This window comes from Microbacterium sp. CH-015 (assembly GCF_049707015.1).
GTDB lineage: Bacteria > Actinomycetota > Actinomycetes > Actinomycetales > Microbacteriaceae > Microbacterium > Microbacterium aurum.
In genome coordinates this window covers 109,665-275,703 of record NZ_JBNAFJ010000003.1, presented here as the reverse complement: position 1 = coordinate 275,703, position 166,039 = coordinate 109,665, and the positions used below count along the sequence as shown (strand labels likewise).

At 70.9% G+C, this 166,039-nt stretch carries 150 protein-coding genes, 2 pseudogenes, 1 riboswitch and 1 other annotated feature (1 of these 154 running past the window's edge); of the genes and pseudogenes, 90 read left to right on the top strand and 62 right to left on the bottom strand.

The features are described from left to right. The first annotated feature begins 87 nt into the window (after nt 1–87). The 17 genes from ACPYN4_RS07810 (at nt 88) to ACPYN4_RS07730 (ending at nt 18,956) form a co-directional block, all read left to right on the top strand. Nucleotides 88–780, top strand: a complete 693-nt coding sequence (locus ACPYN4_RS07810; protein WP_424446052.1) for a hypothetical protein — start codon at nt 88–90, stop codon at nt 778–780. Between the two features lie 80 nt (nt 781–860). Next, a complete protein-coding gene (locus ACPYN4_RS07805) occupies nt 861–1,118 on the top strand; it encodes a type II toxin-antitoxin system Phd/YefM family antitoxin (RefSeq protein WP_076688578.1) in 258 nt (85 codons plus the stop codon). Between the two features lies 1 nt (nt 1,119). Then, on the top strand, nt 1,120–1,503 hold the full coding sequence (locus ACPYN4_RS07800) for a type II toxin-antitoxin system VapC family toxin (RefSeq protein ID WP_281652235.1): 384 nt from the start codon (nt 1,120–1,122) through the stop codon (nt 1,501–1,503). Nucleotides 1,504–1,774: 271 nt separating this feature from the next. Beyond that, nucleotides 1,775–3,643, top strand: a complete 1,869-nt coding sequence (dnaK, locus tag ACPYN4_RS07795) for a molecular chaperone DnaK (protein ID WP_281652236.1) — start codon at nt 1,775–1,777, stop codon at nt 3,641–3,643. A gap of 12 nt (nt 3,644–3,655) precedes the next feature. Continuing rightward, entirely contained in the window at nt 3,656–4,300 is a 645-nt protein-coding gene (locus ACPYN4_RS07790; RefSeq protein WP_424446051.1) for a nucleotide exchange factor GrpE, read from the top strand. Between the two features lie 8 nt (nt 4,301–4,308). Next, nucleotides 4,309–5,310 carry a DnaJ C-terminal domain-containing protein gene (locus tag ACPYN4_RS07785; RefSeq protein ID WP_281652238.1) on the top strand — a complete coding sequence of 334 codons (1,002 nt, stop codon included), beginning with the start codon at nt 4,309–4,311 and terminating at the stop codon, nt 5,308–5,310. Nucleotides 5,311–5,418: 108 nt separating this feature from the next. Further along, complete coding sequence (locus tag ACPYN4_RS07780) at nt 5,419–5,853, top strand: heat shock protein transcriptional repressor HspR (RefSeq protein ID WP_281652239.1); 435 nt, start codon at nt 5,419–5,421, stop codon at nt 5,851–5,853. A gap of 46 nt (nt 5,854–5,899) precedes the next feature. Beyond that, nucleotides 5,900–7,003: an alcohol dehydrogenase catalytic domain-containing protein gene (locus ACPYN4_RS07775; RefSeq protein WP_281652240.1), complete on the top strand. Its 1,104-nt coding sequence runs from the start codon at nt 5,900–5,902 to the stop codon at nt 7,001–7,003. An 85-nt stretch (nt 7,004–7,088) separates the two neighbouring features. Then, the gene (locus ACPYN4_RS07770) at nt 7,089–8,246 is read left to right on the top strand and encodes a DUF4185 domain-containing protein (RefSeq protein WP_281652241.1); all 1,158 of its coding nucleotides are present in this window, start codon (nt 7,089–7,091) and stop codon (nt 8,244–8,246) included. Between the two features lie 263 nt (nt 8,247–8,509). Further along, nucleotides 8,510–9,856 (top strand): ABC transporter substrate-binding protein, encoded by a 1,347-nt coding sequence (locus ACPYN4_RS07765; protein ID WP_281652242.1) that lies wholly within the window; start codon nt 8,510–8,512, stop codon nt 9,854–9,856. 85 nt (nt 9,857–9,941) lie between these two features. Further along, nucleotides 9,942–10,886: a carbohydrate ABC transporter permease gene (locus tag ACPYN4_RS07760; protein ID WP_315551917.1), complete on the top strand. Its 945-nt coding sequence runs from the start codon at nt 9,942–9,944 to the stop codon at nt 10,884–10,886. Then, on the top strand, nt 10,886–11,773 hold the full coding sequence (locus tag ACPYN4_RS07755; RefSeq protein ID WP_281652244.1) for a carbohydrate ABC transporter permease: 888 nt from the start codon (nt 10,886–10,888) through the stop codon (nt 11,771–11,773). The genes ACPYN4_RS07760 and ACPYN4_RS07755 overlap by 1 nt, the downstream gene beginning before the upstream one ends. A gap of 13 nt (nt 11,774–11,786) precedes the next feature. Then, nucleotides 11,787–13,538 carry an ABC transporter transmembrane domain-containing protein gene (locus ACPYN4_RS07750; RefSeq protein ID WP_281652245.1) on the top strand — a complete coding sequence of 584 codons (1,752 nt, stop codon included), beginning with the start codon at nt 11,787–11,789 and terminating at the stop codon, nt 13,536–13,538. Next, entirely contained in the window at nt 13,535–15,322 is a 1,788-nt protein-coding gene (locus ACPYN4_RS07745) for an ABC transporter ATP-binding protein (RefSeq protein ID WP_424446050.1), read from the top strand. Before ACPYN4_RS07750 ends, ACPYN4_RS07745 begins: the two co-directional genes overlap by 4 nt. Continuing rightward, nucleotides 15,315–18,278, top strand: coding sequence for an alpha-mannosidase (locus tag ACPYN4_RS07740; protein WP_281652247.1), 2,964 nt, complete (start codon nt 15,315–15,317; stop codon nt 18,276–18,278). The genes ACPYN4_RS07745 and ACPYN4_RS07740 overlap by 8 nt, the downstream gene beginning before the upstream one ends. Nucleotides 18,279–18,309: 31 nt before the next feature. After that, complete coding sequence (locus ACPYN4_RS07735) at nt 18,310–18,561, top strand: type II toxin-antitoxin system Phd/YefM family antitoxin (protein ID WP_281652248.1); 252 nt, start codon at nt 18,310–18,312, stop codon at nt 18,559–18,561. Continuing rightward, a complete protein-coding gene (locus ACPYN4_RS07730) occupies nt 18,558–18,956 on the top strand; it encodes a type II toxin-antitoxin system VapC family toxin (RefSeq protein ID WP_281652249.1) in 399 nt (132 codons plus the stop codon). The genes ACPYN4_RS07735 and ACPYN4_RS07730 overlap by 4 nt, the downstream gene beginning before the upstream one ends. Nucleotides 18,957–18,974: 18 nt before the next feature. Here the strand turns inward: ACPYN4_RS07730 and ACPYN4_RS07725 are convergent, their stop codons facing one another. The 4 genes from ACPYN4_RS07725 to ACPYN4_RS07710 are packed head-to-tail and all read right to left on the bottom strand — an operon-like array spanning nt 18,975 to nt 23,221. Further along, nucleotides 18,975–19,796 (bottom strand): TrmH family RNA methyltransferase, encoded by an 822-nt coding sequence (locus tag ACPYN4_RS07725; protein WP_281652250.1) that lies wholly within the window; start codon nt 19,794–19,796, stop codon nt 18,975–18,977. Nucleotides 19,797–19,837: 41 nt separating this feature from the next. Further along, entirely contained in the window at nt 19,838–20,974 is a 1,137-nt protein-coding gene (locus tag ACPYN4_RS07720) for a Gfo/Idh/MocA family protein (protein WP_281652251.1), read from the bottom strand. Beyond that, nucleotides 20,971–22,077: a DUF4185 domain-containing protein gene (locus ACPYN4_RS07715; protein WP_281652252.1), complete on the bottom strand. Its 1,107-nt coding sequence runs from the start codon at nt 22,075–22,077 to the stop codon at nt 20,971–20,973. Before ACPYN4_RS07715 ends, ACPYN4_RS07720 begins: the two co-directional genes overlap by 4 nt. 1 nt (nt 22,078) lies before the next feature. Then, nucleotides 22,079–23,221: a glycoside hydrolase family 172 protein gene (locus ACPYN4_RS07710; protein WP_281652253.1), complete on the bottom strand. Its 1,143-nt coding sequence runs from the start codon at nt 23,219–23,221 to the stop codon at nt 22,079–22,081. A 149-nt stretch (nt 23,222–23,370) separates the two neighbouring features. Between ACPYN4_RS07710 and ACPYN4_RS07705 the strand changes: the two genes are divergently transcribed. The 5 genes from ACPYN4_RS07705 (at nt 23,371) to rbsD (ending at nt 30,540) form a co-directional block, all read left to right on the top strand. Further along, nucleotides 23,371–24,357 (top strand): LacI family DNA-binding transcriptional regulator, encoded by a 987-nt coding sequence (locus ACPYN4_RS07705; protein ID WP_281652254.1) that lies wholly within the window; start codon nt 23,371–23,373, stop codon nt 24,355–24,357. Between the two features lie 109 nt (nt 24,358–24,466). Next, nucleotides 24,467–25,954: an FGGY-family carbohydrate kinase gene (locus tag ACPYN4_RS07700; protein ID WP_281652255.1), complete on the top strand. Its 1,488-nt coding sequence runs from the start codon at nt 24,467–24,469 to the stop codon at nt 25,952–25,954. Continuing rightward, nucleotides 25,951–28,497: a GH116 family glycosyl-hydrolase gene (locus tag ACPYN4_RS07695; RefSeq protein WP_281652256.1), complete on the top strand. Its 2,547-nt coding sequence runs from the start codon at nt 25,951–25,953 to the stop codon at nt 28,495–28,497. The genes ACPYN4_RS07700 and ACPYN4_RS07695 overlap by 4 nt, the downstream gene beginning before the upstream one ends. Then, nucleotides 28,494–30,125, top strand: coding sequence for a fucose isomerase (locus tag ACPYN4_RS07690; RefSeq protein WP_281652257.1), 1,632 nt, complete (start codon nt 28,494–28,496; stop codon nt 30,123–30,125). Before ACPYN4_RS07695 ends, ACPYN4_RS07690 begins: the two co-directional genes overlap by 4 nt. Nucleotide 30,126: 1 nt before the next feature. Beyond that, entirely contained in the window at nt 30,127–30,540 is a 414-nt protein-coding gene (gene rbsD / locus ACPYN4_RS07685; protein WP_281652258.1) for a D-ribose pyranase, read from the top strand. Between the two features lie 71 nt (nt 30,541–30,611). Here rbsD and ACPYN4_RS07680 read toward each other — a convergent pair whose 3' ends face one another. Then, complete coding sequence (locus ACPYN4_RS07680; RefSeq protein WP_281652259.1) at nt 30,612–31,961, bottom strand: DUF2252 domain-containing protein; 1,350 nt, start codon at nt 31,959–31,961, stop codon at nt 30,612–30,614. An 85-nt stretch (nt 31,962–32,046) separates the two neighbouring features. Further along, nucleotides 32,047–32,619: a hypothetical protein gene (locus ACPYN4_RS07675; RefSeq protein ID WP_281652260.1), complete on the bottom strand. Its 573-nt coding sequence runs from the start codon at nt 32,617–32,619 to the stop codon at nt 32,047–32,049. A gap of 191 nt (nt 32,620–32,810) precedes the next feature. Between ACPYN4_RS07675 and ACPYN4_RS07670 the strand changes: the two genes are divergently transcribed. From ACPYN4_RS07670 to ACPYN4_RS07650, 5 genes are all read left to right on the top strand, one after another. After that, nucleotides 32,811–34,031 (top strand): glycosyltransferase, encoded by a 1,221-nt coding sequence (locus tag ACPYN4_RS07670; protein WP_424446049.1) that lies wholly within the window; start codon nt 32,811–32,813, stop codon nt 34,029–34,031. Between the two features lie 3 nt (nt 34,032–34,034). Further along, nucleotides 34,035–35,144 (top strand): glycosyltransferase family 4 protein, encoded by a 1,110-nt coding sequence (locus ACPYN4_RS07665; RefSeq protein ID WP_281652262.1) that lies wholly within the window; start codon nt 34,035–34,037, stop codon nt 35,142–35,144. A gap of 361 nt (nt 35,145–35,505) precedes the next feature. Then, nucleotides 35,506–36,474 (top strand): GlxA family transcriptional regulator, encoded by a 969-nt coding sequence (locus ACPYN4_RS07660; RefSeq protein WP_281652263.1) that lies wholly within the window; start codon nt 35,506–35,508, stop codon nt 36,472–36,474. 101 nt (nt 36,475–36,575) lie between these two features. Continuing rightward, a complete protein-coding gene (locus tag ACPYN4_RS07655; protein WP_424446048.1) occupies nt 36,576–38,813 on the top strand; it encodes an ATP-dependent Clp protease ATP-binding subunit in 2,238 nt (745 codons plus the stop codon). Nucleotides 38,814–39,349: 536 nt separating this feature from the next. After that, nucleotides 39,350–40,183, top strand: a complete 834-nt coding sequence (locus ACPYN4_RS07650; RefSeq protein WP_287271173.1) for a UbiA family prenyltransferase — start codon at nt 39,350–39,352, stop codon at nt 40,181–40,183. A gap of 268 nt (nt 40,184–40,451) precedes the next feature. Here the strand turns inward: ACPYN4_RS07650 and ACPYN4_RS07645 are convergent, their stop codons facing one another. The 4 genes from ACPYN4_RS07645 to ACPYN4_RS07630 are packed head-to-tail and all read right to left on the bottom strand — an operon-like array spanning nt 40,452 to nt 44,489. After that, a complete protein-coding gene (locus tag ACPYN4_RS07645) occupies nt 40,452–41,798 on the bottom strand; it encodes an FAD-dependent monooxygenase (RefSeq protein ID WP_424446047.1) in 1,347 nt (448 codons plus the stop codon). Then, a complete protein-coding gene (locus ACPYN4_RS07640) occupies nt 41,791–42,483 on the bottom strand; it encodes a methyltransferase domain-containing protein (protein WP_239279549.1) in 693 nt (230 codons plus the stop codon). The genes ACPYN4_RS07645 and ACPYN4_RS07640 overlap by 8 nt, the downstream gene beginning before the upstream one ends. After that, nucleotides 42,480–43,856 (bottom strand): type III polyketide synthase, encoded by a 1,377-nt coding sequence (locus ACPYN4_RS07635; protein WP_424446046.1) that lies wholly within the window; start codon nt 43,854–43,856, stop codon nt 42,480–42,482. The genes ACPYN4_RS07640 and ACPYN4_RS07635 overlap by 4 nt, the downstream gene beginning before the upstream one ends. 51 nt (nt 43,857–43,907) lie before the next feature. Then, nucleotides 43,908–44,489 carry a nitroreductase family protein gene (locus ACPYN4_RS07630; protein ID WP_239282604.1) on the bottom strand — a complete coding sequence of 194 codons (582 nt, stop codon included), beginning with the start codon at nt 44,487–44,489 and terminating at the stop codon, nt 43,908–43,910. A 120-nt stretch (nt 44,490–44,609) separates the two neighbouring features. Between ACPYN4_RS07630 and rraA the strand changes: the two genes are divergently transcribed. Further along, the gene (gene rraA / locus ACPYN4_RS07625) at nt 44,610–45,086 is read left to right on the top strand and encodes a ribonuclease E activity regulator RraA (RefSeq protein ID WP_239282602.1); all 477 of its coding nucleotides are present in this window, start codon (nt 44,610–44,612) and stop codon (nt 45,084–45,086) included. Nucleotides 45,087–45,131: 45 nt separating this feature from the next. On the opposite strand, the gene ACPYN4_RS07620 is transcribed toward rraA, so the two are convergent. Next, nucleotides 45,132–46,220 carry an ABC transporter permease gene (locus ACPYN4_RS07620; RefSeq protein ID WP_315552769.1) on the bottom strand — a complete coding sequence of 363 codons (1,089 nt, stop codon included), beginning with the start codon at nt 46,218–46,220 and terminating at the stop codon, nt 45,132–45,134. Continuing rightward, nucleotides 46,217–47,101, bottom strand: coding sequence for an ABC transporter ATP-binding protein (locus ACPYN4_RS07615; protein WP_239282598.1), 885 nt, complete (start codon nt 47,099–47,101; stop codon nt 46,217–46,219). Before ACPYN4_RS07615 ends, ACPYN4_RS07620 begins: the two co-directional genes overlap by 4 nt. A gap of 197 nt (nt 47,102–47,298) precedes the next feature. On the opposite strand from ACPYN4_RS07615, the gene ACPYN4_RS07610 reads away from it, so the two are divergent. Next, on the top strand, nt 47,299–48,666 hold the full coding sequence (locus ACPYN4_RS07610) for a hypothetical protein (protein ID WP_239282596.1): 1,368 nt from the start codon (nt 47,299–47,301) through the stop codon (nt 48,664–48,666). 70 nt (nt 48,667–48,736) lie between these two features. On the opposite strand, the gene ACPYN4_RS07605 is transcribed toward ACPYN4_RS07610, so the two are convergent. The 3 genes from ACPYN4_RS07605 to ACPYN4_RS07595 are packed head-to-tail and all read right to left on the bottom strand — an operon-like array spanning nt 48,737 to nt 51,245. Continuing rightward, on the bottom strand, nt 48,737–49,399 hold the full coding sequence (locus ACPYN4_RS07605; RefSeq protein ID WP_239282594.1) for a response regulator: 663 nt from the start codon (nt 49,397–49,399) through the stop codon (nt 48,737–48,739). Then, nucleotides 49,396–50,688, bottom strand: coding sequence for a sensor histidine kinase (locus ACPYN4_RS07600; protein WP_424446045.1), 1,293 nt, complete (start codon nt 50,686–50,688; stop codon nt 49,396–49,398). Before ACPYN4_RS07600 ends, ACPYN4_RS07605 begins: the two co-directional genes overlap by 4 nt. Nucleotides 50,689–50,747: 59 nt before the next feature. Further along, entirely contained in the window at nt 50,748–51,245 is a 498-nt protein-coding gene (locus ACPYN4_RS07595; RefSeq protein ID WP_239282590.1) for a septum formation family protein, read from the bottom strand. A 157-nt stretch (nt 51,246–51,402) separates the two neighbouring features. Between ACPYN4_RS07595 and ACPYN4_RS07590 the strand changes: the two genes are divergently transcribed. Continuing rightward, nucleotides 51,403–51,984: an NADPH-dependent FMN reductase gene (locus ACPYN4_RS07590; protein WP_239282588.1), complete on the top strand. Its 582-nt coding sequence runs from the start codon at nt 51,403–51,405 to the stop codon at nt 51,982–51,984. Nucleotides 51,985–52,005: 21 nt separating this feature from the next. Here ACPYN4_RS07590 and ACPYN4_RS07585 read toward each other — a convergent pair whose 3' ends face one another. Continuing rightward, complete coding sequence (locus ACPYN4_RS07585) at nt 52,006–52,431, bottom strand: ArsR/SmtB family transcription factor (RefSeq protein WP_239282586.1); 426 nt, start codon at nt 52,429–52,431, stop codon at nt 52,006–52,008. On the opposite strand from ACPYN4_RS07585, the gene ACPYN4_RS07580 reads away from it, so the two are divergent. Then, the gene (locus ACPYN4_RS07580) at nt 52,421–53,692 is read left to right on the top strand and encodes an MFS transporter (protein WP_424446044.1); all 1,272 of its coding nucleotides are present in this window, start codon (nt 52,421–52,423) and stop codon (nt 53,690–53,692) included. The two genes, ACPYN4_RS07585 and ACPYN4_RS07580, sit on opposite strands and share 11 nt — an antisense overlap. Before the next feature lie 16 nt (nt 53,693–53,708). On the opposite strand, the gene ACPYN4_RS07575 is transcribed toward ACPYN4_RS07580, so the two are convergent. Further along, nucleotides 53,709–54,548 (bottom strand): exodeoxyribonuclease III, encoded by an 840-nt coding sequence (locus tag ACPYN4_RS07575; protein ID WP_424446043.1) that lies wholly within the window; start codon nt 54,546–54,548, stop codon nt 53,709–53,711. Here ACPYN4_RS07575 and ACPYN4_RS07570 point away from each other — a divergent pair. Then, nucleotides 54,547–54,864, top strand: coding sequence for a hypothetical protein (locus ACPYN4_RS07570; RefSeq protein WP_424446042.1), 318 nt, complete (start codon nt 54,547–54,549; stop codon nt 54,862–54,864). The genes ACPYN4_RS07575 and ACPYN4_RS07570 overlap by 2 nt on opposite strands. Nucleotides 54,865–54,919: 55 nt before the next feature. Here ACPYN4_RS07570 and ACPYN4_RS07565 read toward each other — a convergent pair whose 3' ends face one another. The 3 genes from ACPYN4_RS07565 to ACPYN4_RS07555 form a co-directional block, all read right to left on the bottom strand. Continuing rightward, the gene (locus ACPYN4_RS07565) at nt 54,920–56,272 is read right to left on the bottom strand and encodes a D-alanyl-D-alanine carboxypeptidase family protein (RefSeq protein WP_424446041.1); all 1,353 of its coding nucleotides are present in this window, start codon (nt 56,270–56,272) and stop codon (nt 54,920–54,922) included. Between the two features lie 78 nt (nt 56,273–56,350). After that, on the bottom strand, nt 56,351–57,766 hold the full coding sequence (pntB, locus tag ACPYN4_RS07560) for a Re/Si-specific NAD(P)(+) transhydrogenase subunit beta (protein ID WP_424446040.1): 1,416 nt from the start codon (nt 57,764–57,766) through the stop codon (nt 56,351–56,353). Next, nucleotides 57,763–59,331 (bottom strand): Re/Si-specific NAD(P)(+) transhydrogenase subunit alpha, encoded by a 1,569-nt coding sequence (locus ACPYN4_RS07555; RefSeq protein ID WP_424446039.1) that lies wholly within the window; start codon nt 59,329–59,331, stop codon nt 57,763–57,765. The genes pntB and ACPYN4_RS07555 overlap by 4 nt, the downstream gene beginning before the upstream one ends. A 139-nt stretch (nt 59,332–59,470) precedes the next feature. Between ACPYN4_RS07555 and pyrE the strand changes: the two genes are divergently transcribed. Then, entirely contained in the window at nt 59,471–60,046 is a 576-nt protein-coding gene (pyrE, locus tag ACPYN4_RS07550; protein WP_424446038.1) for an orotate phosphoribosyltransferase, read from the top strand. Nucleotides 60,047–60,234: 188 nt separating this feature from the next. Here pyrE and ACPYN4_RS07545 read toward each other — a convergent pair whose 3' ends face one another. Beyond that, nucleotides 60,235–60,414, bottom strand: coding sequence for a hypothetical protein (locus tag ACPYN4_RS07545; protein ID WP_232321679.1), 180 nt, complete (start codon nt 60,412–60,414; stop codon nt 60,235–60,237). A 112-nt stretch (nt 60,415–60,526) separates the two neighbouring features. Further along, nucleotides 60,527–61,336 (bottom strand): HAD-IIA family hydrolase, encoded by an 810-nt coding sequence (locus ACPYN4_RS07540; RefSeq protein ID WP_076688670.1) that lies wholly within the window; start codon nt 61,334–61,336, stop codon nt 60,527–60,529. A 61-nt stretch (nt 61,337–61,397) separates the two neighbouring features. Between ACPYN4_RS07540 and ACPYN4_RS07535 the strand changes: the two genes are divergently transcribed. Then, nucleotides 61,398–62,360, top strand: a complete 963-nt coding sequence (locus tag ACPYN4_RS07535; RefSeq protein ID WP_281653130.1) for an SDR family NAD(P)-dependent oxidoreductase — start codon at nt 61,398–61,400, stop codon at nt 62,358–62,360. Nucleotides 62,361–62,533: 173 nt separating this feature from the next. Here ACPYN4_RS07535 and ACPYN4_RS07530 read toward each other — a convergent pair whose 3' ends face one another. Together ACPYN4_RS07530 and ACPYN4_RS07525 are read right to left on the bottom strand one after the other, a co-directional pair. Next, complete coding sequence (locus ACPYN4_RS07530) at nt 62,534–63,178, bottom strand: metal-dependent transcriptional regulator (RefSeq protein WP_076688676.1); 645 nt, start codon at nt 63,176–63,178, stop codon at nt 62,534–62,536. 23 nt (nt 63,179–63,201) lie between these two features. Beyond that, nucleotides 63,202–64,476 carry an Nramp family divalent metal transporter gene (locus ACPYN4_RS07525; protein ID WP_287272324.1) on the bottom strand — a complete coding sequence of 425 codons (1,275 nt, stop codon included), beginning with the start codon at nt 64,474–64,476 and terminating at the stop codon, nt 63,202–63,204. A 279-nt stretch (nt 64,477–64,755) separates the two neighbouring features. Between ACPYN4_RS07525 and ACPYN4_RS07520 the strand changes: the two genes are divergently transcribed. Then, entirely contained in the window at nt 64,756–65,406 is a 651-nt protein-coding gene (locus tag ACPYN4_RS07520; protein ID WP_239282261.1) for a TrmH family RNA methyltransferase, read from the top strand. 94 nt (nt 65,407–65,500) lie between these two features. Here the strand turns inward: ACPYN4_RS07520 and ACPYN4_RS07515 are convergent, their stop codons facing one another. Beyond that, nucleotides 65,501–66,820 (bottom strand): MATE family efflux transporter, encoded by a 1,320-nt coding sequence (locus ACPYN4_RS07515; protein WP_239282259.1) that lies wholly within the window; start codon nt 66,818–66,820, stop codon nt 65,501–65,503. 163 nt (nt 66,821–66,983) lie between these two features. Between ACPYN4_RS07515 and ACPYN4_RS07510 the strand changes: the two genes are divergently transcribed. The 3 genes from ACPYN4_RS07510 (at nt 66,984) to ACPYN4_RS07500 (ending at nt 71,911) form a co-directional block, all read left to right on the top strand. After that, nucleotides 66,984–68,786, top strand: coding sequence for a lipase family protein (locus ACPYN4_RS07510; RefSeq protein ID WP_239282258.1), 1,803 nt, complete (start codon nt 66,984–66,986; stop codon nt 68,784–68,786). Between the two features lie 63 nt (nt 68,787–68,849). Further along, nucleotides 68,850–70,829, top strand: coding sequence for a M13 family metallopeptidase (locus tag ACPYN4_RS07505; protein ID WP_424446037.1), 1,980 nt, complete (start codon nt 68,850–68,852; stop codon nt 70,827–70,829). Further along, nucleotides 70,826–71,911: a serine hydrolase gene (locus tag ACPYN4_RS07500; protein WP_424446036.1), complete on the top strand. Its 1,086-nt coding sequence runs from the start codon at nt 70,826–70,828 to the stop codon at nt 71,909–71,911. Before ACPYN4_RS07505 ends, ACPYN4_RS07500 begins: the two co-directional genes overlap by 4 nt. Before the next feature lie 125 nt (nt 71,912–72,036). Here ACPYN4_RS07500 and purU read toward each other — a convergent pair whose 3' ends face one another. The 4 genes from purU to ACPYN4_RS07480 form a co-directional block, all read right to left on the bottom strand. Next, the gene (purU, locus tag ACPYN4_RS07495) at nt 72,037–72,918 is read right to left on the bottom strand and encodes a formyltetrahydrofolate deformylase (protein WP_076688690.1); all 882 of its coding nucleotides are present in this window, start codon (nt 72,916–72,918) and stop codon (nt 72,037–72,039) included. Nucleotides 72,919–73,001: 83 nt separating this feature from the next. After that, nucleotides 73,002–73,172, bottom strand: a complete 171-nt coding sequence (locus ACPYN4_RS07490; RefSeq protein ID WP_315551988.1) for a CsbD family protein — start codon at nt 73,170–73,172, stop codon at nt 73,002–73,004. A gap of 123 nt (nt 73,173–73,295) precedes the next feature. After that, nucleotides 73,296–73,399: a sequence feature (AL1L pseudoknot), on the bottom strand. Beyond that, entirely contained in the window at nt 73,366–73,671 is a 306-nt protein-coding gene (locus ACPYN4_RS07485; protein ID WP_239282253.1) for a transposase, read from the bottom strand. It overlaps the preceding feature by 34 nt. A 109-nt stretch (nt 73,672–73,780) precedes the next feature. Beyond that, nucleotides 73,781–74,410, bottom strand: coding sequence for a cation transporter (locus ACPYN4_RS07480; protein WP_343224571.1), 630 nt, complete (start codon nt 74,408–74,410; stop codon nt 73,781–73,783). Nucleotides 74,411–74,932: 522 nt separating this feature from the next. Between ACPYN4_RS07480 and ACPYN4_RS07475 the strand changes: the two genes are divergently transcribed. Genes ACPYN4_RS07475 through ACPYN4_RS07465 form a run of 3 tightly spaced genes read left to right on the top strand, consistent with a single transcriptional unit; the run spans nt 74,933 to nt 78,460 of the window. Further along, nucleotides 74,933–75,316 carry an ArsR/SmtB family transcription factor gene (locus ACPYN4_RS07475; RefSeq protein WP_281652074.1) on the top strand — a complete coding sequence of 128 codons (384 nt, stop codon included), beginning with the start codon at nt 74,933–74,935 and terminating at the stop codon, nt 75,314–75,316. After that, on the top strand, nt 75,313–77,217 hold the full coding sequence (locus tag ACPYN4_RS07470; protein WP_281652073.1) for a heavy metal translocating P-type ATPase: 1,905 nt from the start codon (nt 75,313–75,315) through the stop codon (nt 77,215–77,217). The genes ACPYN4_RS07475 and ACPYN4_RS07470 overlap by 4 nt, the downstream gene beginning before the upstream one ends. A gap of 4 nt (nt 77,218–77,221) precedes the next feature. Further along, a complete protein-coding gene (locus ACPYN4_RS07465) occupies nt 77,222–78,460 on the top strand; it encodes an MFS transporter (protein ID WP_281652072.1) in 1,239 nt (412 codons plus the stop codon). Between the two features lie 266 nt (nt 78,461–78,726). On the opposite strand, the gene chrA is transcribed toward ACPYN4_RS07465, so the two are convergent. Continuing rightward, entirely contained in the window at nt 78,727–79,947 is a 1,221-nt protein-coding gene (gene chrA, locus ACPYN4_RS07460) for a chromate efflux transporter (protein ID WP_396656053.1), read from the bottom strand. After that, nucleotides 79,944–80,276 carry a PadR family transcriptional regulator gene (locus ACPYN4_RS07455; protein ID WP_058630400.1) on the bottom strand — a complete coding sequence of 111 codons (333 nt, stop codon included), beginning with the start codon at nt 80,274–80,276 and terminating at the stop codon, nt 79,944–79,946. The genes chrA and ACPYN4_RS07455 overlap by 4 nt, the downstream gene beginning before the upstream one ends. 235 nt (nt 80,277–80,511) lie before the next feature. Between ACPYN4_RS07455 and ACPYN4_RS07450 the strand changes: the two genes are divergently transcribed. The 4 genes from ACPYN4_RS07450 (at nt 80,512) to ACPYN4_RS07435 (ending at nt 82,290) form a co-directional block, all read left to right on the top strand. Beyond that, complete coding sequence (locus ACPYN4_RS07450; protein ID WP_348649236.1) at nt 80,512–81,255, top strand: phosphatase PAP2 family protein; 744 nt, start codon at nt 80,512–80,514, stop codon at nt 81,253–81,255. Between the two features lie 143 nt (nt 81,256–81,398). Continuing rightward, on the top strand, nt 81,399–81,593 hold the full coding sequence (locus ACPYN4_RS07445) for a recombinase family protein (RefSeq protein ID WP_424446035.1): 195 nt from the start codon (nt 81,399–81,401) through the stop codon (nt 81,591–81,593). Further along, nucleotides 81,590–81,883 carry a type II toxin-antitoxin system VapB family antitoxin gene (locus ACPYN4_RS07440; RefSeq protein WP_281652070.1) on the top strand — a complete coding sequence of 98 codons (294 nt, stop codon included), beginning with the start codon at nt 81,590–81,592 and terminating at the stop codon, nt 81,881–81,883. Before ACPYN4_RS07445 ends, ACPYN4_RS07440 begins: the two co-directional genes overlap by 4 nt. Beyond that, entirely contained in the window at nt 81,880–82,290 is a 411-nt protein-coding gene (locus ACPYN4_RS07435; RefSeq protein ID WP_281652069.1) for a type II toxin-antitoxin system VapC family toxin, read from the top strand. Before ACPYN4_RS07440 ends, ACPYN4_RS07435 begins: the two co-directional genes overlap by 4 nt. A gap of 9 nt (nt 82,291–82,299) precedes the next feature. Here the strand turns inward: ACPYN4_RS07435 and ACPYN4_RS07430 are convergent, their stop codons facing one another. The 3 genes from ACPYN4_RS07430 to ACPYN4_RS07420 form a co-directional block, all read right to left on the bottom strand. Then, nucleotides 82,300–83,787, bottom strand: coding sequence for a peptide MFS transporter (locus tag ACPYN4_RS07430; protein ID WP_281652068.1), 1,488 nt, complete (start codon nt 83,785–83,787; stop codon nt 82,300–82,302). Nucleotides 83,788–83,915: 128 nt separating this feature from the next. Next, on the bottom strand, nt 83,916–85,094 hold the full coding sequence (locus ACPYN4_RS07425; RefSeq protein WP_315551996.1) for a cobalamin-independent methionine synthase II family protein: 1,179 nt from the start codon (nt 85,092–85,094) through the stop codon (nt 83,916–83,918). Between the two features lie 204 nt (nt 85,095–85,298). Further along, on the bottom strand, nt 85,299–86,699 hold the full coding sequence (locus ACPYN4_RS07420; protein WP_239282263.1) for an MFS transporter: 1,401 nt from the start codon (nt 86,697–86,699) through the stop codon (nt 85,299–85,301). A gap of 98 nt (nt 86,700–86,797) precedes the next feature. On the opposite strand from ACPYN4_RS07420, the gene ACPYN4_RS07415 reads away from it, so the two are divergent. From ACPYN4_RS07415 to ACPYN4_RS07385, 7 genes are all read left to right on the top strand, one after another. Next, nucleotides 86,798–87,508, top strand: a complete 711-nt coding sequence (locus ACPYN4_RS07415; protein ID WP_287270882.1) for a GNAT family N-acetyltransferase — start codon at nt 86,798–86,800, stop codon at nt 87,506–87,508. 123 nt (nt 87,509–87,631) lie between these two features. Continuing rightward, nucleotides 87,632–88,462 (top strand): cyclase family protein, encoded by an 831-nt coding sequence (locus ACPYN4_RS07410; protein WP_239282246.1) that lies wholly within the window; start codon nt 87,632–87,634, stop codon nt 88,460–88,462. After that, on the top strand, nt 88,459–88,857 hold the full coding sequence (locus tag ACPYN4_RS07405) for a hypothetical protein (protein WP_239282245.1): 399 nt from the start codon (nt 88,459–88,461) through the stop codon (nt 88,855–88,857). Before ACPYN4_RS07410 ends, ACPYN4_RS07405 begins: the two co-directional genes overlap by 4 nt. Before the next feature lie 48 nt (nt 88,858–88,905). Next, nucleotides 88,906–89,352, top strand: a complete 447-nt coding sequence (locus ACPYN4_RS07400; protein ID WP_239282244.1) for a MarR family winged helix-turn-helix transcriptional regulator — start codon at nt 88,906–88,908, stop codon at nt 89,350–89,352. Between the two features lie 14 nt (nt 89,353–89,366). Then, nucleotides 89,367–89,789 (top strand): organic hydroperoxide resistance protein, encoded by a 423-nt coding sequence (locus ACPYN4_RS07395; RefSeq protein ID WP_076688708.1) that lies wholly within the window; start codon nt 89,367–89,369, stop codon nt 89,787–89,789. Nucleotides 89,790–89,821: 32 nt separating this feature from the next. Continuing rightward, a complete protein-coding gene (menC, locus tag ACPYN4_RS07390; protein WP_424446034.1) occupies nt 89,822–90,955 on the top strand; it encodes an o-succinylbenzoate synthase in 1,134 nt (377 codons plus the stop codon). A 121-nt stretch (nt 90,956–91,076) separates the two neighbouring features. Beyond that, nucleotides 91,077–91,907 carry a hypothetical protein gene (locus ACPYN4_RS07385; protein WP_424446033.1) on the top strand — a complete coding sequence of 277 codons (831 nt, stop codon included), beginning with the start codon at nt 91,077–91,079 and terminating at the stop codon, nt 91,905–91,907. A 19-nt stretch (nt 91,908–91,926) separates the two neighbouring features. Here ACPYN4_RS07385 and ACPYN4_RS07380 read toward each other — a convergent pair whose 3' ends face one another. Beyond that, nucleotides 91,927–93,363, bottom strand: a complete 1,437-nt coding sequence (locus ACPYN4_RS07380; protein ID WP_424446032.1) for an SPFH domain-containing protein — start codon at nt 93,361–93,363, stop codon at nt 91,927–91,929. A 250-nt stretch (nt 93,364–93,613) separates the two neighbouring features. Here ACPYN4_RS07380 and ACPYN4_RS07375 point away from each other — a divergent pair, with 250 nt between their 5' ends. Continuing rightward, nucleotides 93,614–94,030 carry a DUF4870 domain-containing protein gene (locus ACPYN4_RS07375; RefSeq protein WP_343224573.1) on the top strand — a complete coding sequence of 139 codons (417 nt, stop codon included), beginning with the start codon at nt 93,614–93,616 and terminating at the stop codon, nt 94,028–94,030. On the opposite strand, the gene ACPYN4_RS07370 is transcribed toward ACPYN4_RS07375, so the two are convergent. Together ACPYN4_RS07370 and ACPYN4_RS07365 are read right to left on the bottom strand one after the other, a co-directional pair. Next, nucleotides 94,023–94,907: a hypothetical protein gene (locus ACPYN4_RS07370; RefSeq protein WP_424446031.1), complete on the bottom strand. Its 885-nt coding sequence runs from the start codon at nt 94,905–94,907 to the stop codon at nt 94,023–94,025. The two genes, ACPYN4_RS07375 and ACPYN4_RS07370, sit on opposite strands and share 8 nt — an antisense overlap. Before the next feature lies 1 nt (nt 94,908). Further along, nucleotides 94,909–95,913: an SPFH domain-containing protein gene (locus ACPYN4_RS07365; RefSeq protein WP_424446030.1), complete on the bottom strand. Its 1,005-nt coding sequence runs from the start codon at nt 95,911–95,913 to the stop codon at nt 94,909–94,911. 89 nt (nt 95,914–96,002) lie between these two features. On the opposite strand from ACPYN4_RS07365, the gene ACPYN4_RS07360 reads away from it, so the two are divergent. Next, on the top strand, nt 96,003–96,686 hold the full coding sequence (locus tag ACPYN4_RS07360; RefSeq protein WP_424446029.1) for an NUDIX hydrolase: 684 nt from the start codon (nt 96,003–96,005) through the stop codon (nt 96,684–96,686). A 22-nt stretch (nt 96,687–96,708) separates the two neighbouring features. On the opposite strand, the gene ACPYN4_RS07355 is transcribed toward ACPYN4_RS07360, so the two are convergent. Both ACPYN4_RS07355 and ACPYN4_RS07350 read right to left on the bottom strand, forming a co-directional pair. Next, nucleotides 96,709–98,280 (bottom strand): class I SAM-dependent methyltransferase, encoded by a 1,572-nt coding sequence (locus ACPYN4_RS07355; RefSeq protein WP_424446028.1) that lies wholly within the window; start codon nt 98,278–98,280, stop codon nt 96,709–96,711. Beyond that, nucleotides 98,277–98,708, bottom strand: coding sequence for a DUF5996 family protein (locus ACPYN4_RS07350; RefSeq protein ID WP_239282414.1), 432 nt, complete (start codon nt 98,706–98,708; stop codon nt 98,277–98,279). The genes ACPYN4_RS07355 and ACPYN4_RS07350 overlap by 4 nt, the downstream gene beginning before the upstream one ends. Before the next feature lie 168 nt (nt 98,709–98,876). On the opposite strand from ACPYN4_RS07350, the gene ACPYN4_RS07345 reads away from it, so the two are divergent. Continuing rightward, a complete protein-coding gene (locus ACPYN4_RS07345; protein ID WP_239282416.1) occupies nt 98,877–100,265 on the top strand; it encodes a glycine--tRNA ligase in 1,389 nt (462 codons plus the stop codon). Between the two features lie 126 nt (nt 100,266–100,391). Here ACPYN4_RS07345 and ACPYN4_RS07340 read toward each other — a convergent pair whose 3' ends face one another. Continuing rightward, nucleotides 100,392–100,973, bottom strand: a complete 582-nt coding sequence (locus ACPYN4_RS07340) for an HhH-GPD-type base excision DNA repair protein (RefSeq protein ID WP_424446026.1) — start codon at nt 100,971–100,973, stop codon at nt 100,392–100,394. A 247-nt stretch (nt 100,974–101,220) separates the two neighbouring features. Here ACPYN4_RS07340 and ACPYN4_RS07335 point away from each other — a divergent pair, with 247 nt between their 5' ends. From ACPYN4_RS07335 to ACPYN4_RS07310, 6 genes are all read left to right on the top strand, one after another. Next, complete coding sequence (locus ACPYN4_RS07335) at nt 101,221–103,005, top strand: protoporphyrinogen/coproporphyrinogen oxidase (protein ID WP_424446025.1); 1,785 nt, start codon at nt 101,221–101,223, stop codon at nt 103,003–103,005. A gap of 130 nt (nt 103,006–103,135) precedes the next feature. Beyond that, nucleotides 103,136–103,519: a hypothetical protein gene (locus ACPYN4_RS07330; RefSeq protein WP_424446024.1), complete on the top strand. Its 384-nt coding sequence runs from the start codon at nt 103,136–103,138 to the stop codon at nt 103,517–103,519. Between the two features lies 1 nt (nt 103,520). After that, nucleotides 103,521–103,931, top strand: coding sequence for a phage holin family protein (locus tag ACPYN4_RS07325; RefSeq protein ID WP_076688732.1), 411 nt, complete (start codon nt 103,521–103,523; stop codon nt 103,929–103,931). Then, the gene (locus ACPYN4_RS07320) at nt 103,921–104,193 is read left to right on the top strand and encodes a hypothetical protein (protein WP_424446023.1); all 273 of its coding nucleotides are present in this window, start codon (nt 103,921–103,923) and stop codon (nt 104,191–104,193) included. Before ACPYN4_RS07325 ends, ACPYN4_RS07320 begins: the two co-directional genes overlap by 11 nt. A 213-nt stretch (nt 104,194–104,406) precedes the next feature. Beyond that, complete coding sequence (locus ACPYN4_RS07315; protein ID WP_424446022.1) at nt 104,407–105,207, top strand: uroporphyrinogen-III synthase; 801 nt, start codon at nt 104,407–104,409, stop codon at nt 105,205–105,207. Nucleotides 105,208–105,264: 57 nt separating this feature from the next. Continuing rightward, nucleotides 105,265–105,663 carry a hypothetical protein gene (locus ACPYN4_RS07310; protein ID WP_424446021.1) on the top strand — a complete coding sequence of 133 codons (399 nt, stop codon included), beginning with the start codon at nt 105,265–105,267 and terminating at the stop codon, nt 105,661–105,663. Between the two features lie 3 nt (nt 105,664–105,666). Here ACPYN4_RS07310 and ACPYN4_RS07305 read toward each other — a convergent pair whose 3' ends face one another. Together ACPYN4_RS07305 and ACPYN4_RS07300 are read right to left on the bottom strand one after the other, a co-directional pair. Beyond that, the gene (locus ACPYN4_RS07305; RefSeq protein WP_424446020.1) at nt 105,667–106,494 is read right to left on the bottom strand and encodes an ABC transporter permease; all 828 of its coding nucleotides are present in this window, start codon (nt 106,492–106,494) and stop codon (nt 105,667–105,669) included. Further along, nucleotides 106,491–107,450 carry an ATP-binding cassette domain-containing protein gene (locus ACPYN4_RS07300; RefSeq protein WP_424446019.1) on the bottom strand — a complete coding sequence of 320 codons (960 nt, stop codon included), beginning with the start codon at nt 107,448–107,450 and terminating at the stop codon, nt 106,491–106,493. The genes ACPYN4_RS07305 and ACPYN4_RS07300 overlap by 4 nt, the downstream gene beginning before the upstream one ends. Before the next feature lie 108 nt (nt 107,451–107,558). Between ACPYN4_RS07300 and ACPYN4_RS07295 the strand changes: the two genes are divergently transcribed. From ACPYN4_RS07295 to ACPYN4_RS07280, 4 genes are all read left to right on the top strand, one after another. Next, nucleotides 107,559–108,626 carry an enoyl-CoA hydratase/isomerase family protein gene (locus ACPYN4_RS07295; protein ID WP_424446018.1) on the top strand — a complete coding sequence of 356 codons (1,068 nt, stop codon included), beginning with the start codon at nt 107,559–107,561 and terminating at the stop codon, nt 108,624–108,626. Then, nucleotides 108,590–108,835, top strand: a complete 246-nt coding sequence (locus tag ACPYN4_RS07290) for a hypothetical protein (RefSeq protein ID WP_239282438.1) — start codon at nt 108,590–108,592, stop codon at nt 108,833–108,835. The genes ACPYN4_RS07295 and ACPYN4_RS07290 overlap by 37 nt, the downstream gene beginning before the upstream one ends. An 8-nt stretch (nt 108,836–108,843) precedes the next feature. Further along, a complete protein-coding gene (locus ACPYN4_RS07285; RefSeq protein ID WP_424446017.1) occupies nt 108,844–109,812 on the top strand; it encodes a DnaJ domain-containing protein in 969 nt (322 codons plus the stop codon). A 208-nt stretch (nt 109,813–110,020) separates the two neighbouring features. Then, nucleotides 110,021–111,616, top strand: coding sequence for an SLC13 family permease (locus ACPYN4_RS07280; protein ID WP_424446016.1), 1,596 nt, complete (start codon nt 110,021–110,023; stop codon nt 111,614–111,616). 30 nt (nt 111,617–111,646) lie between these two features. Here ACPYN4_RS07280 and ACPYN4_RS07275 read toward each other — a convergent pair whose 3' ends face one another. Then, complete coding sequence (locus tag ACPYN4_RS07275; RefSeq protein WP_424446015.1) at nt 111,647–113,143, bottom strand: D-alanyl-D-alanine carboxypeptidase family protein; 1,497 nt, start codon at nt 113,141–113,143, stop codon at nt 111,647–111,649. A 34-nt stretch (nt 113,144–113,177) separates the two neighbouring features. Beyond that, a riboswitch (TPP riboswitch) is annotated at nt 113,178–113,287 on the top strand. Here ACPYN4_RS07275 and ACPYN4_RS07270 point away from each other — a divergent pair. From ACPYN4_RS07270 to ACPYN4_RS07260, 3 genes are all read left to right on the top strand, one after another. Beyond that, nucleotides 113,280–113,933, top strand: coding sequence for an ECF transporter S component (locus ACPYN4_RS07270; RefSeq protein ID WP_076688749.1), 654 nt, complete (start codon nt 113,280–113,282; stop codon nt 113,931–113,933). It overlaps the preceding riboswitch by 8 nt. Before the next feature lies 1 nt (nt 113,934). After that, on the top strand, nt 113,935–115,569 hold the full coding sequence (locus ACPYN4_RS07265; RefSeq protein ID WP_424446013.1) for an ABC transporter ATP-binding protein: 1,635 nt from the start codon (nt 113,935–113,937) through the stop codon (nt 115,567–115,569). Continuing rightward, nucleotides 115,566–116,345 (top strand): energy-coupling factor transporter transmembrane component T family protein, encoded by a 780-nt coding sequence (locus ACPYN4_RS07260; RefSeq protein ID WP_424446012.1) that lies wholly within the window; start codon nt 115,566–115,568, stop codon nt 116,343–116,345. Before ACPYN4_RS07265 ends, ACPYN4_RS07260 begins: the two co-directional genes overlap by 4 nt. Nucleotides 116,346–116,479: 134 nt before the next feature. On the opposite strand, the gene ACPYN4_RS07255 is transcribed toward ACPYN4_RS07260, so the two are convergent. From ACPYN4_RS07255 to ACPYN4_RS07240, 4 genes are all read right to left on the bottom strand, one after another. Then, nucleotides 116,480–116,869, bottom strand: coding sequence for an MmcQ/YjbR family DNA-binding protein (locus ACPYN4_RS07255; RefSeq protein ID WP_424446011.1), 390 nt, complete (start codon nt 116,867–116,869; stop codon nt 116,480–116,482). A gap of 264 nt (nt 116,870–117,133) precedes the next feature. Then, on the bottom strand, nt 117,134–118,480 hold the full coding sequence (locus ACPYN4_RS07250; RefSeq protein ID WP_315552084.1) for an HNH endonuclease signature motif containing protein: 1,347 nt from the start codon (nt 118,478–118,480) through the stop codon (nt 117,134–117,136). 175 nt (nt 118,481–118,655) lie between these two features. Further along, entirely contained in the window at nt 118,656–119,381 is a 726-nt protein-coding gene (locus ACPYN4_RS07245; protein WP_424446010.1) for a phosphotransferase, read from the bottom strand. Continuing rightward, nucleotides 119,378–119,731 carry a DUF488 domain-containing protein gene (locus ACPYN4_RS07240; RefSeq protein WP_424446009.1) on the bottom strand — a complete coding sequence of 118 codons (354 nt, stop codon included), beginning with the start codon at nt 119,729–119,731 and terminating at the stop codon, nt 119,378–119,380. Before ACPYN4_RS07240 ends, ACPYN4_RS07245 begins: the two co-directional genes overlap by 4 nt. Before the next feature lie 55 nt (nt 119,732–119,786). Between ACPYN4_RS07240 and ACPYN4_RS07235 the strand changes: the two genes are divergently transcribed. The 4 genes from ACPYN4_RS07235 (at nt 119,787) to ACPYN4_RS07220 (ending at nt 122,805) form a co-directional block, all read left to right on the top strand. Continuing rightward, a complete protein-coding gene (locus tag ACPYN4_RS07235) occupies nt 119,787–120,299 on the top strand; it encodes a hypothetical protein (RefSeq protein WP_424446008.1) in 513 nt (170 codons plus the stop codon). Between the two features lie 91 nt (nt 120,300–120,390). Next, nucleotides 120,391–121,152, top strand: a complete 762-nt coding sequence (locus ACPYN4_RS07230) for an SDR family NAD(P)-dependent oxidoreductase (protein ID WP_424446007.1) — start codon at nt 120,391–120,393, stop codon at nt 121,150–121,152. A 49-nt stretch (nt 121,153–121,201) separates the two neighbouring features. Further along, the gene (locus tag ACPYN4_RS07225) at nt 121,202–121,975 is read left to right on the top strand and encodes an enoyl-CoA hydratase/isomerase family protein (RefSeq protein ID WP_424446006.1); all 774 of its coding nucleotides are present in this window, start codon (nt 121,202–121,204) and stop codon (nt 121,973–121,975) included. Between the two features lie 2 nt (nt 121,976–121,977). Beyond that, nucleotides 121,978–122,805 carry an SDR family oxidoreductase gene (locus tag ACPYN4_RS07220; protein WP_076688765.1) on the top strand — a complete coding sequence of 276 codons (828 nt, stop codon included), beginning with the start codon at nt 121,978–121,980 and terminating at the stop codon, nt 122,803–122,805. Here ACPYN4_RS07220 and ACPYN4_RS07215 read toward each other — a convergent pair. The 5 genes from ACPYN4_RS07215 to cmtR form a co-directional block, all read right to left on the bottom strand. Further along, nucleotides 122,802–123,698, bottom strand: a complete 897-nt coding sequence (locus tag ACPYN4_RS07215; protein ID WP_424446005.1) for a Cof-type HAD-IIB family hydrolase — start codon at nt 123,696–123,698, stop codon at nt 122,802–122,804. The genes ACPYN4_RS07220 and ACPYN4_RS07215 overlap by 4 nt on opposite strands. 149 nt (nt 123,699–123,847) lie before the next feature. Continuing rightward, complete coding sequence (locus ACPYN4_RS07210) at nt 123,848–124,318, bottom strand: signal peptidase II (protein WP_239282090.1); 471 nt, start codon at nt 124,316–124,318, stop codon at nt 123,848–123,850. After that, the gene (locus tag ACPYN4_RS07205) at nt 124,315–124,923 is read right to left on the bottom strand and encodes a cadmium resistance transporter (RefSeq protein WP_036297875.1); all 609 of its coding nucleotides are present in this window, start codon (nt 124,921–124,923) and stop codon (nt 124,315–124,317) included. Before ACPYN4_RS07205 ends, ACPYN4_RS07210 begins: the two co-directional genes overlap by 4 nt. After that, nucleotides 124,923–126,839, bottom strand: a complete 1,917-nt coding sequence (locus ACPYN4_RS07200; protein WP_036297919.1) for a heavy metal translocating P-type ATPase — start codon at nt 126,837–126,839, stop codon at nt 124,923–124,925. Before ACPYN4_RS07200 ends, ACPYN4_RS07205 begins: the two co-directional genes overlap by 1 nt. Then, nucleotides 126,836–127,195, bottom strand: a complete 360-nt coding sequence (gene cmtR / locus ACPYN4_RS07195) for a Cd(II)/Pb(II)-sensing metalloregulatory transcriptional regulator CmtR (RefSeq protein ID WP_036297877.1) — start codon at nt 127,193–127,195, stop codon at nt 126,836–126,838. Before cmtR ends, ACPYN4_RS07200 begins: the two co-directional genes overlap by 4 nt. A gap of 122 nt (nt 127,196–127,317) precedes the next feature. On the opposite strand from cmtR, the pseudogene ACPYN4_RS07190 reads away from it, so the two are divergent. The 5 genes and pseudogenes from ACPYN4_RS07190 to ACPYN4_RS07170 all read left to right on the top strand — a co-directional run. Then, nucleotides 127,318–128,082: pseudogene (locus ACPYN4_RS07190) on the top strand (PTS transporter subunit EIIC); the annotation flags it as partial. A 325-nt stretch (nt 128,083–128,407) separates the two neighbouring features. Continuing rightward, a complete protein-coding gene (gene rlmN, locus ACPYN4_RS07185; protein ID WP_239282093.1) occupies nt 128,408–129,643 on the top strand; it encodes a 23S rRNA (adenine(2503)-C(2))-methyltransferase RlmN in 1,236 nt (411 codons plus the stop codon). Between the two features lie 44 nt (nt 129,644–129,687). Then, nucleotides 129,688–130,701, top strand: coding sequence for an aldo/keto reductase family protein (locus ACPYN4_RS07180; RefSeq protein ID WP_239282094.1), 1,014 nt, complete (start codon nt 129,688–129,690; stop codon nt 130,699–130,701). A gap of 7 nt (nt 130,702–130,708) precedes the next feature. Then, on the top strand, nt 130,709–131,188 hold the full coding sequence (locus tag ACPYN4_RS07175) for an NUDIX domain-containing protein (RefSeq protein ID WP_239282095.1): 480 nt from the start codon (nt 130,709–130,711) through the stop codon (nt 131,186–131,188). An 85-nt stretch (nt 131,189–131,273) separates the two neighbouring features. Further along, nucleotides 131,274–131,633, top strand: coding sequence for a VOC family protein (locus ACPYN4_RS07170; protein WP_424446004.1), 360 nt, complete (start codon nt 131,274–131,276; stop codon nt 131,631–131,633). A gap of 62 nt (nt 131,634–131,695) precedes the next feature. Here the strand turns inward: ACPYN4_RS07170 and ACPYN4_RS07165 are convergent, their stop codons facing one another. The 4 genes from ACPYN4_RS07165 to ACPYN4_RS07150 are packed head-to-tail and all read right to left on the bottom strand — an operon-like array spanning nt 131,696 to nt 135,174. Then, nucleotides 131,696–132,226, bottom strand: coding sequence for a ribonuclease H family protein (locus ACPYN4_RS07165; protein ID WP_424446003.1), 531 nt, complete (start codon nt 132,224–132,226; stop codon nt 131,696–131,698). Beyond that, nucleotides 132,223–132,726, bottom strand: a complete 504-nt coding sequence (locus ACPYN4_RS07160; RefSeq protein ID WP_287270623.1) for a GbsR/MarR family transcriptional regulator — start codon at nt 132,724–132,726, stop codon at nt 132,223–132,225. The genes ACPYN4_RS07165 and ACPYN4_RS07160 overlap by 4 nt, the downstream gene beginning before the upstream one ends. A 7-nt stretch (nt 132,727–132,733) precedes the next feature. After that, a complete protein-coding gene (locus tag ACPYN4_RS07155; protein ID WP_424446002.1) occupies nt 132,734–134,356 on the bottom strand; it encodes an ABC transporter permease in 1,623 nt (540 codons plus the stop codon). After that, nucleotides 134,353–135,174, bottom strand: a complete 822-nt coding sequence (locus ACPYN4_RS07150) for an ABC transporter ATP-binding protein (RefSeq protein ID WP_424446000.1) — start codon at nt 135,172–135,174, stop codon at nt 134,353–134,355. Before ACPYN4_RS07150 ends, ACPYN4_RS07155 begins: the two co-directional genes overlap by 4 nt. A 143-nt stretch (nt 135,175–135,317) precedes the next feature. Between ACPYN4_RS07150 and ACPYN4_RS07145 the strand changes: the two genes are divergently transcribed. The 4 genes from ACPYN4_RS07145 to ACPYN4_RS07130 all read left to right on the top strand — a co-directional run bounded on the left by ACPYN4_RS07145 (nt 135,318) and on the right by ACPYN4_RS07130 (nt 139,769). After that, nucleotides 135,318–135,983 carry a GntR family transcriptional regulator gene (locus ACPYN4_RS07145; RefSeq protein WP_424445999.1) on the top strand — a complete coding sequence of 222 codons (666 nt, stop codon included), beginning with the start codon at nt 135,318–135,320 and terminating at the stop codon, nt 135,981–135,983. Between the two features lie 6 nt (nt 135,984–135,989). After that, on the top strand, nt 135,990–137,516 hold the full coding sequence (locus ACPYN4_RS07140; RefSeq protein WP_424445998.1) for an MmgE/PrpD family protein: 1,527 nt from the start codon (nt 135,990–135,992) through the stop codon (nt 137,514–137,516). Between the two features lie 157 nt (nt 137,517–137,673). After that, nucleotides 137,674–138,576, top strand: a complete 903-nt coding sequence (prpB, locus tag ACPYN4_RS07135) for a methylisocitrate lyase (protein WP_424445997.1) — start codon at nt 137,674–137,676, stop codon at nt 138,574–138,576. A 2-nt stretch (nt 138,577–138,578) separates the two neighbouring features. After that, nucleotides 138,579–139,769 carry a bifunctional 2-methylcitrate synthase/citrate synthase gene (locus ACPYN4_RS07130; protein WP_424445996.1) on the top strand — a complete coding sequence of 397 codons (1,191 nt, stop codon included), beginning with the start codon at nt 138,579–138,581 and terminating at the stop codon, nt 139,767–139,769. Nucleotides 139,770–139,841: 72 nt separating this feature from the next. Here ACPYN4_RS07130 and ACPYN4_RS07125 read toward each other — a convergent pair whose 3' ends face one another. After that, nucleotides 139,842–143,513: a choice-of-anchor I family protein gene (locus tag ACPYN4_RS07125; protein ID WP_424445995.1), complete on the bottom strand. Its 3,672-nt coding sequence runs from the start codon at nt 143,511–143,513 to the stop codon at nt 139,842–139,844. 203 nt (nt 143,514–143,716) lie between these two features. On the opposite strand from ACPYN4_RS07125, the gene pulA reads away from it, so the two are divergent. Next, entirely contained in the window at nt 143,717–149,932 is a 6,216-nt protein-coding gene (gene pulA / locus ACPYN4_RS07120; protein WP_424446054.1) for a pullulanase-type alpha-1,6-glucosidase, read from the top strand. A 233-nt stretch (nt 149,933–150,165) separates the two neighbouring features. Continuing rightward, nucleotides 150,166–151,320, top strand: coding sequence for an acyl-CoA dehydrogenase family protein (locus tag ACPYN4_RS07115; RefSeq protein WP_424445994.1), 1,155 nt, complete (start codon nt 150,166–150,168; stop codon nt 151,318–151,320). Nucleotides 151,321–151,330: 10 nt separating this feature from the next. Here ACPYN4_RS07115 and ACPYN4_RS07110 read toward each other — a convergent pair whose 3' ends face one another. Beyond that, the gene (locus ACPYN4_RS07110) at nt 151,331–154,720 is read right to left on the bottom strand and encodes a DEAD/DEAH box helicase family protein (protein ID WP_424445993.1); all 3,390 of its coding nucleotides are present in this window, start codon (nt 154,718–154,720) and stop codon (nt 151,331–151,333) included. Nucleotides 154,721–154,932: 212 nt separating this feature from the next. Here ACPYN4_RS07110 and ACPYN4_RS07105 point away from each other — a divergent pair, with 212 nt between their 5' ends. Further along, nucleotides 154,933–155,766, top strand: a complete 834-nt coding sequence (locus ACPYN4_RS07105) for an Ltp family lipoprotein (RefSeq protein ID WP_315549587.1) — start codon at nt 154,933–154,935, stop codon at nt 155,764–155,766. A 156-nt stretch (nt 155,767–155,922) separates the two neighbouring features. Here the strand turns inward: ACPYN4_RS07105 and ACPYN4_RS07100 are convergent, their stop codons facing one another. Then, nucleotides 155,923–157,230: an HNH endonuclease signature motif containing protein gene (locus ACPYN4_RS07100; RefSeq protein ID WP_315549590.1), complete on the bottom strand. Its 1,308-nt coding sequence runs from the start codon at nt 157,228–157,230 to the stop codon at nt 155,923–155,925. Nucleotides 157,231–157,293: 63 nt separating this feature from the next. On the opposite strand from ACPYN4_RS07100, the pseudogene ACPYN4_RS07095 reads away from it, so the two are divergent. Continuing rightward, a pseudogene (locus tag ACPYN4_RS07095) lies at nt 157,294–157,470 on the top strand (Ltp family lipoprotein); the annotation flags it as partial. A gap of 108 nt (nt 157,471–157,578) precedes the next feature. Here ACPYN4_RS07095 and ACPYN4_RS07090 read toward each other — a convergent pair. The 3 genes from ACPYN4_RS07090 to ACPYN4_RS07080 are packed head-to-tail and all read right to left on the bottom strand — an operon-like array spanning nt 157,579 to nt 160,888. Next, nucleotides 157,579–158,295: an NYN domain-containing protein gene (locus ACPYN4_RS07090; protein ID WP_315549592.1), complete on the bottom strand. Its 717-nt coding sequence runs from the start codon at nt 158,293–158,295 to the stop codon at nt 157,579–157,581. Continuing rightward, nucleotides 158,292–159,407, bottom strand: coding sequence for a restriction endonuclease subunit S (locus ACPYN4_RS07085; RefSeq protein ID WP_424445992.1), 1,116 nt, complete (start codon nt 159,405–159,407; stop codon nt 158,292–158,294). Before ACPYN4_RS07085 ends, ACPYN4_RS07090 begins: the two co-directional genes overlap by 4 nt. Then, nucleotides 159,404–160,888, bottom strand: a complete 1,485-nt coding sequence (locus ACPYN4_RS07080; RefSeq protein WP_076688837.1) for a type I restriction-modification system subunit M — start codon at nt 160,886–160,888, stop codon at nt 159,404–159,406. The genes ACPYN4_RS07085 and ACPYN4_RS07080 overlap by 4 nt, the downstream gene beginning before the upstream one ends. A 74-nt stretch (nt 160,889–160,962) precedes the next feature. Between ACPYN4_RS07080 and ACPYN4_RS07075 the strand changes: the two genes are divergently transcribed. The 5 genes from ACPYN4_RS07075 to ACPYN4_RS07055 all read left to right on the top strand — a co-directional run. Further along, nucleotides 160,963–162,156, top strand: a complete 1,194-nt coding sequence (locus tag ACPYN4_RS07075) for a thiolase family protein (protein WP_424445990.1) — start codon at nt 160,963–160,965, stop codon at nt 162,154–162,156. 62 nt (nt 162,157–162,218) lie between these two features. Then, complete coding sequence (locus ACPYN4_RS07070; RefSeq protein WP_281652482.1) at nt 162,219–162,995, top strand: enoyl-CoA hydratase; 777 nt, start codon at nt 162,219–162,221, stop codon at nt 162,993–162,995. A 222-nt stretch (nt 162,996–163,217) separates the two neighbouring features. Further along, complete coding sequence (locus tag ACPYN4_RS07065) at nt 163,218–163,994, top strand: electron transfer flavoprotein subunit beta/FixA family protein (RefSeq protein WP_281652483.1); 777 nt, start codon at nt 163,218–163,220, stop codon at nt 163,992–163,994. A 13-nt stretch (nt 163,995–164,007) separates the two neighbouring features. Beyond that, nucleotides 164,008–164,997 carry an electron transfer flavoprotein subunit alpha/FixB family protein gene (locus tag ACPYN4_RS07060; protein ID WP_424445989.1) on the top strand — a complete coding sequence of 330 codons (990 nt, stop codon included), beginning with the start codon at nt 164,008–164,010 and terminating at the stop codon, nt 164,995–164,997. Next, on the top strand, nt 164,997–166,039 hold the 5' portion of the coding sequence (locus ACPYN4_RS07055) for a cytochrome b/b6 domain-containing protein (RefSeq protein WP_424445988.1). Its footprint extends 799 nt past the window's final position; 1,043 of the gene's 1,842 nt are visible here — the first part of the coding sequence; its start codon is at nt 164,997–164,999; its stop codon lies off the right edge, out of view. The genes ACPYN4_RS07060 and ACPYN4_RS07055 overlap by 1 nt, the downstream gene beginning before the upstream one ends.

Sequence of the window (166,039 nt, the reverse complement as noted above, 5' to 3'; positions counted from 1 at the left end):
CGTCGGAACGCTACCGTATCCCCGCACGCACGCTACCGGATCGTTACACCGGCGCTACCCGAAGCGCCGGCTTAACACAACGACGCGATGATTCTGGAGCGGCTCGCGCTGGCGATCGCGGTCGTCCGGTCCCGCCGCGTCGAGCCTGTCGCGAGTGCCGTTGAGGTCCTGATCGACGGGTCGCGTCACGCCGACGAGCGCGAGCGCGCGCTGCAGCGGCTCCGCCTCGATCGTGCGCAGCCGTTGATGATCGTGGCATCCCACGGAGACGTTCCAACGCCCGTCGCGGGCGCGTCCACCACTCTCACGCTCCCGGACGGGTTGCTGCGCGCGACGATCGCGGAACCGTCCGCCGCGGTCTCGCCGGACCGCCCGGCCGGCGTCGCGGTCGCCGCGTCGCCGCACGCGCTCACCGAGGCGTGGCACGACGCGCGCTCGCTGCTGCGGTTGGCGAGTCCCCGGCATCCGGTCGTCCGTGACGACGAACTCGGCGCGCTGATCCTCCTGGTGCGCGCATACGACCCCGCCCAGCCCGCGCATCCCGACGTCGACGCGCTCTGCGAGCTCGATGATGCGACGCTCCGCGTCCTGGATGAGCTGGTCGCTGCGGAGAGCGTCCGTGCTGCGGCGACGGCGCTCTCACTGCACTCCACGCTGCAGGCGCGCCACGAGGCACTGGGCCGGATGCTGGGATACGACCCCCGGTCTGCGATCGGACGCACGCGGTACGAGACCGCGCGGCTGCTCAGCCGTCTGCGCGCGCCCTCCCGCGCAATCTGAGCGCGCGTCCGGGCTCGGCTCAGCGTCAGAAATCGGCGAGGGTCTACTATTTCTACTAGTTTGCGCGTACCTTGGCGGGTGTGGAGCGCGTGACCAGGACCGAGTTGAACCAGCAGACCGCTCGCGTGCTCGCGCGCGTTGCGGCCGGTGAGCGCATCGTCATCACCGACCGCGGCAGGGCGATCGCGCAGATCGCGCCCGTGCGCGAGTCGCGGTGGGAGCAGCTCGTGGATGCCGGCCGGGTCCAGCCCGCCACAGCCGCCGGCGCTCTGACGGTCCCACCGGTTCGCAGCGCCTCCACCGCGGCGGAGATCCTCGACGACATCCGAGGCGAGTGACGTGATCTACCTCGACACGTCAGCGGCCGTGAAGGCGCTGGTCGACGAGCCGGGCTCCGACCTCGTCCGTGCCGTCTTCGCGGCGGGAGATCCCTTCGTCTCGTCCCGCCTCCTCCGTGTCGAGCTGCACGCGGCCGTGAGTCGCCGATGGCTGGAGGCGTCGGGTGTCGACGAGCTGCTGGCGCGTGTGTCGCTGGTCGGCATCGACGACGAGCTCCTCGACCGCGCCGTGCAGCTCGGCTCCGGACTGCGCGCGCTCGACTCCCTTCACCTCGCGACCGCGGTGGACCTGGCCGCGGACATCGAGGGCATGCTCGGCTACGATCGCGAGCTGATCACCGCCGCGCGCCGTGAAGGGATCCCTCCGCACCCCGCCTGCGGCTGAGGCGGCGGAGGCGGTGCGCCACGCGGCGACGGATCCCGGACGACCCGCGTCGGCGCCGCCGTGCGCCGCCGGAGCGCGCCGGTCGCGTCTGCTCATGGCATGAGCCTCTTGCGCCGGACGCGGCGCCAGCATTCTGCAAACTTGATATGAGTCGTATCAAGTTCATTTGACATGGGGAATGGATGCCGGTAACGTGGCAGCCATCACAAGTTGAGCCATCGCGACTCAACCTCCAGACTTTCTCGATTCCGTTTCACGAAAGGAAACACACATGGCACGTGCAGTGGGTATCGACCTCGGGACGACGAACTCCGTCGTCGCCGTCCTCGAGGGCGGCGAGCCGAAGGTCATCACCAACGCCGAGGGCTTCCGCACGACCCCCTCGGTCGTTGCGTTCACCAAGGACGGCGAGGTGCTGGTCGGCGAGACCGCCAAGCGCCAGGCCGTCACCAACGTCGACCGCACCCTCACCTCCGTCAAGCGGCACATGGGCACCGACTGGAAGACGCAGCCGATCGACGGCAAGCAGTACACGCCGCAGGAGATCTCCGCGCGCATCCTCCAGAAGCTCAAGCGCGACGCCGAGCAGTACCTGGGCGACTCGGTGACGGATGCCGTCATCACCGTTCCCGCGTACTTCAACGACGCCGAGCGTCAGGCCACGAAGGAGGCCGGTGAGATCGCGGGCCTGAACGTCCTGCGCATCATCAACGAGCCCACCGCCGCCGCGCTCGCGTACGGCCTCGACAAGGGCAAGGAGGACGAGCTCATCCTCGTCTTCGACCTCGGTGGCGGCACGTTCGACGTGTCCCTGCTCGAGGTGGGCAAGGACGACGACTTCTCCACGATCCAGGTGCGCGCCACGGCCGGCGACAACCGCCTCGGCGGTGACGACTGGGACCAGCGCGTCGTCGACTACCTGATCAAGCAGTTCAAGGACACCACCGGTGTCGACGTCTCGAACGACAAGATCGCGCTGCAGCGCCTCAAGGAGGCCGCCGAGCAGGCGAAGAAGGAGCTGTCGAGCTCGACGAGCACCTCCATCAACCTGCCGTACCTGTCGCTGACCGACTCCGGTCCGGTGTCGCTCTCCGAGACGCTGACGCGCGCGAAGTTCGAGGACCTCACGAAGGACCTGCTCGACCGCACCAAGAAGCCGTTCGCGGACGTCATCCGCGAGGCCGGCATCACGGTCGACAAGATCGACCACGTCGTGCTCGTGGGTGGCTCCACCCGCATGCCCGCCGTGAGCGAGCTCGTCAAGAAGGAGACCGGCAAGGAACCCAACAAGGGCGTGAACCCGGACGAGGTCGTCGCCGTCGGCGCCGCCCTGCAGGCCGGTGTCCTCAAGGGTGAGCGCAAGGACGTGCTGCTGATCGACGTCACCCCGCTGAGCCTCGGCATCGAGACCAAGGGCGGCATCATGACGAAGCTCATCGAGCGCAACACCGCCATCCCGACCAAGCGCAGCGAGACCTTCACCACCGCCGACGACAACCAGCCGTCGGTCGCGATCCAGGTCTTCCAGGGCGAGCGTGAGTTCACGCGCGACAACAAGCCGCTCGGCACGTTCGAGCTGACCGGCATCGCGCCGGCTCCCCGCGGCATCCCGCAGGTCGAGGTGACCTTCGACATCGACGCCAACGGCATCGTGCACGTGTCCGCGAAGGACAAGGGCACCGGCAAGGAGCAGTCGATGACGATCACCGGCGGCTCGAGCCTGCCGAAGGATGACATCGAGCGCATGGTGCGCGAGGCCGAGGAGCACGCCGCCGAGGACAAGAAGCGCCGTGAGGCCGCCGAGGTCCGCAACCAGGCCGAGACGCTCGCGTACTCGATTGAGAAGCTCATCAAGGACAACGACGACAAGCTCCCCGAGGACGTCAAGACCGAGGTCCAGGCCGATGTCGACGCTCTGAAGACGGCGCTGGCCGGCGAGGACGACGACGCGGTGAAGAACGCGTTCGACAAGCTCAACGCGTCGCAGGGCAAGCTCGGCGAGGCGATCTACGCCTCGAGCCAGGCTGCCGGCGAGCAGGGCGACCCGAACGTGGGCCAGCCCGGCAACGGTGAGACGCCGAACCCCGAAGAGGACGTCATCGACGCCGAAGTGGTCGACGACGACGAGGACAAGAAGTAAGAGAATCGACACATGAGCGACAAGGACTTCGAAGACCCGATCGAGCCTTCGACAGGCTCAGGCCGGCGCGAAGTCCCCGGTGACGAGGGGTCGGAGGCGCAAGCCTCCGGCCCCGACTCGCATGGGGACCAGACGGATGCCGCGGCGGACGCCGACGGCGACGGCGACGAGCTGACGGTCGAGGACATCCTCGACGCGCCGCAGACCGATGAGGCCGCGGTCGCCGAGGCTTCCGAGGCGGCCCGCGACCTGCTGATGGACCTCAAGCGCGTGCAGGCCGAGTACGCCAACTATCGTCGGCGCACCGAGGAACAGCGTCAGGTCGAGATCGACCGCGCCAAGGGCTCGGTCGCCAAGGGGCTGCTGCCCGTGCTCGACGACCTCGACCGTGCCGAGAAGCACGGCGACCTCGCCGAGGGCTCGCCGCTGCAGGCCATCGCCGAGAAGCTGCGCGGCGTCGTCGCGCGCCTGGGCGTGGAGCGCTACGGCGAGGCGGGCGAGGCGTTCGACCCGCAGCAGCACGAGGCGATCTTCCACGCGCCGAACCCGGGTGATGTGGCCGACGGGACGATCCTCGACGTCGTCGAGGTCGGCTACCGGCTGGGCGACATCGAGCTGCGCCCCGCGAAGGTCGTCGTCGCCGGCGGAGCGGACTGAGGAGACAGATGGCCAGTCAGGATTGGTTCGACAAGGACTTCTACAAGGTCCTCGGCGTCTCCAAGGACGTCTCCGACGCCGACCTGAAGAAGACGTATCGCAAGCTCGCGCGCACGTACCACCCCGACCAGGCGCAGGGCGACGCCGCGAAAGAGGCGAAGTTCAAGGAGATCAGCGAGGCGTACTCGGTGCTCTCCGACAAGGATCAGCGCGAGGAGTACGACCAGATCCGCGCGATGGGCTCGGGCGGTGCGCGCTTCCAGGCGCCCGGATCCGGCGGCGCGGGCGGGTTCGAGGACGTCTTCAGCCGTTTCGGCGGAGGGCGCGGCGGCGGTTCGTACCAGCATGCCGACTTCGATGACCTGTTCGCGATGTTCGGCCAGCAGCGCGGTGGCGGGGGCTTCGGCTCGGGCCGGTTCGGGCAGTCGACCGGCGGATACCAGGGGTTCGGCGGTCCGCAGCGCGGGGCGGATGTCACTGCGCGCACGACCCTCGACTTCCAGACCGCCGTGCGCGGGGAGACGATCACCCTCGCGGGCGAAGATGGCAAGCCGTTCAAGGTCAAGATTCCCGCGGGCGTCTCCGACGGGCAGAAGATCCGCCTGCGTGGCCGGGGTCGCCCCTCGCCGGACGGCGGCGAGACAGGCGACATCGTCGTGCAGGTGAGCGTGCGGCCGCATCCGGTGTTCACGCGTGACGGACTGAACCTGCGGGTCACCGTGCCGGTCACCTTCACCGAGGCCGCGCTCGGCGCGACGATAGAAGTACCGACCCTCGGCGGCGACCCCGTGAAGCTCCGCGTCGCGCCCGGCACCCCGTCGGGGCGCGTGCTGCGCGTCAAAGGCCGCGGGGTCGAGACGAGCAAGGGCACGGGCGATCTCCTCGCAGAGGTCCAGGTCGCGGTGCCCGCGCACCTCGACGAGCGCGCGCGCGAAGCGCTCGAGCGCTTCCACGAGCTCGAGCCCAAGGAGAACCCGCGCGCCGACCTCATGAGCAAGGCGCGGGAGTGACCTCCGCCATGTCACGGATACAGGAGATCTCACGCACGCAGGGCAGGATGCCTGCCTGGCATCCTGTGCCCGTGACATCTCCTGTGCCCGCGACGCGGGAGGTGCGCGATGGCTGAGCAGCCCGACGAGGAGGCTCCGATCTTCGCGATCGCGGTCGCCGCGGAGCTCGCGGGGATGCATCCGCAGACGCTGAGGCAGTACGACCGGCTCGGCCTGGTCGTGCCCGGGCGCACGCAGGGCGGCTCGCGGCGGTACTCGCTGCGGCACGTCAAGCAGCTGCGCGAGGTCGCAGCACTCTCGGCCGAGGGCATGAGCCTGCCCGCCATCTCGCGCCTCATCGAGCTCGAGAACGAGACGCGGATGCTGCGGCGTCAGGTCGCCGAGCTCGAGCGCCGTCTGCAGGACGAGCTGGGCCGCCGCTCCCGCGTGTTCGCGGCGGGACCGAGCGGCTCGGTCGTCACGCTCCGCCACGGTACGCGCGTGCGCCGCGCGACCGAGGTCGTGCTGTGGCGGCCTCTGCCGCTACCCGACAGCGACGACTGACGCCCTGCCGGGTGGACTAACGTCGAGGGCGACGAGGAGGTCCCCCATGCAGATCACCGGCGCAGTGCTCGAGGTATCGGGCGCCGAGAAGCCGTTCGCCCAGACGCGCCCGCTTCGTGTCGCGACACTCGAGCTCGACCCGCCGCAGGCGGGCGAAGTGCTCGTCTGCATCGACGCCGCGGGTGTCTGCCACTCCGACCTGAGCGTCGTCGACGGCAACCGCGTGCGCCCGACGCCGATGCTGCTCGGCCACGAGGCATCCGGGATCGTCGAGCAGGTCGGTGACGGCGTCGACGACCTCGCCATCGGTGACCGGGTCGTGATGACGTTCCTCCCACGATGCGGCGAGTGCGCGGGATGCCGCACCGACGGCCGCCTGCCGTGCGAGGTCGGCTCGGCCGCGAACGGCGCGGGCACGCTCGTGGGTGGCGGCATCCGCCTGCACGGCGAGGCGGGAGGCGAGGTCTTCCACCACCTCGGCGTCTCGGGGTTTGCGAGCCACGCCGTCGTCAGCCGCACCTCGGTCGTGAAGGTGGATGCCGACGTGCCCGCCGAGATCGCCGCGCTCCTCGGCTGCGCCGTGCTGACCGGCGGCGGGGCGGTCATCAACGCAGGGCGGCCCGCCTCGGGCGAGCGGGTGATCGTCGTGGGGCTCGGTGGCGTCGGCATGGCGGCGCTTCTCGTCGCGGTGGCCGAGGGCCACGAGGTGATCGGCGTGGATGCCGTGCCCGCGAAGCTCGAGCTCGCGCGGGAGCTCGGGGCCACCTCGGCGCTCGCGCCGCAGGAGGCGTTGGATGCCGGCATCCGGGCATCCGTCGTGATCGAGGCGGCGGGCAGCGCCCGCGCGTTCGAGACGGCGTTCGCGCTGACGGCCCCGGGCAGCACGACCGTGACGGTCGGGCTTCCCGCGCCGGATGCCCGCGCGTCGCTGTCGCCGCTGACGATCACGGGCGAGGCTCGCACGGTGATCGGCAGCTATCTGGGCTCCGCCGTGCCCGCCCGCAACATCCCGCGCTATGTCGACCTCTGGCGGAGCGGCAGGCTGCCGCTCGAGCGGCTCGTGTCGAGTCGTATCCGTCTCGGCGAGCTCAACGAGGCGATGGACCGCCTCGCCGCCGGCGGCGAGTTGCGCCAGCTCATCACCTTCTGACGTTCGGCCGGCGCCCACGGGCCCCATCCCTTGCAATCGATTTCATGCTAGCCTGCCGGAACGCGACGATGCGAGGAGCAGCGGTATGGCCACGAAGCGCACCAGAATCGGAGCGGCCATCGCGGTCGCGGGAGTGGCGGCATCCGTCACCGGCTGTGCGGGGGGAGCCTCCGCAATACCCGAGGTGAACACCGACAGCGACAAGCCGTTCGTGCTCGACGGCGTCGAGAACCTCACCGAGATCGCGCAGCTGACCGGGCCGGGCGCGATCAACGACACGGCATCCGTCGGCGTCGCGGGTACCGACCTCGGTTCGATGACGAACATCGGCGACCGCACGTACTTCTTCTTCGGCGACACGTTCGGCGAGCGCGACCCCGACTCGTACGGCGGTCAGGGCGGGTTCTGGCGCTCGAATGTCTCGGCCTGGACGACCGACGACGACCCCTCCGACGGCATCACCTTCGACGGCTGGGCACCCGTCGACGACGTCGGGCTCGCGAGCGCGCTCATCGAAGGCGACCACGACCCGAACGACGGCGCGGGCGAGGTCACCAAGATCCCGACGTACGGGTTCGCGATCGGCGAGACGCTCTACGTCTCGTACATGTCGGTGAACTACTGGGGCGAGGCGGGGCAGTGGGACTCGACCTACGCCGCCCTCGTGAAATCGGATGATCAGGGCGTGAGCTGGCAGCCGGTCGACGGTCCGCGCTGGCCCGGCGACTCGAACTTCGTGCAGGTGGCGACGCAGCACGTCAGGGACGACGGCGTCGAGTACATCTACTTCTGGTGCATCCCCTCGGGCCGGTTTGGCGGGGTGCAGCTCATGCGCGTGGAGGCGACGACGGCAGCCGTCGAAGACGCCGCGGCGTACAGCTACTTCACCGGCACCGACTCTTCCGGCGCCGCCGTCTGGAGCGACGACCTCACGGCGGCCGAGACGATCGTGGACGGCACGATCGGTGAGCTCTCGGTCATGTGGTCCACGTACCTCGAGCGGTGGGTCATGACCTACTCGGATGCCGGCAACGCCTACATCCGTGAGGGACTGACGCCCTGGGGGCCGTGGGGCGATGCGATCGAACTCGTTTCGGCAACCGACTACCCGGGCCTCTACTCGCCCTACCTCAACCCCCGTTATGTCGCGAACGACGGCCGCACCCTCTACTTCACGCTGTCGCTCTGGGGGCCGTACAACGTGTTCTGGTTCTCGATCGATCTGGTTAAGCACCCGTTGTGAAATCGATACAAACTGATGGCACCCTCCGTATCCACCGGAAATCCGGGGCGCGGGAGCATCGGCTCAACCAGCTTGCCGCGAAGAAGTGGCGAAACGCCCCACACGAAGGATTGAGTTTGAAATCGATTTCTTCTAGTCTGCCTGTATTGAGATCAACGGCGATCCGCGGCGCAGACGCACCGTCCGCCTCTCGAAACCGCACGGGGCATCCCGAGCACCGAGTGTCGGCTCAGAGAAGAGCCGTGTTCCTGAAGGAGGGACCAATGCACAAGAGAATCGGCACGCTGACCGCCGCGATCGCAGCGGCATCCGCAGCAGCCCTGCTGCTCGCGGGTTGCAGCGGAGGAGGCGGCGGAGGTGGAGAGTCGGGCTCTGTCACGACGATCCAGTTCTGGCACCGCACGTTCACCCCGACGGAGAACGAGTGGTACGCCGACATCGTCAAGAAGTTCAACGCGGCCCAGAGCGAGATCAAGGTCGTCGACACCGAGGTTCCCGCTGACGCGTGGGACCAGAAGATGAAGGCCGCTCAGGCCGCCGGCAAGGCGCCTGACGTGTACACGCACGCGGGCTCCATCCAGGATGCCGTCAACGCCGGCCAGCTCCACGAGCTCAACGGCATCGTCTCCGACGACGCTCTCGGCCAGATCCTTCCGGCAGCGCAGTCCATCTCGGAGATCGGCGACAAGTTCTACGCGTACCCGCTGCTGCAGGAGCCGCAGGCGGTCCTCTTCTGGAACAAGGACATGCTGACGGCTGCCGGCGTCGACGCCGAGAACGGCCCGGCGACGTGGAGCGACCTGTTCGCGGCGTGCGCCAAGATCCAGCCGACGCTGCAGGAGGGTCAGTACTGCATCTCGCCCGCGGCAGACGCGGTGACCTTCGCCTGGTCGTCGGTCGGCCAGCAGTACAACTTCAACGGCCACCTGGCGCTGAAGGACGACTGGACGGCGCCCGACATCGACACCGACGGCTACCGCCAGCTCATGGCCAACTACAAGGAGCTGTGGGACAAGGGCTACATGCCCAAGCAGGCACTCGGCGCCTATGTCGAGGGCAAGGACTTCGGCGAGCAGAAGGTGGCCTTCAAGGTCTCCGGTTCGTGGATGATGTCCGAGATCGGCTCCGACTACAAGGATCTGCTCACCAAGACCGGCGTCGGCAAGTTCCCGGACGCGGATGACGCGGTCGGCAACACGGCCACCACGATGGGTAACTTCAAGTGGGTCATCGACGCGAAGACCAAGAACGCTGAGGCGGCCGGCAAGTTCCTCGAGTGGGCGATCGCGGGCGACCCCGAGAACGTCGTCCCGTTCTTCGTGAACACGCAGTTCACGAAGGTTCCCGTCCGCCAGTCGGTGCAGGATGCCGTCGCCGACGATGCGGCCGCTGCGGATGCCCCGTGGTCGGCGATCGTCACTAACGACATCGCACCCGACGCCATCCCCGAGCCGACGTACCCGTGGGACGTCTCGCTCGCCGTGGGCACCGCGATCGAGTCGGTCATGAAGGGCGCAGCCAGCCCGGATGACGCGATCAAGACCGCGGAGGACGCGATCAACAAGGTCATCCAGCAGCAGGATCTTCCGAGCAAGGCTCCGAAGAACTGATGACAATGGTCCGGGGGCTGGGAGTGCATCCCAGCCCCCGGACCCATGAACAGCCGCGAGGTGAACGATGACGACGATGCAGTCGATGGGTGAGCACGGACTCACCGAGACCCTGACCGTTCCGGAAGGCAAAGCCAGGCGGCGCGCGCGGGAGCGTGCACGGTACCGCGACACGCGGATGGCGTATCTGCTGCTCGTGCCCGCGGTGGTACTGCTCGCGATCTTCGTCATCTGGCCCGCGGTCTACGCCGGGTTCCTGTCCTTCCAGGACTGGAGCTTCTACAAGGACCCGCAGTTCGTCGGGTTCCGCAACTACACCAACGTCCTGACCGATCCCCTGTTCTGGGCATCCATCGGCCGAGGCTTCCTGTTCGTGCTCATGACCGTTCCCGTCATGCTCGTGCTCGCCTTCTTCTTCGCGAGCCTCGTGGTGAGCGTCTCGCGCCGCTTCGCGAGCGTGTTGAAGGTCAGCGTGTACATCCCGACGATCATCTCGGGCGTCATCACCTCGATCATCTTCGCGCTCATCTACAACTACTCCGGCGGCCTGCTGAACTGGCTGCTCGGCAAGATCGGCATCGATCCGGTCGCGTGGCTCGGCGATCCCGCGTGGGCGCTGCTGGCCATCGCGGTCCCGGCCATCTGGCTCGGCATGGGCCTGACCTCGCTCATCATGGTCGCGGCCATGGTCGACATCCCGACCGAGTTCTACGAGGCGGCGGCGATGGAGGGCGCGAACTGGGGGCAGAAGACCCTGTTCATCACCCTGCCCCAGATGAAGAACATCCTCCTGTACCTGCTCATCACCGGCTTCGTCGCGGCGATCCAGCAGTTCGAGCTGCCCCTCGTCATGACCGGCGGCGGCCCTCTCGACTCGACAACCCTGCCGAACCTGTTCATCTTCAACCACTTCCGCAACGACATCAACGTCGGCTACTCGATCGCGGCGGCACTGCTGCTGTTCGTCGTGCTGGGGACGGTGTCGGCGCTCGTGTTCCGCTTCGTCAACTCCGAAAGGCTGGTCGACTGATGTCCGTCATCACCCGGGACGTTCCCGTCGACACCGCGCGCGTGACGAAGCGCCGCGTCCAGCACGACGGCAAGTGGTGGGCGTTTGCCGTCGGCAAGGCGATCGTGGGCATCGTCTTCATCCTCGCGGCGCTGTTCCCCCTCGCCTGGATGCTGATCGCCGGCTTCAAGACCAAGACCGAGGTGCTCGCGACGCCCTTCCAGTTCTTCCCCGAGGTGTGGAAGTGGGAGAACTATGCGCAGATCCTCGGCGACCCGACCTTCATGCTCACCATGGGGTGGACCCTCCTCGGTGCCGTCCTGTTCACGCTGCTGGCGCTGACGGTCAACTCGCTCGCGGCCTACGCCTTCGCACGGCTGGACTTCCGTTTCAAGCGCACGATCTGGGTCGTCGTCATCACGACGATGTTCATCCCCGGCATGACGATCCTGCTCACGAGCTTCATCGTCGTCACGCGCCTCGAGATGCTCGACACCCTTGCCGTGCTCGTGATCCCCGGGGCGGCAAGCGCCGGCATGATCTTCTTCATCCGCCAGTTCTACCTGTCGATTCCGGCGAGTCTCGAAGAGGCGGCGATGCTCGACGGATGCGGGCGGTTCCAGATCTTCCTGCGCCTGTTCCTGCCGCTGTCGAAGCCGCCGTTCGTCGTGATGGGCATCACCGCGTTCCTCGCCTACTGGAACTCGTACGTGTGGCCGATCCTGACGATCACGAGCCCCGAGCGCTACGTCGTGCAGCAGTATCTCGCGACCTTCCGCTCGGAGCGCGCGACCGAACTGGGCCTGCTCATGGCGGGCTCGACGCTCGCCGCGGCGCCCGTCATCATCATCTTCCTGATCTTCCAGCGCCAGATCATCGGCAACATCAAGATGGCCGGCCTGAAATGAGCCCCGGCTGACGATGCGCGGCATCCCGGAGCCCTACGAGCCTCCCCCGGACGCCCTGACGCCGACAGGTCTTCTCTGGTGGATCTGTCGGCGTCAGTGGCGTTCCATCGCGGCAGGCACCGGCTACGACATCGTCTGGCTGCTGGGACTCGCCCTCACGCCGTGGGCGATCGGTCGGGTGATCGATCAGGGCATCGTGCCGCAGGATGCCGCCGCGTTCGGCGTCTGGATCGCCGTCGTCATCTGGCTGCAGCTGCAGCACTCGCTCATCCAGGGCCTGCGCGATCGCGCGGGCATCCTGAACTGGCGGCGCGGCTTCTCGCGGGTGAATCAGCTCGTCACCCGAACGGTCGCCCGCAACGGCACGGCCGCAGAGCGCGAGATCCCCGCGGGCGGCGTTGTGACGATGGCGATGTCGGATGCCGCGGCGATCGCGTTCCTGCCGATCATGATCGGCGCGCTCACGGCATCCCTCGTCGCGTACGCCGTGATCGGCTGGCTGCTGCTGCGGGATTCGCCGTTGCTCGGCGCGATCGTCCTGGTCGGCGTTCCGCTCTTCTCCGTCGCGCTCCTGCTTCTGGCGAAGCCGCTGCATCGGCGGCAGCGCGCCTACCGATCAGCGCTCGAGCGCATGAACACCGTCGCGACCGACTCGGTCAGCGGCATCCGGGTGCTCCGCGGCATCGGCGGGGAAAAGCGCTTCCTGCAGCTGTACCGCGAGCGTTCGGCGCAGACGCGAGTGCTCGGCACGCGCGTCGCGTGGCCGCTGTCGGCCGCCGAAGCACTCAAGCTCGTGGTCAGCGGCGTGCTCGTCGTGGGGCTCACCTGGATCGGCGCCCTCCTGGTCGTCCGCGGCCAGCTGCGCGTCGGAGAGCTCGTCGCCTTCTACGGCTACGCGGGATTCATGGTGACGCCCGTCTCGCTCGTCTCTCAGGCCATCACGACGGGCGTGCAGGCGCGCGTCGGCGCGGCGCGAATCGTGGAGCTTCTCGACATCGAGCCGCTCGTCCCGCCGGGACCGGTGACTGCTGCGGCGCCCACCGCCGCGACACCCTCCAACGTGCCAGGGGGCGCCGAGCCCGCCGTCAGCGACGCGCACAGCGGTCTCGACGTCCGGGCGGGCGAGATCCTCGGGATCGTCAGCGCCGATCCCGCTCGCGTCCGGGAGATCGCCGACCGGCTCGCCCGCCTCGTGCCCGACGAGGCCGATCGGCCCGTGCACCTCTATCGAGCCCGGTCCTCGACGCTGCCGCTCGCCGAGGTGCGACGCCGCGTGGTCGTCGCCGACGCCGTCCCCTACCTGTTCTCGGGGACTCTTCGCGCCCTTCTCGACCCCTACGAGCGCCGGAGCGAGCGAGCCCTCCGCGAGGCGCTGGAGGCCGCCGACGCGCGTGACGTTCTCGACGGCGCCGCCGACGGGTTCGCGACCGCCGTCGGCGAGCGCGGGGTGCAGTTCTCGGGCGGCCAGCGTCAGCGACTGGGGGTCGCGCGAGCGCTTCTGACGGATGCCGAGGTGCTCGTCCTGCTCGAACCGACGTCGTCGGTCGACGCCGCGACCGAGGCGCGGATGGCCGCCGGCATCCGTGCCGCTCGCGCGCGGCAGACGACGATCATCGCAACGGTGAGCCCGCTCGTGCTGACCGAGACCGACCGCGTCGCCGTTCTGTCGGACGGCGTCGTCGACAGGTACGGCACTCACCACGAGCTCGTGCACGCCGACCCGCACTATCGCGCGCTCGTCATGCGGGGGGAGGGGCTCACGTGAGCAGTGTGTTCCCGGTGGCATCCGGCGCCGCCGTGCGTCAGCGGATCGGCGGCATCGTTCGGGCGGAGTCGCGCGCCCTCACGCTCATCGTCGCCCTGTTCGCGCTCGCCGCGGTCGCGGGTCTCGTGCCGCCCTGGGTGGTCGGCAGGCTCATCGATCGCCTGATCTCGGGAGCGGATGCGGCCGAGGTGTCGCTCCTGGGGGCGCTCATGATCGCGAGCGTCGCCGCTCAGGCTCTTGCCGTGCTGGTCGCCACCCGGCTCACGATGGTGCTCGGTGAGCGCGTGTTCGCCGAGCTGCGCGAGGACTTCATCGCGGACGTGCTTTACCTGCCGGTGGGCGCGATCGAGGAGGGCGGCACAGGCGAGCTCGTCAACCGCACGACGCAGGACGTCGCGGCCGTGTCATCGACGGTGCGCTTCGCGCTGCCGCAGATCCTGATCGCGTCTGTCACGATCGCGCTGACGGTCGTGGCGGGGTTCGTCGTCTCGCCGCTGATCGCGCCAGTGTTCCTCCTCGCCGCGCCGATCCTGGTGGTGCTGGTGCGGTGGCTGCTGGCGCGCGCCACGCCCGTCTACCTTGCCGAGGGCGCCGCGTACGGCCCGATCTTCGGCGCCGCGAGCGAGACGGTCGCCGGTGCTCGCACGGTCGATGCGTTGAGTCTCGCGGATGCCCGGGATGCCCAGACCGACGAGGCGATCGCGGGCTTCTGGCGCGCTACCGTGCCGGTGATCCACCTGCAGCTGGTGTTCCTACCGTGGTCGAACGTCGCGTTCGCGATTCCCGTGGCGGCCGCCCTCGTGTGGGGTGGCTGGCTTGCGACGCAGGGGATCGTCACGGTCGGCGCGGTCGTGAGCGTCACGCTCTTCGCGACGCAGCTCGTCACGCCGCTCGAGACGCTGATGCGCTGGCTCGACGAGCTGCAGCACGGGTTTGCCGCGTTCGCCCGCGTGCTGGGCGTCTCCGAGCTGCGCGAGGAGCCCGCGGAAGCGGCGGCCGCGCCCACCTCGGCGACGCTCCGCCTCGACGACGTGCGCTTCGGCTACCGCGCCGATCGCGAGGTGCTGCACGGCGTCAGTCTCGAGACCGTTCCCGGGGAGCGGCTCGCGGTTGTCGGCTCATCGGGCGCGGGCAAGTCGACGATCGCGCGGCTGCTCGCGGGCATCGACGCGCCGACGTCGGGTCGGGTGACCGTCGGCGATGTCGACGTCACCGCGCTCGCTCTCGAGGCGCGCCGGCACGAGGTGCTGCTCGTGTCGCAGGAGAGTCATGTCTTCGCGGCATCCGTCGCGGATAACCTCCTGCTGGGGCGTGAGACGGCGACCGACGCCGAGCTGCTCGACGCGCTCGTGCAGGTGGGTGCGGACGCCTGGGTCCAGAGCCTCGAGAACGGCATCGAGACCACGATCGGAGCGGGTGGCGCGGTGCTGTCGGGCGCGCAGGAGCAGCAGCTGGCGCTCGCGCGGATCGTCGTCGCCGACCCGCACACGCTCATCCTCGACGAGGCGACCTCGCTGCTCGATCCGACTGCGGCGCGGGCCGTCGAGTCGGCGCTTGCGGCGGCGCTGCGCGGCCGCACGGTGATCGCGATCGCGCACCGCCTGCACACGGCCTACGACGCCGACCGCGTCGCGGTCGTCGAGGGCGGGCTCATCGTCGAGCTCGGCTCGCACGACGAGCTGCTGCAGGCCGGCGGGCGCTACGCCGCGCTGTGGCACTCGTGGCGCGACGACGGGGCTGCCGACGACGCCCGCGACCCTCACGGAAAGAACGCCGATGCATGACACCGACCGGCTGATCCTCGGCCGTATCACCCGCCTGTACCACGAGCACATCGTGCCGGCTGTCGTCGCCGAATCGATCGACCTCGAGACGACGGCGTGGGTCGCGCCGGGCGAGCCGGTGCCATTCGCCGAGGCGCTCGCGGGAGCGTACGCGCCGCTGCCGGTGGGTGCGCCGTGGGGCGCGCCGTGGGCGACGACGTGGATGCGGGTGGATGCCGCACCACCTGCGGGGTGGCCCGCCGCGGCATCCGTCGTGCTCGAGGTCGACCTCGGGTTCACGCGCAGTGCGCCCGGCTTCCAGGCCGAGGGTCTCGTGTGGGATGCCGGGGGCCGCATCGTCCGCGCCGTCGAGCCCCGCGGATCGCGGGTGCCGCTGACGATAGGCCCCGGCCAGAGCGCGACGCTCTACGTCGAGGCGGCCTCCAACCCCGACATCGGTGGCGAGTGGGGCTTCCGCCCGACGCCGCTCGGTGACCGCGCGACGGCCGGGGATGAGCCACTGTACGTGTTCCGCGGCATCCGTCTGCTGCGCATCGATGACACGGTGTCGGCCCTGGAGCGGGATTGGCACACGCTGCTGGACCTCGCGGGTGTGCTCGATGGGGCATCCACGCGGCGCGCGCGCATCCTGCGTGCGCTGGAGCGGGCGGCCGACGTCGTCGACACCGACGACGTCGCCGAGACGGCGGATGCCGCCCGCGCCGTGCTCGCGCCCGTTCTGGCTGCGCCGGCGGTCACGAGCGCGCACCGGGTCACGGCCGTCGGGCATGCCCACATCGATTCGGCCTGGCTGTGGCCGGTGCGCGAGACCGTCCGCAAGTGCGCGCGCACGTTCTCCAACGTGCTGGCACTGATGGAGCGCTACCCCGACTTCGTCTTCGCCGCCTCCAGTGCCCAGCAGTATGCCTGGATGGAGCAGCACTACCCGGAGCTGTTCGACCGCATCCGGGACCGCGTGCGGGAAGGCCGTTGGATCCCGGTCGGGGGCATGTGGGTCGAATCCGACACGAACATGCCCGGCGGTGAGGCGCTCGCGCGTCAGTTCATCGCCGGCATCGGGTTCTTCGCCGACCGGTTCGGCGTCTCGAGCACCGAAGTGTGGCTGCCCGACTCGTTCGGCTACACGGCGGCGCTGCCGCAGATCGCCGTGGCCGCCGGCATCCATCGTTTCGTCACGCAGAAGACGTCGTGGAACGAGACCAACGGGTTCCCGCACCACACGTTCGACTGGGAGGGCATCGACGGCACTCGCCTGCTCGCGCACCTGCCCCCGGTCGACACGTACGGGTCGGATCTCGGCGCGGTCGACCTCGCCCGCGCCGAACGGCAGAACGCCGAGAAGGGGCTCACCGACCGCTCGATCGTGCCGTTCGGGTACGGCGACGGGGGCGGCGGGCCGACCGCCGAGATGCTCGAGACCGCCCTGCGTACCCGGTCGCTGGAGGGTTCGCCGGTGGTCGAACTCGGCGCGCCCGCCGAGTTCTTCGCGGCCGTCGAGGCTGAGGATGTGCCGCGCGCCACATGGCGCGGCGAGCTGTACCTCGAGTTGCACCGCGGCACCTACACGTCGCAGGCGCGCACCAAGCGCGGCAACCGGCGCTGCGAACACCTGTTGCGCGAAGCGGAGCTGTGGGCGGCGACCGCGACCGTCCGCACCGGCGCACCCTACCCCGCCGCTGCACTGCGCGGAGCGTGGGAGACCGTGCTCCTGCAGCAGTTCCACGACATCCTGCCCGGCTCATCGATCGCGTGGGTGCACCGCGAGGCCGAGCGCGAGTACGCGCGCGTCGAGCAGGTGCTCGAGAGTGTCATCACCGATGCTCTGCAGAGGCTCGGCGAGGGGCCCGATGCCGTGTTCGTGAACGCGGCGCCGGTCGCCGTCGCGGGTGTGTCGCCGATGGCCTCGGGCGTGCCGATACGGGCGCCGCGCACGGCGCGTGCGACCGAGGCGGGGTTCGAGCTCACCACGAGCGACCTGTCCGTTGTGGTCGATCGTCGCGGCGAAGTGGTCTCGTTCGTCTCCGCGGGCCGCGAGTACATTCCGCGCGGGGACAGCGCGAACCGGCTACAGGTGTTCCGCGACACCCCGAACGCCTGGGACGCGTGGGATGTGGATGCCGCGTATCAGCGGATGCCGCTGGATCTCGTCGCCGTCGACGGCGCCGTGCTCGTGGGTGACGAGGTGCACGTCTCACTGCGCGTCGGGGGCTCGACGGTGCGGCAGGTGCTCGCGATCGACGACGCCGGCACCGCCCTCGACATCCGCTCCGACGTCGACTGGCACGAGCGGCAGAAGCTGCTCAAGCTGGCGTTCGCGTTCGACGTGCACGCCGAAGAGAGTCGGAGTGAGATCCAGTTCGGGCACATCGCGCGCCCGATGCACGCGAACACCTCGTGGGACATGGCGCGGTTCGAGATCTCGGGGCACCGCTGGGTGCACGTCGCCGACGCGGGGGCCGGGGTGGCGGTCGCCAACGACCGCATCTACGGGCGTGACGTCAGCCGCCGCACCCGCGCGGACGGCGGAACGACGACGACCGTGCGTGAGTCGTTGCTGAGGGCGCCGCTGTTCCCCGACCCGACCGCCGACCAGGGTGAACACACGTTCCGGCACTCGATCGTCGCAGGGGACGTGTCTGCCGCGATCGCGGCGGGGTACCGGCTGAACCTGCCGCTGCGCGAGGCGGGCGCGGTATCGGTCGACACGCTCATGCGCGTCGACGGGGAGGGCGTCGTCGTCGAGGCGGTCAAGCTCGCCGAAGACGGCTCGGGCGACGTCATCGTGCGTCTCTACGAATCCCTCGGTCGCCGCGCGTCCGCGATCGTCGTGCCGGGCTTCGCCACGACCGGTGCGCGCCGCGTGGATCTGCAGGAGCGACCGATCGATGGGGATGCCGCTCAGCTCGACCTTCGCGCGTTCGAGATCGTGACGTTGCGCTACGCGCGGGAAAAGTAGACAAACGTAGACAAAGAGGTAGGGTGAGGGCATGAAATCCATCACGGTGGGTCAATTGCGCCAGAACCCGACCGAAGCGCTGGCTGCGGTCGGGGCAGGCGAGACCTATCGCATCACCCGCCACAATCGAGAGGTCGGCCGCATCGTGCCGCCGGGAACGGTGACTGCCCTCGTGCCGCCACGGCGGCGCGGACCGGCGCGCACCAGCAGCCTGCCGCCGTTGCAGGTGGAGTCGGCCGACACGGTTGACGCGCTCATCGCCGACATGAAGGGCGACTGGTGACAGAGCACTTCTACCTCGACTCTTCGGTCGCGGTGAGGATCCTCTATGGCGATGTGTCAGCCGCACGGTGGTTCGACGAGGTCACCGGCGACGATGATGCGGTCGTCTTCTCGTCGCGACTGCTGCGAACCGAGCTCACGCGCGTGCTGCGGAGGGATCGAAAGCCACTCGCCTCGCGCGACGAGATCGTCGACTATCTCAGCCTGGTGCCGATCGACGATGTGATCCTGGCGGAAGCCGAGGCGATCGTCCCGCACATCAAGACGCTCGACGCGATCCACCTGGCATCCCTGATCCACACCGGGATCGACGCGACCGTCGTCACGCACGACGACACGATGCGCGCGGTCGCCGAGACGATCGGATTCCGCGTGTTCGATCCGGTCGCGGCGTGATCGCAAGCGGGTTGCGGCTCAGCGGCGTCCGCGCTGGCGGGCCGCTTCGTAGAGCGTCACGGTTGCGGCGCTCGCCGCGTTCAGCGAGCTTGCCGCACCCCCGATCGGAATCCGGGCCATGAGGTCGCACGACTCGCGCCACCCAGCGCTGAGCCCGGCGGTCTCGTTGCCGATCACGAGCAGCGTCGGCACGGTGAGGTCGACGTCGGCGATCTCTACGGAGCCGTGCTCGTCGGTACCGACGATGGCGAACTCCACCCCCGAGCGCCGGTGACCGTCGACCCACGCGAGCACCTCGCGGTGCGAAGCGACCCGAACCGTCGGCACTGCGAACAGCGATCCCGTCGTCGCGCGCACCGCTTTGGGGTCGTACGGGTCGGCCGCGTGACCGGTGACGATCAACCCCGCTCCGCCGAACGCGTCGATCGACCGGATCATCGTCCCGATGTTGCCCGGCACCGACGGGCGGTCGAAGACGACGCCGAGAAAGCCCGGACCGACCGGGATGCGCGTGAGGTCGTCCGGCGGAAGTTCGACGACGGCGACGAGTTCGGCGGCATCCTCATCCTTCTCGCTCAGCGCCCGTAGCAGATCGGGCGTCAGCGAGACCCGCTCGCCACCGACCCGGTCCAGGACCTCGCGTGCCCACGTTGACGGCGTGCGGCTCTGGTCGTACAGCAGTGCGCGCACCGTCCAGCCGTGCTCGATCGCCAGCGAGATGGGCCGCACCCCCTGCACGAGGAACTCGCCGAGCCGAAGCCGCTTGTTGCGGTTGTGCAGCAGCGCCTCCCACTGCTGGAACCGCGCGTTGGACCGCGAGATCCGCGTCACACCGCTCACCTCACCGCTCCCTTCGACCGTGTCGAATCTACCGGCCACGCTCAGAAGCGCGGGATCGTGAGCATCCGACCCCCGCGCAGGGCGGAGTGATGTGCAACGATGCCGGGGGCGGTGATGGATGCCGCCCGAGCAGCCCCGATCGCGCTCTCGCGTCCGCCGGTGACCGCGGAGACGAACTCACGCACGAGGTGCGGATGCGATCCGCCGTGCCACGCGTGCACCGGAAGCGTCGGACGATCCCCGGGCGGCTGATACACGCCCGGTCGCACGTACGCCCGCAACTCCGGCGGGAGCGCGTCGACGCGGTCGGGCACGTCGATCTCGTCTCGCGAGATGGGGCGCCCGCGACGGGCGCCGTCCTGCGGGCCCGCCGTGTAGATGACGGCCCGCTCGCCTTCGACCGACGGCCACTCCAGCGCCCCCATGTCGCCGTACACGTTGAACCCTTCGGTGTACGCCCGCGCGTTCTCGAAGAACGACAGCGTCACCTGTGCGGCCAGCGGCGTCTCGCCGTCCAGCTGGAACAGGGCTGTCTCGAGCGGGAACGGGTTCGACCCGTCACCGCGGTGCGAGGGAAGGAGCTCGCCCGATCCGAGACACGCGACGCTCTCGGCGTGGGCGTTCGCGAGGCCCAGGATCGGCGCGACGATGTGGGTCGCGTACTGCATCGGCGCGTAACCCATCCAATACGGCGGAAAGCCGTCCAGATCCTGCATGTGCGCACCGCTCAGGTACGTGATCCGCCCGAGCGCGCCCGAGTCGCGCAGGTGCAGGGCGTGCAGGTACTCGCGCTGATAGAGCGCGGTCTCCATCATCATGTAGCAGCCGGCGGCGGATGCCGTGGCGTCCCGCACCCGGGCGATCCCGTCCAGGCTCGTCGCCATCGGCACCGCGCTCGCGCACGATCGTCCGCTTTCGAGCACCGCCAGGGTCTGCTCGACGTGGAAGCGGACAGGCGACAAGAGGTGCACGGCATCCCACCGTCCGCTTGTGAGCGCGTCGTCGAGGCTCGCGTACTCGCCGTCGAGCCCGTAGGCATCGACGACCTCGCGGCGCACGAGCGCGTCGGGCTCGACAAGACCCACGGCGCCGACAGCGGGGTGGGACTGATACAGGTGCAGGAAATCCCGGCCGAACCCGGCACCCACCACGAGCACATCGATCATGGCGATGGTCATCCCTTCGGTTCCAGCTGCAGTTCGCGCAGCCCGAACCAGTACGAGGTCATGCCGGCCGGGGCGCAGGGACAGACGTTGGACTGCACCCATCCCGTCCGGTTGTCGGCGGAGAGGTACTTCGAGGGCAGCGTGGTCGCATACCCGCCGTGCCGAGCGTCGGTCCACGGGTAGACGCCGAAGTCTTCGGACAGCAACGGCGTCCACGGCCCCCACGGTGCCGGTGCCTGGTGGAACTCGAAGGTGTACTCGCTCCACGACGTGTAGACGTACCGGTCGAGCTTCGGCAGGTAGGTGACGCCGCCCTGCGAGACGAGGCTCAGCTCGTGTGCGCGGCGCTCGTCGATGAGCACGGGACGCTTTTGCGCGATGTCGTCCGTCCACGTGGGCTCGTCGTCGCCCGGTTCACCCGCGTAGTACTCCCACGTCGACGCGTCCTGCACGGATGCCACCGGCACGCGCGCGAGGAAGAGCTCGGTGGGGTCGGCGACGGAGTCGTCGAACGAGTCGCGCCAGTTGCCGTCGAGCCCGTACGCGTAGGCGTAGGCGGCGTCGGGCGCGTCGGCGGCATCCTTCCCGTAGTCGAGGAAGAACACGGTCGTGAAGACGCCGCCCGAGAACATCGGGGACCTGGCATCCCACATCCAGGTCGCGCCGTGGTCGTCGCTGCGGGCGATCGTCGCCGCGGGGGCCGCGTTGAAGTCGTGGCGTAGGTCTTGCACGGCGAGATAGAGGATGCCGCCGACGCACAGCATTCCGGTCGGCTTGCGCGTGAAGTCGCCTCCCGACCACACCTGACCGAGCTGATCTCCGTAGGCGAGCGCTTCGCCGGCGAGGTCGCCCGATGCCGGGGTGCCCGTGATGCGGTTCATCACGATGTCGCTCGTCTTCGAGCCGAATCCTGCGCCGTCGCCGTTGGCTGCGTAGAGCGCGTCGTCATCAGACCAGCAGCTGGGCCACAGGTCACCGTCCGAGACGCCGACCGCCGTGTTCTTCTCGGCGACGGATGCCGTGAGCGGTCCGTGCGGCGCACCGTCCGCTGAGCACCCGGAGATCAGCAGCGCCGCGCTCGCCGCGAGGACAGCCGCTGCGCGGCCGCGGCGCACGTCAGTCCTGCGGCGCGCGCGGAGGCGTCGAGCCGATGTCGGGAACCGGAGCGGTTCCTAGGTGGACCTCCAGGTCGTCGGCGCTCGGGGTCTTCGGGCGCCGCGCCGTCGGGCGGTCGAGGTAGAACAGCGCGGTCGAGGCGATGTCGTCGCGCAGCGGCAGGTAGCGCCAGCCGCTGCGCCATCCGAGCGCCTGGATATCGATCTTCGGCAGCCCCGTCGCGAAGTGGATGGGGTCGAGCAGGTGCCAGCGGTACATGCCGAAGCGCTGCTGCGAGACGTAGAGGCCGTCGGGGCGGATGACCTGCGGCATCCCGAGGTACGGCGTCGAGAACGCGGTGTAGCCCTGCCCGGGGATGTCGAAGTTCCACGCACCGCCGAAGTAGTCCTCCGTGCCGGTGCCGCAGATGGTGGGGTAGTCGGTGTCGCCGTCGAGGTAGAACTTGATCTCGCCCTCGCCCCACCATCCGTTGGAGTTCACTCCCCACGCGATGTAGGTGCCGACGTACTGGCCGGCGCCTTCGATCCCCTCGAGGATCGTGTGCGGCACGAGCTCATCGAGCGGGTTGGAGCGCCGCCACTGCGCGTGGAAGTATCCGTCGCCCGTGTAGTCGCCGCCGATCTCGTAGGTCACCTGGTAGTAGATGCGCACGTCGACGACGGAGGTGTTCTCGATGGTCAGGCGCGCGCCGTCACGGAACGGCATCGGCCAGTAGGAGTTGAACCCGCCGTGCGGGTTGGCGGCGATCGCCTGGGAGTTCACCTGTGCGAACACGCCCCATCCATTGCAGAAGAAGTCGCCGTAGGGGACCTCGACGGCGGGCTCGTCCGAGCCGTCCCAGTAGGCGCGCAGCAGGAGCGTGCGCCAGTTGTCGGTGTGCGTCGTGATCCAGATGTGCGTGATCTTGCCGGCGCCCGCGATGTTCGCGAGCTCGAACGTCTCACCCGCTTTCACGTCGACCGAGGGCGAGATCTTCCAGCCCGGCCCCAGGTCGCGCGCACACGAGGCTCCGGTGCCCTCGGTTGCCCGTCCGCCGCCGCCGACGGCGCCGTCGAAGTTCTCCGGCGAGATGGATCGTGTCTGGATGCCGGGGCGCAGCGAAGCGATCGACGAGAGGTCGGGCGAGGGGACGGGTGCGGGCATCGCGGATACTTCCTCGTGGTCGGATGCGATCTATTCGTCGGTGGAATCGATTTCACCACCGCTGTCCTCACTGTATGGTGGCATCACGAAAGATGTCAACGCGCGCCGGCGCACCGACGTCATCGCGCACACCGCGCGAAAGGAGACCAATGGCGACGATCTACGAGGTCGCGAAACTGGCGGGCGTCTCGCCCGCCACGGTCTCCCGCGTGTTCAACGGCATGGGTGTGTCGACCGAGCGCGCCGCGGCGGTGCGCGCGGCCGCAGCCGAGCTGAGCTTCACCCCCAACCGCACGGCGCGAACGCTGCGCAAGCAGGAATCCGAGGTCATCGCCCTCGTCATCCCCGACATCGAGAACCCCTACTTCACCGAGATGGCGCGCGGTGTCGAGGATGTCGCGAGCGAGGCGGGCTACTCCGTCGTGCTGTGCAACTCCGACTCCCAGCTCGACAAGGAGGCGACCTACCTGCAGATCGCGATCTCCGAGCACATGGCGGGGGTCATCCTGGCGGCCTCGAGCGACCACACGAACCTCGACCTGCTGCTCGCGACCGGGCGGCCCGTCGTCGCCGTCGACCGCGGAACCGGCTACGACATCGACGGCGTCATGATGTCGAATCGCCCGGCGGGGCAGGCGGCGACCGAGAACCTCGTCCAGGCCGGCTACCGCCGGATCGCCTGCATCACCGGCCCGCAGGAGATCGAGACCGCGCAGGAGCGCGCGCAGGGCTGGCGCTCGGTCATCCTGCGGAACTTCCCCGGCGCCGACGTGGAAGAGCTTCTGCGTTACACGACGTTCCGGGTCGACGGCGGGCGTGATGTCATGGAAGAGCTGCTCGCTCTGCCCGAGCCTCCGGATGCCGTCGTCGCCGCCAACAACCTGCTGGGCGTCGGGGCGATCCAGGTGCTCACCGAGCACGGGCTGACGCCGCCTACCTTCGGGGTCGCGGTCGTCGGCTCCCTGCCGTTCACGACGCTCTCGCCCTCCGCGGTCACCGTCGTGCGGCTGCCTGCGCGGCACATGGGTGTCACCGCGGCCAAGATGCTGCTCGAGCGCATTGCCGGCGACGACCAGCCGGCGCGCACGATCGTGCTGCGCAACGAAGTCCAGCCCGCGCGCGTGCCCACCCGCTGACGCGAGAGCCGTTTCACGACGGTTTCACCGGTCGCGCCGATGTCGTCTGTTGCTCGTGAAATCGATTTCGTCTAGAGTTGTCGCGTTCGGTCGCGATCAAGGAGGACGCATGACTGTGCGAGCCACGCTCGGCGTCGACGTAGGCACGTCGAGTACGAAAGGCGTGCTCGTCGCCGACGACGGGGCCATCCTGGCCACCGCGACCCGGGCTCACGAGGTCTCCCGTCCCCACAGTGGATGGGTCGAGATGGATGCCGACGTGTGGTGGTCCGAGTTCGTCGCTCTCTCGCGTGAGCTGCTCTCCGCAGTGCCGGATGCCGCGGTCACCGCGGTCGGGGTGAGCGGGATGGGACCGTGCGTCCTGCTCGCCGACGAAGGCGACCGGCCCGTCCGCCCCGCCATCCTCTACGGCGTCGACACGCGCGCCACTGAGCAGGGGGCGCGCATGACCGCCGAACTCGGCGAGGACGAGGTCGTCCGCATCGGCGGCTCGCGCCTCACGTCTCAGGCGGGCGGACCCAAGGTCGTATGGATCGCCGACGAGGAGCCCGACGCGTACGCCCGTGCGCGTCGTCTGTTCATGCCGGCCTCGTGGCTCGGGCGTCACCTGACCGGCGCGTACACGCTCGACCACCAGTCCGCCAGTCAGATGAGCCCCCTCTACGACGTCGAGCGCGAGGCTTGGGACGACGACCTCTGGGCACGGTACGCCCCCGGGATCGAACAGCCCCAACTGGCCTGGGCGGGCGATGTCGCCGGCGCGGTGACCGCCGACGCGGCTGCCGAGACCGGCATCCCCGCCGGGACGCCCGTCATCACCGGAACGATCGACGCGTGGTCGGAGGCGGTGAGCGTCGGCGCCCACGAGGTCGGCGACCTCATGCTGATGTACGGCACGACGATGTTCCTCGTCGCGACGGGCGACGAGACGCTACGCACGCCCTCGATGTGGACGACCGTCGGGGCCTTCCCCGGAACGCGGAACCTCGCTGGCGGCCTCGCGACCTCGGGCGCGCTGACGGCGTGGCTGAAAGACCTGACCGGTGCCGACTACCCGACGCTTCTCGCCGAAGCGCAGGATGCCGGTCCGGGCGCCGACGGACTCGTCATGCTTCCGTACTTCGCGGGCGAGCGCACGCCGATCCTCGACCCCGACGCGCGCGGCGTCGTTGCGGGGCTCACGCTCTCGCACACGCGCGGACACCTGTATCGGGCGGCGCTCGAGGCCACCGCCATGGGGGTGCGTCACAACGTCGAGACCATGCGGGCGGCGGGCGCCGACATCCGCCGTATCGTCGCGGTCGGTGGGGGCACGCAGGGTGACCTCTGGCTGCAGATCGTGTCGGATGTGACGGGTCTCGTCCAGGAAGTCCCCTCGACCACGATCGGCGCGAGCTACGGGGCTGCGTTCCTCGCGGCATCCACCGTGCTCGGCGCGGCACGCATCGACGTGTGGAATCCGGTCGTCCGCCGCATCGAGCCGCGCGCGGAGACGACCGCGTTCTACGACGAGCTGTTCGCGCAGTACCTCGGCCTCTACGCGAGCACGCGGCAGCTCGCGCACGAGCTCGCGGACAGGCAGCGGGAGGCCTCGTGAGCGCCGCGAACAGCCCCCGCCGTGCGCGCGGGATCCCGCACACCGCCGAACGCGCTGCCTTCCCGCTCGGCGGAATCGGCACGGGCAACGTGTCGCTGGGCGCCCGCGGCGAACTGCGCGACTGGGAGCTCGAGAACCTGCCCGACAAAGGCCGCATCAACCCGTACTCGTTCTTCGCGATCCACGCGAAGCCAGCAGGCGGGGCGGCTGTCGCCCGCGTGCTCGAAGCGCGGATGACCGGGCGCCACGACTGGGACGCGGGGTACGCTTTCGACCGGCTCGCGGGTCTTCCGCGCCTCGCGGGCGCGACGATGCACGGCGAGTACCCGGTCGTCGACATCGACTTCTTCGACGACGTGCTGCCCGTGCAGGTGTCGCTACGGGCGTTCACCCCGCTCGTGCCCCTCGATGCCGATGCCTCCGGCATCCCCGCCGCCGTCCTGCGCTATTCGGTGACAAACCCGGCCGACGTTCCCGTCGCCGTGACGATCGCGGGATCCCTCACGCACACTGCGGGCCGCGGCGAAGGTCCGTTCGGCATGCGCGCGGCGCAGACGGTCGCCTGGCGCGACGAGGGCGACGTGCGCGGGCTCGATTTCGGCGTCGCGCTTCCGAGCGACGACTTCGGCTACGGCACGATGTCACTCACGACGACCGACCCCTCGACGACGGTCAAGCCGCAGTGGGCGGTCGGTTTCTGGCCCGACGGCGCGCGACTGTTCTGGACCGACTTCAGCGACGACGGACTGCTCGCACCCGAGCCGCGCGCCACCCTCGAAGATCGTCCGCGTGGGCTCTTCGCCGACTCCGACACCGGCGGCGAGCTCACCGAGGAGCAGCTCTTCGAGAAGCTCCCGAGGCTGCGGACCGGATCCCTCGGCATCGTGCACGAGCTCGCGCCGGGTGAGACGCGCACGTTCGAGTTCGTGCTCTCGTGGAGCTTCCCGAACCGTCACCGCGGCTGGCTCGGCCACATCATCTTCGACGACCCGCACGGCGGCGAGGTGGTGCGCAACCGTTATGCGACGCTGTGGCCGGATGCCTGGGCCGCCGCCGCCGATCTGCACGCGCGCCTCCCGCAGCTCGAGGCGTCGACGACCGCGTTCGTCGACGCGCTCTACGGCGGCGGCCTCGACCCCGTCGTCGCGGATGCCGTCGGCGCGAACATCGCCGCCGCGCGCTCGACCACGTGCTTCGTCGTCGAGACGCCGAACCCCGCCCTCGGCGAGGGCCCGGTCTTCCTCGCGTGGGAAGGGTCCTTCGATCGCGGCGGGTCGTGCGAGGGCACGTGCACCCACGTCTGGTCGTACGCGCAGACGGTGGCGTGGCTCTTCCCCGAGCTCGAGCGATCGGCGCGGCGGGTCGAGTTCCTGCTCGAGACCGACGACGACGGGGCGCAGAAGTTCCGCTCGAACCGGGTGTTCGAAGCACCCGCGTGGTTCATGACCCCCGCCGTCGACGGGCAGCTCGGGACGTTCCTCCGCCTCCACCGTGAGTGGCGATTCTCCGGCGACGACGCCTTCCTGCGGGAGCTCTGGCCCGCAGCCGTGCGCACGCTCGCGCACGCGATCCGCGAGTGGGATCGCGACGGCGACGGACTCATCGACGGTGAGCTGCACAACACGTACGACATCGAGTTCCACGGCATCGATCCGCTCGCGAACTCGATGTTCCTCGCGGCGCTGCGCGCGGGCATCCGGATGGCGGAGCACCTCGGCGACGCCGCGCTCGCCGCCGACTGGCGCGCGCGCGCCGACACCGTAGCCGAGGCGATGGACCGCCTGCTCTACAACGGCGAGTACTACCGGCAGGTCATCGACGACGTCGATGCGCATCGGTACCAGTACGGCGAGGGCGTGCTGTCCGACCAGCTGCTCGGACAGTTCCACGCCTACCTCGGCGGGCTCGGCGATCTGCTGCCGCGCGAACATCTGCGCAGCGCGCTGGTCGCGATCGTGCGCCACAACCTGCGCGAGGACCTCACGACGCACGAGAGCACGCAGCGCGTGTACGCGCTGAACGACGAGGGCGGTCTGCTCCTGGCATCCTGGCCGCGCGGCGGGCGCCCCGTCATCCCGTTCGTCTACTCCGACGAGGTGTGGACCGGCGTTGAGCACCAGGTCGCGACGACCCTGGCCTTCGCGGGTCTTCGCGACGAGGCGCTGCACGTCGAACGGGTGCTTCGCGCGCGGTACGACGGTGGCGCGCGCAGCCCGTGGAACGAGATCGAGTGTGGCAACCACTACGCCCGCTCGCTGGCGTCGTGGGGGCTTCTCCTCGCCTTCAGCGGAGCGCAGTGGGACGGTGCGACGCGCGAGCTGTCGTTCGACCCGGCATCCGATGGCACCTTCCTCTTCACGACCGGCGACGGATGGGGCACCGCCGCGATCACCGGCGACGAGATCGCGCTCACGCTCCTCGGCGGGCGACTCGACCTCGACCGACTCGTCCTGCGGGGGCATCACGCCTCCGGCTCTGCGCACCTCCTCCCCGGCGACACCGTGCGGGGCACCACCGACCACACACCCCAGGAGACACCATGACCTACACCCTCCCGACGGTCGCGGAGCGGCCGGCATCCGCCCCTCACACCGCCTACCTCATCACCTCGGGGGACCTCCGCGAGTCGGCGAACGTCGCGGGCTGGCCCGTGCAGGTCGAGCTCGAGGCGGCCGTCACCGGTGCTCTCGAGGGCCTCGGATGGCAGGTCATCCGGCCCTTCGGCGTCGACCCCGCAACCGGGCACGGCTACATCTCGAGCCAGCGGATGGGCCTCGAGGTCTTCCAGAGCATCCCTGTCGACGCGCCGCTGGTCGTCGCGATCTCGAACTGGCAGTACTCGCACCACGTGCTCGCGGGGCTGCGCACGCACGAGGGCCCGATCCTCACGGTCGCGAACTTCGCGCCCGACTGGCCGGGCCTGGTGGGCCTGCTGAACCTCAACGCGAGCCTCACCAAGATGGGCAAGGACTACGCGACCATCTGGTCGGTCGACTTCGACGACGAGTGGTTCGCGAAGGGTCTCGCGGAGTGGTCCGAGACGGGCCGCATCACGCACGACGCGTCGCACGTGCGCGCCCTGCCGGCCCTGCCCGACAGCCCCGAGAAGCAGCTCGGCGAAGCCCTCGGCGACCAGCTGCTCACCGACAAGGCCATCATCGGAGTCTTCGACGAGGGCTGCATGGGCATGTACAACGCGATCTTCGACGACGAGCTGCTGAACCCGCTCGGCATCTACAAAGAACGGCTGTCGCAGTCTGCCCTCTTCGCGGAGATGCGCGTCGTGCCCGACGCCGACGCCGACGCCGCCTACGACTGGCTGACGGGTCACGGCATGACCTTCGTCTACGGCGAGGATGCCGCGACCGAGCTCACCCGCGAGCAGGTGCAGTGGCAGCTGAAGATGTACATCGCGGCCCTCCGCATCGCGGACGATTTCGGACTGGATGCCGTCGGCATCCAGTACCAGCAGGGTCTGAAGGATGTCGTGCCGGCATCCGATCTCGCCGAGGGCATCCTGAACTCGACCGAGCGGCCCCCGGTGTTCTCGCGCGACGGCAAGCGCGAACTGCACGCGGGCCGCGCGTTCCCGCACTTCAACGAGGTCGACGAGGGGGTGGCGGTCGACGCGCTCATCACCGATCGGGTCTGGACGGCGATGGGCCTCGTGCCCGACAACACGCTGCACGACGTGCGCTGGGGCGAGGAGTTCGACGGCGAGTTCGTGTGGGTGTACGAGATCTCGGGCTCCGTGCCCGCGTCGCATCTCGGCGGCTGGGACAAGGCCGAGGGCTGGCGGCAGGGGCACGTGTTCTTCCCCGCCGGCGGCGCGACGATCAACGGGGTCTCCAAGCCCGGCGAGGTCGTGCTCTCGCGGGTGTTCATCGAGGACGGCATCCTGCAGGCGGATGTGTTCCGTGGGACAGTCGTCGAGCTGCCCGAGGCGGAGACCCAGCGCCGCAAGAGCGCGACGAACCCCGAGTGGCCCATCGCACACGTCGTCCTGCACGGCATCACGCGCGACCAGTTCATGGCCCGCCACAAGGCGAACCACGCGCAGGTCGTCTACGCGCCGGATGCCGAGACCGCCGACAAGGCGCTCATCGCGAAGGCCGCGATGTTCGACCGCATCGGCATCAAGGTGAACCTCGCCGGCGTCGTGAACGTCTGACATGCGTCGCCTCGACGGTGCGCCGGGCATTCTGCACCCGGACCTCGCGCGCACGATCACGGCGACAGGCCACACGGACCTCATCGTCGTGACGGATGCCGGGTTGCCGATCCCACTCGATGTGGAACGCATCGACCTGGCGCTGCGCCCCGGCATCCCGTCGTTCGTCGACGTGCTGGATGCGGTGCTGGCCGAGCTCCAGGTCGAGGGCGCGACGGCGGCGGAGGAGATGGCGCGCGAGAACCCCGACGTGTTCGCCGTGCTGGCGGAGCGGCTTGCGGCCATCGGCGTCGAGGTTCGGCTCGTGCCGCACCTCGAGTTCAAGGCGCTGTCGCAGGGCGCGCGGGCGTTCGTGCGCTCGGGGGAGTTCACCCCGTTCGCGAACGTGATCCTGCACGCCGGCGTGCCTTACTGACCCCGGTTGCCAGCTCGTGCGCGAATGGATGCCCGATACCCGCACGAACTGGCAACCGAACCGAGCGCGGTCTACCCCGCTGCGGCGACGAACGCGTCGTAGTCGGCGCGCGAGAGCGCCGCGTACGCGTACGACCACTCGACGATCGCCTCGGTGACGGCCTTGGCGTCGCCGATGTAGCCGACGACCTGCCCCGCCGTCGGCGACTGGCCGTGGGCGCGCGCGAGCACGGCCGCGCACGCCTTGGCGTACAGGCGGAAGGTCGCGTCATCGAGCGTCTCGGCGTCGATGCCGCCCTTCATGTCGCGGAACTGACGCACGTAGTAGTCGTGCGACGTCCCGCGGAAGTGCCCGAGGAGCGGATCCGACACCCCCTGCAGAATGCGCTGCAACGCGACGACGCGGCCGCCCTCGCCGGTCTGCGCGACGAACTCGGTGATCTCGGGCGACTGCGGGCATCCGCCGTATTCGACGAGGACGCTGCGCCCCGCCTCCTTCGTCTGCATGAGCAGGGCGCTGCCGTCGCGGGCGACCAGGACCGTCACGTAGCAGCGCGTGCCGACGCTGCCCACGCCGACGACCCGGCGCACCGTGTCGGTCGCCGTGTAGTGCGAGACGAGCAGGCGGATGTCGGCGCGCGTCGTCGCGAGGTACTCGTGGAGTGAGCTGGTGACGCGCGCCTCGAGCTCGGGGCCGATGTGGGTCATCGTCGGGGGCTCTTCGACGAACCTCCGCCGGCCGTCCTCGCCCAGCACCGTGAGCTTGCGGGTCGCCTTCTCGCCCGTGCGCTTCTGCGCGCTCGCGATCGCGGCCCGGAGGGTGCGCCGGGCGTCCTTGCTGCCCGAGCGCAGCCCGCCGGCCGCGTCGAAGTGCTGGTAGTAGCGCTCGATGGGCGGCGCGAGCTGGCCCTGCCGCAGCGCCGTCGCGTACTGGCGCACGGCCGCCTCGGCGGCATCCCGCGTCACGGCGTCATCGCGCGCCGTGGCCTGACCGGCGACGACGATGCTCGCGACGAGGCGCTTGACGTCCCACTCCCACGGCGCCCACGCCGCTTCGTCGAAGTCGTTGAGGTCGAACACGAGCGTCCGCTGCGGCGACGCGTAGAACCCGAAGTTCGCGACATGCGCGTCGCCGCAAGACGCGACCTGGATGCCGGAGCTCGGGCCCGCGGCGAGGTCGGCGGCCATAAGCGCCGCCGTGCCGCGGTAGAACGCGAACGCGCTCGCCGCCATGCGCTCGGCGCGCAGCGGCACGAGATCGGGAAGGCGCGTCTCGTTCTGCGCGGCGAGGATGCCGAGGGGATCGCGGCCGCTCGTGGCGAGCTGAGACAGCGCGCGCCGCGGCGCGCGTCGGCGCTGCGTGCGCCCGGCGGCGCGCTCGTCAGCCGCGGTCGGTTGCGGGGAGGAATCGGACGTCGTCATGCCGCCCATCCTGGCACCGTCGGCGCACCGTCGGCATGCGCCGTGAGGGTGCCACGGTACCCCGAGTGGGCCCGCGAGGCGGTGGTCATTGGGGGACGTCCGCGAGGGGGTTGCGCCTCCGGGCTCGGCCCATCGGGGTGGGTTTGACGACGTTGCCGTTCTCGTCGAGGTAGACCCGCCAGGACCTCGGTACCAGGCGTAGCCAGCCGAGCAGGATGCGGGCGACGATGAGGCCCCCAATCGCGAGGATCACGACGAAGATGCTCTCGGTTCCCCAGTTAGGGATGTCTGGCGACGCAAGCCCACCGACCACACGGGGCACCGTCGCGACGAGGACACCGACGGCCGTAATCAGCTGATTGAACCTGCCCGCGACGCCCGGGCGGCGCAGCGGCACCGGAAGGGTGACGATGACCCACGCGGCGAGGAGTACGACGGGCACCCACGCGAGCCAGAGTTGCGTGTCCCACAGCGTGAAGTCGCCTTCCGTGTAGAGGCCCTGTGCCTCCAACCACGTGCCCGTCGTGAGTCCGTGCACGAAGGCCGCGACGAGCTGCGCGATCACGGGGATCAGCAAACACAGCACGATTGACGCGATCAGGGCGTAGTCGATCCGGATCGACAGGCGCTCGATCCGGTCGCGGGTGGCAGGACTCACCGATCCATCCTGGCATCCAGCACCTTGTCCGCGAGTGCCAGATCGGCGGGCTTGATCTCGATGGGGAGAGCTCCCCGCCCGACGCGCGGCGCGGACCCGGGCGCCGCGCGGGCCCTCGGGTAGACTCGCCCGCGTCGACTCGTTCGACACCGACGCTCCACAGACGTGCAGAGATAGGCAGCTACCCGCTCGTGACCTCCCCCGCGACATCGCCCGCGGGCGGCGATCCCGCCGCAGAGCGGCGGCCCCTCACGATCGTCATCGCCGCCGACACCTTCGCGCCCGACGTCAACGGTGCCGCGCGTTTCGCAGAGCGCCTCGCGGCGGGTCTCGTCGGCCGCGGTCACGACGTGCACGTCGTGACGCCGAGCGTCAGACACCGTGACCACGGCACGTTCCGCGAGACGATCGAGGGCCAGGAGCTCACCGTGCACCGCCCGCCGGGGTGGCGCTACTACCCGCACGACTGGCTGCGGTTCGTGCTGCCCTGGAGGGCGAAGCACTACTCGCGCCGGATCCTCGACGAAGTGCCCGCGGATGTCGTGCACAGCCAGTCGCACATCGTGCTCGGCCGAGCGCTCACGCGCATCGCCCGCCAGCGCGGCATCCCCGTGATCGCCACCAATCACGTGATGGCCGAGAACGTCATCGACTTCACGACCCTGCCGCCCCTTCTCGACAAGATCGTCGTGAAGCTCGCGTGGGATGACGCGAAGCGCACATTCGACATGTCGCGCGCCGTGACGACGCCCACCCGCAAGGCGGCGGAGTTCCTCGAGAACACGATCGACATCGAAGGTGTCATCCCGATCAGCTGTGGCATCGACAAGCGCACCTACACCCCCGACCTCACGCCGCGCGCGCACACGCGGGTGCTGTTCGTGGGACGTCTCACGACCGAGAAGCACGTCGAGGTCATCCTCGCCGCCGTCGCGAAGCTCGTGCCCGAGATCCCCGACATCACGTTCGACGTCGTCGGCGGGGGAGACCAGCGCCGCAACCTCGAGCAGACGGCCCAGCGCCTCGGCATCCAAGATCGTGTGCGCTTCCACGGCCGCGTCCCCGAGGACGAGCTGCGCGCCTCGTACGGCAAGGCGGACGTCTTCGCGATCGCGTCGATCGCCGAGCTGCAGTCGATCGCGACGATGGAGGCGATGGCATCCGGCCTTCCTGTCGTCGGGGCGAACGCCGTTGCGCTCCCGCACCTCGTGCACGACGGTGAGAACGGATACCTGTTCGAGCCGGGGAACGTCGACGACCTCGCCGACAAGCTGCGGCGCGTGCTGACGGCATCGCCCGAGGAGTACCTGCGGATGCAGCAGGCATCTCTCGACGGCGTCGAGATCCACGACATCGAGAAGACGCTCGACACGTTCGAGAAGCTCTACCGCGGCGAGCCGCTGGAGGCCTGACGGATGACCGCCCTCCGCCTGCTCTTCGACGCGCGATACACCCGCACCGACTTCCACGACGGCATCAGCCGGTACTCGGCCGAGCTCGCGGCCGCCGTGGTCGCCGCGGCGCCGGAGCGGGGCGTCGACGTCGTCTTCCTGATCCACGACGACGCGCAGGTCGCGCTGCTTCCCGCGGGCGCGCGGACGCTCAAGATCCACGCGCCGACCGCGCTGCGCGAGCCGCTGACGGCGGTGCTGCTCAACCGCTATCGGGCGGATGCCGTGTTCTCGCCCATGCAGACGATCGGCTCGGCAGGGCGCCGGCTCGGGCTCATCCTGACCCTCCATGACACGATCTACTACCGCCACCGCACGCCGCCGCGCGACCTGCCGTGGTACGTGCGGGTCGGCTGGCGCCTGTTCCACCTGTCGTACGTGCCGCAGCGGCTGACGCTCGATGCGGCCGACATCGTCGCGACCGTGAGCGAGACGAGCGCCGCTGAGTTCGCGCGCGTGCACCTGACGAAACGGCCCGTCGTCGTCGTACCGAACGCACCGCAGCGGCTCGCGGAGCTGCTGCCTGCGGGCACCGAGGTCGTCCCGGGCGCCGACAACCTCGTCTACATGGGTTCGTTCATGCCCTACAAGAACGTCGAGACGCTGATCTGGGCGGCGGGGCTTCTGCCCGGCCGCACGCTGCACCTGCTCTCGCGCATCTCGCTCACGCGCCGCGCGGAGCTGTCGACCATCGCGCGCGCGGCGGGTGCGCAGGTCGTCTTCCACGGCGGAGTGACGGATGCCGAGTACGCCGCACTCCTGGCCGATCGGGCGGTGCTGGTGTCGGCATCCCTCGACGAGGGGTACGGGCTGCCGGTCGCCGAGGCGCTCGCGCTGGGCGTGCCCGCGGTCGTGACCGATATGCCGATCTTCCGCGAGGTCGCGGGCGGCGGCGCGCTCTACGTGCCCGGGAAGGACGCCGAGGCTTTCGCCGCCGCCGTGCGGGGGCTCGACGACCCCGCCGTGCGGGAAGCTGTCGTCGCCGCGGGCACGGCGCACATCGCGCGCTTCTCGTGGGAGCGGTCGGCGCACGCCCTGCTCGACGCGCTCGCCACCCTGCCGCGGCGCTCGTAGATCTGCCGTTCGCCGCCCTACCGCAGCGCTCGTGCGACTGCCGTTCGCAACCCTCCGAGCGGCGGGTGTCGCAACTCCTCCAATCCGTGCCGAGAGCGCCCGGCGAGTCGGTTCGATCGCGGGTGGAACCCCGAGATGGAGGAGTTCGCCACGCCGGACTCCGTGCAGTCTCAGGGGAGGCGCGTCCAGTCGGTCGGGATGCGGCGGTAGCCGTCGGTGCGCAGCGCGCGAATCGTCGCCGCCGACGCGACGACGGTCAGGATGCCGGTGACGACGAGTACAGTGATCATGGCAGAAACGCTACGCAAGGCAACATTCCGCCAAAAGTGGCAGAACTGCGCATGATGGTACGATTTCTGCCATGAAGACCGTCGCCTGCGTTGTGTTGCCCGGGTTCGCCCCGTTCGAGTTCGGTCTCGCGTGCGAGGCGTTCGGGCTCGATCGGTCGGACGACGGCATCCCGAACTTCGACTTCCGCATCGTGACGCCCGAGCCGGGCATCGTGCCGAGCAACCTCGGGTTCTCGATCAACGTCGAGGACGACCTGTCGTTCGCCGACGAAGCCGACCTCGTTGTCATCACGCCCATCCCCCGCGACGCGTGGGCGATCGTCGATGAGCGGGTGACGGACGTCGTCCGGCGTGCCGTCGCGCGGGAGGCGTGGCTGCTGACCGTCTGCAGCGGCTCGTTCGTCGTGGCCGCGGCGGGTGTGCTGGATGGCCGTCGCGCGACGACTCACTGGCGTTACGCCGACACGATGGCGAGCATGTACCCCGAGATCGACGTCGACCCGAACGTCCTGTACGTGCAGGACGGGCGCATCATCACGAGTGCCGGCACGGCGGCGGGGCTGGATGCCTGCCTGCACCTGCTGCGGATCGAACTCGGCGCCGAGATGGCCAACACGATCGCTCGCCGCATGGTCGTGCCGCCGCAGCGCGACGGCGGTCAGGCACAGTTCATCCAGGCGCCCCTGCCGGTGAGGACCTCCCTGTCGCTCGCCCCCGTGACCGACTGGGCGCTCGAGAACCTGCGGCTCGAGCTCTCGGTCGACCAGCTCGCGGCGCGCGCACACATGTCTCCGCGCACGTTCGCGCGTCGGTTCAAGGCCGACTTCGGCACGACTCCCGCGGCGTGGCTCGCGCGGCAGCGCATCCTGCACGCGCAGCGGCTACTCGAGCGCACCGAGCTCGGATTGGATGCCGTGGCGTACGAGTGCGGGTTCGGCTCGGCGGCGGTCCTCCGCCAGAACTTCACGCGCACGCTCGGCACGACGCCGACGGCCTACCGCGCGCGGTTCGCGTGCGCGCCGGAGGCTCCCGCCGCCTGACACGGCGCGCGACGGCCAGGCCCCTGGCATCCATGCGCCTCGTCTGGTAAAGTTGAGCCATAACGACTCAACTTTGAGTCGACAGGTCTCAAGGAGAAGAAGTGAACGCCACCCCGCAGCCCGGGCAGGAGGAAGCGAAGAGCGCCCTCGAACAGTTCGGGATCAACCTCACCGACCGGGCGCGCCAGGGAAAGCTCGACCCGGTGATCGGTCGCGACAGCGAAATCCGCCGCGTCAGCCAGGTGCTGACCCGCCGCACGAAGAACAACCCCGTGCTCATCGGCGAGCCCGGCGTCGGCAAGACCGCCGTCGTCGAGGGCCTCGCCCAGCGCATCGTCGCCGGCGACGTCGCGGAGTCGCTCAAGGACAAGGAACTCGTCTCGCTCGACATCTCGGCACTCGTCGCGGGCGCCATGTACCGCGGTCAGTTCGAGGAGCGCCTGAAGAGCGTCCTCAAGGAGATCACCGAGTCCGACGGGCGCATCATCACCTTCATCGACGAGCTGCACGTCCTCATGGGCGCCGGCGGCGGCGAGGGGTCGGTCGCGGCATCCAACATGCTGAAGCCCATGCTGGCGCGCGGCGAACTGCGCCTCATCGGCGCAACGACACTCGACGAGTATCGCGAGTTCATCGAGAAGGATGCTGCGCTGGAGCGCCGCTTCCAGCAGGTGTACGTCGGCGAGCCCTCGGTCGAGGACACCGTCGCGATCCTCCGCGGGCTCAAGGGGCGCTACGAGGCGCACCACGGCGTCACGATCAGCGACAGCGCGCTCGTCGCGGCCGCCGCGCTCTCGAACCGCTACATCCCGTCGCGGCAGCTGCCCGACAAGGCCATCGACCTGATCGACGAGGCCATGAGCCGGTTGAAGATGGAAATCGACTCGAGTCCCGTCGAGATCGACCAGCTGCGCCGCAGCGTCGACCGGATGCGGCTGGAGGACCTCGCCCTCAAGAAGGAGAAGGACGACGCGTCGAAGGAGCGTCGCGCGAAGCTGCGCGAGCAGATGGAAGCCGCGGAGTCCGAACTCGCGGTGCTCGAGGCCCGCTGGGCGCGTGAGCGCGGTGGGCTCCGTCGCGTCGGCGAGCTCAAGGAGCAGTACGACCAGGCCGTCACCGACCGCGACCGGGCCCTGCGCGAAGGCGACTACGCGCGTGCGTCGAAGCTCGAGTACGAGACGATCAAGCGCCTGCAGCAGGAGATCGCCGACGCGGAGCGCGCGGCGGCGATGCCCGCCGACGAGCCCCGCATGGTCAACGAGCAGGTGACCGACGAGGACATCGCCGCCGTCATCGCGGCGTGGACGGGCATCCCGGTGGGGCGCCTGCTGCAGGGCGAGAGCGAGAAGCTCGTGCACCTCGAGACGGAGCTCGGCAAGCGCCTGATCGGCCAGAAGGATGCCGTGAAGGCCGTGGCGGATGCCGTGCGCCGCTCGCGCGCCGGCATCAGCGACCCGAACCGGCCGACCGGTTCGTTCCTCTTCCTCGGCCCGACCGGCGTCGGCAAGACCGAGCTCGCGAAGGCGCTCGCAGAGTTCCTCTTCGACGACGAGCGCGCGATGGTCCGCATCGACATGAGCGAGTACGGCGAGAAGCACTCCGTCGCCCGGCTCGTCGGGGCTCCTCCCGGGTACATCGGGTACGAGCAGGGTGGTCAGCTGACCGAGGCCGTGCGGCGGCGCCCCTACTCGGTCGTGCTCCTCGACGAGGTTGAGAAGGCGCACCCCGAGGTGTTCGACATCCTGCTGCAGGTGCTCGACGACGGGCGGCTGACCGACGGCCAGGGCCGCACGGTCGACTTCACGAACACGATCCTGATCCTCACCTCGAACCTCGGCTCGCCGATCCTCATCGACCCGACGCTGTCCCTCGAACAGAAGCGCGAGCAGGTCATGGCGCTCGTGCGCCAGGCGTTCCGGCCCGAGTTCCTCAACCGGCTCGACGACGTCGTGATGTTCCAGGCGCTGACCGAGGACGACCTCGCGCAGATCGTGGAGCTGTCGGTCGACGCGCTGCAGCGGCGGTTGCATGAGCGCCGGCTGACCCTCGCGGTCACCCCGGATGCCCGGGCCTGGCTGGCCGAGCGCGGCTACGACCCGCTGTTCGGCGCGCGGCCGCTACGGCGGCTCATCCAGTCCGAGATCCAGGACCGGCTCGCGATGGCGCTGCTCTCCGGCGGCGTGCACGACGGCGACGTCGTGCGGGTCGACGTCGCGGCGGACGGATCCGGGCTCGCGCTCACGAGCAGTGGGCCTGCCCCGGCGGATGCCGCGGCATCCGGTTCGGCCGGCACCGACCCGGACGACGACGTGATCGAGGCCGAGCTCCTCGACGACTGACACGTCCGCGTGCCGGGCTGGGCGGTGGCGTGCGGTCGGGGCCGGGGCGTCCCTGTCTCAAAAGCAGGCCAGATCGACTCCTTGCACCCCGGCGCGGCCGCGGGAGGCCGATCCAGCCTGCTTTCGGAACACCCGGCCGGCGCCGTCTCGCCGCGCCTCGGCGCAGCCCGCGTCCCGGCTCCGTCTCGGCCGCCCCTGCCGCGGCCGACCCGTTCCGGCCCGTCCCCGTCTCAAAAGCAGGCTGGATCGACCCGACGCACCCCGGCGCGGCCGCTGGAGGCTGATCCAGCCTGCTTTCGGAACACCTCGCCGGCGCCGTCTCGGCGCAGCCGGCGTCCCAGCTCTGTCTCGGCTCTACCCGTCCCGGCCGCCCCGTTCCGTTCCGTCCCCGTCTCAAAAGCAGGCTGGATCGACCCAATGCACCCCGGCGCGGCCGCGGGAGGCCGATCCAGCCTGCTTTCAGGACAATGACGGGCGCGCCTCGCGGCCCCGCGGTGGCTGGGCTAGCGTCGGAGAATGACAGGGTCCGGGCGGTGATGCGGCGGCTGCGGGCGCTGTGGGCGGCGTCGCACCCCGGGCCGTCCCTGGTGGTGACGGTGCTCGCCGTCGCCCTGGGCGTCGGCGCGGACCTGCCGCCGTGGCGCCTCGCCCTGCTGGCGGTCGCGGTGCTGGCGGGCCAGTTGTCGGTCGGAATCTCCAACGACGCGATCGACGCGGCCCGCGACCGCGCGGTCGGTCGGCGCGACAAACCGATCGCCCGCGGCGACGTCGACCTGCGCACGGCGTGGGTCGCGGCGGCCGCCGCCGTGGTGGTCGCGCTCGTCCTGTCGGCCGTGCTCGGGCTCGCGATGGCCGCTGTGCACGCCGTCGCGCTCGCCTCCGCGTGGGCCTACAACGCCGGCCTCAAGAAGTCGGCGTGGTCGATCGCACCGTTCATCGTGAGCTTCGGCCTGTTCCCGTCGCTGGCGACGCTCGCGGCCGATCCGCCGCGGCTCGCGACGCCGTGGGCGACGCTCGCCGGCGCCGCGCTCGGCGCGGCCGTGCACCTCACGAACGTCCTGCCCGATCTCGAGGACGATGATCGCACCGGCATCCGGGGCCTGCCGCACCGGCTGGGCGCGCGTGTGTCCGTCATCGTCGCGATCGCCGGCATCGCCGTCGGTGCGATCGCGGTGCTCGTGGGACCCGTCGGCGGCGATCTCGGTCGGATCGGCCCGGTCGCCTGGCTGTTCTTCGCCGCCGTGGGCGCCGTCGCTGTCGTGACGCTGGTGCGCGCGCTGCGGCATCCGCCCGGTCGCGCGCTGTTCCGTCTGACGATGCTCTGCGCGCTCCTCCTCGCCGCCCAACTCGTCGCGACCGGCGGGTCGTGAGGCGCTTCGGCGCGCGGATTGGGTGGGCGGTTGTGGCTGGATCGATGGTCGCGTAGCCGCATCTTCTGACCAGGGAACGGATGCCCGGTCACGCGCCGCGGGTTGGGTGGCGGTTGTGGCTGTTTCGGGGTCGCGTAGCCGCATCTTCTGACCAGGGAACGGATGCCGGGTCACGCGCCGCGGGTTGGGTGGGCGGTTGTGGCTGTGTCGGGGGTGGCGTAGCCGCATCTTCTGCCAGGTGAATCCGTCCCAGGAAACGGATGCCGGGTCACGCGCCGCGGTCGAAACCCATCGCGTACGCGTGGGCGAACACCCGCGCCGACGCCGCGGACAGCGCCACCCGCAGCGCCGCCGAACGCGCCGCATCGGCGCGGGGGCCGAGCGGCCGGCCGAGGGCGGTGTTGAGCGTCGCGATCCCGGCAGCGATCCGCGCCGACCGCACGCGGCGCTGCTCCCACCGCTCCAGGTCGAGATTCGGCGCCACGCCCGTGTGCAGCCATCCGGTGAGCAGCGGGGCAAGTCCCGCTGCGTCGAGCAGTCCGAGGTTCAACCCCTGCCCGCCGATCGGGCTGACCTCGTGCGCCGCATCGCCCACGACGAGCACCCGGCCGCGCCGCAGGCGCGGTGCCACCGCCCGCCGTACCCGGAATGACGTGGCCCCGATGGCGCTCGCCGCGGCATCCGCTTCACCGCGCTCCTCCAGCGCGCGGCGCAGTCGCCTGTCCCGTTCCGCCGGATCCTCCGCGGCGGTGCCCGCAAGCGACCCCGCGCCAGCCGAACCCGACCCCGCGCCCGCAAGCGACCCCGACTCCGCGCCCGCCGACCCCGCGCCCGCGCCCACAAGCGACCCCGCGCCCGCGCCCACAAGCCACCCCGCGCCCGCGCCCGTCGACCCCGCGCCAGCCGAACCCGACCCCGCACCCCCCGACCCCTCACCCGCGTCCCGCCGGTCCCACGCGACGAACCGCCGGCGGCCCCCGGGGAGCGGGAACGACTCCAGCACCCCGCCGGGCGCGAGCGTGACCACGGCGGTCTCGGCGTCCGCCCGCTCCGGGACGGGAGCGTCGACCATGAGATACCGATCCGGATAGTGGCGCACCGCGATCGCGCCCGGCCGGTAGACGAGATCGCGGGCGGCGGAGCCTCCCGCGACGACGACGACCGCGGCGTCCCATTCGCGCTGCCCGTCCGCCCCGGACGAGAGCACCCGCACGCGATCCCCGTCCCGCCGGATCGCCGTCACCGTCTCGCCGCGCACGACGGGCGCGCCCCCGTGCCCGAGCGCCGCCTCGGTCGCCGACTGCGGCAGCGTCGCGACGAACGGGAACCGCAGTGACAGCCGGTCGAACCGTACGGTCCCGAGGCGTTCCCAACCGTCGGCGCCGAGCCCGCGGCACTCGCCGCGGGCGACCCGCACCGCCCCGTGAAGGATGCGCTCGGTCGCGCCGCCGTCCTCGAGCGCCGCGAGCACCGGCGCATGCAGTCCGATCGCCCGCGAGGCGGCACCGACGGCGGTCCGGCGCTCGAGGACGACCGCCTCCACCCCGCGTCGCGTGAGCTCCGCCCCGAGCATGATCCCGACGGGTCCCGCCCCGACGATGAGAACCTCAGGCATGTCCCGCCCCGATCGCGAGCAGCCGGAACGGCGCCGGCTCCTCGACCCGCCACGGCGCGCCGAGCGCGGCGGCGAGTTCATCAGGACGGTAGCTGCGCCGGATCGACCGCAGGCCGTCGGTGCGCAGGAATGTCCCCGGCGCGAGCGGCGTGATCCCGACCGCATACAGCGCGTACGCGAGGCGCCCGCGGGCGATGTCGGCCAGCAGCACGGGGCCTCGCGACAGGGCGAGCGCGTCCGCCGCGAAGGCCGCGAGCTCTTCGGCGTCGAGATGGTGCAGCACGTGATTCGACACGACGGCATCGAAGCGCTCGCCCGCCGCGGCGAGGGTGGCGGCATCCGTGCAGCGAAACGTCACGCCCGGCGCGCGACGGGCGGATGCCGCGGCGTGCGCGCGAGGATCGGGATCGGCGCCGGTCCACTCCACGTCGAATCCGTCGCGGCGAGCGAGCGCCGCGAGCCGCACGACGAGGTCCCCACCCCCGGAGCCGATGTCGAGGATGCGGGCGGGTCGCGCGAGCGACGCGAGGTGCGGACGCAGCTGCGTGCGGTACACCCCGCCCCACCCCGACACGAGCCGGTTCACGATGCCGAAGCGCCGGAACGTCGCCGCGAGCCGCCGGGCATCGCAGTCCGGATCGTCCATCAGCTCCCGCACCTCGGTGTCGCGGACCCGCAGGCTCACCGTCGCGACTCCGCCGCGGTGCCCGCCGCGACCGCCGCCGCCCCGCGCGCCCCGACGCCCGCCCCGACCGCCGCAGCCTCCCGCGCCCCGACGCTCGCCGCGCCCTCAGCACCCGCCCCGCCGCGCAGCGTGAGCATCGCCGATTCGACGGTGAGCCCCGGACCGAAGGCGAGAGCCGCGACGCGGGCGGCGTCGGCATCCGCCGGCTCGTCGAGCATCCGCGCCAGGATGAACAGGATCGTCGCGCTCGACATGTTCCCGTGCTCGCGGAGCACCGTCCGCGACGGCGCGAGGGCGGCCGGCGGCAGATCGAGCCCGGCCTCCACGCGGTCCAGCACGCTCCGCCCGCCGGGGTGTACCGCCCACCGGTCCGGGCGCTCGCCGGCGAGGAAATCCCCGACCGCGCCGCGGATCTCGCGTCCGATGATGCGGGGAACCTCCGCCGAGAGGGTCATCTCGAAGCCCGCATCGCCGATCGTCCACGCCATATCGGCCTCGCCCTCGCGGGTGAGAGTCGTGCCGAATCGATCGAGCTCGAGGGTCGCGCCGTCGTGCCGTGCCGTGAGGTCGGCGCGGGCCGTGACGACGGCCGCCGCCGCACCGTCGGCGAACACGGATGCCGCGACGATCTGCTCGGGGTCGGCGGACGGCCGGAAGTGCAGCGTGCACAGCTCGGCGCAGGCGACCAGCACGACGGCGGCGGGATCGGCGGCGCACAGCGCCGCGGCGAGCCGCAGGGCGGGGAGGGCCGCCGCGCACCCCACGAAACCCAGATGGAACCGCTCGGTCCCCGCCGGCAGGCCGAGATCGCGCACCAGTCGGTAGTCCGGCCCCGGGGCGAACAGGCCCGTGCACGAAACCGTGACGACGTGCGTGACCTCGCCGCGCTCGACCCCCGCTCCGGCCAGTGCGCGCCGTGCCGCCCCGGCGAACAGCGGCGGCGCGAGCCGCACGTAGGCGGCGTTGCGCGTGCCCGTCGAGGGCCGCAGCAGCACCCCGGCGGCGTCGCGCACCGGCATCCGCTCGTCTACCACCCCGCCGCGGGACGCGAGAGCAGCCCCGCCGCCCGACGCGAGAGCCGTCCCGCCCGGCGCGTCGCCGCCGCTGCCCGGCGCAGCCCCGCTGCCCGGCGCGTCAGCCCCGCCGGGCGCGAGAACCCCGCCGCCGCCCGGCGCGAGAGCCCCGCCCTCCGGCGCGAGAGCCGCGAGCACGGTGCGGCGGCTGTCGATCGCCGCCGCGTCGAACGCGGCGTGGATGAGCCGTCGCGTCAGCCGGTCGACGCCGGGCTGGGCGGCGAACAGATCCCGCACGTGTTCCTGCGGCAGACGCGTCGCCGGGAGGGCGGTTCCGATCGACAGGATGCGGGCGGGCATGGTTCACGGTAACCGGGAACCCGCCGGATGCGGAGGGGGCTTGCGCGACGGTCAGTCGTTCGCGATGAGGGATTCGGCGATCGGGCGGCGGGTGCGCGGCGCGAGTTCGCGCTCGCGCAGGGCCTCGGGCGCCTCGGCGAGCGACCCGAGCGCGCCGACGGCCATGACCGTGACGGCGGCGAGATCGTCGCCGAAACCGAACGCCTCGCCGATCGCGGCGCGGTCGAAGCCGCCCATCTGGTGCGTGTGCAGTCCCGACGCGTGCGCCTGCACCGTGAAGTACGCCGCCGCCTGGCCGGTGTCGTACACCGCCCAGGTGAGCGGCTTGCCGTCGAGCGAGGCCGCGGCCGCGAATACCACGAGCGCGCCGGCGTCGGCCGCCCAGGTCTGGTTGAAGCCCATGAGCGCGGCGACGATGGCGGCGTGCGCGTCGGTGCCGCGGCGGGCGACGACGAAGCGCCACGGCTGGGTGTTGTTCGCCGACGGCGCCCAGCGGGCGGCCTCGAGCGCGCTCGCGAGGGCCTCCTCGTCGATCGGCGTCTGCGCGTCGAAGATGCGGGTGCTCCAGCGCTCGGCGAGGACGTCCAGGATGGGGGCGTCGGTGTCGGCGGGGTGAACGGTGGTGAGGATCATGGCGTCTCCTCGGATCGGGTCTGTTGATGGGACGCCAGCGGCCCAGTCGATGCAACTGTATGCATCCGCGATGTGTTCCCGCTGAAGACGACGGCCTCGTCACCGGCTACCGTGGCAGCCATGACGATCGCGACGGCCGACCTGTACGACGAGCGCGGCGACGCGCTGGACTCCCTCGCCCTGCAGCTGCACGACATCGGCGGACGCGTCGCGTTCGACGGCCCCGTCCGCACGGTGCGCTGCCATCGCGACAACGCCCTGGTCAAGCAGGTCCTCGCCACGCCCGGCGACGGCGCCGTGCTCGTCATCGACGGCGGCGGGTCGCTGGAGTCGGCGCTCGTGGGCGACCTCATCGCGGCGTCCGCGGTCGCCGCGGGGTGGGCCGGCATCATCGTGCACGGGGCGATCCGCGACCGTGAGGCGATCGCGACGCTGCCGCTCGGAGTCAAGGCGCTCGGCTCGAACCCGCGCAAGAGCGCGAAGGACGGCATCGGCGAGGTCGATGTCCCGGTGGAGATCGGCGGTGTCGTCTTCCGACCCGGCGCGCACGTGTGGGCGGATGCCGACGGCATCCTTGTCGAGCGCGTCGAGCGTTGACCGGCCGCGCGCGCTGTCGCGGCGCGGCCGGTCAGCGTCTTCGGCTCAGCGCCCGAGCGCCTCGGTGAGCTTGACGCGGGCGCCCATCCGCAGCAGCGAGTTCTCGTAGATCTTCGCGCCGACGAGGATCGCGAGGACGCACGAGACCAGCAGGATCGCGAGGGAGACCAGCGGCTCCCACCACTGCGCCTGACCGAGGAACAGCCGCACCGGCATGCCGACCGGGGCCGAGAACGGCACGTACGACATCACCGTCAGGACCGTCGGGTTGTTCCAGAAGAAGATCACCAGGAAGTACGGCGCGAGGATCAGGAACATCAGCGGCGTCGTCGTGGCCCCGATGTCCTCCTGCCGCGACACCATCGCCGCCGCCGCAGCGAACAGCGCCGCCAGCAGCACGAATCCGAACAGGAAGAACACGCTGAACCACGCGATCGGACCGCCGATGCCCTGCAGGAACTCCGTCTGCCCGGTCACCGTGAGGCCGACCACCGCGATCGCCGCCAGGATGACCACCTGACCCATCGCGAGGATCGTGTTGCCGATCACCTTGCCCGCCAGCAGCGCCCGCGCCGGGATCGCCGAGATCAGCAGCTCCACGACGCGCGTCTGCTTCTCCTCGACGACGCTCTGGGCGATCGTCGCGCCGAAGGTCTGCGCCGCGAACAGGAACACGACGCCGAAGCCGATCGCCGCGATGTAGCCGATCCAGTTCGTCGCGTTCGCGGGGTCGAGCACCACCACGTTCGGGGTCTGCGACAGCGACATCAGCAGGCTCGAGGGGACGTCGGACTCCACGATCACCGAGAACCCGAGCGGCGGCTGGCCGTCGCCGACGACCGCGGCATCCACCGTGCCGTCCTTCACGAGCGCCTCCGCGGCGGCCTGATCGGCGACGGTCGTGAGCTCCAGACCCGGGATGCCGTCGACGTGCTGCGCGGCGTCGCTGGTGACTGCGACGGGTGTCGTCGAGTTGTCGTCCGCGCTGAATCCGGCCCAGATCACGCCGGCCAGCGCGATCAGGAACAGGATGCCGAACGAGATGAGGAACGCTTTGCTGCGCAGCTTCGAGCCGATCTCGCGCTCGGCGACGAGCCACACGCTCTGGGCGAAGGAGGGGGTCTGCACGGTCACTGGATGACCTCCTTGAAGATCTGGGCGAGAGTGGGATGCCGGGGGGCGAAGCTCGTGACCGCGCCCGCCGCGACGGCGCGACGCAGCACGTCCTGCGCCGCCTCGTCGGTGTCGGCGTCGAACACGGCGTAGCCGCCGTCGAACTCGACGACGTCGATGCCGGGGGCGTCACGCAGCCACCCCAGATCGCCGGCGGAGAGGAGTTCGAAGCGGCGCCCGGCGTGCTGCGCGCGCAGGTCGTCGCGGCGCCCGGCGGCGCGGATCGTGCCCCCGGCGATGATCACGAGGTCGTCGCACAGGCGCTCCACGACGTCGAGCTGGTGAGACGAGAACAGCACGGCCGCCCCCGCGGCGGCGCGGCTCTGGAGCACGCCCGCGACGACATCAACGGCGAGGGGATCGAGGCCCGAGAACGGCTCGTCGAGGATCAGCACCTCGGGGTCGTGCACGAGCGCGGCGGCGATCTGCGCGCGCTGCTGGTTGCCCAGCGACAGCGTCTCGATGTTGTCCTGCAGGCGCTCGCCGAGCCCGAGCTCGACCAGCAGCGCCTCCGCGCGCGCCGTCGCGTCGGCGCGGTCGAAGCCGTGGAGGCGGGCGAGGTACACGATGTGGTCGAGCACCCGCATCTTCGGGTATAGGCCGCGCTCCTCGGGCATGTAGCCGAACCGGCGACGGTCGGCCGCCGTCACCGCCGCGCCGTCGAGGGTGACGGTGCCACCGTCGCGCGCGAGCACGCCCAGCACGATCCGCATGGTGGTGGTCTTTCCCGCGCCGTTGCCGCCGACGAAGCCGGTCAGGCGCCCGGGGGCGACGTGGAACCCGACGTCGTCGAGCACCCGATGGGTGCCGTAGCTCTTGGTGATGCCGGACAGTTCGAGCATGCGCTCCTCCTCTAGGGCCACCGGCACCGCGTGCCGATGCTCCGACGCTACGCGCAGCGGATGCCGCAGACCTCCCCCGTGGGACGGGTTTGCGCGCGACGCGGCATCCGTCGCCCGGATGAGCGCACGGTGAATTGACAGGAAACAGAAATGTCGTGTCCACCCGCCGTCCGCCTGCCGTCTCTACACTCCCAAAGGTGACGAGCGCTCCGGAGATCTCCCGCGCCCAGCGCGTGAAGAGCCTGGGTGTCCGCGCGGTCGAGCGATGGGAGAGATTCCTTCCGGTCGCCGTGCGCTTCGCCTTCACCCGCCGGGGTCTGATCACCGGGTTCGTCGTCGTGCACCTGCTGTACTTCGTCGGACTGCTGCACGTCATCGTCGTCGGAGGCACCGAGGGCGACCTGCCGCTGTACCGGCTGTGGGCGGAGCAGGCGCTGCACGGGCACTGGCCGGTCATCGACATGGCGTGGGTGTACCCCGCGGGCGCACTCGTGCCGATCATGGCGGCCATCGCCTTCGGCCCCTGGACCTACCAGCTCGTGTGGCTCCTGCTGATGGTCGCCGCCAACTGGCTCGCCATCGCGGCCCTCACGGGTAACCTCCGCCGCCGGAAGGGCTACGTCGCCGCGTGGTACTGGCTCGCCGTGCAGCTGCTGCTCGCGCCGGTGTCGATGCTGCGGCTCGAGGGCTTCGCCGCGCCGCTGGCGATCGCGGCCCTCGTCTGGCTCGTGCGCCGGCCGGCCCTTGCGGGTGCCCTCATCGCCGCCGCGACCTGGATCAAGGTCTGGCCGGCGGCCCTCGCCGCCGCGGCCGTCGCGATCTCGTCGCTGCGGATGCGGATCATCGCCGGGGGGCTCGCCGTCAGCGGCGCCATCGCCGGCATCGTCATCGCCTTCGGCGGCGGAGACAACCTGTTCAGCTTCGCCACGATCCAGGGCGACCGTTCGCTCCAGCTGGAGGCGCCGATCGCGACGCCGTGGGTGTGGGCGACCGTGCTCGGGATGCCGGGCGCCGAGATCCGGCAGAACTACGTCCTTGCGACGCGCGAGGTGGCGGGGCCCGGCGCGCAGGCCGCCGGCGTGCTCGTGACGTGGCTCATGCCGATCGCGTTCGCCGTCATCCTCGTGCTGCTGTGGCGGGCGCGGCGTCGCGCTCTCACCGAGGGCACGCTCACCCCCCTGGCCGAGCAGCGGCTGATCCTCCGCGGCGCCTTCGCGCTGACGGCGGCGCTCATCGTCTTCAACAAGGTCGGCTCGCCGCAGTACATGCTGTGGCTGGCGCCGATCGTCGCCGTCGGGCTGGTCATCGACCGCCACGCGTGGTCGCGGGTCGCGGAGTGGATGGCGATGGTGTGCTTCCTCACGACCCTCGTCTTCCCGGTGCTGTACCTGCCGCTCATCGACGCCCACCCGCTCGCCGCGGCCGTGCTGCTGGCGCGCAACGTGCTGGTGGTGGGCCTGTTCGGCTGGAGCATCGTCGCGCTGTGGCGTCCCGAGACCTCGCTCGTCGCCCTGCGCGAGCGGCTCGCCCTGACCGGCTCGATCCCGGTCGTCGCCCGCGGCTGACCCCGGGGGGTCGGGCCCGGCGCCTCGCCCCCGCAGGGCGCGTCAGGCCAGGCCCACCCCGCAGGGTGCGTCAGGCCAGGCCGTGGCGGTGCGCGTAGACGACCGCGGCGACGCGGTCGCGCACGCCGAGCTTCTGCAGCACGTTCGACACGTGCGTCTTCACGGTCGCTTCGCCGATGTACAGCGCCGTGGCGATCTCGGCGTTGCTGCGCGCGTCGGCCAAGAGCCGCAGCACCTCGGTCTCGCGCTCGGTGAGCAGCGCCGCGGCGGGTGAGGGCGGCATCGCCGCGGGGGCGTCCGGGGGAGCGGATGCCGCGAACCGCTCGATCACGCGCTTGGTGACCGCCGGGGCCAGCAGCCCGTCGCCGGCGGCCGCGACGCGCACCGCGGTGACGAGCTCCTCGGGCCCGGCGTTCTTGAGCAGGAATCCGCTCGCGCCGGCCTGCAGCGCCTGGAACAGGTAGTCGTCGCGGTCGAAGGTCGTCACCACGACGACGACCGCCGTGCTTGCGGGGTCGGCGACGATGCGGCGGGTCGCCTCGAGCCCGTCCATGCCCGGCATCTGGACGTCCATGCAGATGACGTCAGGACGCAGGGCGGATGCCGCCGCCACCGCGTCGGCGCCGTTGCCGGCCTCGCCGACGACGACGAGGTCATCCTCGGCATCCAGGATCATGCGGAACCCGGCCCGCATGACGGCGTGGTCGTCGACGAGCAGCACCCGCACGCTCATGTGCGCACCGCCGCGCTCACGGCACCCTCTCGGCGCGAAACCTCGCCGCTGCCGGATGCCGACGGCACCCGCACCCGCACCAGGAAGCCGCCCCGCGGTCGCGGCCCCGCCTCGATCGTGCCGCCCGACGCGGCCGCCCGCTCGCGCATGCCGACGATCCCGAGGCCCGCGCGCCCCGCGACCATCGGACGGCCCGTGTTGGTGACCTCCAGCTCGACGCCGGCGTCGTCGTAGCGCAGCCGCACGTCGGCGACGGCATCCGGACCGCCGTGCCGGCGCGCGTTCGTGAGCGCCTCCTGCGCGATGCGGTACAGGTTCACCTGCACCAGCTCGGGCGTCTCGACGGGCTCGCCCACCACGGCGAACGTCGTCGGCAGGCCGTTGTCGACGGCGTGGGCGACGAGGTCGGGAAGGGCGCGCAGGCTCAGGGTGGAGGATGCCGGGGTGTCGGCGTCGGGCGTGCGCAGCGTCTCCAGCAGCTGGCGCAGCTCGGTGAGCGCCTCGCGGGCGGAGTGCTCCACCGTCCCGAGCGCCGCGCGCGCGGCGGCGGGGTCGCGGTCGAGCACGGTGCGCGCCGCGCCCGCCTGCACGCCCATCGCCGACACGTGGTGGGCGACGACGTCGTGCAGTTCGCGGGCGATGCGCACGCGATCCAGCGCCACCGCCTGCGCGGCGGTCAGCTCCCGCTCCCGCTCCAGGTCGGCGGTGCGCTCCTCGAGCGCCGCTCGGGAGCGGGCGCCGGCCCACGCGCGCTCGCCGAAGAAGTACGCCCCGCCGAAGAACGCGACGTTGACGAGGAACTGCAGCAGCATGTACGCCGCGAACGGCGAGAACAGCCCCGCCCGCGACGGGCCGCCGTCGTCTCCGCCGGTCGCCGCCTGGAAGATGGTCACGAGCAGCCAGACGAACATGGCGGCGATGACGATCAGGCGCACGAGCGTCGCACGGCGCCGGTCGGCGACCCACGCGCCGACGGTGTACATCGCGATGAACAGCGCGACGTTGCCGACGTACACCTCGGGGATGCGTGCCGTCACGCCGACGAAGAAGGCCAGCGCGACGGTGACCAGCACGGCCTCCGGGTAGCGGCGCCGCAGTGCCAGCGGCAGCGTGAGGGCGGGGGCGTAGACGAGCGCCCACGCGAACGGCGGCGTCTCGTCGCCGTTGAGGCCGGCCACCTGCCCGAGCCACGCGCTGATCACGGCGCCGACGAGCAGCCCGGCGGCCAGCCACAGATCGTTGCGGCGCTGGGCCGCGGTGACGGTGCGCCCGGTGACGTGCTCGCTCATGCTTCCAACGTAGGCGGGGGCGGATGCCGCGGCATCCCCCGCACGACGGAGCCGAGCGCTCAGCGCTGCGCGCCGGCGAGCGTCCCGACGGTCCGCACGCCGTACTCGTAGATGATGCACGAGACGAGGCGGTCGCCCTGCTCCCAGCTGCCCGGAGTGGGCGCGAGCGTGCTCCAGTCGAGGACGGAATGGTCGTAGGCGATGCCGGTGAACACGTCGAACTGACCGCCGCAGTTCTCCTCGGCGGCCGCGTCGATCGTGGCCTGATCGAACTCCTCGCCGTCGACCGTGAAGTCGTGGAAGACCTCGTTGTCGTGCGGCTGCGTGCACGGCACGACCGGCACCTCGCTCACCTCGGTCGCCGACTGGTCGTCGGAGCAGTCGCCGACGCTCAGGGTGAAGACGTCGAGGTCGCCGCCCTCGGTGATCTCGGACGTGTCCGCGTCGCGCACCGGCTGGTTGTCGGCGATCAGCCCCATCAGCTGCGAGCAGCCGGTGAGGGCCACCGTCCCCGCCAGCAGCAGCGCGGCCAGTGTCGCCAGGCGTGCCTTCTTCATCTCGTCCCCTCGTCGTGCGGCTCTCTTGGTGAATCCTCTGAGACCGATGGGCGCGTCAAGGCCCTTGGGGATGCCGGTGCGCTTTGGCAGGATGACACCGAACGACCACCCACCGCACCGAACCCACGCACCACACCGAACGCACGAGGGAGTCACGATGACCGACGCAGACGAGAAGGTCTACACCGTAGGGGTGATCGTGGGGTCGGTGTCCGAACCCTCGCTCAACCGCAGGTTCGCCGACGCGCTGATCGCGCTGGGACCCGACGCCGGGCTGGAGTTCCGCGACATTCCGATCGTGCACCTGCCGTTCTACGGCACGCAGTACGACACGGCCTTCCCCGACGACGGCTGGGCGTTCAAGCGCGCGGTGGAAAGCGCCGACGGACTGCTGATCGTCACGCCGGAGTACAACCGGTCGATCCCCGCGGTGCTGAAGAACGCCGTCGACTGGGCGAGCCGCCCCACCGGCAAGAGCTCGCTGGCGGGCAAGCCCGTCGCCGTCACCGGCGCGACGAAAGGCGTGATCTCCACGGCCGTCGCGCAGAACCACCTGAAGGCGATCCTCTCGGCGCTCGGCGCCCCGCTGGTCGGTGTGCCCGAGGCGTACATCCGCGTCGGCGATGAGTTCTTCGACGGCGACGGCGGGTTCGCGAACGCGGGCACGCGGGAGTTCCTCACCGGCTTCCTGCGGCAGCTGCACGACCTGATCGGGCGCTGGGCGCCGGGCGCGTCGTGAGCCGCTGACGCCGCGCGGGGCTCAGGTGCCCTGCGCCGGCGGCACGAGCGCGTTGCCGAGCTCGCTGCGCAGATACAGCACCGACCGGCCGTATCGCGTCGACGAGACGAGGCCGGCCGCGCGCAGCGCGCGCAGGTGCTGCCCTGCGGCAGACGTGGTCACGCCGAAGCGGACCCCGAGCTCCGTCGACGAGGCGGGTTCGTCGAGCACCGTGAGCAGCTGGGCGCGGACCCGTCCCAGGATGCCGACCAGCGCCGCCGATGTCGTCACCTGCTGGCGCTCCCACATGGCTCCCTGGCCGCGGGCGGGGTAGAGGATGAGCGGCGCGGCCTCGCCCACCGGCGCGGACGCGCGCGCCGTGAACACCGTCGGCACGAGAGTGACGCCCTGACCGTCGGTGCGCCGCGTGCGGTCGACCGGGTCGCTGAGCGACCCCGTGCTGCGCATCCTCGTCACCTCGACCGCCGTCGGTCGCATCGGCCGCGGTGTCTTCCTCGCCGTGACGGTGCTGTACTTCACCCGCATCGTCGGCCTCAGCGCCGGTGAGATCGCGGTCGTTCTCACTGTCTCGGCCGGCCTCGGCGTCGCGGCATCCGCCCTCACCGGACACCTGGCCGACCGCATCAGCGCGCGTCGCATCCTGTTGGCGGGCATGACCCTCGACGGCGTGGCACTCGTCGCCTACGCCTTCGCGGCCGACTTCTGGGCGGTGCTCGCGATCGGCGCGGTCGTCGGCGTCGCGGAGTCGGCGGCCAACGCCGCGCGCATGGCCATCATCGCGCGGGCCTTCGACGGCCCGCGGCGGGTGTCGGCGCGGGCGATCCTGCGCACCGTCACCAACATCTCCATCGCCGCGGGCGCCGCCGCCGGCGGGCTCTCGCTCCTCGCCGACACCGGCCTCGCGTACCGCGCGGCGATCGTGGCCGCCGGGCTCGTCGTGCTCGCCGGCGTGCCGATCATGCGGGGGCTGCCACCCCGCGTCGACGCGCCGCGCGTCGTGCCGGCCGCACCCGCCGCAGACAGCGCCGCGCCGACCGCGGACAGCGCCGAGCCGACCACCGCGGCCCCGGCCACCCCGGTCGTGCGTCGCGCGAGCCCGTGGCGCGATGCGCGCTACCTCGCGGTGACGGCGCTGTCGGCGGTCTTCGGCATGCAGTTCGGGCTGGCGGAGGTGGGGGTTCCGCTGTGGATCGCCCACGACACCGCCGCGCCGACCGCCATCGTGGCGGCGCTGCTGATCCTCAACACGGTCATCGTCGTGATCTTCCAGGTACCGCTGTCGCGCGGCACCCACGATGTGCGGCGCGCGGGCACCGTGACGGCGTGGGCAGGCGTGCTGATGGTGCTCGCGTGCGCGCTCTACGCCGGCGCGGCGCCGGTGGTCGCCTGGCTGGCGGTCGCGCTGCTGATCGCGGCCGCCCTCGCGCACGCGTTCGCGGAGGTGATGTCGCAGGCGGGCGGCTGGGGGCTGAGCTTCGAGCTCGCCGACCCCCGGGCGCCGGGCGCGTACCAGGGCGTGTTCTCGATGGGATTCAATCTCGGCGCGATGGCCGCGCCGATCGTCGTGACCGCCGCGCTCGGCCTCGGGCTGGCCGGGTGGGCGCTGCTGGCGGTCGTGTTTGCGGCATCCGCCCTCGGGACCACGCTCATCGCGTGGCGCTCCGCGAAGGGGCTCGACGCCGCCGACCGCCGGGTGAGAGCGGCCTGACGCCGCGGCGTCCGCGTCAGAAGATCATCGGGCGGTCGTCGTCGTCGGGACCTTCGAGGTCGAGGTCGACGACGACGGGCACGTGGTCGCTCGGGATCTCGCCCTTGCGCTCGTCGCGATGGATGGATGCCGCGACCACCGCGTCGGCGAACGCGTGCGATCCGAGGATGAAGTCGATGCGCATGCCCTCGTTGCGGGGGAAGCGCAGCTGCTTGTAGTCCCAGTACGTATAGCCGGTCGGCACGAGCGGGCGCACCGTGTCGTGCAGGCCCGCGTCGAGCAGCGCCTGGAAGGCGGCGCGCTCGGGCACCGAGACGTGCGTCGTCACGCCCTCGATCACGGCGGGATCGCCGTTGTCGGCGTCGGTCGGGGCGATGTTGAAATCGCCGGTCAGGGCGAGGGCCAGGTCGGGGTTCACGGCGAGGGTGTCGGACGTGTACCCGCGAAGCGCCTCGAGCCAGTCGAGCTTGTAGCGGTAGTGCGGGTCGTCGAGGCCGCGGCCGTTCGGCACATACAGGCTCCACACCTCGACGCCGCCGACGGTCGCGCCCATCGCACGCGCCTCCTGCGGGGCGTCGGGCCCGTCATGACCCTTCGCGAAGCCCGGCATGCCGGGAAAGCCGATCTGCAGGTTCTCGATCGGCGTGCGGCTCGCGATCGCGACGCCGTTCCACTGGTTCAGGCCGTGCGCCTCCACGGTGTAGCCCGCCGCCTCGAACTCGGCGTACGGGAACTGCTCGGGCTTGCACTTGATCTCCTGCATCGCCAGCACGTCGATGTCCTCGCGCACGGCGAAGTCGACGGTGCGGACGACGCGGGCACGGATCGAGTTGACGTTCCAGGTGGCCACACGCATGGCATCCAGCGTATTCGCCGCCGCCGACAGTGCGCGCCGCCCGTCACGCGCGGTCCTCGGCGTCGTGGTCGGCGGCGCGCAGGCGCTCGCCCTCGTCGCCCACCACGGGCGCTACGCGCTGGCGCCCGGGCTCCACGCCGCGGCGGGTCTCGTCATGATGTCGTGGATCTCCATCGAGATCTCGCTGCTGCTGGTCTGGTCGCCGCTGCACGGCCTCTACTTCGCGACGGGTCTCGTCCAGGTGGTCGTGGCGCTGCTGGCGCTCGGCGCCTGGCCGCGGCCGTTCCTGGCCCGCGAACCGCGCGACCCCCGCTGACCCCGCGAGCCCCGCGCGACTCGCTGACCCCGCGAGCCCCGCTGACCCCGCGCCGCTACCCGCGTCCGGCGAGCGGGCCGTCGAGTTCGAGCGGATGGGTGAGGCGCCACCAGTCGTCGGGCATCGCGATGTCGGCATCGAGCACGAGATCGGTCGACGCCGTGCGCGCGCCCGCCGTCCACGTGATCGTCCCGACCTTCTCGCCGGCGCGCCCCGTGGTCAGCGGGCTCGTGGTCATCTGGGCGGTGATGGGCGTGTCCGACCAGGTCAACACGCGGGCATCCGTCGCCACCACCATGCGAGCCTCCGCACCCCACGGCGTGGTGTAGCTTCCGTACACCTCACCGCGCCGGGCGAGCGGGACCTCGTGGAACCCGGCGCGGATGCTGCCGAGCAGCGCCCGCACGTCGCTGTTCACATTGTCGCGGTCCTGGCCACCCAGCACCGCGCCGGTGATCGTCAGCGGTTCGCCGATGCCGACGTCCAGGAGCGAGGAGTACAGCAGGTTGGAGCCTTCGAGCGTCCCGGTCTTGATGCCGCGGACCCCGTCGGTGCCGAGCAGCGTGTTGGTGTTGCTGCCCGTGAATCCGGGTACGGCGAGAGTGGACATGCCGACGATCTGCGCGATCGTCTCGTTCCCCATCGCGAGGGCGCCGAGCGTGATGAGGTCGGCGGCAGTGGCGGTGTTGCGCGGGTCGATGCCCGTCGGCTCGACCACCGTGATGCCCCCCAGCCCGTTGCGATCCAGCCAGGCGTCCGTCGCGCGCACGAACGCGCCGCGGGAGCCGAAGGCCCACGTCGAGACGGCGTCGGCGTAATTGCTGGCCGAGACGACGAGCATGAGCTCCAGGGCGTCGTGCAGGCTCATCGTGCTGCCGGTCGGCATGGCGGCGATCGTCGCACCCTGCACGTAGTACTGGTCGTACAGGTCGTGGTCGGCTTTGCTGAAGGTCAGGACGGGTCCCGGGTCGTCGGGGCCGGACAGCGGATGCGCGTCGAGCACGACGAGCGCGGTCACGAGCTTCGTGATGCTCGCCATCGGAAGCGGGCCCGGGGCGCCGGATGCCGCGGTCAGCCCTTCGGCGCCCAGGAAGTCCGTCCCGCCGGAGACCTGCACTGCCGATGCGCCGGCGGGCATCGCCAGCGACACCGGGGCGCCCGCCGTCGGCTGCGGCGTGCGCGTCTCCGCGCCGGGGAGCGCGACCGGGGTGGTCAGGGCGTAGGCGGCGTACCCTCCGGCGAGGCCCATGAGCACGAGCGCGACGACCGCGGTCGTGATCCCCGCCCGGAGTCGCCGACGGCGACGCCGGGCACGCTCGACGGGATCGACGTCCGGCGCGGACGGGCCGGCACCCGCGGTGTCGAGGAGCTCGGTGAACCGGGTCAACTCATCATCGGCGATCCCCATATGCTCGATCCTGGCATGACCGGCATCCTGGCCCGTCGCGCAGGAGCGCGGCGGCGAAGGCTCGTGCCGCCGTCGTCGTCAGAGCGCGCGCAGGATGTCCTCCACCCGCTCCTTCGCATCCCCGAACAGCATGCGGGTGTTCTCGCGGAAGAACAGCGGATTCTGCACACCGGCGTACCCCGAGGCCATCGACCGCTTGAACACGACGACGTTCCGCGCCTCCCACACGTGCAGCACCGGCATGCCGGCGATGGGCGAGCCGGGATCCTCGGCCGCGGCGGGGTTGACGGTGTCGTTCGCGCCGATCACCAGCACGACGTCGGCCTCGGCGAAGTCCTCATTGATCTCGTCGAGTTCCAGCACGATGTCGTAGGGCACCTTCGCCTCGGCCAGCAGCACGTTCATGTGGCCGGGAAGCCGTCCGGCGACGGGGTGGATGCCGAAGCGCACCGTCACGCCGCGCTCGCGCAGCCGCTTCGTGAGGTCGGCGACCGGGTACTGCGCCTGCGCGACGGCCATGCCGTAGCCGGGGGTGATGATGACCGAGCGCGCATCGCGCAGCAGGGCCGCGACCGCCCCGGCATCCGTCTCGTGGATCTCGCCCTGCTCCTCGTCGCCGGTGCGCGGCGCCTCGATGCCGAATCCGCCCGCGATGACCGACAGGAACGACCGGTTCATGGCCTTGCACATGATGTACGACAGGTACGCACCCGATGAGCCGACGAGGGCACCCGTGACGATCAGCAGATCGTTGTTCAGCAGGAAGCCCGCCGCGGCGGCCGCCCAGCCGGAGTAGCTGTTGAGCATCGAGACGACGACGGGCATGTCGCCGCCGCCGATCGAGGCGACGAGGTGCCAGCCGAGCGCCAGTGCGAGCAGGGTCACGACGATCAGCAGCCACAGCTCGGGCGTGATGACGTACCAGACCGTGAGCCCGACGAACAGGACGAGCGTCCCGACGTTGAGCAGGTTCTTGCCCGGCAGCATGAGCGGGCGCGAGCTCATCCGCGCGGAGAGCTTGAGGAACGCCACGATCGACCCGGTGAAGGTGACCGCGCCGATGAAGACGCCGATGAACACCTCGGCGTGGTGGATGCCGACGAGTTCCGGGGCGATGCCCTCCGCGTACAGGTGGCCGTTCCAGCCGACGAGCACGGCCGCGAGCCCGACGAACGAGTGCAGCAGCGCGATGAGCTCGGGCATGCCGGTCATCTCGACGACGCGGGCACGCCAGAGCCCGATCGCGCCGCCGACGAGGATCGCGACGACGAGGAGGGTCAGGCCGAGGGCGGCGCCGCTCGTGAGCAGCACGCCGCTCGCGACGACGAGGACGAGGGTCGCGACGAGCGCGATCGTCATGCCCGCGATGCCGTAGACGATGCCGCGGCGGGCTGATTCCTGCTTGCTGAGCCCGGCGAGGGCGAGGATGAACAGCAGCGCCGCGACGATATATGCCGCGGTGGCGATGGACTGCGCGAGGACGAGGCCGCTCACTTCTGGTCGCCCTTCTGGAACATGGCGAGCATGCGCCGGGTGACGGCGAAGCCGCCGAAGATGTTGATGGATGCCAGCAGCACCGCGACGGCGGCGAGCACCTGGACGAGCGGGTCGGGCACGATGATCTGCGACATGGCGCCGACGATGATGATGCCGCTGATCGCGTTGGTGATGCTCATGAGCGGCGTATGCAGCGCGTGGGCGACCTTGCCGATGACGTAGAACCCGATGACGACCGAGAGTGTGAGCACGAGGACGTGCTGCGGCAGCGGCGCGGGCGCGAACGCGCAGACGAGGAACAGCGCGGCGATGCCGACGCCGGTGAGGACGGACTTCGTGCGGGTCGACAGGCCCTGCCGGGGTGCCGGTGCCGTGGCGGATGCCGCGGCATCCGCCACGGGCGCCGGCGCCGCCGACACCTGCACCGGCGGGGGCGGCCACGTCACCTCGCCCTGACGCACGACGGTGACGGCGCGCTGGACGACGTCGGTCTCGTCGATGACGAGCACGCCGTCCTTTCCGGGGGTCAGCAGGGTGAGCAGATTCAGCAGGTTCGTGCCGTACAGCTGGGAGGCCTGCTGCGGGAGGCGGCCCGCGAGGTCGGTGTACCCGAGGATCGTGACGCCGTTCGCCGTGACGACCTTCTCGCCGGCGACCGAGCCCTCGACGTTGCCGCCCTGGCCGTCCTGGCCGAGGCCCGCCGCCATGTCGACGATGACGCTGCCCGGCTTCATGGCGGCCACATCGGCGGCGGTGATCAGGCGGGGCGCGGGACGGCCCGGGATGAGCGCCGTCGTGATGATGATGTCGACGTCGACGGCCTGGTCCCGGTAGAGCTGCGCGGCCGCGGCGTCGTAGGCGGCGCTCGTGGCCTTCGCGTATCCGTCGGCCGAGACCTCCTTGGTCTCGTCCGGCACGACGACGGGCAGGTAGCTGCCGCCGATCGAGGCGACCTGGTCGGCGACCTCCGGGCGCGGATCGGTCGCGCGGACGATGGCGCCGAGCGAGGACGCCGCTCCGATTGCCGCGAGTCCCGCGACCCCGGCGCCCGCCACGAGCACCTTCGCCGGCGGCACCTTGCCGGCGGCGGTGACCTGCCCGGTGAAGAAGCGGCCGAACGCGTTGGCCGCCTCGACGACGGCGCGGTATCCCGCGATGTTCGCCATCGAGCTGAGGACATCCATCGACTGGGCGCGCGAGATGCGCGGGACGGCGTCGAGGGCCAGCGCCGTGACGCCGCGCGCCGCGAGCGCGGCCAGGAGATCGGGCCGCAGGGCCGGGCTCAGCAAGCCCACGATGGTTGCGCCCGGCTGCAGGAGCGCGATCTCGTCGGCGGTGGGCACCGCGACCTTCAGGACGACATCGGCGGCCCAGGCGGTGTCGCGATCGGCGATGGTCGCGCCGGCGGCGATGTACTCGGCATCCGGGAACGACGAGCGCTCGCCGGCGCCGGCCTGCACGACGACCTCGTAGCCGAGTCTGCCGATGCGGCCCACCGTGGTCGGCGACGCGGCTACGCGTGTCTCGCCGGGCAACTCGGTGACGATGCCGATGCGGTCCATGGTGCTCCTCGGTTCGCGGCGGGCGACGGATGCCGCGGCTCGGGCGCCGGCGACGTTCCCGACTCTAGGGCCACACCGTGCGCGTCGGCGGCCGACGGCGCGGGAAAAACGGCGACGGGGCGTCCGTAGACTGCTGGGCATGACCGTCGCCTCCACGCCCGAGCTCGAAACACAGCGCCAGGACCTCATCGCCCTGATCGGCGAGGAGGCGGTGTTCCACGGCGATTTCACGCTGTCCAGCGGCAAGAAGGCGACATACTACGTCGACATGCGCAAGCTCACCCTCGACCACCGCGCGGCCCCCGCGATCGGCCGGCTGGTGCTCGACCTCGTGCGGGATCTCGAGGTCGACGCCGTGGGGGGTCTCACCCTCGGCGCCGACCCGATCGCGAACGCCGTCCTGCACGCGTCCGTCGCCGCCGGAACGCCGGTCGACGCCTTCGTCGTGCGCAAGGAGCCCAAGGACCACGGCCGCGGCCGCCAGGTCGAGGGCGCCGAGGTCGCCGGCAAGCGCGTCGTGATCGTCGAGGACACCTCCACGACGGGCGGCTCGCCGCTCAAGGCCGCCGAAGTGGTGCGGGATGCCGGGGCCGATGTCGTCGCGGTCGTCACCGTCGTCGACCGCAAGACCGGCGCGCAGACCGCCGTCGAGGCCGCCGGCTTCACCTGGCGCTCGATCATCGACCTCGACGACCTGGGCCTCGCGCCGCAGTAACCCGGGGCGGGTCTGAGCCGAACCCTTATTCCCGGAACGAACCCTCATTCCCGCGCGCGCACTGGGGTGAGGTTTCGTCCCAGAGGTAAGGGTTCGGCGGGATGCCGGGGCGGGATGCCGGGGCGGAATGCGGGCGCGGGCGGGCGCGGTCCCGAAACGGATGCCGCGGATCAGCACCCCGGGGCGGGTCAGCGGAAGACGGGCAGCTGCGATGCCAGGGCGAGGACGAGCCCGACGACCGTGAGCAGTGCGATCCCGCGGCCGTTCGGCAGCGGCGTGCCCTGCGGGGCATCCCGGCGGCCGCGCAGGAACAGCACAAGCGCGGCGATGAGCAGCGCGAACGCTGTCACGACGAGGAAGAGCGCCATCAGCGGCCCCCGCGGTGGCCGCGACCGCGGACGCACTGCACGATCACGACGACGAGCGTCGTCAGGATCATGAGGGCGGACGTCACCAGCAGCAGCGTCTGCTCGAAGTCGTTCACAGCCCCTCCGGCATCTCCGATTCGACCGGCTCGGCGGTCACGAGATCGGCCACCGAATCGAGGATCTCGTCCGGGCGGAACGGATACCGCTCGATCTCGGCGTCGTCGGAGATTCCGGTGCGCACCAGGATCGTGTGCAAGCCCGCCTCGATGCCCGCCACGACGTCGGTGTCCATGCGGTCGCCGATCATGCCGGTGTTCTCCGAGTGCGCGCCGATCCGGTTCATCGCCGAGCGGAACATCATCGGGTTGGGCTTGCCGACGACGTAGGGTGCCTTGCCGGTCGCGTGGGTGATGAGCGCCGCGAACGACCCCGTCGCCGGGACGATTCCCGAGGGGGTCGGGCCCGTGGCATCCGGGTTCGTGATGATGAATCGCGCGCCGGCGTTGATGAAGCGGATCGCCTGGGTGATGCGGTCGAACGAGTAGTTGCGCGTCTCGCCGATGACGACGTAGTCCGGCTGCGTCTCCGTCATGACGTACCCGGCCTCGTGCAGCGCCGTCGTCAGGCCGGCCTCGCCGATGACGAACGCCGTGCCGCCGGGATGCTGCGACCGCAGGAACTCCGCCGTCGCGAGCGCCGAGGTCCAGATGCGGTCCTCGGGGACCTCGAGGCCCGAGATCCGCAGCCGGGCGCTGAGGTCCCGCGGCGTGTAGAAGGGGTTGTTCGTCAGCACGAGGAACGGGATCCCGGCATCCCGCCACTGCGCGAGCAGGTCGGCGGCTCCCGGGATGGGCTTGTTCTCGTGGACGAGAACCCCGTCCATGTCCGTGAGCCAGCACTCGATATCGGCGCGTGTCCGCATGCGGCCAGCCTATCGGGGAGTCGCCAGCTGAACGGCGGCCCGCGGCCCTAGTGTCGACCATGTGGCACGCGACGACTGGGACCCCGAGCGCCTGCCCGACCTCAGTGGTCGGCGCTACCTCGTCACGGGCTCCACGGCGGGCCTCGGGTTCTTCTCCTCGCTGCAGCTGGCCGGCGCCGGCGCGCACGTCATCATGACGGGACGCAACCCCAATCGCCTGGCCGCCGCGCGGGCGGCGGTGCTGCGGGGCGCGAAGGATGCCGACGTCACGACGCTGCTGCTCGACACGAGCAACCTGGGGTCGGTGCGCGCCGCCGCCGCGACGGTCCGCGGGCGGGCGGGACTGCACGGACTGCTGCTGAACGCCGGCATCGTCCACCCGCCGCGGCATCGGCAGACGACGGCCGACGGGCACGAGATCGTGTTCGCGACGAACGCGCTCGGCCACTACGCCCTCGCCGGCGAGCTGCTGCTGCCGCTCGCGGCGGGCCGCGGCCGCATGGTGTGGGTCGGCTCGATGTCGACGTCGATGTGGGCGTACGACCCGATCGACCCCGAGCTCGAGAACGGCTACACGCCCTGGCGTGCGTACGTGCAGTCCAAGGTGGCCACGACGGCGCTCGGCTTCGAGGCCGATCGGCGGCTGCGCGCCGCGAGTGTGCCGATCGCGAGCCTTGTCGCCCATCCGGGCTACTCGATCAGCGGCCGCACCCGCGGCATCCTCGGGGTCAACGAGCCCTCGCGTCTCAAGCGCTTCGGCGACAACCTGCAGGCCCCGATCACGCAATCCAAGGAGCGGGGGGCCTGGCCGCTCGTGCGTGCGCTCGTCGACCCGGATGCCGACGGCGGGCAGTTCTGGGGGCCGTCGCGCATCGTCAGCGGTGCGCCGAAGCTGTCGACGGCGGGTCGCATCACCCGCGACGAGGAGATCGCGGCGCGGCTGTGGAACTACTGCGAGCACGCGGTCGGGGCGCCGTGGCCATACCTGAAGGCGGCGAAGACCCGCCGCGCCCGCCGGCCATGAGCGCGGCGCCGGGCGCGCCGCGGGTATGGCAGTGGCTGCGGGCGAAGCTCGAGGACGCCGCCTCGTTCCGCAGCGGGACGATCGACGCCAACGACGGCATCACCGCCACCGCCGGTCTGCTGCAGGGATTCGGCGGGGCGGGCGCGGGACAAGGGCGGGGGATGCCGGGGTGCTCAGACGGTGAGCCACACGGCGTCGGCGGCGCCGGCGGGCAGCTCCACGGTCGCGCCGCCGTCGACGCGCACGGCATCCCGGCCGGCGACGACCAGGGTGTGGCCGACGTCGATGCCGTGCCCCTCGAGCGCCCGCAGCAACGCCGGGTCGCGGTCGCTGACCCGCAGCACCCGGCCGCTGTGACCGATGTGCGCGGCCGCCAGGAGGACGAACGGGGCGCGGTCGACGGCGCCGTCGGCATCCGGGATCGCGTCGCCGTGAGGATCGAACCGGGGGTGGCCCAGCCGCGCATCGATCCCCGCCAGCAGGCGGTCGCTGATCGTGTGCTCGAGCACCTCGGCCTCGTCGTGCACCTCGTCCCAGGCGTAGCCGAACTCCCGCACGAGCCACGTCTCGATGAGCCGATGCCGGCGGATGATGGATGCCGCGCGCAGCCGTCCGGCATCGGTCAGGGAGACCGGGCCGTAGGGGCGGTGTGAAACGAGACCCTGCGCGGCGAGCTTCTGCACCATCTCGGTCACCGTCGACGGGGCGAGCGAGAGCTCCCCGGCGAGCTGTGACGGGGTGATCGGGTCGTTCTGCCACTCGGTGTGGTGGTAGATCGTCTTCAGGTAGTCGTCGATCGCGACGGAGTTTCCGGCCACGGAGCCAGGGTATCCGGCGCAGGCTATGCCCCCGACAGCACCAGCCACAGCAGCACGCCGTTCAGCGCGACGAGGAACGCCGCGGCGACCACTCCCGCCGCCGTCGTCCACCACCGGTTGCGATGTGCTCCGAGCACGCTCGCGCGCGCCGTCAGTGCGACCAGCGGGATGAGCGCGAAGGGGATGCCGAAGCTCAGCACGACCTGGCTGAGGATGAGCGCCCACGTCGGGTCGACGCCGGCGGCCAGCAGGGCGACCGCGGGGACGAGAGTGACCAGGCGTCGTGCGAGGAGCGGCACCCGCACCCGCAAGAGCCCTTGCATGATCTCGGCGCCGGCGTACGCGCCGACGGCGGTGCTCGCCAGTCCGCTCGCGAGCAGGCCCACCGCGAACAGGGTCGCCACCACCGCGCCGAGGCCCGACTGCAGCGCGTGGTAGGCGCCCTCGAGGCTGTCGGTGCCGGGGACGCCGGCGAGGTTCGCGGCGGCCAGCAGCAGGATGCAGAGGTTCACGGTGCCGGCGATGACGAGCGCGATGGTGACGTCCCAGCGGGTGGCGCGCAGCAGCCGCGACGTGCCCGCGGCGCGGTCGGTGGCGTGCGCGCCGGGCGCGGTGAAGCGATCGCGGGCGAGCGCGCTGTGCGCGTAGATCGCGTGCGGCATGATCGTCGCGCCGAGGATGGATGCCGCCAGCAGCACCGACTCGGCACCGTCGAAGCGGGGGAGGAGACCGGCGGCGATGCCCGCGGCATCCGGCGGCGCGATGAACACGCCGTACGAGAATCCCAGCGCGATGACGGCGAGCAGCCCGATGACGACGAACTCGAACGCGCGCGCGCCGCGTCGCTGCTGGATGAGCAGCAGCGCGATGGACACCCCTCCCGTGATGAGACCGCCGACCGGCAGAGGCACACCGAACAGGAGCCACAGCGCGACGGCGCCGCCGATGACCTCCGCGATGTCGGTGGCCATCGCGACGAGCTCCGCCTGCAGCCAGTACGCGCGGCGGCCCCAGCGGCTGCGGATGCGGGTGCCGAGGGTCTCGGCGAGGCTCTGCCCGGTCACGATGCCGAGCTTCGCCGACAGGTACTGGATCAGCCAGGCCATCGTGTTGCCGAGGAGGACGACCCAGACGAGGAGGTAGCCGAAGCGGGCGCCCGCGGTCATGTTGCTCGCGACGTTGCCGGGATCGAGGTAGGCGACGCCCGCGACGAGGGCCGGGCCGAGCAGCCACGCCGCGCGCCGACGCGGCGGGGCGGGCGTCGCGGGCGTCGTCGGCGCGGCATCCGTTTTCGGCATGCCGAAACTCTATCAGGGGATTTTTCGGTGTGCCGAAAGAAGCGCCTCGCGTGCGAAAAGCAGGCTCGATCGTCGCGGCGGGCGCTCTCAGCCCGCGCCGGTGCCGGTTCAGCCTGCTTTCGGCGCGGGGCGCGGGCGCGACGGTGCGGGGCGCGGGCGCCGCGCGCGGGCGGGACGGTGCGGGGCGCGGGCGGAGTCGGGCGGGACGCGGGCGGGACCGGCACGGGGAGCGGGGCGGGGCGCGCGCGGGCGGGATCGGGGCGAGGATAGCCTTGCGGGGTGGTGCTGCACGGGGGCGAGACGGGCGAGCGGGAGGCGGAGCCCGAGCTGCCGGTCGGGGTGGGACCCTGGCCGGGCGGCCCCGAGGCGTGGCCCGACGACCCGCGCTACGACCGGGAGCTGCTCGCCGCGGGTGACCGGCGCAACGTCATCGACCGCTATCGGTACTGGACGATGGACGCGATCGTCGCCGATCTCGACCAGCACCGCCACGCGTTCCACGTCGCGATCGAGAACTGGCAGCACGACATGAACATCGGCTCGATCGTCCGCAGCGCCAACGCCTTCGGCGCCGCCGAGGTGCACATCATCGGCCGGCGCCGCTGGAACCGTCGCGGCGCGATGGTCACCGACCGCTACCAGCACGTGCGGCACCACGAGGACGTCGCGGCGTTCACCGCCTGGGCGCAGGATGCCGGCATCCCGATCATCGCGGTCGACAACGTCGCCGGGTCGGTTGCGCTCGACCGGGCGGAACTCCCGGAGCGGTGCGCGCTGCTGTTCGGGCAGGAGGGTCCGGGGCTGTCTCCGGAGGCGGTGGCCGCGGCATCCGGCGTCGTCGAGATCACCCAGTACGGCTCGACGCGCTCGATCAACGCGAGCGCCGCGGCCGCGGTCGTCATGTACGAGTGGTGCCGCCGCTGGGCGTGAGCGGATCCGTCGCGGCCGGTGCCGAAGGTCGGGCGCATGAGCGCGTGCGCGTCGCGGTCGCGGCTGCCGAGTCGCGCGTCCGGTCGCCCGGTTGTCAGGCGCCTGCGGTCAGCCAGTCCGGGCGACGCACCCGCCAGCCGAGCGTCGCGAGCCGCGCGAGCATGTAGACCCCGAAGAAGCAGACCGCGAGCCACAAGAGGCCCACGGCTCCCGTCGGATGCAGCAGCCACACCGCTACCAGCGCCGGGAGGTAGGGCACCAGGTTCAGGCCGCCGGCGATCGCGAGGTAGCGGACGTCCCCGGCGCCCATCAGCACGCCGTCGAGCACGAACACGACACCGCACACGGGCTGCGCCACCGCGAGGGCGAGGAGGGCCGGCTGCACGAGTGCGGCGACATCGGCATCGCCCGTGAAGACGAGGCCGATGACGCCGGACAGCGCCGCGATCGCGGCGCCGACGACCACGCCGAACCACGCGCCCCACGCGACGGTGCGCCCGAGCACGCGCCGGACGAAGGGCTCGTCCTGCGCGCCGAGGCCGCGTCCGATGAGGGCCTGCGCGGCGATCGCGAGCGCGTCGAGAGCGAACGCGGCCGTGGAGAAGATCGTGAACGCGACCTGCCACCCGGCCAGCTCGTCGGTGCCGAGGGCCGTCGCGACGAACACCGTTGCCAGGAGCGCCGCGCGCAGCGACACGGTCCGCAGGAACAGCCAGCCGCCGGACCGCGCCGATCCGCGTAGGCCCTCGCGCTGCGGACGGACGGATGCCGCGTGCCGCCGCGCCAGCGCGCCCACCACCCACGCGTAGGCGCCGACCATCGCCCACTGCGCCACGACGGTGCCCGCCGCCGAACCGGCGATGCCCCACCCGAAGCCGTAGATGAACAGTGCGTTCAGCACGGCGTTCAGCCCGAAGCCGATTCCCGCGATCCACAGCGGCGTGACGGTGTCCTGCATGCCGCGCAGCAGGCCCGTCGCGGCGAACACGATGAGCATCGCGGGCAGGCCCCACATCGACAGCTGCAGGTAGATCACGGCCTGCTCGGCGACGTCGGCGGGGGCGCCGAACAGCCCCACGAGCCACGGGGTCAACAGCGTCCCCGCGACGGCCAGCACGGCGCCGAGCCCGAGCGCGAGCCACAGCCCGTCGACGCCCGCGCGCACGGCACTGGTGTGGTCGCCCGCTCCGAAGCGCCGCGCGACGGCGGGGGTCGTCGAGTAGGCGAGGAACACCATCAACCCGACGATCGTCTGCAGCACCGCCGACGCGATTCCGAGCCCTGCCAGGGGCACCACCCCGAGATGGCCCACGAGCGCGGAGTCGACGATGAGGAACATCGGCTCGGCGATCAGGGCGCCGAGCGCCGGGACCGCCAACCGCAGGATCTCGCGGTTGAGGGTGGGCGCCGGCATGATCCGAGCCTATGGGCTGGCGCGCACGCTCCTCCCGAACCCGCGCAGGGCGCGGACGCGAACCCGCGCAGGGCGCGAACCCGAACCCGCGCAGGACGCAAACCCGAACCCGCGCAGGGCGCGGACGCGACGCGCACGCCCGCACGCGTCCTAGCCTGGAGGGATGGCGCGCACCAGCATCCTGCACCGCCTCCCGCTGGGGAGGGTGCACGCCGGCATGCCGGAGTGGTTGCGCGTCGCCCTGGCGCTGGTGACCCTCGTGCTCGGCGCCGTCATCGTCATCCGGCCGACCACGGCCCTCGACGTGCTCGCCCTGCTGCTCGGCGGCGGTATGGTGCTCACCGGCGTGGTCGAGGCGACGAGCCGTCCCGAGGAGGGCAGCCGTCGCTGGTGGCGCTACCTCCTGGCGGCCGGCTGGGTCGGCGTGGGGGTCTTCGTGCTGCTGTGGCCCGCGCTGACCGTGCGCGCCGTCGCCGTGATCACCGGCATCCTGCTGCTCGTCAACGGCGCCGCCGGGATCGTCGGCGCGTTCCGGCGCGGCCGCGGCTGGGACGCGCGCATCGCGGACGCGGCGTTCGGGGCGACCGGCATCATCTTCGGCGTGCTCGCGCTCGGGTGGCCCGACATCACGCTGCTCGTCGTCGCCGTGGTGTTCGGGTCGTGGCTGATCATGCGGGGCGTGACCGACCTGTGGACGGCGATCCGCCGCCGTCGCGATGCCGGGAAGGACCAGACGGATGCCGCGCCGCGCCGCCGCTGGGGACGCACCGTCATGGCGGTCGGATCGGTGGCGCTCGCCGTTGTGACCGTGCTAGTGACCGCGCCGCTGCGGGAGGGGTCGACGGTCGTCGACGAGTTCTACGCCGCGCCCCGCGACATCCCCGACGAACCGGGGCAGCTGATCCGGGCCGAGGAGTTCACGCGCGAGGTCCCCGCCGACGCGCAGGGCTGGCGCATCCTGTACACGACCACCGGCGTCGACGGGAAGGTGCGGGTCGCCAGCGGCCTCGTCGTCACGCCGCGCGGCGGCGACGAGGACACCCGGTGGCCGGTCATCGACTGGAATCACGGCACCACGGGATACGCGCAGCACTGCGCGCCGTCGCTGCAGGAGCGCCCGTTCTGGGCCGGCGCGCTGTACTTCCCCCGCAAGGTCATCGCGGAGGGGTGGGCGATCGTCGCGACGGATTACATCGGCCTCGGCACCCAGGGGCCGCACCCGTACCTGTTCGGAAAGCCCAGCGCGTACGCGTCGCTCGACGCCGTCCGCGCGGCCCGGCAGCTCGACGAGGCGCGGCTCGACCGCCGCACCGTCATCTGGGGCCACTCGCAGGGCGGTCACGCGGCGCTGTGGGCGGGGGCGCTCGCCCAGACGTACGCGCCGGAGGTGTGGGTGCGCGGCGTCGCGGCGCTCGCCCCCGCGAGTGACCTGCCGACGATCGTGAAGCACGTCGACGACGTCACCGGAGGCAGCATCTTCGCGTCGTACGCGTTCGCCGCCTACTCCGCGATCGAGCCCGATGTCACGTACGACCGCTATGTCCGCCCGGGTGCGCAGACGTTCGTCCGGTCGATGGCGCAGCGCTGCCTCACCGACCCCGATATGGCGCTGTCGATCCTCGCGGTGCTCGGCACGACGCAGGATCCCGACGTGTTCGCCGAGGACCCGACCACCGGCCCGCTCGGTGCGGCGCTGCGCGCGAATGCCGCCCCGACTCTCATCGGCCCGCCCGTGCTGGTCGGGCAGGGAGCGGCCGACTCGATCGTGCTGCCGAGCGTGCAGGACGACTTCGTCGCGCGGATGTGCGAAGCGGGCCAGCGCGTGGACTACCGCCGCTATGCCGGTTTCCAGCACGCCCAGGTCATGGAGGGCTACTCGCCGCTGACGGCCGACCTGCTCGAATGGACACGCGGCCGCTTCGCCGCGACGGACGCGGGCCTCGGCTGCACGGTGACCGAGAAGTGACCTCGACGTGACCGGCGGGCTCAGCCGGATCGGCCGCGGGCGGCGGCGCGTATCCTGTTACGCATGACCGCGACCCCCCTGCGCTCGGGTATCGAGCTGTCCGAGCTGAGCCCCGGCATCCGCCCCCAGGACGACCTCTTCCGCCACGTCAACGGGGCGTGGCTGGAGCGCACCGAGATCCCCGAGGACAAGGCGCGGTGGGGGTCGTTCCACCTCATCGCGGAGCAGGCCGAGAAGGACGTGCGCGCGATCATCGAAGAGGTGGTGGATGCCGAGCCGGGCACCGAGGCCCGCAAGATCGGCGACCTGTTCACGAGCTTCATGGACACCGAGCGCATCGAGGCGCTCGGCGCCGCCCCGCTGCAGGATCAGCTGGCGCGGGTCGACGCGATCGACTCGATCCCGGCGTTCCTGCGGGTGGTCGGCGAACTGGAGCGCGAGGGCGTCGGCGGCATCGTCGGCACCTACATCGAGCCCGATCCCGGCAACCCCGAGCGCTACGTCGCGTTCTTCGTGCAGTCGGGGCTGTCGCTGCCGGACGAGAGCTACTACCGCCTGGAGAACTTCGACAAGACGCGGGTCGCGTTCCGCGGGTACGTCCACACCGTGCTGGGGCTGGCCGGTGTCGCGGATGCCGATGCGCAGGCCGACCGCGTGCTCGCGCTGGAGACGGAGCTCGCCACCTACCACTGGGACAACGTGCGCACGCGCGACGCCGTCGCGACCTACAACCTCATGACGTGGGACGACGTGCAGCGGCTCATCGGCGTCGACCTCGACCCGTGGCTCGAGGCTGTGGCTCCCGCGCACCGCGACGGGTTCGCCGAGATCAACGTCAACGAGCCGAGCTACCTCGAGGGCCTCGGAACGCTGCTCGTGGACGACCGCCTCGAGGACTGGAAGGCGTGGCTGCGGCTGCACGTCGTCCGGGCGAACGCGGCGTTCCTGTCGAGCGCCTTCGTCGACGCGAACTTCGCGTTCTACGGCACCGAGCTGACGGGCGTTCCCGTCAACCGCGAACGCTGGAAGCGGGGCGTGAGCTTCGTCGAGGCGGCGATGGGCGAGGCCGTCGGCAAGGTGTACGTGGAGCGGCACTTCCCGCCGGCGGCGAAGACGGCGATGGACGAACTCGTCGCGAACCTCATCGAGGCCTACCGGCAGTCGATCTCGCAGCTGGAGTGGATGACGCCGGCCACACGCGAGCGCGCGCTGGAGAAGCTCGCCGCCTTCACCCCGAAGGTCGGCTACCCGGTGAAATGGAAGGACTACAGCGCGCTCGAGGTCGACCCGGCCGACCTCATCGGCAACGTCCGTCGCACCAACACCTGGGAGCACGAGCGGCAGCTGGCCAAGCTCGGCCAGCCGATCGACCGCGACGAGTGGTACATGACCCCGCAGACGGTCAACGCGTACTACAACCCGCTCATGAACGAGATCGTCTTCCCGGCCGCGATCCTCCAGCACCCGTTCTTCGAAGTGGATCGGGATGCCGCGGCCAACTACGGCGGCATCGGCGCGGTCATCGGGCACGAGATCGGCCACGGCTTCGACGACCAGGGGTCGGCGTTCGACGGCACCGGGGCCCTCCACGACTGGTGGACCGATGAGGACCGCGCCGCCTTCCAGGAGCGCACCGGCGCCCTGATCGCCCAGTACGACGCGCTCGTGCCGCAGGGTCTCGCGCCGGAGCACCACGTCAACGGCGCGCTCACGATCGGCGAGAACATCGGCGACCTCGGCGGGCTCGGGATCGCTATCAAGGCATATCGCCTGCACCTGGCCGCCACCGGCGCCGAGGGTGACGGTCCCGTGATCGACGGGTTCACCGGCATCCAGCGCCTGCTGCTGAGCTGGGGGCAGATCTGGCAGCAGAAGGGGCGGGATGCCGAGACGATCCGGCTGCTGACGATCGACCCGCACTCGCCCAACGAGTTCCGCTGCAACCAGATCGTGCGCAACGTCGACGAATTCTATCGCGCGTTCGACGTCACCGAGGGCGATGCCCTCTGGCTGGACGAGCAGCAGCGCGTCACCATCTGGTGAACGAGCCCGGCCGCACGCGCCGCTCCGGCGCGGAGGAGCCCGAGCGGGCCGCGACCCGCTCGGGAGGTCGCAGCGCGCGGCGCGGGCAGGCGGCGGGAGAGGCGCGGGCGGATGCCGGGGCGCGGGCGGACGCTGCGACGCGGGCGGATGCTGGGGGTCGGGCGGATGCTGCGACGCGGGCGGATACCGGGGGTCGGGCGCTCCGGCGTGGCGCGGCGTCGGGGGCTGTTCCGCCGCGGCGCTCCGCGCTGCGGGCGCGGTCGTTCCTCGGGACGCTGAAGGCTCTCGATGCGCTGTCGGCCGCGGGGGCGCAGGTGTCGGTGCGTGTCGCCGACATCGACAGCGGCGAGGCCGTGCTCGTCGGCGACGACCATCTGACGCTGCCGGTCGCCGGCCTCGGCGTCGTCCCGCTGCTGATCGAGGTGGCGGCGCAGATCGAGGCGGGCACGCTCGATCCGCTGCAGATCATCGAGCGCACGGCGGTGGATCCGGTGACCGTCGGCGGTCTCTGGCACCAGCTGAAGGCGCCTGCGCTGCCGGTGAGCGATCTGGCGGTGCTCGCGGCCGCGGCATCCGATGCGACGGCGGCCAACGCGCTGCTCGCGCGCGTCGGGCTCGACGCGGTGCGCGCCCGCGTGGAGCAGATCGGCCTCGTCAAGACGGCGCTGCTCGACGGATTCCGCGATACGCGCGGCCCCGACGACGCGCCGCACGTGGCGCTCGCCTCGACCGGCGAGCTCGCGGCGCTGTTCGCCGCGCTCGTGAACGCGCACGTCGTCTCGCCCGCCGTCAGCGCGCAGGTGTCGGAGTGGCTGAGCCTGAACCAGGACCTCGCGCTCGTCGGCGCGAGCACGGCCCTGGACCCGTTCGCCCACGATGACGACCGCCACGGGCTGCTGTTCGTGAACAAGACCGGGCGCGCCGACGGCATCCGTGCCGAGGCCGGCGTCATCGCCGGACCCCGCGCCGGCGCCGCCTACGCCCTGATCGTCTGCTTCGACGACCTGTCGGTCGCGCACCGGGTGCGTGCGCACGAGGCGTTCCGCGCTCTGGGCCTCGACCTCATGGAGTACGCGTACTGAGGGCGGCAGCCCTCATCCGCCGAACCCATGTCCCTGTGCCGAACCCTCGTCCCTGCGCGCGCGGGGCGGTGAGGGTTCGGTGGGGAGGTAAGGGTTCGCGAGATATCGAGGGCGGGGCCGAGCCCTCAGAACACGATCGTGTGGTTGCCGTGCCGGATCACGCGGTCCTGCGCGTGCCACAGCACGGCGCGCGAGAGCACCTGGCGTTCGACGTCGGCGCCGCGGCGGGCCAGCTCGGTGGCCGATTCGGCATGCGTCACGCGCACGGTGTCCTGCTCGATGATCGGTCCCTCGTCGAGGTCGCCGGTGACGTAGTGGCTCGTCGCGCCGATGAGCTTGACGCCGCGCTCCTTGGCCTTGCGGTAGGGCTCGGCGCCGATGAAGGCCGGCAGGAACGAGTGGTGGATGTTGATGACCGGCACCCCGAGCTGCTCGAGGAACTCCGGCGACAGGATCTGCATGTAACGCGCGAGCACGACGAAGTCGACGTTGCCGACGAGCAGCTTCAGGATCTCCGCCTCCGACGCCGACTTGTCCGGCCCCGCCACCGACGGCACGTGGAAGAACGGCACCCCGAAGCTGCGGACGTCCTCGGCGGTGGTGGTGTGGTTGGAGATCACCATCGGGATCGTGACCGGCAGGTCACCCCGGCGGTGGCGCCACAGCAGGTCGAGCAGGCAGTGGTCCTGCTTGCTGGCGAGGATCGCCATGCGCTTGGGCACCGACTGGTCGGTCAGGTTCCACTCCAGCTCGAAGTCCGCGAGGGTCGACGCGATCTCCACCTCGATCGCCGGGCGGTCGGCGGCGAAGCCGGGCCGGTGGAACACGACCCGCTGGAAGTACGCCCCGCCCCGGTGGTCGTCGGAGAACTGGTCGAACGCGACGATGTTGCCGCCGATGCGGGTGATCATCGCCGACACCGCCGCGACGATTCCGGGCTTGTCGCTGCCGTGCACGATGAGGCAGGCGTGATCGGCCGGGAGATAGGGACTGTGCACGGGAGGCATGGATCGATTCTGCCCGATCCCAGCAGGCCGTGAGGCCCCCGCCGACATCGGCGGGGGCCTCACGGGGGGAGTGCTCAGGGGGCTTACTTGAAAGCGTCCTTCACGTTCTCGCCGGCCTTCTTGACGTTGGCCTCGACCTGGTCGGCCTGGCCCTCCGCCTGAAGGCGCTCGTTGTCGGTGACCTTGCCGGCGGCTTCCTTCGCCTTGCCACCGAGGTCCTGTGCGGTGTTCTTGATCTTGTCGTCGAATCCCATGAAGTCTCCTTTCGGCGGCGACCGGTCGTGCACCGGCCATCTGTCTCCACGGTAGGTCGGAGCCCGGCGCAAACCGATGGGGTTGACGGATACCGACTCGTGCCGTAGCCCTGCACTGCCGGCCGGAGGACGCGGCAGATGAGCTCGACCCCGAAACGATCCCGGTGCTCGTCGATGAACCGGATCATCTCGGTCAGGGGCGGTCGAGCTCCTTCGCGAAAAACACGCTCGCAGCCTTGAGGATCTCGTTCGCCTTCCGCAACTCTGAGACCTCCTTCTCCAGCTGCTTGATCCGCTGAGCGGCGTCGGTCGTGAGCCCGGGCTTGGTGCCGGCGTCGACCTCGTACCGGCGCTGCCAGAGGCGCAACGTCTCCGGGCTCATCCCGAGCAGCCCGGCCACGTGACGGACCGCGCTCATCAGGTTCGGGTGCTCCGGCCGCGCCTCGGCGAGCATCCGCAACGCACGCTCACGCATCTCCGGCGAGTACTTCCTGTTCATCGTGTTCCATCCTTGCTTGAAGAACGGAACGAAAGTCAGGCCGATTCACGCCCTCGGACTACGAGCCATTGCCCAGGAAGGGTCGGGGCTTGATTGTGGGCTGATCAGGTTATGGGGTGGGGTCAGTTTCGGTGCGGGCCGCTTTCCACACGGCCCGTGCGGCGTCGGCGTTGAGAAGACCGATGCCGATGCCGACGAGGATGTCGAGCCAGCCGGTGGCGAACCAGAGCGTGAGGACGCCGACGAGGATGATGGCGATGTTGGCGAATGCGTCATTGCGGGCCGACAACCACGCGGCCTTTGTCAGGCTGCCGCTGTGACGACGGTGTCGCGCGAGGAGGACCGCCGCGGTGAGGTTGACCGAGAGGGCGCCGATAGCGGTGAGGGTAAGAGCGGACGGCTCAGGTGGCACAGGATCGATGATCTTCGCGATGGCCATCAGTATCGTCGCAGCTGCGGGGACGAGGATCACGAACGCCAAGACAGAACCCACAATCCGGCGACGTGCGGCCGCCCACGGGAGCGCCGCGAAGATCAGCAAGTTGATGAGAGCATCTTCGAGGAAGTCAACACTGTCTGCGAACAGTGACACGGATCCGATGGTCAGTGCGACGGTGAACTCCACGACGAAGTAGGCCAGATTCAGGAGCGCCACCACGAGGACAACGCGTCGGAGGGTTTGCATGGTGACATGTTCCCATTGCGTGACCGCGCGACCGATGACAGCACGCCCGCTCACGGTGCGTGATTGGGGAGTATGAAGGCGGGGCGTTACCGAGCCGCGGGTCTACTTCGGCAGCAGTACCGCGTCTCCCTCGAGCTCATGTCGACTCAGGCGAGTCGGGGTAAATCGAGCAAGGTGGACGGCGACGGACGTCGGCGCCGTCGCGGGTCCCCCGGCGCTGACCCACTCGACAACACCTTCCGTGGTGTCCTCGTCGTTCACCGTACCGAGCCATACCGGGGTAGGGTCCGTCTCCCGAGCCTCCGCACCAGGGACGATGACGACGACGTTGGAGTGCTCGCACGCGTCCAGGCACTTGCTGGTGACAACAAGCGCTGCGCCGTCGAGTCCCTCGCGCATCCGGCGAAGCTGCCCCACGTGGTCGACCTCGGGGTGCTTGCGGCGGCTCCCGCAGTCACCTCCTCGGCATACCACCACGATCGTCTGATCCTGCTCAAACAGCCCGGCAGCCGGACGATTTTTCCTCTTGTTTGTCACCAGCGGCTCCTTCGACACGCGACGTGTCATAATTTGCGTATGAATGCAGATTACGCGAAGTGCGGCCGCCTCCCGGAGAGTGAGTTCGTCGAGCTCGCCGTAGAGGTGTTCGCGATGCTGGCCGATGCCACCCGCGTGCGCATCATCATGGCGCTGCGTGACGGGGGCGAACTGTCCGTGAATCATCTGGCCGACATCGTGGACAAGTCCCCCGCGGCAGTGTCGCAGCATCTCGCGAAGATGCGCCTGGCGCGCATCGTCGCCACCCGACAGGACGGCACACGCATCTTCTACCGCCTCGCTAACGAGCATGCTCAGCAGCTCGTCGCCGATGCCATCTTCCAAGCCGAGCACTCCCTCGGCGGGACCCCGCACCACCACCGCCAGGCGGACGACTCCCGAACGGCGCTCAACGAGCCGTGAGCATCCTCACCGACACCCCCGTCCGCACAGGCGGGCGCACCCTTGCCAAGCCTCCCTCCATCTTCGTTACCGGCGCCCGTCTTCCCGAGGTGCGGTGGGCCGCCCTCGCTCTCGCGCTCTTCCTCATCGCCTGGCCCCTGCAACTCGCGGGAGCGCCTGAGTGGCTGTGGTGGTCGATCTACCTCGCCTGCTACGCCGCCGGCGGCTGGGAGCCGGCCTGGGCCGGCATCCAGGCGTTGCGAGAGAAATCGCTCGACGTTGACCTGCTAATGATCGTCGCGGCGATCGCGGCAGCATCCATCGGGCAGGTTTTCGATGGGGCTCTGCTCATCGTCATCTTCGCCACCTCCGGAGCCTTGGAGGCTCTAGTGACGCAGCGAACCGCCGATTCCGTTTCGTCTTTGCTCACGCTCGCACCCGAAACCGCGACCCGCGTTCTCGGCGTGGGTCCCACCGAGGAACTGGAGACGGTAGAGACAGCCGAGCTCGGCGCGGGAGATGTGATCCTCGTCCGTCCCGGCGAACGTATTGGCGCGGACGGTGACGTGATCGAGGGAACCTCCGAGGTCGACCAGGCCGCGATGACTGGCGAGTCAGTTCCCGTGCGCCGCGGCCCCGGTGACCCCGTACTCTCCGGAACGGTCAACGGCACCGGCGCGCTTCGGGTGCGCGTAGGACGCCCCGCCTCCGAATCCGTCATCGCCCGCGTCGTGGCAATGGTCGAAACGGCGTCCGCCACGAAGGCGAAGACACAGCTTTTCATCGAGAAGGTGGAGCAGCGGTACTCCCTCGGCGTGGTCATCGCGACCCTCGTGGTGTTCTTCCTCCCCCTGGCACTGGGCGAAGACTTCCAGGCGGCATTGCTGCGCGCGATCACGTTCATGATCGTCGCGTCCCCATGCGCAGTGGTGTTGTCGACCATGCCGCCGCTGCTGGCCTCGATCGCCAACGCTGGCCGCCACGGTGTGCTCGTAAAATCCGCCACCGTTATGGAACAGATCGGCCGCACACAGCTGGTTGCCTTCGATAAGACCGGCACCCTCACCGAAGGCGCACCCGTCGTCCGAACCGTCGACCCCCGCGGCCCATACAGCGTCGATGACGTTCTGCGCCTCGCCGCCGCTGTCGAACAGCAAAGCGAGCACCCGCTCGGTCAGGCCATCATGCGGGCCGCCGCCCACCTTGACATCCCGGCGGCGACCGATTTCCGGGCCATCCCGGGGGTGGGAGTGGAAGGAACCGTGGACGGTCATCGTATGCGGGTCTCACAGGACGAGACCGAGCACGTCGACCGGATCGGCACCGTTGTCACCGTCACGATCGACGGCGTTCCGGTAGGAACGATCGACCTCGACGACGCCCTCCGCCCCGATGCGGCCGCCGTCGTCGACCGGCTCTCCGCCGTTACAACCGGGCGCGTTCACCTCCTCACCGGCGACAACGAGGTGACCGCTCAGGCAATCGGCGCCCGCACCGGCATCGCTCAGGTGCACGCACGCCTTCTTCCCCAGGACAAAGCGGATGTCGTCCGCGAACTGGAAGCGTCGGGAACGGCCGTCATGGTCGTCGGCGACGGAGTGAACGATGCCCCCGCCCTGGCCACCGCCACCGTGGGCGTCGCGATGGGCCGCCACGGGTCCGATCTGGCTCTGGATACCGCGGACGCGATCATCATCCGTGACGACCTCAGCGCCATCCCCAACGTCATCACTTTGTCTCGCCGGGCACGGCGGTTCGTCATCGCGAACCTCATCATCGCCGGCACCTTCATCGCCACGCTTGTCCTTTGGGACCTCCTCGGCACCCTCCCGCTCCCGCTCGCTGTCGCCGGCCACGAAGGATCGACCGTCATCGTCGCCCTCAACGGGCTCCGCCTGCTCCGCCGCTCCGCTTGGAAGTAGATCGGTGATCCGGGTCCTCCGAAACAGTACGTACCGAAACCTCTTTTCCGCACAGGTCCTCGCGCTGCTCGGTACAGGCTTGCTCACCGTCGCGCTGGGGCTGCTCGCGTTTGACCTGGCCGGCGGCGCGGCCGGCGCGGTCCTGGGAACGGCGCTGACGATCAAAATGGTCGCCTACGTCGGGGTCGCACCCCTCATGGCAGCCCTGGTCGACCGGCTTCCCAAAAAGGTGGTCCTCGTTGGCGCCGACCTCATCCGCCTCGCGATCGCGCTGTCCCTGCCATGGGTATCGGAAACGTGGCAGATCTACGTGCTGGTGTTCGTCCTGCAGTCAGCGTCCGCAACGTTCACGCCAGCGTTCCAGTCCCTCATCCCCAGCGTTCTCCCCGACACCCGCGACTACACCCGCGCGCTCTCCCTCGCCAGACTTGCCTACGACCTCGAAGCCCTCGTCAGCCCCATCATCGCTGCCGCCCTACTCACCGTGGTCACCTATAACAATCTGTTCCTGGGCACCGCGTTGGGGTTCGCCAGTTCGGCCGTCCTCGTGCTCATCACCACACTCCCGCACCTCGAGCGCGACACTTCGCCCGGCACGTTCTGGCAGCGACTGCCCATCGGACTCAAGGTGTTTGCCCGCACACCCACGCTGCGATTCGTGATGTGCACCAACCTCGTCGTCGGCGCCGGCACCGCAATCGTCCTCGTGAACTCCGTCGTCTACGTCCAAGCAACCTTCCATTACGACCCCTCCGCCCTCGCCCTCACTCTCAGCGCCTACGGCGCCGGCTCCCTCCTCACCGCCCTGACAATCCCGTGGCTCGTCGAACGGTTCGGCGTGATCCCCACCATGATCACCGGCGCGTTCATCATCGCCGCTGGCCTCGCCGCCGCGATGGGCGTCTCCGGGTTCTTCGTCAGCCCCTCCGTCGACTGGCCCCTCCTCCTGGCGGTTTGGGGCGTCCTCGGAATCGGAACGTCACTCATCAACACGCCCTCGTCTCGGCTCCTCGCGGACGCCTCTACCCCCACCAACCGCAACCTCGTCTACACCGCCCAATTCGCGCTGTCCCACGCCTGCTTTCTCATCACCTACCCCATCGCCGGATGGGTCGGATCAGTAAGCCTCTTCGGTGCAGCAACAGCCCTGTTCCTCATCGCCGCGATTGCCTGCGGCGGAGTCGTAGTGACCGCCGCGACAACACGGCCCCGGCCCACAGTTCGACCGATACGGACCACCTGAGACGACTCGGCCATCAAGCCCGGACTGCCACTCGCCGCGCCCCCTACCGGCCGTTATCTGTAACCGCCCTTCCCCGATCCGACCGACTGGAGCGCAGAGAACGGGCGCCCTCTTCGCAAGGCCGTCAGCGCTCGCATCCAAACCGAAGCTGCTATAGGCACGCCGCGTAGCGACACCAGAACGCCGCCACGGAGCGCTGTGATCCACACCCCAGCCGCATCTACGTTTCGGCAGACGTATCCGGCGAGGTTGAGTCGGCTTTTCGGTCAGCTGACGAGGGAGACGAGGATGCCGCCGCCGGCTCCGACGAGGACCACGGCCCAGGCCGGCATTCTCCAGGCGGTGAGGAGCACGAAGCAGGTCAGTGCGAGTACGAATGGGCCGGTTCCGGTGATCGCGGTCGTGAAGACGGGGTCGTAGAGTGCAGCTGCCAGGATGCCTACGACGGCGGCGTTCGCGCCGCGCATGAGGGCCTGCGCCCAGGGTTGGGACCGGAAGTCGTTCCAGAAGGGCAGTACGCCGGCGATGAGAAGGAACCCGGGAAGGAATACGGCGGCAAGGGCGATCGCTGCTCCCGCGACGCCGCCCGGTCCGACGGTTGAGAGGGTGCCGAGGTACGCGGCGAAGGTGAACAGTGGTCCGGGTACGGCTTGGGCGGCGCCGTATCCGGCGAGGAACTGGTCGGATGTGATCCAGCCGGTGTCGACGAGGCCGCTTTGCAGCAGGGGGAGAACGACGTGCCCGCCGCCGAAGACGAATGCGCCGGCCCGGTAGAAGGTGTCGAAGAGGGCGAGAGATCCCGACTGTGTGGTCGCTGCGAGCACCGGTAGGCCGACGAGCAGCACGATGAAAAGGATCAGCGAGATGATCCCTGCGAGACGAGTGACCGGGAACCGAACCATGGCCGAGGCTGCGGTGGCGGAGCCGCGGCAGAGGAACAACCCTGCGAGGGCTCCGACCACGATCGCGCCGATCTGACCCGCCGACCCGGTGAGGAGGAGGGCGCTGGCTGCGGCCACCACGGCGATCGATGCCCGGGTGGCGTCAGGGGTGAGGGAGCGCGCCATTCCCCACACGGCCTGCGCGACGATGGCGACCGCGACGACCTTGAGTCCGGTGAGGATGCCAGCCCCCACGGCTCCTTCGAACAACGGGGCACCGTAGGCGAAAGCGACCATGAGCGCGGCGGATGGGAGCGTGAAGGCGAGGAACGCGGCGATCGCACCCATGGGGCCTGCTCGGAACAAGCCGAGCCCGAAGCCGACCTGGCTGGAGGCGGGGCCGGGGAGAAACTGGCTGAGGGCGACCAGATCCCCGTATTCGGTGTCGTTGAGCCATCGGCGTCGTTGGACGAGCTCGTCTCGGAAATATCCCAGGTGCGCGATCGGGCCGCCGAACGAGGTGACGCCGAGCTTGGAGAACACTCGCAGCACTTCCGCGCTCGAGCCCTGGCGTGATGGCTGCGAAACGTCAGCATTCACGGTCACGCTTCCGGGCCCTTCCCTGTGAAGATCCGCATCTGTTCTCGCGCTACGGCGAGCCCGCGACGACCTTTGTCGGTGGCGGCGTACAACTTCCTGGCGGTGCGACCATCGCGTTCGGTTCGCACGGTGAGGTATCCGTTGCGGACCATCTTGTGGAGCATGGGATAAAGGGTGCCCGCGGACAGGCGGTACCCGTGTCCGGCCAGCTCTTCGATCATCCACGCCCCGTAGATCTCCTCTTCCGATGCATGGTGCAGCACGTGCATGCTCACCAGCCCCCCGAGTAGATCGCGGTACTCATTGAGGTCGTCCGCTGACACTTCAACTGCCATGAATCCGTTATAGCGGATTACGATAGCGAGAATCGATAACGAAGATGAATGTCCGGTGAACCACAACGGGATCTCCGCGCTGAATCGATCGACGTCGCGAGAGGACATGATGAAGCCACCGCCCGAAGACGCAGACTCCTTGGACAAGAACGGCGATGACACGCGCCGGGACCGATTCATCGGAGATCGAGATCTCACGACATGGCGCTCCCGGCTCGGGCGTCAGCTTGCTCGCGTGACCCAGTGGTTGGGGCCCTACGCCACTTTGACCACCACGCTGGTCATCGGCATGGTCGCCGTCGTCGCGCTCACCGCCATCGCCGCCGAGATCTACGAAGCGGTCACAGAGTCCGACGGTGTCGCCGGGCTCGACAAGCCACTCCTCGCCGCAGCCATCAGCATCCGCACGCCATGGCTCGACACCGCCGCGACTGCCCTCACCGACGTCGCGGGAGTGATCGGAATGCCGATCATCGCCGTTCTCGCAATCATCATTCTCACGATCCGTCGACACTCATGGACCCCCGCCCTACTCATCACAGCAGCCGGAATCGGCTCTCTGCTGATGACGATCGCGGGAAAGAACCTCATCGGCAGAGCACGCCCCGATCTCACCGACGCCGTCCCGCCCTACGAGCATTCCCCCTCGTTTCCCAGCGGTCACGCTCTCAACGCCGTGGTGATCGCGGGCATCATCGCCTACCTGCTCATCCTTCGCCAACAACGCCTGACCACCAGGATCATCACGATCACCATCGCCGCGACCTTTGCCGTCGCAATCGGGGCGACCCGGGTGTACCTCGGGCACCACTGGTTCACAGACGTCCTCGCGGCCTACTTCCTCGGAGCCGGGTGGCTTGCCCTCGTCATCACCGCGCACCGCCTGTACTTGACCGCCCGCGTCAGGAAGTCGCTCCAAGCTGAACCATCAAAGAGCAGCCTGCAGGAAACGAGTAGTGAGCCAAAACCTGACGCGTGAGCGCATACACCCCGCCGTAAACGATCGATTCGGGCGTGCCGACGCACACAGCCGCCACGCTCCACGACACGCCGAGATTGAGCCCGCCGAAACCCCCTGCCGAAACCGAATCGGTCCGAAATCCGGACGGTACCGTTTTCGGCATGGCACACGAAATCGGCTACGCCCGAGTCTCCAAGCGTGAGCAGAATCCCGACGCGCAGGAGGCCGAGCTGCGCGCCGCCGGCTGCGAACGAGTGTTCGTCGACCACGGCGAATCGCGATACGGATGCCGGGACCGCCGGCATCCGGCAGCGTTCTACCGCCGTGGTATCTACCACGGTAGAATCAGGACATGAGCCTCAACATCAAGAATGAGCAGACTCACGCTCTCGTGCGCGAGCTCGCTGCGCTGACGGGGGTGAGCCAGACGAGCGCCGTCGAGGAGGCCGTCCGCCGCCGCCTCGACGAGCTGCGGAGATCCGCCGGTGTGCGCCCCGGGAAGTTCCCCCCGGAGGAGCGCGAGCGGCGCCGGAAGGCGGTCGAGCGCATCGTCGAGCAGCTTCACCGGGAGACGACCCAGGAGCAGCGGGATGCCATGGCGAACGCCGACGACTGGCTCTACGACGAGATGGGGCTGCCGAAGTGATCGTCGACTCGTCGGCGTTGATCGCGATCATCCGCAAGGAACCCGGATACGAGCAGCTCGTGGAGATCCTGCTCGCCGAAGAGGCGATCATGGCGTCCCCCGTCCTCGTTGAGGCGCGCGTCGTCGTGACGGGGTACCTCGGGCGCGAGGGGCGTCGCGCGCTCGATGGGCTGCTCGCGCGGTTCCACATCGAGATCGTCCCGTTCGACGAGGCGCAGGCGGATGCCGCCAGCGACGCGTACCGCGACTTCGGTCGCGGCAGCGGCCATACCGCACGTCTCAACCTCGGCGACACCTACAGCTTCGCGCTGGCCCACGTGCGGGACGAGCCGTTGCTCTATGCCGGCGACGGATTCACACGCACCGGCATCCGCTCGGCGCTGGAGGAGCTGGACGAGCTCGCGTAACGCTTGCGGTCAGCGCACCCCGCGCATGAGCTTCAGCACGGGCTTCGCGAACAGCAGCAGCACGACGCCGACGGCGATGGCGATGAGCCCGAGCGACGAGAAGTAGGGCACCTCGTCGTCGGGGTTGTACAGCGTCGCGAGCTGACCCGAGATCGCCGTGCCGAGCGAGACCGACAGGAAGAACAGCGCGACCATCTGGGTGTGGAACGCCTCGGGGGCGAGCTTCGTGGTGACCGAGAGCCCCACCGGCGAGAGCAGCAGCTCGGCGACGGTGAAGACGAAGAGGATGCCGACGATCGCGAGCAGCGGGGTCGAGTTCTCGCCGCCGCCGGCGAACGGCAGGAACAGCAGGAATGCGGCCCCCATCACGATCGCCGCGAGGCCGAACTTCACCGGCGTGGACGGCTGCCGGCTGCCGAGCTTCGTCCAGATCGCGGCGAAGACGCCGGACAGGACGATGATGAAGATCGGGTTGATCGAGTTGACCCACGAGACCGGCATCTCCCACCCGAACAGGTCGCGGTTCAGGCGCTTGTCGGAGTACACCGTGAGCACCGTGAACTGCTGCTGGTACAGCGACCAGAACGCGACCGAGGTGAGGAACAGCGGCAGGAAGCCCCACACCCGGCTGCGCTCGTCGGAGGTGATGCGACGGCTCGAGAGGATGACCGCGAAGTAGGCGATGGCCGCGCCGGTGACGGCGATGATGACGATGAGCGAGAGGTTGTCGGCGCGGATGACCCCGATGAGGACCAGCAGGACGAGGACGACGACCCCGGCCGCCGCGATGCCGATCATGAGCGGGTAGCGCCCCCGCGGCAGCGGGTTGGGCACGTGGCGCGCCTCGTCGGGCAGCGCCTTGCGGCCGAACGAGTACTGCAGGAGGCCGAGCGCCATCCCGACCGCGGCGAGGCCGAAGCCCCAGTGGAAGCCGAGGGTCGACTGCAGCAGCCCGGTCAGCAGCGGGCCCGCGAACGCGCCGAGGTTGATGCCGAGGTAGAAGAGCGAGAACCCGGCATCCCGCCGCGTGTCGTCCGGCGCGTACAGCGTGCCGACGACGCTCGTCGCGGTCGCCTTGAGGCCGCCGGAGCCGATCGCGACGAGCACGAGGCCGACACCGACCCCGAGGAATCCCGGCAGCAGTGCGAGCGCGATGTGGCCGGCCATGATGACGATCGCGCTGAGGAACAGCACGCGTTCCGCGCCGAGGATGCGGTCGGCGATCCACGCACCGAGGATCGTCGACAGGTACACGGCGCCGCCGTAGGCCCCCACGATGCCGGCGGCGACGCTCTGCTCGATCCCCAGCCCGCCCTGCGTGGCGGAGTAGTACAGGTAGATGAGCAGGATGCCCTGCATGCCGTAGAAGCTGAACCGCTCCCACATCTCCACCCCGAAGACGTGCGCGAGCCCCCACGGCTGGCCGACGAAGCGGGTGTCGCGGTCGCCCTGCGCGGGGCCGGCGGGCGTGCGGGCCGCGGGGCTGCGGGAACTCATGCTCCGACGTTACTGGTCGCGGGGGTCGCGGCGGCAGTGCCCTGCCCGGCCCCGCCGGCCCGGCCCCGCCGGACAGATCCTGCCGGACAGGCCTCGCCGGGGCGAGGCCGTCCGGCTCCGCCGGTCGCTCAGGCGCGGCGCGCGCCCTCGCCGAGCGACTCCAGCTTCGCCCACGCGATGTCGGGGTGGATGCGCCCGCCCAGGCCGCAGTCGGTCGAGGCGATGACGCGGTCGGCACCCACGATGTCGGTGAACCGGCGGATGCGCTGCGCGACGAGTTCGGGGTGCTCGACGACGTTCGTCGCGTGGCTGACGACGCCCGGCACGAGGACCAGATCGTCCGGCACCGCGGCATCCGCCCACGCGGCGAACTCGTGCTCGTGGCGGACGTTGCCCGCCTCGAACGAGATCGACCCGACGTTCGCCTGCAGCACGACGGGCAGGATGTCCTTCAGCTCGACGTCGGTCGTGTGCGGACCGTGCCACGAGCCCCAGCACAGGTGCAGGCGCACCTGCTCCTTGGGGAGCCCCGCGATCGCGTGGTTGATCGCGTCGATGCGGATCTTCGTGAACGCCTGGTAGTCGGCGATCGCGGGCTCCGGGCTGATCTGGTCGAAGTTCTCCGCGAGCGACGGGTCGTCGAGCTGCAGGATGAGGCCCGCGTCGACGATCGCGCGGTACTCCTCGCGGAGGGCGTCGGCCCACGCGAAGATGTGCTCCTCATCGGTCGCGTAGAACTCGTTGCGCACGCGCGCGGCCGATCCGGGAGCGATCGCGGTGAGGAAGCCCTGCTCGCCGGGACGCAGGGCGGCGGTCAGGTGGCGGATGTCGGAGGCCACGGCATCCTGACCCCGGTACGAGAGCGGTCCGGTCGTCGTCGGGAAGGCGGTGGCGCCCCGGCCGGTCTCGACGGCCTCGGCGTAGACGGCGGGGAACAGCTGCCGGTCGCGGCGGTCGAGGAAGCTCGTGAGGCGGATGTTCCCCGGCTCGGAGCGGACGGGCGGCTCGTTGAACGCGTTGACGTCGGTCAGCGACAGGCCGCTCACGCGCTGGAACGAGTACGACCACCACGCGCCGTAGTCGACCGCGCCGGTCATGGCCTTGCCGAACTCCCCGTCGCCGACGAGCGTGATGCCCGTCGCGCGCTGGCGCTCGACGACGTCGGCGACGGCCTGCGCCGTCAGCGTCTCGAACTCGGGCGTCGACTGCAGCGTGAAGCCGTCGTCGGCGAAGGTGCGGGCGGCGTTGGCATCGAGCAGCGCGGCGGTGCGGGGCAGGCTTCCGGCGGTCGTGGTGGCAACGGACATGGGTCTCCTCCTGAGGGACGGTGCCCGGCGTGCGGGCGAGTGTCAGAAGGCTCTTGCAGCGGCGTCGGGCGCAGGCTGCTCAAGGCGGAGGCTTCCGGTTTTCGAGCCGTGCCCAGGATACGGCTGCCGGTCGGGGTCGTGCGGACGTGTGACGCCGGGTGACGCCGATGCCGCCGGATGCTGCCGCCGTGGCGCCGGCGCGGCTCAGTGCTCGTCCGGCAGGGCCGGGTGCGACTCGGCGGCCGGGCGCTGCGGGATGAACGCCGCGACGATGAGCGCGACGACGGCGGCGGCCAGTCCCAGGGCGAAGGAGAGCTGGAACGCGGATGCTGTGGGCACCTGCATCCCGTCCTGCACGGTCGACAGGCTCGCAAGCACGGCGCCGACGACGGCGGCGGCGATGCTCGTGCCGAGCGAGCGGAACAGGGCGTTCAGCCCGTTCGAGGCGCCGGTCTCGCTCTGCGGCACCGAGCGCATGATGAGCATCGGCATGGCGGCGTAGCCGAAGCCGATGCCGACGCCGATCAGCAGGTTCGCGACGAGGATGTGCCACACCTCGCTCGCCAGCAGCAGGCTGAACGCGTACGCCGCGACGAGCGCCGTCGCGCCGAAGACGAGGAGGCGCCGCGGCCCCACGGTGCGCGCCATGCGGCCGGAGAACGGCGAGAGCACCATCATGACAAGGCCGGACGGCATGATGATGAGGCTCGCGGCCAGCAGCGTCAGGCCGAACCCGGCGGGCGGAGGCAGCTCGAGCAGCTGCGGGTACGACACGTTGGAGGAGAACAGCGAGAACCCCATCGCGACCGACGCGAGGTTCGTGAGGAGCACCGGGCGGCGCGCCGCGACCCGGAGATCGAGCAGCGGTTCGGCGATGCGCAGCTCGTACCGGCCCCACACGATCAGCACGGCGATGCCGCCGAGACCGCAGCCGAGGGTCGCGGGCGACGCCCAGCCCCACTGGTGGCCGCGGGAGATCGCGAGCAGGATGCCGAGGAGACCGACCGCCAGTCCCGCCGCGCCGACGTAGTCGAAGCGGCCCGCCGTGCGCAGCACGCTCACCGGCACGATCCACAGCACGAGGGCGAAGACGACGGCGCCGAGGCCGGCGGCCATCCAGAACAGGCCGTGCCAGTCGGCGTGTTCGGTCACGAGCGCGCTGATCGGGAGCCCGAGCGCACCGCCGACGCCGAGCGTCGCGCTGATGAGGGCGATCGCGGCATCCACTCGGTCTTCGTGCAGGACGTCCCGCAGGATCGAGATGCCGAGCGGGACGACGCCCGTCACGGCGCCCTGCAGCGCGCGGCCGACGACGAGGCCCGGCAGGCCCGTCGACAGCGCCGCGATGGCGGAGCCGACGACGAGGGTGGCGAGGAGGGCCAGCACGATGCGGCGCTTGCCGTACATGTCGCCGAGGCGCCCCGCGATCGGCGTGATGACGGCCGCGGCCAGGAGGGTCGCCGTGACGACCCAGGCGGTGTCCTCACGGTCGGCGTGCAGCAGCTCGGGCAGCTTCGCCTGGATCGGCACGACGAGCGTGAACATGAACGACGAGCACAGGCCCGCGATCGCGAGCACGGCGACGATCGCGCCCTGCGGGGGCATCCGGGTGAGGCGTCTGCGTGCGTCGTCACCGGTGGAGCCCATCGGTTCAGGTTATCGGTGCCACGGGACGTCGGCGCCGCCGGGCGTAAGGTGCTGGCATGGACGACGCGCCCGATGCTCCCGAGGTCACGATCCGCGCACTGGAGACGGTCGAGGAGGTCTTCGCGGCGTCCGCGGTGCTGAGCGAGGTGTGGGGTGGGGATCGCACCGGCATGCCGCCGAACCTGCTGCGCGCGCTGGCGCACTCCGGCAACTACGCGGTCGGGCTGTACGACGGGGAGCGGATGGTCGGGGCATCCGTCGCGTTCTTCGCGGCGCCCGCCCAGCGCTCGATGCACAGCCACATCACGGGCGTGCTGGCGGGGTATCGGTCGCTCGGGCTCGGCCGGCTGCTGAAGCAGCACCAGCGCGACTGGGCCTTCGCCCACGGTGTCGGTCACATCACGTGGACCTTCGACCCGCTCGTCGCGCGCAACGCCCACTTCAACCTGCGGGTGCTCGGCGCGCGCATCACCGAGTACCTCGTCGACCACTACGGCGCGATGGACGACGGCGTGAACCGCGGCGACGAGTCCGACCGGCTGATGGTCTCGTGGGCGCTGGCCGCCCCGGCATCCGCTCCACGCGAGGAGGACGTCGTGACCTCGGTGCGCGTGCCGCACGACATCGAGGCGGTGCGCCGCGACGACCCGGCCGAGGCGCTGGAGTGGCGCTACCGCGTGCGCGACGCCTTCGGCGGATTGCTGCAGGACGGGTTCGTCGTCATCGGCTTCGACGACGAGCGCGGGTACCTGTTCGGGCGCGGCTGACACGGCAGCGCCCTACGCTGAGCGGGTGACAGACTACCGCGCGCACTTCGACTTCGACATCAGCTTCGCCAACGGGGGAGAGCTCTCCGGCACCGGATTCCGACTCGACTGCCCTCGGCCGAGGTGTCCGAGGCCGAGATCGGCCGGCTGCTCGTGCAGCACCTGGGCCTCGCGCTCGTCGCCGACGTCGAGCTGCGGGGGCTGCGCATCGTCGCCGAACCGCACCGCGGCAGCCGCGGAGTCGACGTCGGTGCTGCCGGGCACGCGGATGCTGCGGCATCCCGCGTCGTCGACCTCAGCCACCGGATCCGGGCCGGGCTCCTCACCTACCCGGGCCTGCCGGCGCCCGTCATCACGCCGCACCTCACGCGCGAGGACTCCCGCGCGACCTACGCGCCGGGCACCGAGTTCGCGATGGACATCATCACGATGATCGGCAACACCGGCACCTACCTCGACTCGCCGTTCCACCGCTATGCCGACGGGCCCGACCTCGCCGGGCTCGACCTCGCGACGCTCGTGGGTCTGCGCGCCGAGGTCTTCCACCTGGCGGACGCCTGGACCGCCGAGCGCCGCGGTATCCGGCCCGAGACGCTCGCCGACCGCGACGTCCGGGGTGCCGCCGTGCTGCTGCACACCGGATGGGATCGCCACTTCGGCACGCCCGCGTACGGGCGCGGTGCGCCGTTCCTCACCGGGGAGGGCGCCGAGTGGCTCATCGATGCCGGCGCGGTGCTCGTCGGGATCGACGCGGTCAACATCGACGACACCGCGGCGGATGCCGGGGGCGAGCGCCCCGCGCACACCCTGCTTCTCGGGGCGGGGGTGCACGTCGTGGAGCACCTGACGAACCTCGGCGCGCTGCCGCCGACGGGCGCGCGCTTCACCGCCGCGCCGCCGGCGATCGAGGGCTTCGGCACCTTCCCGGTGCGCGCCTTCGCGGAGCTGCCGTGAGCGCGGCGGACGGCGGGCCGTCGCCCGACGCGATCCCGCATCGGCGGGAGGACGGGGAACTCGTGGGGTGGATCCTCCCGGACGGGGACGACTGGCGTGCGATCGATGTGCTCGGGCGCGTCGTCGCGGCATCCGTCGACTGGCTCGCCGCCGAGGCGGCGCTCGAGGAGCGCGGGCTCGCCTTCCTCGCCGACCCGTGGATGCTGGAGCGTCCCGGCGCCGAGCCGTTCCGCGTGCGCCTGGTCGAGGTCACGCCGGCGCGCATCGTCGTGAAAGCCGACGACTTCGGCGACGTGAGCCATGCGACCGAGCGGTTCGTGCTGCCGTGGCCGATCCCCGCGCAGCTGCGCCCGCCGCGCCCCGGCGACCCTGACGGATTCACCCTCTTCCGCTGAAGGTTCCTCACCTTGTGCGTAATTGAATTGCGTGCAATGCTTTTGAGCATGACCTCGACGCTGGACGACTTCGTCTGCTTCGCGATGTACACGGCGTCGCATGCGACGACTCAGGCATATCGCGAGGTGCTGAAGCCGTGGAGCCTCACCTACCCGCAGTACCTCGCGATCGTGGTGCTGGCCACGGGTGACCGCACCGTCTCGACCCTCGGTGAGGAGCTGGGCCTCGACTCGGGCACGCTTTCGCCGCTGCTGCGACGTCTCGAGGGCCGCGGTCTCGTCTCGAAGCGCCGCGGCGATGCGGACGAGCGCGTCGTGCACGTGCGCCTCACCGAGGCGGGGCGCGCCGTCCACGCCGAGGTGACCGAGGCGGCGGGATGCCTCGTCCCGGCCTTCCTCGGCAGCGGCGGCGACCTGGCCGAACTGCTGAGACAGCTCGCCGCGATCACCGCCAACATGCGTGAATTGGCGGCGGCGCAGCGCGCCGTCGCATGACGAAAGGAATCCCCATGGACACCCTCTACACCGCCGAAGCCCTCGCCACGGGCGGCGGCCGCAACGGCCACGTCCGCACCGCGGACGGCATCCTCGACATCGACGTCCGCGTGCCGAAGGAGATGGGCGGCGCGGGCGGCGCGCCGAACCCCGAACTGCTGTTCGCCGCCGGCTACGCGGCGTGCTTCCACAGTGCGCTGCAGTCCGTCGCGCGTGCGCAGAAGGTCGAGATCCACGACTCGAGCGTCGGCTCGCGCGTCGCGATCGGCCCGAACGGCCAGGGCGGGTTCGGTCTCGCCGTCGAGCTCGAGGTGAACCTTCCGGGCATCGACCCGCAGGTCGCCCGCGGCCTCGCCGACGCCGCCCACCAGGTCTGCCCGTACTCCAATGCGACGCGCGGCAACATCGACGTGACGGTCACCGTCGTCGACGACTGACCCACCCGCGGGCGGCGGCGTACCCTGAGCCCATGCCGATCGCCCGCGCAGCCGCATCCGTCGCCCTCGAGGCGATCGAACTGCGCGTCCTGCACCTGCCGCTCGTGTCGCCGTTCACGACCTCGTTCGGCACCGAGACCGTCCGCGAGGTGATCGTCGTGCGGGCACGGACCGCCGACGGCGACGGCTGGGGCGAGATCGTCACGCAGCAGGCGCCGCTGTACTCCAGCGAGTACACGCAGGGCGCGTGGGACGTCGCACAGCGCTTTCTCGTGCCCGCATTGCTGGATGTCGGCACGCTCGCGCCGGAGCAGGTCGCCGGCATCCTGGAGCCGTTCGTCGCGCACCGCATGGTCAAAGCCGGCCTCGAGCTGGCGATCCTCGACGCCGCGCTGCGCGCGGAGGGGCGCCCCCTCGGCGAGTACCTCGGCGCGGTCGTCGACCGGGTGCCGAGCGGGGTGTCGGTCGGTATCCAGCAGGACCCTGCCGCGCTCGTCGAGGCCGTCGGCGGCTACCTCGACACCGGCTACGTGCGCATCAAGATCAAGATCAAGCCCGGCCGCGACGTCGCCGACACGGCGGCTGTCCGCGACGCGTTCGGCGCGATCCCGCTGCAGGTCGACGCGAACTCGGCGTACACGCTGGCGGATGCCGCCACCCTCGCCGAGCTCGACCGGTTCGACCTGCTGCTGATCGAGCAGCCGCTGCAGGAGGACGACATCGTCGACCACGCGACCCTCGCGGCGCGCCTGCGGACGCCGGTCTGCCTGGACGAGTCGATCGTGTCCGCGAAGGCGGCCGCCGACGCGCTCGCGCTCGGCGCGGCGTCCGTCATCAACATCAAGGCGGGCCGGGTCGGCGGCTACCTCGAGGCCGTCCGGATCCACGACCTGTGCCGCGAGGCCGGCGTCCCGGTCTGGTGCGGCGGGATGCTCGAGACGGGCATCGGCCGCGCCGCGAACGCCGCGGTGGCCGCCCTCCCCGGCTTCACCCTGCCGGGCGACGTATCGGCATCCGACCGGTTCTATGCGCGCGACATCGTGACCGAGCCGATCCGGCTGGAGGATGGGCACGTGCGGGTGCCGACCGGTCACGGCCTCGGCGTCGAGATCGACCCGGTCGCCCTCGAGGACGCGACCGTCGCGCGGGCGGAACTGCGGCGGTGACCCCGTGCGGCTGTGGCCAACTCCTTCGATCCATCACTCGAGGCCGCCGCGGCGCCGGGTTTCGCCTGACGACGCACCGGTTCGAAGGAGTTGTGTACGGGCGCTCGCGCTGATCCTGTGCGTGACGGCGCCGTTGGCCGGGTGCGGCGCCGGGGGCACGTCGGCGACCGAGGCGGCGACCGCCCTCCCCGCCGGCGTGACGGTCGCCGTCACGCAGCTGCGCTCCGACGTCGCCGACCGGCAGGTCGAGGTGCAGGTGCACAACGGCTCCGATGAGGCGATCGAGATCGGAGCGGTGAGCCTCGACGATCCGCGGTTCGCGGCGCCCGCGACGCGGGTCGTCGACCGGACCTCCACCCTCGCCCCCGGGCGCACCGTGAACGTGCGCGTGCAGCTGGCCGATGTCGTGTGCGACGGGACCGCGACCCCCGGCGCGACCGTCACCTTCGCCTACACCCAGGGTGATCGGGCGGGAACGGCGTCCGCGGCCGCCGGTGAGGTCTTCCCGTTCCTCGATGCGCTGCACCGGCGCGAATGCGTCGCCGCGCGCACCGCGGCGGCGGCCGATGTCACATGGAGCGCGTTCACGCCGTCGGATGCCGGGGCGCCGGCCTCCCTCGAACTGTCGATCGTGCCGCGGTCCGGTGCGGCAGCGGCCGTCCTGCTCGCGGACGTGCGCGAGACCAATCTGCTGACCTTCGACGGGGTGGCGGGCGGCATCCTGCCGCTGGATGTGACGGTCGGCGGCGACGATCAGACCGCCCGCACGATCGCGCTGCCGCTGCGACCCTCGCGCTGCGACCCGCACGCCGTCCAGGAGGACAAGCGCGGCACCGTATTCACCCTGGACGTGGTGGTCGGCGGCGAACCCGGCCAGTTCACGCTCGCCGCCGACGCCGCGATGCGCGGCCGGATCCTCGCGTGGCTCGCCGACTGGTGCGGTTACGGCTGAGGCTCGCTCTGGGGCTCCGCTAGAGGCGCACCGGCCTGCCCGGCCTGTTCCTGCGCGGTCTGCGCGGCTTCCTGCCGTGCGGCGGCGCGCGTCCCGGCGGCGGTGGCCTCGGAATCCTGCGCATCCCCTCGGCCATGCCGCGCCCGGTCGCCTGCCCCTGGATCACCTGTCGCAGGTCGATGCCCGTCGCCGCTTCGATCGCGTCGAAGCTCGCGCGCATGCTCGACGCCGACTCCGCGGCGATGTGCGACGAGGCGCCCTGGCCGCCCAGCACCGTGATCGAGCCGACCTTGTCGAACCCGCGGGCGAACTCGGTCATCATCGGCACGAGCGCCTCGAGGGCCCGCTGCGCGAGCAGGGCTTCCTGGTTCTTCGACAGCGCCTCGGCCTCCGCCTCGATCGCGGCGGCGCGCGCCTCGCCGACGAGGCGCACCGCGTCGGCCTCGGCCTGGGCGCGCAGGCGGGTGGCCTCGGCCTCCTGCGCGGCGATCTGGGCACGGGCCTCGGCGGCCTTGACCTCGCCGTACGCCGCGGCGTCGGCCGCGCGCTGACGCTCGTACAGCGACGCGTCGGCGACCTTCTTGATGTCGGCATCCAGCTGCGCCTGCTTGTTCTCGGCGCCCTGCAGGAGCACCGCCTGCTCACGCTCCGCGCGGGCGAGCGCCTCGGCCTGCTCGGCCTCGGCGCGGGCACGGCCGACCTCGGCGGCGGCCGCCGCGGAGTTCTTGTCGAACGCGGTCTGCTCGATGAGGTTCTGCTCGTCGGTCGCGATCTGGCGCGCCCGCACCTCGCGCGCCGCGTTGATGCGGGCGACATCGGCCTCGCGCCGCACGCGCTCGACCTCGGTGGCGCCGAGGGCGTCGATGTAGCCGTTCTTGTCGGTGATGCCCTGGATCTGGAACGAGTCGAGGATGAGCCCCTGCGCGAGCAGGTCGCTCTTGATGCCCTCCGCGATCTGGTCGCTGAGCTTCTGCCGGTCCTTCATGAGCTGCTCGACGGTCAGCGTCGCGACGACACCGCGCAACGCGCCCTCGAGCTGCTCGGTCGTGAACTGCTCGATCGCGCCGTCCTGGCTGAGGAAGCGCTCCGCGGCTCGGCGGACGAACTCGGGGTCGGAGCCGATCTTCACGAGCGCGACGCCCGACACATTCACGGTGACGCCGTTGGAGGCCTGGGCCGTCGGCTCCATCTTGATCTGCCGCGCGCGCAGTGAGATCATCTCGGCGCGCTGGGTCAGCGGGTTCACGAGCGCACCGCCGCCGGTGATCACGGAGATCCGGGATGATGCGCCGTCGGCGCCCTTCTGGCTCTTTCCGACGATCACGAGCGCCTGGTCGGCCTTGGCGACCTTGTACCAGGCGCGCACCATGATCAGGATGAAGATGAGCAGGATGATGGCGGCGATCACGGCGATCACGCCCACCACCAATGCTCCTCCGGCAGCGAAGATGTCCATGCGTCTCCTTTGTCTGGGCTGTGACGACGGTCGTCTTCGACCGTATCGGTTCGGGATGCCGCGGCGCCTCCGTCGTGCGGGGGATCACGCCCCGGCGCCCCAGCGCCCTGCGCCCCGGCGTCGGATGCCCCAGCGCCCCGGCGCCCCAGTGCCCCAGTGCCCCGCGCCACGGTTTCCGGCGGACGACACCCGGTGACATCTCCGGTTAACCCTCTGTGCGCGGCCGGGTCCCGGGCCCTAGGCTGACCCCATGACTATCCCGCCGAACCAGCCGCCGTCCCCGCCATCCGGCGGAGTTCCGCCGCAGCCGCCCTACGGCGGCGGTGCCCAGCCGTCGCAGCCGCTGAACCCCGCCGATGAGAAGCTGTGGGCCACCCTCATCCACGTCGGCGGCATCTTCTTCAACTTCATCCCCGCCCTCATCGGCTACCTCGTGCTGAAGGACCGCGGCCCGTTCGTGCGCGCCCACAGCGCGACGGCGCTGAACTTCCAGTTGACGCTGCTGATCGCCGAAGTGGTCGGCTGGCTCACCAGTTGGCTGATCATCGGACTGTTCATCGTCGCTGCCGCCTACGTGCTGCGCATCGTCTTCTCGATCATCGCGGCGCTCAAGGCGAACAAGGGCGAGTGGTACACCTACCCGCTGTCCATCAAGTTCGTCAGCTGACCGTCCGGAGCGTCCGGCCCGCGACGCCGACCGTCACCCGCTGACCCCACGTCAGTGTGAGGCGGTCGGCCTCGACGCCGTCGCCGAACGCCACGAGCGCATCCGACTCGACGCGCAGCGCCAGAGCGCCGCGATCGAGTCGGCCCGCCACGACGTCGGCGCCCGTGCTCGGGGAGGGCCAGGGCTCGCGGACGAACCAGGCCAGGGCGCGCTCGGTCGGGGCCGGCAGTGGGAGCGTCGGAGCCTGGATGCGGGCGATCGACCGGCACCAGCCCGTGGCGCCGGTGCCCGTCGAGACGATCACGCCTGACGACGACTGGCGCTCGTCGGCGCCATCGACCTCGATCGTGTAGCGGGCGGACTGGTGGCCCGGTTGCCCGATCATCACCTCGTTGAGCGCAGTGAGCGACTGGCCGTCATCGGTGCGCACCTCGACCATCGTGCGCTCGCACATCGGCGCGTCGCCCGCGTGCGCCGGCTCGGCGAGCGCGGCACCGGCGGCGGGCGCGAACGGCACCAGGATGCCGGCGTTCACGCCGGGCAGCGGATCGATGCCGATCACGGGCTGCGCGCCGAGGTACTTCGCGGCGTTGGCGACGAGGCCGTCCTGACCCACGACGAGGACGACGTCGTCGGGTTCGAAGACGAAGCGCGGCAGCTCGGCCCGCTCGACGCCGGCGCGCCGCCAGTCGGCGGGGAGCCCTGCCGCGACGTCGGCCAGCGCGGCGCGGGTGCGCTCGTGGTGCTCCTCGACGGCGGCCAGACTCTGCCCTCGAGCGTCGAGGAAGAAGGCAACCTGACCCCGGGTTCCGTGCCGGGCGAGCAGCTCGGTGAGCTCGCTCGCCCGGTGCACGACGACCGCGCGCGGGGCCGGCATGTCAACGCCCCTCGCGGGCGCCGAGGCGGCCGACCAGGTCGGTGAGCAGATCCGGCGTGACCGTAAGGTGCTCGATCCGGGGGAGGCTCCCGGCGAGCTCCCGCAGGGCGAGGGCGGTGAGGATGCCGACGGGCACGTCCTGCAGTGCCGCCATGCGCGCCTGCTCGGCCGCACCGGCCGCCTCGCCGAGCGCGCGCTCGGCATCCGCCCGCGCCTGCGCGTCGGTGCGGACGCGATCCGCGTCGGACTCGGCGGCGATCGTCGCCGCGACGGCGGCCTGCTCCGCTTCGATCCGCGCGTTGCGGCCCCTGGCCTGCACGAGCTCCTCCTGGCGGCGGGCGAGCTCGACCTGATTCGTGAGTTCGTTCTCGCCGATCGCCGCCTCGCGCTCGACGGCCACCGCGCGGCGCGCGAAGGTCGCCTTGTCGGCATCCTGCTGTATCGCCTCCCGCGCCGGGGTCTGCAGGGCGCGCTCGACGTCGGGCTCGGCGCGCAGCAGCGAGAAGCGCACCCCGACGATCTCGATGCCGAGATCGGTCAACCGCGTGTCGTCGGCGAGCATCGCGGTCGCGGCCCGGCCGAGCTCGGCGAGATCGGCGCGGAGCGCCTCATCCAGCGTGCGCGGCTGCAGCAGGTGCACGACCGCGGCGGTCGTCGCACCGTGCAGCGGCGCCGCGATGGCTTCGAGCGGCTGCTCGCTCCACCGGCCGGTGCGCAGGTCGATCGAGAAGTCGATGCGCCGGGCGGCGAGGTCGGGGTCGACGATCCGGTAGGTGGCCGTGGCGGGCGCCGAGAGCTGCTGCAGGTCGGCTGTGCGCAGCGTCACCACGACGGAGAGCTCGCGATCGTCGAGCGGCACTTCGCTGATCGCTGCGTCCAGCGGCCGGAACCAGAATGCCTGGCCGGCACCGTCGTGGCGCCTCACGCCGCGGCGGGTGTGGGTCACGTGCATCGTGGGCGTCGCGCTCAGGTGACGGACGAAGGGGCGGGCGGTGATGGTGGCCATGAGATCCTCTTTCCCTTGTTAGTGTCACTCTGACCATAACTCCTCGCGATGGATATCGTCAAGATGACGAAAACCTCTACACTGGCGTGATGGATCCGTTCTCCTCGGCGGTCGCCGTCGATCTCGTCGTGCTCACGATCCGCGAGCGGGCGCTGCACGTACTGCTCGTCGAGCGGGGGATCCAGCCGGACGTCGGCGCCTGGGCCCTGCCCGGCGGCTTCGTGCTGCCCGAGGAGGATCTCGAGGCCGCGGCCCATCGTGAGCTCGCCGAGGAGACGGGCGTGTCGGCCGGCATCCATCTCGAGCAGGTGCGCACGTACGGGATGCCGGGGCGCGATCCCCGCGGACGCGTCGTGACCGTCGCGTGGCTCGCGCTCGCGCCCGACCTGGCGGAGCCCGCCGCCGGATCCGACGCGCGCGCCGCGCGCTGGTGGCCGGTCTCCTCCGTCGAGCACGGCGCGCTGCCGCTCGCATTCGACCACGGCGTGATCTTCGCCGACGCCCTGGAGCGGGCGCGCGCGAAGCTCGAGTACTCGGCCCTCGCGAGCGCGTTCTGCCCGCCCGAGTTCACGGTCGCGCAGCTGCGAGCCGTGTACGAAGCCGTCTGGGGCGAGCGGCTCGATCCGCGCAACTTCCACCGCAAGATCACGGGTGCGACCGGCTTCGTCGAGCCGACGGGCGCGACCGTGCGAGACGGCGGACGACCCGCGCAGGTGTTCCGCCGCGGGCCGGTCGGGCAGCTGCATCCGCCGTTCCTGCGGCCGGGGACCTAGGGCATGCGGCTGTTCGCGAGGGTCACCCTTCCAGCGGCCGCCGCGCGACGAGCAGCACGTGCGTATCGGGCCACGGCAGCGGCCTGCCGGCCGGGTCGGTGAGCGAGGCCGCCGCCGCGAATCGGTGCTCGACGAGCCACTCGTTGCGCCACGGCCCCGATCGCTCGTCGATCTGCAGGCCGACCGACGCGATGAGGGCCTGCCAGTCCGGCCACGACAGCGCGCAGAACCGCTCGTGCATTTCCGACAGCCAGTTGCGGGTGTACGAGACGGTCTCGAGGAACTCCATCGCATCGCCCAGCGACAGCTCGATCGTTCGCTCGTCGCACACGTCATACCTCCACGGTGTGCCGCTGAGCTCCGTGAAGTCCTGCGCGAACTGCGCGACCCGGCTCGCCACCGGCAGGGCGTCGAGCGCAGCGGCGATCTCGTCGTTCGACCCCGTGAGGCGCCGCGCCGGCGTCGTCACGTCGCCCTCGTGGAACCGGAGCCGCACGCGCCGCCCGGGGTCGGCCGGGCCGCACACGTCGGAGTTGATCCACACGCCGCCGGGCATCGTCTGGTCGGCGATCGCGCGGGCGAACGCCTCGAGCGAGGGCATCCCGTCGCCGTACGAGTAGATCTCGTGCGTCAGTGCGAAGCTCAGCGTCGTCGCGATGCTGCGGTCGGGGAAGAGCGACCCGGCGAGGATGTTGCGCCGGTAGAAGAACGTGTTGGGGTTCGCGAACGCGCCCTGCGACTTCTTGTGCTCGCACTCCGCGAACAACTCCGGCGCGACCTCGACGCCGATGAGGTCCGATTCCGCGAGCGCGGGCTCGCGGGCGGCCAGCTCGAGCATCGCGCCCGTCGCGCAGCCGAGGTCGACGACGCGGCCCGGCACGATCCAGGGGCGCGCCTGCGCCCACTTCCGGTCGGCGGCGTCCTCGAACGAACGGCTGTAGGTGCGGTAGTCGCGGGTCTGGGTGAGACCGCCCTCATCGCCGATGACGGGGTCGGCGGCGATCTGCCGGGCCTGCTCGGCGAGGCCGTAGCGGTCGACGATGTCGACGCTCGCCGGATGCGCCGCCGTGCGCCACCGGTCACCGCCGGCCGTCAGGTCGTCGAGCAGCTGCCATGGCGTGTCGGGCGAGTCGGGGTGGCCGCGCTCCATCGGCGCGATGCGGTAGCCGAGCGCGCGGTACATCTCGGCGACCGCCGGCGTCGAAGTCGCGACGATCGCCGTGGCGGGTGAGGGGGAGATGCGCTCGGCCGTCGCGTACTCGATCGTCTTGAGGGTGATCTCGGCGAACCGGGGCGTCGGTGCGACATCCACCACCGGCACGACGATCGACGGCATCCGTTCGACGTGCGCGAGGATCTCGATTGCTGCCTCGCGCCGATGCCCGGGGAACGGGTTGCGCCGCGTCGCGGAGTGGTTGGCGCTCGTGACCGCCCACACGACGACCGCGTCGGCGGATGCCGCGACCCGGTCGCCCACGTCGTCGTGCTCGAAGCCCGCGAGCAGCCGCCGCAGGTAGTCGACCTGGAACCGGGTCAGCAGATGGTGCCGGCCCGGCACGATGACATGGCGGATCTCGGCGCGGGCATCGCTCACCCGTCCACGCTAGGACACCGGCCGGCCTCTGCGCCGGCGCGGAACGTCGCCCGCAGGAACGCGAGCAGCAGGCCCTCGGGGTCCTCCGCCTCGCGCACCGTCCGGTACGGCAGCAGGAACTCGCCGAGCCCCGCGTCGAAGAAGGCGCCGGGCACGCCGAGGTCGCGGTCGCGGAACCCCGGCGGCTCGGGGTACGTGTACGAGTAGAACGCCCCCTCCTCGGCGCCGCCCGGCCAGTACCCGGCGCTCGAGACCTCCGCGTCGTACGCCTCGTGCATCACCCAGTCGGGGCAGTTCGGCACGCCGCCGGGATACTGCGGCGCGGACCGCCCGCTGAAGCGCGAGGTCGCGAGGTCGAACGCGCCCCAGAAGAAGTCCTGCCATGCCGCGATCGGCAGCGCCGGCCATCTCGTCTCGCGCTCATCCATGTGCCCACCCTGCCAGCGCGACCGCCCGTCCGGCAGGGGGTGTGCCGCCGGCCGTTGCCGGCGCGACGGCTAGACTTGACGGATGCCGGGCGCGCGCCCTGTGGCCGCGGCATCCGTTCTTCATCGCTCTTCTCTCGCTCTCGCGAATCCGACCATTTGGAGCCACCTGTGGCCGAGCAGTCCCGTCTCGACAAAGTCATCGCCCTCGCCCGTCACCGCGGATTCGTGTTCCAGGCCGGTGAGATCTACGGCGGGTCGCGCTCCGCGTGGGACTACGGCCCCCTCGGCACCGAGCTGAAGGAGAACATCCGCCGGCAGTGGTGGCAGACCTTCGTGCGCGGCCGCGGTGACATGGTGGGCCTCGACTCGTCGGTCATCCTGCCCAAGCGCGTGTGGGAGGCATCGGGCCACGTCGCGACCTTCACCGACCCGCTCGTCGAGTGCCTCAGCTGCCACAAGCGCTTCCGCGCCGACAACCTGATCGACGATTTCGAGGCGCGCAAGGGCCGCCCCGCCGAGAACGGCCTCGCCGACATCCCGTGCCCGAACTGCGGCACGAAGGGGCAGTACACCGAGCCGAAGGCGTTCTCGGGTCTCGTGAAGACCTACCTCGGCGTCGTCGACGACGAGTCGGGCCTGCACTTCCTGCGCCCCGAGACGGCGCAGGGCATCTTCGTGAACTTCTCGAACGTGCTCACCGCGTCGCGCAAGAAGCCGCCGTTCGGCATCGGCCAGGTGGGCAAGGCGTTCCGCAACGAGATCACGCCGGGCAACTTCATCTTCCGCACGCGCGAGTTCGAGCAGATGGAGATCGAGTTCTTCACGCCGCCCGCCGAGGCACAGCAGTGGTTCGAGCACTGGGTGCAGGCGTGCTGGGACTGGTTCATCGACCTCGGCATCGATCCCGAGAACATGCGCCAGTTCGACGTGCCCGAGGACGAGCGTGCGCACTACTCCGCCGGCACGATCGACTTCGAGTACCGCTTCGGCTTCCCGGGCAAGGAATGGGGCGAGCTCATGGGCGTCGCCAACCGCACCGACTTCGACCTGTCCAGCCACATCGAGGCGTCCGGTCAGAAGCTGCAGTACTTCGACCAGGCGTCGGGCACGACGTACGTTCCGTACGTCATCGAGCCGTCGTTCGGCCTCACCCGGTCGATGATGGCGTTCCTCGTCGACAGCTACCGCGAGGAGGAGGTGCCGAACGCGAAGGGCGGCACCGACACCCGCACGGTGCTGCGCCTGGACCCGCGCCTCGCGCCGGTGAAGGTAGCGGTGCTGCCGCTGTCGCGCAACGAGAACCTGTCGCCGCTGGCCCGCCGCGTCGCCGACGACCTGCGCGCGCAGGGCTGGAACGTCGACTTCGACGACGCCGGCGCGATCGGCCGCCGCTACCGCCGCCAGGACGAGATCGGCACGCCCTTCTGCGTCACCGTCGACTTCGATTCGCTCGAGGACGACGCTGTGACCGTCCGCGACCGCGACACGATGGCGCAGGAGCGCATCGGCCTGGACGGCCTCGTCGCGTACCTGGCCGAGCGACTGCGCGGCGCCTGAGCCGCGGCATCCGTCGCAACGGCAAGGGATCTCGGCCGACACGCCGACCGGGCCGCGGTTCCACCGGCGTGTCGCCGACGAAGCCTTGCAGTTGGGTGAGGGTTGAGACCAGGCGGATGCCGGGGCTCAACCCTTCGCGGCGGCCTTCATCGCGCGCTTGTGCTCGCGCACCTTGGTGAGTGACTCGGGCGAGACGATGTCGGCGACCGAGCGGAACGACCCGTCCTCGCCGTAGGGGGCAGAGGCCTCGCGCCAGCCCGCGCCGGTGAAGCCGTACTGCTTGCCCAGGAGCGCCAGGAAGATCTTCGCCTTCTGCTCGCCGAACCCCGGCAGCGCCTTCAGACGCTTCAGCACGGTCGGCCCGTCGGGCTCGGTGCCGCTGGCTGCGGGGCGGGTCCACAGCGCCGCGGCATCTCCGCCCCAGTCATCGACGAGCGCCCGGCACAACGACTGCACGCGCGCGGCCATCGACCCGGGGAAGCGATGCACGGCCGGGGTCTCCTTGAACACCGCGGTCAGGGCGTCGGGGTCGAAGGACGCCAACGCCGCGGCATCCAACGAGCCGGTGCGCTGCTGGATCTTCAGCGGTCCGGCGAAGGCGGTCTCCATCGCGATCTGCTGGTCGAGCAGCATCCCGAGCAGAAGGGCGAGCGGGCTGTCGGTGAGCAGCGCGTCCTCCGCCGCGACACCGGTGATGTGCAGGGCCATGGCATCCATGCTCCCACTTCCGGCGCTCACGCTTCAGCGGTGTCGCAAAAGCAGGGCGAAACGGCCATCAGTCGGCTGCGGGCGGCCGAAAGGTGCGATTCGCCCTGCTTTTCGAACGCCGCGGCGTGGCGATCGGGCGACGGCCGGCCGACCCGCCGGGCCGACCCGCCCGGCCGACCCGCCGGGCCGACCCGCCGGCGTGACGGGGCCATGACTGCGTGGCCCGGCGGTGGGGGAGGATGAAGGGGTGTCCGACCGCGCCTCAGATCTCATCTCCCGTGCCCACGAGGCACACGTCGTCGTCGCCGGCGGCGGTGTCGCGGGGCTCGTGGCGGCGCTGGAGTGCGCGAAGGTCGGCATCCGCGTCACGGTGATCGAGGCGTCCGATCGGCTGGGCGGCAGCATCCGCACCGAGGAGATCGACGGACTCGCCGTCGATCTCGTCGCCGACGGATTCGCGCTGGGCGCGCCCGCCCTCGACACGCTGATCGACGAACTGGGGCTGCGCGACGCCGTCGAGCCGGCCGCCGGCGACGCGATCGCGGTCGCCGTCGGCTCACCGGATGCGCTGCGGGTCGCGCGCCTCCCGGTGGGACTCGCCGGCATCCCGGCGAACCCGTGGAGCGACGACGCGCGACGGATCATCGGATGGCGCGGCGCGTGGCGGGCCTACCTCGACCGCCTCCGCCCCCCGCTGACGATCGGCCGGGAGCAGAGCCTCGGCGCCCTCGTGCGGACGCGGATGGGAGTGCGCGTGCGCGACCGTCTCGTCGCGCCGCTCGCGTTCGGCCGGTTCGGTGTCGACGTCGACGACGTGGACGCCGACCTCGCCGTCCCCGGGCTCAGCACCGCCCTCACCCGCGCGGGGTCGCTCGCCGGCGCGATCTCCCAGCTCCTCCCCGACGGTCCGGCGCCTTCCCGCGCCACGTTGCGCGGCGGGATGGGACGTCTCGTCGATGCGCTCGCCGGGCGCCTGGCGGATCTCGAGGTCGAGATCCGCACGGGTGCGCGCGTCGCCGGGCTCCACCGCGACGACGGGGGGTGGACCGTTCGCATCGAGAACGCGGCCCCGGATGCCGCGGCCAGCGCCCCGGACGCCGATTCCGTCGCCCAGGCGTCAGATCCCGATGCCACCGGCGCCCCGGATGCCGCGGCCAGCGCCCCGGACGCCGATTCCCGCGCCACCCCGGCGTCAGCCCCCGGCGCGCTCAGCGCCCGAGATTCCGACGCGACACCGACCGGGCAGATCATCGCCGACGTCGTGATCATCGCGACCGACGGCGACGCCGCGGCATCCCTCCTCGCTTCCGCCGGCATCTCTGTCGCGGCGCCCGCATCGCGACAGCGCGACGTCGTCACCCTCGTCGTCGACGCTCCCGTCGCGACTGCCACCGCGACTCCCACCGCCACCGCCGTAGCCCCGACGTCCTCCGCTCCATCCAACGCATCCCCCGCCACCACGTCCGCCGCCCCCGCGACCGTGTACGCCGCCCCGGCGATCGCGTCCGCGGCATCCGGGATCCGCGCCGCTGCCGTCGAAGACGCCACGGCGTCGTGGCCGCACCTCGCCGCCGCGGCGGGACCCCGCCGCATCCTGCGCGTCCAGCTCGAGGCCCCCACCGACCCATCGCGACCGGGCCCCTTCCCGCCGAGTGCGCCCACTTCGGACGGTGCACGACGGGCGCACTCGGCGACAACGGGCGCACTCGCGAACACCACCAGCCCCAGCCCCAGCCCCAGCACCAGCCCACCCGAGCTCGTGGCGCAGGCGCGGCGCGCCGCGTCCGCGCTGCTCGGTGCCGAGGTGGGGGAGCCGCGGGCGGCGGCGCATCGGCGGGTGGTGCTCGCGCCCCCGGCATCCGTCATCGGCCACGCCGAGCGGACGGCAGCGGCGCGCGCCGCGATCGCCGGACGCGAGGGCCTCGTGGCCGTCGGCGCGTGGCTCGCCGGCGGCGGAATCGCCCCCATCGTCGCCGACACCGTCGACGAGGTCGAGAAGGTGCGCGCGCGCATTCTGTTCGGCAGCGAGTAGCAGACCGGCGCCGTCGGGGATAGCACAGCCCGTCGGCGCCGGCCAGCCCCCGACCTGACGGATGCCGGGATCGGCATATGGGGCTACCCTGGTCTCACGAAGCACCACGGGTCGAACGTGAGGAGACGCCATGAGAGGCAAGATCGGGATCGTCGTGGGCCTGGCCGCAGGGTACGTCCTCGGTTCTCGTGCCGGGCGTGAGCGCTACGAGCAGATCAAGTCGAGCTTCCTGAAGGTGTGGAACACGCCGCCGGTGCAGAAGCAGGTCGACAAGGCGAAGGAGCTCGGCAAGTCCGCGGCCCTCGCCCTGCCGAGCGCCCTGTGGGACGGCGCGGTCAAAGTGACGAAGGCGGCGAGCAAGGGCAGCACGCCCGGTCAGAAGCTCGACTCCGCGATCAAGGCCGGCAAGGCCTCCGCCGACGATGTCGCCCGCGGGGCGGAGAAGAGCGTCGCCGAGGTCAAGAAGGCGGCGGACCAGGCCGTCGCCGAGGCCAAGAAGGCCACGGACGACTGAGATGAGCACTCCCCGCGGCTTCCGTGACCGCTCGGACGACAGCCTGCTGACCCTCGTCGGCGAGGTGCCCGAGCTCGTCCGCAATCTCGTCGTGGCCGAGATCGACTCGGCGAAGAAGTGGGCCAAGAAGACGGGTAAGGATGCCGGGATGGGCGGCGCCTGGTTCCTCGTCGCCCTGTTCTTCCTGTTCTGGTCGATTCCCGCGCTCGGCGCGTTCACGATCATCGGGCTCAGCTCATGGATGCCGGCGTGGCTCGCGAGCCTCATCGTCTTCGTGCTCGGCATCGTGCTCGTGGCGATCTTCGCCGTGCTGGGGCTGCTGCGGTTCAAGCGGCTCAGCCGCTCCGAGAACCCTGCGAAGGCCATCAAGGTCGACGCCCGCATCGTGAAGGAAGTGGCCGATGAGTTCTGACCTGCCCGTCCCCCGCACCGCGGTCGCGCTCGGCATCACCGACCCCGTGGAGCGTGCCCGCGCCGAGCTGAAGGCGGCGCTGGCCGCCATCGAAGAGAAGGCGAACGTCCCGAAGCGGGTCGCGAAGGCGACCGACCGCACGATCGCGACGGCCCGCTCCTTCGCCCGCCGCAACCCCACGGGCGCGACGGCCGCCGTTGTCGTCGCCGCAGCCCTGGTCGGCGTGGCGGTGTGGGGCATCGTCCGGCTCTACACCCGCTGACCGGCCCACACCCGCACCGCACGGGCGACGGATGCCGCGGCATCCGCCGGTGTCCTCTGTCTGCGGAGCCGGGGGTATGCTCGGATCCAGGCAGTGGCAATGACGCGCACGCTGCCGGCACCGCCTTGCGAAACAGCACGGAATCCCGATTCCGAAGCGGGTGGCGCCGGACGCGCGATCCCGTGTGTCCCGACTGAGCACCGAGAGTCGACCATGAACCGAGACCTGCATGCCGAGGCGGCCAAGCCCCTCAAGGGCTGGCGTGTGCTCGTTCCGCGCGGCGGCCCCTGGGGGGATTCCGTCGCGGCGACCCTGCGCGCCCAGGGCGCCGTGCCGGTCATCGCCCCCCTCATCAACTTCGCCCCGTCGACCGATCAGGCGACCCTTGAGGCGGCCCTCGCCGATCTCGCCGCCGGCGCCTTCGACTGGGTGACGCTGACGAGTGCGACCACGGTGGACGTCCTCTACGCCTACCGCGCCGTCATTCCGGCCTCCACGCGCGTCGCGGCCGTCGGCGAGACGACCGCCGCCGCGCTCACCGCGGTGGGCTACCGCGTCGACCTGGTGCCGGACGAGGACAACTCCGCTGCCGGCATGGCCGCGCAGATGATCGAGCTCGAGCCGGAGCCCCGCCGCATCCTGACCCTGCGCAGCGAGATCGCCAAGCCGGTGCTGACGCGGCGGCTCACCGAGGCCGGCCACGACGTCCGCAGCGTCGTCGCGTACCGCACGGTGGGCGTGCCGGTCACCGAGCGCATCGCGCACGATGTCGCGAGCGGCCGGATCAACGCGATCCTCGTCACGAGCGGCTCGGTCGCCGAGCAGGTGCACCTGCAGTTCCCCGAGATCCCCGAGGCGACGGTCGTCGCGGCGATCGGTCCGCGCACCGCGAAGGATGCCCGCAAGGTGGGTCTCGGGGTCAGCGCCGTCGCGCGGGAGCAGACGATCGGGGGTCTCATCGCTGCGGTGTCGCGTTTTCCGCTGCCGCACGCCGCCGACGAGTTCGCGGTCTGAGCGGATCGTTGCGGCTCTGTGAGCATTCGCACATCGTGACGCTGGCAGACTGATCGCATGGTGACGCTGCTGCTCGACTCGACGCAGCTCGAGGTCGTGCTCTCACCCATCGAGCGCTTGCTCGCGCGCCGCACCGCGAGTGTGCGGATCGCGCGCGAGCACATCGCCAAAGTGCAGCTCACCGACGACGCCTGGACGTGGTTGCGCGGCGTGCCGAGCCCGGGAACCCTCATCCGCGGCACCATCGCCATGGGGACGTGGCGCTCGGCCGGCGGCGCGGATTTCGTCATCGTCCGGCGCCGTCACCCCGCCGTCGTGATCGACCTGGACGGGGATGCCGAGTTCTCGCGCGTCGTGCTCACGACGCGCCACGGGCGGGATCTCGTGCAGGCGCTGCGGCTCGAGGCGGACGATGCGCCGCTGGAGGTCACCGAGATCGCCGCGTCGGCGCGCTGAACGTCAGCTGACGTCGCGGCGCCAGCTGACGGCGTAGCCGATCACCAGCAGCACCACGGCGTACCCGAGCAGAACGAGTCCGCCCGCCCACCAGTGCAGGCCGACCGCCGCGGTCTCGCCACCGAGGCTCGAGTAGATGCTCGCGCCGACGAGGGCGTCGGATGCGGCGCCCGGCAGGTACTCCGTGATGCCGGAGACCCCCTCCACGAACCCGCCGACGGTGCGCAGGATGGGCTCGATGAACTGCGTGAAGGCGAGCACGCCGACGACGGCCGCGACCTGATTGCGCACCAGGGTGCCGACGGCGATGCCGACGAGCGTCCACAGCACGAACGCGATCACCATCCGGCCGATCATCGCCCACGTCTCCGCGGACCCGAGGGCCGTGTCGATGCCGAACACGGCGAGGAGCCCACCACCCAGGCCGACCGTCGCGACGAGCGCGACGGCGGCGTACAGCAGACCCATGAGGATGCCGGCGACCACCTTTCCGCCGAGCGCGATCCCGCGCCGCGGTGTGGCGAGGAAGGTCGGTGTCAGGGTCTTGTGCCGGAACTCGTTCGTCACGAGCAGAGTGCCGATCAGGAGTGGGAAGACGTAGCCGACAGCCGTGGCGAGGCTGTAGATCACCGGGGGCAGCATCTCGGCGGGGAGGGCGGGACCGTTCACCGCGTCGCCGCCCAGGGCGCCCGTGGCGAGGGCTCCGAACGTCGCCGCGAGGCCGCCAGCCGTGCTGCCGACGTACACGAGCAGCACGAGGCCGAGGACCCACCAGATCGCGGTGGTGAACTGCTTGGTCAGTTCCGAGCGCGATGCGTTCACGAGGCTCATCGCTGGTCGCCTTCCTCTGCCAGGGCGGGTTGCTGCTGTGTCGGAGTGTGCACGCGGGTGCCGTTGACGAGGTCGAGGAAGACCTCCTCCAGCGCCGGACCGCGACGCTGCAGGTTCGACAAGGCGACCCCCGCTGCGGCGGCGACGGCCCCCAGCGCGGCCGGCTCGGCACCGCGCACCGTGAAACCGGTGCGCACCGGCTCGTAGGCGATGCCCGCGGCATCCAGCGCCTGGGCCAGCGCTGCCCGGTCGGGAGAGTCGACGATCGTCGCGTAGTCGTCGGCGACCGTGAGACCGGCGATGTCGCCTTCGTAGACGAGGCGGCCGCGGGAGATGATCAGCAGCGCGTCGACCGTCTGCTGCACCTCGGCGAGCATGTGGGAGGAGACGAGCACCGTGCGGCCCTCGCGGGCGAGCTGCCCCAGGAATCCGCGGAGCCACTTGATGCCCTCCGGGTCGAGACCGTTGGCCGGCTCGTCGAGGACGAGCACGCCGGGGTCGCCGAGCAGGGTGTATGCCAGGCCCAGCCGCTGGCGCATGCCGAGCGAGAACCCGCCGACCTTCCGCCCGGCGGCGTCGGCGAGGCCGACAAGGCCCAGCACCTCGTCGATGCGGGCGGTCGGCAGGCCCGCCGCCTGCGCGTACACCTTGAGGTGGTTCGCCGCGGTGCGCCCGGGGTGGAAGCTCGACGCCTCGAGCGCGGCGCCGACCGTCTGCAGGGGCCGGTCGAGCTCGGCGTAGCGCTTGCCGCCGATCGTCGCGCTCCCACTGGTCGCGGACACGAGCCCCAGCAGGATCCGCAGCGACGTCGTCTTGCCGGCGCCGTTGGGCCCCAAGAAGCCGGTGACGCGGCCCGGTTCGACCCGGGCAGTGAGGCCGTCGACGGCGGCGACGGGTCCGAATCGCTTGATGACGTCGGTGAACTCGAGGACGTGTCCCTCGGGTGTGGCGGGCATCGGCGGCCTCTCATCGTGGGGGGTCGTTGCCTCCATCCTGTCGCATGCCGCCGCCGGTGCCCGGAGGCCGCGCCCGGGTGAGGTGTTCCCGCGGGTAACGTTGCGACCGTGACCGACACCGTCGAACCCACCGTGCTGGCGCGCACCGAGCGCGCCATCGGACATCTGACGCTCAACCGTCCCCGCGCCATCAACGCGCTCGACCTCGACATGATCGAGCAGCTCTCGGCGGCGCTGGACCGCTGGGAGAGCGACCCGGACGTAGAGCTCGTCCTCCTGGACGGCGCCGGCGATCGCGGACTGTGCGCCGGTGGGGACGTGCGCGGCCTCCGCGAGCAGATCGTGTCGGGGCGCACCGACAACGTCGCCGTGTTCTTCCGCGCCGAGTACGCGCTGAACGCGCGCATCGCCGAGTATCCGAAGCCCATCGTCGCGATCGCTGACGGGGTCACGATGGGCGGCGGCATCGGTCTGGCTGGTCACGCAGCCGTCCGCGTCGTCACCGAGCGCTCCCGGCTGGCCATGCCCGAGACCCGCATCGGCTTCACGCCCGACGTGGGCGGGTCGTGGCTGCTCGCGCACGCCCCGGGCCGGATCGGCGAGTACCTCGCCCTCACCGGCGAGACGATGGATGCCGCCGACGCGATCTACGCCGGATTCGCCGACGCGCTCGTGCCGAGCGAGCGACTCGACGACCTCCGTCACGCGCTCGTCGACCGCGCCGACCCCGCGACGCCCGCGGAACTCGTGCTCCTCCTGGATGAGACGCTGGGGCCGTCTCGGCTCCGGGCGGCGCGGCCGTGGATCGATGATGCGTTCGCTGCGGACACCGTCACCGAGATCATCGCGCGCCTGCGCGCGCACGGCGAGCCGGCGGCATCCGACACCGCCGACCTGCTCGAGCAGCTCGCGCCCACCGCGCTCACCGTGACCCTCGCCGCCGTCCGCCGCGCCCGGGAGCTGCCGGATCTGCGGACGGCGCTCGCACAGGAGTACGGCCTCGTGCTGTGGTTCGCGCACACGCAGCCCGATCTCGTGGAGGGCATTCGCGCCCAGCTCGTCGACAAGACCCGTGACCCGCGCTGGCAGCCCGCGGCGCTCGCCGACGTCGCCGCCGACCTCGGCGCCGAGGCTCTGGAATGGGTGCCGCGCGAACCGCTGTGGCCGGCCCACTGACCGCGCCCGCCGGGCGCAACTGGGCGAGTGTGGTCGTGATGGTCTTCTCGACGCTGTCGATCGCGTCGTCCTTCGTCGCGTGGTGGGCGCAGGGCCAGGAGATCACGCTGCAGAGCACCTTCCTGTCGCTGAGCCTGGACATCCTCATCCTGCTCGCCCTGTCGAGCCAGAGCGCCGCCGCGTATGCGCGGCGCGGTGAGAAGCGCTGAGGTCGCCCGTGTTCGACAGTCCCCTCTCCGCGTCGGCCTACGAGGTGCTCGGTGTGGCGCCGGATGCTGCGGCCGACGACGTCCGCAAGGCGTACCGCCTGCGGCTGCGCCAGACCCACCCCGACACCGGGGGCGACGCCGCCGCGTTCGTGCAGGTGCAGCGGGCGTGGGCGCTCGTCGCGACGCCCGAGGCCCGCTCCGCCTACGACCGCGGGCACGGCTTCGGCGGGGCCGGCTACGCGCCCGCAGGTGGGGCGGGCGGAGCTGAGGGCGCGGGTGGCGCGGGTGGCGCGGACGGGGGCTGGCGGCCGCGGACCCGGTCAGCCGACACCCGGCCGCGGGCGCGGTCGTTCGGGCAGCCGGGCGGCTGGCGCCGCGAGCGGTACCTCACGCTCATGCGGGAATGGGCGGGGCGGGGGACCGAGCTCGCCGATCCGTACGATCCGGCGCTCGTGCGCACGGCGCCGCGCGAGCTGCGGCGCCTCCTCGCCGACGCGCTCGCCGAGGAGGCCACGGCGCGCATCGTCGGCGACCTCGGCATGGGGTACACCGTCTGGCACGACGTGGCCGCCGATCCGCGGGACGCCGACCTCAAGCTCGACCACATCGTGCTCGGCCCGAGCGGGCTGTATGCCCTGCGCAGCGAGGACTTCGGCGGACCGGTGCGGGTGCGCCGAGGTGATCTCATCGGCGACGTCGTGACCGGGGCGCCGGTCGCCGAGGTCGTCGCCGCCGCGCGGGCGGTCGCACGGGCGGCGCGCGTGAAGTTCAGCGGGGCGATCGTCGTGCTGCCTGACGATGACGTCGTCACCGCGATCGACGAGATCGGTCGTGTCCGGGGACTGGCCGTCGCGATCGTGGCCCGCTCGGCGCTGTCGACGGTGCTGCGACGCGGACTCACCGGCGCCCGCGACATCGGCGGCAACGAGCTCTTCGACATCCGCACCCGCCTGCAGCAGGTCGTCCGGTTCGTCTGACGCGCCCGCTCCCCGAGGTTGCCGGTTCGTCCCCGAGGTTGCCGGGTGGCGATCTCGCGCAAGAGCTGGCGACCTCGCGTGTGAGCTGGCGACCTCGCGTGTGAAGTGGCGACCTCGCGTGCGAGCTGGCGACCTCGCGTGCGAGCTGGCGACCTCGCGTGAGAGCTGGCGACCTCGCGTGTGCGACCGGGCGCCGTAGGGTGATGCTGTGGACCCGGCATCCTGGACGTTCGTGATCCTGGCGCTCGCGATCGTCGCGTTCGTCAGCGGCAGGGTGCCCCTCGCGATCGTCTCGATCGGGGTCGCGCTGGCGCTCTGGGCGACCGGGGTGCTGACGCTCGGCGAGGCCTTCAGCGGATTCGGTGACCCGACCGTGCTGTTCATCGCGTCGCTGTTCGTCGTGAGCGAGGCGCTCGATGCCACCGGGGTCACCGCGTGGCTGGGACACCAGGTGGTCACGCGCGCCGGCCGCGGCCGGGGGCGACTGACCCTCATCGTCGGGCTGCTGGCGGCAGGGCTGTCCGCCTTCATCTCGATCAACGGCGCCGTCGCGGCGCTGCTGCCCGTCGTCGTGGTCGTCGCGGTGCGTGCGGGTCTCGTGCCGTCGAAGATGCTCATCCCGCTGGCTTTCGCCGCGAGTGCCGGGTCGCTGCTGACGCTGACCGGCACGCCCGTGAACATCGTCGTGTCCGAAGCCGCCGCGGCGGCGGGTGGCCGCGAGTTCGGATTCTTCGAGTTCGCGCTCGCCGGCATCCCGCTCGTGCTGCTGACGGTCGCGGTCGTCGTGCTCGGCGGCGGACGGCTGCTGCCCGACCGCACCCCGGAGCACCTCGGCGACCTCGCGCCCGACCCGCGCGCGCACGCGCAGCTGCTGCGTTCCAGTTACGCGGTCGACCTCGACACCGGCGCGCTGTTCACCGCCGACGAGGGGGTCGCCGAAGTGCTCGTCGCGCCGCGCTCGCGGCTCATCGGGCGGACGGTGTATGCCGGCATGACGACCCGCGACGAGAACCTCGTCATCCTGGCGGTGCGCCGCGGCGAGAACGAGGGCCCGAACGCGTCGCGCGGCAACGGGGTCGCCGGAAGCCTCGAGCTGCAGGCGGGCGATGCCGTGCTGGTGCAGGGCCCCTGGGCGGCGCTCACCCGCTACACGCAGTCGCCCGACGTCATCGCGGTGACGCCGCCGCAGGCGCTGCAGCGCGCGGTCCCGCTCGGGCGCGGCGCGAAGCGCGCCCTGGTCGTCCTCGGCGTCATGGTCGTGCTGCTGGCGACCGGCCTCGTGCCGGCGGCGGTCGCCGGGCTGCTCGCCGCCGGGGCGCTCGTGCTCACCGGCGTGCTGACGATCCCGCAGACTTACCGGTCGATCTCGTGGACCACGGTCATCCTCATCGCCGGCATGATCCCGCTGTCGGCGGCCTTCATCGCCACGGGCGCGGCCGACCGCGTCGCCGAGATCGTGCTGGGCGTCATCGGCTCCACGTCGCCGCACCTCGCGCTGCTCGTGCTGTGCGTGCTGACGATGGTGCTCGGCCAGTTCATCTCCAACGTCGCGACGGTGCTCGTCGTGACGCCGATCGCCGTCGCCATCGCGCAGACGCTCGAGCTCAGCATCCAGCCGTTCATGATGGCGCTCACCGTCGCCGGCGCCGCCGCGTTCCTCACCCCGGTGGCGACGCCCGCGAACCTCATGGTGCTCCAGCCCGGCGGGTACCGGTTCGGCGACTACTGGAAGCTGGGCCTGCCGCTCATGGTCGTCTACCTCGCCGTCGCGGTGCTCTACGTCCCGCTGGTCTGGCCGTTCTGAGCGCTGGCCGTTCTGAGCGCCGGCGCCGCGTCAGTCGACCAGGCCGAACAGCTCCAACGGGTGGGTGAGGCGCCACCACGGGTCGGGATCGGGGATGTCCGCGGTGAGGTGCAGGCCGGTGGTCGTCGCGTTCAGCGGGCCCTTGACGCGCACCTCGCCGACCGCGTCGTTCGCGGCGCGCGCGTCGCCCAGCGCGATGCTGGTGGTCACCGTGCCGCTCGCGCCGTTCCACAGGATGACCGAGGCATCGGCATCCGTCACGATGTTCACGGTGGCGCCCCACTTCGTCGTCACGACGCCCGTGAGCGACCCCGCGGGGACGACCTGCGGGGCGGCCGCCTCTGCGGCGACGTCGTTCAGCAGCCGTGCCGTCTCGCCGTCGCGCGCCTCGTCGGTCGGCTGGCCGAGCACGGCCGCGTACACGCGCACCGGGGTGTCGGCGATCGTGACCTCTTTGGCGGCCAGCAGGTTGTAGGCGCCGTCGAGCGTTCCGGTCTTCAGACCGACGACGGCCGGATCGGTGAGCAGGTCGTTGGTGTTCGTAACCAGGCCCGCGCCGGGCAGCTCCACCGACGGCGTCCGGACGATCTCGGCGACGACGGGGTTCGCCAGCGCGAGACGCGCGAGCGTGATGAGCGAGGCGGGGTCGGCGGCGTTCGCGGGGTCGATCCCCGTCGGCTCGACGAGTGTGATGCCCGGCAGGTTGTGCCGCGTGAGCCACGCGCGCGCGGCGGCGGCGAAGACGCGGTCGTTCGGCCACACCGTGCTCGCCAGCCGGTCGGTGTAGTTGCCGGCCGAGCCGATGAGGATGCCCTGCAGCATCTGGTATTCCGTCAGGGACCCGCCGACGGGCACGTTCAGCGCCGACTCGTCGTTGTCGAGGTAGCTGTAGTACGTCGTGCGATCGCGAGCGGTGAACGGGTACGACGGCCCCTGCTCGCCGACCGCGAGGGGCAGCTCGTCGAGGATCATCAGCACCGTCACCAGCTTCGAGATGCTCGCGATGGGTGCCGTCTGGGCGCCGGATGCCGCGGTCGTGCTGATCCCGGCGACACCCACGGCCGCCGCCCCTTCGGCCGGCCACGTGAGGGCGGATGCCGGGGCGCCGAGGTCCTGCAGGGCGATCTCGCGCACCTCTGGGGCGACGGCGTGCAGCGGCCAGAGCAGCGTCGTCGCCGCGTACGCGCCGGCGGCGCCGAGCACCGCCAGCAGCGGGACGATGACGCCGGCGCGCAGCGGCGACCGGCGGGGGCGGCGCGCGAGAAGGTCGGGCGCGACGACGGCGTACGGGTGCTGGGTGCCGGCGAGGTCGCCCGGCGCGGGCAGCGCCGTCACGGTGTCGTCGTCGAGCCACGCGAGCGCCCGCCGACCCTCCCGGTTGCTCACAATGACGGGGGAGGTCTCCGGGGCTGGTTCGGCATCGCCCGGCGGGTGCGCGCCGGCATCCTGCTGCGGCACGGGTCCCGTCGAGCGGCCCTGCTCGCGGAGTGCGCGGCGCGACTGCGGAGGCGCGTCGGACGTGGTCACCCGCCCAAACTACCCGGTCCACGGCTATACTCGACGCCACAACCACGGGAGTCCGGTGAGCCGGGCTGAGAGGAAGCGATCCACGCTTCGACCGTCGAACCTGATCCGGATCATGCCGGCGCAGGGAGGAGAGAACATGCACGCGTCTGCGTCCCCGTCCCCCGTCCGCTCTCACGATGCGTCGGCGGATGCCGTCTCGCGCGCCGACCGCTACCGCTGGCGCGTCGTCGATATCGTCGTCGCGAGCGTCATCGCGGTCGCCTGCGCCGCCGTCTTCCTGCTCTGGAACGTCGGCTACGAGGGGCCGTCGGCGATCCTGAAGCCGCTGCTGCCGGGCCTGCAGGGGCTGCTCGCCGGACCGTGGCTCATCGCGGGGGTGCTCGGCGGGCTCATCATCCGCAAGCCCGGCGCCGCGATCTACACCGAGACCGTCGCCGCGGTGATATCCGCCCTCGTCGGCAACCAGTGGGGCGGACCGCTCACGATCGTGTCGGGACTCGTGCAGGGCCTCGGCGCCGAGATCGTGTTCCTGGTGTTCCTCTACGGGGTGTGGCGCCTGCCGGTCGCGATGCTCGCCGGCGCCGGCGCCGGCCTCGCGTGCGGCATCAACGACCGTATCCTCTGGTACCCCGGCGCCGACACGCTGTTCACGACGGTGTACATCTCCGCGACGACCGTCTCCGGCGCGGTGATCGCGGGCCTCGGCGGGTGGCTCATCGCCCGCGCGCTGGCCCGCACCGGTGCCCTCAGCCGCTTCGCCGCCGGGCGCGAAGCGGGCGTGCGCGTCTAGCGTGGCGTCCGACGGGCGCCCCGCGACGCCGGATGCCGCCGCCCGCCCCGCCGGCATCGTCGCGCGCGGCTGGGGCTGGCGGTACGCGACCCGGCACGCCTGGGCGGTGCAGGGCGTCGACCTCCGAATCGAACCGGGGGAGCGGGTGCTGCTGCTGGGCGCGTCGGGCGCGGGCAAGTCGACGTTCCTGCAGGGGATCGCGGGCGTGCTCGGCGGTGCCGACGAGGGCGAGGCGCAGGGCGAACTGCTCGTCGACGGCATGCCCGCGGCGTCCGTGCGCGGCCGTGCCGGCATGGTCCTGCAGGACCCCGACAGCCAGACGATTCTGGCGCGGGTGGGCGACGACGTCGCGTTCGGTTGCGAGAACCTCGGCGTGCCGCGCGCGCAGATCTGGCCGCGCGTGCGCGCGGCGCTCGATGCCGTCGGACTCGACGTGCCGCTGGACCGGCCGACGGCGGCGCTGTCGGGGGGTCAGAAGCAGCGTCTCGCGCTCGCCGGTGTCGTCGCGATGGCGCCCGGGGTCATGCTGCTCGACGAGCCGACGGCGAACCTCGACCCGGCCGGCGTCATCGAGGTGCAGGCGGCGGTCGGCCGGGTACTCGCCGCGACGGGGTCGACCCTCGTCGTGATCGAGCATCGGGTCGACGTGTGGCTGCCCCTGGTGGACCGGGTGATCGTGCTCGGCTCGCCCGCAGGCGGGGGCGGGATCCTCGCAGACGGGTCTCCCGCCGCCGTGCTGCGCGACCGGGCGGGCGAGCTGACCGCGGCGGGCGTGTGGGTCCCCGGCATCCGCCCCGCCGCCCCACCTCCGCCGACGGCGGCTGCGGGCGAGGTGCTGCTGAGGGCCGAGCGGCTCGTCGTGGGGCGGGATGCCGGGACGCCCGCGGCCGGCCCGCTCGATCTCGGACTGCGGGCGGGGGAGATCGTCGGCATCGTCGGGCCGAACGGCGCCGGCAAGTCGACACTGGGCCTCACGCTCGCCGGGCTGCTGCCGTCCGTCGGCGGCACGGTGCGCGCCGCCGAGTCTCTCGCGGCGGGCGCCGAGGTGCGCCGTGAGGGGCGTCGCGCGCGTCGCGTGCGGGCTGGTGGGGGTAGTCGGGGTGGGCGGGGTGGCCGTGGTCGGAGCGGGCGCGCGGCGGCATCCGACCCGCGCGATCCGTTCACCTGGACCTCACGATCGCTGCTCACGCGGATCGGCACGGTGTTCCAGGAACCCGAGCACCAGCTCCTCGCGCACACGGTGCGTGGTGAGCTCGAGGTGGGGCCGCGGGAACTGGGCATCGCGGAGTCGGAGATCGCCGCGCGGGTCGACGAGCTGCTGGAGCGGCTGCGGCTCGGGCCGCTGGCCGCCGCCAACCCGTACACGCTGTCGGGCGGCGAGAAGCGACGGCTCACGGTCGCGGCCGCCCTCGCGACGCGGCCGCCGGTGCTCGTGCTCGACGAGCCGACGTTCGGGCAGGATGCCCGCACCTGGGCCGAACTCGTCGCGATCATCGCGGCGCTGCGCGACGGCGCGGACGGCAGCGCGCCGCTGGGGATCGCGGCGATCACGCACGACGAGCAGCTGCTCGAGGCGCTCGGCGCGCGTCGGTTCGCGCTCGGCGGCGCGGGCGAGTTCCCCGAGGGTGCCGCGTGAGCCCCGCCGACGGACGCGGCGCCGTCGCGCGCCTGAACCCGGTGGCGAAGTTCGCCGCCGCGCTGCTGATCGCCCTCCCGCTCGTCGTCACGGTCGATGCCGTGTCCGCGGGCGTCGCGCTGCTGCTGGAGCTGCCGCTGCTGTTGTCCGCGGGGCTCGCCTGGCGGACGTTCTGGCTGCGGACGCTGCCGCTGTGGATCGGCGCCCCCGCGACGGCGCTCACGATCGCGTTGTACGGGGAACAGAGCGGCGAGGTGTACGTCGAGTGGCTGTTCGTGCGGGTGAGCGAGGGGTCGCTCGCGCTGGCGCTCGCGGCGTTCCTGCGTGTGCTGGCGATCGGTCTGCCGGCGGTCGTCCTGTTCGTCACGGTCGATCCGACCGATCTCGCCGACGGCCTCGCGCAGATCGTGCGGCTGCCGGCGCGCTTCGTCCTCGGCGCGCTCGCCGGCATGCGGATGCTGGGCCTTCTCGCCGATGACTGGCGTGCGCTGTCGCTCGCGCGCCGCGCCCGCGGTGTGGCCGACAGCGGTCGGGTGCGACGCGCGCTGGGGACGGCGTTCGCGCTGTTCGTCCTCGCGATCCGGCGCGGCTCGGCGCTGGCGACGGCGATGGAGGCGCGCGCCTTCGGTGCTCCCGTGCGCCGCACGTGGGCGCGGGAGTCCCGACTCGGCCCCGGCGATGTGCTGCTCATGCTCGTGGGGCTCGCCATCTCGGTGATCGCGCTCGCCGTCTCGATCGCCGTCGGAGCGTTCAACCCGATCTTCGGCCCGAGGTGATCGGGCGCGGGTTGCTGCGGTGCGGTTCCCATCTCCCGCCCACGTTGCCTGCGCACGTCCACCAGCCGGGCGCGGGTCCCGGCGGCGCGGGTCCTCGTGGCGCGGGGCGCCGGGTTCGGGGCGCGGATCCCGGGTCAGCGGGCGTCGAGGAGCTTCACAAGCCGGCGGGGTGCGCTCGCGCGGTACGAGGCATCCAGCAGTTCGGCGATCTCGTCCCAGTCGGTGACGTCGTCGAGGTCGATCGCGAGCCAGCCGTGACACCACAGGTAGGAGGGCTCCCAGATGCGCGGGTCCTGGCGCAGCGCCGGCTCGTCGGCGGGATCGGGGTGGAAGAAGAGCGCCTGGTCGCGTCTGTCGCCCACCTCGCCGCGGGGCGATCCGCCGTAGAACGCGAAGGTCTTGACCGTGAAGAAGGTCGGCCTGCCGTGGGTGATCTTCTCGGCCGCCTCCGGGAGCGCCAGCGCGATGGCCCGTACGCGCGCGAGCACCGGGTCGGCGTCGTCGAACATGAGCGGATGCGTCATGGCCCGATTCTGCCGCGCCCGTCCGCGTCCGGCGAGGGGTGCCGTGGTCGGCTGGGGCGCTGGTCGCGTCGCTTCCCACCGGTGATCGAGTGCCCGCGCTGGTCGCGTCGCTTCCCACCGGTGATCGAGTGCCCGCGCTGGTCGCGTCGCCCGGCCGCCGGTGATCGAGTGCCCGCGTTCGCCGCGTCGCCCGGCCGCCGGTGATCGAGTGCCCGCGAGGGACGAGCGGGCGTATCGAGATCAGCCCGACTCTTCCCGCGGGCCTTATGCGGCGGGTTGGTAGGTGAAGCGGTGTCCGGCGGCGGGTCGTGGTCTGCGGGTGGGGTCGATGGTGGCGGGTGGGATGAGCCAGACGCGCGCGTTGATGCCGAGCCCGTCGATCTGCACGTCCCAGCCTTGATCGTGGATGCGGTGGTGGCAGGAGTCGCACAGGAGTACGCCGTTCGAGAGGTCGGTCGTGCCGCCGTGGGCCCACCAGGTGAGGTGGTGGACCTTGGATCTGCCGGGTGGGGCTCCGCATCCGATGCATCCGCCGTCGCGTTCGGTGATGGCGCGTTTTTGGGCGGTGGTGAAGAGGCGTTTCTCGCGGCCCCAGTCGAGGATCGCGCTGTCGGTGCCCATGACCCAGGGGATGATGCCGCCGGAGGCGGCCATCCGGCGGGCGGTGCCGATGCAGATGGGCTGGTCGATGCCGTCGATGGTGGCGGTGCCGGTGCCGGTGCGGAGGTCGTCGAGGGTGCAGCGGACGATGACGGTCGCGCCGGGGAGGGGCTGGTCGGTGCGGTCGCATCCGGTGTAGTGCTCGCAGACAGTGATGAGCGCTTCGGCGAGCATGACGGGGATGGGGCGGGGTGGGAGTCCGTTGCCGCGGGTGGCGGCGTCGCGTTCGCGGCCGAGTTCGGCGGTGACCATCGCTTCCAGCAGGGTGAGGACGGGGGCGCCGCGGGCGGGGTCGAGTTTCGCGGTCAGGTGGATCATCCCCGACCGATCGTTGCGGATCGAGAGCGACGTCAGCGCCCGCAGCTCCTCTTCCTTCGGTTCGACACCGCCCGGGTCGAGGCGGGCTTCGGCCTGCAGCAGGATCTTCTGCAGGGCATGCAGCTCCAGTCCCACCGCCTGGCTCACCAGGGTGCGCTCCGCGGCGTCGATCGCGGCGCGCGTGACCCGGTCGGGGAGGGCGTCCAGCATCCGGATGATCATGGCCGCGGCATCCCTGCCGAGCCTGCCGGACGTGACCGCGGCGCCCACGTGCGGGTGCCGCGCCGCCGCGGGGGCTCCAGTAGGCGATGCCTGCGGCGCGGTCGCGTCGCCCACCTCGACGAGTTTCGCGGCTTCGGCTGACGAGGTCCCGAGGGTGGTGGCGATCATGACGGTCGCGTTGCGGTGCCCGTGGCGTTTGGCGAGCGAGTCCGTACCGAGCTCCGGCCGAGACTGCCGCGCCACCTCCGCGGCGACCTGCACCGCCGCAGCGTCCGCGAGCCGGCGTACCTGTCCCAGCAGGTCCGCGAGCGACGCCAGTCGCCCCGGCTCGCATCCGCCCAGGTCCCCGTCCGGCCACGCGTCGCCGAGCGCGGAGACCGCATCGGCGAGGGCGAGGACAGGGCTGCTCATGTCATCCACACTACCGCTGATGCGCCATCACGTGGGTGAGACTATTTTAACTCTGATCAGGATTATTTCTGTGGATAACTCACTCAGGAACCGGTTCCACTGTCGGAGGCAAGTGCTACCGCCGCGTCCGGGCGCTACAGGCCCCCGCGACCGCTCGCCCCGTCGCGACCGACCGTCAGGTCGCGTTCCACAGGTCGCGGTAGAAGGCCAGGCGTTCCTCGTCCGGCGCGATGTCATAAGCCTCCAGCAGCACGCCGTCCCAGCCCGGGCCGTAGTTCCACTCGGTGCTCATGGCGGCCACGGCGATGTCGGCCCAGCGGTCGCCGACGCCGAGGGCGCCGAGGTCGACGTGCGCGAGCCATCCGCCGTCGTCACCCAGCAGGGTGTTGGGGCAGCACGCGTCGCCGTGGCAGACGACGAGCTGGTCGACAGGCGGCCCCTCCTGCAAGGCCACGGGCAGGCGGATGCCGCGGGCAGCGGCATGAGAGACTCGAGACCGCACGCTCCAGTCGAACGGACAGTCTGCGACAGGAAGTGCCTCGTGGAGGGCTCGCAGCCCTTCGCCGACGGCGCGCACCGCGGTCGCAGGGTCGGCGAGCCAGTGCGGGTCGACGGCGGAGCGTCCGTCGATTGCGCGTGTCACGAGCCATTCGTGGGCGTCGTCCTCCCCGCTCTCGAGGACCTCGGGGACCCGCGTGAACGCGTGCGCCCACTCCATCCGCTCCGCCTCCGCTCGCATGGAGGTTTCCGCCTGCCGTGGCCCGTACTTGATGTACCGCCCGTCATCGCTGCGGAAGGTCACTCCACCCATGCCGTTCCGCCACACCGCGCGCAGGGCGGCTCCCCGCGCGAGCGCGCGCACGGCACCGGGCACGGCGAGATCCGGCGCCGGGATGCTCACCGAGCAGAGCCCCTCAGCAGGTCCCGCAACACGACGGCACCGTTGTGCTCGGCGTCGTGCGACGCGTACAGCAGCGTCACGACGGGGTGGCCCGCCACCTCGCCGCGCAGCCGGTCGAGTCCGTCGCCGGCGGCGAGCTCGGCGCGATAGCGGCTCTCGAACTCCGGCCACGCGAGACCGTCGTGGTGGAACGCACGACGCAGCTCCGGTGACGGGGCGACGTCCTTCGCCCACAGATCGAGCGCGGCCCGCTCCTTCGACAGGCCGCGGGGCCACAGCCGGTCGACCAGCACGCGGAACCCGTCGGCATCCGTCGCCTCGTCGTAGACGTGCTTCACTCGCAGCTCCATCCCGCCAGTCAACCCCGAACCTCGCATCCTCGCCACCGCCGTGATGAGATGGGGCATGCCCTCTGCCGCCGTCACCCGCCGGGTCGGTCCGCTCGCGGCCGTCGAGGGAGAACAGCCGGCCCTCGCGGTCGGGGATATCGACGTCCATCACGTGCGGCTCAGCGTCGCCGGACTCACGCCGCACCTCGCGGAGGCGCCGTCGGGCTTCGTCCCCTGGGCCGACGTGCGCGAGATCCGCCTGGATGTGCCGACCACCTGGTGGCCGCATCCCGCACTCGGCGATTTCGTCGGGCCGGTGATCGAGGGGCTGTTCGGCGGCGCCGCCATCGGGGTGACCGAGACCCCCACCTTCCCGGTGCACGTCCGCACCGCCGACGGTGCGCAGCTCGAATGGTCCGCCACGACCCACTACCTGTCGGGATATCGGCGAAAGGATGCCGCGATGTCGGCCCGCCTGGTCGATCATCTCGTCGCGCATCCGGAGGCGCGCGGGCTGCTCGCGCAGCCGGTCGCCCTGCTCGATCGCCTCGCCCACGTGCTGCGACAGCCGCCGCCCGCCGCACCCTGACGTGGTACTGCGTCTCGCGTATGCTGGGACGCAGTTGCACGGATCTGCCACGAGCGCCGCGCGACGGCATCCGGACTTCGAAGGAGAATCCATGGAGATCGCAGGAGCGTCCGCCCTCGTCACCGGCGGTGCCAGCGGGCTGGGGTCGGCCACCGCCGCCCGCCTCGCCGCCGCGGGCGCGCACGTCGTCATCGTCGATCTGCCCGCCTCACCGGGCGCGGCGCGCGCCGAAGAGCTGAGCGGCAGCTTCGTGCCCGCCGACGTCACCGACCCGGCACAGGTCGCCGCCGCGGTCGCCGCCGCCGGCGAGCACGGGCCGCTGCGCGTCGTCGTGAACTGCGCCGGCATCGCGCCGCCCGCCAAGGTGCTGGACCGCGACGGCGACCCGACCGATCTCGCGCACTTCGAGCGGATCGTGCGCGTCAACCTCGTCGGCACCTACAACGTCACCGCGCAGGCGGCGGCCGCGATCGCGCGCACCGAACCGGCGCCCGACGGAGACCGCGGAGTCATCGTGAACACGGCCTCCGTCGCCGCCTTCGACGGTCAGATCGGGCAGCCCGCGTACTCGGCGAGCAAGGGCGGCGTGCACGCCATGACCTTGCCGATCGCGCGCGAATTGGCGCGGTACGGCATCCGCGTGTGCACGATCGCCCCCGGCATCATGGAGACCCCCATGCTCGCGGGCCTCCCCGAGGCCGCGCAGCAGAGCCTCGGCCAGCAGGTGCCCTACCCGGCGCGGCTCGGCCGACCCGACGAGTACGCGAGCCTCGTGCTCGAGATCGTCGGCAACGGCTACCTGAACGGCGAGACCATCCGCCTGGACGGCGCGATCCGGATGGCGCCGAAGTGAGCACCCCCGCCGAAACGCGTCACCGACACTCGCGCAAGGAGATGCCCGCATGACCGACTCCATCCTCTACACCCGAGACGGCGCTCTCGCGCGCCTGACCTTCAACCGGCCCGCTTCGCTCAACGCGATGGGCTTCGAGATGGGCAAGCGGTGGCGCGACCTCGCGCACGAGATCACCGCCGACGACACGGTCGGCGCCGTGCTGCTGGATGCCGCGGGCCCGGCGTTCTGCGCCGGTGGCGACGTCGTCGAGATGGCGACCTCCGGTGCCGCAGGCGCCGACGTCACCGCCGCCGCCCACCGCATCCACGACGGCATCCGCACGTTCATCGAGTCCGACAAGCCCGTCGTCGCCGCGGTCCAAGGCGCCGTCGCCGGCGGCGGGCTCGGGCTCATGCTCACCGCCGACTACATCGTCGCTGCGGAGCGCGCGAAGTTCGTCAGCAAGTACGCGAACATCGGCCTCACCCCCGACCTCGGGGTCTCGACCCTGCTGCCCGCTGCGATCGGGCAGACCCGCGCGCTGCGCCTGCTGCTGCAGGACGAGACGATCGACGCGCAGACGGCGCTGGACTGGGGGCTCGTCACCGAACTCGCCGACGATCCGGCCGCGCGCGCCGCGGAAGTCGCCGGCTTCTGGCTCGAGAACGCGACCGCCGCCTTCGGCCAGGCCAAGCGCCTCATCCGTGCCGGGGCCCGACGCGCCTTCGCCGAGAACCTCGACGACGAGGCTCGAACGATCGGGGCCCGGTTCGACACCCCCGAATCCAAAGCACGCGTGGCGGCGTTCGCCGCGGCATCCCGTCGGAGCACCAAGGAGTGACCGTGACCCTCACCGGAAAGACCATCCTGATGTCGGGCGGCAGCCGCGGCATCGGCCTCGCGATCGCGCTGCGCGCCGCGCGCGACGGCGCCAACATCGCGCTCATGGCGAAGACCGACACCCCGCATCCGAAGCTCGAAGGCACCGTGCACTCGGCGGCTGAGGCGATTGAGGCGGCGGGCGGTCGGGCGCTCCCGATCGTCGGCGACGTGCGCAACGACGACGACATCACCGAGGCGGTGCTGAAGACGCAGGGCGAGTTCGGCGGCATCGACATCGTCGTGAACAACGCGTCCGTGATCGACCTGTCCGGGTCGCTGGATCTGGCCGCGAAGAAGTACGACCTCATGCAGGACGTCAACGTCCGCGGCACCTTCATGCTCAGCCGCGCCGCGGTGCCGATCCTGAAGGATGCCGAGAACCCGCACATCCTGTCGCTGTCGCCGCCCCTGAACATCACGCCGCGCTGGCTCGGCGCCCACACCGGATACACGCTCGCGAAGTACGGCATGACGATGGCGACGCTCGGCATGGCGGCCGAGTTCGCCGACGACGGCATCGCGGCGAACACCCTGTGGCCCGAGACGACGATCGCGACGGCGGCCGTGCAGTTCGCGCTCGGCGGCGACCGCATGATGAAGGTCAGCCGCACGCCCGAGGTCTACGCGGACGCCGCCTACGAGGTGCTCACGAAGCCCGCCCGCGAGTACACCGGCCAGACCCTCATCGTCGAACAGGTGCTGCGGGACGCCGGGGTCACCGACTTCGCGAAGTACGCGGCGACCCCCGGGACGCCCGACAGCGAGCTGTTCCCCGACATCTTCCTCTAGACGAGGTCGAGTTCGACGAAGGCGTTCCACACGCCGTCGTCGAGGACTCCGGTCGTGACGCGGTCGGTGCGGGCCTGCAGTTCGGGGTCGGCGCCGGCCATCGCGACCGAGTCGCCGCACACCTCGAACATCTCCACGTCGTTCCAGCTGTCGCCGATGCCGACGGCCTCTTCCGGCGACCGGCCGAGGTGCGCGAGCACCTCGAGGATCGCGGCGCCCTTCGTGACACCGGCCAGCGAGATCTCACCGTTCGAGCCGCCGGGCAGCGGCATGCTGCCAGGGATCACATGGAACCGGTCGCCGAGATCGCGCTGCGCCCGATCGACGCCGTCGGAGCGCTCGCTCACGAAGACCGCCTTCGCCACGGCGTCGAGGTCGGCCTGCGCGAGGGGCAGATAGCGGTTCGTCGCGTCGGCCATCATGGCGTCGAGGAGGTCGTCCGGTGCGTCCGCGTCCGCGTTGGTGAGCCCCAGGCGGCGGAGGTCCTCCGCTCGCCGCTCGGCGCGCAGCCGTGCGAACTCGGCCATCATCGCGAAGATGCCGGCGCTGGCATACACGTGCTCGTCCGTCTGCAGGAAGTACTCGATCCCACGCGAGGTGAAGTAGTCCGCGAGGCGCTCGACGTCCGCCCGGGGCATCGGGTGCGAGACGAGCACCTCGTCACCGCGCGTGGCCAACGCGCCGCCGTTGGTGATCGCCCCGTCGAAGCCGATCGCGAGGACGTCAGGGTGCACATCGCCCGCGGACCGCCCGGTGCACAGGTACACCAGGTGTCCGTTCGCCCGCGCGGTGCGGATCGCGGTGACCGTCGAGGGGGCGATGACCGATCCGTGCTCGAGGATCGTCCCGTCGACGTCGATGAACACGATGCGCGAAGGGGATGCCGAAGTCACGGCATCCATCCTTCCAGAGCCGCATGAACGGAATCTGGACAGGGCGATGCGGCCGGTGTGTCCTGCACCTCAGATCAGCCCGTTGGCGGCGAAGGCGCGCAGGATGCCGTCGTCGTCGATCGCGGTCGTGACCTGGTCGGCGAGGGCCTTCACGCCGTCCACGGCGTTGCCCATCGCGATCGGTGCCGCACACCTCGAACATCTCGGCGTCGTTCCAGTTGTCGTTGGCGGAAAAGCCGGTCGCCGGCGTGCGAAGCAGCGGCCCCGCCGAGCGCACCGATCACGATCGCCCACCCGGGGCGTCGGACCCGGAACGCGAACACGATCGCGGTGGCCGTGGCCGCGACGGCGATGAGAGCGAACACCCAGGTGAAGCTCTCCCCGAAGGAGAACGCCGCGCCGGGGTTGTACGCGAGCTGCAGGCCCAACAGGTCGCCGATCAGCGGGATGCGCTCGTGCTCCGACAGGGTGGCCTCGGCCCACACTTTCGTTCCCTGATCGATCACGACGACGACCACGGCGATCAGAAGCGCCCAGGCAGTGAGCCGCCAGCGTCCTCTCTGCGGACGCTCTCCCGACGCCGATGCCGACTCAACGTCGGTATTCGTGTCCGGGGTCATGCGAGGGCCTCGAAGAGACGGACGATAACGCCGGATTCAATGAGGATGAACAGGCCCAGGCCGATGAACACGACGGGGACGAGCCAGTGCTCGACACGTTCGAGCGTTTCGGTGACGGCCTTGTGGGTGCCGATCAGTCGCCCGGCAGCGCACCAGACGGCGACGAGGATCAGGAACACGACGATCATGACCGCGACGTCGCCGGGCGAGCTGGTGCGGAAGATCGGCGTGTAGAGGGAGATGTTGTCGGCCCCGTTGGCGATCGTGATCCCGGCGACCCCCCATAGTCCGACCGCGGTGATCTTGGAGTCGTCATCATCGTCGTCGCCGTTACGGCGCAGGCCGCGAATGAGCGTCCAGATGCCGATGCCGAGCGGGATCAGACCCAGGAAGCCGACCCATTCGTCCGGGACGATCGTGAGACCGAGCGCGGCGATCACGCTGATCACGACGAGTGTGATGAACCCGAGGTACTGGCCTGCGACGATCTGCCACGGTCGCGGCTTTCCCCGGCTGGAGGCGAGGAACAGCACGGTGAGCACGACGATGTCGTCGATGTTGGTCGCCGCGAACAGGCCGATCGCCGACCCGATGGTTGCGAGCATCAGCTTTCCATTCGTGGTGTGCGGGTGCGTGCGGCGCGCAGGCCGTTGAGGATCACGATGACCTCCGCGACCTCGTGGACCAGGACGACAGCCGCGAGCCCCAGGACCCCGAAGAGCGCGAGCGGGAGCAGTGCGGTGATGATCAGCAGGGACAGGATGATGTTCTGGTTGATGATCCGCCGGCCCCGCCGCGCGTGATCGAACGCCCGCGGGATGAGCCGCAGATCATGACCCGTGAAGGCCACGTCCGCAGACTCGATCGCCGCATCGGAGCCGGTCGCTCCCATCGCGATGCCGATGTCCGCGGACGCCAGGGCCGGGGCGTCGTTGATGCCGTCACCGATCATCGCGACCGATCCCGCCTTCGACAACTCGCCGATCGCGGTCGCCTTGTCCTCAGGGCGCAGCTCCGCGCGCACATCAGCGATCCCGGCCTGCGCAGCCAGCGCACGAGCGGTGCGGGCGTTGTCCCCGGTGAGCATCGTCATGCCGACGCCCTGATCCGCAAGCGTGCGGACCACCTCGGGGACTTCCGGACGCAGCTCGTCGCGGACGCCGATCGCCGCGACCGGTGCCTCGTCGCGGTGCACGATCACGACAGTCATGCCCTGCTCCTCAAGCCCTGCAACCCGGTCGCCGAGCTCGCCGGCGTCGAGCCAGCGGGGGCTGCCGACCGTGATACGAGCGCCATCGACGGTGCCGTCGATGCCGTGCCCGGCCTGCTCGGTCACATCCGCGGCCACGGGAACACCCGGGGCTGCAGCGGTGATCGCCGCCGCAAGGGGATGCGTGCTGTGCTGCTCCAGAGCCGCCGCCCAAGCCAGCGCCTGCTCCTCGGCAATGCCGTTCGCAGTGAGGACCGCGGTGACCGCGGGCTCGTTACGGGTCAGGGTGCCGGTCTTGTCGACCGCGACGTGCCGGACCGTGCCGAAGCGCTCGAAGACCGCGCCGGACTTGATGATCACGCCGAACTTGCTCGCCGCGCCGATCGCGGCAACGACCGTCAACGGCACCGAGATCGCCAGCGCGCACGGAGAGGCCGCTACCAGCACGACGAGCGCACGAGTGATCCATACCTCCGGGTCGCCCAGCAGTGACCCAATGATCGCGACGAGCGCTGCGAGAATCAGCACACCGGGTACGAGCGGGCGGGCGATCCGGTCCGCGAGACGCGCACGCTCGCCCTTCTCCGTCTGCGCTTTCTCGACCAACTCCACGATCGTCGTAAGCGAGTTATCGGTACCGGCCGCGGTCGCCTCGACCTCCAGCACGCCGGAGCTGTTAATCGCGCCGGCCGACACCGCGTCCCCGGGCTCGACCTCGACGGGGATCGACTCCCCGGTGATCGCCGAGGTGTCCAGGCTTGAGCGGCCAGAGCGGACGATCCCGTCGGTTGCGATCCGTTCGCCCGGGCGGACCACCATGACCTGGCCGACCGTCAACTCCCTCGCCGGCACCTGCGCAGAGACGCCGCTCTGCAGCACGGTCGCCGTCTCCGGCACGAGCTTCAGCAGCGCCCGCAGGCCGCCACGGGCACGGTCCATCGCCTTGTCCTCAAGCGCCTCAGCAATCGAGTACAAGAACGCCAGAGCAGCGGCCTCCTCCACATAGCCGAGGATGACCGCGCCGATCGCGCTGATCGTCATCAGCAGCCCGATCCCGAGCTTGCCCTTGAACAGCTTCCGAATCGCGCCAGGAGTGAACGTCGACGCGCCCAGCAGCAGGCCGATCCAGAACAGTACGAGCGCCGGGATCTCGAGCCCGGACCATTCAAGGATCAGACCAGCCAGGAACGCGACACCGGAGAAGACCGGCACCATGATCCCACGGTCCCTCCACCAGGGCCGCTCCACCTCTTCGGTCTCATCCTCCGCCGCAGTGGCAGGCTCGTGCTCGCAGCTACACGCCGCGCTCACGCGTCCGCCCCTGTACCGCAGCAGCCCGGCACCGTGCACGACGAGTCCACACACGGCGCGTGCTCATCGACCGCCAGCGTCACATCCACGAGCGCGACCAGCGCAGCCGCAAGATGCGGGTCAGCGATCTCGTAGCGCGTCTGGCGACCCTCAGGCTCGGCGACCACGATCCCGCAGTCACGCAGGCACGTCAGGTGGTTCGAGACGTTCGAGCGGGTCAGCTCCAGCTCGCGCGAGAGCACGGCCGGATAGCTCGGGGCGTTCAGCAGAGTCATCAAGATCCGGGAGCGCGTCGGGTCCGCCATGGCCCGGCCGAGCCGGTTCATGACGTCGAGGCGCGAAGCAATAGTCAGCATGTACTGAACTATACAGCAAGCGCTGATCAATCATTGGTGATCAGTGCCCCACCATTCATTGGGAGAAGAGTCGGAAGCCGCTGAATACGCAACTCAGCAACAATCGGCGCTACCAGCACAACGTGCTCAGCGCTCCCGGGGTGTTCGCGCCCGACTCACTCGTCGCGCTGCTGCCGTGGTTGGCCGGTCCCGCTTCGCTCATCGGAATCCTGGGCATCGGGGTCTTCACGCTGCTGCCCGTTCTCATCGGGTTCTCCGCCGCGACGAGGTTTGGAGCGAGCCCCTACCTCGGGGCGGCGATGGGTGCGGCGCTGGTCGCTGCGCCCTTCATCGTCGATTCGGGCGTCCTGCCCGCATTGCGTCTGGAAGGCGGCGGCAGTTGGGCGATCGCGGGCGTGGACGTCCTCGGCATCGACTACCGGGGCGCGGTCGTGCCGGTCATCGCGGTGTCGTACGTGCTCGCGCTCGTCGAGCGCGCGTGCAACCGGCTCATCGGCGGAGCGGCGCGCTTTCTGCTCGTGCCCATGCTGACGCTGCTCGTCACGGGCATCCTCGCCTTTCTTGCCGTCGGACCGACCATGCGGTGGACCGGCAACGTGTTCGCCGATCTCATCGTGACGATCTACGACGCGGCGGGCATCGCGGGCGGCGTCGTGTTCGGCGCGGTGTACCCGCTGCTCGTGGTCACCGGCACCCACCAAGGGCTTGTGTCGCTCAAACTGAGCCTGCTCGCCGACGGCGGGTCGTTCATCTTCCCGATCGCGGGCGTCGCCAACCTCGCGCAAGCGGGCGCCTGCTTCGCGGTCGCGCTGCTCGCGCGGCGTCACTCGCGACTGCGCACGCTCGCGACCGGCGCCGGGCTGCCGGCGGTGCTCGGCATCGCCGAGCCGGCCATCTTCGGCGTCACGCTGCGGCTGCAGTTCCCGCTCGTGGCCGCCGTCATCGCGTCCGCGGTCGGCGGTGGCATCCTCGCCGGCTGGCACGTCGAAGCCATCACGCTGGGAGCTGCGGGAGTCCTCGGGGTCGCGTCGATCGCACCGGGCTCGGGGGGCATGTACCTGTCGGCCGGAGCGGCGGCGGCTCTTCTCGCGTTCGCGCTCACCTTTGCGTGGGGGCAGGTGCGCGCGCGGCGCGGACTCCTCTCGACGACGTCGACCCGCCCGGACCGCGCGCACCCGCCGTGCGCCCAGGTGGCGTCGGTACCCTTGAGACATGACCGAATCCACCCCCGTGCGCTCCACCAAGCCGCGCCAGGTTCGACCCCGCACCGAGGGATGGACGCAGCAGAAGGATGCCGAGGGGCGTCCGCTGCTGCAGTTCGCGGCCCCCAAGAAGGGCATGCCGCCGGTCCACCTCGCCGACCTCACGCCCGAGCAGCGGGTCGAGAAGGTGAAGGAGCTGGGACTTCCGGGCTTCCGTGCGAAGCAGATCGAGAAGCACTACTTCCAGCATTACACGTCCGACCCGGCGCAGATGACCGACCTCCCGGCATCCGGTCGCGAAGAGCTCGTCGCGGGGCTCCTCCCGCACCTGCTCACCGAGGTCCGCCGCCTACAGACCGACCGCGGCGACACGATCAAGTTCCTGTGGAAGCTGCACGACGGCGCCCTCGTCGAGTCGGTGCTCATGCGCTACCCGGGTCGCATCACGCTCTGCGTGTCGAGCCAGGCCGGCTGCGGCATGAACTGCCCGTTCTGCGCGACGGGGCAGGCCGGCCTCACCCGCAACATGTCGGCGGCGGAGATCATCGAGCAGGTCGTCCGCGCGAACGCGGCGATCCGCGCCGGTGAGCTGGGCCCCGCCGAGCACGCCGACGAGCGCGTCACCAACATCGTCTTCATGGGGATGGGGGAGCCCCTCGCCAACTACAACCGGGTGATGCAGGCCGTCCGCACGATGGTCGACAAGGATCACGGCCTCGGGATGAGCGCGCGCGGCGTGACGGTGTCGACCGTGGGCCTCGTGCCGGCGATCAACAAACTCGCAGCCGAGGACATCCCGGTGACCTTCGCGCTGTCGCTGCACGCGCCCGACGACCAGCTGCGCGACGAGATGATCCCGATCAACTCGCGCTGGAAGGTCGACGAGGCGCTGGATGCCGCGCGCGGCTACTTCGAGAAGACCGGCCGCCGCGTGTCGATCGAGTACGCCCTGATCAAGGACATGAACGATCACGCGTGGCGCGCCGATCTGCTCGCGACGAAGCTCAACGAGCGCGGCCGCGGCTGGGTGCACGTGAACCCGATTCCGCTGAACCCGACGCCCGGGTCAGTGTGGACGGCCTCCGAGAAGGACGTGCAGCGCGAGTTCGTCCGCCGCCTCAACGAAGCCGGCATTCCGACGACCCTCCGCGACACCCGCGGCAAGGAGATCGACGGCGCGTGCGGCCAGCTCGTCGCCACTGAGGAAGACCGCGCGGTCGCGGCATCCGTCCCCGTCGAGGTGTGACCGCCGCCGGCCCACAGCATCCGCCGCGGCGTTAGTTTTGGGGAATGGTCAACTATCGCTATCTCGGCAACAGCGGCTTCAAGGTCTCGGAGATCACGTACGGCAATTGGGTGACCCACGCCTCCCAGGTGGGTGACGACGCGGCAATCGCCACGGTGCACAAGGCGCTCGACCTCGGCATCACGACGTTCGACACGGCAGACGCCTACGCCAATACGGCCGCCGAGGTCGTGCTCGCGAAGGCCCTCAAGGGTCAGCAGCGCGAGAACCTCGAGATCTTCACGAAGGTCTACTGGCCGGTCGGCAAGAAGGGCCCGAACGACACCGGCCTGTCGCGCAAGCACATCATGGACGGCATCCACGGGTCGCTGCGTCGCCTCGAGTTGGACTACGTCGACCTCTATCAGGCGCACCGCTACGACTACGAGACGCCGCTCGAGGAGACGATGCAGGCGTTCGCCGACATCGTCCGCCAGGGCAAGGCGCTCTACATCGGCGTGAGCGAGTGGACCGCCGAGCAGCTGCGCGAAGGGCACGCACTGTCGAAGGAGCTCGGGTTCCAGCTCGTGTCGAACCAGCCGCAGTACTCGGCGCTGTGGCGAGTCATCGAAGAGCGCGTCATCCCGACGTCCGAAGAGCTCGGGATCTCGCAGATCGTATGGTCGCCGCTCGCGCAGGGCGTGCTGACCGGCAAGTATCTGCCCGGCAAGCCCGTGCCCGAGGGATCGCGCGCCACCGATGAGAAGAGCGGCGCGAACTTCATCAAGCGCTTCCTGCGCGACGAGGTGCTCGAGGCGGTGCAGAAGCTGAAGCCCATCGCCGACGAGGCCGGCATCACGGTGCCGCAGCTGGCCCTGGCGTGGGTTCTGCACAACCCGAACATCGCCGCCGCGCTGGTGGGTGCGTCGCGCCCCGAACAGCTGGAGGACACCGTCAAGGCATCCGACATCACGCTGGAGCAGGCGGCCTACGACGCCGTGAACGAGGCCCTCGCCTCGGTGGCGGTCGTCGACCCCGAGGAGACCTACACCGTGTCGCCGAAGAGCCGCCCGGCGTGAGTCCGGCATGGTCACGGTGAGCGCCGGCATCCTGCTCTATCGGGTCGCCCCGGCGGGCGGGGTATCGGTGCTCGTGGCCCACATGGGCGGCCCGTTCTGGTCGGCGAAGGATGAGGGCGCCTGGTCCATTCCGAAAGGGGAATACGATCCCGAGCGTGAGTCGGCGCTCGATGCCGCGAGGCGGGAGTTCCGCGAGGAGCTCGGCGTCGATCCGCCCGTCGGCGACTACGCCGAACTCGGCACGTTCGCGTACTCGTCCGGCAAGCGCGTGACGGTGTTCGTCGCCGACGGCGCGATGTTCGCGGCATCCGACTTCGTCTTCGGTGAGTTCGAGATGGAATGGCCGCCCCGCTCCGGGCGCCGGCAGCGCTTTCCCGAGGTCGACCGCGCCGAATGGATACCGGTGCCCGACGCCCGGCCGCGCCTGGTGAAGGGCCAACGGCCGGCGCTCGATCGGCTGGAGGACCTGCTCGCCGCGGCCCGCTGAGCCCGGCGGTCCCGCCGCCCCCGCTCGGGAGGCCTTGTGGTGACGACGGCTCAGGCGGAGACTGTGCGCGGCGGAAGGAGCCCTCATGGCGCACGGAGACATCACCCACATCGACATCCCGGTTTCGGACCTCGCTCAGGCGACGCAGTTCTACTCGGGCCTGTTCGGCTGGCAGATCGCCGAGATGGCGGGCTTCGAGGGTTACCCGATGTGGCAGGCGCCGAACGGCGTCTCGGGAGGAGGGCTCGCGCCGCGCAGCGACGGATTCACCCAGCCGCGGTCGTACGTCGAGGTGGACTCGATCGACGAGACGGTCGAGAAGGCTGTCGCCGCGGGAGGTTACGTGGCCCTGCCGAAGGGCAACATCACCGACACGAGCTGGTGGGCCGTCATCGTCGATCCCGACGGCAACCACATCGGGCTGTTCGAGGGCACGACCGGCTGACGCGGTCGGCGCCTCTTTGGTCGGCGCCTCTCGGTGACCGCTTCGCGGTCATCGCCTTTTCGTCAGCGCTTCTTGGTCGGCGCGGCGCTGACGTCGAGCACCGGGTGCAGGCCGCCGAGACTCGACCAGGCGCTGGCGGTGCCCTTCGCGGCGTGCTCGGCGCCGCGGACGGCACGCTCGTCGGCCCACTCGTTGAGCACGTGCCCGCGATGCCCGCGCACGTGCTCGAGCACGACGTCGGGCAGGCCCGCCGCACGCCGGGCGTCGCGGACGGCGATCAGCTGCTCCAGCAGGTCGCGGTTCTTCGTCGGCGCGCCGGTCGAGGTCTTCCAGCCGCGGCGGCGGTGGGCATCCATCCATGACGAGTATGTGTCGATCGCGTACTTGGAGTCGGCCTGCACGACGAGGTGCGCGACGTCGGCGTGATCCTCGATCGCCTTCAGGAGTCCCATGAGCTCGCCGATGTTGTTCGTCCCGACGGGGATCGCCCCCGCCGCCCACTGCCCGTCCTCGCCGACCCACGCCCACCCGGTCGGGCCCGGATTGCCCTTGCAGGCGCCGTCGGTGGCCACGGTGTAGGTCTTGTCGGTCACCCCTCGACGGTAGTCGATCCGCCGTCGGCGCCCTGACGGGTGGCGCGCCACTCGTCGGCGAGCTGCGGCATCCGCTCGGCGAGGAAGCGGAGGAACGACGCGGCGTCGCGCGCGCGGGCGACGGATGCCGGGGCGCCGGGGTTGTCGTCGGCGATGGCATCCATGAGGTCGGCGAGGCGGGTGTAGAGCGGCGACTCGCTGGTGACGACGCCGTGCCACGCGTCATCGGCGAGTTCGTAGCGGTCGCGGCGGTCGCCGGGGCGCGAGATGCGCCCGATCATGCGCATCGACTGCAGGTAGCGCACGGCGCCGGAGACGGCGGCCGCCGACACTCCCAGCCGGTCGGCGAGCTCCGCGGCGGTGTAGCCCTCGTCGGGGGAGCCGACGAGGGCCATCATGACGCGCGCGGGCATGCGCGCGAGACCCGCGGCGGTCATGAGCGCCGCCGCCTGCTCGGCGGCCTCGGCGCCGGGGTGGGGGGACTCGTCGGGCATCGTCATCCCGCCATCATCCCGCAGCGGCCAGTTCGCGTCGGCGCATGAGAGCCAGGGCCGCGGCGACGGCGACGACCGTGACCGCGGCGACCCACCACACGCCGTTCGCGTCGACGCCGCTCGCGGTCGGTGCGGGCGCGGCGGCGAACGGCGACAGCCGGGTGACCGACTCGCTCATGCCGAACAGTGGACCGAACAAGCCGATCGTCGCGCCGAGCGCCACGAGCACCCACCCCAGCGCGATCGTCAGCCGCGGCGCGAGGACGAACACGACGGCGGTGAGGCCGACGAACAGCGCCGCGGGCAGCAGCTGACCGGCGCCGGCGATGACGGCGTCGCGGGCGAGAGCCCCGGCATCCGTCGCCGACACGGCACCCACGAGCGCACCGACCACGCCGGCCGCGATCGTGAGGACGGCGGCGATCAGGCCCATCGCGACGTACGCGCTCAGCCAGCGCACGAGGTCGACCGGCGTCGCGAGGACGGCTTCGGCGACGCCGGCGGCCTCGTCCTGCCGCGCGCGGGCGACGGCCTGCACGCCCGCGCACGCGGCGAGGATGCCCACCATCACGAAGAACACCACGACGATGCCGCGCTCGAGGTCGTCGCTGCCGCCGCTGAGCTTCTCCAGGATGTCGACGACCGCGGGATTCTCGGTGCCGAGCTGCGTGACGACGCCGCTGAGGGATGTCGCGAGGACGCCGCTGAGGAGCCCGCCGACGACCCAGCCCACAATGGCGGATGCCGAGAGTCGCCCGACGAGGGCGCCGTTGGACGAGAACCAGCCGCGCGCATCGGCACGGCCCGCGCGCTCGCGCACGTAGGCGCCGCCGAGGTCGCGGCCGGCCTGCAGGGCGAGAGCGGCGCCGAGGAGCACCACGGCGGTGACGGCGAGCAGGGCGATCGGCCCCCACGCGTCTTCGTCGAAGGCGCGGGTGTTCTCGGCCCAGCCGAACGGCGACACCCACGTGAGCCACGAGCTGCGCATGCGGGTGAGGTCATCGCTCGGGGTGCCGAGGGCGTTGCCGATTCCCGCGAGGACGAAGGTCACCACCAGCACCCAGGTGGCCAGCGAGTTCGCGCCGCGCGAGGTCTGCATGAGCTGCGCGGCGACGAGCGCGACGCCGAAGAACAGGATGCCGACGAGCGCGCACGACAGGCCCACGAGCACCGACCCGGCGACCGGGTCGTCCGCCCCCAGGAACACCGCCGTCACGAGTGCGCCGAGCACGACGTTCGCGAGGATCCCGTGGATCATGGTGGCCGCCGTCGGCAGCCATCGCCCGGCGGGTGTCGCGCTCCGCAGCTCGAGTCGTCCGCCCTCCTCGTCGCCGCGGGTGTGGCGGACGGCGAGGAACGAGCTCATGAGCGCCGCGAGGATGAGCAGCCACGGCAGCAGGAGGAAGACCACCATCTGGTCTTCGCCCGCCCCCGAGGGCAGCCCGCGGAAGAGCAGGATGACGGGGTTCGCCAGGACGGTCGCGAGGAGCCCCAGGCGCTCCTGCTCGTCGCCGTAGGAGCTCTGGACCGTGGGCGATCCCAGGGCGGCGAGGGCGGTCGTCCCGCCGATCCAGATGCTCAGCTGCACCGCGTCGCGCCGCAGGCGCTGCCGCAGCAGCGGGGCGAGCGTGCTCATCGGTGCGCCTCCGCGGGAGTGGGGGCCGCCTCGCCGTAGTGGCGCAGGAACAGCTCCTCGAGCGACGGCGGCGCCACCCGCAGCCCCTCGACCCCGAGCACGGCCAGGCGCGGCAGTGCGGCGGCGAACGAGACCTCGGTGCGTGTGAGGTGGCGCATGTCGGCGAGCGTGCCGGATTCGACGATCCGGCCGCGGCGGATGATCGAGACGCGGTCGCACAGCTGCTCCACCTCGGAGAGGATGTGGCTCGACAGCAGCACCGTCGCGCCGGCGGCGCGCACGCGGGCGATCTCGTCCTGGAAGACGACCTCCATCAGCGGGTCGAGCCCGCTGGTGGGCTCGTCGAGGATGTACAGGTCGGCGGGCACCGCGAACGCCGCGATGAGCGCGACCTTCTGCCGGTTGCCCTTCGAGTACGCGCGGCCTTTCTTGCGCGGGTCGAACTGGAACACGTCGCACAGGCGTTGCTTCTCGGCCGCGTAGGCCGCGCCACGCCCGCCGCCGCGCAGGCGGCTGAGCAGGTCGACGGCCTCGCCACCCGAGATGTTCGGCCAGATGTCGACGTCGCCCGGGACGTACGCGATGCGGCGGTGCAGCTCGGCTGCGTGGCGCCACGGGTCGGCGCCGAAGACGCGGGCGTCGCCGCCAGTGGGCCGGGCGAGGCCCAGCAGGATGCGGATGGTGGTGGACTTTCCCGCGCCGTTCGGGCCGAGGAAGCCGTGCACCTGCCCCGTGTGGACGGTGAGGTCGAGTCCGTCGAGAGCGTCGACGCGGCCGTAACGTTTGCGCAGACCTGCCGTGGTGATGGGTGTGCTCATACGGCGAACGCTACGCCGATTTCATGAATTTATGAAGAGTGTGTATTGCGGCGCTGTATGTATACGAAAGTGTGTGCGCAGGTGGGACTCTGTCGCAGATCGCGTCTGCTTTGTATACACTCGTGCTGACGAGGAGGTGAGTGATGAGAGCCAGTGACCGCGCATACCGGGCGCTTCTCGACGAGATCCAATCCGGCGCCCTCGCACCCGGCGCCGTCCTCGGCGAGGTCGAGCAGGCCGCCCGCCTCGGCGTCAGCCGCACTCCGCTGCGCGAAGCGCTCGGCCGCCTCGCCGCCGACGGCCTCGTCGTGCAGGCGTCGCCGCACGTCACCGTCGTGAGCGACCTCGACACCGGCGACATCCGGGAACTGTTCGAGGTGCGACGCGCGCTGGAGGAGTCGGCCGCGCGCCTGGCCGCCGCCCGCGGCGACCGCGCGGTGTTCGCCGCGCTCGCCGCAGAATTCGCCGAGACGGATGCCGCCGCCACCCCCGACGCGTACTACGCGCTCATCGCCCGGTTCGACGCCGCGATCGACGCCGCCGTGGCGAACGACTACCTCACCGCGGCGCTGCGGAACGTGCGCACCCATCTCGTCCGGGTGCGCCGCCTGGCGCGTGAGAACCCCGAGCGTCTGGCGGCATCCGTCGCCGAGCACCGCGTCATCGCTGGCGCCATCGGCGAGGGCGACGGCGATCTCGCCGCCCACGCCACCCATGTCCACCTGCACAACGCGCTGACCGCGATCCTCGCCTCCCTGGATGGTCACCACGTTTCGTCTCGCTTCGCTCGCTCAACGACCGGAAGGTAAGACCCCATGACCGTCATCCACCACGTCCGTGTGCACCGGAGCGAAGAGAACCTCGCCCGCGAGGACCAGCTCGCGTACAAGATCGCCGAGGTCGCCGCCGACCCGGTGGCCGTCGAACCCGACGTCGTCGAGATGATCATCAACCGCGTCATCGACAACGCGGCGGTGGCCGCGGCATCCCTCACCCGCGGTCCCGTCGTCGCGGCGCGCGCGCAGGCGCTCGACCACCCGGTCTCCCGCGGCGGCCACGGCGGGACGCTCTTCGGCGAGCCGAACGAGACCGTGTCGAGCCCGGAGTGGGCCGCGTGGGCGAACGGGGTCGCGGTGCGCGAGCTCGACTACCACGACACCTTCCTCGCCGCGGAGTACTCCCACCCCGGCGACAACATCCCGCCGATCCTCGCGGTCGCCCAGCACGTCGGCGCCGACGGCGCGGCGCTCGTGCGCGGCATCGCGACCGGCTACGAGATCCAGATGGACCTGGTCCGCGCGATCTGCCTGCACAAGCACAAGATTGACCACGTCGCGCACCTCGGTCCGTCGGCCGCCGCCGGCATCGGGACACTCCTCGGCCTCGACGCCGACACGATCTACCAGGCCGTCGGGCAGGCACTGCACACGACGACCGCGACCCGGCAGTCGCGCAAGGGCGAGATCTCCACGTGGAAGGCTCACGCGCCCGCGTTCGCCGGAAAGATGGCGGTCGAGGCGGTCGACCGCGCGATGCGTGGCCAGACGTCGCCGAGCCCGATCTACGAAGGCGAGGACGGCGTCATCGCGTGGATGCTCGACGGTCCCGACGCGCGCTACGACGTGCCGCTGCCGGCGCCGGGAGAGGCCAAGCGCGCGATCCTCGACTCGTACACGAAGGAGCACTCGGCCGAGTACCAGGCCCAGGCGTGGATCGACCTGGCGCGCAAGCTCCACGGCACGCACCCCGAGCTGACCGACCCGGCGATCGTCGCCTCGATCGTGCTGCACACGAGCCACCACACGCACTACGTCATCGGCTCGGGGGCGAACGACCCGCAGAAGTACGACCCTTTCGCCTCTCGCGAGACCCTCGACCACTCGATCCCGTACATCTTCGCGGTGGCGCTGCAGGACGGCGGGTGGCACCACGTCGACTCGTACACGCCCGAGCGCGCGTCGCGCCCCGACACCGTCGCCCTCTGGCACAAGATCACGACGGCCGAGGACCCGGAGTGGACGCGCCGCTACCACTCCGAAGACCCCGACGAGAAGGCGTTCGGCGGTCGGGTCGAGATCCGCCTCACCGACGGCTCGACCCTGACCGATGAGATCGCCGTCGCCGACGCGCACCCGCTCGGCGCGCGCCCCTTCGCCCGCGCCGACTACATCCGCAAGTTCCGCCTGCTCGCCGAGCCCGTGCTCGAGCCGGCCGAGATCGAGCGCTTCCTCGCGCTCGCCGAGCGCCTGCCCGAGCTGACGGCGGCCGAGGTGCAGGAGCTCAACATCGTCGCGAAGGCGGGCGTCCTGGCATCCGTCGCCACGCCGAAGGGACTGTTCTGATGCGCGGCGCACCCGGTGCCGCGCACGCTCTGTGCCTAACTCAGTCTCCGTGCGGGCAGCGGGGCGACGCAGCCGCGGGTTTCCGCGGGCCGGGCGTGCGGCGGGCGGCGGGCAGACTGAATTGGGCACGGGGCCCGGTTGCGAAGGAGGGGTGCTGATGCTGTACAGCCAGACGCCGGCCGCCGAGAAGCGGCGGATCCTCCGGGAACGGCTTGCGGCGGGCGAGCTGCTGCGGTTCCCGGGCGCGTTCAACCCGCTCTCCGCGCGGCTCATCGAGCGCAAGGGCTTCGACGGGGTCTACATCTCCGGCGCGGTCCTCTCGGCCGACCTGGGCCTCCCCGACATCGGGCTGACGACCCTCACCGAGGTCGCCGGCCGCGGCCAGCAGATCGCCCGCATGACGGAGCTGCCCGCCATCATCGACGCCGACACCGGGTTCGGCGAGCCGATGAACGTCGCCCGCACGATCCAGACGCTCGAAGACGCGGGCCTCGCGGGTGCGCACATCGAGGACCAGGTCAACCCGAAGCGCTGCGGGCACCTCGACGGCAAGCAGGTCGTCGACGAGGACACCGCCCTCAAGCGCATCCGCGCCGCCGTCGACGCTCGCCGCGACCCGAACTTCCTCATCATGGCCCGCACCGACATCCGCGCCGTGGAAGGGCTGGATGCCGCGATCGACCGCGCGAAGGCGCTGGTGGATGCCGGGGCCGACGCGATCTTCCCCGAGGCGATGACCGGCCTCGGCGAGTTCGAGGCCGTCGCGAACGCGGTCGACGTGCCGATCCTCGCCAACATGACCGAGTTCGGCAAGAGCGAGCTGTTCGCTGTCGACCAGCTGCGCGATGCCGGGGTGCAGATCGTCATCTGGCCGGTGTCCCTCCTGCGGATGGCGATGGGCGCGGCGGGCCGCGCGCTGGATACGCTGAACGACGAGGGGCACCTGACCTCACAGCTGGGCCAGATGCAGCATCGCGCCGACCTGTACGACCTGCTCGACTACGCGGCGTACAACCACTTCGACACGAACGTCTTCAACTTTCAGATCACGAAGGAGTGAGCATGCCCGACCAGGACATCCACAAGGGGCTCGCGGGGGTCGTCGCCGACGTCACGTCGGTGAGCAAGGTGAACCCCGAGACCAACTCGCTGCTCTACCGCGGCTACCCCGTGCACGAGCTCGCCGCGACCCAGCCCGCCGAGGCGGTGGCGTACCTGCTGTGGAACGGCGAGCTGCCGACCGATGACCAGCTCGCCGAGGTGCGCCGGACCGAGCGGCAGCACCGCGCGCTCGCGGACGATGTGAAGGCCGTCATCGACCTCACTCCGCTCGATGCCCATCCGATGGACGAGATCCGCTCGGCCGTCAGCGTCCTCGGTGCCCGCGACCTCGCCGGCACCGGGTCGGTGCTCGACGCCGGCGGCACGCCGGCGGAGAACCTGCAGCGCAGCATCCGCCTCTTCGCGGCGCTGCCGGCCATCGTCGCGTACGGCCAGCGGCGGCGGCGCGGCGAGGAGCTGATCGCCCCCCGCGACGACCTCGACTACGCCGCGAACTTCCTCTGGATGACCTTCGGCACCGAGGCCGACCCCGTCGTCGTCGACGCGTTCAACCGCTCGATGATCCTGTACGCGGAGCATTCCTTCAACGCGTCGACGTTCACGGCGCGGGTCATCACGTCGACCCTCAGCGATCTGTACTCCGCGGTGGTGGGCGCGATCGGCGCGCTCAAGGGTCCGCTGCACGGCGGCGCGAACGAGGCCGTGCTGCACATCTTCGACGAGATCGGGGATGCCGACAACGTCGTCCCCTGGCTCGATCGCGCGCTCTCCGAGAAGCGCAAGATCATGGGCTTCGGCCACCGCGTGTACAAGCGCGGCGACTCGCGCGTGCCGACGATGAAGGCCGCGCTGGACACCCTCATCGCGCATTACGACCGCCCCGACGTGGAGGCGCTGTACACGACGCTCGAGCGCGAGTTCGTGGCGCGCAAGGGCATCTACCCGAACCTCGACTATCCGTCCGGCCCGGCCTACAACCTGATGGGTTTCGACACCCTGACCTTCACGCCGCTGTTCGTCGCGGCGCGCGTCGTGGGCTGGACGGCCCACATCATGGAGCAGGCGGCATCCAACGCCCTCATCCGCCCGCTGTCGGCCTACGTCGGCCCGGACGAGCGGCACATCGAGGGCTTCGTCGACGAGGTCGGCACCTCCGCCATCTCGCTGCGGGCCGCCGAAGCCGAGGGTTGAGCTCCCCGCGCGAGAACGGGAACGGCCCCCGGATGCCAAGGCATCCGGGGGCCGTCGCCGTAGCGTCGCGGGTCAGGCCGCGGCGTCGGCGCGCCGGCGCCGCAGCGCGAGCACGCCGAGCGCCAGGGCGACCGCGGCGAGCACCGTCACGAATCCGATCGGGAACGTACCGCCGGTCGCGGCGAGCGTGCCGTCGGCCAGGACCGTCACCGCGAGGCGCACCTCGCCGGTGCCCGACGTGAGCACGAGCGTGTGCGCGCCGGGGGTGAGGTTCGTCGGCACGGTGACCGTGAACGAGACCCGTCCGTCGGTCCCCGCGGCGGGGATGCCGGTGATCACGATCGGGTCGCTGAACAGCGTCGCCGCGATCTGCTGACCCGGCAGCAAGCCGGCGATGTTCACCGTGAAGGCGTCTCCCTGCTCGACGCGGCCGGAGCCGTAGTCGATCGTCGCGCCCTCGAGCGCGGCACCCAGCTCGGCGTCGGTGGGCCCGCCGGTGCCCGGCAGCTCGCCGCCGCCGGAGGCGAGGACCGCGCGACCGAGGGGCGCCGGGTCGACGACGTCGTGGGCCGCGAAGTACGCGACCGTCGCCTGCAGGTCTACCTGACCCGTGTCGGTGCGGTCGGTGCCCGCCGCGAAGGTGACGAAGTTGTCGCCGCCGGCGGCGAGGAACGAGTTCGTCACCACGGTGAAGCGGTCGGTCGCGGCGATCGCCTTGCCGTCGAGGCTCATCGACGTGATGTGTGCGCCGCGCGCGGCCGTCGGGTCGTAGGTGTACGTGAAGCCGTCGGACACGCCCAGGTGCAGCTTCGGCCGCGACGACCCGTCGGGCTGCCACTGCTCCTCGAGCACGGCCTTCAGCTGCGCCCCGGTGAGGGTGACGGTGACGAGCGTGTTCGCGAAGGGCTGCACGTTGGCCACGTCGCGGACGGTGACGGTGCCGTCGCCGACCTTGATGAGGTCGGCGCGCAGGCCGCCCGGGTTCATGAGCCCGATCTGCGCCGGGGTGCCGGCGTAGTCCTCGTTCGACGTCGCCCACAGGTACAGGTCGGCGACGAGGTTGCCGAGCGAGGACTCGACACCGCGGTCCGATCCGTTCGTGCCGCCGCGCAGGATGTCGCCGCTGATGGTTCCGACCTCGACCTTGCCTTCGCGGTCGGCGACCTTCACGGCATCCGTCACGATCTGGGCGACGGCGGGGTCGGCGGCGAAGGCGGCCTGGCCGCCCACGACGAGGGGCACGAGCGACGGCGTGATCGACACGAGCTCCTTCGTGGCGGAGTCGACCGTGAGGTCGAGCTTGCCGAGCGTCGTGCCGTACTGGTGCGCCTGGATCACCGGGCGCTCGCCGCCGGGACCGGCGACCTCGCACGCGAACGACTGGTGCGTGTGGCCGGTGACGATCGCGTCCACCTCGGCGGACGCGCCGCGGATGAGGTCGCCGAACGCGGTGGTGTCACCGGCGACCGCCTCGCACGAGCCCGTCGCGGGACCCTCGTGCGCCAGCACCACGATGACGTCCGCGAGGTCGCCGTCAGTGATCTTCGCCGCCACGCGGTTCACGGCCTCGAGCTGGTCGCCGAACTCGATGCCCGCGATCCCCGTCGGGGTCACCATCGCGGCAGTCTGCTCGGTGACGGTGCCGATGAAGGCGATGCGCACACCGTCGACGGTCTCGATGCGGAACTCGTCGAGCGCCGGAGTCTTCGTGCCCTTCAGGTAGACGTTCGCGCCGAGCGACAGGTGGCTGCCGCCGAGGCCCGGGGTCACGCGGTCCTTCAGATCGGCGAAGCCGGCGTCGAACTCGTGGTTGCCGACGGCGCCCACGTCGAGACCGGCGGCCTTCAGCGCCTGGATCGTCGGCGTGTCCTGCTGGATGAAGGACGTGAAGGTGGATGCCCCGATGTTGTCGCCCGCCGAGACGAACAGCGTGTTCGGGTTCTGCGCCTCGAAGGCGTCGACGGCGCCGGCGAGCACGGCGGCGCCGGCCTCACCGTTCGCGAGGTTCTGCTCGATGCGGCCGTGGAAGTCGTTGATCGTCAGCACCTGGATGTCGGTCAGCCCGTCGTCGATCGCGAACAGGGTCGTCGTGCCCGACACCTCGTTGGCGACGGCGAGCAGCGGCTCGCCGGTCGTTGACTGCTCGGCGGGGATGAACGTGACGCCCTCGGCGCCCAGATCGAGCGACGCGGCGCTCGGCTTCTTGCCGGCCGAGAAGTCGCGGTTGTTGACGTACGTGACGAAGGTCGCGGCAGCGGGGTCGGTGATGTCGTACACCATGATCCCGCCGACCCGCTCGAGCCCGACGAACGCGTAGGTGCGGCCGTTCACGGCTCCGATCGCGACGTTCTCGGGCTCGGGTCCCTTCGCCGCGCTGCGGGTGTCGAACCCGGTCTCGTCGTGGCCCGAGTTGAAGTAGTCGGGGATCGCGTCGGCGATGACCTGCTCGAAACCGTCGCCGGAGTCGAAGACCTGCTCGCCGTCCGTCGTCCAGATCGAGAACGAGCGCCCGCCGTAGCTGTACAGCTCGCTGTAGCAGGTGGCGCCGTCGGCGATACCGAGGTCGGTCGCGATCTTCAGGCGTCCGAGAGCGGTGTCCGCCGTGAACCCGGCGAGCGGGCTGTCGGCGCACACGGCGGCCAGCGTCTTCTTTCCGAGGTCCTTCACGCGGGCCTCGTCGATGTACGAGCCCCACTCCCGGGCGTCGCCCTCGTTGGCCGTGACGAGGTAGGTCTGCCCGCCCGCCTGGTACGAGGCGACGCCGTCGGGCATGTAGACGCCCTTCAGCCCCGAATAGGTGGCGATGTCGATGGCCTCGTCGCGGTCGCTTGCGTCGAGGCCGTTGCCGGGTGCGCCGTGGTCCTTGAATCCGAGCGAGTACAGATCGGTGACGGATGCCGAGGCGAGGTCGACGACGGCGATCGCGTTCGCCTCCTGCACGGCGACGTAGGCGGTGCCGCCGTCGACGGTGATGTACTCAGGCTCGAGGTTGCGGCTCACCCGGTTCGCCTCGAGCGGGCGCTCGCCCTGGTCGGGAGCGGCGACGTCGGGTCCGAAGACCCGGACGCCGGCGGGCAGGTTCGCGCCCTCGAACGCGCTGAAGTCGGCGATACGGACGTCGCTCTGCGCGGGTGCCGTCTTGGTGGTGGGCAGCGCCACGACACCGACCGAACCCTCGGGGTCGACGGAGAAGTCCGCGGCGGGCTCGCCCTCGTTCGCGACGACGGCGAACCGGCCATCGTTCGAGATCGTCACCATGTCGGGGAGCGCCCCGACGGTCACGCTGCCCAGGACCGTGGCGGCATCGGCATCCGCGTCGAAGAACACGAGCCGGCCCGGCTCGGTCTTGCTGAGGTTCTCGAGCGCGATGACGCCGAGGCCGTCGGCGCGGACAGCCACCGAGTTCGCGACGCCGTCGGCGGCGATGGCGAACAGCTCCGTCGGCTGCGTGGCGTCGGAGTAGTCGAGCACGGTCACTGAGCCGGCCTTCGCGTTCACGACGAACAGGCGGTCACCGTGGGCGGCGACGATCTCGGCGGCGGACTTGCCGAACACGCCGGTGGCGTGCGTGCCGATCGGCGTCAGCGAGATGGCCGCGTCGTCGGCGGAGTGCACGACGGGGACGGCGGGTGCGTCGGCGGCGAGGGCGGCCGCGGGGGCGAACAGGGGTGTCAGGGCGAGCGTGCAGACGAGTGCGGCCGTGGTGGCGGCACCGAGTGCACGACGTCGGGCAGGCGAAGGCATGAGTGTCCTCAGGTCGGGCGGGGGCGGGGATGCTCTCTGACTATCGGCGCGGGGTGGCGCGCGCGTGACGTTCGGGTGAACGGACCGCATCCGCGCTGCCCGCATCGGGGTATTGCGCGACTGTAACCGGTCACAGTATGGTGGACCGCCACAGCCCGGGCACGTCGTTGTGCCCACGACCCCCAGGAGCCTCCGTGTCGACGATGACCCTGTCCACTCCGGCCCGGCGACGCCTCGCCGCGCTGACGACCGCACTGCTCGTCGGATCGGGAGCCGTCGCCGTCGTCGCGACTCCCTCTGTCGCGGCAGGCCGCACCCCGGTCCTCGTCGGCAGCCTGCAGAGTGAGATCGGATGCCCCGAGGACTGGGCCCCCGCGTGCGCCGCGAGCACCCTCGAACCCGTCGACGGCACGTCGCAGTATGCGCAGACGTTCGACGTGCCCGCCGGCACTTACGAGTACAAGGTCGCGCTGAACGGCACGTGGGACGAGAGCTACGGCGCCGACGGCGCACCGGGGGGCGCCAACCTGCCCCTGACGATCGACGGACCCGCCACGCTCCGCTTCGTCTACGACGACGAGAGCCACCGCATCGGGGTCGAGGTCGAATCCCTGGCATCGGGCTACACCGCCGCCGACGACGCGCTGGTCGCCGCGCCGGTGCGTCAGGCCGGCGACGGCAAGCAGTTCTACTTCGTGATGACCGACCGCTTCGCCAACGGCGACGCCGGCAACGACACCGGCGGCCTCGCCGGCGACCGGCTCACGACCGGGTTCGATCCCACGTCGGCCGGCTTCTACAACGGCGGGGACCTTGCCGGCCTGCAGCAGAACCTCGACTACATCGCTGGGCTCGGCACGACCGCGATCTGGCTGACCCCGAGCTTCAAGAACAAGCCCGTGCAGGGCCTCGGCGCCGATGCGAGCGCCGGCTACCACGGGTACTGGGTCACCGACTTCACGCAGATCGACCCGCACCTGGGCACCAACGACGAGCTGAAGGTGCTCATCGACGACGCGCATGCCCGCGGCATCGACGTCTACTTCGACATCATCACCAACCACACCGCCGACGTCATCTCGTACGCCGAGAACCAGTACACCTACATCGACCAGGCATCCGCGCCGTACACGGATGCCGCCGGCACCCCGTTCGACCCCGCGGACTACGCCGGGACGAACACGTTCCCCGCGATGGATGCCGCGACGAGCTTTCCCTACACGCCCGTCGTCGCCGACGCCGAGAAGGACATCAAGTTGCCGGCGTGGCTCAACGACGTCACGCTGTACCACAACCGCGGCGACTCGACCTACTCGGGCGAGTCCACGACGTACGGCGATTTCTCCGGCCTCGACGACCTCATGACCGAGAACCCCGCGGTCGTCGACGGCTTCGCGCAGGTGTACCAGACGTGGATCGACCTCGGCATCGACGGCTTCCGCATCGACACCGCCAAGCACGTGAACTTCGAGTTCTGGCAGGGCTGGACGACCCAGGTGCTCGATTACGCGCACAGCAAGGGCAAGAGCGACTTCTTCATGTTCGGCGAGGTGTACGACGCCGACCCGGCGCTGCTCGCGCCCTACGTCCGCGACACCGACATGAGCTCGGTGCTCGACTTCACGTTCCAGTCGGCGGCGACGAGCTTCGCCAAGGGCGGCGACGCGACGGTGCTGCAGAAGCTGTTCGCGGGCGATGACCGCTACACCACGCCGGATTCGTCGGCGACGGCGCTGCCGACGTTCCTCGGCAACCACGACATGGGCCGCATCGGCTACTTCCTGAAGAAGTCCGCCGACGCGCAGGCGCGCGACCAGCTCGCGCACGACCTGATGTTCCTCAGCCGCGGCCAGCCGGTCGTCTACTACGGCGACGAGCAGGGCTTCACGGGCGCCGACCCCGGCAACGACAAGAGCGCGCGGCAGAGCCTGTTCGCCAGCGACGTGCCCGAGTACCAGAACCAGACCCTCATCGACGGGTCGACGGCGGGGTCCGTCGATCGCTACGACACCGACGCCGTGCTCTACCGGCACATCGCCGCTCTCGCCGACCTGCGTGCGGAGCACCCCGCGCTCGTGGACGGGGCGCAGATCGAGCGGTATGCGAAGGACGGCGTCTACGCCTTCTCGCGCGTCGACGCGGCGGAGAAGGTCGAGTACCTCGTCGCGCTCAACAACACCGCCTCGGCGGCGACGGTGTCGGTGCCGACGCTGACCGCGGCGGCCACGTTCACGGGGCTGTACGGCGCGTCCGACACCGCGACGAGCGACGCGGATGCCGCGGCATCCGTCACCGTCCCGGCAATGTCGGCGGTCGTCTACCGGGCCGACCGCACGGTGACCGCACCGAGCGAGGCGGCGGCGCTGCACGTCACCGTTCCGGTCGCCGGCGCGGGGGTGTCGGGCTCGGTGGCCGTCGCGGCGACCGCCGACCAGTCCTGGCGGCAGACGAGCTTCGCCTGGCGGGTCGTCGGCGGCGACGAATGGCATGCGCTGGGCACCGCCGAAGACACCACGCCGGGCGTCTACCACGACGTCGCCGGCCTGGCCGATGGGACGCTGATCGAGTACCGCGCGGTGTCGACGGATGCCGCGGGCCACCGCTCCGCGGCATCCACGTACGCCTCCGTCGGCAACCGGGTCACTCTCGTCGAGGAGCCCGAGCCGGAGGAGCCCGAAGAGGCGACGCCGTACGAGTTCGTCAGCATTCCCGGGTCGCTCAACACCGAGATGGGCTGCGCGGGCGACTGGGCCCCCGACTGCGACCAGGCGCAGATGACGCTGGTCGACGGGATCTGGCAGCTCACCGTGGACCTGCCGGCCGGCGACTACGAGTACAAGGTCGCGACCGAGAAGGGCTGGGACGAGAACTACGGCGCGAACGGCGCGCCGGGCGGGGCGAACATCGCGCTCTCGCACGCGGGAGGGCCGGTCACGTTCTGGTTCGACCCGCGCACGAAGCTCGCCCAGTCCAGCGCCGACGGTCCCGCGGTGACCCTCGCCGGCTCGTTCCAATCGCAGGTCGGCTGCCGCGCGGACTGGGCGCCGGGATGCCTCGCGACCCTGATGTTCGACGCCGACAAGGACGGCGTGTACGAATATTCCACGACGAAGATCGCGACGGGCGCCTACCAGGTGAAGGTCACGCACGGTCTGACCTGGAACGAGAACTACGGCGAGGGTGGACAGAAGGACGGCGCGAACATCGACTTCTCGGCGACGGAGGGCAAGCGCGTCACGTTCCGCTACGACATCGAGACGCACGTGCTCGAGATCATCTCGGCCGACCCGCCGCTGGCGGGCACGGGACAGTCGCGCGCGCACTGGATCGACGCCGAGACGATCGTCTGGCCGGGCGAGCTGGGTGCGAAGGCGGATGCCGCGACGTGGGAGCTGTACGGGTCCGCGGCGGCCGGCCTCGCGGTGACGGACGGTGCCGTCACCGGCGGTGAGTCGATCGCGCTCACCCGCATCGCGAGCGGCCTCACAGCCGCGCAACGCGAGCGGTTCCCTGCGCTGTCCGGATATGTCGCGCTGCACGTCGACGGACAGGACCGTGACGCCGTGGCCGCGCTGCTGCGCGGGCAGGTCGCGGTCGCGCAGCGCGACGCGGGCGGTGCGCTCGTGGCGTTCACGGGTGTGCAGATCCCCGGCGTGCTCGACGACCTGTACGCCGACGCCGTCGAAGACCAGCCGCTCGGCGTCTCGTTCGACGGCGGTGCGCCCACCTTCCGGCTCTGGGCGCCCACCGCGCAGACGGCGACCCTGCTGACGTGGCCCGCCGGCGGAACCGGAGAGGCGACCCGACACGAGGCCGCGTTCGACGCGGCATCCGGCACCTGGACGGTCGCCGGGCAGAAGAGCCTCGCCGGTGCCGAGTACCTGTGGGAGGTCGTGGTCTACGCTCCGACGACGGGGAAGATCGAGACGAACGCCGTGACGGATCCGTCGTCGATCGCCCTGACGACGAACTCGACGCGCTCGGTCGCGATCGACCTCGCCGACCCCGCCTGGCAGCCCGAGCAATGGGCCGAGACCCCGGCTCCGGTCATCGAGAACGCCGTCGATCGGGCGATTTACGAGCTGCACATCCGCGACTTCTCGATCACGGATGAGACGGTGCCCGCCGCCGAGCGTGGCACGTACCTCGCGTTCACGCGCGACAGCGCCGGTACGCAGCAGTTGACGCAGCTGGCCGCCGCCGGCATCAACACGGTGCACCTGCTGCCGTCGTTCGACATCGCGACGATCGAGGAGAACCGCGCGGCGCAGGCCGTTCCGGCGTGCGACCTCGCGTCGTACCCGCCCGACTCCGACCAGCAGCAGGCGTGCGTCGGCGCGGTGGCCGACGCGGACGGCTTCAACTGGGGCTACGACCCGTTCCACTACCAGGCGCCGGAGGGCTCGTACGCGGTGAATCCCGAGGGCGGTGCGCGCGTCAGCGAGTTCCGTTCGATGGTGGGGGCGCTGCACGGCATGGGCCTGCAGGTCGTTCTCGACGAGGTGTTCAACCACACCTCGGCCGCCGGCCAAGCCGACACCTCGGTGCTCGACCGGGTCGTGCCGGGCTACTACCAGCGGCTCGACGGCAACGGCGCGGTGCAGACCTCGACGTGCTGCCAGAACGTCGCGACCGAGCACGAGGTGGCACAGAAGCTCATGGTCGACTCCGTCGTGCTGTGGGCACGGGAGTACAAGGTCGACGGCTTCCGCTTCGACCTGATGGGTCACCACTCGAAGGAGAACCTGCTGGCCGTGCGCGCCGCGCTCGACGAGCTCACGCTCGAGAAGGACGGCGTCGACGGGGAGGCGATCTACCTGTACGGCGAGGGCTGGAACTTCGGCGAGGTCGCCGATAACGCCCTGTTCGAGCAGGCGACGCAGGGGCAGCTCGGCGGCACCGGCATCGGGACGTTCAACGACCGCCTGCGCGACGCCGTGCACGGCGGCAGCCCCGTCGACAGCGGGTCGACCTTCCGTCAGGGCTATGGCACGGGCCTCGGCACCGACCCGAACGGCGACCCGATCAACGGGACCACCGAGCAGGCGCTCGCCGACCTCGGTCACCAGACCGACCTCGTCAAGCTGGGTCTCGCGGGCAACCTGCGCGACTTCTCGCTGACGACGGCGGACGGCTCGGTGAAGAAGGGCTCCGAGATCGACTACAACGGCCAGCCCGCCGGCTACGCCGACGAGCCGGATGAGGTCATCTCGTACGTCGACGCGCACGACAACGAGACGCTCTACGACCTGTCGGTGTTCAAGCTGCCGGTGGGGACCTCGATGGCTGATCGCGTGCGCATGAACACGCTGGAGCTCGCGACGGCCACGCTCGGCCAGAGCCCGTCGTTCTGGCACGCCGGCACCGAGCTGCTGCGGTCGAAGTCGCTCGATCGCAACAGCTACAACTCCGGTGACTGGTTCAACCGCATCGACTGGACCGGTGAGGAGTCGACCTTCGGGTCGGGGCTGCCGATGTCGGCCGACAACTCCGCCAAGTGGAGCGTCATGGCCCCGCTGCTGGCCAACCCCGCGCTGAAGCCGGCCGCGGCAGACATCGCCGCGGCCGAGGGGCAGGCGCTGGACCTGCTGCGCGTGCGCTCGGAGGTCGGGCTGCTGCAGCTCGGCTCGGCGGAGCGGATCTCCGAGAAGGTCAGCTTCCCGAACAGCGGCACCGGCGCCACGCCGGGCGTCATCGTGATGGCGATCGACGACGTCGTGGGCGCGGACGCCGACCCCGCTCTGGACGGCGCTCTCGTCGTGTTCAATGCGTCGCCGACCGCGACGACCCAGCAGGTGGGCGCGTTCGCCGGGCGCGACTTCGCGCTGACTGCGGCGCAGGCCGGTGGCACCGACGCGGTCGTGAAGACGACGACGTGGGATGCCGGGACGGGTACCGTCACGGTGCCCGCGCGCACGGTCGCGGTACTCGTGGACGCGCAGTCCACGACGCCGGGCGGCGGCGACGGCGACGGTGACGGCGACGGCGGCGGCGAGGGGGCTGGCGACGGGGGCGCGTGGGCGACGATCGACGTCGGCGACGGCCGGGTCGAGCAGGGCGGCTCACTGCACGTGCGGGTGAGCGGCCTCGAGGCCGGTCAGCGCATCTCCGCGACGCTGCACAGCGACCCGATCGTGGTGAGCGGCATCCCCGCCGCCGGAGCGGACGGGACGGTCGCGTTCGACGTCGCGATCCCGGCGGACTTCGCCCTCGGCGCGCACACCCTCGTGATCGCGTCGGTCGGGGAGGACCCGCTCACCGCCGCCGTCGAGGTGCTGCCGGCGGGCGCCCTCGCGAGCACCGGAGCCGAGCCGCCGTACGGGTTCGTGCTGGTGATGCTGGCGATGATCGCCGCCGGTGTGATCATGGCCGCCCGCCGGCGGCGGACTGCCGCGGCGGGCGTCGACTCCGCGAGCTGACACCGGCATCCCGCCGGGCACCGAGACCCCGCCTGGACGCCGAGACCCCGTGTTACGACGCGGGGTCTCGGCGCGTGGGCGGGGTCTCGCGGGGGATGGGTCGGCGCGTGGGCGGGGTCTCGCGTCGGACGGGGTGGGGCCTCGCCGTGCGCGGGTGTGACGACGTAGACTGAGCAATGTGCCCTACCGGGCGCAGACGAAGATGTCTATCTGTCTCACGAGGACGTGACTACATGAGCATGACCGCTATCCCGGCGACGCTTTCCGCAGAAGAACGCGACGCCATCCTCGATGCCGTTCGGGAGTTCGCCGAGACCCGCCTTGCGCCGCACGCGCTGGAGTGGGACCGCGACAAGCACTTCCCGCTCGACGCGCTCTCCGCCGCCGGAGAGCTGGGGCTCGGCGGGATCTCCGTGCGCGACGACGTCGGCGGCGCCGGCCTGCGGCGAGAGGATGCCGCGGCCATCTTCGAGGCTCTCGCGATGGGCGACCCGACGATCGCCGCCTACATCTCGATCCACAACATGGTCGCGTGGATGATCGACACGTTCGGCACCGACGACCAGCGGCGGCGCTGGCTGCCGAACCTCGTGGCGATGACCGAGCTCGGCTCGTACTGCCTCACCGAGCCGGGCGCCGGGTCGGATGCCGCGGCGATCACCACCAGCGCCATCCCCGACGGCGACGAATACGTCCTGACCGGCGTCAAGCAGTTCATCTCGGGTGCGGGCGCCGCGGCGGTCTATGTCGTCATGGCCCGCACGGGGGCGCCCGGCGCGAAGGGCATCACGGCCTTCCTCGTCCCGGCGGATTCCGCGGGTCTCAGCTTCGGGCCGAACGAGCACAAGATGGGCTGGAACGCGCAGCCCACCCGACAGGTGATCCTCGACGAGGTGCGCGTCCCGGCATCCGCCGTTCTGGGGGAGGTCGGGGGCGGCTTCCGCATCGCGATGAAGGGTCTCAACGGCGGGCGCGTGAACATCGCGGCGTGCTCGATCGGGGGTGCGCAGTGGGCGCTGGACCGTGCGGTGCGGTACGTGCACGAGCGGTTCACCTTCGGCGAGGCGCTCGTCGAGCGGCAGACGGTCGTGTTCGCGCTCGCCGACATGGCGACGCAGCTGCAGGCGGCGCGCGCTCTCGTGCAGGGCGCCGCGCGCGCGATCGACGAGGGCGCGCCGGACGTGGCGGTGCAGTGCGCGATGGCCAAGCGGTTCGCGACGGATGCCGGGTTCGAGGTCGCCAATCAGGCGCTGCAGCTGCACGGCGGGTACGGATACCTGCAGGAGTACGGCATCGAGAAGGTGGTGCGCGACCTGCGCGTGCACCAGATCCTCGAGGGGACGAACGAGATCATGCGGGTGGTCATCGGCCGCGGCGTGCTGGGCTGAGCCTCGCGGGTCAAGCGCTGACCGTGTCCGTGCTGATCGGGTCTGCGCTGGCGTCTACCCGGCGGAGGCGCGTGATCAGCTCGCTGACCTGTGCGTCGGTGAAGATCTCGTCCGGCCCCTGCGGTGCGAGCCCGTCGAACGGGTCTTCGTAGAGGCGCCGCGGGTCGAGATGGCCGGCGATCGTGAGCTGCTGGATGACGAGATCGACGAACGCGTGCTGACGGTGGGTGAAACCCGGGGCGGCGACGAAATCGGCGAGCGTCTCCTCGACGGCCGACCGCTCCATGCCGACGATCGAGCGGATGAGGCGTCCGAGCCCGCCGGCTCCGCTCGCTTCGTCGTGGAGCTGATCGGGGTCGACGCCGCCAGCCGAGGTGAGAGCGCGTTCGAGCTCGGCGAGATCGACGGTCGTGAGCGGCCGCCCGGTACGCAGCCGGTGCAGCGCCACGTCGGAGCGGCCAGCCAGGAATCCCAGCATCTTGTCGCGGAAGGCACGCCGGTTGAGGCCCGGCACGACCCGGGTGAGGGTGAGTTCGCGGGCGTCGGCGAGGGCGTCGTCGAAGTCGGTGTAGACGATGACCTGCTGCTCGCGGCCGACGAGACGCACGAGCTCGCGCAGCCGCAGGCGCAGCTGCTCCAGAGTCACCGCGTCGACGCCCTCCCACCATGCGGGGTCGGCGGCAGCATCCAGCAGTGCCGCGTGGGCAGCGACAGCGGGGATGCTCCGCTGGTCGGCGAGTGCGCGCACGATGCCGAGCAGGCGGGAGAGGATGCCGGCGCGCACCGGTTCGCCTTCGGCCACGGCGACCTGGGCGGTGAGGACGAGCGCGTCGAAGCGTCGGGCGGCTTCGTCGGCATCCTGCTCCGCCGCGCTGGGGAGCCCGGCCAGCTCCGCCGCCGCCGTGAGATGCTCGGGCCCGAAGGCCGTCCAGGCGTCGAGGCCGGCGAACCGCTCGACAGCACGCAGGTGCCGGCGGACGATGAAGTTGTCGCGGTTCATACCGACGATCGCGCCGTGCAGGCGGGCGGCGAGTCCGGAGCGCAGCGCGGTGACCGCCGGGTCGTCGGCGGACCGCAGGAGGGCGAGCAGACGCGTGCGCAGGAGGAACGCCCGCTCCGACAGTGAGCGCGCCGTCGTCGCCGACGCCTCGGGAAGCTCCTCGTTGAAGAAGTCGATGTTGCCGCAGACGTCGAAGATGACGAAGTCGGCCTTGTCGTCGCCGGGACCGTAGAGGCCGGGCCGCAGCCGCGTGCCGCGCCCGACCATCTGCCAGAACTTCGTGGCGGAGTTCACCGGCTTGAAGAAGACGAGATTGACGACGTCGGGGATGTCGATGCCGGTGTCGAGCATGTCGACGGAGATCGCGATGTCGGGCGCGGAGCCGGGCGTGGCGAAGGCATCGATGAGCGTCTGCGCGTACGGCCCCGAGTTGTGGGTGATCACGCGGGCGAGTGTGCCGCGCTGCTCCGGGTAATGGGCGTCGATGCGCGACTCGATGTAGTCGGCGTGGTGCTGGTTCTTGGCGAAGATGATCGTCTTGCCGAGCCGGTCGCCGCCGCCGACCCTTCGGCCCTCGGTGAAGAGCACCTCGAGCACTTTGTCGACGGTGTCCTCGTTGAACAGCCAGCGGTTCATGGCTGCCGCGTCGATGGCATCGGGAATCTCGCCGTCCTGCCACTCCAGCTCGTCCCACCGCTCCCGTTCCGCGTCGCTCAGATCGGCGTAGCGGATGCCGCGTGTCATGAACCCGAGGTCGATCGGGCGCGCGACCGGAGGGACGAGGTATCCGCCGGCGATCGCATCGTCGAGCTCGAACGCGTCGGTGGGAACGCCGTCGTCGAGATGGAAGAGGCGATAGGTGTTGTGGTCGACGTCCGCGCGCGGGGTCGCGGTGAGACCGACGACGAGGGCATCGAAGTAGTCGAAGATCTCGCCGTATCGGTTGTAGATCGAGCGGTGCGCTTCGTCCACGATGATGAGGTCGAAGAAGCCCGGTCCGAAGCGGCGGCCGTCGTCGCCGGCGTCGATCAGGCCCATCACGGTCTGATAGGTCGAGACGAAGACGCGGCCGTCGCCGCCGCGGTCAGTGACGAGGTTGACGGGCGCGCTGTCAGGCAGATGCGTCTTGAAGGCGCCGACGGCCTGGTTGACCAGGGCGGTGCGATCGGCGAGGAAGAGCACGCGCTTGACCCAGTTCGCCCGTTGCAGCACGTCGACCAGGGCGATGACCGTGCGCGTCTTGCCGGTGCCGGTCGCCATGACGAGCAGGGCGCGGCGTCGCTGGTGCTCGAACGCCTCGGTCACGGCGCGGATCGCGCGCAGCTGATAGGGCCGCTCGACGATCGTCCGGTCGATGGCGGCGGTGGCCAGGGGCCCCAGCGATGCGCGCCGCTGGATCGCGAGAGCGAGCTGGTCCTTCGTCATGAAGCCCGACACGGGGCGCGGGGGATAGCGACGGTCGTCCCAGAGCCACGTCTCGTACCCGTTGGTGTAGTAGATCAGCGGCCGCTGCCCGTGATCTCGCTCGAGCGCGTCGGCGTAGACCTCGGCCTGCAGTCGGCCCTCTTTCGCGCTCTTGGTCGTGCGCTTCGCCTCCACGACCGCGAGCGGGCGGCCGTCATCGCCCCACAGGACGTAGTCGATCCTTCCGGTGCCGGATGCAGTGGGGATGCCGGTGACCGGCCACTCGCGATCGTCCGGGTTCTCGAGCAGCCAGCCGGCTTCGCGCAGCTGCAGGTCGATGAGGTCGCGCCGCGTCTCGGCCTCGGTCGCGAGGGTGGGGTCGGGAATCCCTCGCTCGGCGTTCGCCGTGTCGTTCGCGGACTTCGCCGCGGCGGCATCGGCCTGCAGGGCTACCAGCTGCTCGCGGAGTGTCGCGCTGGTCTCGCGCTCGGCGGCGAGCGCTCGCCGGGCCTCATCGAACGCCGCCTGGGTGCGTTCGAGGTCTTCCCGGGCGCGTCGGACCACGGTCGCAGGAGCGGGTAGGACCAGAGCGAAGTCGAAGGGCGCCGGCGGGGGAAGGCCGGGGTCGCCATATCGGTGATCGAGCCAGCGACAGATGGTGTGCAGCTGTTCGAGAGCGCCGCGCGCGCGACCGAGCGGCATGTCGTCGCCGCGATGGACCGCGTCGTTGCCGACACGCCGGACGATGCGCAGGCTGCCGTCCACGTTCGCACCGACCGCCTGACGGAACGCCAGCTGCGATGTGAGGTTCGCGAACGAATCCTCGTACGGCCGGGGGAGGGATTCGGCGGCGTAGATCCACTCGGTGAACATCTCGCCGGCTCGTCGGGCGTAGGTGGCCGAGGCGCGGGGGTCGCTTCGCAGGTACGACTCAGCGCGGGATGCCGCCTCCCACACGGTCGGCCAGCGATCCCGGACGAAGTCGAAGTTCCCCACGAACGGCTCCCGGCGGCAGGCGCGGCCCTGCCCTCGGCTCATGCTAGCGAACGGCTCCGACATCAGAAGGGAGCGTCCCCGGTTGTCGGCGGGGCCGTTCGCCGGCGCCGGTCACGGCGATGTCGGAGGTCTGGTGTGTCCTGTCCTACTGGCCATCGGGCCGGTGGCGCGTACCTGGGATTCGCGCCCCTCAGCGACCGAAAGGTTCTGTCATGTCCGACAACAGCAACACCTCGCCCGCACTGCCGCCCGCGGGTTGGTACCCCGATCCTGAAGGAGGCGACGCGCAGCGCTACTGGGATGGCGGCCAGTGGGCCGCGGCCGGTGCCATGCCCGCGGGCATCGCCGTCGCGGAGTCCGTTCGCCGGGTGCCGAAGCTGCGCTGGTGGCAGTGGGCGCTGCTCGGCGTGGGGCTCCTCGTGGTGATCGGCGTCATCGCGGGAGTCGTGGGCGGTGGTCGCGGGGGCTCCGACGCGTCGGGCGACGGCACGGCTCCCGTCGCGCAGCAGACGGATGCCGTGGAGGAGCCCGTCGAGCGGATCGAGAAGGTCATGGTGCCCGACATGGTCGGGTCGACGGTCGCCGAGGCACGCACGAAGCTCGCCGCGGCAGGTCTCACGCTCGAGGCCACGGATGCCGGCGATGACTGGGTGGTGACGTCGCAGCAGCCGAGCGCCGGGTCGCACCCGTTGGAGGGTTTGGAGCTCAGCATCACGAGCGAGGCCCCGAAGCCGGGGTACACGCTGGAGCAGCAGAATGCGCTGGAGCAGGCGCAGTCGTACCTGCAGTTCTCGTCGTTCTCGCGCCAGGGGCTCATCGATCAGCTGTCGAGCGAGTACGGCTCGGGCTACCCGGTAGACGTGGCGACGTGGGCCGCCGACACCGTGGGAGCGGACTGGAACGCCGAGGCCGTGGAACAGGCGCAGTCGTACCTGGAATACTCGTCCTTCTCGCGGCAGGGCCTCTTCGACCAGCTCACGAGCCCGTACGGCAGCCAGTTCACGGCCGACGAGGCGAACTACGCCCTCGCGGCCGTCGGGTACTGATCGCATACCGGCACGGGTGGCCGCTGCTGCGGCGGCGGCCACCCGTGCCGACGGCGCGATCTCTCACCGCGGCGTCGTGTTGACCAGGCGGAGTCACTCCGATACGCCGACGAGCTCATCCACAGTCGATGAGTCGTCCCGATGGATCGTGAAGCGTCAGAAGGGTGCGTCGGTAGCGGATGCCGGCATGAATGCGACGGGTGGTGCGGGGGCGTCTTCGCGGTAGACCCGTCCGGTGGGCGAGGTCCATTCCAGGACTCCGCCCGGAAGTTGTCGGACCCTCCAGGGGGTGAACTGTTTCATGCTGTGGTGCCGTTGGCACAGATGGGCGAGGTTCCACAGGGTGGTGGGCCCGCCTTTGGCGGCGTCGATCGTATGGTCGATCTCGCACCGGATCGCGGCGCGTCGGCATCCCGGGAACCGGCAGTGCTGGTCGCGGGCCCGCAAGAAGCGGCGTTGCGGCCAGGGGGTGCGGTAGCGGTCGACGGCGAGGACGGTCCCGTCGACCGGTTCGGTCAGTACCCGCGCCCAGGTGGGGGTGTTCGCTGCCAAGCACCGCGCGGTGTCGGCGTCGATCGGGGAACGTCCCACGAGGTCGGCGGGCCCGTCGTCGCGACCGAGAAGGGTGAGGGCGGGGACGACGACCTGAACCTGCGCGCGGATCGCGCCCAGCGCTCCGGGACCGTCGCCGTCGGCGGTGGGATCGAGGGCGGGAGCGCCGGCGAGGAGAAGGTCGGCGAACACATCAGCGCGGATCTCGTCGATGCCGCGACGGTCGCGATCGCCGGATTCGAGGTCGCGGTCGTCCCGCGCGTCGATGATGGTCTGCGCCTGCTGGGTGAGTCGGTCGAGGATGCCGTCGCCGATGACCGTCGGGACGTCGGCGATGAACGAGGACATCCCATTGCGCCCTACGACCAGCCGCACCTTGCGGCCCTTCGCCGCGTCGCGGTGGCGTTCGGTGAACGGGCGCTCTGCGGTCCGCTCGGCGAGGATCTCGAGTGCGGATCGGACCCGATTGGGGGTGTCGCGGGTGCAGCGTTCGATCGCTTCGGCTTCGTACTCAGCCCGCCGCGACGCGGGCACCATCGACCCGGCGTCGACGATGACCCGCACGTGACCGCGGGTGATGCGCCCCGCCTCCCAGGCGGCCAGCGTCGTCGGATAGCATTCGACGATCTCGCGGGCCTCCCCGATCCTGGCCTGCATCGTCCGGTCGGTGACTCGGACCACACCGCCGAGCTCAGCGGCGATCGACCGCAGCGCCATGTCGTGCAACCGGACGTTGTCCCGCGATGCGGCCGCTTGCTTGTCGGCGAGCTGCCCCGCACGAGCCAGCATCCGCACCTCGGCGACCTGCACCGCCGTCAACTGCGCCTGGAGCTCATCAGCATCCGCGACGATCCCCGCCAGCACGGCGAGATCGCCGTCACTGATCGGAACCTGCGCGAACTCGTCTTTCATACCTCCCATTGTGACGAGGGGTTCCGACATCGCCCCGGCCCGTGCGACGGTGCCGATCCGGCGATGTCGGAGGTGCTGTGTCCTGTCCTGCTCCCGAAACCGGTGTATACGCTGGAGCAGCAGAATGCGCTGGAGCAGGCGCAGTCATACCTGCAGTTCTCGTCGTTCTTGCGCCAGGGGCTCATCGACCAGCTTTCGAGCGAGTACGGCTCGGTCTACCCCGTGGACGTGGCGACGTGGGCCGCCGACACCGTCGGCGCGGAGGTGGCTCTCACACCCACCGCCGGCGATCTGTTTGCAGGCGCAGGAGGTACGGGTAAACTAGGCATACACCCCCAGATGCTTCGGCTACTGGTTAGAGGGCCCCGCTTCGGCGGGGCCCTCGGAATTCCTGCTCCACTTTCCCGGTCTGCGCACCGTGCCGTGGGCGTCCGAGATCCGGTCGGGCAGCTGCGCGGCTCTCAGGGCCTCGATCGTGACCTGACGATGCAGGTCAAGGCCAAGTTGCTTGAGTTCATTGCTGGCCCGTTTCGGCTCCATGGGTGAGAGCACGCCTATCTTTCGCCGGAACTCCTCCTTGGCGAGCCTGAGCGGCGTCACAAGGTCGGAGTCGTTGCTGACCACGACGTACATGTTGGCTTCGTCGCGAAATGCATCCAACAGGAGGTAGCTGGCCAGCGAGACGTCGGAGCCCTTCTCTTCGGTCTTGCGGACGAGGGCGGACACCGGTTTGCCGTCGCTGCCGTACTGCAACGGATGGAGAGGCATGCGCCGACGGTCGACTCTGAAGTTGCCCAGGTGGACGCTCGTTCGGGGCTGCGCCCTCAACGCTCGGATGTAGGCCTGTTGCCGCTGCGGCGAGTCGACATCGGCCCCCGGTAACGCCTTGATCACCGCGGTGAAGTAGCGGACGCGCAGAATGTCGAATTCCGGGAGCAGGTGACGGCTCAGAGCCTCGAGATCGAGCCACTTGTCCTGCGGTTGCCCTTCGAGAAGCCGTCGGTAGAGATTGAAGCCGTCCACGTAAACCGAAGCCGTGGCCCGGGATGCCGGCGGCTCGCTCACAGCTCTCCTCGGAACGCGCGGTGCTGCAGCGAGGCGAAGAGCGCGTCGAGCTGCGCGGTTCGTGCCTCCGCAGCATGGAGGAGCATGGAGTGGTGCTGTCGAAGCTTCCCATACTCACGCTGAATCGACAGCGGGGGAACGGGAAGCTGGAGCTGTCTGACCTGCGACATGCTGATCCGCGAACGAGTCTGGCCGTGAGCCAGCAGGCCGGCCTGTCCTACGACTGTTCTCATGTTCAACGCGTCCACGATATATTCCCGCGTCGATCGATTCCCGTCCACCCGCACCTGGACGCAGTCGGCTTTGTTGATCGCAGGACCGATGTTGTCGGGGACGGCAGCGGCGCGGAGGATGGGATCGCCGAGAGTCCCGACGACGATGTCCTGGACGTCCAGTTCGTGCCGCTTGGGGCGTTGGAAGTGCTCTCTTGAGATGTAGGCCTTGTCGTCGTCAAGGAACTCGCCGACACCGATGTTCTTCAAGCGGACGACACGGACGCCATCTTCCACATAGTGCGAAGATTTGAGGTTGCTGCCGAACGGGCCGTCGCTGATTTTCGTCGCGATGTCCCCGAGGGTCGAGACTTCCCACCCGTGCGGATTCAATAGAGGATCGCCGAACATCGAGATGAAGAGGGACTCCGTGGCGGATTTCGCGGTCGCCCTCGCGGCCGTCGCATGGCCGCGGAGGGCGTCAGCCTCGTCGAGGATCGCGGCGATCCGGCGCTGCTCGGGGAGGGGCGGGAGAGGGATACGAGCGCGGTATGCGTCTTCGCGGTTGAGGCCCGGCACGGCCGCAGACTTGTTCATCCGATCGAGTCCGACGTTGTGCAATGTCCAGTAGAGCCATCGCAGATCGAAATCGCGCCGGGGCGAGACGTAATAGGCCGTATCGATAGGCCAACAGCCATCGGGAGCCCACGTCAGAGAACCGATCGAGCCCTTTCGGCCGACGACCAGCGTCGGCGATTCGACTACGGCGTCGGCGTGAGTTCCAACGACCCCACCCGACCCGACGACGGGATATCGGCCCTCGATTCGATCACCTGACTTGAGTGCCTTGCCGTACATGAGCTCGACCACATCCCCCAGGGGCACCGTCTCCCAGGTCACGCGAGCATCTCCCGCAGGCGCTTCAGCCCGTCCTGGATCTGGACCTCGAGCGCGTCGAGTTCGTCGAGGATCTCGGACGGGGAGCGGTGCTCGACCTCCTCGATCTCGATCTCCTTATAGCGGTTCAGCGAGAGGTCGTAGCCGTTGTCGACGATCTCCTGTCTGGGCACCATGAAGCTCTGATCAGTGCGCGCGCGGGTGGACTCGGCATCCTGGTTCTGCCAGCGAGCGAGAACGTCGGGCAGGTCGTTCGCCTCGATCGGGGTGCGCTTGTCGTCGAGGGTCATGCCGTCGGCGCGCACGTCGTAGAACCACACGTGGTCCGTTCCGCCCGAGGAGGTCTTGGTGAAGAGCAGGATCGCCGTCGACACCCCGGTGTACGGCTTGAACGTGCCCGACGGCAGCTTGATCACCGCATCGAGCTTGTGGTCATCGACCAGCATCCGACGCACGGCCTTGTGCGCGTTGCTCGACCCGAAGAGGACTCCCTCGGGGACGATCACCGCGGCTCGGCCGCCGTTGCGCAGCATCCGCACCATCAGCACGAGGAAGAGCAGCTCGGTCTTGCGCGTCTTCACGACCTTCTGCAGATCCTTCGACACGGTCTCGTCGTCGAGCGACCCGGCGAAAGGCGGATTGGCGAGCACCAGCGTGAACTCATCGAGGCCGGGATGCCCCTCCGACAGCGAGTCCGCGCGCTCGATCGTGGGATTCTCGACGCCGTGCAGCAACATGTTCATGCTCGCGATCCGCGCCATCGCGGCGTCGGAGTCGTACCCGGTGAACATCGGGCCGTTGAAATGCGCGCGAGCGGCGGCATCCGTCCAGATCTCGGGATGCTGCGCACGCAGATACTCCTCGGCGGCGACGAGGAAGCCGGCGGTGCCCACGGCGGGGTCGATGATGCGGTCGTCGGGCCGCGGCTGCTGCATGTCGACCATCAGCTGGATGATGTGCCGAGCCGTGCGGAACTGGCCGTTCGTGCCGCTCGTCGACAGCTTCATGAGCATGTACTCGTAGATGTCGCCCTTGGTGTCACGGTCGTCCATCGGGATCTCCCCGAGCAGATCGACGACCTTCGTCAGCAGCGCCGGCGTCGGAATCGTGAAGCGCGCGTCCCGCATGTTGCGGGCGTAGCTCGAGCCCTCGGCGCCGAGACGGCGCAGCCACGGGAAGACGTGCTCCGAGACGACCTCGAACATCTCCGCCGGGGCGAAGTTCGTGAACACGCTCCAGCGGAGGTCGCGGTACGGCCGCCGACCGGGCAGTTCGCCGTCGAACCCGTCCGGAAAGACCGGGTCGTTGATCTCCTCGCCGAACCGGGCGGCCTTCAGCTCGGCCTTCGTGTGCAGCTCGTCGAGGCGCTTGATGAACAGGAGGTACGTGATCTGCTCGATCACCTCCACGGGATTGGCGATGCCTCCCGACCAGAAGGCATCCCACACCCTGTCGACCTGACGCTTGAGCTCACCCGTGACCACAGGACCACGGTAGTTGGTCGACGCCCGGCCGCTGACACTGCCCGCGCCGACGCTCTCGCGGGCAGGATGGACTCATGAGCATCGCCGCCCGCACCGCTGTCATCGTCGACGCCGTCCGCACTCCCTCGGGCCGGGGCAAACCCGGTGGCGCGCTCAGCGGCATCCATCCCGTCGATCTGGCGGCACACGTGCTTCGCGTGACGCTCGAGCGCAACGGCCTGGAGTCATCGCAGATCGACGACGTGCTGCTCGGCTGCGTGAGCCAGGTGGGCGAGCAGACGATGAACATCGCCCGGCAGGCAGTGCTCGCAGCCGGGTTCGACGAGCGCGTCCCCGCGACGACGATCGACCGGCAGTGCGGGTCGAGCCAGCAGGGCGCCCACTTCGCCGCGCAGGGCGTGATGGCGGGGCAGTACGACATCGTCATCGCCGGTGGCATCGAGTCGATGAGCCGGGTGCCGCTGGGTATCGCGGCATCCGTCGCGGGGTCGCCGTTCTCGCCGGCCCTGCACGAGCGCTATCCTGCCGGACTCGTCAACCAGGGCGTGTCGGCGGAGCTGATCGCCTCCCGGTGGGACCTGTCCCGGGAGACCCTGGATGCCTTCGCCGCCGAGTCCCACCGGCGTGCCGCCGACGCCGCCGCGCAGGGACGCTTCGCCTCGCAGCTGCTCCCGGTGCCGACGGATGCCGGAGAGTTCGCCGTCGACGAGACCGTGCGCCCGGCGACCACCGAGGCGGGGCTGTCGGGCCTCGCGCCCGCGTTCCGCACCGACGCGCTCGCCGAGCGCTTCCCCGAGCTCGACTGGCGAATCACCCCGGGGAACTCCTCGCCGCTGACCGATGGCGCATCCGCCGTGCTCATCATGAGCGAGCAGAAGGCGATCGAACTCGGCCTCACGCCGCGGGCGCGGTTCCACGCGTTCGCCGTCGTCGGCGATGATCCGCTGATGATGCTGACGGGACCGATACCCGCGACGCGTCGCATCCTGGAGCGCAGCGGGCTGGGCATCGAGGACATCGACGCGTACGAGGTCAACGAGGCGTTCGCGTCGGTGCCGCTCGCCTGGGCCGCCGAGGTCGGGGCGGATGCCGCCAAGCTGAACCCCTGGGGAGGAGCGATCGCGCTGGGTCACGCGCTCGGATCCAGCGGCACGCGGCTGCTCGGCACGCTGCTCGCGCATCTTGAAGCCACCGGTGGCCGTTACGGGTTGCAGACCATGTGCGAGGGCGGCGGCATGGCGAATGCGACCATCATCGAGCGCCTGTGATGACGGGTGACGCGCCGGCCATGCCGGTGACGTGGCGGCCCCGCCGGTGACACGATGAAGGCATGACTGAGTACGAGACCATCCTCACCGAGCAGCGCGGCCGCGTCGGGTGGATCACGCTGAATCGGCCCGAGACGCTCAACGCCCTGAACTCGCAGGTGATGCGCGACGTCGTCGCCGCGGCGGAGGCGTTCGACGCCGATGAGGGCGTCGGCGCGATCGTCGTGACCGGCAGCGAGCGCGCGTTCGCCGCCGGCGCCGACATCAAGGAGATGGCCGACAAGACCGGCCGCGAGATGATCATGGGCGACCACTTCGGCGCGTGGGCGCGGTTCGCCGATGTCCGCACGCCGGTCATCGCCGCCGTCTCGGGCTACGCGCTGGGCGGCGGGTGCGAGCTCGCCATGATGTGCGACATCATCCTCGCGGCCGACACCGCCCGGTTCGGCCAGCCCGAGGTCAACCTCGGCGTCATTCCGGGCATGGGTGGCACGCAGCGCCTGATCCGCGCGGTCGGCTACTACAAGGCCGCCGAGCTGATCCTGACCGGGCGCGTGATGGATGCCGCGGAGGCCGAGCGTGCGGGCCTGGTGTCGCGGGTCGTCCCGGCATCCGATCTGCTCGACGACGCCCAGCGCACCGCGGAGACCATCGCGTCGAAGTCGCTGCCGAGCGTGTTCGCCGCGAAGGCGGCGCTGGATGCCGCAATGGAGTCGCCGCTCGCCGAAGGCCTGCGGTTCGAGCGGCACGTGTTTGCGGCGCTGTTCGACACGGCAGACCAGAAGGAGGGCATGGCCGCCTTCCGCGAGAAGCGGGAGCCGCGCTTCACTCAGCGGTGATCTCGACGTCGTCGGCGCGAGCGCGCCGGATGACGAGGCGCAGTTCGGCATCGCCCACGCGCAGACGCTCGCGGGGAACGAGCGCCTCGCTCAGAATCGGTCATTCGTACTCCTCCTTCCCACCGATCCGAGTTCACCGCCACTCCGAGAATGACGCTCAGTGTCACCCGATGCGAGACTGAGTCGCATCTCCTAGACTGATCCCATCCCGAAGGAGAACCGATGAAGATCGTGGTGCTGGTCAAAGAAGTCCCCGACACCTATGGCGACCGCAAGCTGAACCTCGAGACCGGTCTCGCCGACCGTGCCGCCTCCGAGCGGGTGCTCGACGAGATCGGCGAGCGCGCCCTCGAGGTGGCGCTGTCGTACGCCGACGCGAACCCCGGCACCGAGGTCACGGTCGTGTCGATGGCGCCCGAGGAGTCGGCCGCGACGATCCGCAAGGGACTCGCGATGGGCGCGGCATCCGCTCTCCAGGTCGTCGATCCGGCCCTCGCCGGGGCCGACCTCGGCGTCACGGCGCGCGTGCTCGCCGCGGCCGTGCAGCGGGCGGGTTTCGACCTCGTGATCACCGGCAACCTCTCCACCGACGGCGCCGGCGGCGTCATTCCGGCCATGGTCGCCGAGCACCTTGGCGTGCCGCAGGCCACCGCACTGTCGGCGGTCACGATCGGCGAGACGGAGGTGTCGGGCACCCGCGCCACCGACGCCGGCGCCGCACAGGTGACCGCGACCCTGCCCGCCGTCATCTCGATCACCGAAGCGCTGCCCGACGCCCGGTTCCCCAACTTCAAGGGGATCATGGCGGCGAAGAAGAAGCCGTTCGAGACGGTGTCGCTCGCCGACCTCGACGTCGACGTCGACCCGGCATCCGCCCCGCAGTCGATCATGACCGCCGTGAGCGAGAAGCCGCCCCGCGGAGCCGGCATCAAGATCACCGACGAGGGGGATGCCGGCGAGAAACTCGCCGCGTACCTCATCGAGAACCGTCTGGCCTGAGGAGAGAGTCGTCATGGTTGATTTCGCTTCGGACTCGATCCTCGTCCTGCTGGACGTCACGCCCGCCGGTGAGCTCGCCAAGTCGTCCGCGGGCCTTCTCGGCGCCGCCGCCGGCGTCGGCACACCGGTGGCCCTCATCGTCGCCGGGGAGTCCGCGCACGCGGACCTCGTCGCCGCGGCGGGCGAGCTCGGCGCTGCCGTCGTGCTCACGGCGGGCCTCGGTGGCGCCGACACCGCCCTCACGGTGCCGCTCGTCGATGCGCTGGCCGCGGCATCCGCCCTCGTCCGCCCCGACGCCGTGCTCGTTTCGAACTCGATCGAGGGCCGCGACGTCGCCGGCCGGTTCGCGGTGCGCTCGCGCTCCGCGCTCTGCGTCGACGCCGTCGGCGTGAGCCGCGACGACGAAGGCGTGCTCGCGCAGCACTCCGTCTACGGCGGGGCGTACAACGTGACGTCGGCGGCGACGTTCGGCGCCCCCGTGATCACGGTGCGTCAGGGGGCCGTCGACGCCCGCGCCGACGCCGTCGCCACCCCCGTCGTCCAGGCGCTCGAGGTCGCCGCGTCGGGTGCGCCAGCGGCGACCATCACCGGATTCGAGGCGGAGGTCGCGGCATCCTCCCGCCCCGAGCTGCGCGGAGCGGCGAAGGTCGTGTCGGGCGGCCGCGGACTCGGCTCGGCCGAGAAGTTCGCGCTCGTCGAACAGCTCGCCGACGTGCTCGGCGCCGCCGTCGGCGCGTCGCGCGCCGCGGTGGATGCCGGGTACATCCCGTACTCGCACCAGGTCGGGCAGACGGGCGTCTCGGTCGCGCCGCAGCTGTATGTCGCTCTCGGCATCTCGGGGGCGATCCAGCACAAGGCCGGCATGCAGACGGCGAAGACGATCGTCGCGATCAATAAGGACGGCGATGCGCCGATCTTCGGGATCGCCGACTACGGCATCGTGGGCGACGTGTTCCAGGTCGTCCCGCAGCTGATCGCCGCGCTCGAGGCGAAGAAGGCGTAATGGCGTCGTCGGGGTCGGGGTCGGGGTCCGCGCTGCGGCGCGGTCTGCCGCGCGTGCCCGGCGGCGAGCCGTGGCCGCCCGCGGGCGTTGCGCCGGCGGGCGCGGTTCCCGCGGGCGTTGCGCCGGCGGGCGCGGCATCTCCCGCAGGCGCGGCGCCGGCAGCATCCATCCCCATTGAGGTGGCGCAATCGGTGGCTTCGGCGCCCGCGAACCCGCAGATCACGCCACCCGAATCCGATGCCGCGGCATCCGCCCCTGTTCAGGTGGCGCATTCCGTGGGAATGGAGCCCGCGTTCCCGCGTGTCGCGCCACCTGAATCGAGGACGGCGCTGCGGCGCGGCCTGCCCCGCGTGCCCGGCGGCGAGCCGTGGCCGCCCGAGGGCGTTGCGCCGGCGGGCGCGGTGCCCTCGGCGTCCGCCACCGTTGAGGTGGCGCAATCGGTGGCTTCGGCGCCCGCGAACCCGCAGATCACGCCACCTGAATCGGATGCCGCGGCATCCGCCCCTGTTCAGGTGGCGCATTCCGCGGGAATGGAGCCCGCGTTCCCGCGTGTCGCGCCACTTGAGTCGGCGACGGCGCTGCGGCGCGGTCTGCCCCGCGTGCCCGGGGGCGAGCCGTGGCCGCCCGAGGGGCTCGCCACCGCCGCGGTGGCAGATGTGGCCACGTCTGCGGGCGGGGCATCGGAGTCGCAGCAGAACGTGGCACGGGTGCCGGATGCCGGGACGCCCGCACCCGCCGCCGAAACCACACCCGCCGCGCCCGCCGCGCCCGCGGCACCCGCCGCGCCCGCCGCACCCGCCGCCGCGACCCCCGCCGTCGCAGAGCCGGCGGGGCCGCGCGCGCCGCTGCCGTTCACGCGCAGCGTCTGGCCGGGACGGGCCGCGACCCACCGACCGGCGCCGCGCCCCGAGCCGGCCCGGATCGGTCCCTTCACCAAGGCGCAGTGGGCTGGAGCGGTCGTCGTCGGCGGCCTCGGACTGCTGTTCGCGGCGGCGATGGCGGTACTGTTCGTGCGGTTCCTCCTGAGCCTCGACGCCATGCA

Coding starts and splice junctions, on each gene's coding strand:
- ACPYN4_RS07070 (WP_281652482.1), top strand. CDS start 162,219: ATGACTGAGTACGAGACCATCCTCACCGAGCAGCGCGGCCGCGTCGGG.
- ACPYN4_RS07350 (WP_239282414.1), bottom strand. CDS start 98,708: ATGGATGAGCGCGAGACGAGATGGCCGGCGCTGCCGATCGCGGCATGG.
- ACPYN4_RS07370 (WP_424446031.1), bottom strand. CDS start 94,907: ATGCCGGCCCCGCGCGCGGTCGTCGTGCACCGGGCGAGCGAGCTCACC.
- ACPYN4_RS07765 (WP_281652242.1), top strand. CDS start 8,510: ATGCACAAGAGAATCGGCACGCTGACCGCCGCGATCGCAGCGGCATCC.
- ACPYN4_RS07100 (WP_315549590.1), bottom strand. CDS start 157,230: ATGAAAGACGAGTTCGCGCAGGTTCCGATCAGTGACGGCGATCTCGCC.
- ACPYN4_RS07635 (WP_424446046.1), bottom strand. CDS start 43,856: ATGCCCGCCCGCATCCTGTCGATCGGAACCGCCCTCCCGGCGACGCGT.
- ACPYN4_RS07705 (WP_281652254.1), top strand. CDS start 23,371: ATGGCGACGATCTACGAGGTCGCGAAACTGGCGGGCGTCTCGCCCGCC.
- ACPYN4_RS07425 (WP_315551996.1), bottom strand. CDS start 85,094: ATGTCCGTTGCCACCACGACCGCCGGAAGCCTGCCCCGCACCGCCGCG.
- ACPYN4_RS07525 (WP_287272324.1), bottom strand. CDS start 64,476: ATGCCGAAAACGGATGCCGCGCCGACGACGCCCGCGACGCCCGCCCCG.
- cmtR (WP_036297877.1), bottom strand. CDS start 127,195: ATGCTGACTATTGCTTCGCGCCTCGACGTCATGAACCGGCTCGGCCGG.
- menC (WP_424446034.1), top strand. CDS start 89,822: ATGCCGATCGCCCGCGCAGCCGCATCCGTCGCCCTCGAGGCGATCGAA.
- ACPYN4_RS07595 (WP_239282590.1), bottom strand. CDS start 51,245: ATGAAGAAGGCACGCCTGGCGACACTGGCCGCGCTGCTGCTGGCGGGG.
- ACPYN4_RS07250 (WP_315552084.1), bottom strand. CDS start 118,480: ATGAGCAGCCCTGTCCTCGCCCTCGCCGATGCGGTCTCCGCGCTCGGC.
- ACPYN4_RS07180 (WP_239282094.1), top strand. CDS start 129,688: ATGGTCAACTATCGCTATCTCGGCAACAGCGGCTTCAAGGTCTCGGAG.
- ACPYN4_RS07225 (WP_424446006.1), top strand. CDS start 121,202: ATGACCGACTCCATCCTCTACACCCGAGACGGCGCTCTCGCGCGCCTG.
- ACPYN4_RS07360 (WP_424446029.1), top strand. CDS start 96,003: ATGGATCCGTTCTCCTCGGCGGTCGCCGTCGATCTCGTCGTGCTCACG.
- ACPYN4_RS07175 (WP_239282095.1), top strand. CDS start 130,709: ATGGTCACGGTGAGCGCCGGCATCCTGCTCTATCGGGTCGCCCCGGCG.
- ACPYN4_RS07615 (WP_239282598.1), bottom strand. CDS start 47,101: ATGCTCGAACTGTCCGGCATCACCAAGAGCTACGGCACCCATCGGGTG.
- ACPYN4_RS07155 (WP_424446002.1), bottom strand. CDS start 134,356: ATGAGCACGCTCGCCCCGCTGCTGCGGCAGCGCCTGCGGCGCGACGCG.
- ACPYN4_RS07140 (WP_424445998.1), top strand. CDS start 135,990: ATGACCGTCATCCACCACGTCCGTGTGCACCGGAGCGAAGAGAACCTC.
- ACPYN4_RS07735 (WP_281652248.1), top strand. CDS start 18,310: ATGAAATCCATCACGGTGGGTCAATTGCGCCAGAACCCGACCGAAGCG.
- ACPYN4_RS07130 (WP_424445996.1), top strand. CDS start 138,579: ATGCCCGACCAGGACATCCACAAGGGGCTCGCGGGGGTCGTCGCCGAC.
- ACPYN4_RS07555 (WP_424446039.1), bottom strand. CDS start 59,331: ATGGACCGCATCGGCATCGTCACCGAGTTGCCCGGCGAGACACGCGTA.
- rlmN (WP_239282093.1), top strand. CDS start 128,408: ATGACCGAATCCACCCCCGTGCGCTCCACCAAGCCGCGCCAGGTTCGA.
- ACPYN4_RS07660 (WP_281652263.1), top strand. CDS start 35,506: ATGAAGACCGTCGCCTGCGTTGTGTTGCCCGGGTTCGCCCCGTTCGAG.
- ACPYN4_RS07105 (WP_315549587.1), top strand. CDS start 154,933: ATGTCCGACAACAGCAACACCTCGCCCGCACTGCCGCCCGCGGGTTGG.
- ACPYN4_RS07125 (WP_424445995.1), bottom strand. CDS start 143,513: ATGCCTTCGCCTGCCCGACGTCGTGCACTCGGTGCCGCCACCACGGCC.
- ACPYN4_RS07630 (WP_239282604.1), bottom strand. CDS start 44,489: ATGATCCTCACCACCGTTCACCCCGCCGACACCGACGCCCCCATCCTG.
- ACPYN4_RS07445 (WP_424446035.1), top strand. CDS start 81,399: ATGGCACACGAAATCGGCTACGCCCGAGTCTCCAAGCGTGAGCAGAAT.
- ACPYN4_RS07575 (WP_424446043.1), bottom strand. CDS start 54,548: ATGCGTGTGGCCACCTGGAACGTCAACTCGATCCGTGCCCGCGTCGTC.
- ACPYN4_RS07475 (WP_281652074.1), top strand. CDS start 74,933: ATGAATGCAGATTACGCGAAGTGCGGCCGCCTCCCGGAGAGTGAGTTC.
- ACPYN4_RS07720 (WP_281652251.1), bottom strand. CDS start 20,974: ATGACCATCGCCATGATCGATGTGCTCGTGGTGGGTGCCGGGTTCGGC.
- ACPYN4_RS07750 (WP_281652245.1), top strand. CDS start 11,787: ATGCGCGGCATCCCGGAGCCCTACGAGCCTCCCCCGGACGCCCTGACG.
- prpB (WP_424445997.1), top strand. CDS start 137,674: ATGCTGTACAGCCAGACGCCGGCCGCCGAGAAGCGGCGGATCCTCCGG.
- ACPYN4_RS07740 (WP_281652247.1), top strand. CDS start 15,315: ATGCATGACACCGACCGGCTGATCCTCGGCCGTATCACCCGCCTGTAC.
- ACPYN4_RS07690 (WP_281652257.1), top strand. CDS start 28,494: ATGACCTACACCCTCCCGACGGTCGCGGAGCGGCCGGCATCCGCCCCT.
- ACPYN4_RS07240 (WP_424446009.1), bottom strand. CDS start 119,731: ATGGAGCTGCGAGTGAAGCACGTCTACGACGAGGCGACGGATGCCGAC.
- pyrE (WP_424446038.1), top strand. CDS start 59,471: ATGACCGTCGCCTCCACGCCCGAGCTCGAAACACAGCGCCAGGACCTC.
- ACPYN4_RS07755 (WP_281652244.1), top strand. CDS start 10,886: ATGTCCGTCATCACCCGGGACGTTCCCGTCGACACCGCGCGCGTGACG.
- ACPYN4_RS07700 (WP_281652255.1), top strand. CDS start 24,467: ATGACTGTGCGAGCCACGCTCGGCGTCGACGTAGGCACGTCGAGTACG.
- ACPYN4_RS07790 (WP_424446051.1), top strand. CDS start 3,656: ATGAGCGACAAGGACTTCGAAGACCCGATCGAGCCTTCGACAGGCTCA.
- ACPYN4_RS07270 (WP_076688749.1), top strand. CDS start 113,280: ATGCACGCGTCTGCGTCCCCGTCCCCCGTCCGCTCTCACGATGCGTCG.
- ACPYN4_RS07570 (WP_424446042.1), top strand. CDS start 54,547: ATGGCATCCAGCGTATTCGCCGCCGCCGACAGTGCGCGCCGCCCGTCA.
- ACPYN4_RS07515 (WP_239282259.1), bottom strand. CDS start 66,820: ATGCCGGCGCCCACCCTCAACCGCGAGATCCTGCGGTTGGCGGTCCCG.
- rraA (WP_239282602.1), top strand. CDS start 44,610: ATGACGATCGCGACGGCCGACCTGTACGACGAGCGCGGCGACGCGCTG.
- ACPYN4_RS07230 (WP_424446007.1), top strand. CDS start 120,391: ATGGAGATCGCAGGAGCGTCCGCCCTCGTCACCGGCGGTGCCAGCGGG.
- ACPYN4_RS07665 (WP_281652262.1), top strand. CDS start 34,035: ATGACCGCCCTCCGCCTGCTCTTCGACGCGCGATACACCCGCACCGAC.
- ACPYN4_RS07145 (WP_424445999.1), top strand. CDS start 135,318: ATGAGAGCCAGTGACCGCGCATACCGGGCGCTTCTCGACGAGATCCAA.
- ACPYN4_RS07315 (WP_424446022.1), top strand. CDS start 104,407: ATGAACCGAGACCTGCATGCCGAGGCGGCCAAGCCCCTCAAGGGCTGG.
- ACPYN4_RS07565 (WP_424446041.1), bottom strand. CDS start 56,272: ATGGGGATCGCCGATGATGAGTTGACCCGGTTCACCGAGCTCCTCGAC.
- rbsD (WP_281652258.1), top strand. CDS start 30,127: ATGCGTCGCCTCGACGGTGCGCCGGGCATTCTGCACCCGGACCTCGCG.
- ACPYN4_RS07680 (WP_281652259.1), bottom strand. CDS start 31,961: ATGACGACGTCCGATTCCTCCCCGCAACCGACCGCGGCTGACGAGCGC.
- ACPYN4_RS07290 (WP_239282438.1), top strand. CDS start 108,590: ATGGGTGCCGCGCGAACCGCTGTGGCCGGCCCACTGACCGCGCCCGCC.
- ACPYN4_RS07775 (WP_281652240.1), top strand. CDS start 5,900: ATGCAGATCACCGGCGCAGTGCTCGAGGTATCGGGCGCCGAGAAGCCG.
- ACPYN4_RS07490 (WP_315551988.1), bottom strand. CDS start 73,172: ATGGGATTCGACGACAAGATCAAGAACACCGCACAGGACCTCGGTGGC.
- ACPYN4_RS07605 (WP_239282594.1), bottom strand. CDS start 49,399: ATGAGCGTGCGGGTGCTGCTCGTCGACGACCACGCCGTCATGCGGGCC.
- ACPYN4_RS07645 (WP_424446047.1), bottom strand. CDS start 41,798: ATGCCTGAGGTTCTCATCGTCGGGGCGGGACCCGTCGGGATCATGCTC.
- ACPYN4_RS07255 (WP_424446011.1), bottom strand. CDS start 116,869: ATGACGCATCCGCTCATGTTCGACGACGCCGACCCGGTGCTCGCGCGC.
- ACPYN4_RS07160 (WP_287270623.1), bottom strand. CDS start 132,726: ATGACGATGCCCGACGAGTCCCCCCACCCCGGCGCCGAGGCCGCCGAG.
- ACPYN4_RS07710 (WP_281652253.1), bottom strand. CDS start 23,221: ATGCCCGCACCCGTCCCCTCGCCCGACCTCTCGTCGATCGCTTCGCTG.
- ACPYN4_RS07305 (WP_424446020.1), bottom strand. CDS start 106,494: ATGAGCCTCGTGAACGCATCGCGCTCGGAACTGACCAAGCAGTTCACC.
- ACPYN4_RS07455 (WP_058630400.1), bottom strand. CDS start 80,276: ATGGCAGTTGAAGTGTCAGCGGACGACCTCAATGAGTACCGCGATCTA.
- ACPYN4_RS07150 (WP_424446000.1), bottom strand. CDS start 135,174: ATGAGCACACCCATCACCACGGCAGGTCTGCGCAAACGTTACGGCCGC.
- ACPYN4_RS07415 (WP_287270882.1), top strand. CDS start 86,798: ATGGACGACGCGCCCGATGCTCCCGAGGTCACGATCCGCGCACTGGAG.
- ACPYN4_RS07235 (WP_424446008.1), top strand. CDS start 119,787: ATGCCCTCTGCCGCCGTCACCCGCCGGGTCGGTCCGCTCGCGGCCGTC.
- ACPYN4_RS07420 (WP_239282263.1), bottom strand. CDS start 86,699: ATGCCCCCGCAGGGCGCGATCGTCGCCGTGCTCGCGATCGCGGGCCTG.
- ACPYN4_RS07330 (WP_424446024.1), top strand. CDS start 103,136: ATGAGAGGCAAGATCGGGATCGTCGTGGGCCTGGCCGCAGGGTACGTC.
- ACPYN4_RS07310 (WP_424446021.1), top strand. CDS start 105,265: ATGGTGACGCTGCTGCTCGACTCGACGCAGCTCGAGGTCGTGCTCTCA.
- ACPYN4_RS07205 (WP_036297875.1), bottom strand. CDS start 124,923: ATGCTCGCAACCATCGGGTCGGCGATCGGCCTGTTCGCGGCGACCAAC.
- ACPYN4_RS07540 (WP_076688670.1), bottom strand. CDS start 61,336: ATGCGGACACGCGCCGATATCGAGTGCTGGCTCACGGACATGGACGGG.
- ACPYN4_RS07400 (WP_239282244.1), top strand. CDS start 88,906: ATGACCTCGACGCTGGACGACTTCGTCTGCTTCGCGATGTACACGGCG.
- ACPYN4_RS07810 (WP_424446052.1), top strand. CDS start 88: ATGATTCTGGAGCGGCTCGCGCTGGCGATCGCGGTCGTCCGGTCCCGC.
- ACPYN4_RS07650 (WP_287271173.1), top strand. CDS start 39,350: ATGCGGCGGCTGCGGGCGCTGTGGGCGGCGTCGCACCCCGGGCCGTCC.
- ACPYN4_RS07115 (WP_424445994.1), top strand. CDS start 150,166: ATGAGCATGACCGCTATCCCGGCGACGCTTTCCGCAGAAGAACGCGAC.
- ACPYN4_RS07365 (WP_424446030.1), bottom strand. CDS start 95,913: ATGGCCACCATCACCGCCCGCCCCTTCGTCCGTCACCTGAGCGCGACG.
- ACPYN4_RS07785 (WP_281652238.1), top strand. CDS start 4,309: ATGGCCAGTCAGGATTGGTTCGACAAGGACTTCTACAAGGTCCTCGGC.
- ACPYN4_RS07485 (WP_239282253.1), bottom strand. CDS start 73,671: ATGAACAGGAAGTACTCGCCGGAGATGCGTGAGCGTGCGTTGCGGATG.
- ACPYN4_RS07440 (WP_281652070.1), top strand. CDS start 81,590: ATGAGCCTCAACATCAAGAATGAGCAGACTCACGCTCTCGTGCGCGAG.
- ACPYN4_RS07760 (WP_315551917.1), top strand. CDS start 9,942: ATGGGTGAGCACGGACTCACCGAGACCCTGACCGTTCCGGAAGGCAAA.
- ACPYN4_RS07545 (WP_232321679.1), bottom strand. CDS start 60,414: ATGGCGCTCTTCCTCGTCGTGACAGCGTTCGCGCTGCTCATCGCCGCG.
- ACPYN4_RS07325 (WP_076688732.1), top strand. CDS start 103,521: ATGAGCACTCCCCGCGGCTTCCGTGACCGCTCGGACGACAGCCTGCTG.
- ACPYN4_RS07395 (WP_076688708.1), top strand. CDS start 89,367: ATGGACACCCTCTACACCGCCGAAGCCCTCGCCACGGGCGGCGGCCGC.
- ACPYN4_RS07505 (WP_424446037.1), top strand. CDS start 68,850: ATGACCGCGACCCCCCTGCGCTCGGGTATCGAGCTGTCCGAGCTGAGC.
- ACPYN4_RS07600 (WP_424446045.1), bottom strand. CDS start 50,688: ATGAGCGAGCACGTCACCGGGCGCACCGTCACCGCGGCCCAGCGCCGC.
- ACPYN4_RS07780 (WP_281652239.1), top strand. CDS start 5,419: ATGGCTGAGCAGCCCGACGAGGAGGCTCCGATCTTCGCGATCGCGGTC.
- ACPYN4_RS07320 (WP_424446023.1), top strand. CDS start 103,921: ATGAGTTCTGACCTGCCCGTCCCCCGCACCGCGGTCGCGCTCGGCATC.
- ACPYN4_RS07380 (WP_424446032.1), bottom strand. CDS start 93,363: ATGGACATCTTCGCTGCCGGAGGAGCATTGGTGGTGGGCGTGATCGCC.
- ACPYN4_RS07075 (WP_424445990.1), top strand. CDS start 160,963: ATGAGCATCGCCGCCCGCACCGCTGTCATCGTCGACGCCGTCCGCACT.
- ACPYN4_RS07210 (WP_239282090.1), bottom strand. CDS start 124,318: ATGACCCCGGACACGAATACCGACGTTGAGTCGGCATCGGCGTCGGGA.
- ACPYN4_RS07590 (WP_239282588.1), top strand. CDS start 51,403: ATGACCGACGCAGACGAGAAGGTCTACACCGTAGGGGTGATCGTGGGG.
- ACPYN4_RS07170 (WP_424446004.1), top strand. CDS start 131,274: ATGGCGCACGGAGACATCACCCACATCGACATCCCGGTTTCGGACCTC.
- ACPYN4_RS07300 (WP_424446019.1), bottom strand. CDS start 107,450: ATGCCCGCCACACCCGAGGGACACGTCCTCGAGTTCACCGACGTCATC.
- ACPYN4_RS07375 (WP_343224573.1), top strand. CDS start 93,614: ATGACTATCCCGCCGAACCAGCCGCCGTCCCCGCCATCCGGCGGAGTT.
- ACPYN4_RS07770 (WP_281652241.1), top strand. CDS start 7,089: ATGGCCACGAAGCGCACCAGAATCGGAGCGGCCATCGCGGTCGCGGGA.
- ACPYN4_RS07060 (WP_424445989.1), top strand. CDS start 164,008: ATGGTTGATTTCGCTTCGGACTCGATCCTCGTCCTGCTGGACGTCACG.
- ACPYN4_RS07430 (WP_281652068.1), bottom strand. CDS start 83,787: ATGAGTTCCCGCAGCCCCGCGGCCCGCACGCCCGCCGGCCCCGCGCAG.
- ACPYN4_RS07510 (WP_239282258.1), top strand. CDS start 66,984: ATGGCGCGCACCAGCATCCTGCACCGCCTCCCGCTGGGGAGGGTGCAC.
- ACPYN4_RS07585 (WP_239282586.1), bottom strand. CDS start 52,431: ATGCGCAGCACGGGGTCGCTCAGCGACCCGGTCGACCGCACGCGGCGC.
- pulA (WP_424446054.1), top strand. CDS start 143,717: ATGACCCTGTCCACTCCGGCCCGGCGACGCCTCGCCGCGCTGACGACC.
- ACPYN4_RS07065 (WP_281652483.1), top strand. CDS start 163,218: ATGAAGATCGTGGTGCTGGTCAAAGAAGTCCCCGACACCTATGGCGAC.
- ACPYN4_RS07340 (WP_424446026.1), bottom strand. CDS start 100,973: ATGGCCCTGCACATCACCGGTGTCGCGGCGGAGGACGCGCTGCTCACC.
- dnaK (WP_281652236.1), top strand. CDS start 1,775: ATGGCACGTGCAGTGGGTATCGACCTCGGGACGACGAACTCCGTCGTC.
- purU (WP_076688690.1), bottom strand. CDS start 72,918: ATGCCTCCCGTGCACAGTCCCTATCTCCCGGCCGATCACGCCTGCCTC.